Annotated in this window: 180 protein-coding genes, 1 tRNA gene and 2 pseudogenes; 120 read left to right on the top strand and 63 right to left on the bottom strand. The window is 67.4% G+C overall.

What is annotated here, in order from left to right; all coding sequences use genetic code 11:
- A partial coding sequence (locus tag ACFQ4G_RS06020) for a helix-turn-helix domain-containing protein (RefSeq protein ID WP_379039887.1) occupies positions 1-415 on the bottom strand: 415 nt, incomplete at its 3' end.
- Between ACFQ4G_RS06020 and ACFQ4G_RS06025 the strand changes: the two genes are divergently transcribed.
- Both ACFQ4G_RS06025 and ACFQ4G_RS06030 read left to right on the top strand, forming a co-directional pair.
- A complete protein-coding gene (locus tag ACFQ4G_RS06025; RefSeq protein WP_379039957.1) occupies positions 303-692 on the top strand; it encodes a hypothetical protein in 390 nt (129 codons plus the stop codon). The genes ACFQ4G_RS06020 and ACFQ4G_RS06025 overlap by 113 nt on opposite strands.
- A 16-nt stretch (positions 693-708) precedes the next feature.
- Entirely contained in the window at positions 709-1,449 is a 741-nt protein-coding gene (locus ACFQ4G_RS06030; RefSeq protein ID WP_238208506.1) for a Crp/Fnr family transcriptional regulator, read from the top strand.
- 18 nt (positions 1,450-1,467) lie between these two features.
- Here ACFQ4G_RS06030 and ACFQ4G_RS06035 read toward each other — a convergent pair whose 3' ends face one another.
- The 7 genes from ACFQ4G_RS06035 to ACFQ4G_RS06065 all read right to left on the bottom strand — a co-directional run bounded on the left by ACFQ4G_RS06035 (position 1,468) and on the right by ACFQ4G_RS06065 (position 7,030).
- A complete protein-coding gene (locus ACFQ4G_RS06035) occupies positions 1,468-1,800 on the bottom strand; it encodes a c-type cytochrome (protein WP_027171775.1) in 333 nt (110 codons plus the stop codon).
- On the bottom strand, positions 1,800-2,612 hold the full coding sequence (locus tag ACFQ4G_RS06040; protein ID WP_238208505.1) for a universal stress protein: 813 nt from the start codon (positions 2,610-2,612) through the stop codon (positions 1,800-1,802). The genes ACFQ4G_RS06035 and ACFQ4G_RS06040 overlap by 1 nt, the downstream gene beginning before the upstream one ends.
- Positions 2,613-2,732: 120 nt before the next feature.
- The gene (locus ACFQ4G_RS06045) at positions 2,733-2,993 is read right to left on the bottom strand and encodes a hypothetical protein (RefSeq protein ID WP_379039890.1); all 261 of its coding nucleotides are present in this window, start codon (positions 2,991-2,993) and stop codon (positions 2,733-2,735) included.
- Between the two features lie 82 nt (positions 2,994-3,075).
- Entirely contained in the window at positions 3,076-3,192 is a 117-nt protein-coding gene (locus ACFQ4G_RS06050) for a DUF2474 family protein (RefSeq protein WP_238208503.1), read from the bottom strand.
- A gap of 11 nt (positions 3,193-3,203) precedes the next feature.
- Positions 3,204-4,217 (bottom strand): cytochrome d ubiquinol oxidase subunit II, encoded by a 1,014-nt coding sequence (cydB, locus tag ACFQ4G_RS06055; protein WP_238208502.1) that lies wholly within the window; start codon positions 4,215-4,217, stop codon positions 3,204-3,206.
- Between the two features lie 5 nt (positions 4,218-4,222).
- Entirely contained in the window at positions 4,223-5,665 is a 1,443-nt protein-coding gene (locus tag ACFQ4G_RS06060; RefSeq protein ID WP_238208501.1) for a cytochrome ubiquinol oxidase subunit I, read from the bottom strand.
- 204 nt (positions 5,666-5,869) lie between these two features.
- On the bottom strand, positions 5,870-7,030 hold the full coding sequence (locus ACFQ4G_RS06065) for an HD-GYP domain-containing protein (RefSeq protein ID WP_238208500.1): 1,161 nt from the start codon (positions 7,028-7,030) through the stop codon (positions 5,870-5,872).
- Between the two features lie 194 nt (positions 7,031-7,224).
- Here ACFQ4G_RS06065 and ACFQ4G_RS06070 point away from each other — a divergent pair, with 194 nt between their 5' ends.
- The 7 genes from ACFQ4G_RS06070 to ACFQ4G_RS06100 all read left to right on the top strand — a co-directional run bounded on the left by ACFQ4G_RS06070 (position 7,225) and on the right by ACFQ4G_RS06100 (position 15,330).
- On the top strand, positions 7,225-8,283 hold the full coding sequence (locus ACFQ4G_RS06070; RefSeq protein WP_238208499.1) for a PAS domain-containing protein: 1,059 nt from the start codon (positions 7,225-7,227) through the stop codon (positions 8,281-8,283).
- A gap of 381 nt (positions 8,284-8,664) precedes the next feature.
- The gene (locus tag ACFQ4G_RS06075) at positions 8,665-10,911 is read left to right on the top strand and encodes a methyl-accepting chemotaxis protein (protein ID WP_238208498.1); all 2,247 of its coding nucleotides are present in this window, start codon (positions 8,665-8,667) and stop codon (positions 10,909-10,911) included.
- A gap of 172 nt (positions 10,912-11,083) precedes the next feature.
- Complete coding sequence (locus ACFQ4G_RS06080) at positions 11,084-11,278, top strand: hypothetical protein (RefSeq protein WP_238208515.1); 195 nt, start codon at positions 11,084-11,086, stop codon at positions 11,276-11,278.
- A 554-nt stretch (positions 11,279-11,832) separates the two neighbouring features.
- Positions 11,833-12,342: a hypothetical protein gene (locus ACFQ4G_RS06085; RefSeq protein ID WP_238208497.1), complete on the top strand. Its 510-nt coding sequence runs from the start codon at positions 11,833-11,835 to the stop codon at positions 12,340-12,342.
- Positions 12,343-12,769: 427 nt separating this feature from the next.
- Positions 12,770-13,906, top strand: a complete 1,137-nt coding sequence (locus ACFQ4G_RS06090) for a PGN_0703 family putative restriction endonuclease (RefSeq protein ID WP_238208496.1) — start codon at positions 12,770-12,772, stop codon at positions 13,904-13,906.
- Between the two features lie 128 nt (positions 13,907-14,034).
- The gene (locus ACFQ4G_RS06095; RefSeq protein ID WP_238208495.1) at positions 14,035-14,376 is read left to right on the top strand and encodes a DUF2958 domain-containing protein; all 342 of its coding nucleotides are present in this window, start codon (positions 14,035-14,037) and stop codon (positions 14,374-14,376) included.
- Positions 14,377-14,844: 468 nt separating this feature from the next.
- Entirely contained in the window at positions 14,845-15,330 is a 486-nt protein-coding gene (locus ACFQ4G_RS06100) for a cupin domain-containing protein (RefSeq protein ID WP_238208494.1), read from the top strand.
- Positions 15,331-16,101: 771 nt separating this feature from the next.
- Here ACFQ4G_RS06100 and ACFQ4G_RS06105 read toward each other — a convergent pair.
- Positions 16,102-17,268 carry a hypothetical protein gene (locus ACFQ4G_RS06105; protein ID WP_238208493.1) on the bottom strand — a complete coding sequence of 389 codons (1,167 nt, stop codon included), beginning with the start codon at positions 17,266-17,268 and terminating at the stop codon, positions 16,102-16,104.
- A 631-nt stretch (positions 17,269-17,899) separates the two neighbouring features.
- On the opposite strand from ACFQ4G_RS06105, the gene ACFQ4G_RS06110 reads away from it, so the two are divergent.
- The 17 genes from ACFQ4G_RS06110 to ACFQ4G_RS06190 all read left to right on the top strand — a co-directional run bounded on the left by ACFQ4G_RS06110 (position 17,900) and on the right by ACFQ4G_RS06190 (position 34,487).
- Positions 17,900-18,052, top strand: coding sequence for a hypothetical protein (locus ACFQ4G_RS06110; RefSeq protein ID WP_238208492.1), 153 nt, complete (start codon positions 17,900-17,902; stop codon positions 18,050-18,052).
- 565 nt (positions 18,053-18,617) lie between these two features.
- Positions 18,618-18,905: an MTH1187 family thiamine-binding protein gene (locus ACFQ4G_RS06115; protein WP_238208491.1), complete on the top strand. Its 288-nt coding sequence runs from the start codon at positions 18,618-18,620 to the stop codon at positions 18,903-18,905.
- Between the two features lie 68 nt (positions 18,906-18,973).
- Positions 18,974-19,903: an aldo/keto reductase gene (locus tag ACFQ4G_RS06120; RefSeq protein ID WP_238208490.1), complete on the top strand. Its 930-nt coding sequence runs from the start codon at positions 18,974-18,976 to the stop codon at positions 19,901-19,903.
- The gene (locus tag ACFQ4G_RS06125) at positions 19,887-20,636 is read left to right on the top strand and encodes an NADPH-dependent F420 reductase (protein ID WP_238208489.1); all 750 of its coding nucleotides are present in this window, start codon (positions 19,887-19,889) and stop codon (positions 20,634-20,636) included. Before ACFQ4G_RS06120 ends, ACFQ4G_RS06125 begins: the two co-directional genes overlap by 17 nt.
- Complete coding sequence (locus ACFQ4G_RS06130) at positions 20,633-21,994, top strand: NTP/NDP exchange transporter (protein ID WP_379039896.1); 1,362 nt, start codon at positions 20,633-20,635, stop codon at positions 21,992-21,994. Before ACFQ4G_RS06125 ends, ACFQ4G_RS06130 begins: the two co-directional genes overlap by 4 nt.
- Positions 21,995-22,051: 57 nt before the next feature.
- Positions 22,052-22,519: a low molecular weight protein-tyrosine-phosphatase gene (locus tag ACFQ4G_RS06135; RefSeq protein ID WP_238208488.1), complete on the top strand. Its 468-nt coding sequence runs from the start codon at positions 22,052-22,054 to the stop codon at positions 22,517-22,519.
- Positions 22,516-23,316 carry a fructosamine kinase family protein gene (locus tag ACFQ4G_RS06140; RefSeq protein ID WP_238208487.1) on the top strand — a complete coding sequence of 267 codons (801 nt, stop codon included), beginning with the start codon at positions 22,516-22,518 and terminating at the stop codon, positions 23,314-23,316. Before ACFQ4G_RS06135 ends, ACFQ4G_RS06140 begins: the two co-directional genes overlap by 4 nt.
- Before the next feature lie 216 nt (positions 23,317-23,532).
- Complete coding sequence (locus ACFQ4G_RS06145; protein ID WP_238208486.1) at positions 23,533-24,183, top strand: protein-L-isoaspartate O-methyltransferase family protein; 651 nt, start codon at positions 23,533-23,535, stop codon at positions 24,181-24,183.
- Between the two features lie 189 nt (positions 24,184-24,372).
- A complete protein-coding gene (locus ACFQ4G_RS06150; RefSeq protein WP_238208485.1) occupies positions 24,373-25,776 on the top strand; it encodes a TolC family outer membrane protein in 1,404 nt (467 codons plus the stop codon).
- Between the two features lie 208 nt (positions 25,777-25,984).
- A complete protein-coding gene (locus ACFQ4G_RS06155) occupies positions 25,985-26,530 on the top strand; it encodes a PopZ family protein (RefSeq protein WP_379039952.1) in 546 nt (181 codons plus the stop codon).
- A gap of 96 nt (positions 26,531-26,626) precedes the next feature.
- Positions 26,627-29,359 carry a valine--tRNA ligase gene (locus ACFQ4G_RS06160; protein ID WP_238208483.1) on the top strand — a complete coding sequence of 911 codons (2,733 nt, stop codon included), beginning with the start codon at positions 26,627-26,629 and terminating at the stop codon, positions 29,357-29,359.
- On the top strand, positions 29,356-30,078 hold the full coding sequence (locus ACFQ4G_RS06165; RefSeq protein WP_238208482.1) for a DUF2459 domain-containing protein: 723 nt from the start codon (positions 29,356-29,358) through the stop codon (positions 30,076-30,078). The genes ACFQ4G_RS06160 and ACFQ4G_RS06165 overlap by 4 nt, the downstream gene beginning before the upstream one ends.
- 96 nt (positions 30,079-30,174) lie before the next feature.
- A complete protein-coding gene (locus tag ACFQ4G_RS06170; protein WP_238208481.1) occupies positions 30,175-31,704 on the top strand; it encodes a Do family serine endopeptidase in 1,530 nt (509 codons plus the stop codon).
- 406 nt (positions 31,705-32,110) lie between these two features.
- Positions 32,111-32,572: a hypothetical protein gene (locus tag ACFQ4G_RS06175; protein ID WP_238208480.1), complete on the top strand. Its 462-nt coding sequence runs from the start codon at positions 32,111-32,113 to the stop codon at positions 32,570-32,572.
- A 42-nt stretch (positions 32,573-32,614) separates the two neighbouring features.
- Positions 32,615-33,160 carry a hypothetical protein gene (locus tag ACFQ4G_RS06180; RefSeq protein ID WP_238208479.1) on the top strand — a complete coding sequence of 182 codons (546 nt, stop codon included), beginning with the start codon at positions 32,615-32,617 and terminating at the stop codon, positions 33,158-33,160.
- Positions 33,161-33,170: 10 nt separating this feature from the next.
- Positions 33,171-34,028: a 3-deoxy-8-phosphooctulonate synthase gene (gene kdsA, locus ACFQ4G_RS06185; protein WP_238208478.1), complete on the top strand. Its 858-nt coding sequence runs from the start codon at positions 33,171-33,173 to the stop codon at positions 34,026-34,028.
- A gap of 105 nt (positions 34,029-34,133) precedes the next feature.
- Positions 34,134-34,487: a hypothetical protein gene (locus ACFQ4G_RS06190; RefSeq protein ID WP_227439086.1), complete on the top strand. Its 354-nt coding sequence runs from the start codon at positions 34,134-34,136 to the stop codon at positions 34,485-34,487.
- Positions 34,488-34,619: 132 nt separating this feature from the next.
- Here ACFQ4G_RS06190 and queF read toward each other — a convergent pair whose 3' ends face one another.
- Positions 34,620-35,084: a preQ(1) synthase gene (queF, locus tag ACFQ4G_RS06195; RefSeq protein ID WP_238208477.1), complete on the bottom strand. Its 465-nt coding sequence runs from the start codon at positions 35,082-35,084 to the stop codon at positions 34,620-34,622.
- Positions 35,085-35,434: 350 nt separating this feature from the next.
- Here queF and eno point away from each other — a divergent pair, with 350 nt between their 5' ends.
- Both eno and ACFQ4G_RS06205 read left to right on the top strand, forming a co-directional pair.
- The gene (gene eno / locus ACFQ4G_RS06200) at positions 35,435-36,724 is read left to right on the top strand and encodes a phosphopyruvate hydratase (RefSeq protein WP_238208476.1); all 1,290 of its coding nucleotides are present in this window, start codon (positions 35,435-35,437) and stop codon (positions 36,722-36,724) included.
- Positions 36,725-36,892: 168 nt separating this feature from the next.
- Positions 36,893-37,309, top strand: coding sequence for a thiol-disulfide oxidoreductase DCC family protein (locus tag ACFQ4G_RS06205; RefSeq protein WP_238208475.1), 417 nt, complete (start codon positions 36,893-36,895; stop codon positions 37,307-37,309).
- 101 nt (positions 37,310-37,410) lie between these two features.
- Here ACFQ4G_RS06205 and ACFQ4G_RS06210 read toward each other — a convergent pair whose 3' ends face one another.
- The 6 genes from ACFQ4G_RS06210 to ACFQ4G_RS06235 all read right to left on the bottom strand — a co-directional run bounded on the left by ACFQ4G_RS06210 (position 37,411) and on the right by ACFQ4G_RS06235 (position 44,751).
- Positions 37,411-38,286, bottom strand: coding sequence for a WecB/TagA/CpsF family glycosyltransferase (locus tag ACFQ4G_RS06210; protein WP_238208474.1), 876 nt, complete (start codon positions 38,284-38,286; stop codon positions 37,411-37,413).
- The gene (locus ACFQ4G_RS06215) at positions 38,283-40,202 is read right to left on the bottom strand and encodes a GumC family protein (protein WP_238208473.1); all 1,920 of its coding nucleotides are present in this window, start codon (positions 40,200-40,202) and stop codon (positions 38,283-38,285) included. The genes ACFQ4G_RS06210 and ACFQ4G_RS06215 overlap by 4 nt, the downstream gene beginning before the upstream one ends.
- A gap of 220 nt (positions 40,203-40,422) precedes the next feature.
- Positions 40,423-41,304, bottom strand: a complete 882-nt coding sequence (locus ACFQ4G_RS06220) for a polysaccharide deacetylase family protein (protein WP_238208472.1) — start codon at positions 41,302-41,304, stop codon at positions 40,423-40,425.
- A complete protein-coding gene (locus ACFQ4G_RS06225) occupies positions 41,301-42,107 on the bottom strand; it encodes a class I SAM-dependent methyltransferase (protein WP_238208471.1) in 807 nt (268 codons plus the stop codon). Before ACFQ4G_RS06225 ends, ACFQ4G_RS06220 begins: the two co-directional genes overlap by 4 nt.
- Positions 42,108-42,323: 216 nt before the next feature.
- Complete coding sequence (locus ACFQ4G_RS06230) at positions 42,324-43,289, bottom strand: DUF6492 family protein (protein ID WP_238208470.1); 966 nt, start codon at positions 43,287-43,289, stop codon at positions 42,324-42,326.
- A 100-nt stretch (positions 43,290-43,389) separates the two neighbouring features.
- Complete coding sequence (locus tag ACFQ4G_RS06235; RefSeq protein WP_238208469.1) at positions 43,390-44,751, bottom strand: lipopolysaccharide biosynthesis protein; 1,362 nt, start codon at positions 44,749-44,751, stop codon at positions 43,390-43,392.
- A gap of 320 nt (positions 44,752-45,071) precedes the next feature.
- Here ACFQ4G_RS06235 and ACFQ4G_RS06240 point away from each other — a divergent pair, with 320 nt between their 5' ends.
- The 3 genes from ACFQ4G_RS06240 to ACFQ4G_RS06250 are packed head-to-tail and all read left to right on the top strand — an operon-like array spanning position 45,072 to position 48,494.
- A complete protein-coding gene (locus ACFQ4G_RS06240) occupies positions 45,072-46,175 on the top strand; it encodes an endo-1,4-beta-xylanase (protein ID WP_238208468.1) in 1,104 nt (367 codons plus the stop codon).
- Positions 46,172-47,137: a glycosyltransferase family 2 protein gene (locus ACFQ4G_RS06245; RefSeq protein ID WP_238208467.1), complete on the top strand. Its 966-nt coding sequence runs from the start codon at positions 46,172-46,174 to the stop codon at positions 47,135-47,137. The genes ACFQ4G_RS06240 and ACFQ4G_RS06245 overlap by 4 nt, the downstream gene beginning before the upstream one ends.
- A gap of 13 nt (positions 47,138-47,150) precedes the next feature.
- On the top strand, positions 47,151-48,494 hold the full coding sequence (locus ACFQ4G_RS06250) for an O-antigen ligase family protein (RefSeq protein ID WP_238208466.1): 1,344 nt from the start codon (positions 47,151-47,153) through the stop codon (positions 48,492-48,494).
- Between the two features lie 428 nt (positions 48,495-48,922).
- Here the strand turns inward: ACFQ4G_RS06250 and ACFQ4G_RS06255 are convergent, their stop codons facing one another.
- Entirely contained in the window at positions 48,923-50,002 is a 1,080-nt protein-coding gene (locus ACFQ4G_RS06255; RefSeq protein ID WP_238208465.1) for a hypothetical protein, read from the bottom strand.
- Between the two features lie 262 nt (positions 50,003-50,264).
- Between ACFQ4G_RS06255 and ACFQ4G_RS06260 the strand changes: the two genes are divergently transcribed.
- The 3 genes from ACFQ4G_RS06260 to ACFQ4G_RS06270 all read left to right on the top strand — a co-directional run bounded on the left by ACFQ4G_RS06260 (position 50,265) and on the right by ACFQ4G_RS06270 (position 53,829).
- Positions 50,265-51,197, top strand: coding sequence for a hypothetical protein (locus ACFQ4G_RS06260; RefSeq protein WP_238208463.1), 933 nt, complete (start codon positions 50,265-50,267; stop codon positions 51,195-51,197).
- Complete coding sequence (locus ACFQ4G_RS06265) at positions 51,194-52,384, top strand: GNAT family N-acetyltransferase (protein ID WP_238208461.1); 1,191 nt, start codon at positions 51,194-51,196, stop codon at positions 52,382-52,384. The genes ACFQ4G_RS06260 and ACFQ4G_RS06265 overlap by 4 nt, the downstream gene beginning before the upstream one ends.
- Before the next feature lie 116 nt (positions 52,385-52,500).
- Entirely contained in the window at positions 52,501-53,829 is a 1,329-nt protein-coding gene (locus ACFQ4G_RS06270) for an LLM class flavin-dependent oxidoreductase (protein ID WP_238208458.1), read from the top strand.
- Between the two features lie 54 nt (positions 53,830-53,883).
- Here ACFQ4G_RS06270 and ACFQ4G_RS06275 read toward each other — a convergent pair whose 3' ends face one another.
- Complete coding sequence (locus tag ACFQ4G_RS06275; protein ID WP_238208456.1) at positions 53,884-54,387, bottom strand: YciE/YciF ferroxidase family protein; 504 nt, start codon at positions 54,385-54,387, stop codon at positions 53,884-53,886.
- Between the two features lie 587 nt (positions 54,388-54,974).
- On the opposite strand from ACFQ4G_RS06275, the gene ACFQ4G_RS06280 reads away from it, so the two are divergent.
- From ACFQ4G_RS06280 to ACFQ4G_RS06300, 5 genes are all read left to right on the top strand, one after another.
- Positions 54,975-55,070 carry a DUF2735 domain-containing protein gene (locus ACFQ4G_RS06280; protein ID WP_238208454.1) on the top strand — a complete coding sequence of 32 codons (96 nt, stop codon included), beginning with the start codon at positions 54,975-54,977 and terminating at the stop codon, positions 55,068-55,070.
- 128 nt (positions 55,071-55,198) lie between these two features.
- The gene (locus tag ACFQ4G_RS06285; RefSeq protein WP_238208452.1) at positions 55,199-56,014 is read left to right on the top strand and encodes a shikimate 5-dehydrogenase; all 816 of its coding nucleotides are present in this window, start codon (positions 55,199-55,201) and stop codon (positions 56,012-56,014) included.
- Positions 56,015-56,210: 196 nt separating this feature from the next.
- A complete protein-coding gene (gene pqqA / locus ACFQ4G_RS06290; RefSeq protein WP_018043773.1) occupies positions 56,211-56,300 on the top strand; it encodes a pyrroloquinoline quinone precursor peptide PqqA in 90 nt (29 codons plus the stop codon).
- A 416-nt stretch (positions 56,301-56,716) separates the two neighbouring features.
- On the top strand, positions 56,717-56,869 hold the full coding sequence (locus ACFQ4G_RS06295) for a hypothetical protein (RefSeq protein WP_238208451.1): 153 nt from the start codon (positions 56,717-56,719) through the stop codon (positions 56,867-56,869).
- A 253-nt stretch (positions 56,870-57,122) separates the two neighbouring features.
- A complete protein-coding gene (locus ACFQ4G_RS06300) occupies positions 57,123-57,443 on the top strand; it encodes a hypothetical protein (RefSeq protein WP_238208450.1) in 321 nt (106 codons plus the stop codon).
- 34 nt (positions 57,444-57,477) lie between these two features.
- Here the strand turns inward: ACFQ4G_RS06300 and ACFQ4G_RS06305 are convergent, their stop codons facing one another.
- The 7 genes from ACFQ4G_RS06305 to ACFQ4G_RS06335 all read right to left on the bottom strand — a co-directional run bounded on the left by ACFQ4G_RS06305 (position 57,478) and on the right by ACFQ4G_RS06335 (position 67,815).
- Positions 57,478-59,091: an ABC transporter ATP-binding protein gene (locus tag ACFQ4G_RS06305; RefSeq protein WP_238208449.1), complete on the bottom strand. Its 1,614-nt coding sequence runs from the start codon at positions 59,089-59,091 to the stop codon at positions 57,478-57,480.
- A 14-nt stretch (positions 59,092-59,105) separates the two neighbouring features.
- Entirely contained in the window at positions 59,106-59,984 is an 879-nt protein-coding gene (locus tag ACFQ4G_RS06310; protein WP_238208448.1) for an ABC transporter permease, read from the bottom strand.
- A gap of 17 nt (positions 59,985-60,001) precedes the next feature.
- On the bottom strand, positions 60,002-60,943 hold the full coding sequence (locus ACFQ4G_RS06315) for an ABC transporter permease (protein ID WP_238208447.1): 942 nt from the start codon (positions 60,941-60,943) through the stop codon (positions 60,002-60,004).
- 179 nt (positions 60,944-61,122) lie between these two features.
- Positions 61,123-62,727 (bottom strand): ABC transporter substrate-binding protein, encoded by a 1,605-nt coding sequence (locus tag ACFQ4G_RS06320; RefSeq protein ID WP_238208446.1) that lies wholly within the window; start codon positions 62,725-62,727, stop codon positions 61,123-61,125.
- 68 nt (positions 62,728-62,795) lie between these two features.
- Entirely contained in the window at positions 62,796-63,941 is a 1,146-nt protein-coding gene (locus ACFQ4G_RS06325; protein WP_238208445.1) for a M20/M25/M40 family metallo-hydrolase, read from the bottom strand.
- A 20-nt stretch (positions 63,942-63,961) separates the two neighbouring features.
- Positions 63,962-65,425, bottom strand: coding sequence for a M81 family metallopeptidase (locus ACFQ4G_RS06330; RefSeq protein ID WP_238208444.1), 1,464 nt, complete (start codon positions 65,423-65,425; stop codon positions 63,962-63,964).
- Positions 65,422-67,815, bottom strand: a complete 2,394-nt coding sequence (locus ACFQ4G_RS06335) for a penicillin acylase family protein (protein WP_238208441.1) — start codon at positions 67,813-67,815, stop codon at positions 65,422-65,424. The genes ACFQ4G_RS06330 and ACFQ4G_RS06335 overlap by 4 nt, the downstream gene beginning before the upstream one ends.
- A 117-nt stretch (positions 67,816-67,932) precedes the next feature.
- Here ACFQ4G_RS06335 and ACFQ4G_RS06340 point away from each other — a divergent pair, with 117 nt between their 5' ends.
- Positions 67,933-69,390, top strand: a complete 1,458-nt coding sequence (locus ACFQ4G_RS06340; protein ID WP_238208439.1) for an amidase — start codon at positions 67,933-67,935, stop codon at positions 69,388-69,390.
- 192 nt (positions 69,391-69,582) lie between these two features.
- Here the strand turns inward: ACFQ4G_RS06340 and ACFQ4G_RS06345 are convergent, their stop codons facing one another.
- Together ACFQ4G_RS06345 and ACFQ4G_RS06350 are read right to left on the bottom strand one after the other, a co-directional pair.
- Positions 69,583-70,782 (bottom strand): FAD-dependent monooxygenase, encoded by a 1,200-nt coding sequence (locus tag ACFQ4G_RS06345; protein ID WP_238208437.1) that lies wholly within the window; start codon positions 70,780-70,782, stop codon positions 69,583-69,585.
- A 170-nt stretch (positions 70,783-70,952) separates the two neighbouring features.
- Entirely contained in the window at positions 70,953-71,657 is a 705-nt protein-coding gene (locus tag ACFQ4G_RS06350) for a GntR family transcriptional regulator (protein WP_238208435.1), read from the bottom strand.
- A 155-nt stretch (positions 71,658-71,812) separates the two neighbouring features.
- Between ACFQ4G_RS06350 and ACFQ4G_RS06355 the strand changes: the two genes are divergently transcribed.
- The 9 genes from ACFQ4G_RS06355 to ACFQ4G_RS06395 all read left to right on the top strand — a co-directional run bounded on the left by ACFQ4G_RS06355 (position 71,813) and on the right by ACFQ4G_RS06395 (position 84,460).
- On the top strand, positions 71,813-73,111 hold the full coding sequence (locus tag ACFQ4G_RS06355; RefSeq protein WP_238208434.1) for an MFS transporter: 1,299 nt from the start codon (positions 71,813-71,815) through the stop codon (positions 73,109-73,111).
- Positions 73,112-73,141: 30 nt separating this feature from the next.
- Complete coding sequence (locus tag ACFQ4G_RS06360; RefSeq protein WP_238208432.1) at positions 73,142-74,218, top strand: tartrate dehydrogenase; 1,077 nt, start codon at positions 73,142-73,144, stop codon at positions 74,216-74,218.
- A 272-nt stretch (positions 74,219-74,490) separates the two neighbouring features.
- Positions 74,491-75,912, top strand: coding sequence for a pyruvate kinase (gene pyk / locus ACFQ4G_RS06365; RefSeq protein ID WP_238208430.1), 1,422 nt, complete (start codon positions 74,491-74,493; stop codon positions 75,910-75,912).
- A gap of 343 nt (positions 75,913-76,255) precedes the next feature.
- Positions 76,256-76,966 carry a L,D-transpeptidase gene (locus ACFQ4G_RS06370; protein ID WP_238208428.1) on the top strand — a complete coding sequence of 237 codons (711 nt, stop codon included), beginning with the start codon at positions 76,256-76,258 and terminating at the stop codon, positions 76,964-76,966.
- A 671-nt stretch (positions 76,967-77,637) separates the two neighbouring features.
- A complete protein-coding gene (locus tag ACFQ4G_RS06375) occupies positions 77,638-78,180 on the top strand; it encodes a TadE/TadG family type IV pilus assembly protein (RefSeq protein ID WP_379039910.1) in 543 nt (180 codons plus the stop codon).
- Positions 78,174-78,836: a TadE/TadG family type IV pilus assembly protein gene (locus tag ACFQ4G_RS06380; protein WP_379039912.1), complete on the top strand. Its 663-nt coding sequence runs from the start codon at positions 78,174-78,176 to the stop codon at positions 78,834-78,836. Before ACFQ4G_RS06375 ends, ACFQ4G_RS06380 begins: the two co-directional genes overlap by 7 nt.
- Before the next feature lie 103 nt (positions 78,837-78,939).
- A complete protein-coding gene (locus ACFQ4G_RS06385) occupies positions 78,940-79,986 on the top strand; it encodes an HD-GYP domain-containing protein (RefSeq protein WP_238208424.1) in 1,047 nt (348 codons plus the stop codon).
- Positions 79,987-80,174: 188 nt separating this feature from the next.
- Positions 80,175-81,551, top strand: a complete 1,377-nt coding sequence (locus tag ACFQ4G_RS06390) for a TadE/TadG family type IV pilus assembly protein (RefSeq protein ID WP_238208423.1) — start codon at positions 80,175-80,177, stop codon at positions 81,549-81,551.
- 149 nt (positions 81,552-81,700) lie between these two features.
- A complete protein-coding gene (locus ACFQ4G_RS06395) occupies positions 81,701-84,460 on the top strand; it encodes an ATP-binding protein (protein ID WP_238208422.1) in 2,760 nt (919 codons plus the stop codon).
- Positions 84,461-84,793: 333 nt separating this feature from the next.
- Here ACFQ4G_RS06395 and ACFQ4G_RS06400 read toward each other — a convergent pair.
- The 3 genes from ACFQ4G_RS06400 to ACFQ4G_RS06410 all read right to left on the bottom strand — a co-directional run bounded on the left by ACFQ4G_RS06400 (position 84,794) and on the right by ACFQ4G_RS06410 (position 89,172).
- Positions 84,794-84,883, bottom strand: a tRNA-Ser gene (locus ACFQ4G_RS06400).
- A 570-nt stretch (positions 84,884-85,453) separates the two neighbouring features.
- Positions 85,454-87,628, bottom strand: a complete 2,175-nt coding sequence (gene mdoH, locus ACFQ4G_RS06405) for a glucans biosynthesis glucosyltransferase MdoH (RefSeq protein WP_379039915.1) — start codon at positions 87,626-87,628, stop codon at positions 85,454-85,456.
- Positions 87,616-89,172 carry a glucan biosynthesis protein gene (locus ACFQ4G_RS06410; protein ID WP_379039917.1) on the bottom strand — a complete coding sequence of 519 codons (1,557 nt, stop codon included), beginning with the start codon at positions 89,170-89,172 and terminating at the stop codon, positions 87,616-87,618. Before ACFQ4G_RS06410 ends, mdoH begins: the two co-directional genes overlap by 13 nt.
- A gap of 325 nt (positions 89,173-89,497) precedes the next feature.
- Here ACFQ4G_RS06410 and ACFQ4G_RS06415 point away from each other — a divergent pair, with 325 nt between their 5' ends.
- The 16 genes from ACFQ4G_RS06415 to ACFQ4G_RS06490 all read left to right on the top strand — a co-directional run bounded on the left by ACFQ4G_RS06415 (position 89,498) and on the right by ACFQ4G_RS06490 (position 106,897).
- Positions 89,498-89,737, top strand: a complete 240-nt coding sequence (locus tag ACFQ4G_RS06415; RefSeq protein WP_238208420.1) for a hypothetical protein — start codon at positions 89,498-89,500, stop codon at positions 89,735-89,737.
- Between the two features lie 122 nt (positions 89,738-89,859).
- Entirely contained in the window at positions 89,860-91,266 is a 1,407-nt protein-coding gene (glmU, locus tag ACFQ4G_RS06420; RefSeq protein WP_238208418.1) for a bifunctional UDP-N-acetylglucosamine diphosphorylase/glucosamine-1-phosphate N-acetyltransferase GlmU, read from the top strand.
- Between the two features lie 231 nt (positions 91,267-91,497).
- Positions 91,498-93,324 (top strand): glutamine--fructose-6-phosphate transaminase (isomerizing), encoded by a 1,827-nt coding sequence (gene glmS / locus ACFQ4G_RS06425; RefSeq protein ID WP_238208416.1) that lies wholly within the window; start codon positions 91,498-91,500, stop codon positions 93,322-93,324.
- 87 nt (positions 93,325-93,411) lie between these two features.
- Positions 93,412-93,876 carry an urease accessory protein UreE gene (gene ureE, locus ACFQ4G_RS06430; protein WP_238208413.1) on the top strand — a complete coding sequence of 155 codons (465 nt, stop codon included), beginning with the start codon at positions 93,412-93,414 and terminating at the stop codon, positions 93,874-93,876.
- Entirely contained in the window at positions 93,876-94,583 is a 708-nt protein-coding gene (locus ACFQ4G_RS06435; RefSeq protein ID WP_238208411.1) for an urease accessory protein UreF, read from the top strand. Before ureE ends, ACFQ4G_RS06435 begins: the two co-directional genes overlap by 1 nt.
- A 190-nt stretch (positions 94,584-94,773) precedes the next feature.
- On the top strand, positions 94,774-95,469 hold the full coding sequence (locus ACFQ4G_RS06440) for an urease subunit beta (RefSeq protein WP_238208409.1): 696 nt from the start codon (positions 94,774-94,776) through the stop codon (positions 95,467-95,469).
- 24 nt (positions 95,470-95,493) lie between these two features.
- Positions 95,494-97,206, top strand: a complete 1,713-nt coding sequence (ureC, locus tag ACFQ4G_RS06445; protein WP_238208407.1) for an urease subunit alpha — start codon at positions 95,494-95,496, stop codon at positions 97,204-97,206.
- Between the two features lie 29 nt (positions 97,207-97,235).
- Positions 97,236-97,871, top strand: a complete 636-nt coding sequence (gene ureG / locus ACFQ4G_RS06450; protein WP_238208405.1) for an urease accessory protein UreG — start codon at positions 97,236-97,238, stop codon at positions 97,869-97,871.
- Between the two features lie 3 nt (positions 97,872-97,874).
- Positions 97,875-98,765: an urease accessory protein UreD gene (locus tag ACFQ4G_RS06455; protein ID WP_238208403.1), complete on the top strand. Its 891-nt coding sequence runs from the start codon at positions 97,875-97,877 to the stop codon at positions 98,763-98,765.
- Between the two features lie 234 nt (positions 98,766-98,999).
- A complete protein-coding gene (gene urtA / locus ACFQ4G_RS06460; RefSeq protein ID WP_238208401.1) occupies positions 99,000-100,262 on the top strand; it encodes an urea ABC transporter substrate-binding protein in 1,263 nt (420 codons plus the stop codon).
- A 282-nt stretch (positions 100,263-100,544) separates the two neighbouring features.
- The gene (locus ACFQ4G_RS06465; protein ID WP_238208399.1) at positions 100,545-101,795 is read left to right on the top strand and encodes an urea ABC transporter substrate-binding protein; all 1,251 of its coding nucleotides are present in this window, start codon (positions 100,545-100,547) and stop codon (positions 101,793-101,795) included.
- Between the two features lie 12 nt (positions 101,796-101,807).
- Complete coding sequence (locus ACFQ4G_RS06470; protein WP_238208397.1) at positions 101,808-102,674, top strand: ABC transporter permease subunit; 867 nt, start codon at positions 101,808-101,810, stop codon at positions 102,672-102,674.
- Entirely contained in the window at positions 102,671-103,741 is a 1,071-nt protein-coding gene (locus ACFQ4G_RS06475) for a branched-chain amino acid ABC transporter permease (RefSeq protein WP_238208396.1), read from the top strand. Before ACFQ4G_RS06470 ends, ACFQ4G_RS06475 begins: the two co-directional genes overlap by 4 nt.
- Complete coding sequence (locus tag ACFQ4G_RS06480) at positions 103,738-104,505, top strand: ATP-binding cassette domain-containing protein (protein WP_238208395.1); 768 nt, start codon at positions 103,738-103,740, stop codon at positions 104,503-104,505. The genes ACFQ4G_RS06475 and ACFQ4G_RS06480 overlap by 4 nt, the downstream gene beginning before the upstream one ends.
- 8 nt (positions 104,506-104,513) lie before the next feature.
- Positions 104,514-105,284 (top strand): ABC transporter ATP-binding protein, encoded by a 771-nt coding sequence (locus ACFQ4G_RS06485; RefSeq protein ID WP_238208394.1) that lies wholly within the window; start codon positions 104,514-104,516, stop codon positions 105,282-105,284.
- A gap of 56 nt (positions 105,285-105,340) precedes the next feature.
- Positions 105,341-106,897 (top strand): amidase, encoded by a 1,557-nt coding sequence (locus ACFQ4G_RS06490; RefSeq protein ID WP_238208393.1) that lies wholly within the window; start codon positions 105,341-105,343, stop codon positions 106,895-106,897.
- Between the two features lie 9 nt (positions 106,898-106,906).
- Here the strand turns inward: ACFQ4G_RS06490 and ACFQ4G_RS06495 are convergent, their stop codons facing one another.
- Positions 106,907-107,683, bottom strand: coding sequence for an MOSC domain-containing protein (locus ACFQ4G_RS06495; protein ID WP_238208392.1), 777 nt, complete (start codon positions 107,681-107,683; stop codon positions 106,907-106,909).
- A 263-nt stretch (positions 107,684-107,946) separates the two neighbouring features.
- The gene (locus tag ACFQ4G_RS06500) at positions 107,947-109,422 is read right to left on the bottom strand and encodes a carbohydrate porin (protein ID WP_238208391.1); all 1,476 of its coding nucleotides are present in this window, start codon (positions 109,420-109,422) and stop codon (positions 107,947-107,949) included.
- Positions 109,423-110,206: 784 nt separating this feature from the next.
- Here ACFQ4G_RS06500 and ACFQ4G_RS06505 point away from each other — a divergent pair.
- The 11 genes from ACFQ4G_RS06505 to ACFQ4G_RS06555 all read left to right on the top strand — a co-directional run bounded on the left by ACFQ4G_RS06505 (position 110,207) and on the right by ACFQ4G_RS06555 (position 119,245).
- On the top strand, positions 110,207-110,959 hold the full coding sequence (locus tag ACFQ4G_RS06505; protein ID WP_238208389.1) for a DeoR/GlpR family DNA-binding transcription regulator: 753 nt from the start codon (positions 110,207-110,209) through the stop codon (positions 110,957-110,959).
- Positions 110,934-112,256 (top strand): Zn-dependent hydrolase, encoded by a 1,323-nt coding sequence (locus ACFQ4G_RS06510; protein ID WP_238208387.1) that lies wholly within the window; start codon positions 110,934-110,936, stop codon positions 112,254-112,256. The genes ACFQ4G_RS06505 and ACFQ4G_RS06510 overlap by 26 nt, the downstream gene beginning before the upstream one ends.
- Positions 112,253-113,215, top strand: coding sequence for a phosphotransferase family protein (locus tag ACFQ4G_RS06515; protein ID WP_238208385.1), 963 nt, complete (start codon positions 112,253-112,255; stop codon positions 113,213-113,215). The genes ACFQ4G_RS06510 and ACFQ4G_RS06515 overlap by 4 nt, the downstream gene beginning before the upstream one ends.
- Before the next feature lie 34 nt (positions 113,216-113,249).
- Complete coding sequence (locus ACFQ4G_RS06520; RefSeq protein ID WP_238208383.1) at positions 113,250-114,188, top strand: phosphotransferase; 939 nt, start codon at positions 113,250-113,252, stop codon at positions 114,186-114,188.
- 20 nt (positions 114,189-114,208) lie between these two features.
- On the top strand, positions 114,209-115,009 hold the full coding sequence (locus ACFQ4G_RS06525) for an inositol monophosphatase family protein (RefSeq protein WP_238208381.1): 801 nt from the start codon (positions 114,209-114,211) through the stop codon (positions 115,007-115,009).
- A 102-nt stretch (positions 115,010-115,111) separates the two neighbouring features.
- Positions 115,112-116,158: an endonuclease/exonuclease/phosphatase family protein gene (locus ACFQ4G_RS06530; protein ID WP_238208379.1), complete on the top strand. Its 1,047-nt coding sequence runs from the start codon at positions 115,112-115,114 to the stop codon at positions 116,156-116,158.
- Between the two features lie 163 nt (positions 116,159-116,321).
- The gene (gene nthA / locus ACFQ4G_RS06535; RefSeq protein WP_238208377.1) at positions 116,322-117,005 is read left to right on the top strand and encodes a nitrile hydratase subunit alpha; all 684 of its coding nucleotides are present in this window, start codon (positions 116,322-116,324) and stop codon (positions 117,003-117,005) included.
- Positions 117,002-117,670 (top strand): nitrile hydratase subunit beta, encoded by a 669-nt coding sequence (gene nthB / locus ACFQ4G_RS06540; RefSeq protein WP_238208375.1) that lies wholly within the window; start codon positions 117,002-117,004, stop codon positions 117,668-117,670. The genes nthA and nthB overlap by 4 nt, the downstream gene beginning before the upstream one ends.
- Complete coding sequence (locus tag ACFQ4G_RS06545) at positions 117,667-118,002, top strand: nitrile hydratase accessory protein (protein ID WP_238208372.1); 336 nt, start codon at positions 117,667-117,669, stop codon at positions 118,000-118,002. Before nthB ends, ACFQ4G_RS06545 begins: the two co-directional genes overlap by 4 nt.
- An 88-nt stretch (positions 118,003-118,090) precedes the next feature.
- Positions 118,091-118,288, top strand: a complete 198-nt coding sequence (locus ACFQ4G_RS06550; RefSeq protein ID WP_238208370.1) for a hypothetical protein — start codon at positions 118,091-118,093, stop codon at positions 118,286-118,288.
- 126 nt (positions 118,289-118,414) lie between these two features.
- On the top strand, positions 118,415-119,245 hold the full coding sequence (locus ACFQ4G_RS06555) for a DUF502 domain-containing protein (protein WP_238208368.1): 831 nt from the start codon (positions 118,415-118,417) through the stop codon (positions 119,243-119,245).
- 49 nt (positions 119,246-119,294) lie between these two features.
- On the opposite strand, the gene ACFQ4G_RS06560 is transcribed toward ACFQ4G_RS06555, so the two are convergent.
- Positions 119,295-119,630: a hypothetical protein gene (locus ACFQ4G_RS06560; protein WP_238208366.1), complete on the bottom strand. Its 336-nt coding sequence runs from the start codon at positions 119,628-119,630 to the stop codon at positions 119,295-119,297.
- 301 nt (positions 119,631-119,931) lie between these two features.
- On the bottom strand, positions 119,932-122,076 hold the full coding sequence (gene recG, locus ACFQ4G_RS06565) for an ATP-dependent DNA helicase RecG (RefSeq protein ID WP_238208363.1): 2,145 nt from the start codon (positions 122,074-122,076) through the stop codon (positions 119,932-119,934).
- A gap of 164 nt (positions 122,077-122,240) precedes the next feature.
- Here recG and ACFQ4G_RS06570 point away from each other — a divergent pair, with 164 nt between their 5' ends.
- Positions 122,241-122,534, top strand: a complete 294-nt coding sequence (locus tag ACFQ4G_RS06570; protein WP_027173438.1) for an FAD assembly factor SdhE — start codon at positions 122,241-122,243, stop codon at positions 122,532-122,534.
- 228 nt (positions 122,535-122,762) lie between these two features.
- Complete coding sequence (gene mfd, locus ACFQ4G_RS06575) at positions 122,763-126,359, top strand: transcription-repair coupling factor (protein ID WP_238208361.1); 3,597 nt, start codon at positions 122,763-122,765, stop codon at positions 126,357-126,359.
- A gap of 175 nt (positions 126,360-126,534) precedes the next feature.
- Here mfd and ACFQ4G_RS06580 read toward each other — a convergent pair whose 3' ends face one another.
- Positions 126,535-126,879 carry a hypothetical protein gene (locus tag ACFQ4G_RS06580; RefSeq protein ID WP_379039954.1) on the bottom strand — a complete coding sequence of 115 codons (345 nt, stop codon included), beginning with the start codon at positions 126,877-126,879 and terminating at the stop codon, positions 126,535-126,537.
- Positions 126,880-127,192: 313 nt separating this feature from the next.
- On the bottom strand, positions 127,193-128,491 hold the full coding sequence (locus ACFQ4G_RS06585) for an AMP-binding protein (RefSeq protein ID WP_238208358.1): 1,299 nt from the start codon (positions 128,489-128,491) through the stop codon (positions 127,193-127,195).
- Positions 128,492-128,927: 436 nt separating this feature from the next.
- Between ACFQ4G_RS06585 and ACFQ4G_RS06590 the strand changes: the two genes are divergently transcribed.
- Positions 128,928-129,710: an invasion associated locus B family protein gene (locus ACFQ4G_RS06590; RefSeq protein ID WP_238208356.1), complete on the top strand. Its 783-nt coding sequence runs from the start codon at positions 128,928-128,930 to the stop codon at positions 129,708-129,710.
- Positions 129,711-129,822: 112 nt separating this feature from the next.
- Here the strand turns inward: ACFQ4G_RS06590 and hspQ are convergent, their stop codons facing one another.
- A complete protein-coding gene (gene hspQ, locus ACFQ4G_RS06595) occupies positions 129,823-130,191 on the bottom strand; it encodes a heat shock protein HspQ (RefSeq protein ID WP_238208354.1) in 369 nt (122 codons plus the stop codon).
- 112 nt (positions 130,192-130,303) lie between these two features.
- Positions 130,304-131,356, bottom strand: coding sequence for an HpcH/HpaI aldolase/citrate lyase family protein (locus ACFQ4G_RS06600; RefSeq protein WP_238208352.1), 1,053 nt, complete (start codon positions 131,354-131,356; stop codon positions 130,304-130,306).
- A gap of 225 nt (positions 131,357-131,581) precedes the next feature.
- Between ACFQ4G_RS06600 and ACFQ4G_RS06605 the strand changes: the two genes are divergently transcribed.
- The gene (locus ACFQ4G_RS06605; RefSeq protein ID WP_238208350.1) at positions 131,582-132,859 is read left to right on the top strand and encodes a patatin-like phospholipase family protein; all 1,278 of its coding nucleotides are present in this window, start codon (positions 131,582-131,584) and stop codon (positions 132,857-132,859) included.
- Between the two features lie 24 nt (positions 132,860-132,883).
- On the opposite strand, the gene ACFQ4G_RS06610 is transcribed toward ACFQ4G_RS06605, so the two are convergent.
- Positions 132,884-134,083 carry an FAD-dependent monooxygenase gene (locus ACFQ4G_RS06610; protein ID WP_238208348.1) on the bottom strand — a complete coding sequence of 400 codons (1,200 nt, stop codon included), beginning with the start codon at positions 134,081-134,083 and terminating at the stop codon, positions 132,884-132,886.
- Between the two features lie 292 nt (positions 134,084-134,375).
- Here ACFQ4G_RS06610 and ACFQ4G_RS06615 point away from each other — a divergent pair, with 292 nt between their 5' ends.
- Positions 134,376-135,767 carry a GntP family permease gene (locus tag ACFQ4G_RS06615; RefSeq protein ID WP_238208346.1) on the top strand — a complete coding sequence of 464 codons (1,392 nt, stop codon included), beginning with the start codon at positions 134,376-134,378 and terminating at the stop codon, positions 135,765-135,767.
- 95 nt (positions 135,768-135,862) lie between these two features.
- A pseudogene (locus ACFQ4G_RS06620) lies at positions 135,863-136,587 on the top strand (alpha/beta fold hydrolase).
- A gap of 220 nt (positions 136,588-136,807) precedes the next feature.
- On the opposite strand, the gene ACFQ4G_RS06625 reads toward ACFQ4G_RS06620, so the two are convergent.
- Entirely contained in the window at positions 136,808-137,020 is a 213-nt protein-coding gene (locus ACFQ4G_RS06625; protein ID WP_238208344.1) for a hypothetical protein, read from the bottom strand.
- A gap of 322 nt (positions 137,021-137,342) precedes the next feature.
- Between ACFQ4G_RS06625 and ACFQ4G_RS06630 the strand changes: the two genes are divergently transcribed.
- Both ACFQ4G_RS06630 and pncA read left to right on the top strand, forming a co-directional pair.
- On the top strand, positions 137,343-138,317 hold the full coding sequence (locus tag ACFQ4G_RS06630) for a quinone oxidoreductase family protein (RefSeq protein ID WP_238208342.1): 975 nt from the start codon (positions 137,343-137,345) through the stop codon (positions 138,315-138,317).
- A 67-nt stretch (positions 138,318-138,384) separates the two neighbouring features.
- Positions 138,385-139,011, top strand: coding sequence for a bifunctional nicotinamidase/pyrazinamidase (gene pncA / locus ACFQ4G_RS06635; RefSeq protein ID WP_238208340.1), 627 nt, complete (start codon positions 138,385-138,387; stop codon positions 139,009-139,011).
- Positions 139,012-139,048: 37 nt separating this feature from the next.
- On the opposite strand, the gene rimO is transcribed toward pncA, so the two are convergent.
- A complete protein-coding gene (rimO, locus tag ACFQ4G_RS06640) occupies positions 139,049-140,404 on the bottom strand; it encodes a 30S ribosomal protein S12 methylthiotransferase RimO (protein ID WP_238208338.1) in 1,356 nt (451 codons plus the stop codon).
- 272 nt (positions 140,405-140,676) lie between these two features.
- On the opposite strand from rimO, the gene pabB reads away from it, so the two are divergent.
- From pabB to ACFQ4G_RS06660, 4 genes are read left to right on the top strand one after another with little or no spacing between them, the layout of a single operon-like run.
- Entirely contained in the window at positions 140,677-142,080 is a 1,404-nt protein-coding gene (gene pabB, locus ACFQ4G_RS06645) for an aminodeoxychorismate synthase component I (protein ID WP_238208336.1), read from the top strand.
- Complete coding sequence (locus ACFQ4G_RS06650) at positions 142,077-142,679, top strand: anthranilate synthase component II (RefSeq protein ID WP_238208334.1); 603 nt, start codon at positions 142,077-142,079, stop codon at positions 142,677-142,679. Before pabB ends, ACFQ4G_RS06650 begins: the two co-directional genes overlap by 4 nt.
- Positions 142,666-143,511 carry an aminotransferase class IV gene (locus ACFQ4G_RS06655; RefSeq protein WP_238208333.1) on the top strand — a complete coding sequence of 282 codons (846 nt, stop codon included), beginning with the start codon at positions 142,666-142,668 and terminating at the stop codon, positions 143,509-143,511. Before ACFQ4G_RS06650 ends, ACFQ4G_RS06655 begins: the two co-directional genes overlap by 14 nt.
- Entirely contained in the window at positions 143,484-143,957 is a 474-nt protein-coding gene (locus tag ACFQ4G_RS06660) for a DoxX family protein (RefSeq protein WP_238208331.1), read from the top strand. Before ACFQ4G_RS06655 ends, ACFQ4G_RS06660 begins: the two co-directional genes overlap by 28 nt.
- A gap of 29 nt (positions 143,958-143,986) precedes the next feature.
- Here the strand turns inward: ACFQ4G_RS06660 and mazG are convergent, their stop codons facing one another.
- On the bottom strand, positions 143,987-144,760 hold the full coding sequence (gene mazG, locus ACFQ4G_RS06665; protein WP_238208512.1) for a nucleoside triphosphate pyrophosphohydrolase: 774 nt from the start codon (positions 144,758-144,760) through the stop codon (positions 143,987-143,989).
- Between the two features lie 703 nt (positions 144,761-145,463).
- Between mazG and ACFQ4G_RS06670 the strand changes: the two genes are divergently transcribed.
- Both ACFQ4G_RS06670 and ACFQ4G_RS06675 read left to right on the top strand, forming a co-directional pair.
- Entirely contained in the window at positions 145,464-146,567 is a 1,104-nt protein-coding gene (locus tag ACFQ4G_RS06670) for a replication protein RepA (RefSeq protein WP_238208511.1), read from the top strand.
- Positions 146,568-146,657: 90 nt separating this feature from the next.
- Complete coding sequence (locus tag ACFQ4G_RS06675) at positions 146,658-147,155, top strand: winged helix-turn-helix domain-containing protein (protein ID WP_238208329.1); 498 nt, start codon at positions 146,658-146,660, stop codon at positions 147,153-147,155.
- 22 nt (positions 147,156-147,177) lie between these two features.
- On the opposite strand, the gene ACFQ4G_RS06680 is transcribed toward ACFQ4G_RS06675, so the two are convergent.
- Complete coding sequence (locus ACFQ4G_RS06680; protein ID WP_238208327.1) at positions 147,178-147,870, bottom strand: DJ-1/PfpI family protein; 693 nt, start codon at positions 147,868-147,870, stop codon at positions 147,178-147,180.
- A 104-nt stretch (positions 147,871-147,974) separates the two neighbouring features.
- On the opposite strand from ACFQ4G_RS06680, the gene ACFQ4G_RS06685 reads away from it, so the two are divergent.
- The 6 genes from ACFQ4G_RS06685 (at position 147,975) to ACFQ4G_RS06710 (ending at position 153,466) form a co-directional block, all read left to right on the top strand.
- On the top strand, positions 147,975-149,003 hold the full coding sequence (locus tag ACFQ4G_RS06685) for a GlxA family transcriptional regulator (protein ID WP_238208326.1): 1,029 nt from the start codon (positions 147,975-147,977) through the stop codon (positions 149,001-149,003).
- 159 nt (positions 149,004-149,162) lie between these two features.
- Positions 149,163-150,896 carry an ArnT family glycosyltransferase gene (locus tag ACFQ4G_RS06690; protein WP_238208324.1) on the top strand — a complete coding sequence of 578 codons (1,734 nt, stop codon included), beginning with the start codon at positions 149,163-149,165 and terminating at the stop codon, positions 150,894-150,896.
- Positions 150,893-151,663: a glycosyltransferase family 2 protein gene (locus tag ACFQ4G_RS06695; RefSeq protein ID WP_238208322.1), complete on the top strand. Its 771-nt coding sequence runs from the start codon at positions 150,893-150,895 to the stop codon at positions 151,661-151,663. Before ACFQ4G_RS06690 ends, ACFQ4G_RS06695 begins: the two co-directional genes overlap by 4 nt.
- A 3-nt stretch (positions 151,664-151,666) precedes the next feature.
- Positions 151,667-152,008 carry a lipid-A-disaccharide synthase N-terminal domain-containing protein gene (locus ACFQ4G_RS06700; RefSeq protein ID WP_238208320.1) on the top strand — a complete coding sequence of 114 codons (342 nt, stop codon included), beginning with the start codon at positions 151,667-151,669 and terminating at the stop codon, positions 152,006-152,008.
- 10 nt (positions 152,009-152,018) lie between these two features.
- Positions 152,019-152,615, top strand: coding sequence for a pyridoxamine 5'-phosphate oxidase family protein (locus tag ACFQ4G_RS06705; RefSeq protein WP_238208510.1), 597 nt, complete (start codon positions 152,019-152,021; stop codon positions 152,613-152,615).
- 98 nt (positions 152,616-152,713) lie between these two features.
- Positions 152,714-153,466, top strand: coding sequence for a DUF5131 family protein (locus tag ACFQ4G_RS06710; RefSeq protein WP_238208318.1), 753 nt, complete (start codon positions 152,714-152,716; stop codon positions 153,464-153,466).
- On the opposite strand, the gene tcmP is transcribed toward ACFQ4G_RS06710, so the two are convergent.
- Positions 153,418-154,341 carry a three-Cys-motif partner protein TcmP gene (tcmP, locus tag ACFQ4G_RS06715; RefSeq protein ID WP_238208316.1) on the bottom strand — a complete coding sequence of 308 codons (924 nt, stop codon included), beginning with the start codon at positions 154,339-154,341 and terminating at the stop codon, positions 153,418-153,420. The two genes, ACFQ4G_RS06710 and tcmP, sit on opposite strands and share 49 nt — an antisense overlap.
- 77 nt (positions 154,342-154,418) lie before the next feature.
- On the bottom strand, positions 154,419-155,606 hold the full coding sequence (gene metC, locus ACFQ4G_RS06720) for a cystathionine beta-lyase (RefSeq protein WP_238208314.1): 1,188 nt from the start codon (positions 155,604-155,606) through the stop codon (positions 154,419-154,421).
- Between the two features lie 278 nt (positions 155,607-155,884).
- On the opposite strand from metC, the gene ACFQ4G_RS06725 reads away from it, so the two are divergent.
- The 5 genes from ACFQ4G_RS06725 to ACFQ4G_RS06745 all read left to right on the top strand — a co-directional run bounded on the left by ACFQ4G_RS06725 (position 155,885) and on the right by ACFQ4G_RS06745 (position 160,702).
- Positions 155,885-156,877 (top strand): amino acid ABC transporter substrate-binding protein, encoded by a 993-nt coding sequence (locus tag ACFQ4G_RS06725; RefSeq protein WP_238208312.1) that lies wholly within the window; start codon positions 155,885-155,887, stop codon positions 156,875-156,877.
- Positions 156,878-157,106: 229 nt separating this feature from the next.
- Positions 157,107-158,273, top strand: a complete 1,167-nt coding sequence (locus ACFQ4G_RS06730) for an amino acid ABC transporter permease (RefSeq protein ID WP_379039935.1) — start codon at positions 157,107-157,109, stop codon at positions 158,271-158,273.
- A gap of 2 nt (positions 158,274-158,275) precedes the next feature.
- Entirely contained in the window at positions 158,276-159,409 is a 1,134-nt protein-coding gene (locus tag ACFQ4G_RS06735) for an amino acid ABC transporter permease (protein ID WP_238208308.1), read from the top strand.
- On the top strand, positions 159,406-160,167 hold the full coding sequence (locus ACFQ4G_RS06740) for an amino acid ABC transporter ATP-binding protein (RefSeq protein ID WP_238208306.1): 762 nt from the start codon (positions 159,406-159,408) through the stop codon (positions 160,165-160,167). The genes ACFQ4G_RS06735 and ACFQ4G_RS06740 overlap by 4 nt, the downstream gene beginning before the upstream one ends.
- Before the next feature lie 145 nt (positions 160,168-160,312).
- Complete coding sequence (locus ACFQ4G_RS06745; RefSeq protein ID WP_238208304.1) at positions 160,313-160,702, top strand: hypothetical protein; 390 nt, start codon at positions 160,313-160,315, stop codon at positions 160,700-160,702.
- Between the two features lie 250 nt (positions 160,703-160,952).
- On the opposite strand, the gene ACFQ4G_RS06750 is transcribed toward ACFQ4G_RS06745, so the two are convergent.
- The gene (locus ACFQ4G_RS06750) at positions 160,953-161,852 is read right to left on the bottom strand and encodes a LysR substrate-binding domain-containing protein (protein WP_238208301.1); all 900 of its coding nucleotides are present in this window, start codon (positions 161,850-161,852) and stop codon (positions 160,953-160,955) included.
- A gap of 130 nt (positions 161,853-161,982) precedes the next feature.
- On the opposite strand from ACFQ4G_RS06750, the gene ACFQ4G_RS06755 reads away from it, so the two are divergent.
- From ACFQ4G_RS06755 to ACFQ4G_RS06765, 3 genes are all read left to right on the top strand, one after another.
- On the top strand, positions 161,983-163,218 hold the full coding sequence (locus ACFQ4G_RS06755; protein ID WP_238208299.1) for an MFS transporter: 1,236 nt from the start codon (positions 161,983-161,985) through the stop codon (positions 163,216-163,218).
- 499 nt (positions 163,219-163,717) lie between these two features.
- On the top strand, positions 163,718-164,623 hold the full coding sequence (rarD, locus tag ACFQ4G_RS06760) for an EamA family transporter RarD (protein WP_238208297.1): 906 nt from the start codon (positions 163,718-163,720) through the stop codon (positions 164,621-164,623).
- A gap of 22 nt (positions 164,624-164,645) precedes the next feature.
- Positions 164,646-165,638 (top strand): P1 family peptidase, encoded by a 993-nt coding sequence (locus ACFQ4G_RS06765; RefSeq protein ID WP_238208296.1) that lies wholly within the window; start codon positions 164,646-164,648, stop codon positions 165,636-165,638.
- A gap of 439 nt (positions 165,639-166,077) precedes the next feature.
- On the opposite strand, the gene ACFQ4G_RS06770 is transcribed toward ACFQ4G_RS06765, so the two are convergent.
- The 4 genes from ACFQ4G_RS06770 to ACFQ4G_RS06785 form a co-directional block, all read right to left on the bottom strand.
- Positions 166,078-166,356 carry a hypothetical protein gene (locus ACFQ4G_RS06770; RefSeq protein ID WP_238208295.1) on the bottom strand — a complete coding sequence of 93 codons (279 nt, stop codon included), beginning with the start codon at positions 166,354-166,356 and terminating at the stop codon, positions 166,078-166,080.
- A gap of 20 nt (positions 166,357-166,376) precedes the next feature.
- Complete coding sequence (locus tag ACFQ4G_RS06775) at positions 166,377-166,583, bottom strand: hypothetical protein (protein WP_238208294.1); 207 nt, start codon at positions 166,581-166,583, stop codon at positions 166,377-166,379.
- Positions 166,584-166,676: 93 nt separating this feature from the next.
- Positions 166,677-167,003, bottom strand: coding sequence for a helix-turn-helix domain-containing protein (locus ACFQ4G_RS06780; protein ID WP_238208293.1), 327 nt, complete (start codon positions 167,001-167,003; stop codon positions 166,677-166,679).
- A 243-nt stretch (positions 167,004-167,246) separates the two neighbouring features.
- Entirely contained in the window at positions 167,247-167,405 is a 159-nt protein-coding gene (locus tag ACFQ4G_RS06785) for a hypothetical protein (protein WP_238208292.1), read from the bottom strand.
- Positions 167,406-167,627: 222 nt separating this feature from the next.
- On the opposite strand from ACFQ4G_RS06785, the gene ACFQ4G_RS06790 reads away from it, so the two are divergent.
- Positions 167,628-169,166: a helicase HerA domain-containing protein gene (locus tag ACFQ4G_RS06790; protein ID WP_379039940.1), complete on the top strand. Its 1,539-nt coding sequence runs from the start codon at positions 167,628-167,630 to the stop codon at positions 169,164-169,166.
- Between the two features lie 293 nt (positions 169,167-169,459).
- Positions 169,460-169,711 (top strand): hypothetical protein, encoded by a 252-nt coding sequence (locus ACFQ4G_RS06795; protein ID WP_238208289.1) that lies wholly within the window; start codon positions 169,460-169,462, stop codon positions 169,709-169,711.
- Positions 169,712-169,757: 46 nt separating this feature from the next.
- On the opposite strand, the gene ACFQ4G_RS06800 is transcribed toward ACFQ4G_RS06795, so the two are convergent.
- From ACFQ4G_RS06800 to ACFQ4G_RS06840, 9 genes and pseudogenes are all read right to left on the bottom strand, one after another.
- Complete coding sequence (locus ACFQ4G_RS06800; RefSeq protein ID WP_238208287.1) at positions 169,758-171,089, bottom strand: solute carrier family 23 protein; 1,332 nt, start codon at positions 171,087-171,089, stop codon at positions 169,758-169,760.
- Positions 171,090-171,164: 75 nt separating this feature from the next.
- On the bottom strand, positions 171,165-171,695 hold the full coding sequence (locus tag ACFQ4G_RS06805; protein ID WP_238208285.1) for a flavin reductase: 531 nt from the start codon (positions 171,693-171,695) through the stop codon (positions 171,165-171,167).
- 38 nt (positions 171,696-171,733) lie between these two features.
- Positions 171,734-172,513, bottom strand: a complete 780-nt coding sequence (gene rutD / locus ACFQ4G_RS06810; protein ID WP_238208283.1) for a pyrimidine utilization protein D — start codon at positions 172,511-172,513, stop codon at positions 171,734-171,736.
- Positions 172,510-172,899, bottom strand: a complete 390-nt coding sequence (gene rutC / locus ACFQ4G_RS06815) for a pyrimidine utilization protein C (protein WP_238208281.1) — start codon at positions 172,897-172,899, stop codon at positions 172,510-172,512. Before rutC ends, rutD begins: the two co-directional genes overlap by 4 nt.
- 255 nt (positions 172,900-173,154) lie before the next feature.
- A complete protein-coding gene (gene rutB, locus ACFQ4G_RS06820; RefSeq protein ID WP_238208279.1) occupies positions 173,155-173,886 on the bottom strand; it encodes a pyrimidine utilization protein B in 732 nt (243 codons plus the stop codon).
- Positions 173,886-174,998 (bottom strand): pyrimidine utilization protein A, encoded by a 1,113-nt coding sequence (gene rutA, locus ACFQ4G_RS06825; RefSeq protein ID WP_238208277.1) that lies wholly within the window; start codon positions 174,996-174,998, stop codon positions 173,886-173,888. The genes rutB and rutA overlap by 1 nt, the downstream gene beginning before the upstream one ends.
- Positions 174,999-175,260: 262 nt before the next feature.
- Positions 175,261-175,905 (bottom strand): HTH-type transcriptional regulator RutR, encoded by a 645-nt coding sequence (gene rutR / locus ACFQ4G_RS06830; protein WP_238208275.1) that lies wholly within the window; start codon positions 175,903-175,905, stop codon positions 175,261-175,263.
- Between the two features lie 89 nt (positions 175,906-175,994).
- Positions 175,995-176,888 (bottom strand): annotated as a pseudogene (puuE, locus tag ACFQ4G_RS06835) (allantoinase PuuE); the annotation flags it as partial.
- Positions 176,889-177,125: 237 nt separating this feature from the next.
- Entirely contained in the window at positions 177,126-177,938 is an 813-nt protein-coding gene (locus tag ACFQ4G_RS06840; RefSeq protein ID WP_238208273.1) for a hypothetical protein, read from the bottom strand.
- Between the two features lie 677 nt (positions 177,939-178,615).
- Between ACFQ4G_RS06840 and ACFQ4G_RS06845 the strand changes: the two genes are divergently transcribed.
- The 9 genes from ACFQ4G_RS06845 (at position 178,616) to chrA (ending at position 185,723) form a co-directional block, all read left to right on the top strand.
- The gene (locus tag ACFQ4G_RS06845; RefSeq protein ID WP_082473327.1) at positions 178,616-179,236 is read left to right on the top strand and encodes an urease subunit gamma; all 621 of its coding nucleotides are present in this window, start codon (positions 178,616-178,618) and stop codon (positions 179,234-179,236) included.
- A gap of 69 nt (positions 179,237-179,305) precedes the next feature.
- Positions 179,306-179,563, top strand: coding sequence for an AbrB/MazE/SpoVT family DNA-binding domain-containing protein (locus tag ACFQ4G_RS06850; protein ID WP_379039945.1), 258 nt, complete (start codon positions 179,306-179,308; stop codon positions 179,561-179,563).
- Entirely contained in the window at positions 179,560-179,961 is a 402-nt protein-coding gene (locus ACFQ4G_RS06855; RefSeq protein ID WP_238208269.1) for a PIN domain-containing protein, read from the top strand. Before ACFQ4G_RS06850 ends, ACFQ4G_RS06855 begins: the two co-directional genes overlap by 4 nt.
- Positions 179,962-179,980: 19 nt before the next feature.
- Positions 179,981-181,708 carry an urease subunit alpha gene (ureC, locus tag ACFQ4G_RS06860; RefSeq protein WP_238208267.1) on the top strand — a complete coding sequence of 576 codons (1,728 nt, stop codon included), beginning with the start codon at positions 179,981-179,983 and terminating at the stop codon, positions 181,706-181,708.
- A 32-nt stretch (positions 181,709-181,740) separates the two neighbouring features.
- Positions 181,741-182,223, top strand: coding sequence for a DUF29 domain-containing protein (locus ACFQ4G_RS06865; RefSeq protein WP_238208265.1), 483 nt, complete (start codon positions 181,741-181,743; stop codon positions 182,221-182,223).
- A 49-nt stretch (positions 182,224-182,272) separates the two neighbouring features.
- Positions 182,273-182,773: an urease accessory protein UreE gene (locus ACFQ4G_RS06870; protein WP_238208263.1), complete on the top strand. Its 501-nt coding sequence runs from the start codon at positions 182,273-182,275 to the stop codon at positions 182,771-182,773.
- A gap of 220 nt (positions 182,774-182,993) precedes the next feature.
- The gene (locus ACFQ4G_RS06875) at positions 182,994-183,668 is read left to right on the top strand and encodes an urease accessory protein UreF (RefSeq protein ID WP_238208261.1); all 675 of its coding nucleotides are present in this window, start codon (positions 182,994-182,996) and stop codon (positions 183,666-183,668) included.
- An 11-nt stretch (positions 183,669-183,679) separates the two neighbouring features.
- Positions 183,680-184,309, top strand: a complete 630-nt coding sequence (gene ureG / locus ACFQ4G_RS06880) for an urease accessory protein UreG (protein ID WP_238208259.1) — start codon at positions 183,680-183,682, stop codon at positions 184,307-184,309.
- Positions 184,310-184,508: 199 nt separating this feature from the next.
- Positions 184,509-185,723, top strand: coding sequence for a chromate efflux transporter (gene chrA / locus ACFQ4G_RS06885; RefSeq protein WP_238208257.1), 1,215 nt, complete (start codon positions 184,509-184,511; stop codon positions 185,721-185,723).
- A 52-nt stretch (positions 185,724-185,775) separates the two neighbouring features.
- Here chrA and ACFQ4G_RS06890 read toward each other — a convergent pair whose 3' ends face one another.
- Both ACFQ4G_RS06890 and ACFQ4G_RS06895 read right to left on the bottom strand, forming a co-directional pair.
- Entirely contained in the window at positions 185,776-186,168 is a 393-nt protein-coding gene (locus ACFQ4G_RS06890) for a hypothetical protein (protein WP_238208254.1), read from the bottom strand.
- Positions 186,168-187,085 (bottom strand): hypothetical protein, encoded by a 918-nt coding sequence (locus ACFQ4G_RS06895; protein WP_238208252.1) that lies wholly within the window; start codon positions 187,083-187,085, stop codon positions 186,168-186,170. Before ACFQ4G_RS06895 ends, ACFQ4G_RS06890 begins: the two co-directional genes overlap by 1 nt.
- 358 nt (positions 187,086-187,443) lie before the next feature.
- Here ACFQ4G_RS06895 and ACFQ4G_RS06900 point away from each other — a divergent pair, with 358 nt between their 5' ends.
- The 3 genes from ACFQ4G_RS06900 to ACFQ4G_RS06910 all read left to right on the top strand — a co-directional run bounded on the left by ACFQ4G_RS06900 (position 187,444) and on the right by ACFQ4G_RS06910 (position 189,302).
- Positions 187,444-188,031 carry a nitroreductase family protein gene (locus ACFQ4G_RS06900; protein WP_238208250.1) on the top strand — a complete coding sequence of 196 codons (588 nt, stop codon included), beginning with the start codon at positions 187,444-187,446 and terminating at the stop codon, positions 188,029-188,031.
- Positions 188,032-188,039: 8 nt separating this feature from the next.
- Positions 188,040-188,651 (top strand): flavin reductase family protein, encoded by a 612-nt coding sequence (locus ACFQ4G_RS06905; protein ID WP_238208248.1) that lies wholly within the window; start codon positions 188,040-188,042, stop codon positions 188,649-188,651.
- 180 nt (positions 188,652-188,831) lie between these two features.
- The gene (locus ACFQ4G_RS06910; protein WP_238208246.1) at positions 188,832-189,302 is read left to right on the top strand and encodes a hypothetical protein; all 471 of its coding nucleotides are present in this window, start codon (positions 188,832-188,834) and stop codon (positions 189,300-189,302) included.
- Positions 189,303-189,362: 60 nt separating this feature from the next.
- Here ACFQ4G_RS06910 and ACFQ4G_RS06915 read toward each other — a convergent pair whose 3' ends face one another.
- Together ACFQ4G_RS06915 and ACFQ4G_RS06920 are read right to left on the bottom strand one after the other, a co-directional pair.
- Positions 189,363-190,031 carry an aldolase/citrate lyase family protein gene (locus ACFQ4G_RS06915; RefSeq protein ID WP_238208244.1) on the bottom strand — a complete coding sequence of 223 codons (669 nt, stop codon included), beginning with the start codon at positions 190,029-190,031 and terminating at the stop codon, positions 189,363-189,365.
- A 49-nt stretch (positions 190,032-190,080) separates the two neighbouring features.
- Positions 190,081-191,034: a LysR family transcriptional regulator gene (locus tag ACFQ4G_RS06920; RefSeq protein WP_238208242.1), complete on the bottom strand. Its 954-nt coding sequence runs from the start codon at positions 191,032-191,034 to the stop codon at positions 190,081-190,083.
- Positions 191,035-191,133: 99 nt separating this feature from the next.
- On the opposite strand from ACFQ4G_RS06920, the gene ACFQ4G_RS06925 reads away from it, so the two are divergent.
- Positions 191,134-192,306: an MFS transporter gene (locus tag ACFQ4G_RS06925; protein WP_238208240.1), complete on the top strand. Its 1,173-nt coding sequence runs from the start codon at positions 191,134-191,136 to the stop codon at positions 192,304-192,306.
- A 114-nt stretch (positions 192,307-192,420) separates the two neighbouring features.
- A partial coding sequence (locus ACFQ4G_RS06930; RefSeq protein ID WP_379039950.1) for a transglycosylase SLT domain-containing protein occupies positions 192,421-192,988 on the top strand: 568 nt, incomplete at its 3' end.

Genomic DNA, 192,988 nt, shown 5'->3' on the forward strand with positions numbered 1-192,988 from the left:
CGGCCACTCCTTCCGCCGCGAAACGATCGCGCCACTTGCGCACCGTCTTCGGGTCGATCCCCAGAGCGAGCGCCACGGTGCTCACAGCCCAACCCTGAGCCAGCCGCTCCACGATCAACCGTCGACTATGGGGCGTCGTGCGCGCATTCTGATGAGCGTCCATCCGAGGCTCCGGGTCCGGGGTTACAGGCTTCGCAACCACAGCCTCGCTCGACACCCTCGGATGGACAACCTCCATAGCAACGACATCTAGGGGACATCTCACCAAGTATGGCTGGGTTGCACCGGAAGACCCGTCCCACATGGCGATGCTGGGCGATCTTCTGGAGGACGAGATGGGCTCCTTGCTTCCACCTGCCACTGTAGAGATGTTCCGGGTGATGCTGGACCTCCTGGCCGACTTGAATGACCGCATCGCCGAACTCGAACGGGAGATTGCCCGCCGGGACTGGGAGGACGAGACGGCTCGTCGGCTGATGACCATCCCCGGCATCGGCCCCATTACCGCAACGGCACTGACTGCCTTGGCTCCTGCGGCCGAGCCCTTCGAAGGGACGGGACTTCGCTGCGTGGCTCCAGGGGGCGTCCACAGATGGAACACGTCCGCGAATGGGCCTGAGCGAGCCGGACCGTTGATTTTAGTTCGCCGCTGCCACGGTCGATCGTCTATCCTCGACGTCTCGTGGCGATAGTGCGGAGGCTTCAGAGATGCTGAGCCCGACGGGACACCCCGCTGCTCACGATGACGGCTGCCATCACGGGCGCTCCACCGGCGGCTGCGTCGATTGCAAAGTGCGTCTGATCAGCGTCTGTGCGGCGCTGACAATCGACGAACTCGATGGTCTCGAAGCCATCAGCCAGGCGGTCGAGCTGGCGCCGCGGCAGGCCCTGTTTGCCCAGGGCGAGGAGGCGGGAGCCGTCTACAACATCACCGAAGGCACGCTGCGCCTCTTCCGGCTCCTGCCCGACGGGCGTCGCCACGTCATGGGCTTCGCGCTCATCGGCGATTTCCTCGGCCTGGCCCTGGCGGAGCGGTTCACCGTGACGGCCGAGGCGCTGTCGCCGGTCAGGCTGTGCCGGTTCGAGCGCGCAGCGTTCAGGGCCCTGGTGGCGGAACGGCCCAGTCTCCTCGAACGCTTGCACGAGCGCGCCGGCTACGAACTCAGACTTGCGCAGGACCAGATGACCCTCCTCAGCCGGCGTACGGCCGAGGAGAAGGTGGCCATCTTTCTCATCGGTCTACGCGAGCGCTATGCTCGGATCGGACACGCTTCGGTGACCCTCGAACTTCCGATGGGGCGGCAGGACATCGCCGATCATCTCGGCCTGACGATCGAGACGGTCAGCCGGATCATCACGCGCCTCGACCGCGAGAGGACGATCCTCGTGGTGCCGGGTGGCGTACGACTCATCGATCCAGCCCGGCTGGAGCGCCTCGCCGCCAGCTGACGATCCGCGTCGCGCGGCCTACCGCTCCAGCGTCTTGAGGTAGGCAATCAGGTTGTCCGCTTCGTCGGGATCGAGACGAAACTCCGGCATGGTCGGATGCCCGGTCGTGATGCCTTCGGCCAGCGCCTCCCCGAGATCCTCGACGGGGTAGCGCCGGTGAAGCATGCGAAACGGCGGTGCCTCCGCCAGGGCGCTGGGACCGGCGCGCCCGATCGCGTGGCAACGGACGCAATTGGTCCGCGCGATGACCTCGCCGCGCTTCTCGTGTGCGTCCAGGACGCGCGGCTCCTCCGCATGAGCATCTAGGCCGGTGACCATGAGCGCCAGCGCGAGAGCGGTGAACCGGCGCATCAATGGCTCATCAGGCAGCAGACCGGCGTCGTCCGCAGGATCTCGCGGGTTGCCCCGCCGAACAGCCATTCCCGCAGCCGCGAATGGTCATAGGCACCCATGACGACGAGATCGGCATCGTGTCGTGCGGCGAACCGCAGGATCTCATCGGCGGCAGCCAGATCCGACCTTGCCAGCAAATGGGTCGTGACGTGGGCGCCATGCCGGGCGAGGTGAGTGGCGACGTCCTCCGCCCCCTCGAAACGGGCATCGTCGCCGGCCGTGACCACATACACCTGATCGGCCCGTTTGATGAAGGGAAGCGCTCCCGATATGGCGCGGCGCGCCTCGGGCGTATCCTTCCAGGCGATGACGATACGCGCGGCCTGGATCTGCTCGATCCGGGGCGGGACGACGAGGACGGGTCGCCCAGCCTCCATCAGCACCGGACCGGGCAGGACGCCCATGTCTCCCGGATCCTCGTCGTCGATACCGCGGCGCCCCACGATCACGAGATCGGCACCACGCGCTTGCTCGACGAGAAACGGAACTGGAGCGACCATATCCGAGCGCCAGTCGACACGTGCTTCTCCGACGCTCCTCTCGAAGACTGCCCTGACGCACGACAACTCCTCCTCCAGCTTGGCTTTTTCTTCAGCGAAGAGGGACTCGGCTTCCTGGATGTCGTTGACCGCGACCGGTGACGGAATCCTTCGGGCCGCGACCCCGGTCAGCGTGGCCTCGAACCGCAGGGCCACTCCGCCGGCGAGCCGAGCCCTGTCGGGCGTATCGGGACCCGTGTCGAGGGAGACCAGGATACTGGCGTAGGACATGTCCGCCTCCGTTGGCCGGTCTGCCGGCTCGATGGAATCGTCGTGATTGCAGAGGGCCGCGGACATGATCCGATTGCCTATCGGATCGGCCGCGGCCGTCGGGCGCAATGCGCCGCGGCTTCAGAGCACCACCCAGAGTAGCCCGGTGAGGAGGATCGAGGCGGTGACGGCAAGCGCGAGGGCCTGAAGGCTGCCGATATCCGCGCCGTGGAAGCCGTCCTCGATCCGTCCGGGGACGCCCCCAGCCAGGGCCGGAGGCACCGGTTGCGGATTTGCCGGATCGCCGGGCTTCACGGAGGAAAGCTTTCGCGCCTGAGATCCCCTGGGCATCCCAACTCGGCCGGAGGATGCGAGGTCGGTCGTCCCGATCGCTGAGGTCATGATCGTCTCCCGTTGTTGCGACGAGAAGAGGATGCTCCGGTCCTGCGGAGGGCGCTTTGAGATGGATCAAGGCCAAGGATTTTCAGACGGTCTTGAGAAGCCACCGGAGCGGGAGCGCGATCGCCGTCAGGCTGGCGATACCGCCGGCCCAGAGGGCCACGAACCAGGCGAGGCGGCGAATGGGAGGGGCGATGGCCATGGTGCCTCTCCTCAATGGTAGCCGGGCGCGCCGGCGGTGACCTTGCCGCGAAACAGCCAGTAGACGTAGGCGGTATAGGCCAGCACCATCGGCAGCAGCACCACCGTGCCCACGAGCAGGAAGAGCTGGCTGCTCGGATGGGTGGCGGCATCCCATATCGTCACCGTCGGCGGCACGATCATCGGGAACAGGCTGATGCCGAGCCCGATATAGGACAACAGGAAGAGGCCGAGGCCGCACAGGAAGGGAGCGACCTCCTCCCTCCGGTTGAGGGCCGCCAGGAACCGCCACCCCAGGGCCGCAACGAGGAACGGCACGGGCGCGGCCAGGGCCATGGCCGGCCAGGTCAGCCAGCGGCCGCGGAAGGCCGGGCTGAGGAACGGCATGGCGATCGACACGGCCGCGATGGCGAATAGCGTCGCGAACCCGAGCGCTCGCGCGAGCCGGAAGGCCCGCAGCTGCAGCACCCCTTCCGTCTTCCAAATCAGCCAGCAGGCCCCGAGGAGGGCGTAGCCCGCCACGAGGGCGAGGCCGGTCAGAAGGGAGAACGGCGTCAGCCAGTCCCACCAGCCGCCGGCATAGGCGCGGCCCTCGACACGGATTCCCTGGACGAGTGCCCCGAGGCAGATCCCCTGGCAGAACGCCGCTCCGTAGCTGCCGAGGGCGAAGGCGGCGTCCCACGCCGTCTGAGCCGGAGCTGAGGCTGCCCTGAACCGCATCTCAAAGGCGACGCCGCGGAAGACGAGGGCGAGGAGCATCAGGGTGATCGGCATATAGAGCGCCGGCAGAAGGGTGGCGTAGGCGAGGGGAAACACCGCGAACAGGCCGCCACCGCCGAGGATCAGCCAGGTCTCGTTGCCGTCCCAGACCGGCGCCACCGTATTGACCATGACGTCCCGGTCGGCCTTCTCGGGGAGGGCCGGGAACAGGATGCCGATGCCGAGGTCGAACCCGTCCATGACCACGTAGAGGAAGACCGCCGTGGCGATGAGGATCGCCCAGATGAGGGTGAGGTCGAGGGACATGGGCACTACTCCGCGGGCTGGATGGCGGGACGGCCGACGCCGGGACGCGGAGCGTCGAGCGAGGGCGCCGGCGTGATGCCGGCGGTGCGGATCGGCTGGCCGGTGGGCGGCCCCGGCTCGTGGGCGTGGGGCGCCTGGTTGAACAGGTGCAGGAGGTACCAGATGCCCGCGCCGAACACGGCGAGGTAGACCACAGCGAAGGCCGCGAGGGAGGCGGCGACGGCGGGCGCCGCGACGGGCGAGACGCTGTCGGCGGTGCGCAGCAGGCCGTAGACGGTGAAGGGCTGGCGACCGGTCTCGGTCACGGTCCAACCGGCGGTGACGGCGACGAGCCCGGATGGCCCCATCGCGACCGCGAACCGATGAAACCACGCGGTATCGTAGAGCCGCCCGCGCTGGCGCAGCCAGAGGGAGCCGAGCCCGAGGGCGATCATCAGGAGACCGAGGCCGACCATGACCCGGAATGACCAGAACACCAGCGGCAGGTTGGTCGGCCAGGTCTCGCGCGGCAGGCTCTTGAGCCCCCGCACCTCGCCGTCGAGATCATGGGTCAGGTAGAGGCTGGCGAGGCCCGGGATGCCGATGGCGCCGCGTGTCTCGCCGGTTGCCGCATCCGGCCAGCCGGACAGGTAAGCGGGCGCCCGGCGCTGCGTCTCGAAATGTCCCTCCATGGCGGCGACCTTGGCGGGTTGGTGCTCATAGGTGTTGGCGCCATGCATGTCACCGATGACGAGCTGCGCCGGCGCGACGATGGCGGCCATCCACATCGCCATGGAGAACATCACCCGGGCGCGGGGATTGGTCCGATCTCGCAGGAGGTGCCACGCTCCGACCGCGCCGACGATCATCGCGGTGGTCAGGTAGGCGCCCGTCACCGTATGGGCGAAGCGGTAGGGAAAGGAGGGGTTGAACACGATCGCCCACCAGTCGGCGGGAGCGAAGCGACCGTCCGGCCCCAGCACGTGGCCGGTCGGCGTCTGCATCCAGGAATTGGCGGAGAGGATCCAGAAGGCCGAGGTCAGGGTGCCGAAGGCGACGAGGCAGGTCGCCAGGAAATGGAGGCGCGGACCGACACGCTCGAGACCGAACAGCATGACACCGAGGAAGCCGGCCTCGAGGAAGAAGGCGGTGAGGACCTCGTAGCCGAGAAGCGGTCCGAGAATCGGCGCGGTCCGGTCGGCGAAGACCGACCAGTTGGTGCCGAACTGGTAGCTCATCACCAGACCCGAGACGACGCCCATGGCGAAGGCCACGGCGAAGACCTTGAGCCAGTAGCGGTAGGTATCGAGATAGACGGCCTTACCGGTCGCCAGCCAGCGCCACTCCAGAACGGCGAGGAAGCTCGCCAGACCGATGGTGAAGGCTGGAAAAAGAAAGTGCCAGACGACCGTCAGGGCGAATTGCGTTCGCGCGAGGTCGACCGCGCTCGGCAGGGTGAAGGCTGGCATCGGGATCTCCGGACGTCCGGGTGAAGGTTTCGGATCGGGTCACTCGACCTTGATCCAATCGTCGGGCGCCGGCTTTGCGCTGGATCAAGGACGGTCCGTGTCGCGTTCGCCAGATCAATCAGTGATCGGCAATCGAACGGAATGGGATGGGATCGGCCCTGCAATGTGCCGGAGACATTTCGCGGAAGCCGTCGTCGGATGCCGTCAGCTCGCGAGTTCCGCGAGCGGTCGGAAGGCATGGACGAGGTCCATGTCCAACTTGCCGGTCATGCTTTCGAGGATCGCATACGCCTTCACGCCCGACATCGGTTCCTTGTAGGAGCGGCGTTCGATCAACGCGCCGAAGATATCGCAGATGGTAACGAGACGAACGAGATCCGGAATGTCCGTGCCGGTCAGACCATCCGGGTAGCCGGAGCCATCGAGGTACTCGTGATGCGAGCGCACGACGGTGAGAATATCCTCGGAGAAACCTTGGCCCATGAGCATCGCATGACCGAGCGTGGGATGCTCATGCATGATCGCGGTTTCTATGGTGTCGAGCTTTCCTGGCTTGTTCAGAATAGCGATCGGGATTCGCGATTTTCCGACGTCGTGGAGAAGCGCGGCATGCGTGAGAAGCTGACAGTCGGCTCGGCTCATACCGAGTTGCCGTCCGAAGGCGGTGACCAAACCCGCAACGAGAAGGCAGTGCTGGTGAGTGGCGTTATCGAATTGCCATACGACATCCAACCACCCGCGGATGTTGCTGCTGCTCAACGCGGTCTCGACGAGTTCACCCGCGGTTGCGAGGGCCTGTAGCGTAACGCCCCCGCCGGCGCCCGCTATATGAAAGAGGCGGATGAGAGCTGCGTTTGCCAGCGCAACCTTTCTGTCGATCGATATGCTGTCGGGTTGGTGGGCAATCGCAACACCTACCATCGACAATGCCGTCGGAAGCAGTTGGGCGGCGCGGCTCGCCGGCAGGGTTTGGAACGCTCCGAGAGCTTGAGCTTGGGCCCTGCTCCGAGCGTTACTGTCATGGAGCAAGCAGAAGAATGGCGGCCGATTGTCTTGAAAACGATCGAGATGCTTACGGAGAGCGCCAATGGTGGAAGAACTTATGAATGAAACATCGCTGACGATCGCCCGAATTTTCGTCATTTCGGGTCGGCGGCTGCTCTGATCTGGATCTAGCACATCGACGACGTTACAAATATCGATCGCGTTCATGTTCTTGATGATTTTGATTCCTCGTAAAAAGTCATCCGTCAGAAAAAGCGTTGATCGCGACAATGCAAATACTTGACCCATTGCGTAATCCTGCGCGGTATGGATTTGATGATGTTTTGGAAAATTCACATGCTCGGAAAACGCAGCCGGCATTAAATACGATACCCTGCATCTGCTGATCGATAGTTAAGACGCCAAAGTGAAAACTGACTCAAATCTCGAAAATTTGAGTTCTTATGTGGTATGAAAAAGCTTCTTTGCGAAAATCCACATATTTCTGATGAGAAACCGGTCACGGGCGTAGCCCCTTGTGGCGAAGGATTCACGCTATGCCTGCACGGTCCCTCATGCGCCCTTCCTGGGCAGCCACGACAGACAAGGCGAAGGGCGGATTTTCTTCACGTCACTTTCTGAGGCTCGTCGAGAATTCCATCGATATCGGCTTCTGGTCGGGCGATCTGGACGGTGAGGTGATCGAGGGATCGATCGGCCTCTATCGGGTTTTCGGCCTCGATCCGTCCATTGCGCTGACCTTCGGTTTTGCCAAGGAGATGATGCATCCCGAAGACCGCGCTCGACACGTCGATCTTCTGCCGCTGTTGCGTACCGGTCAGCCGATGCAGCGGGAATTCCGGATCATTCGACCGGATCAGACTCAGCGTTGGGTCTCACACCGTGTCGAGGTGCTCGTCGGCCCCGACGGCCGGCCCAAGCTTGCCATCGGAATGGTCAAGGACGTGACACATCGGTACGAGGTTGAGATGTCGGTCGAGCAGGGTCACGACCGCTTCAAGGCCTTGATCGAGGCGACGGCCGCGGTGGTCTGGACCGTCAGTCCCGATGGTCGCGTGCAGGACATGCCTCAATGGCGGATGTTGACCGGCCAGAGCCAAGCCGAAGTCCAGGGAGACGGCTGGCTCCAAGCGATCCATCCCGACGATCGCGAACGGACCGCCTCGGCTTGGCAGTTCGCAGTGAGTCACCGTGAGCCCTACAATACCGATTACCGCCTGCTCCTTTCGGATGGCGCCTACCGTTGGTACAACGCCCGCGGCATTCCGATCCTGAACCGGGACGGGTCCGTCCGAGAATGGATCGGCATCTGTCTCGACCTTTCCGACCGGCATCGCCTTTCCTCCACTCCGGCCAAGGTTGCCGGCGCAGCCGCCGCGCAAGACATCACGGTCGAGCAGATTCGTGGCGCGCGCGGCATGACGGGCCTTTCTGCGGAGGAACTTGGCCGTCGGGCCGGTATCTCGGTATCGACCGTTCGCCGTCTGGAAGCGGAGGCCACGACGACCCAGGCCCGGCCCGACACGATCCTGGCCGTTCGGCAGGTTCTGGAAGCGGCAGGGATCAAGTTCACCTTCGAGGCCAATGCAAAACCAGGAATTCGGCCTGCCTGACGCCCGGCGATCGGCTGTCCCATCGCCGGATGCTCGAACCACCGGGGGGCCTGAATGCTCTCAAAGTCTGCCATGCCGAACGTTTCAGGGGCTTTCGGACTTAAGTCCAATTGACCAGCGTGTTATTGTTTGATCGCCCCTAGATTTGATGCAGCACTTTCATTTCTGACTGTGATCACGAACGACAGCGAAGCCCCAGGAAAGACCGTTCTGCGTTCATTTTTGCAAACGAACGCCATAGGGTCCCCTAAATCATCTTCGCCGTGAGCAAATTCCAATCATTCGAACACTGTCGGCATCGCGGAATCGAAGGTGGCATTTAGCGATCGGAGAGGTCCCCGGCGTCACACTCACGCTCTCTTCTCCAGCGCGAGTGCAGCCGTGACGACGTCCATCGACAGAATTCCACCTTCGTCCACCTCGGCATCCGGGACCCGTTCCACGCTGGGCTCGATCAAGTTCAAGATCATCACGATCTCCGGGGCGTGCGTGGTACTCGTCTCCGCGGCGATCGTCGGCTACGGCGCGCGCGCCAACATCCACAGTAATGCGATCGTCAACCGGTCGACGGAAGAGATCCTCGACAAGAGCAGCAGCGAGAACCTGCTTTCGATCGCAACCGCCCAAGCCGCGACCATCCAGGGCAAGATCGACTTTGCCTTCGCGGCAGCGCGCGACATGAGCAGCGCTCTCGGCGTCGTCGCCGGAGGCAAGACCGCCTCCCGCGACACGATCCGCCGGGGACAGCTCAACGAGATCCTGCTGAGCGTGCTGAAGCGCAATCCGGACCTCAATGGGACCTACAGCGCCTGGGAGCCGAACGCGATCGACGGCCTCGATACCGAACACGTGGACCGGCGCGAGGTCGGCTCGGATGGAACGGGCCGGGCGCTGCCGTACTGGACGCGCTCGGCCGACGGGCAGATCGCGGTCCAGCCACTCGTAGAATACGACAGCCGTGCCCTTCACCCCAACGGCGTCATGCGTGGTGGCTGGTACATCGGGCCGAAGGAGACCGGACGGGAAAGCATGCTCGCGCCGCTGCCTTACATCGTGCAGGGCAAGCCCGTTCAGCTAGCGACGATCTCGGTTCCTATCGTGATCGATGGCAAGTTCCGTGGCGTGGCCGGTGCCGATTTCGACCTCGCATTCGTGCAGAAGGCCACCGAGGCCGTCAACGCCTCGATCTACGAGGGCAAGGGCTCGGTCGCCATCGTCTCGCCGGCCGGCCTCCTCGTGGCGTCGAGCCGCCATCCCGGCGGCATCGGCGGAACCCTCGCCAGCGTCGATGCGAGCTGGAGGGCCTATGCCGACACCATGCGGGCAGGGCGACGCTTCGTCGGCCGTGACGAGGCCCTCGACGAGATCCGGGTGGTCGCGCCGCTCACCCTCGGGCAGACCGGAAGTAGCTGGTCGGTCCTGATCGCCGTGCCACGGACCCTCGTCATGGCGGAAGCGGTCAAACTCAGCAACGGATTGTCGGCCCGCGCGCATACGGACCTGATCTGGCAGCTCGGCGTCACCGGCGGCATCGCACTCATCGCGCTCATCCTGATGTATCTTCTCTCCACCAGTATTACGAACCCGATCAACCGACTCACCCGGACCCTGACCGTCATGGCCCGCGGCGAGGCGGTGTCCGAGATCGAGGGCGCGAAGCGCGGCGACGAGATCGGCGAGATCGCACGGGCGGTCGACCGGATCCGGATCGTCACCGAGGAGGAAGCGGAGCGCCGGGGCACGCTGGCCGAGGAGATGCGTCGGACGACCGAGGCCCAGCGGCGCCAGATGTTGCACGAGATGGCCGGGAGCTTCGAGGCCGCCGTCGGTGGCATCGTCGGGGCCGTCTCGTCCTCCGCGACGGAGCTGCAGGCCACCGCCAAGGCCATGGCCGGGAACGCAGCCGACACCGCCCATCAATCGGGCACCGTCGCGGAGGCTGCGCGGGATGCCGCCGCCAACGTTGGCACCGTTGCGGCGGCGGCCGAAGAGCTCGGCTCCTCGGTCCAGGAGATCGGTCGTCAAGTCGATAACTCGGCGACTTTGGCGCGTGACGCGGTCACGGAAGCCACTCGCACGGAGGCTCTCGTGCGCGATCTCAGCGAGGCGGCAACCCGTATCGGGGACGTGGTGGCGATGATCTCGTCCATTGCGGGCCAGACCAACCTGCTGGCGCTGAACGCGACCATTGAGGCGGCACGCGCGGGCGAAGCGGGCCGCGGCTTTGCGGTCGTGGCCGCCGAGGTCAAGGAGCTCGCCAACCAGACGGCGCGGGCGACAGACGAGATCGGCACCCAGATCGGCCGCATCCAGGGCTCGACAGGCGTGGCAGTGTCGGCGATCGGCAGCATCACGAGCAGAATCCAGGAGATCAGCAGCGTCGCGACGATGATCGCCTCGGCCGTCGAGGAGCAGGGCGCCGCCACGCAGGAGATCGTTCGCAACGTGAGTCAAGCAGCCTTGGGGACAAGCGACGTCACGTCCAATATCTCGGGGGTGGCCCACGCGGCCGAGGAGACCGGAGCCGCGGCAACCCAAGTCCTGGATTCGGCCTCCGAACTCTCGCGGCAGTCCGAGTATCTGACCGCGGAAGTATCGCGCTTCCTGGCAACGGTTCGGGCCGCGTGAACTCGAAGACCAGAATTCGGACGTTAAGCATTAAGTATTGACAGGGCGAATGAGTTTTCGTCGTCCTGTTAAAAGCTCTTCAACCGAAGCGTCTGACGCTTCGTAGGATCCTTTCGGCGGGTTTGGTCCAGACGAAAGGCTTTGGAGCAGCGTTGATCTGAGCAATGTTGGCATGGATCAAAGCTTCGAGATTGTCTGTTTGCTTGAGGACACCGCGTCGCAGGCGTTTGGCCTCGCCCTGCCGGGTACGGCACTGGCCCAGCAATTGTTCTCTGTCTGTATGGCCAACGGTGGCGGCGGGCAGGACCATTTGGGTTTGGTGTGTGACCTGGAGGTCATGGGCCACCACGAGATCGCGACCTCATAATCTGTATCGATTATAGGGAGTACTTGGAAGAAACATGGCAAGTTCCGCGCCATCCTATTCCCGGATAGTTTGACAACCGTAAGTCGGCCAACTTACCGTCCTTTTCGGGAGCTTATCACTCGACAGCGGACCGCAACAGAACCACCCAACGTGGTCGTCGCCCCCACCTCATCGATAGCTCGAAAACAGACCTTCACAGTGCGCGCAGTGGTCTGACTACAGACTACGCATGGATCTAAAAAATATCTGCGGTGTGTAATAGGTCTATGCTCCCTCTTCGCCGAACAATTTAGAATTGGCGTTAAATTAGGCGGAGGGAGTCCCATTCACTGCAAGGCGGAGCTCTATTCACTCGAAAGCCTTGCAATTATACGAGCATTGCCGAATTTAATCGGCAACGCCTCACCGCAGGCTTGCAACATACACCGACGCATCGACTTACCCCTTACAATAGACTCTTTGGGGCAGCGCGTATGTCCCGCTTAACTTTTCCCCCTTACATCGTGCATCGGATCTGGCTGTGGTGAGGCGTCCCTTCGACAGGATGCCTCACAATGCTTCGACGCCGTATTGCCCCTGCCGACATTGCAGGAACGATCAAGATCGTTCGTACCCTCGCTGTAGCAAACAATACGATCGGGCTGGTTCTAAAGCACCCGGATCTCTTTGCATCACGCTCAGATTCGTTCCAATGCCCCCTCGTCAGTATCCATCTCGCTGCCGTGCGGGGTGATCGAGGAGCCCTCACGCTTGGCCGCTACGACGGTGCAATCGAGGAACGATGCCCCCTCTGGATGACAGCCGTATCGCAGCAGCGATTTTCAGCCGCCACGGATGGGATGACAGCCTCCGAACAGGAACTTGACGGGACCGGATTGGCTCTCTCGTTCGACTGGGCGCCGATCCGTTCACGATCAGGGCAGGAACAAACCGAACTGGTCTTACGCATCCGGTATCGACTGGAGCCGTTCTGGCTCGACGAGATGGCCCATGCACTGCGTGATCTCGCGGAAAACACAATGCATCGCATCGTCGACCGCACTAGGTTGAATCAGGACGCCTAACCTGCATTGCAACACCCGTCGCACCAGTGGGACGGACGACACAACGGCGCAACGCTGCAGAGGGACCGGGCGCAACCGCGTGTTTTCGAATGCTCGAACCCGCTATAAAAGAATTAGGGCATTCGAATACCGGATGGGATAGCGTGTCCGGCACGTAGCCGTCCGGTAGGCGCCGGCATACACCCAGCCACGTACGCCCCTACGTACGACCATCCCCTGCGCCACCTACGACATACACGCTGCCCAGACAGCCACCACGCCAGCACGTCGCCCTGCCCACGACACCGATCCAGCCCCCAGCCACCACCAATCCTTCGTCCGGTACGCCACCATCACCACTGCTGCCGCCCATTCTCGTTCATGATCCGACAAGCAACGGGAATCCTGACCAGACCGCACCGACGCGGCTGCATGTCAGGATTTCATCATGGCCGACAACGCCCTCATCCCGCTGTCCCCCGCCAGCGACCCCACCCCTTCGTCCACCCATCTCGACGCCTTCGACCCCACCGAGCTAGGACCGCTCACCATCCTGCCGATCATCCCAGAGGCCCAACGCCGAAGCCACCACGTCTTCGTCCCCGCTGACCACCGCTTTAAGGCCGCCGCCCGTTTCCTCCAGGCACTTTGGCGTGAGGACCACGACCTACCCACCGGCCACCTCCCGGCAGGCGCAAATGGCAAGCGTCGCCGCCTTGGCTCCCGCATCAGCACCGCTGCGGGCGATCAGGGCGCCAACTTCCTTCATCCCGACATCGTGCCCACCGTGGCCCGCGCCCTGGCCTACCGAGAACTCGGCGCCGTCTATGATGTGGAGCGCCTGAAGACCAACCTGCTCTCGTCGCAGCCCCTGGCCTTCAACCTCTTCGGCCTGCTGCAACGCGACCCCGCCCTCGCCACCCGCTTCATCGCGGACCTGATCCCAGGCGTCATGACCGAGGTGACGGAGTTCATCTTCGAGCACAGCCCTGGCCGCGGCGACCCCCGCTTCACGGCAGACGGCACCGCGTTCGACCTCGCGATCCGCGGCCATTCGGCAACGGGCGCACGCGTCTTCATCTGCATCGAGGTCAAGTACAGCGAAAGCGGCTACGAGCCGGCGCCATGGCTCAACGACAGGTACACAGCGCTGGCCCCAACCACCGACCTCTTCATCGACCCCACGGCCCCAACCCTAACCACCAACCCCTGCCAGCAGCTCTTCCGCCAGCACTGCCTCGCCGCCACGATCCTGGACGAAGGCCTCGCGGACTACGCCGTCCTCGCGTTCATTGCCCCCCAGCACAACCACCTGGCCCACGCCGCGGCCACGACCTACGCCCGCCAGCTACAATCGGCGGCCACGGGACGCATCCCCTTCATCCCGCTTACCCTCGAACGCGTGATTGCCGCAATCGCAACAGCCGGCCTCCCGGAACACGCCAAAAAGCTCCACCGCCGCTACACCGACTTCTGGCTGGTCGACGGCGAGCTTCATCTCGACACTGTCCCCGAGACGCTGTTCACGGCTGCCGCCGCATCAGCCCGCCGCCCACGCCGCCAGGCCACAGTCACCGCCGCCTGACATCCGACACCAGCGGCGCCCCGGCTCCAACTTCATCTGACCACACAACACACTCCGCATCGGACCCGCCCTGGCCCCCAACAGCCAGGGCGGAGACCGCACGTCCCAACCCGACACGGACCCCGCACATGCCCACAATCGCCAACGCCACCACCGCCAGCATCATCACTGACACCGACCGCAGCCAACTGCTTGCCAACGTACACAAGTCGCAGCACGACCCCAACTTCGACCCGCCCCCGGTCACCAAGCTCTTCATGCCCGACGGCCCCGGCACCTGGCTCCTGAGCGAATTCGACCCGAACGAGCCGGACCGTGCCTTCGAACTCTGCGACACCGGCCAGGGCTACCCGGAACTCAGCTACGTCCTCATCAGCGAACTCACCGCAATCCGCGGCCGCCTTCGTCTTCCGATCGAGCGCGACGCCCACTTCATTCCGGACCGACCACTGTCCCAATACGCCAAATAGGCGCGGGCAGCCGGCCGCATCACGACCTGAACAACCGCTCTTCATCGGGGGCCACTACCCCCCAAGGCCGACGCAGCGACCCCCCACATAACGCCACGGGTCACCCGAACACCCGGGTGACCACATCTCACAATTCTCGCAAAATCAGCCCACGCTAAGTGTTTGAAACTATGGAACCCGAACCATACGAGTTCTCCCCGCATCGCCCCTTCATCGCCACCGCCAACCTGTAGCTCAGCCCCACCCCCCCCTCAACGGGGGTACAGACCCGGTTTCCTGCGCTCAAACCATTCTCCGACTGATGTCGAATACCGCGCTCAATCAGGCGACAAGTACGTAAGTGGCGTCCGTTCGTAGTCGTCCGACCTGCTCCACGATAGGAGATAGAGAGGATGCCGTACGGTGCCGACCGGCCGTCAGTTCCCCGGCCCGCCGAGGTCGGGATGGGCGGCAAAGGACGCGGCCAGCATGTCCACGAAGCTGCGGACCTTGCGGGCGATGTTGCGGTTGGCCGACCCACTCTGGTTTACCAATGCACGCCTCACCATCCACTTCTCGGGCAAGGACAATTCCGGGGGCATCACACTGATCGAGCACCACATGGCGGCGGACTTTGCCGTGCCGCTCCACGTGCACCGCGACGAGGACGAGAGCTTCTACGTCCTGGACGGCCACGTGCGCATGCAGATCGGCGAGGAGGTTTGCCTTCTTGAGACCGGCCAAGCCCTGACGATCGCGGCCGGCACGCCGCACTCGTTCCGCATCGTGTCGCGGGAAGCACGCTTCCTGACGATCACGACGGGTCCGTTCGAGGACATGGTGCGCAGCCTCTCCCGCCCGGCCGAGCGGGACGGCCTGCCGCCGCAGGAGGCGCCGACCGAGGCTGAGATCGCGGCCCTGGTTGCGGCCTGCGCCGCGCACGGCATCGCGTTCCAGGGACCACCGGTGACGTAGCGAGGGGTACATCTCACAAGCAGGCTGGAAGAAACCGTTTAAGTCACACATGGCTACTCAACCACCGGGTAAGCGCCTGATTTGCCGAGCAAAATTCGGAACAAAAAAACCTCTGTCTGCCCCAAACTTCGCGAGGCAGACAGAGGCGAGCAATCTGAGTGCTCGTACTGATTGGGGTTCGTGAGGCACGAGATCACCTCACCCATCGTCCTCACGGTAACGATCTGGATCACTCCTACGGGGAAAGGCTGACCTGCCAGGCTTTCTTTCGCCTTGGAACGCGTGTTTTGTGTCAGGCGACGATAACCGGTATCGGCTGCTGACTGGAGCGGAATTCGGTTCCGTCACTCCACATCCAGGGGAGGGATGCAGCGGGATTTCGTGCGACGGCTATACGAGTCCTCGCTATGTCAGGATGTCTGGGGAGCTGCATGCCCCAGGTGCGTAGGCTTGACCATTTGCGCGAGCGCGTAAGTGGAAAATGGATTGCCACGTGGAGCGCAGCCAACTCGCCGCCGCAGCGGCGGACCTGGCCCTAAATGTCAGCACCGCCTAATTGTCTGTCCGGAAACCTGCCTTTGAAATCATTAAGTTTTTCGGAACGAACAGACACCGTTCTTAGACTTCCCCCTGTGCGGCTCCGCAATGCGCTCTGTCTGGAAACGCCGCTTCTGCCTATGAAATGTTTCCGGACAGACACTAAGTGACAGCGTCTCACCGCGAGACCAAGACGCGCACATGAAACACAGAAAAAACAGCGACCGGAAATTCTCAAATAGGTTCGATAAATAATTCCGGATTGAAAGATCCATGATCGATCTTTCTATAATCGTAGCTAAGAGCTGTAACCCACTTGCAGAATAATATAGGATACAGTCTGCGCACGTCACGACTACCGTCCTCGAAACGAGAATGGAATGCAGGTCTCGCATGAGTGGGTTTTTGGTGAACGGGCGGACAGAAAGGGTCGTCGGAGACTACGTTCCCGCGCTCTTGCGCACTTTTAACACGCGCTATGGATCGCAATTCTTCTAAACCTTCAGGGATACCCAATTTACGTCGCAACGGTCCCAGATTTGTAGCGCTCCCGCTTCGGGGCTTCAAAGTCACGTGACCGGGATCAGACCATTGTCGGGCGATTAGATGCCCTAGCCGAACCTCTCGTCCGTCATCGGCATTGCGTGCTGATTGAACAACTACCGAGGGGTCGTAACCCTTCATTTGATAGTGAAAATTGTTCCAATGAAGCAATGGATTTCCCTTAAACGGTGCACTGACTCTGATAGCTCGGTGCTGGAAGGAGCTCTCTTTTTTCCCCCAATCCATCACCCATCGCCGAAATTCTTTTCGCCAATTTTGGTGGCCAGTAAACGGTGGAATGTATACAGCAAAATGCGTATGGGTTCCAATATTTTGGCTATTCTCATGGCAATAGAAATACGCTGTTGGAATTTCTCGTTCGAACAACCAATCGTTCATGCACTTGGCGAATCTAGAAAATAAATCTTTGATCTCTCTATCGGTATCTGCACCGAGCCGCCGCCACCAAAATGTTATCGAAACTTCGCAGTACAAATCAAACTCGTATGCAAACTCAGCCGCCGCATAATGCGCTGCGTACTCTAAAGCCCCAAAAAGAGTCGATTTTTCATTAGAAAAGTCTCTAACCACCGACCTACGACGAGAAAAAAGCTTCCGAATGAATATATTCTGACGCGAATTCTGCTCCATTTGGATTGAGTAGTCTGCTTCGCGCAAGGCATGGGAAGACGACTTCCCTTGAGAAGCGCGTATCAGATTACCGAAATGACCATACGCATTGCTTTCGTCCCATGCCCCAACGGTTTGCGGTCCCCCCGCATAATGTAAGGCCTTGTAGTAACTTTCCGCATCCAAGAACTCAGAGCGTTTAAGAAGCGGCCGCAATCTCTTCGTCACCCTCAATCTCCGCCGCAGGCTCGATCCGACCAACGTACCACGGTCACGGTTCTCGATACCCCCAAAATACCTTGCCAAACGACACAATTCGCTGCTACGGTAATCCCGGTTGCTCGCGACTTAAGTGATTGATTTTCCTTCGTTATCTAGTCGGCTCACGGGCGGTTCAGTATCCTCGTCCCCCAGCCACTGTCACATCTAAGCCCTTCAGATCATTGAGCTCCTCGCGCAGTCGCCCTGCGGAGTGAGCGCTTTTCTTTGACCTCCTCGGGGTCGAGCGAACTTTGCTCCTAGGCGAAGTGGCGCGTAGAATGTCGACATGAGCGTCAAACCGCGACGATGGTCCGTCTTCGCGCGCCGGCTGGTTGCAACGGTGCTCGGCGGATCATGCGTAGCGATACCCTGCTCAGTTCCGGCTCAGTCCCCACCACCGCCAGCGGCGGTGAACAACTGGGCGGACCTTCGCGCGACACTCGCTTCATGCTGGGCGATACCAGCGGACACGAAAGGATCACTGATCGCGTTCCGCTTCGGCATCGGCAAGACTGGCGCTCTGCCTGGCGCTCCCCTTGTCACGGCACGTCGCCTCGAAGGGGACCGGGACGCCCGTGAGCGGTTCGAGAACGCCGCGATGGATGCCCTCTCCCGCTGCTTTCCCATCTCCGTGACCCCGTCCTTCGGTGCCGTCCTGGGCGAGAGCCCCGTCCGCCTGCGGTTCGTCAACACTCCACCATCGGCCGCCTACCAGCTCAACGGCAACATCACGATCTTCGCGCCCCGTTGACGCGTTAGCTGCGGCTCGACCTTCAGTGATCGGAGTGCCGGCCAAAGCATCGACCAGACAAACGACAGTCCCGACTGGAAAATTTTTTGGATGATCATGGTGATACGCAGTATTTTTCGGAATTCGGCACCCGAAGCTATTCTTTAGTGACGGTATGAACGCGTTCGAAACAGAAGGAAGGGCCGCCTTTCGGCGACCCCCATTCCAGAAGCGTTTGATTTCGGATCGATATCCATCGGCCGGCGAAATCTCCTGTTGCGAGGTATGCGCGTCAACACCGCCGGAGCCCAGCCGGTCCCGTCCTTGCCTGTTCGCCGGTGCCGCCGGCTAAGGAAAATTCTTTTCAATCATGGGGTTAGCCGACGCCGACTCGGTCTCGTTCGCCCCCCCGCGCCCAGCCTTTCCTGAAAGGAGGAACCGCTCCCGAACGTCTCGGCGACCGACGATCGAGGTCGTCTTGTTCGATTGCGGGCGAGATCACCTGCGACCTTCAAGGCCCGTCGTCGTTGACAAACCATCGCGGCTTTGACCGATCTCGGGGCCGAGGCGGGGAGGAGTGAGGTTCATGAAGGTCGTCGCGGATCTGTGCATCGTACCCATGGGGGTCGGGCCCTCGGTTTCCTCATACGTGAAGGAAATCAAGACCATCATCGAGGCCAGCCACCTCAATGCCGAGATGCATGCCAACGGCACCAACATCGAGGGCGAGCTCGGCGACATTTGCCGTCTCATCGAACTCTGCGAGGACAGGCTCAGCCAACTCGGTGTTGAGCGCGTGTTCTTCACCATGGCTTTCTCGTCACGCCGGGACAAGGAACAGTCCATGGCCGACAAGCTGACGGCGGTGTCCTGATACGCCGGCACCTCGGCGGGAGCCATGCGTTGGTGCTGTCCGATCACCCGCATGAGGACAGAGCCCGCATGCATCCCTCACGACGTGCGTTCCTGGCCGGATCCGGCCTGCTTCCGCTCATGGTTCCAATGCTGGAGCAATCCGTCTCGACGGCTCATGCGGCGGAGGACGGGCCGATCCGACGCGCCATTCCCTCGTCCGGCGAGACTCTGCCCGTCATCGGCATCGGGACGTCGCGCCGCTATGAGGTCGAGCCGGTTCCGGAGAAGATCGCGCCACTGCGCGAGGCGGTCCGGCGGTTCGTCGCCCTCGGTGGCTCCGTCATCGATACGGCACCGAGCTACGGCACCGCAGAGGACGTCCTCGGTCTGATCCTGTCGCAGGATGGGCTGCGCGAGAAGGTGTTCCTGTGCAGCAAGGTCGGCGCGACCGGCCGCGAGGGCGGTGCGGCAGAGATCGCGCGCTCGTTTCGCCGCCTGAACACGGACAGGATCGACCTCGTTGCGGTCCACAACCTCATCGACACCACCGCGAACCTCGCGACGTTGCGGGAACTCAAGGCACGGAACAAGATCCGCTATCTCGGCGTCACCGTCTGGCGCGACAGTCAGTTCGCTGATCTCGAAGCCGTGATGCAACGGGAGACCCTGGATTTCGTCCAGGTCAATTACGCCATCGACGACCGCACCGCCGCCGAGCGCATCCTGCCGCTGGCCAAGGAACGCGGCATGGCGGTGATGGTGAACGTGCCGTTCGGGCGCGACCGCTTGTTCAAGGCGGTGCAGGGTCGTGATCTGCCGCCCTGGACGGCCGAGTTCGACTGCACGAGCTGGCCGCAATTCTTCCTGAAGTACGTCCTCGCGCACGAGGCCGTGACCTGCCCGATCCCCGGCATGGCCAAGGCGGCCTATGTCGAGGACAATCTTGGCGCGGCACGCGGCCGGATGCCCGATGCCGCCCAGCGAACCCGAATGGAAGCCTATGTCGACGCGCTCTGATCCTGTCACCCGTCGTGCCGCCCTCGTCTTGGGAAGCGGGCTCCTCCTCGCTTCGGGCGTCTTCGCCTCGGACCTTCCGGCCTCCGCCCAGACCGCGCCGCAGCCGATGCGCATCGGAATCATCGGGGCCGGCAATATCGGCAGCACCATCGGCGGCCTCTGGGCCAAGGCCGGCCACGAGGTGATGCTTTCCTCCCGCCATCCCGAGGAGCTGAAAGGGCTCGTCGAGGGGCTCGGCCCCAAGGCGAAGGCGGGCACGCCCGCGGAGGCCATCGCCTTCGGCGACGTCGTCCTCGTCGCCGTACCCTACAAGGCCTATCCGCAGCTGGCTCGGGATTATGCCGGAGCGCTGCAGGGCAAGGTGGTGATCGATGCCGGCAACGCGACGCAGGCCCGCGACGGCGAGGTCTACGACGAAGTACGGGCCGACGGGATCGCGGCAGTCTCGGCCAAGTACCTGAACGGCGCGAGGATCGTCCGCGCTTTCAACGCAGCGAATTACAAGATCTTTGCCAGGAACGCCGGTCGCGGCGGCGAGCGCATGGCGATCCCCATGGCCGGGGACGATCCTCAGGCGCTGGCGACCGCGGCCCAACTCGTCAGGGATTCGGGCTTCGATCCGGTGGTGGTAGGGCCATTGGCGAAGGCGGACACTTTCGCCATGGGCTCCCCAGGCTTCGGCCTCGATCTCGACGCCGAGGATCTGCGCGCACGCCTCGGGGTCGCCCGTTGAGCGAAGGGCAGGGTGCGGCAGCTCCGCCCCCCGCCGGAAACGGCGGCACCATCCCGCCCTGGCTGCGTCGCCTCATCGACGTCCGGGCAGAGGAGGTGCCGGCGCTCGCGTGGTCCTGGGCGTATATCTTCTCGATTCTCGCCGCCTACTATGTCCTGCGCCCGATCCGCGACCAGATGGGCGTCGCTGGCGGCATTGAGAACCTGCCCTGGCTGTTCACCGGCACTCTCGTCGGCATGCTGGCCCTGAATGTTCCCTTCGCCTGGTTGGTGAAGACCCTGCCGCGCGCCCGGTTCGTGCCGCTGACCTACCGGTTCTTTGCCGCCAACATCCTGTTCTTTGCCGGCGCCCTCTATGTCGCCGGACCGGAGGGCGATGTCTGGATCGGCCGGGCCTTCTTCGTCTGGCTGTCGATCTTCAACCTGTTCGTGGTCTCCGTGTTCTGGGCCACCATCGTCGATGTGTTCTCCACCGAGCAAGGCAAGCGTCTGTTCGGCTTCATCGCCGCCGGGGCGACCCTCGGGGCGATCGCGGGATCGGCGACCACGGCGATCCTCGCCCGCGACGTGCCAACCTGGGTCCTGCTGATCGGCGCAGCGTTACTCCTCGAAGGCGCGGTCTTCAGCATGCGCGGCCTCGCACGCCTGTCCGACCGCCTGAACCAAGCTCCCGTCGACAGCGGTGCCGCGCCGTCGGAGGCCATTGGGGGGAGCGCCTTCGCGGGGATCACCCGCACCTTCCGCTCGCCCTATCTCCTCAACATCGGCCTGTTCCTGCTGCTGTTCTCGGTGACGTCGACCTTCCTGTATTTCGAGCAGGCGGCCATCGCCAAGCGCAGCTTTCCCGATCGCGGGGCGCAGACGGCCTTCTTCGCCAGCGTCGACTTCCTCGTGAACCTGCTGACGCTCGGCGTGCAATTCTTCCTCACCGGCCGGATCGTGCGGCGCATCGGGGTCGGCCCCAGCCTTGCCCTCCTGCCTGCGGCGAGTATCCTCGGATTCGCAGCGTTGGCCGTGTCTCCCACGATCACCGCGATCGTCGCGTTCCAGGTCTTCCGGCGGGCCGGCAACTTCGCCATCGCCCGGCCGATCCGCGAAGTACTGTTCACGGTGGTCCCCCGCGAAGACCGCTACAAGGCGAAAAACTTCCTCGACACCGTGGTCTACCGTACCGGCGACCAGATCGGCGCGTGGTCCTTCACCGGCATCGCGGCCCTCGGCCTCGGCTCGACGGCGGTGGCCCTCACGGCGGTACCGCTCTCGGCGGCGTGGCTCGTGAACAGCCTCTGGCTGGGCCGGCGGCAGGAGGCGCGGCGGACGGCGATGGCCAATGAGGGCGAACCCGTCCCTCCGCCGTGATGATGGCCCCTCCGCGCGGGCACCGCTTTCCCCGATGACGAAGGACGAGGATCCCGCATGCCGACGGACAAGCCCAGAATCCTTTTCGTGTGCCTCGGCAACATCTGCCGCTCGCCCCTGGCGGAGGCCGCGTTCCGTCTGGAAGCCGAGCGGGCGGGGCTCGATGTCGAGGTCGATTCGGCCGGCACCGGTGCCTGGCATGCAGGCGAACCGCCAGACCGGCGCGCCCAGGCCGTCGCCCGAGGCAACGGCATCGACATATCCGGCTACCGTGCCCGGCAGGTCGACCGGGCGGACTTTGCCCGCTTCACTCATATCGTCGCCCTCGACGGCGACAATCTCGCCGTGTTGCAGCGGCTTCGGCCGCGGGACGGCGCCGCCTTGTCGCTTCTCCTCGACCATGTGCCGGGCCGTAGGGGCGAGGCGGTCGCGGACCCCTATTACGGGGCGGATGCGGGCTTCGAGACCACCTGGGCCGACGTGAGCACGGGAGCCCGCGCCCTCGTCCTGGCGCTGATGCGATGAAGACCCTGGCCGAACGCGGGGCGGCTCTGCTGGAGCGCGGGCTTGCCCTGTCCGAGCCGGTGAACGGCGGCAACCTGTCCGGCCTCGCGCGGATCGCGCTCGACGACGGAGGCGAAGCGATCGTGAAGGATGGGCCCGATCCTCTGGCGGAAGCCGGGATGCTGCGGGTGATCCGTGCAGCAGGCATCCCCGCGCCGGACGTGCTCGCGGTCGACACAGAAACCCTGGTGATCGAGCTTCTGCCGAATGGCGGCGGGACTGCCGAGGCGCATCTCGGCCGTGTGATGGCGCAGCTTCATGCGGTCACCGGCGAAAGCTACGGCTGGGACAGGGACTACGCCTTCGGCGCGGTACCGATCGGCAATCGCCGGAGCGAGGATTGGCCGGGCTTCTGGGCGGAGCGGCGGCTGCTCTGCCACTGTCCGCATGTCGATGGCCCGCTCGCACGGAGGATAGAGACCCTAACGGCGACGCTCCCTTCGCGCCTGCCGGAGCGGCCTCGTCCGGCCCTGCTGCACGGTGACTTGTGGAGCGGCAATATCCTGATCGACGGAAGCCGCGTCACCGGGCTGATCGACCCGGCCTGCTACTACGGACATGTGGAGGTGGATCTCGCGATGCTGTCCCTGTTCGGTCGGCCCGGTCCGGCCTTCCGAGAAGCTTATGGGCCGACCGAGACCGGATGGAGCGAGCGCAGGGCGATCTACCAGCTCTGGCCGGCCCTGGTGCACCTGCGCCTGTTCGGATCGGGCTATCGCTCCATGGTCGATGGGCTGTTCGACGCGGCGGATCGCTGAGCCCCGTTCCGATCGGCCGGATCGTGAGGCCGAGCCGGTTCAGCGCCACGGGAAGGGTCCGGCGGACGCTTCCGCGAATCTCGCCGCGAACCTTGCGTTTTGAGGTCCGATCCACGACAACCCGGCAAGCTTTGGCGCAGGCGTCCGGCTCCTTCCGAATATCCGGATGAAGCGGATGGGCGCTTTCGGCCGATGCGGCGAGGGAAGACGAGACCCATGCTCGATTACGCGCAGGCGCGACGCCTCATGGTGGATTGTCAGCTGCGGACCTTCGACGTCAACGACATCGCAGTCCTCGACGCTTTCGAAGCCGTGCCGCGCGAGCGTTACGTGCCCCCGGGGCGCGAGGATTTCGCCTATATCGATCAGACCCTCCGCATCGGCGGACAAGACCGGGCGATCCCGGCGCCGATGATCCTCGCCCGCATGGTCCAGGCCCTCCAGCTCGCGCCGGGGCAGGCCGTCCTCGACGTCGCCACGGGCTATGGCTACGCCGCCGCTGTCATGCGCCAGCTCGGGGCGCGGGTGGTGGCCCTCGAATCCGACGAAACCCTCGCCGCCGAGGCCGGGAGCCGCTTGTCGGGGATCGAGGGAATCGAGATCGTTCGCGGCCCGCTCGAGGCAGGTGCAGCGGCAGCGGGACCGTTCGACGCGATTCTCGTCAACGGCCGCGTCGAGACAAGGCCCCAGGCCCTCCTCGACCAGTTGAAGGATGGCGGCCGCCTCGCCTGTGTGATGGGTCGCGACCGCGCCGCGAAGGCGACCCTATTCGTGCGGACCGGAGACGCATTCGGCGCCCGCCCACTCTTCGATGCAACTCTGCCGGCTTTGTCGGCCTTCGCGACGGATTCCGGCTTCTCTTTCTGAAGCGCCATGACGGGTGTCGCTTTTATGCGGCACTGCGCCGTCAATCTCGCGCAGCACCCGCCTTCGCCGATGCCCCGGAGCGCAACCTCCGCTAATCTGGCGGATGAGGCGGGCAATCCGGATGACACCTTACGGGTGCCATGGCCGTGCTGAACGGTCGACCGGTTCATCGAGAAACCGCAAGGGCAGATGGACGTGAGACAACCCAAACCTGCGAAGCGTCTCGGGCTTCGGCTCGGCGGCTTCGCCGTGCTGGCACTCGCCGCCGCATCTCCGGCCGTCGCCGAGACGCTGGATAGCGCGCTGGCCCGTGCCTATGGTGCCAACCCGGCGTTGAACGCGGCGCGTGCTGGGTTGCGCGCCACCGACGAGAACGTCGCTCAGGCCAAGTCCGGCTACCGTCCCACCGTGAGCCTCGACGCCGATATCGGCCTGTCCAAGTTTGAGGGGCGGATCTCCGGAATCGAGCTCCCGAACGGCCGGGCCGTGACGAAACCCGGCGGCGCGGGCCTCACTGTCAACCAGACTCTGTTCAACGGCTTTCAGACCGACAACCAGACCCGTCGTGCCGAATCGGACGTGCTCGGGACGCGCGAATCGTTGCGCGCCACCGAGATGACCACCCTGTTCAACGCCGCCCAGATCTACATGTCGGTCCTGAGCGACACGGCGACGCTGGAACTGCGCCGAAACAACGTCGAGGTGCTCGAAGAGCAGCTGCGCCAGACCCGCGACCGCTTCAATGTCGGCGAGGTCACCCGGACCGATGTGGCCCAGGCCGAGGCCCGTCTTGCCGGCGCCCGCTCGGACGTCAGCGGCGCTGAGGCGAACCTGCGCGCCAGCATCGGCACCTATCGGCGCATCATCGGTGTCGAGCCGCGCCAACTCGCGCCCGGCCGGCCCCTCGACCGGTACGTACCCCCGAATCTCGACAACGCCATCTCCATCGGCCTGAAGGAGCACCCGCAGATCCTCTCCTCCCTGCACGCCGTGGACGTGGCCGAGGCGCAGGTGAAGATCTTCGAGGGCCAACTCTATCCCACCGCCGCCCTGCAGGGGAATGTCCAGCAGCGCTACGACGCGCAGTTCCCCGGCGACAACGGCGTGACCGCCTCGATCGTCGGTCGGCTCTCGATCCCGCTTTACGAGGGCGGCCAGACCTATTCGCAGATCCGCCAAGCCAAGGAATTGGTCGGCCAAGCCCGGATCAATGTCGAGGACATCCGCGATCAGGTCCGCTCGGCCATCGTCACGGCCTGGGGCCGCCTCGAAGCCGCAAAGGCGCAGGTCATCGCCTCGCAGGCCCAGGTCCAGGCCAACGAAGTGGCCCTCAACGGCGTGCGTGAGGAAGCCCGCGTCGGCCAGCGCACCACCCTCGACGTGCTGAACGCCCAGCAGGAACTCCTGAATTCGCGGGTGAATCTCATCCTGGCCCAGCGCGACCGCGTGGTGAACTCCTACGGCGTCGTCCAGTCCGTGGGCCGCCTCACCGTGCGCTTCACCTCGATCGCGGTGGCGACCTACAGCCCGAAGGAGCATTTCGACCAGATCAAGGACCTTTGGTACGGCGTGCGCACGCCGGACGGACGCTGACGGGCGAGTATGGTCGCGAGAAGATAGCGGAGCCCGATGTTATCCTGTGCCTTGGGCTTCCGCGGCGCTTGTTTCCCGCGCCTGCGGTGAAATACTCAGAGTGATCGAAACGTTTTCTTAACCATGTGACCCGAGCGTCGTCCGGATGAGTGCAGCGAGCCCCAAGACGCCGGAGAAGACCGTGCCGGAGAAGGCCCAGGAACCCTCGATGGAGGAAATCCTGGCCTCCATCCGCCGGATCATCGCCGACGACCAGAACGCCAAGGCCGAGGTCGTCTCGCCGGTTCGCTCCGCCCCGCCGCAGCCGGAAAACGACGATGTGCTCGACCTCGCCGAGGTCGCCCAGCCGCGCAAACCCCAGCCCGCCGCCATCGAAGAACCCGAGATCGGCTTCGCCGAGAGCGGCGAGATCGATTTCGACTCGATCTCCTTCGACGACGAGCCCGAGCCGTTGCCGCCTCCGGTTGCGCGCCAGCCCGAGCCGCCCCGTGCCGCCCCGCGCCCTACCCCTCCGGCGGAGCCCCCGCGTGACACTCCGCACGAGCGCCTGATTTCCGCCGTCACCGATGCCAGCGTCGGTCACGCGTTCCAGCTTCTCGCCGGTACGATGGTGAGCCAGAACGCCCGTACCATCGAAGACATGGTGCAGGACATGCTGCGGCCGATGCTGAAATCCTGGCTCGACGACAACCTGCCGGGGATGGTCGAACGACTGGTCAGAGCCGAGATCGAGCGCGTGGCGCGGGGCCGCTGATCACCCTGCGATGTTGACGCGAGGAGCGTGACGGGGTGAAAGCGGGCCAACACCTGGGCTGAAGCCCACCCCGCACGCACTGGCCCGATCCCGCCCATGATGGACAAGACCTTCGACCCTGCCGCCGTCGAGGCGCGCATCGCGTCCGCCTGGGAGGCCGGTGACGCTTTCAAGACCGGTCGGCCGGAACGTGCCGACGCTGAGCCCTTCACCATGGTGATCCCGCCGCCGAACGTGACGGGCAGCCTTCACATGGGCCACGCCCTCAACAACACGCTGCAGGACATCCTCTGCCGGTTCGAGCGCATGCGCGGGCGCGACGTGCTGTGGCAACCGGGCACAGACCATGCCGGCATCGCCACCCAGATGGTGGTGGAGCGCCGGATGATGGAGGCCCAGGAGCCGGGCCGACGCGAGATCGGCCGCGACGCATTCGTCGAGAAGATCTGGGCCTGGAAGGCGGAATCGGGCGGGGCCATCGTCAACCAGTTAAAGCGCCTGGGCGCCTCCTGCGACTGGTCGCGGGAGCGCTTCACCATGGGCTTGAACGGCGCCCCCGACGACCAGATGGTCCGCGCCGTCACCAAGACCTTCGTCGATCTCCACGCCCAAGGGCTGATCTATCGCGACAAACGCCTCGTGAACTGGGACCCCAAGTTCCAGACCGCGATCTCCGACCTCGAAGTCCTGCAGATCGAGGTGAAGGGCCATCTCTGGCATTTCGACTACCCGATCGTGGATAAGAGCGGCGCCGAGACCGGCGAGGTCATCACCGTCGCAACGACCCGGCCCGAGACCATGCTCGGCGACACCGCCGTGGCGGTCCACCCGGACGACGAGCGCTACACCCATCTCGTCGGCAGGCATGTCCGCTTGCCGCTGGTGGGCCGCCTGATCCCCATCGTCGCCGACACCTATTCTGACCCCGAGAAAGGAACCGGTGCGGTCAAGATCACGCCGGCGCACGACTTCAACGATTTCGAGGTGGGCAAGCGGGCCGGCTGCACGCCCATCAACATCCTGGATCCGGAAGCCCGCATAAGCCTCGATGGAAACGCGGCTTTCCTGAAGGACTCGAACCCGGAGCCGGAGGCTTTGGCCCTGCACGGCCTCGACCGGTTCGAGGCGAGGAAGCGCGTCGTCGCCCTGATGGAGGCGCGCGAGCGCTTGGCGCTCGTCGAGCCCAACACCCATGCGGTTCCGCATGGCGACCGATCGAACGTCGTCATCGAGCCGTATCTCACCGATCAATGGTACGTGAACGTGAAGCCGCTCGCCGAGCGTGCCCTCCAGGCCGTCCGCGACGGCAAGACCCGTTTCGTGCCCGAGAACTACGAGAAGACGTTCTTCCAATGGCTCGAGAACATCGAACCGTGGTGCATCTCGCGCCAGCTCTGGTGGGGACACCAGATCCCGGTCTGGTACGATGACGAGGGTGGGTTCTTCGTCGCTTCAAGCGAGGCGGAAGCGCAGGCCCAAGCCGCTGCGAAGCACGGGGACGCCGTCACTCTCCACCGTGACGAGGACGTCCTCGACACGTGGTTCTCCTCGGCCCTGTGGCCGTTCTCGACGCTCGGCTGGCCCGACTCGACGCCAGAGCTCGATCGCTACTATCCCACCAACACCCTGGTCACCGGCAAGGACATCATCTTCTTCTGGGTTGCCCGGATGATGATGCTCGGCCTCCACGTCACCGGCCGGGTGCCGTTCGATACGGTCTATCTCCACACCCTGGTGCGCGACGCGTCGGGCGCCAAGATGTCGAAATCGAAGGGCAACGTGGTCGATCCACTCGGCCTTATCGACCAGTACGGCGCCGATGCCCTGCGCTTCACTCTCGCCGCCATGGCCGCGCAGGGGAGGGACATCAAGCTCGCCGTCAACCGGGTCGAGGGCTACCGCAACTTCGCGACCAAGCTCTGGAACGCCTCGCGCTTTGCCGAGATGAACGGCTGCGTCCTTCGCGCCGATTACCGTCCCGAGGCCGCCACCGAGACCCTCAACCGCTGGGCGCTCGGCGAGGCCGCGCGGGCCGTCGCCGAGGTTTCGGCGGCACTGGATGCCTACCGCTTCAACGACGCGGCGGCGGCTGCCTACCGCTTCGTCTGGAACATCTTCTGCGACTGGTATGTCGAGCTCGCCAAGCCCGTTCTCCAGGGGGAGGGCGATGCCGCCGCCAAGGCCGAGACGCAGGCCACGGTCGCCTACCTCATCGACCAGATCGCCAAGCTGCTGCACCCGTTCATGCCGTTTCTCACCGAGGAGCTTTGGTCGATCAAGGGCGAGGCGATCGCCGACCGTGGGCTCCTGGCACTCGCGCCCTGGCCCGATCTGTCGGGCCTGGCCGATCCAGACGCCGAATCCGAGATCGGCTGGGTCGTGGATCTCGTCTCCGAGATCCGCTCCGCCCGCTCGGAAACCAACGTGCCGGCCGGCGCGCAGATTCCCCTGGTGATCGTCGGTGCCGACGAAGCCCTGCGGGCACGCGCGACCCAGTGGCAGGACACGCTCCTGCGCCTCGCACGCCTGTCGGACATCTCGTTCGCCGACACGGCGCCGAAGAACGCCGTCCAGCTCCTGGTGCGCGGTTCCGTGGCCGCCCTTCCCCTGGAGGGCATCGTCGATCTGAAAGCGGAGGTCGCCCGCCTCGACAAGGAAGCGGTGAAGGCGGCCTCCGAGATCGGAAAGATCGAGGCCAAGCTCGGCAATGCCGACTTCCTCGCCCGCGCCCCCGACGAGGTGGTGGACGAGCAGCGCGAGCGCCGCGACGCCGAGACGGCGCGGCTGGAGAAGATCCGCGAAGCCCTGGCGCGGTTGTCCGAAGCATGATCCTGCGCCGGCTGGCCCAAGGCCTCGCTGGCCTGTTCGCTCTCCTCGTCCTCGCCGCGATCGTCACTGCGCGGCCCGGCGACCCCGCTCTCTATCCCGCTCCTGACGACGACTTAGAAAAAATCGAATTCGTCAGCCACGGCTGGCATTCGGGCCTCGTGATCCCGCGCGAGGCCCTGACGGGGGAGGGCACCGGAACGGCGCTCCGCAGCATCGCCACCCGCTTCCGCGCCTATCCGCAGATCGAGTTCGGCTGGGGCGAGGCACGTTTCTACCGGGCGACGCCGACCCTGGCGCAGTTCGACCTGCGCCTCGCCCTCGAAGCCCTGTTCACTCCCGGCGGCCGGGAGAGCGTGGTGCAGGTAGTGGGGCTCGCCGAGGACACACGGACGAGCTTCCCCCATTCGGACATCGTGCCCATCCGTATCTCGAAGGCTGGCCTCACTCGATTGCTCTCCCGCCTCGACGCCAGCTTTCGCCTTGCCGACAACACCCCCATCGCGGGCGGCCCCGGCCTCTACGGGCCGAGCCTTTTCTATGAGGGCGAGGGTCGCTTCAGCGCCGCCAACGTCTGCAACCACTGGGCGGCGCGCCTCCTCAACGCCGCCGGCCTGCCGATCACGCCGGTGCTGGATACGCACCCGGCGGGATTGCTGCTCGATCTCAGATGGCGCGCGGGAGTGCGGGCATCGCCCGCCGCCAACCTGTCCAAACCGTAATCTCGGCGACACGGGCGGGTCAGGCGGGCCTCTCTACACACGGGGGCATGGCCCCGCTCGATAGCGGGGAACCGACCTTCCCGGAGAGACCCGCTCATGCCTTCGTCGACTTCGAACCTGCGCCGCAACGCCCTCGCATCCGTCGCTGCCATCGTCATCGCGGCGACCGGCGCGGCCGGTATCGGCCTGACCCAGCCCTCGACCCCAGCCCATGCCCAGGCCCTCTCCAAGAACCCGATCGACGTGCCGGACCATCCGCCCGGCTCTTTCGCCAGTGTCGTCGACAAGGTGAAGCCCGGCGTCGTCGCCGTGAAGGTGAAGCTCGACGACAGCGCGGGCATGGACGACGATGACGGCCCCGGACAGGGCCAGCAGGTTCCGCCGCAGCTGCGCGAGTTCTTCAAGCGCTTCGGTCAGGGTGGCCCGGGTCAGGGCCAGGGCCTCGGTGGCCCTTCGCCGAAGCGCCAGGGTCAGCGCGGCGCCATGGGCTCGGGCTTCATCATCTCGGCCGACGGCTACGTCGTCACCAACAACCACGTGGTCGACAAGGCCAAGACGGTGCAGGTGACCCTCGACGACAACCGCACCCTCGACGCCAAGGTCATCGGCAAGGATCCGAAGACCGATCTGGCACTGCTCAAAATCACCGAGGGCGGCACCTTCCCTTATGTCTCGCTGAGCAAGTCGGCGCCCCGCGTCGGCGATTGGGTGGTGGCCATCGGCAACCCGTTCGGCCTTGGCGGAACGGTCACCGCCGGCATCGTCTCGGCCCGTGGCCGCGACATCGGCGCCGGCCCCTATGACGACTTCCTGCAGATCGACGCGCCGATCAACAAGGGTAATTCCGGCGGCCCGACCTTCAACGTCGGTGGCGAGGTCGTGGGCGTGAACACCGCCATCGCCTCACCCTCCGGCGGCAGCGTCGGCCTCGCCTTCGCCATTCCGGCGGAGACCGTGCAGGCGGTGGTCGACCAGCTCCGTGCCGACGGAAAGGTGGCGCGCGGCTATCTCGGCGTGCAGGTCCAGCCGGTGACGAAGGACATCGCCGACGGCCTCGGCCTCGACAAGGCCAAGGGCGCCCTCGTCGACCATGCCGAACCCGGCACGCCGGCGGCCAAGGCAGGCCTCAAGTCTGGCGACGTGATCGAATCGGTCAACGGCGCAGCCGTCAACGATGCTCGCGAATTATCGCGCCGGATCGCTGGTCTGAAGCCAGGCGCCAAGGTCGATCTCGCCTACCTGCGCGGAGGCAAGTCCGACACCGCCACGGTGGAGCTCGGCGCCCTTCCGAACGACCCGAAGGCCGGCAACGACAACAGCCGCAGCTCGTCGAGCGACGGCCAGCCGCGCCTCGGCCTCAGCCTCGCCCCGGCCGCCCAGGTCGGTGCCGGAGACGAAGGCGTCGCGGTGATGGATGTCGATCCCGATGGCCCGGCAGCGGCCAAGGGTATCGAGCAGGGTGACATCATCCTCGATGTGGCCGGCTCCAGCGTCTCGAAGCCTTCGGAGATCGCCGAGCGTGTCAAGGCCGCCGAGGCCAACGGACGAAAGGCGGTGCTGATGCGGATCAAGAGCACCAAGGGTGTCACTCGCTTCGTCGCCGTGGCTCTGAATAAGGCCGGATGATCGGTCGCTGAGGATCGCGTCCAAAGCGCGGTCATCAAGAACGAAACCGACGCCGGCCCGTTCGTTCAGGCCGGCGTCTTCCGTGGAAGCCGAGCCGCTCGCTCAAGCAAACCACCCCTTTCGTCGGAGCCTTGGCGGAGAGATCTGGGCGGAACCTCCCGCCTCCGGGGACCGACGAACTGGTGAGCACGGCGGTAGGCAACGGAGACGGGTGGCCCTCATCGCCGAGACCGGCATCGGCAATGGGGTGCTTGGCCCAAGCGGGGGACAACGGACCGGACTGAAACTTGCTTTGCCGCCGACGTGCTTTCGCGCACGCCGGCGCCGGATCCAGTAGCAATCCAGAGACATTGGAAAGCGAGGTTCGGTGTCTCCCGATGCGATGCACGGAGGGGAGGAGATTCCGATGCCGGCTCTCGATCGTACGAAGATGATCAGTCTGCCGTTGGTCGCCCTCGCCCTTGCGGCCCCCGCATGGGCCAGACCGGTCACCGCAAAGCCGGTCTGGGCCACAGGCACCTTCGTCTATGCCGATCTCTGCACCGAGGCCGGGAGCGGCGAGCGGGCCGGGCGGCGCATCACGCTCAAGCGCTCACCCAGCGGGGACGTGCTGGTCTACGAGACCGCATCCCGGTCGTCACAGGCCGAGAATCTAACCCTCGACGACGAGACCAAGGCCCTGTCGTTCCTGGTCGGCGGCGAGGAAGGTAGCTTTGCGTTCCACGGAACCCTGGCAACGGATGCCCTGATCGGGACGGTCGAGGACGAGACCGGTGCCTATCCGCTGCGCCTGCGCCGCATCCTGCGATCGCACGCCCACGAGGCCTGCCCCGCCGAGATCACGGGATCGATCGGAATGCGGCGCTGAGAGCGTTGGGTCCGGGCTGCGTCCTGTTCTAGGATAGGGTGGATGAAAGCTCATCTCCTCCCCTCGATCGCCTGCTGCCTCGCCACCATCGCTCTGTCCTCGACCTCCGTCCCGGCGAAGACGGGAAATTCCTGCGACCGCCTCACTGCGCGGATGATCCGGGCCACTGGTGCCGGATTGGCCGGTCGCGAGGCCTCGCTCGCGGTGTTCCGTGCCGCGGACGCCGACCGCATGAGCCTCGATTGCCGGGCTCCGACACGGATGGCGTTCGGGTCGCGCGACCGCGAGCCGGCCAGGGCCTATTTCGCCCTGATCGGGCTGGCGGCGGAGGGCTTGACCGGCGCGAAGGCCGAAGCCGTTGAGGTGCTGGCCCGCAATCTCCACCAGGATTCCCTCCTCACCGGGATGCCGCATGCGGGACGTATCGGGCACGCGGCCCTGCAATGCGAGACGGGCGGACGGCGGTTTGGAGAAGGGCTCGGTCTGAACGGCGCCCCGTCCGACCTGACGCGCTGTGTGCTCGTCCGAAACCGCTCGCCGGTCCTACGCCGTCGCGCCGGCCTTTTCGGCGGGGCTCGGGCGGGCTAGACCGGACGCCATGTCCGAACCCGCTCGCTCACCCTCCGGTCCCGTCGTGATGGCGGGGCACACCGCCTTCGGCAACCACTTGCCCTTCGCGCTCATCGCCGGCCCGTGCCAACTTGAGAGCCGTGACCACGCCATCGAGATCGCCGACGCGCTCAAGGGCATGACCGACCGCCTCGGGATCGGCCTCGTGTTCAAGGGCTCGTTCGACAAGGCCAACCGGACCTCGGGTTCCACCGCCCGCGGCCTCGGCCTCACCGGGGCACTCCCGATCTTCGCCGAGATCAAGGAGCGCTTCGGCCTGCCCGTTTTGACCGATGTCCACGAGGCGGCCCAGTGCGCGCCAGCCGCCGAAATCATCGACGTCCTCCAGATTCCGGCCTTCCTGTGCCGGCAGACCGACCTGCTGCTGGCCGCTGCCGCCACGGGCCGGGTTGTGAACGTGAAGAAAGGCCAGTTCCTCGCTCCCTGGGACATGGCCCATGTGGCCGCTAAAGTGACGAAGGCGGGCAATCCGAACGTCCTCGTTACCGAGCGCGGCGCCTCGTTCGGCTACAACACGCTCGTCTCCGACATGCGCAGCCTGCCGATCATGGCGCAGGTGACCCATGGAGCACCCGTCGTCTTCGACGCGACCCATTCGGTTCAGCAGCCGGGCGGGCAGGGCGCGACTTCGGGCGGTCAGCGCGAATTCGTGGCCGTATTGGCCCGTGCAGCAGTGGCCGTGGGGATCGCCGGCCTGTTCATCGAAACCCATCCCGACCCGGATCACGCTCCGTCCGACGGACCGAACATGGTGCCACTGAAGGCGATGCCGGCATTGCTGGAGACACTCCAGGCTTTCGACCGTCTTGCGAAGTCGACAGACTGACCGAGACCGGCTGCGCCTGGATTCGATGAGCGGAAGCGACAATGGAACGGAGTCTCTCCGACATCGTTGTCCTTGCTTAAGCGAAGCAACGATTTGAGGAGCCCCATGCGCAAGTTCGCACTGATCACGGCCGTCACCCTTTCTCTCGGCGCCATGGCCGCCGGAACGGCTGCCGAGGCTCGCCCTGGACATGGTCACGGCTATGGTCGCGGCGGCCATGGTGGATACGCTCACGGCGGTTACGGCCATCGTGGCTATGGCAATCGAGGATATGCCTATCGTGGCGGCGGACGTCGCGGCATCGGGACAGGCGCGGCCGTCGGCCTCGGCATTGCAGGTCTCGCTGCTGGTGCGATCGCAGCAGGTGCCGCTCGCGATTCGTACTACAACAATGGCTACGGTCGTCCGGCATATGGTGGTGGCGGTTATGGCCGTCCCGCTTATGGCTACGGTTACTGATCCAGCCATCCCGGTGAATCGAAAAGGGCGGTCGGTCTTTACCGGCCGCCCTTTTTCATAACGCGATCATTCGTCAAAGATTTCCGGAGCTTGACACGCTCCACATACCCGACATGCGCTCCGGACAATGGATCAACCGCGACCACGATAGGGCGCGATGCCCTGGTCGGGAAGCCAGAGGGCACTCGGTGGCTCGCCACTCTGCCAGAACACGTCGATCGGAATGCCGCCGCGCGCGTTCCAATACCCGCCGATGCGGAAGTACCGAGGCCTGAGAAGATCTACGAGGGTGAGACCGATCCCGACCGTGCAATCCTCGTGGAAGGCACCATGATTGCGGAAAGCACCGAGATAAAGCTTCAGGGACTTCGATTCTACGAGCCACTGGTCCGGCACGTAGTCGATCATCAGGATTCCGAAGTCGGGCTGGCCGGTAACGGGGCAGATCGAGGTGAATTCCGGTGCGGTGAACCGTGCCAGATAATCGGTCGCGGGATGCGGGTTCGGCACGCGATCCAGGCGGGCAGCCTCGGGCGAGACGGGCAGGGGAGTGGGCTGGCCGAGTTGGAGCGAGTCGTCTGAGGGCGGGTTGGTCATGACCGCCGCTATAGCGCAGGCCGCTCCGAAGGGGAACTCCTCGCCGGGAATCTCTTATGAAATCAACACGCTAGTGAGCGCCCGACCGAGCCCTCGTCGCCTTCGACGAAGTGGGCGCCGCAGACGCGGCAGTCGGCGGTCCGGAATTTCTTGCAACCTCAGCAAAGATTTGTGACCTTGCGGCGCCGTCCCTGGGCGCGCAGGTGCTTGCCGGATGCGACACGTTGACGGATAAGCCTGCCCTGGATCCGATCGGTCCCTTGGGCGGCCCCTCCGACGAGGCGCGCCTCTGGGACCATGACGGCTGGGCCGAGTGCCCGCCGCAACACCTTTGAGAGCTAGGGGCACGCATGACCGCGATCACCAACATCGCCGCCCGCGAGATCCTCGACAGCCGGGGCAACCCGACCATTGAGGTGGATGTCCTCCTGGAGGATGGCTCCTTCGGCCGCGCTGCCGTGCCGTCCGGCGCCTCCACCGGCGCACATGAGGCGATGGAGCTGCGCGACGGCGACAAGGGCCGCTACAGCGGCAAGGGCGTCCGCAAAGCAGTGGCCGCGGTGCGTGGCGACATCCTCGACACCATCGGCGGCATGGATGCAGAGGACCAGATCGCCGTCGACGAGGCGATGATCGAGCTCGACGGAACCCCCAACAAGGCACGGCTCGGCGCCAACGCCATCCTCGGCGTGTCGCTGGCGGTGGCCAAGGCCGCGGCCGAGACCGCCGGTCTGCCGCTCTACCGCTATGTCGGCGGAACCCAGGGCCGGGTGCTGCCGGTGCCGATGATGAACATCATCAACGGTGGTGCGCATGCCGACAACCCGATCGACTTCCAGGAATTCATGATCATGCCGGTGGGCGCCTCCTCCCTCGCCGAGGCCGTGCGCATGGGTGCCGAGGTGTTCCACACCCTCAAGAGCGCCCTCAAGAAGGCCGGCCACAACACCAATGTCGGCGATGAGGGCGGCTTCGCCCCCAACCTCCCCTCGGCCGAGGCCGGGCTCGACTTCGTCATGGAATCGATCGCCGCCGCCGGATTCAAGCCCGGCACCGACATCGTGCTCGCCCTGGACTGTGCCGCCACCGAATTCTTCAAGAACGGCGCCTACCATTACGAGGGCGAGGGCCAGACCCGCTCGATCGAGGCCCAGGTCGACTACCTCGCCAAGCTCGTTGATTCCTATCCGATCCTGTCCATCGAGGACGGCATGTCCGAGGACGACTGGGCCGGATGGAAGCTCCTGACCGAGAAGGTCGGCAATCGCTGCCAACTCGTGGGCGACGACCTTTTCGTCACCAACGTGACCCGCCTGTCGCGCGGCATCGCGGAGGGCACCGCGAACTCGATCCTGGTGAAGGTCAACCAGATCGGCACTCTTACCGAGACGCTCGCCGCCGTCGATATGGCCCAGCGCGCCGGCTACACCGCCGTAATGTCCCATCGCTCGGGTGAGACCGAAGATTCGACCATCGCCGATCTCGCCGTCGCGACGAATTGCGGACAGATCAAGACCGGCTCCCTCGCCCGTTCGGACAGACTGGCCAAGTACAACCAGCTCATCCGCATCGAGGAAGGCCTCGGCGCACAGGGCCGCTTCGCCGGCAAGTCCGCGCTGAAGGCCTTCGCCGCCCGCTGACGCGCGGGAATCATCCCCGAACGGCCTTCTCGCCCTTCATCACCGTCAGAACAAACGGCCCCACCATCGATCGATGCGATGGTGGGGCCGTTTTGCTCGCATCGGCGTTGTTAAGGGGCATGGCATCGACGTGTCGAGCCGGTGCGGAGAGGACGCTTCGACGCCACCATGACTCCACCCGCCGCACTGACCGTCTATTATGATGGGGCTTGCCCGCTCTGTTCCGCTGAGATTCGGACCTATCAGCGCAGCCGCGGGTCCGAACGCATTCACTTCGTCGATGTGAGCGGTGACGGCGCCCCCGACACACTTGGCCCCGACCTCGAGCGCGAGGCCGCGCGGGCACGTTTCCATGTCCGGGACGAAGAGGGCCGTCTTGCCTCCGGGGCAATGGGCTTCATTTGGCTGTGGCGGCAGCTGCCCGGTTGGAAATGGCTTGCGACCCTGGGAAGTCTGCCCGGCATGCCGATCCTGGCCGAGGCCGCCTACCGCCGGTTCCTTACCGTGCGCCCACATCTCGCCAAGCTCTTCACCCGGTTCCTCGGTGCGCCGTGCGAGGCGGCCTGCCGATCCCCGAAGACTTGAGCGGCTCCGCCGCGGGGATGTGATTCTTGTACGTAGCGGGATCAGCGCTATGGCCGCCCGCGAGCCCTCCGCTGCAGAACCCCTTCCAGGGGGGCAAAGTGTCAGGCCCGTTCGACCTGTCTCCCGACAAGATCGCTCCCGTCGGGCCCGGTCTTCGGTGTCGGCGAACCCGACTTGGGATTCCTGTCGCGCCAATTCGCACCGCTCCGAGTGAGGATGAGGTAGAGCGAGTGCGGATTAGTGAGGAAGTAGCGCCAGAACAGGCGCCTCGGCTCCTGGGCCATTCGCCAGAGCCATTCGAACCCGATCCGCTGAACCCAGGACGGCGCCCTGCTGCGGCTTCCGGAAAGGAAGTTGAACAGGCCGCCCGAGGTTTTGATCACGGCGACGTTCCGAAGAAGCGGGCCGTAGTCCCGCACGAAGGCCTGTTCGCGCGGCACGCCGAGGGCGATCCAGAGAATGTCGGGCGCCAGGGCATCGATCTCCGCGATCTTGGCCAGCAATGCGTCACCTGCGAGATAGCCGTGACAATGCCCGGCGATGCGCAATTCCGGATACAGCCGCTGCGTCGTCTTCACAGCGGCAAGGTTCTCTTCCTCGGTGGCACCGTACAGGTAGAAGGTGAGGCCGTCCGCCGCCGCCCTTCGCGCGACTCCGTGATACAGGTCGGTGGTGGCGACGCGCTCGGGCAGGCGCCGGTCACCCATGTAGCGCGACATCGCCACCATGGGTTGCCCGTCGGCATTGATGAGGTCCGACGCGTCCATCAGGCGGGCGAAGTCGGGATCCCGTGCGTGCCGCGACATCACCTCGCCATTGGCAGAGGTGAGGTAGAGGGGCGTTCCGGGCCGCGGATGAAGGCGCACGGCCTCTATCATCAGGTCGACGGTTTCCTGCATCCCCAGAGCAGCGATCGATAACCCGCCGAGGGTCGTGGTGGGAGTATGGCGAAGGCGCGCACGTGAGGGTGTGGTCATCGGGGCCCTCCAATCAGCGCAGCTGCGCCGGAAACGCTGAAAGCCGCCCGCGCCGAGGATTTGGACGACGGACGTTCGGCCGTGACCGGCTTGCCGAGGGAACGCTCCGCGACCTGCTTCGGTTCGACGCGAGGCGCCGGCTCCGCAGGAGACTTTGCCGCGGGACGTTTCGGCTCTGTCTTGGCTGCAGGCTCGAAGGCGGGCTTCACATTCGCGTCCTTCGGTCTGCCCCGGAAGAACGCCATCGGAGACCGCGTCAGATCGGGAAGATCCGGCGCACGGAAGGAGCGGGGGGCCGTCGGGATTCGGTTTTCCCTGAACCCGCGCGGCGGTGCCGGTGTCGGTGCCGGGACCGAACTCGCCGCTTCGACCGGGTCGGGCATCCGAGCAGGCTCGGCGAACGGGACAGACGAGGCGACTTGAACAGATTTGGCGCCCTGCGCGGGTTCGGGCACCTGAGCCGGTTCGGGTGCCCGGATACGATCCGGCCGGCCGGAGCGGGCCCAGTCGTCGAGGAGAGCGAGGAGGACACCGAGGCCCAGCCCCGCGAGGAGGCCGATCAGCATCAGCGTGCGGGCCGGCGGCGGAAAGCTGCGCATGATCGGCTTCGTCGCCGAGGTCACGACACGAGCGTTGCCCATGTCGAGATAGGCCTGCTGGCCGGTCTCGCGCGAGCGAGTGAGGAAGGATTCGTAGATCGAGCGGCTTGCCTCGGCCTCTCGCTCGAGTTCACGCAGGCGGATAGAGGCCTGGGCGAGCCCGACCGTACGGCCCTTGGCCTGGTCGAAGTTCTTCTCCAGGGCCGAGGCCGTAGCCCGCGCTTTGGCGAGGTCGGTCTGCGCGGCCTGGGCGAAGCGTCCGACCTCCTGGTCGACGGAGCGCCGCGCCTGGACGACTTGCTTGGCGATGGAGGAGACGGAGGGGTGGCGCGGGCCGAGGTCGTTGGTGAGTTCGGCCTGACGCCGGGTGAGCTCGGCGTACTGGCTGCGCAAGGCGGCCACGGTCGGCGAGGCAAGGATATCGTCGGTCGCTCCGGCATCGAGGCCGGATCGCACGATGCGCTGACTCTGTTCGAGGCGGGCCTGAGCTTCGGCGACCCGGGCCCGGGAGGCGGCGAGCTGCGAATTCAGCTGCGTCAACTGCTGGTCGCTGACGAGGGAATCGCGGGTGCCGACGAGGCCGGTCTCGGCCCGGTAGGCCTGAACCCGGTTCTCCGCCGCGTTGAGAGCATTGCGCAACTCGCCGAGCCGCGCGGTCAGGCCGGAATTGGCGCGATTGGCGGCTTCGGTGCGGGCGGCAGTATCCTCGGCGAGGTAGGCGGCCACGACGGCATTGGCGAGGCGCGCCGATTTGGCCGCATCCTGCGACCAGACCGAGACGTCGACCACGTAGGTCCGGCCCGTCCGGCGCACGGACAGGCGCTGCTGCAGGATTCCAATCGCCGCGTTCGCCTCGCCCTCCACATCCGCGGGCGCATCCTGGCTCCCGAGGCCAAGGGCGGTCGCGATCTTCGCGACGAGGCCGCCGCCGGAGCGACCTACGAATTCCTCGTCCTGGGCGAGACCAGTGGCATCCACGGCCCTGCGCAGGACGCTGCTCGAGGTGATGAGGCGGGTCTGGCTTTCCACCACGCTCTGATAGGCGTTGGAATCCTGACCGCCGGTGGTCAGTTCACGGGAGACAAGGTTCAGGTCGCGTGGATCGATGTAGATCTGCGCCTCGGCAGAATAGCGCGGCGTCAGCATCTTTCCGACGAGAAGGCCGATTCCGGAAAAGACGATGGCGCAGGCGAGGATCCACACGATGCGCCGGCGCAGTGCCGAAAAGACGCCGCCAACGGACAGACGGTAGCCGCTCCGCACCGGCTCGGCCGTTTCGGGCCTGCTGGCTGGCGGCGGATCGTCATAGACCAACATCAATGGCTTCCCAACATCAGTGGTTCTTCCGGAAACAAAGGTTCGGACCGTGCCCCGAACCCAATTCCGTTCGATCCCGCTTCCAACAGATGATGTGTCAGGATGACACGATCCATCGGATCTCAGCGGCGAATGCAGAGAGGTTAGCAACCAAGAGTCCAGCGTTGATTAAATTCTCAGCTGATGAAAAACGAACGCGTTGCGATGATGAATTTAGTCTTTATGCAGCTTGTCGGCCCCGGGCGGAACCTTGGATAGTGGTCGCATTCTGCGAGATGCCGAGCACGTTCGGCGTCCGGCGTTGCTCTTCGGCGGTCCCACAGGCCATCGCCAACCCTTCCGCGATCGAGACCACCGGGATGCCCCGCCGGTTCGCGGCAGCGAGAGTGGCTTCGAGCAGGGCGGGAGAGCAGCCGTAGGGACTCGCCGCCTCGACGACGTCGTGACCGAAGAAGATCACCCAGCCATTGCGGGAGACCGCTTCGTCCATCAGGCGCGTGAGGATATCGGCATCGAGGCAGCGGTCGAAGAGCGGGTTCGCGCGCAGGAAATGACGATCGATGCGGCCGGCGTTCAGGCCCGGCAGGATGCTTCTGCTCGACCCGTAGGTACGGCTCAAGACACGCTTGGCGGCAAGGGATGCGTAACCATAGGGAAAGGCAAAGTTCTCCAGCGCCAGCCCCGGCACGAGAGTCGCCAGTTCTTCCCGGTTGCGCCGGATGTCGGCGGCGAAGACCCTCGCGTCGAGGGTGGGGACAAGAACGTGGGCGTGGGTATGGCAGCCGATCTCGTGGCCACGGCGGTGGATCTCCGCCAAGGCCTCGCTTTCGGCGACCCGCCAATGCTCGGTCCTGGCGCCGAGGAGGGTGCCGGAGACGTAGAACGTCCCCTTGACGCCGTAGGCATCGAGCAGGGCCGCCCCCCTGGTGCAGGCGGAATCCGGGACGTCGTCGAAGGTGATGCTCACCATCGGACCGGGCAGGGCGCGAAGGAGGGGCGAGACCGGAACATGCCTCGACAGGCCATGGGAGAGACGGGCCCGCAGCGAAAGCCGGGCCTTCAACTCGGTCGCATCGCGATCGATGATGGCGTCGGGTGTCATCTGGCGGCTGGCTGCTCCCCCGCCCGCTTGCGCAGCACCAGGTGGTAGTCACCGTGGCGCAGGTTGATGCGCCGGGCCGCCGCCATGTTGGCGAGTTCGGTGATGCCGTCGACGATGGAGGCCAGCCATGGCCGGCGTGCCCGCATCTCCGCATAGCGCGGGCTTTCGTAGACGCGCTCGTAGACCGGATCGAGCCCGAGCCGGTCGAGGAACGGCTTCAGTCGAGCCGGCAGGACGAGGGGATGGTAATAGACCGGGAATGGGGCCTCGCCCGGCTGGCCGGCCCGCTCCAGACCACGGATGTTGCGATAGAACCAGACGTGGAACCAGTGCGGCGAATACTTCGTCACGAGACCGGACAGAGAACGCGGATGCGGTGCACCGATGAGCAGGAGGCCGCCGGGCTTCAAGCATTCGGCGAAGCGCTCCATCGCCGCGCCGACATCCGGCAGATGTTCGATGACGTTGTAGCTGGTGACGAGGTCGAACGTCCGAGGCGTGAAGCGGTGGGTCTGCACATCGCCGCAGATCACCGTCTCGGCGTAGCCGTTGTTGCTCACCTGTGTCGGATCGATGTCGACCACGGTCACACGGGAGCGGCGCAGTACCGAGACCGGAAGGTAGGAGGACGCCCCGCCGCCTGCCTCGTAGATCGAGACCTCTCCCGCCGGGAGCAGCGACTGCAGGACTTCGTGGACCTTTGCGAGACTGAAGCCGGCCTCGCCGGCCGGCATCTCCGTGTCATGATGAAGATCGTCCACGGCGACCTGCATCGCCATCGCCGTGCTGCCGTTCTGTGCCATGGCTTGCAAGCTCCGTCTCTATTCCGTCGTGAAAGGGCGGGACATGAGCAAGGTCATGGGACGGGTGTACCTTCCGGTAAGCGTGTCGACCGTACCGTAGTCATGACACGGCAAATATTACTTTTCCAAGTACAAAGCGTGGACGGGCGAGTCCCGACCGCCGTCGATTGTCCTCATCCTTAATCGCGCAAGTGTAAAAGCGTCCAGCAATCACCCTCACGCTGCTTGCGTTCGCGATTTTGGATTTTCCAATCCACAACCGGAATGGAACGCTTCGAGACTTGTGCGGATGGTGGCGAGCGGCGTCGCCCCGAAGGACTGGATGCAGAAGGCCCGTTCGGTGGGCGTAGCGGCATGCAGCATCGCGAGGATGTCGGCCTCGCGGAGGGCGTTGTCTTCCCAATGGGTCCGGCAGAAGCTCCGGGTCGTCACCGCGTGCCTGTCCATCGCCGAGGGCGTGCTGGCCACGAAGGTGCCGTAGATCATGTATTCCGAGAAGTTGCGGTCCCGGCACAGGGCACCGATCCAGCCATGCCGGGTCACCGACTCGATCCGGTCGGTCATCGCTCGCGCCGTGGCCTGATCCCAGATGATGATCTGGTCGATATAGTCGTCCGCGGGCACACTTGGCGGCTCGGTGCCGAGGAGACGGCTCGCGGTGTCGATCCATAGGATGTGACGGGGCCGGTTCACCACGACGCCGCCGGGATGGACGTGGAACGGCGTCGGGTTCGGCTCTGCCAGCGCAGTGAGATCGAAGTCCCGGAAGAAGTAGATATCGGAATCGATCAGGCAGTAGCGGGCCTCGGGCAGCCGGCGCGTTGCCTCGATCTTGACGATCTGCTGAATGTGCCAGCCGCTGATGGGCTTGCCGAACGGCGTGAACCAGTATCGGCGCCCGCGCCAGCGCAGGACCGGAATCGGCCTCATCCACCATGGCAGGAAGTGCGACAGCGGCAGGATCCGGCGGTCGGGCCGCTCAAACCGCGCGAACAGCGCCACGTCCTTGTCGTCGACGATGACGTAGTGGCATCCGCGGGGTGTCGCGTGCCGATCGATGGTCTCGAACAGGAGGGCACACCGTTCGAGGTCACCGCGATGGCTGAGCGTGATCAGGCCCACCGTCTCGGCCAGGCTCTGACCTGCTGGTGCGGACGGGGAATGTCCGGTCTCGGCCTTCATGCGTATCTCCGTCGATCGCCGCTTCTCGCCGCGCGGAACCCTGCGCTGCAAACGGTGAAGGATTCCGTCACCGGACAATGTCCGCCAAGAGCTTCCGCGATCACGGTGCCGTGTTCCGCCATAAGAGTCCGTAGAGGGTGAAGAACGAGAGCGCATAGATCGCCACGTAGATCGCGTTAAGCCACAGGCTCCATTGCTCCGGATTTGGAAAAGCCGTGAGGAGCAGCACGAAGGCCAGCGCCTTGAAGGCGATGAGCGCAGTGGTGACGCCCGCGCGCAGCCCCATCCGGCCGAAGGCGAAGAACAGCTCGCCCTGGAATTCCAAGAGGTTGCGCACTGCCGGCACGGCGATGATGACGGTGAGCATGCCGTAGGCGGCCGACACGTTCGGTCCGAGAAGTTCCGGCCGGATGTGAAGGACGGCGATCATGAAGGCGAGGGCGCCCGTCGAGACGACCGCCACCATGCCCTCCACCTTCAGGCATTCGCGCAGGCTGGCGCGGGTGACCCGGCCAGCCTGGATGAGCTTGCGCGAGTACATCATGAACATCGGCCGCAGCGGCACGCCGGTGAGGTCGATCAGCCGCATCGAGATCGCGTAGATGCCCGCCATCCGCTCGCCGGCCAGGGTCAGAACGATGAGCTTGTCGATCTCGCCCTGTGCGAGAAACATGAAATAGGAGGCAGCGTAGAGCAGGCCGTCGCGCAGCTTGCCCTTGAGCAGCACCGCGCGGAAGCGCATCCGCGTGCGGGGATGGAACAGAATGGCGAGAACGGTCACCGAGACAGCGTTGCCGACGAGGTAGTAGATCGCCCAGATCTCGGCGGCCCCGCCGCCCGCGGCCCAGAAGGCCACGGCTGCCGCAGCGCGGAACCCGACGGGAAGCGACACCACCGTGGCCGCCACGGCATAGCGGCCGAGGCCGTTATTCACCTGGACGAGGAGCTCGATCTGACGCCAGAGCGCCACCTCGACCACGATGATCGCGAGATAGCCGGGCAAGGCGATCACGCCCTGGAACAGCAGGGCGTACAGCACCAGGGAGAGGCCGAACATGATCGGCAGAGCCAGGGCGAAGCAGGCGTAGTAGACGGCCAGATAGGCCCCCATCGACGAGCGTCGGCCGGCGGCCGAACGCATCACGAAGGATTGGAAGCCGAAACCCGCCAGGCATCCGATCATCACGCCCGCGGCCGAGACCGAGGCGAAGACCCCCATCTCCGAGAGGCTGAGCGTATTGGCGAGAACCAGGAAGTAGACCATCTGGAGCGCGAGGCGGCCGCCGGCACCGGCCAGAAGCTGCCCGTAGCCGATCAGCACCGTGCGATGGGTGGACCACGCGCCGGCGAAGAGACGCATCGGCGCGACATGCAGATTCCTGATGCGGCGTTCCATGCCGGCCCCTCCGGCGGAGATCGTCTCCACGCCGGGTGTCGGATTTCGGGACAGATGAGCAGTCATGGCCGCCGCAGCCGCAGGGCTCGTGCCAGCACGGGAACCGGGATCGGTCGGGACGGGAGGCTGCGAATGGGGTGGCCCCTTCGTCTCGAACGGGGCGCCGTCATGTCCTGGTTCGGGGCGCATCGTTCGGCAAGCATGGTGTTCGGAGGCATGTCCTGGTCGCCGGGCAGCGGAAGGCATGCCACAAGGGTCGGGAATGCGAGGGGCATCGCCCGCGACGGATGTCATCGTATGTGCGGACCTGATCTTGCAAAACCGTTCGCCATGTCCCGGCGGATTGTACCGTTTTGGATGATCGCCACGTCTCGCGGGATCCCGGCATGATGAAGACGTCCTCCAACCGACGGGCCATCCTCAAAGGGGCCATGGGCGGCATCCTCGGCATGGGAACCCCGCTGGCAGGGATCCTGGGAAGTGCCCTCGACGGTCTTCCGGCCATGGCCGCCGCGCCGCGGAAGATCCCGTTCGGTGCCGCGGTCCGGGGTGGCGCCCTGACGGCGGATGCAGCCTACGGCGCCGCGTTGGCGGAAAGATGCCGTCTGCTGGTTCCCGAGGGCGGCTTGAAATGGGCCGTCCTGCGACCGAATCGCGAGACGTTCGACTTCGGCGAGGCAGACCAGATCGCCGCCTTCGCCCGCCGCAACGGGCTCGGCCTGCGCGGCCATACCCTGGCCTGGTACGGTGCGATGCCCGCCTGGGCCGAGGCCATCACCAGTCGGGTCGAAGCCGAATGGATGCTAACCAGCCATATCGAGACCGTGGTGTCCCGCTATCGCGGCTTCATCGGGTCCTGGGACGTGGTCAACGAGCCGATGCCAGACAAGCCGGCCTCGCCGCAGGATCTGCGCCACTTCGTCTGGAGCAAGACCCTCGGGGCCGATTACATTCCGATCGCGTTCAAGGCGGCCCACGCCGCCGATCCCGCGGCCCAGCTCGTGCTCAACGAATACGACGTCGAGTTCGTCGGTCAGCGCTTCGCCATGCGCCGCGCCGGTATCCTCGCGATCGCCCGCTCGCTCCTCGACCGTGGCATCCCGATCCACGCCATCGGCCTGCAGGGTCACCTCTTCGCGGACAGAGCGATCGACCGGGACGGGCTCCAGAGCTTCCTGAGGGAGATCAAGGCGATGAAGCTCGACGTTCTGGTGACCGAACTCGACGTGATCGATTTCGGGCTGCCGACCGATTTCGCCACCCGCGATGCGCTCATCGCCAAGAAGGCGACCGATTTTCTTCAGGCGGTGGACGAAGTGACGCCGCCGAGCGCGGTGCTGACCTGGGGCATTACGGATCGTTATACCTGGGTGCCGATATACTTCACCCGCCCCGACGGGACGGCGAACCGGCCGCTTCCCTTGGATTCCGACCTGAGGCCCAAGCCGCTGATGAGTGTGATCGAGCGTTTCACCGGAAACGCGTCGTGAAGACGCGCGCCAACCCTTTCGACGCGGTGATCTGCATCCCGACCTTCAAGCGGCCGGAGCACCTCGTCCAGACCCTCGCCTCCCTGGCGCGTCAGCGGACCGGGCGCCGCTTCGCCGTGATCGTCGTCGACAACGACGCCGGATCGCAGGCCGGACGGGCTGCGGCGGAAGAAGTGTTCGCGAAAGGCCCGCTTGTCGGACAGTGTGTGGTGGAACAGCGCCAGGGCAATTGCTCGGCGATCAACCGTGCCTTCACCACCGCACTCGCGGCCTATCCCGAGAGCGGCTACTTCCTGATGATCGACGATGACGAACTCGCCCAGCCGGACTGGCTGGAGCGCATGGTGGCCACGGCCCAGCGTACGGGGGCGGGGATCGTCGGCGGCCCCGTGATGCCGCGCTTCGAGCCGGGGACGCGGGCGGGCCTCGGCCGGCATCCGGCCTTCGCCCCCGCCTACGACAAGAGCGGGCCGGTTCCGGTGATCTACGGCAGCGGAAACTGTCTGATCACGCGACGCACCTTCGCGCTGATGGGCTCACCGCCCTTCGACACGGGGTACAACTTCCTCGGCGGCGGCGACACCGACTTCTTCGTCCGCGCCCGCCGGGCAGGGATCACCTTCTACTGGGAGGCGGAGGCGATCATCACCGAGACGGTGCCCCTCGCCCGGACAAGGGCAGGGTGGCTCGCCGCGCGGGGCCTGCGCATCGGTGCCGTCAATTACAGGATCGAGCGCAAGCTGGCCCATGGCGGCCTCAGCCTCGCGACCCTGGCCGGCAAGTCCTTTGCCGTCCTCGGCCTGTCGTTCGGGCGCGGCATCCTCGATCTGGTGCGGACGCGCGAGCCCACCATCGCCCTGCACCCGATCCTCGTGGCTGTCGGGCGCTGCCTTGCCGCCCTCGGTATCGAGCCGCAGCCCTATCGCGCCAGCACGCCGCGTCTACGGACGCGCGGCAGATGAAGGCGGGGAGCCGATGAGGACGGCTGGATCCACGGCCGGTGCGCCGGCATCGAAGGACACCCCAGGCGGATGGCGCCGGCTGCAGACGGCGCTCGCCGAGACCCCCGCAGCTTTGGTGGCACGCAAGGCCGTCTTCCTGGCGATCCTCCTGCTCACCTGGATCTCGCTGAAGCCCTTCCAGGACTTGAGCAATCCCGACATCGGAGAACTCGCGACCGGACGCGAGGGCCTGACCTATGCGAGCTTCGGCATCCTCGCATTGCTCGCCCTCGGCCTGACCTTCGCCACTCATTCGCGAGCGCTGCGTTCGTTCGTCTCACCCTGGTTCCTGGCTCTCGGGGCCTGGTTCGCCATGAACGTGGTGTTGTCGCAGGATCCCGTCACCTCGGCCAAGCGTCTGACCCTGATGGCGGCGGTCATGCTGGGTGCCGCCTGCCTGCCGCTGCTGGCACGGTCCCGTGACGATCTTCGCAACCTCCTGGCGATCGCGGCCCTGCTTCTGCTCGCGGCCTGCTACGGCGGCATGCTGCTGGCACCCGACCTCGCCATCCACCAGTCCACCGACGTGGTCGAGCCCGCGCTCGCGGGCAATTGGCGGGGCACGTTCGGCCACAAGAACGCCGCTGCAGCGGTCATGGCGATGCTGGTCTTCATCGGCATAGCGGTGACGCGGTCGGGCCTCGTGACGGTGGGACTCGTCATCGTCGCGCTGTCCGGGCTGTTCCTGATCGGCTCGGAAGGCAAGAGTGCGACGGCGCTCGTGCTGGCCGCACTGGCGATCACGGGGCTGTTCTCGGTCATCCGTTCGTTCCGGGGACGCTTCCTCCTCACCCTCGCCCCGATCTTCGTGATCAACCTGTTCAGCGTCGGAACGGTGGTGAGCGAGCCGCTGGCCGCGATGGTGAGGGCGCTGCCCGTGGATTCGACCTTCACCGGCCGCACCGACGTGTGGCAGTTCGCCATCGATGCGCTGGCTTCGAGGCCGCTCACCGGCTACGGCTTCTCGGCGTTCTGGAACAACGTCACCGTGCGCGCGGCTTCCGACGACGGGTCGAGCTGGGCCGGATATGCCTCGCACAGCCACAACAGCTATCTGGACACCGCCGTGACCCTGGGCCTGCCCGGCCTTGTCCTCGTGCTTGCGATCTTCGTCGTCGCCCCCTTGCGCGACGTCATGAGGATCGAGGCGGGCGGCAGGACGGATCCGCTGGCGATCATGTTCGTACAGATCTGGCTGTTCGGGCTGCTGCTCTCCTGCATGGAGAGCTTCCTCTTCGACGGCGGCGACCCGATCTGGGTCACCTTCCTCATCGCTGTCTTCGGTCTACGCTACCTCGCCCGGTTCCGAAGCGCATGACGTGACCCGACAGGCGGCTCCCACCCTTGGGGACGACGACCTGAACGGGTTCGCATTGGCAAGCCAACGCTTCACCTCGCTCAGTCCTCTGGAATGTCTCAGGTTTCAGGACGCAAAACCGGTGACCACTTTTGCGAAACCTGCTTAGAACTCGATGATCCCGGCGGCCCAGCCGCCAAGGGTCACGAGCAGGCCGAGCCAGAGCAAGGTCGCGATTCCGCCGACGATCAGCCCGCCTACTGCTAGGTGCTCGGTCAATCGGAATCCGGTCCGTTTCGGGACATCGTCTGTGTCGAATTGGGTCACGGCATGCCTCCTTGCCCCCTCGTCGTCACGAAAGCGCAAGGTCCGCACCCCAATCCGATACCTGCCCGACCACAGACCCATGACGGTCGGACGCAGGCCAGCTTACCATTTTTGCCCCTGCTTCAGCCCAGGATTTCCCTCAAGCTTCGGGCCGCATCGGCGAACCAAATCTGCCGATCGAGTTTGGGCGGCAGCGTCGGGCGTGCGGCGGCGGCCAGGACGAGGTCGGCATAGGCCTCCGGCCCGGCTCCGGCCGGGGCCGCGACGATGGCTCCGCCGGCCAGCAGCGCTCGGAAGCGCGGGTGATGGTCGAACTCGTCCGCGCGCTTTGGCTCGGTGACGATGACTGGGCGCCCGGCCTGGACGCAGGCGAGCACGCTGGCCCGGCGTGCGGTGAGGCCTTCCGGGAGCACGTAGGCGAAGGCATCGACCTCGTCGAACAGGCCGAACAACTCCTCCGGGGAGGCCACGTAGCCCGATACCACGACGGTCTCGGCGAGACCGAGCGTCGCGATCTTGTTCCAGAAGATCTCCTCGATCCCGTCCGAAGCGCGGATGAACGAGCCGATGAACACGACGAGCGGGTCGCCGCCGCGCGCCTTCAGGCTCGCCGCGATGTCGAGGATCGCCTCCGGCTGCTTGCCCGGATAGATCGAGCCAAAATGACCGAGGACGAGGCGCCCCTCGGCGCGGGCGGCGCGCATCCGCTCGGACAGCGAACTCCGCGCCGAGACGGTCGGCCGCGCGATGTTAGGGGGAAGGGGCATCATCACCGCCCGCCGGGCGAGACGACCGATCAGGGGATCGGCGGCGAGTTCTTCTCGGACCTGGGGCGACAGGAGGACGATCGTGTCCGCGAGGAGGAGGAGCGGCCTCAGGACGAGGCGGCGCAGGCGGTGCATGCCGCCCCATTCGTGCAGGATCGCGACTCGCCGCCGCCGCCGCAGGAGCGCGATGGCAAAGGCGGAAGGGGGACCGACCAGGGCCCGCTTCCAGGGCACCAGGGGCAGGTTGGCGACGACGGCGCGGGCTCTCCCTACGACGCGCCAGATCTCGCCGAGCGGCACTCGGCCCGGCTCGAGGACGAGAGTCTCCTGCGGTTGCCCCTGACATCTGAGTGCCTCGATCAACTGGCCCGCGAAATCACCGACCCCGCAGGGCGGATGCCCTGTTCCCACGAGATGGAGGCAGGGGGAGGGCACCCTCGTCTCTCCCGGTCTGGGGCGTTGCGTCATGCGGCGAGAATCCCGAGGAGGACGTGATCCGCCGACCCTAACTCTCGGTCGCTTGCGAAAGACTTTCTGACGAGTGCGCCTCCGGCAAATGCCTTCCCTGGCGGCATCATGAATGCAAAGGTCACGGCGTCACCGGATGACATGTCCGGAAATGGATCGTCCCTATCCCGCAGGGAGACGGTCCGCCTCCTTCTGGTGCAGCGGGACACGATACGGATTGGCCGTAGCCATGAACGACTCGATCTTCACCGACTGGGACGAGACCCACAGCGCCCTCTGGGGCCACCATCCCCTGCGGCTCGAGCATCGCCTGCACGAATCCGCCTTGTTCTCCCGGGAGGCCCTGGCCGATCTGATCGACACCTATCCCCGCGACCAGTACAGCCTCGTCCACATGGGCGCCGCTGGCCAGCGCAAGTTCTGGCGCGAGGGCGAGACGGGGGGACTTCCCGGCGCGCAGGTCATCGACTCCATCGCGCAGGGGCGGATGTGGCTCAACCTGCGCAATGTCGAGACCGTCGACCGTCGCTACCGCGAGACGCTCGACGCCATGTTCGAGGAACTGGCCCGGCGCGTCCCCGGCTTCTCGCCGGCGAAATACACCTGCGGCATCCTGATCTCGTCGCCCAATGCGCAGGTCTATTACCATGCCGACCTGCCGGGGCAGCACCTGTGGCAGATCATCGGATCGAAGCGGGTCTACGTCTATCCCTCGACTCCGCCCTTCGTGACACCGCGGCATCTCGAGGACATCGCCCTCTTCGATGTGGAGGTCGATATGCCCTACGCCCCCTGGTACGACGCCCACGCCCAGGTGATGGAACTCTCGCCGGGCCAGATGCTGAGCTGGCCGCTCAACGCGCCGCACCGGGTCGAGAATCTCGACTGCCTCAACGTATCGATGACGGTCTCCTTCGTGGACGAGCCGATCCGCCGCAAGCAGATCGTCAACCTCGCCAACGGCATGCTGCGCCACCGCTTCGGCCGCGAGCCGGCGAGCCACGCCATCAGCGGACCGGGCTATTGGTCGAAGGCGGTCATGCAGAAGCTGCTGCGCAACAGCGATTGGGTGAAGAAGGAGCGTGCAGCGCGCCGTGCCGTCGATTTCCGCCTCGATGCGGCCCATCCGGGCCAGATCGTGGAACTCTCCGCGCCGGCATGAGCGAGACGGCGCCGGCGGCCCATAGCCGGGGCATCGTGAATTCGGAAACCAGTGCGTCCGGCGCTCACGGCTACGCTGTGGCGGTCGCATCCGACTGGTCGGAGCAGGTCCGCGGATGGACGGGGGCGACGACGCCTTTTCAGGATCCGGTCTGGATCGAGACCTGGTACGAGTCGCTCCAGGGCCGCGCGGGGCTGACGCCTCTCTTGGTGACGGCGCGGGACAGAGCGACGGGGGCGCTCGCGATGCATCTGCCCCTGGTGATCGACGAGACCGGACGCCGCCGCATCATCGCCTTCGCTGATCTCGGCCTCACCGATTACAACGCGCCGCTCCTCGGCCCCGCAGCCCCGAGGGACCATGCCGGCGCCCTCCGGCTGTGGCAGGCGATCCGCCATGCGTTGCCCCCCGCCGATCTTCTCTCCCTCCGCAAGATGCCGGCGACCTTCGCCGACGGGCCCAATCCGCTGTCCCTCCTCAAGGGCGTGTGTCCCTGCCCGCTCAACGGCAACGAGGTCAGGACGGGGGAGGATTGGGAGGTCTATCATCGCAGCCTCGCCAAGACCGTGCGCAAGGAACTGGAGCGAAGCTGGCGGGTGTTCTCCCGCGAGCCGACGACGGGGTTTCGCATCGTCACGGAACAGGGCGAGGCCCAGCGCGTGCTGGCGATCATGGCACGCCAGCAGGAGGAGCGCATGCGCAGCCTCGGCGCCGATTACCGCCTCGACGAGGCCGAGTTCGATGCCTTCTACCGCCGTCTCGTGGAACGAGGTCTCGACCGCGGCTACGCCGTCATCAGCGCTCTGACATCGGGCGACGAGGTCGTCGCCGCCTTGCTCGGGATCCGTGATGCCGGCACCTACGTGATGATCCGCATCAGCAACGCGGGTGAAGAATGGTCCCATTGCTCGCCGGGGCGCCTCGTCATCGACAAGACCATGGAGGCGCTTCATGCCGAGGGTTGCCGCTCGTTCGACTTCAGCATCGGCGATTACGATTACAAGCGCCGCTTCAACGTCGAGCCCCTGCCACTCCTGGATCTCACCGTTCCCCTCGGCTGGCGCGGGCTGAAGGGGGCGGTGCGGGCAAAGCTGGTCTCGACTCTCCGCCGCTACCCCGCCCTCGACCGGCGGGTGCGGGACATCGCCTGCCGGGCCGTCGTGTTCTGGCGGGAACGGCGCTCGTGACGGCGAGCCCTCCCAGGAGGTTCACGGCCATTCCGCTCGAAATCGGGAAACCTTTTCTCTCACCGCTGCTCTATTCCGGAACCGTGCTTTCACGCGCCGGACGGAGATAGCCCCGCATGAGTCAGCCTCGCCGCCTTCATCTCGGCGCCTTCATGCGGCCGATCGGCATCCATACCGCGTGGTGGCGCTATCCCGGAGGCTATCCGGACGCGAATTTCAGCTTTTCCCACCTCAAGCGCTTCGCCCAGCGCCTGGAGGCGGCCAAGTTCGACGCGTTCTTCATGGCCGACCATCTCGCCGTGATGAACATGCCCATGGCCGCGCTGAAGCGCAGCGCCACGGTGACCTCCTTCGATCCAATGACGTTGCTGCCGGCGCTCGCGGCCGTCACCGAGCGGATCGGGCTCGTCGCCACCGCTTCCACCACCTACAACGAGCCCTATCATGTGGCCCGTAAGTTCGCCTCCCTCGATCATATCTCGAACGGGCGGGCGGGCTGGAACCTCGTCACCTCCGGCAATCCGGACGAGGCCCTGAATTTCGGCCGCAACGCCCATCTCGACCATGCGATCCGCTATGCCCGCGCCCGCGAGTTCTTCGACGTGGTCACCGGTCTATGGGATTCATGGGCGGACGACGCGTTCATTCGCGACGTGGAGGAGGGCGTGTATTTCGACCCCGACAGGCTTCACGTCCTCGACCATGCCGGCGAATTCCTGAAGGTGAAGGGACCGCTCAACATCGCCCGGCCCGTCCAGGGCTGGCCGGTGATCGTTCAGGCCGGGGCTTCGGAAGCCGGTCGCCAGATCGCCGCCGAGACCGCCGAAGTCGTATTCGGGTCGGGGTCGAAACTCGCGGCGGCCCAGGATTTCTACGCCGACGTGAAAGGCAGGATGCCGGCCGCCGGGCGCGATCCGGACCACCTCAAGATCCTACCCGGCGCCTTCATCGTCCTCGGAGAGACGCGAGAGGAGGCAGAAGCCAAGAAGTCACGGCTCGATGCCCTGGTGCCGACCGATAGCGGGATCGCCAATCTCTCCGTGCGCCTCGGTATCGACGCATCGGGTTTCGATCTCGACGCGCCACTTCCCGACATCCCCGAGACCAATGCCAGCAGGAGCGCGCAGGCGCAGATCGTCGGCTATGCCCGCAAGACCGGGGCAACGGTGCGTGAGCTGGCACGAAGAGTCGGCGGCTATAGCGGTTTGACCATGGTGGGCACGCCCGCCGAAGTGGCGGATCTGATGCAGGAATGGCTCGAGGCTAGCGCCTGCGACGGGTTCAACGTGATGTTCCCCTTCGTCCCGGAAGGGCTCGACGACGTAGTCGACACCCTCGTGCCCGAACTCCAGCGCAGAGAGCTGTTCCGCACCGAATACGAAGGGACAACCCTGCGCGATCACCTCGGTTTACCACGTCCAGCCAATCGCTTCTTCCCGGACTGAACGCGTTCGGACATTGCCCGGCCACCCTCAGCCAAGGAGGGCGGCCGGATCGGATCAGGCGGCGCGGCGGTTGATCTGGCTATCGGCCATTCGTGTCAGCCGCTCGTCCGTGGCACGCTCCTCGTCCAGAGTCTGCTGGAGAACGCTGGCGCAGTCGTTCCGGCCGAGTTGCTTGGCCCAGGCGACGAGCGTGCCGTAGCGCGTGATCTCGTAATGTTCGACCGCTTGGGCGGAGGCGATGAGGGCGGCATCCAGCACCGTCTTGTCGCCGATCTCGCCAGAGATTTCGTTGGTCTCCTTGATGATGCCGTCGATGGCCGGGCAGGTCACTGCCTTCGGCTGATGACCATGCATCTGGAACACCTCCTCCAGACGCCTGATCTGGCCTTCCGTCTCCGAGAGATGTTTCTCGAAACCGCTCTTGAGCTCGGGATCGCTCGCCTTGGCAATCATCTTCGGCAGCGCCTTGGTGATCTGGTTTTCGGCGTAATAGATGTCCTGCAGGGTATGGACGAACAGGTCGTCGAGGGTCTGGATGTCCTTCGTGAAGAGGCCCATGGTCCGTGTCTCCATAAATAGATTTGTGACGCTTAGGACGCATCGGATCCTCCAGAGAAAGCTCATTCTGGATCGTGATCTTGATTCGGTTCGCAAACGGCGGAGCTTAATCTAGATCATGTCGCGAAAATCGGCGCGTCGTTGCTAGGCCAGATCAAGAGCCTTACGCCACGATTGTTCCGGACGACATCGCGATAGAAGAACCCTGGCATCGACCGGCGCGCGCGAAAACGAGCCGCTAGAGCTTTGCCGATCGGGATCGATGCGCGATGCGTCGATGGTTTTCGCAGCGTCGGCACACCGTCGTCGGAATGATGAAACAAATTCAGGCATGCTCGAATTACCGGCATGTACTGCTTTTCTTTCGATCAGCCGGTGCAAAGATCAGAAGACACTCATATCATCAGGTGACGTCGGGGGCAGGAACGCCCAGCAGCCACTGGAGACGTGAAATTATGACTATGAATCTCCCTCGGCAATCGGCTGAAATATTTGCTTTTTTGCCCAGAAAGGACGCAGTCGCACCGCGTGCCTATTCGACGAGCATTCGCAAGGGCAGCAATGCCGTGGTGGATCTCGGCGCCCGCATGACCCAGACAGCTGACCTTCCCCGGATGGATTTCGGTGACAGCTGGTACCATGCCGAGGCTATCCGCGACGACGGGCGCACCCGCAAGATCTGACGGACACGGCCCTATCCATGGGACGCCCTATCCATGGGAATCGGCCCATGAGAGCTGGCTCATGACATGATATCCCTCCGATGCCGGAACGCGGGACAATCCGCGCCTCCGGCCTATCGGAGATGACGATGAAGCCGCCGATCGGACGTGAAACCACGTTGTGCATGTCCCTTTCGGGACACCCTGGCCATTTCGGTTCGCGCTTCCACAATCGGCTCTACGAGCTCATGAAGCTCGACTACGTCTACAAGGCCTTCACCACCACCGACTTGCCTGCCGCGATCGGTGGTATCCGGGCATTGGGCATCCGAGGCTGTGCCGTCTCCATGCCATTCAAGGAGGCGGTGATCCCGCTTCTCGATGGGCTCGAAGCCTCCGCGGCCGCGATCGACAGCGTCAACACGGTGGTCAACGAGGCGGGACGGCTGACCGGCCACAATACCGATTACGTCGCCATCCGCCTGGTCCTCCGGAATCACGGCATCGATCCGCGTACGCCTTTCCTCCTGCGCGGCTCCGGCGGCATGGCCAAGGCCGTGGTCGCGGCCCTCCGCGATGCGGGCTTCACGCAGGGCCGGGTGATCGCCCGCAACGAGGGAGCCGGCCGGGCGCTGGCGGAACGCTACGGCTATGGCTGGCATCCCGAGATCGGCGAGGCGCCGGCGCCGCTCCTCATCAACGTCACTCCGCTGGGCATGGAAGGGCCGGAGGCAGAGACACTCGCCTTTCCGCTCTCGCTGATCGCGGCCTGCGACATCGCCTTCGATGTGGTGGCCCTTCCTTCGATGACGCCTTTCCTCCTCGCGGCCGAGCGCTCGGGCAAACGCTGCATCACCGGTCACGAGGTCGTGGTTTTGCAGGCCCTGGAGCAGTTCGTGCTCTATACCGGGATGATCCCGAGCGAGGATCAGGTGGCGGATGCTGCGGCCTTTGCCCGTACGTGACGGCTGGAATGCCCTCACCTTGCTCGCGTGGCGTTTCCGATCACGTTCCATGAGAGAAAACTAAGGGAATCCTGCACGATATTTCCGCATTCCGTCTTGCTTTGGCGAGCACCAAGCAATAGGTGTCTCTCAAGCGCGGTCGTGCCGCGTATGTGAGATGTCTTCTTAAGAAGACTTGAAATTCAGGAGAAACATCATGGCTTGGACTGCCCCCGTCGTTCAGGAAGTGTGTGTCGGCATGGAAGTCACCAGCTACGAGTCGGCTGAGATCGACACCTTCAACTAAGCGAACCGGGAGCCTTCGGGCTTCCTTCGCCATCGACGAGATGATCATCTCTTGGAAAGGCCGCCTTCGGGCGGCTTTTCTCGTTTCGGTCCGCGTCGGAACCAACTCATCGAGACCGGGATGTGTTTCGATGAGCGGGGGCGCAGGGTGACGCGATCGATCACTATGTCTCGAAACTGCAGATCGACGACCCTGGGCTGGATCGACGGCGATGCATGCCGAACGCCCCGGGATGCTCATCTTCTCTGCTCCGGTGACCGCACCGCTCCCGGAGTCCTGTTTTGCCGCAGCCGCCGGGCGCCGAAGTGCGCCCGAGCACCGCGAGAGGGTCAGAGCTCGGCCATGAAATATTCAGGCAATGTCTGCGCACGATCACACGGTGACGACCTGATCCCGACAGAGTCCAGGAGCCCGACATGACAGCTGCACGTCCCTTCCGCTGGCTGCTCGCCCTCGTCACCCTGATCCTGCCGACATCCGTGATGGCCGGTCGCAATGCGGCCGAGGGATGCGAGCGCAGCGGCACGCAGGACATCCAGAGCCAGGTCGTGTTCCGGCACTACATCTGATCCCGACGCAGAGAACTTTCAGGAACCGTCGGTCTTCTGTGTGCGCCAGACATCGGACGGCTCGGTTTCATCGTCAACGCGGTCACCTCGTCCCGTCCCGCGCGAATGGCCGGACCCGGATGCGCCCGCACAAGCCCTTCAGGTTCGGTTCAACCGGCACGGCCTAGCTTGGGTAGCCTTCGCGAGACGGGCCGCCGCGATCGGACGATGGCGGATCTCCGCGCAGGTGCGTCACGCACCCCACGTTGAAGCCATGCTCGCCCTACCGACCACCATCCTCTGCACGACCTTCCTGCAGATCGCCCTTACGGAATCTGAGCGATCCCGTTCCGCCGCGGTCGCGCCTCGATCGCTTTTGCGCAGCGCGATGCCCGCTCTCGACCTCGCCTTCGGCGTCGATCACGAAGCCGATCTGCCGGAGGCCATCGCAGAGCTGATGGCCCGGCTTCATGCCGGTCCGCTGGGCGACCCATCGCGTGAACCGATATCGGCGACCGGAGAGGCAAGGCAGGATTTCCCCGGGACAGACTCGGACCTGCCCCTGCACTCAGCCGACATCTGCGAGCCGGCATGAGCGCAACGAGCCGACCGACGGAGGGCGCACCCGATCAGCTCGCCGCCAGCCGAAGCTTGGGAGCCGCCGCGAACAGCGCCTGCGTGTAGGCATGGCGCGGGTTGGCGAAGAGCGCGGCGGTCGGTCCCTCCTCGACGATCCGGCCGCCGAGCATCACCACGAGCCGGTCGCAGAGGCGGGCCGCCACGCGCAGGTCGTGGGTGATGAACAGGATCGAGAGGTTCAACCGCTCGCGGATGTCCTCCAGCAATTCGAGCACCTGACGCTGCACCGAGACGTCGAGGGCGGAGACCGCCTCGTCGGCGATGAGCACGTCCGGCTCCATGGCCAGCGCCCGGGCAATGGCGATGCGTTGGCGCTGGCCGCCGGAGAATTCGTGCGGATAGCGGTCGAGCGCACCTTTCTCCAGATTGACGAGGTCGAGGAGACGCGCCGCCCTCGCCAACGCCGCCTCCTTCGACAGGCCGTAATTCATCGGTCCCTCGATGATCGACTGGCCCACCTTCCGGCGCGGGTTGAGGGAGCGGTAGGGGTCCTGGAACACCATCTGCACCCGGCGCCTGTAGGGGCGCAGCTCCCGAGGCGGCAGCAGGGCGATATCGTCGCCGCCGATGCGGATATGGCCGGCGGACGGGTCGACGAAGCGGGCGACGCAACGTGCCAGGGTCGACTTGCCGGAGCCCGACTCCCCGACGATGCCGAGGGTCTCGCCCGGTTGGAGAGCGAGGCTGACGCCGTCGAGAGCCGTCACCGCGCGTCCGCCGCCGAACAGGCCGCGGCCGCCATAGGTCTTGGTGAGGTCGCGTACGGCGAGGATGGGTGCCGCCGCCTGCTGTCTCGGACGGGCAGGCGGCGGCTCGGCACTGGGAACCGCCGCGATGAGCATGCGGGTATAGGGATCGCGGGGCCGGGTCAGCACCTCGTCGGCTCTACCCTCCTCCACGAGGCGCCCTCTCTGCATCACCACGACCCGGTCAGCGATCTGCGAGACGACTCCGAAATCGTGGGTGATGAACAGGATGCCGGCATTGCGGCGGGCCTGCAGCTCCTTCAGCAGCTTGAGGATCTGCGCCTGGGTGGTGACGTCCAGAGCCGTGGTCGGCTCGTCGGCGATGATCAGGGCAGGATCATTGGCGAGCGCCATGGCGATCATGACGCGCTGGCGCTGCCCACCGGAAAGCTGATGCGGGTAGGCCTTCGCCAGGCTCGGCGGATCGGGCAGATGCACGTCCCCGAGGAGGTCGAGGACACGGCTACGGCGTGCCTCGCGGCCCGAGCGTCCCGCATGCGCCTCCAGCATCTCGGCGATCTGCTCGCCGACCTTGAGCACCGGATTCAGCGCCGTCATCGGCTCCTGGAACACCATCGCCATGCGGCTGCCGCGCAGAGCGCGCAGGCGTGCGGGAGCGACCTTCAGGATGTCCTCGCCCTGGAGCAGAATCTCGCCCGCCGAGGGTTTGAGAGCGGGCGGCAGCAACCCCATCACGGCGCTCGCCGTGACCGACTTGCCCGAGCCGGATTCGCCGACGACGCAGACGATTTCGTTCGCTCCGACGCTGAGCGACAGGCCCTCGATGGCGTTGGCCCGGTCGGCCCCGTAAGGCAGCGGCACGGTGAGGCCGGTGATGGAGAGGACGGGCTGGCTCATCGCCGGGTCTCCTTTCATCGCAGGGCTCCGACGCGACGCGCGGTGCGCGGGTCGAGGGCATCGCGCAGGCCGTCGCCGATGACGTTCACGGCGAGCACGGTGGCGGCGACGCAGAGGCCCGGGAACAGGATCACCCAGGGCGCGATCTGGAAGGATTGCCGGCCCTCGGCCATGATGTTGCCCCAGCTCGGGATCTCTGTGGGGATGCCGGCGCCGAGGAAGCTGAGGATCGCCTCGGTCAGGATCGCCGAGGCGCAGACATAGGTGCCCTGGACGATGAGTGGCGCGATGGTGTTGGGCAGGACGTGGCGGATCAGCAGCATCGGCAGGCGGGTGCCGGCGCCGATCGCCGCCTCGACATAGGGCTCTGAGCGCACCGACAGCACGACGCTGCGCACGAGGCGCGCCACCCGCGGGATCTCGGGGATGGCGATAGCGACGATCACCGTGCCGATCCCGGCGCCCGACAAGGTCACCATGGCGATGGCGAGCAGGATCGACGGGATCGCCATGATGCCGTCCATGATCCGCATCACCACCGCGTCGAGGCGGCGCAGGTAGCCGGCGACGAGCCCGATGAAGAGGCCGATCAGCACGGCAGAGGCCGCCACGGAGAAGCCGATGGCGAGCGACACGCGGGCGCCGTAGACGACGCGGGTCCACACGTCGCGCCCGAACGCGTCGGTCCCGAGCCAGGCCACGCTCGACGGTGGCTTCAGGCGCAGGCGCGGGCGCAGCAGGATCGGGTCGCCGGTCCAGAGGAAGGGGGCGGCGAGCGCCGCGAGCCCGACGATCAGCAGGACCGCGAGCCCGAAGAGCACGCCCGGATGGCGCAAAGCCGGCGGCAGCGTCGCGAGCCGCGAGGCCAGAGGGGAGGTGACCGGGGAGGGCATCGTCCGATTCTCGGCGCTCAATAGCGTATCCTCGGATCGAACAGCAGGTAGGACAAGTCGATGGCGAGATTGATCACCACGTAGAGGGCGGAGAACAGCAGGATCACGCCCTGGATCACCGGGTAGTCCCGCGCCAGTACGGAATCGACGGTGAGGCGGCCGAGGCCGGGCAGGTTGAACACGCTCTCGGTGACGACGACGCCGCTGATGAGGAGCGCGATGCCCAGCCCGATCACCGAGATCACCGGCACCGCCGCGTTGCGCAGGGCGTGGCGCCACAGCACCTGGGTCTCGCCGATGCCCTTGGCGCGGGCGGTGCGGATGTAGTCCTCGCCCAGGACCTCCAGCACGCTGGAGCGCGTGGTCCGCGCGATGAGGGCGATGTAGATCACCGACAGGGTCAGCGTCGGCAGGATCAGCCGCGACAGGAACGGCCAGAGCCCTTCGGTGATGCTGACATAGCCCTGCACCGGCAGGAGCCGCAGCTGCATGGCGAAGCCGAAGATGAGGAGATAGCCGAGGACGAAGACCGGCACCGAGAAGCCGAGCACCGAGACGGCCATCACCGCCCGGTCGACCCAGGTGCCGTGCCACCACGCGGCGAGCACCCCGAGGGGAACGGCCACGAGGACCGCGAACACGATGGTGGTGGTGGCGAGCGCCAGCGTCGGCTCGATCCGTTCGAGGATGAGCTTGGCCACCGGCTGGTTCGAGATGATGGAGGAGCCGAGATCGCCCTGAAGGAGACGGCCGAGCCAGGACAGGAACTGGGTCAGGATCGGCTGATCGAGGCCGAGGCGCGCCCGGATCGCCGCGATCTGCTCCGGGCTCGCGGCGTCGCCGGCCAGGATGGCGGCCGGATCGCCCGGCGCCAGCCGCAGCAGCAGGAATACGATGACGGCGACCACACCCATCACCGGCAGGGTGGCTGCAAGGCGTCCGGCGAGGAAGCGGCCCATGCGGGGATCTCCAATGTCTCGGATGGGTCATGGCGTGATCCCTTCCCCTCCGCGGGGCAGGGGAGGCGTCGCATCAGCGAGGGTCGGGAAACGAGAGCGACCCTTCAGGAGAACGCGCTCCCGACCCGCTTCGCGGGCCACCCTCTCCCGCAGAGGGGAAAGGGGACGCCGTGCGAACCTCACTTCTTCTCGATGTTCCAGAACACCGGCGCCGGTGCTTCGAGGATGCCCTTCAGTTTGGGGCCGGCAGCGAGCGGGCTGATGAACTGGCCGGTGGGGTAGTACATGCCCACTGCATAGGCCCGCTCCTGCACGGCCTTGGCGATGGCGACCTGTTTTCCCGGATCGGTTTCGAGCGCGTAAGCGTTGCGCATCGTCTCGATCTCGGCATCCTCGGCCCAACCGAAGAAGCCGCCTTTCTTGCCCCGCGCATTGATGCCGACATTGCTCACGGGGTTGAGCATGTCCGCATTGACCCAGGTGGTGTGGAAGATGTTCCAGCCGCCCTGATCCACCGGGTCCTGCTTGGCGCGACGTCCCACCAGGGTCTGCCAGTCCATCGATTGCAGATCGACATTCATGCCGATCTTGCGCAGGGCCTGGGCCGTCACCGGTCCCAGCGGGGCGACGATGGCGAGATCGGTGGGCTGCATGACGACGATGGGCTTGCCGTCGTAGCCGCCCTCCTTGAGGAGCTGCTTGGCGCGGGCGAGGTCGGTCTTGGGTGCGCCGGCATCGGTGGCGTTGGGGGTGTTGCAGACGAACATGGCCAGACACGGCACCATGTAGTCCGGGTCGCCGATCTGGGCGTCGAGATAGTCCTGCTGGTTGACGGCCAGCAGCGCCGCCTGCCGGATCTTCTCGTTGTCGAAGGGCGGGTTGAGCCAGTTCATCCGGAGCATGCCGGAGACGCCCAACGTATTGTAGTTGATGATCTGGATGCCGGGCGCCGCTTTCAGGATCGGCAGGAAGTCGTGCGGCGGCTGCTCGATATAGTCGATCTCGCCGTTGATGAGGGCGTTCACGGCGGTCTGGTAGTCGGGGATGTTGAGCCACTCGACCCGGTCGACCTTCACCACCTTGGCCCCCGAGGTCCAGCTCGACGCCTCGGAGCGGGGCACGTAGTCGGGATTCTTCTCGTAGACGACCTTCAGTCCGGGCTGGAACTCGCCCTTGACGAAGCGGAACGGCCCGGAACCGATCTCCTCGGGCACGTTCTTGTCAGCCGGGGTCTCGGCGATGCGTTTCGGCATGATGAAGGGCACGTTGGACGACGGCTTGCCGAGCGACGTCAGGACGAGACCGTAGGGCTGTTTCAGCTTCAGCGTGAAGGTCCTGTCGTCCACCGCATCGAGGGAAGCGGTGTATTCCATGAGCTTCTGACCCATGCTGTCGCGCTTGCCCCAGCGCCGGAGCGAAGCGATGCAATCGGCAGACGTGACCGGCGCGCCGTCATGGAACTTGAGCCCGTCGCGCAAGGTGAAGGTGTAGATGAGCGTGTCGTCGCTGACGCTGTACTCCTTCACCATCTGCGGCTGGACCTTGAAGCTCGCATCGGTGGCGAACAGCGTGTCGTAGATCATGTAGCCGTGGTTGCGGGCGATGTAGGCGGTGGTGATGATCGGGTCGGTGATCCGCAGGCCCGAATGCATCACCGCGCGAATGGTCACGGGCTTGGCCTGAGCCATCGCCGGGCCGGGAGCACCCACGGACGCCAGAACCGCGAGGCCGAGCGTCGCCAGAAGACCCGTCCCGATCACCGTACCCCCGATAGCATTGTGCATGAACCGTTTCCCCATCGCCGCATCGCGGCTCTCGTGACGAAGTGTATGCAGGATGCAGGCCGTTGTATTCATTCGAGCCGTGCCATCAGGCCGGCCAGAAGCCTGGCGCGGTGCGGCAGCGAGGCGGTGAGTACGTGCTCGTCGAGGGTGTGGTAGCCGGCCCCGCAGGCACCGAGGCCGTCCAGGGTAGGGATGCCGAGATTGCCGGTGAAGTTGCCGTCGGAGCCACCGCCGAAGCTCTCGTGCGGCAGGCCAGAGCCGAGGCCGGCGGCGATCCGGCGGGCGGTCTCGTAGAGCGCCATGGTTCCGGCGTCGGGCTCCCAGACGGGACGGGTGACGCCCCGCGTCACCGTGAACGCGACGCCGTCCGCCTCGCCGCTCAGCGCCAGCATTCTCTCGACGCCGCGGTCGAGGTCGCCCTGGCGCTTGGCCATGCTCAGGGCCTCGCCCCGGCAGGAGGTGGGCACGCAATTCACCCAATGCCCGCCCGCGACGATGCCGACGCTGAAGGTGCAGTCGGAATCGGACATCGCCTCGATGGCGATGATCTTCTGCGCCATGGCGCGGATCGCCGAGCGGCCCTCACCGAGACGGGCGCCGGCATGGCTCGGCCGGCCGGTGGTCTCAAGGTTGAAACGGGCGATGGCGTAGCGGCCGGTGAGCACGCCGTCGCCCGGCTGGCCCGGCTCCGGCACCAGCACGAAGCGATGACGCACGGCCTCCGCCTCGATCAGGTCGCGGGTGGAGGGGCTGCCGACCTCTTCGTCGCTGGTGAGCAGAAAGGTGACGGGAAGCGGCGTCCCGATTCCGGCCTTGCGCAGAGCCTTGACGGCTTCGAGGGCAATGAAATTCCCGCCCTTCATGTCGAGGATTCCGGGACCGTAGCAGCGCTCGTCCTCGACCCGCCAGGGCAGCGCCGCCAGGGTACCGACGGGATGGACCGTGTCGAGATGGCCGAGGACGAGGATGCCCGGCGCGTCCCGGTTCGGGTGCGGGAAACGGGCGCGGACGCAGTCGCCGAAGCCCATCCGGCCGGGAATCGTCTCCACCGTGGCGCCTGCCATGGCGAGGTCGCGGGCGGCCACGCCCATCATCCGGTTCACCGCGACCCGATCGTGGGTCGGGCTCTCGCACGCGATCCAAGGGCGCAGACCAGCGAGCATGCCGGGAAGGTCGAAGGGCAGATCGTTCAGGTCGACATCCATGGGCTTCATCGATCAATCCTGTCCAACGATCAATCTCGGGCGAACGGGTCGGCGACACGCGGCCAGTAGACGGGATCCCGCTTGGTGTAGGGGATCGCGCCGTAATCCGGCGGGACCGCGCCGGGAGCGGAGACGTAGCGGACCTCGCTGGCGATGGGGGCGAAGGCGGCGTGGAAATGCTGCATCGATTTCACCACGACGAGGCGCTTGTCGTCGAGGGTGAGGCCGAGGCCCGTGAAAGCATCCGGTGCGAAGGGCTGCTGGCGCTGGGAGGTCAGCACGATGTGGATGCCGTCGGCTTCGACCCAGGCGCTGGGTCCGAGTTGGGCCCGGCCGCCGCTGAGGCCGCCCTGGCTGTGCGCCTCCGAGAGCCCGCGCACGGTGATGCGCAGGTCGAGGGGGTTGCCGGAGGTGACGCCGCACTTGCCGGCGATGCGCAGATCGAAGGTCGCGCCGATCCCGGCCTCGCGGCAGATGCCGACCGCGCCGGGGTCCCAGTACAGGCCGGTGACGACGCCACGGATGCCCCGCTCGATCATCCGGGCCAGGAGCGCAGTGTTGTCGGAGGGTGCGCCGGCGCCGGCATTGTCGGCGATATCGGCGAGGACCATCGGGCGCGGATCGGAGGAAGCCAGCGCCGCGTCGAGGGCGGCGTCGATCGTGTCCACCCGCGTGGCGGCCTCGTCGCGCATGGCCCAGATCTCGGCGGCGAGGTCGCGGGCAAGGGAGGCGGCCTTTGCCTCGTCGCCGTCGGCCACCACCAGCATCCGCGCGCCGACCTCGGCGACGTCGCCCCAGGGGAAGCCGTGGCCGAAGGAGACCGAGAGGATGCCGTCGCGCGCCTCCAGCGCTTCCATTCGGCGCACGAAGCCGGAGACCGGTTCGGTCGTCGTGCGCCACATGTTCACCATGCGGCAATCGTGGACCGCCATGACCGGACGGATCGCCCCCGTCGCCGTGCCGATCACCAGCGGGTAGAGGTCGCGGGCACGGTCCACGATGTCGGTATGCGGGTATTCCTTGTAGATCACGACCACGTCGGCTGCGTCGCGGATCGCCTCGGTGAGATGGCAGTGGAGATCGAGCTCGACGCCGATCGCCACCTTCGGCCCGACGAGGGCACGTACGCGGACGAGGGTGTCGCCCTCGCAATCGTCATAGCCTTCAGCGACCATCGCTCCGTGCATGAACAGCAGCACCGCATCGACCGGAAGCGCCGCTTCGAGGTCGGCGAGCAGCGTGTCGCGCAGTTCCTCGTAGACCGCCCGCAGGGTGATCCCGCCGGGCTGGGCGAAGGTGGAGAGGCTCTCCACCACCTCGTGCCCGTCGGCCTCTCCCATCTCGCGCCAGGCTTTCAGCCCGATATTGCTCAGGCTGGGCCGCCCCAGACTCCCGTCCCGCCGCGCGTAATCGGCGAGGAAGGCCGCGCGGCCGGTGGGCAGGGGGGCGAAAGTGTTCGTCTCGGTGGCAAGGCCGGCGATGAAGAGCTTCACGTGGAGGGCGTCTCCGTGACGGGCAACAGGGTGATGACGGTCTCGGTGGCGGCGTCCACGGCCTGCCGGGAATAGAGCAGGGGCACGGTTCCGCCCTTCGCCCAGGATGCCGCGAGGTCGTCGTAGTGCCGGCTCGCGGGATGGCCCGACTGGCCCGGCCCGTTGACGAAGACCGAGGCGTCCCAGTCGCCCACATCGACCACCATGCGGAGGGATGCCCCGGTGGTCAGGCGCCCGTCATGGGGACGGTAGTCGGCATGCATCACCGAGGCGGAGGATCCGCCCGCCGGCAGCGGCCCGACACTCCGGCATTCGGGCCCGATGCTAGCCAGAGGATGCGCGAACAGGCCGTGATGGAACGCTCCCCATGTCCAGCCTGCCGGATCGGTGCCGAAGCGGCGTTCGCAGTCCCGCCACGCCGCAGCGAGGGTCCGGCCGAGGAGCGCTCTGCGTGCGGATTCGTCGAGGGGAGGGCGCGCCTGTTCGAGGGCGTCGAGCAGGGTCTCGATGTCGCCTGGCTGGAGCAGAGCGGCCGTCGTGGGATCGGGCGCCAGAGCGTGAAGCAGCGCCGGGCGCAGGTGATGGGTCCAGAGCAGTTCGACGAGGCATGCGGCGGCACTGTCCGCATGGAGATGGCCGTCGAACCCGGACAGGACATCGATAGCGGCGCGGACCTGGACAACGCCGGGATCGGGAATTTCGGAGACGAGCCGCGCCAAACGGAAGGCCGGCTCGGAGAATACGTCGCCTTGCAGGCGGCGGGAGCCGTCGAGGGTATGGACGGCATCGGCGTCCAGGACCGAACGGATGCGCCGCGCCCGCCAGGGCTCGTGCCATTCGAACCCGAGCCTGCGCTCCTGCGCCGGATAATCCTCCGGCAGGTTCATCTCGTTGGCGCTGAAGACGAAGCCGCATTCCGGATCGACGGCACGCGGCAGCACGGACGGATCGTGGAAGCCGGCCCATTCGTAGCGACCGTCGCCCGGCACCGGCAGCAGACCGTCCCAGTTCGGGCGCACCGGCGCCTTGCCGGCCATGAACCAGGCGATGCTGCCGCCCGCATCGGCGTAGACCTGATTGGTGGAGGGGGCCGACCAATGGCGCAGGGCCTCGCCGAAGGCCGTGGCGCTGGTGGCGCCGAGATAGGCGAGACTGCCGAGATAGGCTGCGCTGCCCGGCTCCGACCACACCGTGCGCACGGCGAAGGCCTGACGGCCGGCCACATTCTCGCAGATCACTGGACCGTGGCGGGTGAAGGCGAGGACGATCTCTTCGTCCCCATCGCCGCGCACGGGAATCCGCTCCGCCACCCGCTCCATCGCCGTCCAGCCCTCGGCGTAGCGGTAGAGGTTCGGATCCTCGGGATGGGTCTCGTAGACGAACAGGTCCTCCTGATCGATCGGCGCGATGGTGAGGCTGAAAGCGGCCGTGCCATTGTGCCCGATGGAAATGCCCGGCAGCGCCGGCTCGCCCGCACCGATCACGTCGAGGCCCGGCGCGGTGAGATGGACCAGGTAGCGCAGGGAAGGCAGCTGATAGGCGCGGTGCGGGTCGCTCGCCAGGATCGGGCGGCGGCTCTGCGTACGCGAGCCCGACACCGCCCAGTTGTTCGATCCCTCGCCGCCCTCAGCGGACGCGGCGAGGGGCCTCCCGCCGGCGCGCCCGACCGTGCCGAAGGCGTCGACGTCGCACCATTCCCATGCCTCCGCCCGCGCAGCCGCGAGCCGGGCCGGATCGAAGGTCACAGGCGCGGTGACGAGGCAGAAGAGCGTGAGAAGATCGTCGGGAAAGCGTTCGGGCTCCAAGCCTTCGGGAATGACGATCTCGTGCGGCGGGCTCAGCCTCTTGCGCAGGGCGTCGGCGGCGAGATCCGACCGGGCGAGGACTCGGGCACGGGCGACTTCCGAAGCGACGTTGCGGACCAAGGCATGGCTGCGGATGCGCACCACGTCCTCGGCGGTCCAGAGGGCAGGGCACGTGCCCATGGCGGCGAATTCCGGAGGCAGCAAGTCGGGCCGGTCACGGGTGAGGGAGACGAAGGCGTTGAGCCCACGCACGAACGCCTCGACGATGGCCCTGGTGCGCGGATGCCCGTAGGCTGCCCACTCGGCGTCCATGTCGCCGCGATACAGGAACAGCCGCGCGGCACGGTCCTGCGCGAGGTAGCCAGGCCCGAAATCGCCCGCGAGCAGACCGAGGCCGCGCTTGCGCCACAGGTCGAGCTGCCACAGGCGGTCGCGGCCCGCATTGAAGCCCTGGACCATGAACGCGTCGTCCTGGGAGGCGGCCCGGATATGGGCCACGCCCCAGCGATCGACGCGGATCTCGGCGGACGCGGCCAATCCCTCGATGGAGAAGGTCGTGGCCTCCCGGTCCGACGAGGCCCTCATCGGCGCGGCTCCGGACGATGCTGTCGGCCTCCGGTATGGATCATGTATGCAATTCCACCCTTTCTACGGCGATCTGGCAAGGCGTGCGCCAAGCCTCGCACCGATCGGGGGGACGCGATGAATCCGAACTCGCCACAGACCAGCCTGCCGTCCGGCGGGATCATCGGCCTCGACGCGACGCAGTTGGTGGCTGCGATCCGTGCCCGGCAGGTCTCCTGCCGCGAGGTCATCGAGGCCCATCTCGACCGCATCGCGCAGGTGAACGAGCGTGTGAACGCCATCGTCTCCCTGCGCAGCCGAGAGTATCTACTCGCGGACGCCGATGCGGCCGATGCCGATCTCATCCGGGGACATTGGCGCGGACCGATGCACGGGTTGCCGCATGCGGTGAAGGACCTCGCACCGACGCGCGGGCTCCGCACCACCTTCGGTTCGCCGATCTTCGCCGAGCACGTGCCGCAGGAGGACGCCCTGTTCGTGGAGCGCCTGCGCAAGGCGGGGGCGATCCTCATCGGCAAGACCAACGTCTCCGAATTCGGCCTCGGTTCGCACAGCTACAACCCGGTCTGGGGCACCACGCTCAACGCCTACGACACGGCCCTGAGCGCCGGCGGAAGCTCGGGCGGCGCGGCCGTCGCCACGGCTTTGCGCATGGTGCCGATGGCCGACGGCAGCGACTTCGCCGGATCCCTGCGCAACCCCGCAGGCTGGAACGGCATCTTCGGGTTCCGCCCCTCGGCGGGGAGGGTCCCGTCGTTGCCGGGACCGGAAGCCTATCTCCAGCAGCTCGCCACGGACGGACCGATGGCACGGACCGTCGCCGACCTCGCCCTTCTGCTCTCGGTGATGAGCGGGCCGGACCCACGCGCGCCCCTCTCCCTGGCGGAGCCGGGCCCGACCGCCGATCTGCCGGCAGGAATCGGGGAGGGTACCCGCATCGGCTGGCTCGGGGATTTCGTCCATGCCCTGCCCCTGGAAGCGGGTATCCTGCCCCTGTCCCTGACCGGGCTCTCCACCCTCGGGACGGCCGGGTGCCGCGTCGAGGAAGCCAGTCTCGGGATGAGCCGTGACGAGATCTGGGCATGCTGGCTGGTCTGGCGGCACGTCCTCGTCGGAAGCCGCTACCGGCCCCTCTACGACGATCCGGAGAAGCGTGCGCTGATGAAACCGGAGTTGATCTGGGAGATCGAGGGCGGCCTGTCCCTGTCGGCGGACGATCTCTATCGGGCCTCTGCCACGCGGACGCGGCTCTACCAGCGCTTCCTCTCGCTGTTCGCCGATTTCGACGCGCTGGCCCTGCCGAGCGCCCAGGTATTTCCCTTCGCCCACGGGCTTTCCTGGCCGAGGACCATCGCGGGCACGACCATGGACACGTATCACCGTTGGATGGAGGTGGTCGTGCCGGCCACATTGTCGGGCTGTCCCACGATCTGTCTGCCGCTGGGCGCCTGGGGACCGGACGGCCGGTCGTCCGGCCTGCAGCTCATCGGAAGGCCGGGACAGGATCAGGCGCTGCTGCGCCTGGCCCGAGCCTTCGAAGCGGTGAGCCGGCCGACCGAACGGCTTCCGGCCTGAACCTTGGCGGACGGTGTATCCTGCCGACCGTCTATCCGCCGACCTTCGGCTGAATCAAAGGCTTCCCCAGGATTTCGGACACGCGAGAGTCCGGGCGCACGACGCAGAGGCGGTGGACATGGAGTGGGATGTCGCTCGGTTCGCACGCCTTGCCGAAAGCTCCGTCCCGTTGGTGGCTGTCCCCATGCGCCGTCAGGCGGAGGCAATCACCTCGTAGCGCGTCAGGTCCGGCTCCTTCGACCGTCCGGCGAAAAGCTTCGAGGCCAGACGGCGAATGCCGGGCCTGCTCGCGATCCGAAGCACGCCGTGGAGCAGATGGATGCCGAGACGGCTCCGTGGATTCATCACTTTCGGGGCGATCTTGGGCACGCCTTGCCCGTCCTCGACCATCGGTCGCATGGCCCGCTCGTAGGCGGCGAAGGCAGTGGCGACGTCGTCGTGACGTGCCAGTTCGGCGGCGAGAACATAGGCGCCGGTGACGGCCAACGTGGTGCCGATACCGGCCAGCGGCGTGGCGCACCAGGCCGCGTCGCCGGTCACCGCCACGCGCCCGTGAGACCATCGCCTCATCCTGACCTGCCGAAGGACATCGAAGTAGAAATCCTCGGTGTCGTCCATGCCGGCGAGAACGCGTTCCGCCTGCCAACCGGCATCGGCGAAGCGGTCCCGCAGGAATGACTTCTGCCGATGAACATCCCATTCCTGTTCGCCGGCCGGAGACTTCCGGACCGAGAGCATCACGCGGGTGGTGCCATGCATGTCGGGACGTAGCGAGATGCCGCGCCCCCCGGGCGCGTTGAACCATCGCCACATCCGGTCGTCGTCGGAGGTTCGCGGGATGGTGAAGTAGGCGATGGCCAATCCCATCCAGCGTGGATCGTTCTCGCCGGGGAAGGCGAGTTCACGCGTCGACGAGCCCACGCCCTCTGCGATGAGCACGGCATCGTAACGCTCGACGGTCCCGCCGGCGAAGGTCACGGTTGCGGCGTCAGCGCCATCCTCGATCCGGGTCACGCGATCGCCGAAGCGGTAGGCCGCGTGCTCTCGGGCAGGGTCGTAAAGGAGGCGTGCCAGGTCACCCCTGAGGATCTCCATCTCTGCGGTGGGGCCGTCGCCCATGAGGGTGTCCATGTCGAAGCGCGCGACCGCCCGCCCGTGCCCGTCGACCCAGGCTGTACCCTCCTCGCCGGTGCCGTGGTCGAGCGCGGCGCGTTCCAGGCCCATGCGGCGCAGCACCTCGCGGCCGATGCCGCGGACATCGATGTTCTGTCCGCCGTCACGGAATCGGGGCGCACGCTCCACGACCGTGACATCGAAACCCTGGCGGCCCAGCCACCAGGCCGCGGTATTACCGGCGATGCTGGCGCCGGTGATCAGGATGCGACGGGGCATGCGAGGTTCATCTCCAGCCTATCCGATACGCTCCCGGGAACCCGGTTGCCATCCCTGCCCGCTTGGCCCGAAATCTTGCAGCAAGCGTCCATCGTCCGAACGATCTTGTCTGCCGGATCGGTGGGGAAGAGTTTGCCCTGCAGATCATCGATGGACTCTGCGCGACAGTTCTACAGGTGTCTCAATCCGAAGCTCTCCAGCAACGGAAGAAGTTCATCGCGGGCACGCGAGCGATGGCGATAGGCCTGTTCCTGCGCTGCAGCGGCATTGCCGATGCGAATTGCTTCGATGATCTGCTGATGCTCAGCCACTGAGGCCCCGAGCTCACGTCGGAGCTTGAGGGTCAGCATGCGGGCGCGATGCGCCTGGTCGGTGATCGTCTGGTTGATCCGGATCATGCGGCCGTTGCCGGCGCGCTCGACGAGCGTGCGATGGAAACACTCGTCCGCATGGCCCCAGGCCGCGAGATCCTCCGCATCCCGGGCCTTGGCCATGGCGGCGGTTAAGGCGGCGAGTTCCGACACGACGGCTTCGCGTTCGGTCTTTGCCGTCTCCGCGAGCAACGCGGCCGCACGTCCCTCGATAGCGATGACGACGTCGTAGATCTCGCGCATGTCCGCAGGCGCCAATGCGCAGATGACGATCCCCTTTCGCGGCAGGATCCGAACCAGTCCATCTTCCTGCAGGCGGATAGCGGCCTCATGAACGGGGGTCCGGCTCATCCCGAGCCGCAATGCGATCTCCTGCTCCGACGCCTGATACCCGGGGGGAAAGCGAGATTCCCGGATTTCCTCCTTCATCGCCGCATAGGCGTCATCGACGAGGGATGGGCGCCGATCCGCCTCTTCCTGCTGCTCAGCACGCACCCGGACCATCACCTGCTCCCCTTATACTTCATGTCTACCAACTTCCATGGAAGCTGCAATGGAGGATTGACAAGCGTTTTGGAAATATCTTACCCAATATCATCTTGCATGGAAGTTGGCGCTCAAGACCGATTCGATTGCAGGCGCATCCTTAGGAGGAAACGATGGATCGGTCGCTCGAGCAAATCACCATGCGCAAGGTCGCATGGCGCCTGGTACCTTTTATCTGCCTACTCTACTTCATCGCCTTCATCGACCGCGTGAACATCGGCTTCGCCGCGCTGACGATGAACAAGGACCTCGGTTTCTCCTCATCCGTATTCGGCTTCGGGGCCGGAGTTTTCTTCTTCGGATACTTCCTGTTCGAGGTGCCCTCGAACATCATCCTCGACAAGGTCGGCGCGCGGATCTGGATCGCCCGCGTGATGATCACCTGGGGCCTCATCTCGGGAGGCTTCGCCTTCATCTCGGGCGAGACGAGCTTCTACGTGATGCGCTTCCTGCTGGGTGCGGCGGAAGCGGGCTTCTTTCCCGGCATCATCCTGTACCTGAGCTACTGGTTCCCGGCCCGCTACCGGGCGGGCGTCGTGTCGCTGTTCATGGCGGCGGCCCCCGTCTCGGTGATGCTCGGTTCGCCGCTCTCCAGCGCGCTGCTGGCGATGGAGGGCATCATGGGCCTCCATGGCTGGCAGTGGATGTTCATCATCGAAGCCATCCCTGCGGTGATCCTCGGCGTCGTGGTGCTGTTCTACATGACGGACCGGCCCGAAAAGGCGAAGTGGCTGACCGACGAACAGCGGAACTGGCTCGTCGCGGAGATGAACCAGGAGCGCGCGACCAAGCAGACCGCCGCCAAGCACAGCCTGATGAGCGGGCTCGCCGATCCCCGCGTGCTCGCCCTGGCCCTCGTCTATTTCGGCACGTCGGCCGGCCTCTACACCCTCGGCATCTGGGCGCCGCAGATCATCAAGGGGTTCGGCCTTTCCACGATGGAGGTCGGCCTGCTCAACGCCGTGCCGCCGACCGTCGCGGTCGTCGCCATGATCCTGTGGGCGCGCCACTCCGACAGGACCAGCGAGCGCACCTGGCACGTGGTCATCGCCTGCCTCGTGGCGGCCGCGGGCCTGATGCTGGCCGGCGGCGCATCGTCGGCACTCGCGGTCATCGCTGCGCTCAGCCTCGTCAACATGGGAATCAGCGCGGCCAAGCCACCGCTCTGGGCGATGCCGACGATGTTCCTGTCGGGGTCGGCGGCGGCGGTGGGCATCGCCACCATCAACTCGATCGGCAATCTCGGCGGCTTCGTCGGTCCCTGGGTGATCGGCTGGATCAAGGACCGGACGGGAAGCTTCACCGGCGGCCTGATCTTCGTGGCCGTGCTGCTCGTCCTCTCCGCGATCGTCACCCTCGTCGTCGCCCGCTCAGGGCGGCGCGCCGAGCCCGCCCGCGCCGTCGTGCGCTGACTCTACCCCCCGTTCTCAAGGAGACCCATCATGAAGACCTACACCATCGCCGCCATCCCCGCCGACGGCATCGGCGTCGAAGTCATCGCCGCCGGTATCGAGGTGCTCGATGTCCTCGCCGAGAAGACCGGCAGCTTCACCTTCAAGTTCGACCACTTCGACTGGGGTTCGGACTATTACAAGAAGCACGGCGTGATGATGCCCGCCGACGGGCGCGACCAGATCCGCCACCACGACGCGATCTTCTTTGGCGCAGTGGGTGCGCCCGACGTGCCGGACCACATCACCCTGTGGGGCCTGCGGCTCGCCATCTGCCAACCCTTCGACCAGTACGCCAACGTGCGCCCGACCCGCATCCTGCCGGGCATCACCAGCCCCCTGCGTCACGTCACCGGCCCCGAACTCGACTGGGTCATCGTGCGCGAGAACTCGGAGGGCGAATATGCCGGCGTCGGCGGGCGCGTGCACCAGGGCCATCCGAACGAGGTCGCCACCGACGTCTCGATGATGACCCGCTCCGGCGTCGACCGGATCATCCGCTTCGCCTTCAAGCTCGCGCAGGGCCGCCCGCGCAAGCTGCTTACCGTGGTGACGAAGTCGAACGCTCAGCGCCACGCCATGGTGATGTGGGACGAGATCGCGGCCGAAGTCGCGAAGGACTTTCCCGACGTGACCTGGGACAAGATGCTGGTCGACGCGATGACCATGCGCATGACCATGAAGCCCCAGACCCTCGACACCATCGTCGCCACTAACCTGCACGCCGACATCCTCTCGGATCTGGCCGCCGCGCTCGCCGGTTCGCTCGGCATCGCGCCCACCGCCAACCTCAACCCGGAGCGCACCTACCCGTCGATGTTCGAGCCGATCCACGGTTCGGCCTTCGACATCACCGGCAAGGGGATCGCCAACCCGATCGCCACGTTCTGGACCGCCTGCCAGATGCTGGAACACCTCGGCGAGAAGCCAGCGGCGGACCGGCTCATGCGCGCCGTCGAGCGCGTCACCGCCGATCCGAGCCTGCACACGCCGGATCTCGGCGGCCAGGCGACGACCCGGATGGTGACGGATGCGGTCATCGCGGCCGTCAAGGGCGACAACGAGTAGGATCGAGCTCTACCCGAGCCGGGCCCCTTTCTTCGGCGGCCCGGCTCGGCATCTCCTCTACCAGTCCCAGGGGTAGCGTTCGCCCGCAGGTGCGCGCCAGTCCGGGTGATCCCTGATGCGACCGAGAGCCGGATCGAGGCGAGGAGCTTGCATCCCCATGGCCCATGGGGATGCTGTCTCCCGGCTCGATCCTGGTCAGCGGCACTGACGTCCGCGACCTCCCGACCATGTGAGCCATTCCTCAGAGGCGGCCGCTCGCGGCCGGATCAGCCATGCGCCGCAACCGCCACGCCAAGATCGTCGCCACCGTCGGGCCGGCCTCGGCCTCGCCCGAGATGCTGCATGCCCTGTTCCTGGCGGGCGTCGATACCTTTCGGCTGAACTTCAGCCACGGCTCGCAGGACGATCACGCGAAGGTCCATGCGGCGATCCGCAGCCTGGAGCGCGAAGTGGGCCGGCCCATCGGCATCCTGCAGGATCTGCAGGGGCCGAAGATCCGCCTCGGCACCCTTGCGGGCGGGCGCCTCGACGTGGCGCCGGGCGAGACGCTGCGCTTCGTCCTCGACGGCACCGAGGGAGGCCGCGACGCGATCCCGCTGCCTCATCCGGAGATCTTCGCCGCCATCGCACCCGGCCAGGACCTCCTCATCGACGACGGTCGCGTGAGGGTGCGCGTCACCGGCCTCACCCAGGACAGCATCGAGGCGGAGGTGGTGATCGGCGGCGCACTCTCGAACCGCAAGGGCGTGAACCTGCCGGGCACCCTCCTCGACGTCTCGCCGCTGACCCCCAAGGACCGCGCCGACCTCGCCTTCGGACTGGAACTCGGCGTCGACTGGGTGGCGCTCTCCTTCGTGCAGAAGCCCTCCGACGTGATCGAGGCGCGCGGTCTGATCGGCGACCGGGCCGGCATCATGACCAAGGTCGAGAAGCCCCAGGCCCTCGAGCGCATCGACGACATCATCCGGCTCTCGGATGCCATCATGGTGGCGCGCGGCGACCTCGGCGTCGAGATCCCGCACGAGGACGTGCCGGGGCGGCAGAAGGAACTCATCCGTGCCTGCCGGCTTGCGGTGAAGCCCGTGGTGGTGGCGACCCAGATGCTCGATTCGATGGTCTCGGCCCCGACGCCGACCCGCGCCGAAGCGTCCGACGTCGCCACCGCGATCTATGACGGGGCCGACGCGGTGATGCTCTCGGCGGAATCGGCCACGGGCCGTTTCCCCGTGGAGACCGTGGCGATGATGGCCCGGATCATCCACCGCACCGAGACGCACAAGCTCTATCGCTCGCTGATCACCGCCTCGGACCCCGGCGAGGAGGAGACCCCGCCCCACGCCATCGCGACGGCGAGCGCCACCCTGGCGGATGCCGTGAACGCCTCGGTCATCGTGGCCTATACCCTGAGCGGCACCACCGCCGCCCGCGTCGCCCGGCGCAGGCCGGAAGTGCCCATCCTCGCCCTGACGCCGGATCTCGCCACGTCGCGGCGGCTCTGCCTGCTCTGGGGCGCGCACAGCGTCCAGGCCGGCGAGGTCGCGACCTACGAGGAGATGGTGGCGGGCGCCGTCACGCACGCGGTGGCGGAGGGGTTCGCTGAGCCGAACGACCTCGTGGTGATCGCAGCCGGCATCCCCTTCGCGGTGACCGGTACGACCAACAACATCCGCATCGCACAGGTGCCGGCAGCGTAGCAGGCGTCTGAGAACGGCTGCGTGTCGCGACGGGTCGACTTCGCTCGTTCCCCGGTTATCGGCATGAACCCGCCTTTCACGGAGGAAAGGCCGGCCGGACTTCCGACGCCAGGAGGCGCCGGTCATAGTCTCGACGCATTCCGCCTGCTCTCGATCACAGAATGCCGAGGACTTTACCAAGGCGCCGCTGGCCTCGCGACGTGCATGTTCCGGTCGAAGCCAGCGCGAAAGGATTGCGAGATCACGTGGGACGGCACCGGCGAGCTCAGCTTAGCGATACGCTCGACGGGCATGGGCTGGAGCGTTCTCTCATCGGGTCGCGGGACATGGGAAGTCCGGAATCATGATCATGGACGGTGAGAGCGCGGAGACCGGCGTGCGGGACGAGATCGCTCGGGTCGGACATCGGGCGGGGCTTTTCAGCCGGCGGTCGCTTCTGGTCGGCTCGGCCGCAGGTTTCGGCGCACTGGGACTGGCCGGCTGCGCGACGACCGACGGCATCCTCCTCGCCGAGGCGGCCAAGAATTACGGGCCGATGCCGGACGAGAAATTCCCGATCCCGGCTACCGATATCAGGAAGGTCGACCCGAAATATCATCGTCGGACGGTCCGTTACGAGACCAAGGAAGCGGCCGGTACGATCATCGTCGATCCCGGCAACTTTTATGTCTACCGCGTCGAGGGCGATGGTTCCGCCACCCGTTACGGTGCCAATGTCGGCCGCGATGGGTTCTTGTGGAGCGGAGACGCCTATGTCGGTCGCAAGTCCGAATGGGCGACCTGGACACCCCCCAAGGAAATGATCCGGCGTCAGCCCGAGGCCGCCAAATACGCCCGCGGCATGCCGGGCGGCCTCGACAATCCGCTCGGCGCCCGCACCCTGCATCTGTACCAGAACGGCGCCTACACGCTCTACACGATCTATGCCAGCAGCGAGCCCGAATCGATCGGCTCGGGCATCACGAGCGGCTGTGTCGGCCTGCTCACCCAGGACATGATCCACCTCTATTCACAGACGCCGGTCAATACGAAGGTGGTCGTCCTTCCAGCGTAAGTAAAAGTCGCAGATTTGTTACAAGTACCGCCCGGCCCGGACGAGATCGCACTCCATCGCGATGCTTCCGGGTCGCGCCACAAGCGGACATTGACCGCCTGTCCGTGAGCGGACGGTTCCGTCAGGCACGCTCAGATCTTGTCGACGAACCGCACCGCCCAGCCTGGACGCTCCGCGACGAGTCGGGTCGGGTCGGGGCCATCACCGGCGACAAGCGCCGGAGCGAATGAACGATGGCGGGATCGAAGATGGGGCAGCCCGCGGGAGCGGTCGAGACACTCATGCGGGCTTGGAAGGCTCGTGGATCATTCGCTGATAAGCCGTGCACTTGTCCGGCCACCGCCCAGAAGCGGTTTTCTCGAATTCAGTCCATCGATGCAACAAGAGAGTCTGAGGATCAATCATAGGCTCGCAAAGACATACTTCCATAGTTTTTCAATGGATAATCCCGATAGCGGATCGAGGATGTAGCAGACATCGACCCAACACCCTTAGGTTGCACAGTTCTTATAGGAAGCCTCATTAACCCGGTCTTGATAGAATGCTTTCGATAATAATCGTTTGTTCACCATCGGATGCACTAGCCCGATAGGAGAGCAAATCTCTTTAAGAAGTCTTCAAGCGTGTGGTGCATGGGACGCTGTTGGCGGTGTGTATCGGCCCGGGTAAAAATGCGGCCTGTCGGCCCTCGCTTCTGCCGGGATACGCATGGGGCCACAGCGGTCGAGTTCGCCTTCGTGGCATTCCCGCTCTTCACTCTTCTCATGCTCGTGCTCGAAGTCGGATTGACTTACTGGATCGGTGCCACGCTCGACCGGGGCGTGCAGGGAGCGACGCGAGTCTTCTATGCCGAAGGCGACCCGAGCCAATCCGGTTCGATCTCGGATGCCGTTCGCAAGATCATCTGCGACGGATCGGCGGGGCTCATCAATTGCGACAAGTTGAAGATCGACCTCGTCTACTATGCCGGCCTGAGCGACGTCGTGATCCGTAGTCCGGTCGACCCTTCTCAGCAGGATTGGCGGTCCGGTTTCGGTGATTCGCATGGATGCACCTCGACCAGTCAGTTCGTCGTCATCCAGGCGGCGGTCGCCCAACGCAACTTCCACTCCTTCACCAGCGGCTCCACGGAGTTCAAGGACGGCAGTCGATTGATACAGGCGGCGAAGGTCTTGCGGATCGAGCCGAAATCGGCAGGCCTTCAAGGATGCTGAGGCGGACCCGCCATAGCTTTGCCGGCCTGGTGACCCGGTGTCGTGGCAGTCTGCGCCGGGCTCGGTTCCGCCGGGCAGAGGGGGGAGTCGCCCTCGTCGAGTTTGCCCTGATCCTTCCGTTCCTTCTGGCCATCTATGTGGGCACGCTCGAGATCGCCAATGTCACGGCCGCCCTGCGTAAGGTCGATCTCCTGTCGAGCACGGTCGGAGAGTTGATCGCCTCGGTCTCGGCGCCGACGCGGACGCAAGTGGATGAAGTGTTCGCCGCCTCGAGAATCGTGCTGCTGCCCTATGACGGTACGGCCGCGGAAATGATCGTCAGCGCCGTCGGCGTCCTTGGCGACACGGCAGACGGGGCGTTGAAGGTCTGTTCCAGCGCTGCGGCGGCCGGATCGATTCCGAGGGGAGTCGGCGAAGGCTCTCCCCTGCCTGTTCCTTCCGGACTGGTGGCGACTGGACTGCGGATGCTCCTCGTCGAGATCAAGATGAAGTACAAGCCGCTGTTCGGCGAGACCCTCGCCTCAGTCTTCGGCCAACGCATGGATGGAATCGTATTGTCCCGTCAGATGCTCTGGCCGGTTCGAGCCGGGCGTCGCTTCGCCAGTCAGTATCCCGAGATCATTCTGCCGAACGGCATGCCGTGCCCTGTGCAATAGGCGCATACACTCGGCATCCTCCTGTCAGTATAAACGCGTCGTCAACGCTTTGGACGAAGGGTGGAACACCAGGGCCGGGAACCCGCCAGGATTGCCACAAGCCATGTTCGCACTGATCCTCGATGATGCCGTCCTGAACAACATGCTGATGGCCGAGGCGATCCGTGGCTTGCCCGATTGCGAGCCGCGGGCCTTCGTCGAGCCTCGGGACGCTCTGGCCTTCGTCCAGGATCATGCGGCCGACATCTCCATCGCGATCTCCGATTACGACATGCCGGGCATGAACGGCATCGCATTCATCCGCGCGGCCCGGTGTGTCCCGGGGTTCGAGCACGTGCCCATCGTCATGGTCACGAGCATGGACCAGCGACCTCTTCGGCGCGAGGCACTGGAATCGGGTGCGACCGACTTCCTGGCAAAGCCCTTCGAGGCATTCGAGGTCCGCGCACGGGTCTCGAATCTCGTGGCCCTGAATCGGGCGCGGCTCGAGCAGAGCGATCGTGCCGCCTGGCTCGCCCGCGAGGTCAGCGCGGCGACGGCGACGATCCAGGCCCGCGAGCGCGAGATCGTCACGCTGCTGATGAAGGCCGCCGAGCACCGCGATACGGAGACCGGCAATCACGTGGCCCGGGTCGCCGGGTACGTCGCCCTGATCGCCGAGGGCCTCGGCCTCTCCAGCGCCGACGTGAGCCAGTTGAGCCTCGCCTCGACCATGCACGATGTCGGCAAGATCAGCGTTCCCGACGCGATCCTCCTGAAGCCCGGTCCATTGACGTTCGACGAGCGCGCCGAGATGGAACTGCATGCGGAGCGCGGCCGGCGCATCCTCGAGGGAAGCTCGTCCCTCATGGTCCAGTTGGCGGCAGAGATCGCGGCGACGCATCACGAGCGCTGGGACGGGAAGGGATATCCGCTCGGCCTGAGCGGGGAGGACATCCCGCTTTGCGGCCGGATCGTCGCCGTGGCGGATGTCTTCGATGCCCTCATCTCCGAGCGGCCATACAAGAAGGCCTGGACGCAGGCCGAGGCCCTGAGCCACCTCCAGGCTCAGGCCGGGCATCATTTCGACCCGCGCTGCGTCACGGTATTCTGCCGGGCGATGAACAAAACGAAAGCGGATGGAGATCCGGCCGCACGAAGCGCTGCCTGAGACCTCTTTCGTACCGGCCGACGACGGGAGCCTATCTGAACCGCGCTTCGGATTCAGGGTTCGCAAACCCTGCAGCATCAAAAGCGGCCTGTCGCAGCCGACGCGACGGCAAAGCTCCGGGATTCTAGAATTGCTCTAACGAATTGAGAAGGTCCCCGGGCCATCGTTTTCCGCATGGAGGCCTGGAAATGATCCGTCCGTTGCGTGCGTTTGGGAGCCGGTCCGAAGGCGGCGTCCTGATCGTGTTCGGACTGATGCTGCCGATTCTCCTCGGCCTGAGCGCCGCAGCCCTCGAATATGGTTCGCTGGTCAAGCGGCGTGGGGAATTGCAACGCGCCGCCGACAGCGGCAGCATCGCCGGCGTCAATCAGTTCAAGCTCGCCAATGCCGATGACGCCGCCGCGATCCTGGCGGCCGTTTCCATGGCGCGCGCCCAGGCTCAGGCCGAGGCACCTGCAGGCCGGGCGACGGAGGCGGCGGCCACGGTGCTGAACAATCACTCCGCGGTCCAGGTGACACTGACCGAGACGGTGCCGCTCAGCCTCGGCAAGCTGCTGCAGATCTCGGAAGTCACCGTGTCCGTGACGTCCACCGCCAAGCTCTCCGGCACGACACGGCTCTGCCTCCTCGCCCTCGATCCGACGAATGTCGGCGCGTTCCACCTCGAAGCGTCGGCCCGCATCACCGCCACCGACTGCTCGCTCTACTCGAATTCGAAGAGTGCGTCCGGCATCCAGGGGGGGAACGCCTCCATGGCCAGCGCCCTGTCCATCTGTTCGGCCGGCGGTTTCTCGGGGAGCAAGGCGAACTTCACGCCGCCGCCCGCCACGGACTGCCCGGCCCTGATCGATCCCCTGGCCGACCGTGCCGTCCCGAGCCCCGGCCCTTGCGTCAGCGTCCCGCTCTACATGAATCCCAAGCTGCTCGTCGATGGCATCGACAGCCCCCTCTACGGCTCGAACGTCGTGAGCGCGCCGTCGGTCACCCTCGATCCCGGAACGTATTGCGGCGGCCTGCACATCACGAAGGGAGCCCAGGTAAAACTCCGCCCGGGCATCTACATCATCAAGGACGGCCCGCTCGTCGTCGACAAGAACGCGTCCCTGACCGGAGCCAATACCGGGTTCTTCTTCACGGGAATCCGGGGTGGCCTGCTGTTCGACCAGGGCAGCGTCATCTCTCTGACCGCGCCGAAGGACGGGCTGCTGGCCGGACTGCTCTTCTTCGAGGACCGCAGCCTGCTGTCGGTGCTTCCCCTGCCGCCGCCGCTCAGTCTGAAGGGCCGCGCTCCGTTCCTGGCTGGTGCCATCGGATTGCGCGAGTATCGGATCATCAGCGACGAAGCTCGCACGTTGCTCGGCACGATCTACCTGCCGCGCGGCCGGCTCATCATCGATTCCAAGAAGCCGATCGCGGACCAGTCCGCCTACACCGTCATCATCGCCCGTTTCATTACCCTCTATGACGGTCCCAATCTCATCCTCAACGCGCGCTACGGGTCGACCGACATTCCCGTCCCCAAAGGTGTCGGCCCGAGTTCCGCCGACACGGTGCTTTCGCATTGACTGCATGAAAGCGGCATGCGGAGCCAGGGAGACCGGCGCCGCAGGGATCGGCACCGCGCGCGGCCTTCGAGGCCGGGATGGTTAAGCGGGCACTCACGAAAGGCTGCTAGGCTCGTCTCCGACCCGCGATGCAAGCACAGGATTCCAGCGTGACGACCCGCCGATACCGTCTCGCGCAGTCCCTGGCCGGGCGCATGGCGCTCGCCGTGGCCGGGTCGGTCGCCCTCGCGCTGATCGTCGGAACGCTGGTCGGCCTCTGGCACGAAGTCGACCGCTACGGCCTCGCCAAGCACGAAGCGCTGACCTCCGCTGCCGACGTCTTCGCCTCGGCCGGCGCGAGCGCCACTCATGCGAACGATTCGGCGGCCGCCACCCAAACGCTGCGCGCCATCGCGAAGCGGCCCGAATTCATCTATGCCGGCATCGAGCGGCCCGATGGTTCGACCCTCGCCGACCAGGGTCTCGCGATCCGCCTCGCAAGCGATCTCGATCTCGACCGCGGCTTCTCGATCGTAGACCTGCTGACGAGCCGTACCGTGCAGGTGCGTGTTCCGGTCCTCCATCATGGAACCGACATCGGCACGGTGGTCCTCGTCGCCGACACGACCGATCTCGCCCCGCGCCTGATGGCGATCGTCGAGACATCGGCCCTCGGCTCCGCCCTCGCCCTCGCCTTGGGCCTGCTCGTCTCCTACGGGCTGCAGCGCTCGATCACCCGCCCCATCGCCGCACTCGCCGCGACCATGGATCTGGTCCGCCGAAACGGCGATTACGGGCATTCCGCCGTCATCGTGCGCGACGACGAGGTCGGCCTCCTCGCCGGGACATTCAACAGCCTGCTCGCCACCGTGCGCGAGCGCGACGAGCGGCTCGCCAAGCATCGCGACAGCCTGGAAAGGGATGTCGCTGATCGCACGGCCGACCTGCTCGACGCCAAGGATGCCGCCGAGGCCGCGAACACCGCGAAATCCTCGTTCCTCGCCACCATGAGCCACGAGATTCGGACGCCGCTCAACGGCATGCTGGTCATGGCCGAACTCCTTGCCGGCGCAGACCTGCCCCAGCGCCAGAAACGCTATGCCGAAGTGATCGCCCGCTCGGGCCAGAGCCTGCTCGCGATCATCAACGACATCCTCGACTTCGCGAAGGTGGAGGCGGGCAAGATCGAACTCGAACGGATCGCCCTCGAGCCGGGCGAGGTGGTGGATACCGTCGTCTCGCTGTTCGCCGAGAAGGCCCGCGAGAAGAACCTCGATCTGGCGGCCTACGTCGCGCCCGACGTGCCAGGGCGCATCACCGGCGATCAGGTGCGTCTCGGCCAGATCCTCAGCAACTTCGTCAACAACGCCCTCAAGTTCACGGAAACCGGCTCGGTCCTGGTCCGGATCGAGGCGAGGGATGGGGCTCTGCGCCTGATGGTGCGCGATACGGGCATCGGCATCCCGGCCGACAAGCTGCCGACGATCTTTTCCGCCTTCTCGCAGGCCGATGCATCCACCACGCGCCGCTTCGGCGGCACGGGGCTCGGCCTCTCGATCGCGCAGCGCCTGGTCGAGGCCATGGGCGGCACCATCGGCGTCGAGAGCGAGGCGGGCATCGGCTCGACGTTCTGGGCCGAGATCCCGCTCGACCCCGCGGATATCGAAGCCGCGCCGCGGATCGTCCGTCTCGGCCACGTGCCGCCCGCCATCCTCGTGTCGACCCATGGGGCCGCCACATCCGCCAGCCTGCGGGAAAGGCTCGCGGAGGCCGGCTTCCTGGTCGCTGCGCCCGAGGACGCCGCCACGGCGCATTGGATCGCCGATGCCGCGCTCATCGCCGCTCGCGGGCCCCGTGCCAATCCATCCCTGCATGTCATCGCCATCGCTCGCATGGGCGACCCGGCTGCGGCGGGGATCATCGAAGCCGGCCTCGCGGACGACGTGCTGCGCTGGCCCGTGGTGCAGGAGGAGTTGAACGCGGCCCTTGCCGCCCTTTCCCTCGGCGTAGCGGGAGCGGGCGAGAATCGCCGCAGAGCCGCGGCGCCGAGCAGCTTGTCGCAATTCCCTTCCGCACGCGTGCTCGTGGCAGACGACAGCGCCGTGAACCGGGAGGTCGCCATCGAGGCGCTTTCCCGCTTCGGCATCACGTTCATCGACACGGTGGAGGATGGGCTTGCGGCCGTCGAGGCCTGCGCGGCCAAGGCGTTCGATCTCGTCCTGATGGACGGCAGCATGCCCGTCCTCGATGGTTACGCCGCAGCGGCCCGGATCCGGGCTCATGAGCAGGACGGCCCGCTCAAACGCGTACCGATCATCGCCGCCACGGCCCACGTGATCGGAACCTCCGCCACGGCCTGGAAGGAAGCGGGCATGGACGGCACTTTGACCAAGCCCTTCACGCTCTCGGCACTCGGCGAGGTCCTGTCGAAGACATTGGCGGACGACACGCGGACGGTGGTTGCGGAGCTCCATGTCGGCGCCATGGCTGCGCCCATTCAGGCATCGGAAGACCTGATGGACGAGGCGGTGCTGACGGGTCTCGAGGAAATGTCGATGAGCGCGGGTGGTGGATTCGCCCAACGCATCCTGCAGATCTATGCCGAACATGCTCCTGCCGCGCTCTTGGAACTACGCCGTGCCATCGAAGCGGGCTCGAGAACCGATGTGGCGCGGACCGCGCACGGCCTCAAGTCCATGAGCCTCAACATCGGAAGCCGCGCTCTCGCTCAACGTCTATCGGCGATCGAAGCCGCAGCCCGCACGGACAAGGCTATGCCGACACGATCCGAGATCGATGTGATCGATGATCTGTTGACCGAAACCTTGGCGGCGCTGCACTCCAGGCTTGGTGAAATACCCATGCCAAATTCACGGGAGGGCGCCCCGGCAATACCGAAATCTCGTTCCTCCGCTATGCCGACACGTTGATCTGACGCTGATCTCTTTGATAAGAGAAGCCTTAAATATCAAATCTACAGCAATATTTAATTTGATTTTCATTCAGTCACGATGAAATATTGCCACCTATACTTCATATGTCGATCGATCTTTGCGCTGTAATTATTCCTCATCTCGCATGAGGATGTGGACTCGCGGGTTCCGCGGGGCCGATAACGCGAGCTGCCGCGCAACCCTCACTCGCGGATGCTGCTCCGGCCCGATCCGCCACAGCAAAACCCGAACAGAAACTAGCAGATCCGCGTGAGCGTTTCGCCAATGGCAGCCTTCAAGTCCTGCAAACAAAGGCACATGGAAGGAATATGGCGGAAGGGGTGGGATTCGAACCCACGGTGGAATTGCTCCCACGGCGGTTTTCAAGACCGCTGCCTTAAACCACTCGGCCACCCTTCCGGATCGTTCGACGGCTCTCTTGCCCGGGCTTTCGCGCGTCGCCCTTGGCCTGATCGTCCGGCTGACCTGTCTATGGCTGCGCCTATGGCAGCGTCAACCTGAGCCGTTCGGTCCTTCGGCTCGGATCGGGCTGAACTCCTGTCATCGGCCCATCCTTGAGCTTTTTGACACGCGGAGCGTTCGCGTGCGTCTTCAGCCACTTGGCTGCTCCCGCAGCATCCGGATCTCGCCGGTGTTCATCGGCACCCTGTGGGGTGTTCGACCCTCTCCATCTCCGCACAGGATCGGGACAGGAGTGCTGCGGCCTCGGAGACGCGGGTGGTCTTCTCGTGTCCCAGAAACACTCTGCTCACGGTCGGGTTCGTGACCTCGGATTCGGGGCAGTCGGCGATCGTCAGACCGTCTCGGGCCCGGCACGCAGCCTTCCGGCGCAGCCGAGCGGCTCCGGTTTACGCTACCGGCGACGAGACGCACGAACTGCGCGGCAAGGGCCAGGAGGTGACGTGGACCGATGAATCGAAGCATCCCGTCGTGTGCACGGAGCAGAAGGCGACGGATTGATCGATTGGGTCACGCCGGTTCCAGGCGGGAGAGCCGGTCGAGAAGGGCGCGGTCGTGGAGGAGGGCCATGCGCTCCTTCGGGCTGAGCCAGGCGGCGGCCTCCTCGATCGTCTCGGCTTCCACCACCTTGGCCTGGGCCAGCGCACGGTCGGTATCGATGGTGCCGCGAGGGCGCGGCGGCATCTCGGGCAGCATCAGCGCATGGGCCTCGGCGAAACCCGCATCGGCGTGGAGGGAGCGGATCGCATCGGCCTCGTCGAGGCCGCCCTCGGCGTTGCGGGAGGCCAGCGCACCGGCGCTCACCGCGATGGAAGGCGGGTCGCGCTCCTCCGGCGTCATCAGCAGGCCGAGGCGCTTCAGGGCGAGGCCGAAGCCGAGCTGCCCGCTCGCCCAGGAGATCGGGATCGCGAGGACGAGGCCGAGGATGGTGGGCGACATCCAGAGGAACAGCGAGGTGGCGATGGCGAAGGCGGCGATGCCGGTCACCAAGCCCAGCACCATGTGCCAGCGGTGACGGCGGACGATGTCGCGGAACGGGATCGAGCCGTCGTCGCGGCGCTGCGGGTTCCAGCCGGTATCGCGCCCGACCAGGATCTCGAACACCGAGCCGGACTGGATCAGCATGGCGATGGGGGCAATGAGCGCCGAGAGGACCGTCTCGATCAGGCTCGACAGGACGAGGCGGATGGCGCCGCCCGAGGCCCGGCGCACCGGCCCGTCGATGAGGGCGAGGATCAGCCCCAGCAGCTTGGGCGCCAGCAGGATGCCCATGGTAAGTCCGAACAGCTGGAGGGCGCGCACCGGGTCGAAGCGCGGCCAGACGGGGTAGAGGCCGAATTCCGAGGTGAAGTATTCCGGCCGGACGTAGGCGGTCTGGAGCACCAGGGCGATACCGACCACGAGCTGGCCGAGCCAGAGCGGGGAGGCGACGTAGCCGGCGATCCCGGTGGCGAAATGCTGGCGCGAGGCGAGCGCGAGGCCCGCCGCCCCGATGATGCGGCTGTGCTGGAGGTTGCCCTGCGCCCAGCGCCGGTCGCGAACGGCCACATCGATGAGCGAGGGCGGGCTCTCCTCGTAGGAACCGGGCAGGGCCGGCAGCATCGTCACGCTCCATCCGGCCCGCCGGATCAGCGCCGCCTCGACGAAATCGTGGCTGAGGACGTGGCCGCCGAAGGGCGGCTTGCCCTTCAGGTCGGGCAGGCCGCAGGCTTCAGCGAAGGCCCTCGTGCGGATGATGGCGTTGTGGCCCCAGTAATTGCCGTCGCGGCCCGACCAGACCGAGAGGCCGGTGGCGATGACGGGGCCGTAGATCCGCGCCGCGAATTGCTGGACGCGGGCGAACAGGGTGTTGCGGTTGATGATGAGCGGCAGCGACTGGATGATGCCGGAATCCGGGTCCGCCTCCATGGCGGCGGCGAGATGCACCACGCAAGCGCCCGTCATCAGGCTGTCGGCGTCGAGGACCAGCATGTGGTCGTAGGCGCCGCCCCAGCGCGAGACGAAATCGCCGATATTGCCGGCCTTGCGGTGATGGTTCTTCGCCCGGTGCCGGTAATAGAGCCGCGCATCCTCGCCCCAGCGCGCGCGCAAGGCGAGGAACGCGCGTTCCTCGGCGATCCAGGCGTCGCCTTGCGTCGAGTCCGACAGGACGAAGTAGTCGAAGGCCTCGCCGAGGCCGGTGGCATCGATCTCCGCCCGCATCGCCTCGACGGCGGCGAAGGTGCGGGCTGTGGCCTCGTTGTAGACCGGCATCACGATCGCGGTGCGGGTGGAGAGCCGCTCGGGCGGGAGAGACGACTTCGGACGGCGCAGGAGCGTGAGGAATCCGAGGATCGCGCTCATGAACGAGAGCGCGATCCAGGAAAAGTTGAGGGTGAAGAGCACGAGCAGCACGTATTGCAGGGCCGTCGTCCCGCCCGAGACGGCCACGACCTCGTACATTTCCAGGGCGCCATAGGCGGTGAGCAGGGCCGCCCCGCCGAAGACGAGGGCGCGGGCGAGCCATGGCCGGGGGGCGGGTTCGGCCGGCCTGTGGCCGCCGGCCGGGTCCCAGCGCTCCAGATCCTGCACCGGCATGGGCAGCGGAGCTTCCGGCGGCATGGCCGGCCGGAACGGGGCCGCGGAGGCTGCGGGCGACGGGGTCTCGGAGACGGGGAGGGGCGCGAGCGTGTTCAGGGTGTCCACCGGTAGAGCCAGGTTTCGGTGACGGCAGCGTCGCCGCGCTTGAGCACGAGGCGCAGTTCGCAGGTCTTCTCGCCGCCCGGATCGAGCTCGAAGGAGACGCGCACCGTCTTAGCGTCGGGATAGCGATAGAGGATCGGCGGCGCCACCGTTCCGGGAGAGCTCAGCAGGGTCGGCTGCAGGTCGGCATCCGTGAACAGGCCTTCGCCGGTGAAGTCGACGAGGAACAGGCGACGGTTGCCCTCACCTTTCGCCTTGCCGCTGCGCGTCCCGGAGACGACGGCCACGGCGGACGCCTCGGGGGGCTGCCAGCACCAGTGCTGACGGTAGCCGAAGGGAAACTCGGCGCCCGCCTCCAGCTTGGCCTTCGGCCGCCAGTAAGCGAGCACGTTCTCGTTGAACTCGGAATCGCTCGGGATCTCCAGAAGCGTCACCGCCCCCGGCCCCCAGGCGCCGAACGGCTCGAGCCAGAGCGAGGGGCGCCACTCCCAATGCTGCACGTCGTCCTCGAAATCACCGTAGCTGCGCGCCCGCTGCATCAGGCCGAACCCTTTCGGGTTGTCGTCGAGGAAGGACGAGACCTGTAGCGTCTCCGGGTTGCGGGCCGGGCGCCAGATCGCCTCGCCGGTGCCGGTGCGGATCTGCAGGCCGGTGGAGGCGTAGGCGCCGGCGCGCGCATCGTCGGCACCGCGCCGGTCATAGGGACCGAAGAAGTAGCTCGTGGTCATGCCGCCGAGGCCGAGATGATCGATGGCGGCGCGGGCGAAGACCGTGCCCTCGACATCGCACAGGGAGGCGCCACCGGGCCTCAGGCTCATCCTCAGGGCGGCGGTGGCGGACGGAGAATCCACGAGGCAGTGGAGCACCAGCGGTCCGCCCGGACCGGGACGCTCGATCCAGATGGCGCGGAACTCGGGGAATTCCTCGCCGCGGGCATCGGCCGGGCGCAGGGTGAGGGCGCGGGCGGTGACGCCGAAGCCCTGACCGGTGGCGACGAGGCGGAAGAACGAGGCGCCCTGAAAGGTGGCGAAATCGGTGAGTTCGCCGCCATCGAACCGGGCGCGGATGCGCAGGCCCGAATAGCCCGGATCGTCCTTGAATTCCGGCAGGGCGAACCCTTCGGCCTCGAAGCGGGAGCGGTCGTAGGCGAGAGGGCGTACGGTGCCTTCCTCCACCAGGGCCAGGGCCACACGTCCGGTGAAGACGGAGCCGCGATGCAGCGGCTCGACGGTGAAGCCGAGGGCGTCGTTCGACCAGATCGCGCTGCCCGGCACCGTGCGGATGGCGTTGTACTGCTCGCGGTTGAGGCCCGTCAGGGCGCCGGGCAGATCGTCGGTGCGCGGGGCGGCGTAAGGCCGTCTGGCGAGAGCGCGGGCGAGGTCGGCGACGGTGCCGGCCTGGAACGGCGCGCCGGCGGCGGGAAGGGCAGGGGCCGCGTCCTCGGCCAGGGCCGTGCCGGCGGCCAGACCGGGCAGGGCGCCCATCAGCGCGACCGCGCTCGCCTGTCGCAACAGGTCGCGACGGCTGTGATCCTGTGATCCCTTCATCAGCGGATCGGGGGGGGAGGCGGGCTCCATAGCGGCGCGGCGAAGTCCCGGAATCGGCGGCGTCATTGGACCTGTGATGTCGGTGCGCGAGGGCGTGGGTGTGCGATGCAGCGTATCCCGGCTTTACCACGATGAGGCCTGAACCCAACCTTAAGCCGAGAAGGGCCGAAACCGTTCAAAACAGCGCGGATTCTTTGAGCTGCCCAACGAAGGGCCGATGACGGGCCGATGACGGGCAAGGAACCTCACGAGCGGGCCGCCCTGGCCGAACGGCGGCGCCTATGCCAGAGAATGAGACATCGTTCCTGCCAGAAGGAGGCGTCTCATGGCACTGATTCCATGCCCTGCCTGCACACGACAGGTCTCGGTCCAGGCCTTCGCCTGCCCGGGCTGCGGCCATCCGGGACAGGCGACGCCCCCCGCCGGCGGGGGTGTCGCGCGCATGCTGGGAAGCGTCGCGGGCACCTATATCTCCACAACCACGCTGGCGAGCCTGGTCCTCGGGGTCGTGATGTTCGTGTGCGTGGCCGCCGTGCTGATCACCCTGATCCTGAAGAGCCACTGAGCGGCGGCGCACTGGACGGGTGCGGGCTTGCCACCCGGGAAGCCGCGCATTAGCGCAGCCGGGCATGCCGTGAACGCAGTATGGCGTGAACCGGCCCTGGGCCCGAGAACGGCGGAGCGACGATGACGGCGGAGACCAGCACCTCGATCGAATCCGCGAAAGCGGGCGGACGCAGCCTCACCGCCATCGTGCTGGCCGCCGGCAAGGGCACGCGGATGCGCTCCGACCTGCCCAAGGTGCTCCACGCCGTGGCCGGGCGGACCATGCTCGGCCACGTGCTCGCCGCCGCAGGCGAGGCGGGGGCGAACCGCATCGCCGTGGTGGTCGAACTGGGGCAGGGGACGGTCGCCTCCGAGATCGCGCGCGCGGCGCCCGGAGCTTCGGTCCATCCGCAGGTGGAGCGCCTCGGCACGGCGCATGCGGTGCTCGCCGCCCGCGCAGCCCTGGAGGCGGGCTCCGACGACGTGGTCATCGCCTTCGGCGATACCCCCCTCATCACCGGCGCCACCCTCACCCGCCTGCGCGCTCCCCTGGCCGATGGGGCGGCGGTGGCCGTCCTCGCCTTCACGGCGGAGAACCCTACCGGCTACGGGCGGGTGCTGACGCAAAGCGGGCGGGTCCTCGCCATCCGCGAGGAGAAAGATGCGAGCGAGAGCGAGCGCGCCGTCACCCTGTGCAATGCCGGCCTGATGGCGCTCTCAGGAACCCATGCGCTGGCTCTGCTGACGCGGATCGGCAACGACAATGCGGCAGGCGAATACTATCTGCCGGATGCGGTCGCTCTCGCCGTGGCGGACGGGCTCGACGTGGCGGTGGTGCCCGTGGACGAGGCCGAGGCGCAGGGCGTCAACGACCGGGTCCAGCTCAGTGTCGCCGAGGCGACGATCCAGGCCCGCCTGCGCCGCGCGGCCCAGATCGGAGGCGCCACGCTGGTGGCGCCGGAAACGGTTTTCTTGAGTTTCGACACGGTATTGGGCCGGGATGTTCTGGTGGAACCTCATGTGGTGTTCGGGCCCGGAGTGACCGTGGGCGACCATTGCGTGATCCATGCCTTCTCGCATCTCGAAGGGGCGACCCTGGCGCAGGGCGTCAGCATCGGCCCCTATGCGAGGCTCCGGCCGGGTGCCGTCCTGGAGGCGGGCTCGCGCATCGGTAATTTCGTCGAGATGAAGAACGCGCGCCTCGGCGAGGGCGCCAAGGCCAACCACCTCACCTATCTCGGCGATGCCGAGATCGGGCCGGGCGCCAATGTCGGGGCCGGCACCATCACCTGCAATTATGACGGGGTGAACAAGCACCGCACCACGATCGGGGCCGGCGCGTTCATCGGTTCGAACACCGCCCTGGTGGCACCGGTGAGCGTCGGGGCCGGCGCCATCGTCGGCGCGGGCTCGGTCATCACCGCCTCGATCCCGGACGACGCCCTCGCCATCGCCCGCAGCCGCCAGCGCATCATCGAGGGCGTGGCCGGCGGGATGCGGGCGGCCCTGCAGGCGATCAAGGCGTCCAGATCAAAGAAAGACGACTGATTTCAGATACCTATTATCGTTTTACGATGCATGTAATGAGACGTTTCTCCACCTCTCATCCGCCACGATGACGGATAGGTGGCCGAACCCCGTCCCGATCCGATACAAGGCCGGTCGAGAGAGTTTGGGCCAGTCTTTGCGTGGTCACCGCCATCATCCCGGTTCGGGATGGCCGGAGGCCCGTATCGCTTCCGCCCCTCGACCCGGCCCCATCGTGTGAGAGAAGCGACCATGTGCGGAATCGTTGGCATCGTCGGGCATGAGGCGGTGGCGGGACAGGTGGTCGAAGCCCTGCGCCGCCTCGAATATCGCGGCTACGATTCGGCTGGGGTCGCCACGCTGGCCAATGGCCGGCTGGATCGCCGCCGCGCCGAGGGCAAGCTCTCCAACCTCGAACTCAGGCTGCGCGACGAGCCGCTGCCCGGCGCCATCGGCATCGGCCATACCCGCTGGGCCACCCATGGCCGCCCCAACGAGACCAATGCCCACCCCCATGCCACGGCGCGGCTGGCCGTCGTCCATAACGGCATCATCGAGAATTTCCGCGAGCTGAAGGCCGAGTTGCAGGCCAGCGGCGTGCGCTTCGAGAGCGAGACCGACACCGAGGTCGTGGCCCAGCTCGTCAGCGCCGAGATGGACAAGGGCCTGGGCCCGGTGGAGGCCGTAGCCGCCGCCCTGCCGCGCCTGCGCGGTGCCTTCGCCCTGGCCTTCATCTTCGCCGGCCACGACGATCTCCTCATCGGCGCCCGCCACGGTGCGCCCCTGGCCATCGGCTTCGGCGAGGGCGAGACCTATCTGGGCTCGGACGCCCTCGCCCTCGCCCCCTTCACCGAGGAGATCACCTATCTGGAGGAGGGCGACTGGGCGGTGCTGACCCGCGAGGGCGCCGCGATCCGCGACATCGACGGCAACCCGGTCTCGCGCCAGCGCCAGCGCATCGTCGCCCAGGCCTACCGGGTCGAGAAGGGCAACCACCGCCACTTCATGGCCAAGGAAATCCACGAGCAGCCCGAGGTGGTGGGCCGCACGCTGGCCCATTACGTCGATCTCGCCAATGGCCGGGTCGCCCTGCCCGAGGCGCTGCCGTTCGATTTCAAGGACCTCTCGCGGCTCTCGATCACCGCCTGCGGCACCGCCTATTATGCCGGGCTGGTGGCGAAATACTGGTTCGAATCCCTGGCGCGGCTGCCCGTGGAGATCGACGTCGCCTCCGAGGCGCGCTACCGCGAGCCGCCCCTCGACAAGGCCGGCCTCACCCTCGTCATCTCGCAATCGGGCGAGACCGCCGACACCCTGGCCTCCCTGCGCTACGCCAAGAGCCAAGGCCAGCACACGCTGGCGGTGGTCAACGTGCCGACCTCCACCATCGCCCGCGAGGCCTCGGCCGTGGTGCCGACGCTGGCCGGCCCCGAGATCGGGGTGGCCTCCACCAAGGCCTTCTCCTGCCAGCTCACGGTGCTGCTGTGCCTCGCCATCGCGGCCGGACGGGCACGGGGGACCCTCAGCGCCGAGCGCGAGCGCGAACTCGTCGACGCGCTCATCACCGTCCCGGGCCTGATGGCGGATGCGACCAAGCTGGAAGGCGAGATCGAGCTTCTGGCCCGCGAGGTCTCGAAGGCCCGCGACGTGCTCTATCTCGGCCGCGGCACGAGCTACCCGATGGCCCTGGAAGGCGCCCTGAAGCTCAAGGAAATCAGCTACATCCATGCCGAGGGCTACGCCGCGGGCGAGCTCAAGCACGGTCCCATCGCCCTCATCGACGAGAGCGTGCCGGTGATCGTGATCGCGCCCCACGACGCGATCTTCGAGAAGACGGTGTCGAACATGCAGGAGGTGGCCGCACGCGGAGGACGCATCATCCTCATCGGCGATGCCAAGGGCGCCGCGGCCGCCGGCCTCGACACCATGGCGACGGTGACGATGCCCGACCTCGACCCGGTCGTGGCGCCCATCGTCTACGCGGTGCCGATCCAGCTCATCGCCTACCACACCGCCGTGTTCATGGGGAAAGACGTGGACCAGCCGCGCAACCTCGCGAAATCCGTGACGGTGGAATAGGGCGGCCTGTTCCGGGATCGGGGATGCGTCCGTCCCGGAAAAGGCCGATGCTACGGGTTCGGGCGCATGAGGGAGACCGGGGACAGCATGCGGGTCATCGATCGAATCATCGGAAACCGGAGCGAGCCCGAGATCGCCCGGCGCCTGCACCACCTCGATCATCGCCATGCGGTCGACATCCTAACCATAGAGACCGCGGACACGGCGCGCCGGCGCCTGCGGGCGACGACCCGAGGGGGCGAGGAGATCGCCATCGCCCTGCCACGCGACGAGACCCTGTTCGACGGAGCCGTCCTCGTCCTCGATCCGGATCGTGCCATCGTCCTGCGGGTCGGGGCGGAACGCTGGCTGCGCCTGGTGCCGGCGGACAGGGCAGCGGCGGTGGAGCTCGGCTATCATGCCGGCAACCTGCATTGGCGCGTCAGGTTCGACGGGGATGCCCTCTTGGTCGCCCTCGATGGCGAACCCGATGCCTACCTCGCCCGCCTGGGCGCACTCGCCACCGACGGGCGTGTCGCCCCTTCCGTCGATGCGCCGCCCGAGACGATCTGATGCTGGAAAATCTCGTCGCGCTGCAGCAGGCGGATTCCACCTTCCCGAGCGGCAGCTTCGCCTTCTCCAACGGCATCGAGGGGCTCGCGGCCCTGGGGGAACGGATCGGAGGCGAGGGTTTTGGAGGAGAAGGGCTGTCGCGCGCGATCGAGGTGGTGCTGCGCCACCGCTGGGCGGGGAGCGACCGTGTCGCCCTGATCCTGTCGCATCGCGCCGGGAACGACATCGACCGGCTCGCCGCCATCGACGCGGCGATCGAGGCCGCCACCATCGCCGAGCCCATGCGGACGGGAAGCCGGCGCAACGGCGCCGCGCTGCTTGCCACCCATTCCCGTCTCGGTACGCCCGGCGCGGAGGATCTGCGGCAGGCGGTCCGCGACCGGCGGCTCCTCGGACACCTCCCGATCGTCCAGGGCACGCTCTGGCGCGCCCTCGGCCTCGGCGAGGGCGCGGTGGCGCAGATCGCCGGATATCAGGCGGCGGCAGGCTGCGTCACGGCCGCGATCCGTCTCGGAATCGTCGGCGCCATCGAGGCCCAGCGCATCCTCACGGCCCTGCTGCCGATTCTGGCGGAGGTCGCCGGCCGGCCCCTGCCCGAATCCGATCCCGGCGAGGAGGACGAGATCGTCCTAACGGCCTTCACGCCGTTGATCGAGATCGCCGCCGCCCGCCATGCCCGGGCGGACCTACGCCTGTTCGCCAATTGAGACCGTGCCACCCTGACCGGGTCGGGTCGGACAAGACACTGGGTCGTCTCCCGCCTTGCTCTCTCGCGACGAACCGTCACGATGCCATGCCGAACCGCGTTGGCACGATGCCAGCTTCCCGGCTTCGGGACAGGCCCTCCGCCCTTCCCATCCGAACGATCGACCGCGCACCGCTTCCAGGGACCGCCCGATGCTGCTGACCCCGACCGAGCTCGAAAGGCTGACGATCTTCACGGCGGCCGAACTCGCCCGCAAGCGCCGGACCCGCGGCCTCAGGCTGAACTACCCGGAGGCGGTGGCCATCATCACCGACGAGATCCTGGAGGGTGCGCGCGACGGGCGTAGCGTCGCCGATCTCATCGGCTGGGGCTCGACGATCCTCACCACCGCCGACGTGATGCCCGGCATCGCCACCATGCTGCCGATCCTGCAGGTGGAGGGCGTGTTCCCCGACGGAACCAAGCTCGTCACCGTGCACGAACCGATCCGTCCGGCGGAAGGGGCGCCGGCCGACACGCTGGAGCCGGGCGCGATCCTGCCGGCCGAAGGCGAGATCGAGCTGTCGGCAGGGCGCCCGCGCGCCACGATCGAGGTGGTCAATACCGGCGACCGTCCCGTCCAGATCGGGTCTCATTACCATTTCTTCGAGGTCAACCGAGCCCTCGACTTCGACCGTGAGACGGCCCTGGGCCTGCGCCTCGACATCCCGGCCGGCACCGCGATCCGGTTCGAACCGGGACAGCGCAAGACCGTGACCCTGGTGGGCTTCGGCGGCGACCGCCGGCTCACCGGCCTCAACGACCTGACCCAGGGAACGCTCGACACCGATGCCGACCGGAAGGCCGCCCTGGCGCGGGCCAGGGCCGGCGGATTCAAGGGCGCGTGAGGCTAGGCGTGTGAGGAGACGACCATGGTGACCATCCCCCGTCGCGACTATGCCGCCCTCTACGGCCCCACCACCGGGGACGGGGTGCGCCTCGCCGACACCTCCCTCGTCGCCGTCGTCGAGAAGGACCACGCCGTCTATGGCGACGAATGCCTGCATGGCGGCGGCAAGACCCTGCGCGACGGCATCGGCATGGCGCCCGGCATCACCTCGGCGGAGGGCGCCCTCGACTTCCTGCTCTGCAACGTCCTCGTCATCGACCCGGTGCTGGGCATCGTGAAGGGCGATCTCGGCATCCGCCACGGCAAGATCGTGGGGATCGGCAAGGCCGGCAACCCGGCCATCATGGACGGCGTCGACCCGCGCCTGATCGTGTCGGCCGGCACCACCGTGCGCGATTGCGAAGGCCTCATCGCCACGCCGGGCGCCATCGACGTCCACGTCCATTTCGATTCCGCGGGCCTGCCCGACCACGCCATCGCCTCGGGCATCACCACGCTGCTCGGCGGCTCCCTCGGGCCGATCACCGTTGGCATCGATTCCGGCGGCCCGTTCAACACGGGCAAGATGCTCCAGGCGGCCGAGCACTGGCCGGTGAATTTCGGCTTCCTCGGGCGCGGCAACACCCACAAGCCCGCCGCCCTCAAGGAGCAGCTCGAGACCGGGGTGCTCGGCCTGAAGATCCACGAGGATTGGGGCGCGATGCCCTCGGCCATCGATGCCTGCCTGGGCTTTGCCGACGAGCACGACTTCCAGGTCCAGCTCCACACCGACACCCTGAACGAATCCGGCTTCGTGGAGGACACGCTGGCGGCGATCGGCGGCCGCGTGATCCACATGTACCATACGGAAGGGGCGGGGGGCGGACACGCACCGGACATCATCCGGGTCGCCGGCCTGCCCCATTGCCTGCCCTCGTCGACGAACCCGACCAATCCCTACACGGTCAACACCTTCGACGAGCATCTCGACATGACGATGGTGTGCCACCACCTCAACCCGGCTCTGCCGGAGGACGTGGCCTTCGCCGAGAGCCGCATCCGCGCCCAGACCATCGCGGCCGAGGACGTGCTGCACGATATCGGGGCGATCTCGATGCTCGGCTCCGACAGCCAGGGCATGGGCCGCATCCACGAGGTCATCTGCCGGACCTGGCAGCTCGCTTCCAAGATGAAGGACCAGCGCGGGAGCCTGCCGGAGGACAGGCCGGGCTTGGGCGACAATGCCCGCATCAAGCGCTACATCGCCAAATACACGATCAACGCGGCACGGACCTTCGGTATCGCGGACCATATCGGCTCGCTGGAGACGGGCAAGATGGCCGACATCGTGCTCTGGCGGCCGGCCTTCTTCGGCATCAAGCCCGAGCTGGTGATCAAGGGCGGCTTCATCGCCTGGGGGGCGATGGGTGATTCCGCCGCTTCGCTGATGACCTGCGAACCGATGATGCTGCGTCCGCAATGGGGGGCGTTCGGCCTGGCGAAACAGGGACTCTCCGCCTGTTTCGTCCACCCGCTCGCCATCGAGCGCGGCCTGCGCGACGAGCTCGGCCTGCGCAAATCCCTCCTGCCGGCCCGCGGAACCCGCACGCTCAGCAAGGCCGACATGCTGTGGAACGACGCCTGCCCCGAGATCAGGGTCGATCCCCAGACCTTCGACGTGTTCGTGGACGGTCGCATCGCCACCTGCGAACCGGCGCAGGTCCTTCCCCTGGCCCAACGCTACATGCTGCGCTGATGACCTCCGTCACGACGACCTCTCCCGCGATGCCTCCCGCCCGGTCGCCCGCCCGTGCCAGCGCCGCCCGCATCGGCATCGGCGGTCCCGTCGGGTCCGGCAAGACCGCCCTGATCGAACGGCTGATCCCGGTCCTCACAGAGCGCGGAATCGACCTCGCGGTCGTCACCAACGACCTCGTCACCAAGGAAGATGCCGAGCGCCTGCGCCGGTCGGGCCTGATCGACCCGGCGCGGGTCTCGGCGGTCGAGGCGGGCGCCTGCCCTCACACCGTGATCCGGGAGGACCCGACGCTCAACATCGCCGCCGGCGACGAGCTGGAGGCGGCCTTCCCCGGACTGGAGCTGCTGATCTTCGAATCGGGCGGCGACAACCTCGCCTCCACCTTCTCCCTCGATCTCGTCGATTGGTGGATCTTCGTGATCGACGTCGCCGGCGGCGACGACATCCCGCGCAAGCGCGGGCCGGGCGTGCTCCGCTGCGACCTCCTCGTCGTCAACAAGACCGATCTCGCCCCCCATGTCGGCATCGACCTGCCCGCCATGCTCGCCGAGGCGAGCGCCGTGCGCGGCGGCAAGGCGATGATCGCCACCAACGCTCGCTCCGGCGACGGCATCGCGGCGGTGGCGGACGCGATCTGCCGTGCCGTCCTGTTCGCGCCCTGACGCATGGACGCCGCGACGACGCATTCCGGCCTCCCGATCGACGCCAAGCCCCTTCCCGACGAACCGGGTGCGGGAACGGCGCGCCGATCCGAGGCGCGCCTCTCCTTCGTGCGGGGCGGCGGCACCACGGTGCTGTCCCGGCAGGTGGTGCCGTATCCGTTCCACATCACGCGGCCGTTCCGCCTCTATCCGCATCGTCCCGACATCGCGACGCTTTATCTGCAATCGGCCTCGGGCGGCCTCTACCGCGACGACCGCCTCGTCCTCGACGTGCGCGCCGGCCGCGGCGCCAACGCCCATGTCACCACGCAATCGGCCACCGTCGTGCATCACACCGGAGCGTTTCCGGCGCGGCAGTCGACGCGCCTCGCCGTCGCGTCGGACGCGTTCCTCACGCTCCATCCCGACCCGATGATCCTGTTCCCGGGTGCCGCCCTCGCCCTCGACACGAGGATCGTCCTCGAAGAGGGCGCCCGGGCCATCGTCAGCGAGGGCTTCGCCCATCACGACCCGCTCGGGCAGGGCCGCCCCTTCTCCGGCGTGGAGCTGACGATGCGGATCGAGACCGCTGACGGGCGGCGACTGGTGACGGAGCGCTCGCGCCTCGACGGGGAGGGCTTCGCCGGCAGCGCCTCTCCCCTCGGGCATCATGCCGCCTACGGCGCGATGGCCATCCTCGCAGCGCCCGAAATCCTGCCAGATCTCGGCGATCTGCAGGCCCTGGCGGATGACCGGGATTGCCTCTGCGGGATCAGCCCGCTTCCCAATGGGGCGGGCCTCGGCGCCCGGTTTCTGGCGGGGGGAGGCGGCGCACTGGCCGCCGGAATGGAGGCGGTGTTCGGCGGTGCCTTCGCCGCCTTGAGCGGGACTCCGCTGGCGCGCCGCCGCAAGTGAGGCGGCTGGGCGGGCTCCCGGAAAAGGAGAGACGGCGGAGGCTGCCCAACGATCACGCAAACCTGCAAGTTATTTGATCTTGAAGAAAATAATATTATCGAAAAGAATATTTTTGGTTTGTGGGAAATGCCTGCTCCAACGCCGCAGGGCCTGGACGGGCCGTGGCGCGTCCGCGGAAACGACCCGTCCGCGACAGCCGCCCGCACGAGACCCACCTGAGCGGAGATAGGCCCGATGCCACCATTCGACCCGGATCGTCAGCGTTTCGAACTCCGTCGGCGCCTGCTCCTCGGCCTCGCCGCCTCGCCGCTCGCCGCGAGCTTCGCCTTCTCGGGGGCCCGGGCCGCCCCACCGGCCACCTCGGCGGTGAACACGACCGGGCTTGCGGTGACCGACACGGAGGTGACCGTCGGCATCCTCCACTCCGTCACCGGCACCATGGCGATCTCCGAGACCGGCGCCACTCAGGCCGAAAAGCTCGCCATCGAGCAGATCAACGCGGGCGGCGGCGTCCTCGGCCGCAAGATCAAGGTGATTCAGGAGGACGGCGCCTCCGACTGGCCGAACTTCGCCGAGAAGGCCAAGAAGCTCGTCGTCAACGATCACTGCGCCGCCGTGTTCGGCTGCTACACGTCCGCGTCGCGCAAGGCGGTGCTGCCGGTCTTCGAGCAGTACAACAGCATGCTGTACTACCCGACCTTCTACGAGGGCCTCGAGCAGTCGAAGAACGTGATCTATACAGGCCAGGAAGCGACGCAGCAGATCCTCGCCGGCCTCGACTGGGTCCACAAGGAGAAGGGCGGCGACACGTTCTTCTTCCTGGGCTCGGACTACATCTGGCCGCGCACCTCGAACAAGATCGCCCGCAAGCACATCGAGAACGTCCTCAAGGGACGTGTCGTCGGCGAGGAATACTTCCCCTTCGGGCATACCCAGTTCAACTCGGTGATCAACAAGATCAAGCTCACCAAGCCGAAGGTGATCTTCGTCACCGTAGTCGGCGGCTCGAACGTGGCGTTCTACAAGCAGCTCAAGGCGGCCGGCATCGACCTGTCGAAACAGACCCTGCTCACCCTCTCGGTCACCGAGGACGAGATCGACGGCATCGGCGGCGACAACATCGTCGGCGCCTATTCCTGCATGAAATACTTCCAGTCCATCGACACCGACGCCAACAAGGCCTTCGTCGCCGCCTTCAAGAAGATGTGGGGCGAGAAGACCGTCATCGGCGATGTGACCCAGGCGGCCTATCTCGGGCCGTTCCTGTGGAAGGCGACGGTGGAGAAAGCGGGCTCGTTCGACATCGACAAGATCGCGGCCGCCTCGTCCGACGTGGAGTTCAAGGGCGCACCGGAAGGCTATGTCCGGATCGACCCGAACCACCACCTCTGGTCGAAGACCCGCGTCGGCAAGGCCAAGCTCGATGGCCAGTTCGAGATCGTCTATACCAGCCCTGACCTGATCAAGCCTGACCCCTTCCCCAAGGGCTACCAGTAGCGGCGGATCCCTTCCGGCGCCGCCGACGCGGCGTCGGAAGATCTGGCATCGGGGGAAAGCATGCCATCGGGGGAAGCCCTCGATGTTGAAGCTGCGTGATTTGTGGCTTTCATGCCCGCTAGGCGGGCGTCGAGATCGGCAGTCTGCTCAACGAGACGCCAGTACGAAGCCGCATCGGGTCGTGCCCGTAATGTGAGATTTGTTGGCATCGATCTTGTTTGCCACTTGCGGGAGCGCCGGCGGAATGCGGCCGCGCCATCGGCACGAGGCGGAGAGATGGGAATGATCAAGGGCACGATGAACCGTCGCCATGCGCTCAAGCTGGGGCTGGCGGGGGCCGGCAGCGCGGTGGCGATGCCGTTCTTCGCGCGGAACGGCCTCGCGGCGGAGCCGATCAAGCTCGGCAGCCTGCTCGACGGGACCGGAGCGCTCGGGCTCGAGGGCAAGCGCATGATCGAGACCACCGAATACGCGGTGGAGCTTCTCAACAAGGCCGGCGGCCTGCTGGGGCGGCCGATCAAGCTGATCGCCTACGACACCCAGTCGAACATGCAGCTCTACACCCAGTATGCTCAGACCCTGGCCCTCAAGGACAAGGTCGATGTCATCCAGGGCGGCATCACTTCCGCCTCGCGCGAGGCGATCCGGCCGATCTTCGGCCGCTCGAAGACGCTCTATTTCTACAACACCCAGTACGAGGGCGGCGTCTGCGACCGCAACGTCTTCTGCACCGGCTCGACCCCGGCCCAGACCGTCAACCACATCGTCGACTATGCCCTCAAGAACTGGGGCAAAAAGGCCTACATCGTCGCGGCCGACTACAATTACGGCCACATCACCGCGAGCTGGATGACGAAGTTCATGAAGGACGGCGGCGGCTCGGTGGCCGGCACCGACTTCTTCCCCCTCGACGTGACGAACTTCTCCTCCGCCATCAGCCGCATCCAGCAGGCGCAGCCGGAGATCGTCCTCTCCGCGCTGGTCGGCGCCAACCATTCGGGCTTCTACCGCCAGTGGGACGCCGCCGGCATGAAGGGCAAGATCCCGATGGGTGCCACCGTGTTCGGCCTCGGCGACGAGCTGACCACCATGGACACCTCCACCACCAACGGCATCCTCACCTGCTACGGCTGGTACAACGACCTCGACACCCCCGCGAGCAAGGCCTTCGTCTCCGGCATGCAGGCCAAGTTCGGCGCCGACGTCACCGATCTCAGCGAGCTCGACACCGCCACCTACGAGGGCATCATGTTCTGGGCGGAAGCGGTGAAGAAGGCCGGCTCGATCGAGCGCGACGCCGTCATCGCGGCGCTCGAGAGCGGCATCACCATCGAGTCCCCCACCGGAAAGGTGACGATGGATCCGGGCACCCACCACACCATCCGCAACACCTACCTCGCCCGGCCCAAGGACCGGAAATGGGAGCAGCTGGCGACTTTCCCGGATTCGTTTCCCGCCGATACCGGCGGCGCCTGCGACCTCGTCAAGAACCCGCGCATGAACAAGCAGTTCACGCCCGACCTGAAGGGCTGAGGGCGTCTCTTCATGGATCTCGCGGGGCTCCTGACCTTCAACGTCCTCACCGGCATCGCCACGCTGGTGCTCATCACCCTCGGTCTCGGGGTGATCTACGGCATGATGCGCATCATCAACCTGGCGCATGGCGAGTTCATGATGCTCGGCGCCTACACCGCCGTGATGGCGAACGGGGCGGGCGTGAACATCTGGATCGCCATGCTGGTCCTGCCGCCCCTCGTGGTGGGGGCGGTGGGGCTGGTCCTGGAGCGCACCGTCATCCGCTTCCTCTACGGGCGGATGATGGACACGATGCTGGCGACCTGGGGCATCAGCCTCGGGCTGATCGGCCTGATCACCACCCTCTACGGCAACGTCGTGCGCGGGGTCTCGACCCCCGTGGGCAGTTTCGAGATCGGCCGCTACGGCGCCAGCCTCTACAGCCTCGTCATCATCGCCGCCGCCGTGGCCGCGCTCGCCGGCATGTTCCTGCTGCTGCGCATGACGAAGTTCGGCCTGATCCTGCGCGCCACCATGCAGAACCCGCGCATGGCCGCCGCCATGGGCGTCTCTCCCGACCGCATCTACATGGCGACCTTCGGTCTCGGCGCGGCTTTGGCCGGCCTCGCCGGCGGGGTGCTCGCGCCGATCTCCGGCGTCTCCCCGGCCATGGGCGCGGCCTACATCTCGCGCGCCTTCATCACCGTGCTCGGCGGCGGGCCGGCCATCGTCACCGGGACCGGGCTCGCCTCGTCGGTCTTCGGCGTCATCAACGAACTGGTCTCGTTCAGGACCACGCCCGTCATCGGCGACGTCGCCCTCCTCGTCGCCGCGATCCTCCTGATCCGCGTGCTGCCGCAGGGCATCACCGGCCGCTACCTGAGGCGCAGCCTATGACCCCCGTCGACCGTCGCTCCGCCGCGGGGTTCCTCGTCACCCTCGGCACCATGCTCGTCATCCTGTTCGGGGCGCCGCACGCCCTCGACACGTTCGGCCTCGTCCAGGCCACGGGCTTTGCCGCGCTCGCGATGTTCGCCCTCAGCCAGGGCTTCATCTGGGGCTATGGCGGGGTGATGTCCTTCGGGCAGGCCGCCTTCCTCGGGCTCGGCGGCTATGCCTACGCGGTGTCCGTCATCAACATGGGCGACAGCACGCTGCCGATCCTCATCGCGATCCTGGTGCCGACGCTGTTCGCGGGGCTGCTCGGCTACTTCATGTTCTACGGCCGGATCTCGGACGCCTATATCGGCGTCATCACCCTCACCGTCTCGGTGATCCTGTTCCAGCTCGTGAACACCACCTCCGGCAGCCAGTACCGGATCGGCGAGGCGGAACTCGGCGGGTTCAACGGCATCCCGGCCATCCCGGCGCTGAACAAGCTCGGGGACGCGGGCAATCCCCTCGACAACGACGGCATCTGGTACGCCGCCATGGGCGCGCTGATCCTGGTCTACGCGCTGCTGCGCTGGGTTCTCGCCAGCCGCTTCGGGCGCGTCGTGGTGGCGATCCGCGAGAACGAGACCAGGGCGCAGCTCATCGGCTACGACCCGCGCCTCTACAAGCTCCTCGCCTTCATGATCTCGGCCGCCGTGGCCGGGCTCGCCGGCTGCCTCTACGCCAATTGGGGCGGCTTCATCAGCCCCACCGTGTTCGGCCTGTCGATGTCGGCGCAGGTGATCATCTTCGTGCTGGTGGGCGGGCTCGGCACCCTCGTCGGCCCGATGCTCGGCGCGGTGCTGATCCAGTGGCTCATCATCGAGGCTGGCTCGCAGAACGTCGTCGATTCCAATCTCGGTCTCGGCATCGTGCTGGTCGCCTTCGTGCTCCTGATCCCGCAGGGGCTCCTGCCGGTGGTGAGGAACCTCCTGATGCGGATTCCCGACCTCGTCGCGAAAGCTCGCCCGGCCAAGGGAAGCGCGTCCGAGCCCGTCCGCGACGCACGGGCTGCGGAGGTCCGCCCATGAACGCGACCATGAGCGCGACGCATCCCGCCCCCTCCAAGAAGGCCCCGCTTCGCCCTCTCGTCGAGGCCAAGGGCGTCACCATGCGCTTCGGCGGGGTGACGGCGGTGGGCAATGTCGATTTCACCCTCGGCGAGGTCGAGCTGCGCTGCCTCATCGGGCCGAACGGCGCCGGCAAGAGCACCTTCTTCAAGATGCTCACCGGGCAATTGACGCCGACCGAGGGCAGCATCCGCTTCCGCGACATCGACATCACCGGGGCCGAGCCGCACCGGATCGCCCGGCTCGGCGTCGGCATCAAGACCCAGGTCCCGAACGTCTTCAACGGCCTGTCGGTGCGCGAGAACGTGTTCGTGGCGGCGGGACGGCGCAAGTCCATCGCCCGGACGCGGGCCATCGTCGACGAGACGCTGACGCGACTCCAGCTCACCGCCATCGCCGAGCGCAATGTCGGCCAGCTCGCCCATGGTCAGCGCCAATGGGTCGAGATCGCCACCGTGCTCGCCCAGGAGCCGGAGCTGATCCTCCTCGACGAGCCGGCCGCCGGCATGACCCATGACGAGGTCCACCGCACCGCCGAGCTGATCCGCGAGATCAACCGTACCCACGCCCTCATCGTGGTGGAGCACGACATGCCCTTCATCCGAATGATCGCCAGGACAGTCACCGTGTTCAACCAGGGCCGCATCCTGATGGAGGACAGCGTCGAGCGCGTGCTCGCCGACCAGCGCGTGCGCGACGTCTATCTCGGCAAGCAGGCCGCGTGAGCCACCCGATGAACGCGATCGAGCCCATCCCGCTCTCGACCTGCCCGAACGTCGCCGCCGCGGCGGTGAAGCCCGCGCTCCTCGCCGTCGACGGCCTCCATTCCGGCTACGGCCGCATCCCGATCCTCGGCGGCGTATCGCTCGCCGTGGGAGAGGGCGAGTTCGTGGGCATCCTCGGCCATAACGGCATGGGCAAGACGACCCTGCTGCGCACGCTGATGGGCTACCTTCCCGTCACCGCCGGCCGCATCCGGCTCGGGGACGAGGACATCGCCAGACGCTCGCCGACGTCGCGGGCGCGGCTCGGCATGGGGTTCGTGCCCCAGGGACGGGAAATCTTCGCGACCCTGAGCGTGCGTGAGAACCTGCGCATGGGCTGCCTCCTCTCCGACCGAAACGAGGACGAGACCATCGCGGACATCCTCGCCGTCTTTCCCCGGCTGAAGGCCTATCTCGACCGGCCGGGCGGGGCGCTCTCCGGGGGCGAGCAGCAATTGCTGGCGCTGGCCCGCTGCCTCTGCGGCAATCCCCGCATCCTCCTCCTCGACGAGCCGACCGAGGGGATCCAGCCCTCGATCATCGAGGAGATCATCGAGACCCTGCAGGCGATCGGGCGGGCCCGCAACCTGACGATCCTGCTCGTGGAGCAGAACCTCACCTTCATCGCCGGCCTCTCCGAGCGGGTGCTGATCCTGCAGAAGGGCGTCATCACCCGCGAGATCCCGCCCGAAATCGCCCGCGACCGGACGATGATCGAGGAGTTCGTCGGCATGGCCTGACGCCGTCCCGATCGTCCTGTCGCCCCTCTTCCCCAACGCCAAGGAGACATCCCGCCATGGATGCTGCCCCGACCGCAATCCCCGCCCTCGATCTCGTCGAGATGACCCTGGCCGACGCCGCCGACGCCTTCGCCAGCGGCGTCACCTCGGAAGCGCTGACCCTGGCCTTCCTCGACCGGATCGCCGCCTACAACCCGCATTACAACGCCCTCATCGTCATGAACCCGCAGGCCCTCGACGATGCCCGCGCCATCGACGCGCGCCGCGCCGCCGGCGAGACGCTCGGACCGCTGGCGGGCGTCCCCGTGGTGATCAAGGACCCGATGGACATGGCCGGACTGCCGACCACGGCGGGCTGGCGCTTCCTCAGCGCCGAGGCCGGCGGCGTCGATCTGATCCCCGAGACAGACTCGCCCGTCGTGGCGCGGATGAGGGCGGCCGGCTGCGTCATGCTCGGCAAGACCAACGTGCCGGTCTTGAGCGCCACCGGCAGCCACGCCAACGACAGCTGGGCCGGGCCGACCCTGAATTCGGCGGCGCCCGATTGCCTGCCCGGCGGCAGCAGCGCTGGCACCGCCACGGCGGTGGGTGCCAGCCTCGCGGTGCTCGGCCTCGCCGAGGAGACCGGCGGCTCGATCCAGAACCCGGCCTCGGCGCAGGGGCTGGTCGGCATCAAGCCGACCTTCGCCCTCGTCCCCAATGCCGGCGTGGTGCCGCTGGCCGGCAGCACCCGCGACGTCGTCGGGCCCATCGCCCGCTGCGTCCGCGACGCGGCGCTCACCCTCGACGTGCTCGCCGGCTACACCGCCGCCGATCCGAAGACCGTGGCGGGCATCGGCCGCCGTCCCAAGGGCGGTTACACCTCTAAGCTCGACAAGGACGGGCTCCGGGGCAAACGCCTCGGCCTGTTCGGACCTGGCTGGCGCGACCTGCCGCTCTCGGCGGAAGCCGCGACCCTCTACGAGCGGGCACAAGACGAGATCGCCGCCTGCGGCGCCACCCTGATCGCCGACCCCTTCGCCGATACGGGCTTCGCAGCACTCGCCGAACCCACCGAGGGTCTTAATTATTTCGACGCCCGCGGCATGGAATCCGTGCCCTACGACTTGCATCTCTACCTGCAGCGCCTCGGGTCGAGCGCGGCATTGCGGAGCGTCGCGGCCTTCGCCGAGGCGACGGCGGAGGAGGATGCGTTCGGCCCCAAGGGCGTGCTGCGCTACCTCCACCAGTACCCGGTCTTCGAGGCGATCCTCGCCGATCCGACGCGCCCGCCCGATCTGTCGGAATTCCTTGCCCTCAGAGAGGCTTATCTCGACATCTTCGACAGGGTCATGAACGAGCATGGGCTCGACGGCCTGGTCTTCCCGCAGATGCGCAACGAATTGCCACCCCTGCATGGCGGCCTCGCCATCGACGAGACCACGGTCTGCGAGATCAACATCGCCGGCCTGCCGGGCGTGACGCTGCCGGCCGGGGCCTATGCCAGCGGCTCGCCGTTCAACCTGATCTTCGTGGGCCGGATGTGGAGCGAGGCCGACCTCCTCGGCTTCGCCTATGCCTACGAGGCCGCCACCGGCTACCGCAAGGCGCCGAGCCTCGTCAGGCAGGGGTGATCGCCCGCCTCAATCGAGGGTGAGGCGATCCGCCGTCGCGATCGTCCCGCCCTCGACGACTTCGAGATAGATACCGAGGTCGACATGGCCGACATGCTGCATGATCGCCTTGGGCAGGTTGGCGTCGCGCTCGGCCGTGACCGGATTGACATTGACGGCGCCGCAGCGCGGCGTCCGGGCGAGACCGCGAAAGCGCACCGGGCCGATGCTCAGTTCGCGCCCAACCCAGTCCAGCTCCTGCCACGGCGCCAGCCCGTCGAGATGGATGTTGGCGCGAAAGCGCAGGGGGTCGAGATCGCGCCCCGTCGCCTCCGAGAGAGCGCGCACCGAGGCGAGGTTCACCACCGAGACCGCCCGCATCATCACCGGTGAGAGCACGCTGGCATCGGTGAACTTGTGGTTCTCCGCGCGGACGAGGCGAGGCCGCCCGCAGGTCTCCTCGCCAAGGTAATCGGCGAAGAAATCCTCCGTCGCCGCCCGCCCCGTCCCGGTGGAGAGATCGGCCGCGAAGACGTCCTCCCCGCCGCGCCGGATCGTGAGATGCGCGGTCTCGGGGACGAACCGCGTGGACAGGGCGGCGAGCGCCGTGTTCTTGCGCAGCATCAGGAAGAACCCCTTGTCGAGGGGTTCCGGCTGTCCGGGATCGAATTCCGTGGTCCCGAGCGCCAGGGCATATTCCCGGTCATGGGCCAGCCCGGCGTCGCGACTGAGCGCCATCGTGGCCAGGGGTTCGGCCGAGAGACCCTTGATCGGGTAGCGGTGGAGGGCATCGACGGCGGCGATCATGCGGGTCCCTGATGGTTGTTCGACCTGCGATGCCGGGAGCGCCGGGCATGCGCCATACGCTGTTTTGCGCAGGTCTCTCGCACCAACGAAGTTTCTCTCGCCAACGAAAAGAGCCGGTCCCGCCCGTGCGGAACCGGCTCTACATCTTCCGGCCCGATGCCTGAGCGGGTTCGCATTGGCAAGCCAACGCTTCACCTCGCTCGGGCCTTTGACGTGTCGCAGGTTTCAGGACGCAAACCGGTGACCACTTTTGCGAAACCTGCTTAGCCCGGCGCGAGACCGAGCAGCGTGCCCAGCGGCACGACGAGGGTGAAGCCGCCGTAGAACCCGTCCTTGGCGCGGCGCGCGGTGTAGGGGTTCCAGAACGAGTTCGGGTTGACGACGTACTGGACCACCGGCTCGAGCACGATGCCCTTGCCGAGATCGAAGTGGGCGTTGACCTCGAACACGAACTTGTCGCGCGAATAGGGCTCGCCGGTGCCGCCCGAGATGAAGTTCGCATCGGACAGGAAGGCGGCGTAGTTCTCGTTCAGCCGCTGCCAGTTGGCCTTGATGCCGTAGGTGTCGTTGGGCCGGCTCTGGTCGGGCGCCTGCAGGAGAAGACCGGCGAAGGAGTTGAACCGGATCGGGATCGTCGGATCGAAGGCGTAGCCGGTGCCGGTATAGGCCGAGATCGCGGTGGGGTGCGGGTTGCCCGCATCGCGTCCGCCATCGGCCCGCCACAGGGTCTGGGTGCCGGTGAGGACCACGCCCGACGTGCCGGATTTCTGCAGCGACGGGGTGCCGGGGTTGAGCCCCTTCGAGGTGCCGGCGATGGTCTTGAAGTTATCGTCGTGGTCGGCGGTGTTGTAGAAGCCGGTGAGCGAGACGCGGCCCGGATAGGCTTCCATCGTATAGTCGGTCTTGCGGCCGATCTCGGTCATGACCACCGCGCCCGACAGGCGCTCGTAGCCGAAATCGTAGCCCGACAGGACGTTGGTGTTCGGGTTCACGCTGAAGGCGCCGGCCTGGATGTAGGTGGTCGGCGAGAGCTTGTAGGCGAGGTTGGCGCCCCAGACGCCGTAGAGCGGCGAGGTGAAGCCGGCATTGAAGTAGAACATGTCCTGGAAGCAGGAATTGATCGAGTTGCAGGGCGGCAGACCGTAATAGCGGTCGGGATGGGTGCGGCCGATCTCGACCACGAGCCGGTCGTCGAGGAGCTTCTGCTGGTAGGTGAGCAGCGAGAGGCGGGTGCTGTTGGGATTGTAGGGCGGCTGGTAGCCCACCGTGGTGTCGCCGATGTCACCGGCCATGTTGAGGTTGCGCACGAGGCCGAAGAAGGTCTGCGTGAAGTTGATCGAGCCGCCGGTGATGCCGGCGAGCTTCTGCATGTCGGCGGTCATGCTCAGCACGAAATAGGCGGAGTTCGATTGCTCGCCGGTGCGCAGGCCGGCACTCGGATTGGCCTGGTAGAAATCGTAGATGTTGACGTCGAAGGTCAGTCCGCGCGCCGCCATCTCGGTGGCCCAGAGGGCGAGCGGCCCGGTGCGGACGGGATCGGTGGGTTTCGAGGCGACCTCGCGGGTGGTGCGCGGCTGCGTCTGATCGTTGAGTTCGCCGACGGGGGAGGCGGTCTGGGCCTCGGCGGAGAGCAGGCCTGCGGCGAGGATTGCGCCTCCCAGCAGAACCGAGAGCCCGGTGCGGCCGAGCGGATGCCCAAGCGCGGCGGGGCCGGGTTTCTCTGTCGCGTCTGTCGGCATTGTCGGACGTCCCCATGCTGATGTTCCATGCGCCTCTCGGCCGTATGCTCGCAGGAGGAGCGCTGGCGCATGGAATTGTGAGATCAGGCTGGTTCAGCAAAGCCAATGCCACAGCTCGGAAGCCGAATGAAAAAGGTTCCTTTGCTTGCGAAAATATCTCGAAACACACCGAAAGATTGCGGCATCCAGATTTTTCTCCTTGTTTTCAACCACAAGGATAGAGTCCCTCGCGGGGTGCGAGCCGCTGGCCGACGCCCGATCAGATCCGATCGGGTCATAGAATCGGGCAGGCCTGATCCCACAGAGAGCATAAGGCAGAAATTTCAGGCAAAAATCCAACAAACCCACAAATCGGGCATAATCGGATTGACAGGCACTCTGCCGCCGAGGCCTCATGCGGATGTCTCGGCCGGCAAGAGCGGCGCCTCGGCCGAGGTCGCATGACGGGGCAGGGCGGAGCGGATTCCGGAAGCGGGCATGACGAAGCGGATGGACCATGCCGGCCTATTGGATATGCCCGATACCGGTCCTTCCGGCATCCCGTCTCGTCGCGAGAGTCTGACGCGCGCCCCGCGGTCTCGTTCCTCCCTCGCCGGTATGCGGCCCCGCCGCCTGCCCCGCAGGGCCGATCACGAAACGTCCCCCGGCACTGCGGCATCGCCATCCGTCGCGACGGCGCGGGCTGCAATCTCCATGGGACATTCAGCTCGGGACACGTGTTTTCCTGGGGCCTCCTCTCTCCAAAATCGCTACGCTTCGGCAAATTGGGGAGACGACCACGCCGATGCTGACCGACCATCGCTATCAGGAGATCCTGTCCCGTCTGAACGGGACGGGACGGGTCGGGGTCTCGGACGTCGCCGCCTATCTCAGGGTCTCCGAAGAAACGATCAGGCGCGACCTCAAGGTGCTGGAGGAGCGCGGCGTCCTCAGGCGCATCCACGGAGGCGCGGTGCCGCCTCGCCTGGACCAGGACCGGCCGCTCCACGAGCGTGGCAAGACCAATGCCCGCGAGAAGGCGAAGGTGGCGGCGAATGCGGAGGGGCTGATCCGCGACGGAATGTCGGTCTTTATCGATACCGGCACCACGACGCTCGCCTTCGCGCGGCGGCTGAGCGGCCGCAACCTGACGGTCACCACGAATTCCATCGACGTGGCGCTCCATCTCGGCAGCGGCCCCGCCCGGGTCAACCTGACGCCGGGGATGCTGCGCGCCCGGGACAACGCCCTGGTTGGCTACGAGACGGTGGCCTACGCGCAGCGCTTCTTCTTCGATCTCGCCTTCATGGGCATCGCGGCCTGCGACATCGCCCATGGCTGGATGGATTACGAGGAGCACGAATCCGCCTTGCGGAAGGTCCTGCGCGGCCAGGCGCGGCAGAGCGTGCTGCTCGCCGATTCCCGCAAGTTCGGGCGGCAGGCGAATCTCTGCACCTTCGGGCTCTCCGAGCGACTCACCCTCGTGACCGATCGCCCGCCGCCCGACCCTTTCCTGGACTATTTCACCCAGCATGACATCGAGCTCATCAGTTCCTGAGGCGGGCGAGACGGCACGCGCGTTCCACGCCCTCTTCGACGCCATCTCCGCATGCGGGGCGACCGCCGGCGGCGGCATCACCCGCCTCTGTGCCTCCCCCGCTGACGGCGAGGCCCGTCACCTCTTCGCGGATGCCGCCCGCGAAGCCGGCGCGGAGGTCCTGACCGACGAGATCGGCAACCAGTTCGCCCTGTTCCGCCTCGCCGGGTCCCCCGGCGCCCCGCTGACGATGATGGGCTCGCATCTCGACAGCCAGACGAGGGCGGGCCGGTTCGACGGGACCTACGGGGTCGTCGCGGCAGCGAGCATCGGCGCGGCCCTGATGCGGGCGAGGCGCAACGGCGAGACCTTCGGCGCGGATTTCTGCGCGGTGAACTGGACCGGCGAGGAGGGCGCACGCTTCCGCCCGAGCATCCTCGGCAGCGCCACCTATGCGGGCCTGCTCCGCGCAGAGGACGCGCTCTCGGGCCGCGACGATGTCGGGATCACCCTGCGCGAGGCATTGGGCGGGATCGGGTTCCTCGGCTCCGACCGGGCACCGCCGCTTCCGGCCTGCTACCTCGAACTCCACGTGGAGCAGGGTCTCGTCCTGGAAAAGGCGCAGGCGACCATCGGCATCGTCACCCGCAACTGGGGCGCGGCGAAGGTCGAGGTGGTCTTCACCGGGGAGCAGGCCCATACCGGCCCGACGCCGATGCCGCGCCGCCGCGACGCGCTTCTGGCCGCCGCCCATCTCATCGCCGAGGTCAGGGAGATCGCCGACCGCTGGCCGGGGCGGGTCCATTCCTCGGTCGGACGCATCGTGGTGGAGCCCAATTCCCCCAACGTCGTCCCGGCCCGGGTCGAGCTCAGCGTCGAACTGCGTTCGGCCGACGACCGCCTGCTCACCGAGGCGAGCCTGAGGGCGGAGGCGGCCATCGCGGAGGCGGCCCGCCGTGCCGGCGTCTCGGCGTCGATCCCGAGCCGGACGCTGCGCCCGATCCGCGCCCTGCCGGAAGCGGTCTGCGACCTCGTCTCGACCTGTGCCGAGGAGGCCTCCCTGCGCTCGCTGCGCATGGATACGGTGGCCGGCCACGACGCGATCAGCCTGCTCGGCCTGTGCCCGACCGGCATCGTCTTCGTGCCCAGCGTCGACGGCGTGGCGCATAACGAGGCCGAACTGACGAGGCCGGCCGATCTCGAAGCCGGGCTCGCGGTGGCTTTGCGCGCCGCATGGCGCCTGTGCCGCGCAGACGGCTCCCCGGAACGCGCCTTGCTCTTCAGGTCGCCGACCGAGACGCGCGGAGGGCGGAGATGATCGCCTACGGCGAGGCCACCACCCCTTTCGATCACCGCGTCGAATCCGTCATCGCCACGCGGCCCGACTGGATCGCACGACATCCGCGCTATGCGCTCGCCGCGGCGCCGGTGGCGTCCCCGACCCACCGGGCCGTGGCATCGGACTGCGTCGGGATCGTCTTCGCCGAGGGCGCACCGGTCTTCCTCAAGATCCGCCATGCCGACATGGCGGGCGACGTCACGCCCTCGGCGGTGCAGGCAGCGCGGAAGGCCGCCGCCCTCGGCGTCGGACCGGAGGTTTTGCAAGAGTCGGACGGGGTGCTCGGCCTCGCCTACCTGCCCGAACCCTGGCGCTATGCCCGCGTCGGCGACCTCCAGGACGGCACCCTGCTGGCCCGCGCCCTCGACGCCAAGAAGCGTCTCCACGGCGATGGCCTCCTCGGTCATCGCCTCTGCCCGTTCGAGCGGATCGCGCGGCTCGCCGAAGAGGCCCGCGCCGCCGCCGCGCCACTGCCCGACGGAACGGACGGTCTCGTGGCGACGGCCGCCCTGATCCGCGAGGCCATCCACGCCTCGGGCATCGACCTGCGCTTCTGCCACAATGACGGCATCGCCTCGAACATCATGATCGGGGAGGGCACCGAACACGACGCGGTCCGCCTCGTCGATTTCGACCTCGCCGGCGACAACGACCCCTGGTTCGACGTCGGCGCCCTCGTCAACGAGGTCTGCGCCTTCGAACCCGAGCGGCGCGAGGCGATCGAGCATTATGCGGGCACGTTCGACGAACGCCTCTACAACCGCTGCCGCCTCTACGGCGCCGTCGACGACGTGATGAACGGGCTCTGGGGCGTCACCCGCGCGATCACCTCGGCGCGGGGCGGGATCGAGTTCTACAAATACGGGACCTGGCGGCTCCTGCACGCGCGCACGACGATCGGCGCGAGGGAGTTCGAGAGCTGGCTGCGCCGGCTGTGACGCAGGCATCCGAAGCGAGGGGCGCGGGGCGGCGATGACGTGGAAAGGCTTCGGCGAAGGCATCAGCGAGAGCGAACGGGCCCTCGAGGGCATTCTCGCGCGCGTCGCCCGATGGAAGGGCCGGCCCCTGCGCTACCGGCCCGTGGCGGGCGGGATCAGCAACACCAACTGGCGCGTCGGCGCGGGCGGCGAGCAGGATTATTTCGTGAAGATGCCCGGTCGCGGCACCGAGATGTTCATCACCCGCGATTGCGCCAACGACGCCAGCCGGCGCGCCCATGCCTGCGGCTACGGCGTCGAGGTGATCGACTACCTGCCCGATGCCGGCGTGGAGATCTTCGCCTTCGTCGAGGGCTACCGCGCCTCCTCGAATCTCGATTTCCTGCGCCCGGCCGTGCGCCACAACGCCGTGCGCGCCCTCAAGGCCTTCAACGATTCCGCGCCGCTGGGCCTGACGAAGACGATCTTCGCGATGATCGCCGAGCATGTGGACCAGGTGGCGGAGGTGGGCGGCCGGCTTCCCGCCGACCAGGCCTTCCTGATGCGGCGCATGGCGGAGGCCGAGCAGGCGATCACCGCCTCCGGTCTCGACCTCGTTCCCTGCATGAACGACACGCTGGCCGGCAATTTCATGATCGATGAGGCCGCCCGGGTGCTGCTCGTCGATTTCGAATACGCCTCCAACAACGAGCGGGCCTACGAACTCGCCCTCTGGTTCGACGAGATGGCGTTCCCCGAGGCGATCGAGCGCGAGATGATCGAGGCCTATTTCGGCCGCTGGTCGTCGGAGATCGAGGCACGGATCGCCGTGCTGAAGGCACTCGGCGACCTCAAATGGGCCACCTGGGCCATGATTCAGGAAGCCGTCTCGACCCTCGATTTCGACTATTACAAGTACGGAACCTGGAAGCACATGCGCGCCCGCACCCTGTTCCACCACCCCGACTGGCCGCTCTGGCTGAGGCGCCTGTGATCGCCGTGGAAGACGCATCCGTGCGAGCGGGATCCGTCCAGGCCGGGGAGGGGACGGCTCCGGCCGATCTCATCGCCTTCGCCCATCGCCTCGCCGATTTCGCCCGCCCTCTCGCCCGGCATTATTTCCGCACCGAACTGCCGGTGGAAGCCAAGGCCGATGCGAGCCCCGTCACCGTCGCCGACCGTGCCATCGAAGCCCTGCTGCGCGCCGAGATCCGCGCGCGCTATCCCGAGCACGGCATCCTCGGCGAGGAGGAGGGCGGCGATTTCGAGCGGCCCCTCACCTGGGTGATCGACCCGATCGACGGCACCAAGAGCTTCATCACCGGCATGCCGCTGTTCGGCACGCTCATCGCCCTCGTCTCGGGCGGGCGGCCGATCCTGAGCGTCATCGACATACCTGCTCTGGGCGAGCGCTGGAGCGGCACCGGCGATGCCGCCTGGTTCGGCGACACGCCTGCGCGGACGAGCGACCGTGCCCTGGCGGATGCCCGCCTGTTCGCGACCTCGCCGGACATCTTCGAGGGTCCGGACGCCGAGGCCTTCGCCTCGCTCAGCCGGGCCGTCGGCCTGCGCCGCTTCGGTGGCGATTGCTATTCCTACGGCCTACTCGCCTCCGGCCATTGCGACCTCGTGGTGGAAGCGGGGCTCCAGGTCTACGACGTGATGGCGCTGGTTCCGGTGGTGCAGGGAGCGGGGGGCGTGCTGACCGATTGGGAGGGATGCCCGCTCACGCCCGACTTCGACGGCAGGGTCGTGGCCGCGGCCAATGCCGGCCTCCATGCCGAGGCCCTCGCCCATCTCCGGGCACGCCCCTGAAGCCGCGCCGCCGAAAGAGCCGGGAGCAGACGCCGGATGCCAAAGCCTCGCCGGAGTGATAGGACGCCCGGCGCCCGATGAACGGCGCGGCGGGAGACGGGCTTGACGTATCTTTCGATCGCCCTGAAGGCCGTGGCGGCCCTCCTCGTGGCGGGGACGGCGCTGCCGCTGATCGAGACCAATCTCGGATTCGTCCGGAGCCTGGACTTTCCCAGGCTCCAGATCGCGGTGGCGCTCGCGGCCTGCATCCTTGCCCTCCTGTGGGTTTCCAGGGATGCAACGGCGGTGATCCTCGCCATCGTCATGGCGGCCGCCCTGGTCATGCAGGTCCGCTATATCCTGCCCTTCACGCCGCTTGCCGCCACCCAGGCGAAATCGGCGCAAGCCTGCGAACCGGGAGCGCGGCTCAATCTCCTCGTGCTCAACGTGCTTCAGTCGAACCGGGATTTCGGTGCGGCCCTCGATCTCGTCACGCGCCGGTCCCCCGACATCGTCCTCCTGCTCGAGACCGATACCGGCTGGCGGGACGCCATGGCTCCGCTGCGCGCACTCTACCCGCACCGGGTCGAGCAGCCGCAGGACAACACCTACGGCCTGCTGTTCTATTCGCGACTGCCCCTGCGCGGCCCCGAGATCCGCTTCCTGTTGCAGGACGACGTGCCGTCGCTGCGCACGCAGGTGATGCTGCCGGACGGCGGGACGGCGACGCTCTACGGCCTGCACCCCCGGCCGCCGCATCCCGGCCAAAGCAGCGCGCCGCGCGATGCCGAGCTCGTGATCGTCGCCCGCGAGGTCGCGAAGGCCAAAGGGCCGACCATCGTCGCCGGCGACCTCAACGACGTGGCGTGGTCCCGCACCACCCAGCTGTTCCAGAGCATCAGCGGCCTGCTCGACCCGCGCCAGGGCCGCGGCCTGTTCGCGACCTTCCACGCGCAATGGCCGATGATGCGCTGGCCCCTCGACCACGTCTTCTTCAGCGAGCACTTCCTCCTCGGTGGGATGGAGCGGCTGCCCGACATCGGCTCCGACCATTTCCCGATCTCCGTCAGCCTCTGCGCCGCGCCGAGCGCCCCTGCCCGCCAGGACAAGCCCGAGGCCGATGCGGAGGACCATCGCGACGCCCAGGAAGCCATCGAGGCCGCGCGCTGACGACTCTTCCGAGCTCGGAACCGGGAACGGCGTCGACACGGCCGTTCTCCGGCTCCAGATTCGTCATGGAAGGCGGTGCGGTTCGGGCGCCGCCGGATCGATATCCCTGAGCCGAACCACGATGCGAAGACGCGGGACCGCCCCGGATTCAGGACGAGACGCCATGGCGCAAGACCACGACCACGATCCCCAGCACGGTCACGAACACCTGCACGGTCACGAACACCTGCACGACCATCCGGACCACGCCCATGGCAGCACCCTCACGCCCGTCGAGGCGCGGGTGAGGGCGCTCGAATCGCTGCTGCTGGAGAAGGGCTACGTCCAGGCGGACGCCCTCGACGCGCTGGTCGAGCATTACGAGACCCGGGTCGGCCCCCATGACGGCGCCCGCGTCGTCGCCCGCGCCTGGACCGACCCGGCCTATCGCGAGCGGCTCCTCGCCGATGCGACGCCGGCCATCGCCGAACTCGGCATCGGCGGACGCGGCGGCGAGCACATGGTGGTGGTCGAGAACACGCCCGACACCCACAACCTCGTCGTCTGCACCCTGTGCTCCTGCTATCCCTGGCCGGTGCTCGGCCTGCCGCCGGTCTGGTACAAGGCGCCGCCCTATCGCGCCCGCGCGGTCATCGACCCGCGCGGCGTCCTCGCCGAATTCGGCCTGACCCTCCCCGACACGACCCGCATCACCGTGTGGGATTCCACCGCCGAGACCCGCTTCATGGTCCTGCCCCGGCGGCCCGACGGCACGGAATCCCTGAGCGAGGCCGGACTCGCCGCCCTGGTGACGCGCGACTCGATGATCGGCACCGGGCTGCCGCTCGCCCCGGAGGCAGGCCGGTGAACGGCGCTCAGGATCTCGGCGGAGCCCACGGCTTCGGTCCCGTGGTGGCGGAGGCGGACGAGCCGATCTTCCACGCGCCCTGGGAACGGCGCGTCTTCGCCCTCGCTCTGGCGATGGGCTATACCGGCGCCTGGACCCTGGATGGCAGCCGCGCCGCGCGGGAATCGCTGCCGCCGGCCGAATATCTCTCGTCGAGCTATTACGAGATCTGGCTCGCGGCCCTCGAATCCCAGATCGTCGCCACCGGTCTCGCCACGCGGGAAGAGATCGCCGGCGGCGTGAGCGAAGCGTCGGCAAAGCCCGTGGCGCGGGTGCTTCGAGCGGAGGAAACCCCGCCCCGCTTCTCGGCGGGCTTCCCGAGCGACCGGCCAGCGGAGGGACCGGCGCTCTTCTCGGTGGGCGATGCCGTCCTGACCCGCAACGACCATCCCACCGGCCATACCCGCCTGCCGCGCTACGCCCGCGGACGGCGCGGCGTGGTGGAGCGGGTCCACGGCGCCTTCGTCCTGCCCGATGCCAGTGCGGTCGGCCGGGATGTCCCGCCGCAATGGCTCTACACGGTGGGCTTCGCGGCCGCCGACCTGTGGGGCGCGAGCGCCGATCCCGGCGGGCGCGTCACCGTGGCCGCCTTCGAGGGCTACCTGCTGCCGGGAGCCGCGCGATGAACGCCGGCTGCCGGAAGGACGATCCGGGTCCGTTCGCGGAGCCGTGGGAGGCGCAGGTCTTCGCCCTGGTGGTCACCCTGCAGGAAAGGGGGCTGTTTACGGCGGGCGAATGGGCTCACGCCCTCGGGCGGAGCATCCGCCCGGAGGGCGAGGCGGAAGCCGCCGCCGATTACGGACGCTGGCTCGCAGCGCTCGAAACCCTGCTCGCCGAGCGCGGCATCGCCGATCCCGAGATGGTGGAGGCCCGCAGCGACGCCTTCCTGCGGGCCGCCGCGGCGACCCCGCATGGCGAGCCGATCCTGCTGGCGAACGATCCGCATTCTTCACCGTGAGATCACGGTGCAGCAGCGTCCCGGCTCTGGCGGATCGGGCGCCGGCGGGACATCCTGTGACCCTCCCCCGCCGAGAACGGAGACGACCATGGCAACGCCGCGCGACCTGAAGGTCCAGATGGCCGGCGAGACCCGCGCCCGCGAACGGGCGCAGGCCCTGGCTTCGGCCAGCGCCGTCAAGGCGCGGCAAGCCGAACTCGCCCTCAAGGAGGCCCAGGCGGAACGGGATGTCTGGAAGGAGAGGGCGCTCGCGGCGGAGGCGGCATTGGCCGACAGACGATCCTGAACGACGTGCTATCTCCTCGCGCTTGAGGTGACACGCCCGACCCGCTAACCCTTGTCGTGCGGGCCGAAAAGCTGCGGGCCGAACACCTGCAGGCCGAGGATCGGCCTCCTACGAGACAGGCCGCCCGTGCGCGAAACGCTCACCCCGTTGCCGGAACCAGACTCCGCCGGAGCACGACCACCGCCCCGCGTGAGCAAGAAGAGCCGCCTGAGGACCTACTTCCTCACCGGCATCATCGTCGCCGGGCCCCTGGCGATCACGATCTACATCACCTGGTGGTTCATCAGCCTGATCGACGGCTGGGTGAAGCCGCTGGTGCCGGCGAGCTACCTGCCGGACCATTACCTACCCTTCTCGATCCCGGGCATCGGCCTCGTCATCGCCTTCGTCGCGGTGACGTTGCTCGGCTTCCTCACCGCCAACTTGGTCGGCCGCAGCGTGGTGGAGTTCGGCGAGGTGCTGCTGGCGCGCACACCGGTGATCTCGGGCCTCTACAAGGGCCTGCGGCAGATCTTCGAGACGCTGTTCTCGGCCAACGGCACGTCGTTCCGCACCGTCGGTCTGGTGGAATTCCCGGTGAAGGGAACGTGGTCGGTGGTGTTCGTGTCGGCCCCTGCCGGTCCCGACGTCCAAAACGCGCTCGGCGAGGAGAGCGACCATGTGGGCGTGTTCCTGCCCTGTGCACCGAACCCCACGACGGGGTTCTTCTTCTACCTGAAGCGGGCGGACATCATCGAAGTCGCCATGAGCATCGACGACGCGGCCAAGCTCGTCATGTCGGCGGGGGTGATTCAACCGGAGGACCCGCAGGCCAAGCTTCAGGCCATGGCGGCGTCGATCCGGGCGGCGCAAGGCGGGGCCATCCATTCTACGGAGGCCGAAGCGATGCTGGAGGCCTCGTCCCGCCGTCGGGAATCAGGCGCCGGGACAGAGAAGATCGTCGAGAAGTCGCTCTGATCCATCGGCCCGGGAGGCGAACTCCGCGTCCCGGGCCGATGAGTGAGGTCTAGTTGTGGACCGTCATCGATGCCTTCTCGACGGGAAGCGTCGGAGGCGAGGCATCGGCGACGTGGCTGGTCGCCGAGGGAGGAGCGACGGCAGAACCGCCCCAGCCCATGGCGATCTGGGCGGTCACGGCCACGAAGAGCAGGGCCATCAGCGCATTCGCGGCGATCCGGAAGGGGCGAGCGGATCGACGGACCGCGAGGAGGACATCGTCGGTCGTCTTGGGCGCAGGCTCCTTGCCATCCGAGATCGGAAGCAGCCAGGGCTCGCTCGGAAGCGCATAGGCACTTCCCATTTCGTGGGCACCCGGCAGGTTTTGGAACAGTCCGGCAGACATATCCATCCTCCTGAAAACTGTGTGGCAGCCCAGTCTGGCGGGCCGTTCGTTCATGTTCAGTTAAGGGGAGAATACGTTCATTTCAAGTTCAGGAAGTCCGTGCCGCATCGCACAATTGCCTTGCCGGGCAGGGGCCTGCGTCTCTTCAAGCCGCTGAAGAAGAAACGTTTTTCCTGACATCTCGGCTGCGGCGCCATGCCCCCCGGAGGTAGAGTGCGCAGGCGCTCAGCCGCACCGGATCGCCTCTCGCGCGGCGGTGTGATCATGTCCGGCGTCGGATTCGTTCAGGTCACGAATCGACTCAACCCGCCCCGAGCAGCCGGATCGCCGCATCGCGCTCGAACAGGTAGAGGAGCACGCGAAGGGCCTTGCCGCGCTCGGATTTGAGGCCGGGATCGCGCTCGACGATGAGCCGGGCATCGTCGCGGACGACCTCCAGCAGGGCGGCATCGCTCTCGAGGCTCGCGAGCCGGAAGGCGGCCGCTCCCGATTGCCGGGTGCCCAGCACCTCGCCCTCGCCGCGCAGGCGCAGATCCTCTTCGGCGATGCGGAATCCGTCCTCGGTCTCGCGCATCATCTCGAGTCGGGCCCGCGAGACCTGTCCCAGCGGCCCGCGATAGAGCAGCAGGCAGGTGGAGGCCTTGGCCCCGCGCCCCACCCTTCCGCGCAGCTGGTGCAACTGGGCGAGGCCGAAGCGCTCGGCATGCTCGATCACCATGATCGTTGCCTCGGGCACGTCGACGCCCACCTCCACCACCGTGGTGGAGACGAGGATCTTCGTCTCGCCGGCGGCGAACCGCTCCATGGCGGCATCCTTGTCCGGCCCCGGCATCTTGCCGTGGATCAGGCCGACGGCGTCGCCGAATTCCTGCCGCAGGTCGGCGAAGCGGTCCTCGGCGGCGGCCAGATCGACATATTCCGATTCCGCCACGAGCGGGCAGATCCAGTAGACCCTGTCCTCGGCGGCAAGCGCCCGGCCCAATCCCGCCACCACCTCGTCGAGGCGATCGGTGGAGACGAGGCGGGTGGCGATGGCCTGTCGCCCGGCCGGCTTCTCGTCGAGGATCGAGACGTCCATGTCGCCGAAGCAGGTGAGCGCCAGGGTGCGGGGAATCGGGGTCGCGGTCATCACCAGGATGTCCACCGCCACCCCCTTGGCTCCGAGCGCGAGGCGCTGGTGGACGCCGAACCGGTGCTGCTCGTCCACCACGGCGACGCCGAGATCCTTGAAGATCACGCTGTCCTGGAACAGGGCGTGGGTGCCGACCACGATGTCGATATGGCCGTCGGCGAGGTCGGCGAGAGTCGCGCGGCGCTCGGAGACCTTGTCGCGACCGGTGAGGAGGCGCAGGCGCAAGGGTCCGACGAGCCCCGTCAGGCGCTCGAAATGCTGGCGCGCCAGGATTTCGGTGGGTGCCATCAGCGCCGCCTGACGGCCGACCTCCACCGCCGAGGCCATGGCCAGCAGCGCCACCGCCGTCTTGCCCGAGCCGACATCCCCCTGGAGCAGGCGCAGCATGCGCCGATCGGAGGCGAGGTCGGCGCGGATCTCGGCCACGGCCCGGGCCTGGGCCCCGGTCAGCGCGAAGGGCAGGGCGGCCTCGATCCGGTCCTTGAGGTGGCCGTCGCCGGCATTGGCCCGGCCGGGCGCCCTCCGGTTGCGGGCCCGCATCAGGGCCAGCGCCAGCTGCGAGGCGAGGAGTTCGTCATAGGCGAGCCGCCGTCGCGCGGCGGGGGTGCGGGACACGGTGCCGTCACTCGCGGGTGCGGGCGGCGCGCTCTCGGGCCGGTGCTCGGCCCTGAGCGCGTCGGCGAAGCCCGGCAGCCCTTCCCGTGCGAGCCAGGCAGGGTCCTGCCATTCCGGCAGGGTCGGAAGACGGTCCAGGGCGGAATGCGCCAGTTTCGAGATTGCCCGCGAAGTCAGTCCCTCGGTGGCACCGTAGACGAGTTCCACCGCGGGGAGGGCGGCGAGCCCGGCCTCGTCGACGATTCGCGACGGGTGCACCATCTGGCGGTGCCCGTCCCACAGGTCGATTCGGCCCGAGATGTAGCGGTGGGCGCCGAGCGGCAGCATCTTCTCCACGCGGGCCTGGGGCATGCCGAAGAAGACGAGGGTGATGTCGCCGGTGCCGTCCTCCACCAGGACCCGGAACGGGCGCCGCCCCGCCCCGGCCTGCGGCGGGCGATAACCGGTCACGGTGACGCCGAGCGTCACCGGCTCGCCCGGCGGCGCTTCGGCGATGGACCCCATCATCGTGCGCGCCACCCCGCCCTGGGGCAGGTGGAACAGGAGGTCGACGATCCGCGCGGGCTGTTCAGGCGTGCCGAGCAGCCGTTCGATCAGCGGCGCCATCTTCGGCCCGACACCGGGCAGGGTCCGGGCCTCTGCGAAGAGCGGATCGAGGATGCTGGGGCGCAGGTTCGTCGGGCGGGGTTCGTCTGTCATGCAAAGCCGGTTGAGCCGCGCGAACGGGCATGGTGATGCCATCGCGCGGGTCTATATAGACGACAGCACAGGCCTTTGCCGCCATAGGGGTGCGAGGCCGACAACAGGATTCCAGATTGCCGAGATCATAGGATCCCGGGATCGCAGCATCACAGGCCGACCCGATGTCCGGTACCACCCGCACCAGCGCGGATCTCGATCCGCGCCGCCGCCGCACCCTCTTCCGCGCCTGGCATCGCGGCATGCGCGAGATGGACCTGATCATGGGCCGCTTCGCCGATGCCGAGATCGGCACCCTGAGCGAGGAGGAGCTGACCACTTTCGAGGCTCTGATCGAGGTGCCCGACCGCGACCTGTTCCGCTGGCTCACCGGCGAGGACGAGACGCCGCAGAACTACGACACACCGGTATACCGCCGCCTCCAGGCGTTCCATAAGCACGACGCACCGATTCATTAGATTCCGGCGCCGCCTGCGGGCGTGACATCCGGTCATCGTCTTGTCCAACCCATTCACCTCATCCTGAGGTGCCGAAGCGCAGCGGAGGCCTCAAAGGAGCCCTCCAGTGTTCGCCGCGCCTGCTGGAGGCCTCCTTCGAGGCCGCTTCGCGGCACCTCAGGATGAGGTGAATGGTTGGGATGAGATGGTCCGATCGACGCATTCCCATGAGTTCGAAACCCCGACCCGATGGCCAAACCCCAGCCCAAAGCTCCCGTGCCCGCCCCGAAGCCGCAGACGGCGCGGTTCGCCCTGCCGAAATCCGGCGCACTCGCCCGTGCGCTGGAGGCGCTGAAGCGCGGCGACAGCCCGACGCTCGCCAACGTGCCCGAAGGGTTCGATGCCGTCGTGGTGGCGGATCTCGCCCGCGCGCTGTCCCGGAGCTTCGAGGGGCCGGCGGTTCTGGTGCATGTAGCCCGCGATTCCGGGCGCTCGAACGCGTTCCAGACCGGGCTGAAATTCGTCGCCCCCGAGATCGAGGTGATGAGCGTTCCGGCCTGGGATTGCCAGCCCTACGACCGGGTCTCGCCGAATGCCGCCATCGCCGCCCAGCGGATGACCGCCCTGTCGCGGCTCTCGCGCTCGCGTTCCTCCGAGGAACAGCCGCGCATCCTCTGCACCACCGTCAACGCCTTGATCCAGAGGGTGCCTCCCAGAGAGAAGATCGCGGTGGAGACCTTCTCGGCGGCGATCGGCAACGTGGTGCCGATGGATACCGTCACCGCCTGGGTCGAGGCCAACGGCTTCCTACGCACGGGGACGGTGCGAGAGACGGGTGAATACGCCGTGCGCGGCGGCATCCTCGACCTGTCGCCGCCCGGCCTGCCGAACCCGATCCGCCTCGACTTCTTCGGCGACACCCTGGAATCGATCCGCGCCTTCGACCCGGAGACCCAGCGCACGGTGGGCTCGCTCCGCTCCCTCGACCTCGTTCCGATGAGCGAAGTGCAATTGACCACGGAGACGATCCGGCGCTTCCGCCAGGGCTACATCTCCACCTTCGGCGCGGCGACCCGCGACGATCGGCTCTACGAGACCATCAGCGAGGGGCGGCGCTATGCCGGCCTCGAGCACTGGATGCCGCTGTTCTACGACCATCTCGACACCCTGTTCGACTACGTGCCGGGCGTGCCGCTGGTCTTCGACGCGCAGGCGGAGGAGGCAGTCGCCGAGCGCCTCACCCTGATCCGCGATTATTACGACGCCCGCGCCGAGGCGATGAAGACGCCGTCCACCGGCGTCGCGCCCTACAAGCCACTCAGGCCGTCCTCCCTCTATCTGACGCAGAACGACTGGAAGGAGCGGGTCGCCGCCGCCTCCGTCGCCCGGCTCTCGCCCTTCGCAATGCCCGAAAGCCCGGACCGCCTCACCATCGATTGCGAGGGCAAGGCAGGCCGCAGTTTCGCCGCCGAGAGGGCGGACGAGACGGCCAGCGTGTTCGACGCCGCCGTAGCGCATGTGAAGGAGCTCCAGGGATCGGGTCATCATGTGATCCTCGCATCCTGGTCCGACGGGTCGCGCGACCGCCTGTGCGGGGTGCTGGCCGATCACGGCCTCAAGAAGCCGGTCTCCATCAACACGCTCTCGGCGGTGAACGCCCTGAAGCGCGGCACCGACGTCGCCGTGGCGGTCTGGGGCCTCGATTCCGGATTCGTCGTCGACAAGCTCGCGGTGATCTCGGAAGGCGACATCCTCGGCGACCGGCTGGTGCGCCAGAAGCGCAAGTCGAAGCGGCCACAGGACATCATCCTGGAGGTCCAGGCGCTCCAGCCCGGCGATCTCGTCGTCCATGCCGATCACGGCATCGGGCGCTTCGTCGGCCTGAAGACGGTGACGGCCGCGGGCGCACCGCACGATTGCCTGGAGATCCAGTATGCCGGCGGCCTGCTGCTGCTGCCGGTGGAGAACATCGAGCTGCTGACGCGCTACGGCTCGGAGGATGCCGAGGTCGCCCTCGATCGTCTCGGCGGCGGTGCCTGGCAGGCCCGCAAGGCCAAGATGAAGAAGCGCATCCTCGAGATGGCCGGCCAGCTCATTAAGATCGCCGCCGAGCGTTTCGTGCGCCAGGCCCCCCGCCTCCAGGCGCCGGACGGGCTCTACGGCGAGTTCGCCGCCCGCTTCGCCTTCGAGGAGACCGAGGACCAGGCCACCGCCATCGACGCGGTGCTCACCGACCTCAATGCAGGCCGTCCCATGGACCGTCTCGTCTGCGGCGATGTCGGTTTCGGCAAGACCGAGGTGGCGCTGCGGGCCGCCTTCGCCGGCGCCATGGGCGGCAAGCAGGTGGCGGTGGTGGTCCCCACCACCCTGCTCGCGCGCCAGCATTTTCGTACGTTCGCGGAGCGATTCAAGGGGCTGCCGGTGCAGGTGGCTCAGCTGTCGCGCTTCGTTTCCGCGGCCGACATGAAGCAGAACCGTGCCGGCCTCGCCGCCGGCACCGTCGACATCGTCGTCGGCACCCATGCGCTGCTCGCCAAGAATGTGGCGTTCAAGGATCTCGGCCTCATCATCGTCGACGAGGAGCAGCATTTCGGCGTGGTCCACAAGGAGCGCCTCAAGGCGCTCCAGGCCGATGTGCACGTGCTGACCCTGTCGGCGACGCCGATCCCGCGCACGCTCCAGCTCGCCATGACCGGAGTGCGCGAACTCTCGATCATCGCGACACCGCCGGTGGACCGCCTCGCGGTGCGCACCTTCGTGATCCCGTTCGACGCGCTGATGATCCGCGAGGCCCTGCTGCGCGAGCGCTATCGCGGCGGCCAGTCCTTCTACGTGGTGCCGCGGATCGAGGATCTGGCGGAGGTGAAGCGCTTCCTCGATACCGAGATGCCGGAGACCAAAGTGGCGGTGGCCCATGGCCAGATGGCGGCGGGCCAGCTCGAGGACGTCATGACCGCCTTCTACGAGGGCAAGTTCGACGTGCTGCTCTCCACCACCATCGTCGAATCTGGCCTCGACATCCCCACCGCCAACACCCTCATCGTGCACCGGGCCGACATGTTCGGCCTCGCCCAGCTCTACCAGCTGCGCGGCCGCGTCGGGCGCGCCAAGGCCCGCGCCTACGCCCTGTTCACGACGCCGGCCAACAAGCAGCTCACGGTGCAGGCGGAGAAGCGCCTCCAGGTGCTCCAGACCCTCGACACGCTGGGGGCCGGCTTCCAGCTCGCCTCCCACGATCTCGACATCCGCGGCGCCGGCAACCTGCTCGGCGACGCCCAGTCCGGCCATATCAAGGAGGTCGGCTACGAGCTCTACCAGCAGATGCTGGAGGACGCCGTCACGGCCCTGAAGGCCGGCATCGACGAGCCGGTGGAGGAAGCGTGGTCGCCCACCATCGCGCTCGGTGCCCCGGTCACGATCCCGGAGGATTACGTCGAGGACCTCACCGTTCGCCTCGGCCTGTATCGCCGGCTCTCGACCCTGGAGAACGATGCCGAGATGGAGAGCTTCGGCGCCGAGCTCATCGACCGGTTCGGCCCGCTGCCGCCGGAGGTGGAGCAGCTCCTCAAGATCGTCACGATCAAGATCCTGTGCCGCGACACCAACGTGGAGAAGGTCGAGGCCGGACCGAAGGGGGTCGTCGTCCATTTCCGCGACAAGTCGTTCGCCAATCCGCAGGGGCTCGTCGCCTTCGTCGGCGGTCAGGCCTCCTTCGCCAAGGTGCGCCCGGACATGAGCATCGTCTTCATCCGCGAGCTCGATTCCATCCCCGAGCGCCTGAAGATCACGACCTCGATCCTGCGCGAATTGTCCAAGATCGCCCGCGCCAAGAAGAAGGCGGCCTGAACGGCATCGCGCTCCTTCCCTGGAAGCCTCCGCTTCGCTCCGGGCGGTGGGGGAAGGAGCTGCGGCAACCGGGACGATCGATCCAGACCAAAGAAAAGGCGGGCACGATGGCCCGCCGTTGAAACGAATTCTTGCTCTCGATCAGCTGCTTACGCAAGCACGCTCACATCCGGGATCAGAGATCCGGCTCGTTCAGGACATAGGGTCCGATGCGGCTCTGCAGGTCGATCGCGGATCCGCTGCCACGCCCCGTCATGCCATCGACGACGATCACGGGGATGCCTGCATGCTGCATCTGCTCGCGCAGGCGCTCCGAGAGCATGGCATAGGCCGGGTCGAGCCGGGACGAGGTCTGAAGAAGGATGGCCGCGGGGCGGGCGATGACGGCAAGAACGTCGTCGGCGGCCTCGAGGGATGCGGTAACGCTCGCATAACCCAGCTCGGCGAGCTCGGCGGCGAGGGAGTGATCGATGGCGCGGTGACCATCATCGACGACCAGCACTTGTTGCAGCGCACTCATGACTGTCAGGGTTAGCCCATCGATCGTCCCTTGGGAAGGGACCCGTGCGATAACACACGCGAACGCGGTTGGTTCGCCGGCGATATGATGAAAGCGACCTTGACGCCGAGCGGATGAGCCGGAGGTGAATATCGGTGTCAGGCGATCGTCATTCTTCGTGCGAGACACAAGAAAACTTCGCCAAGCATTTGGATTTATGAAATAATTTCTCTTTGATTGGCCGTTGATCGATGCAGGTGAGGACGCGTCGGCACGGCATTTCCGCCGAGCTTCGAAAGAGGCGGATTTCGGACGAAATTTGGCCGTGGGGCGATCAGCGGCGCGTGATCTCGGTTGCTCGGCCGGCAAATATTTTCACCGCAAAGGGCGAGACGTTCCATCGATCCGCGGCTGTTTCCGGCGGATTGCCGCGTCGCAACGGGCTCGCCTTGCAGGCATGGCCGCGGAAGGCGAATCGCCCGTCCTCATCCCGGACGATGTCCATGAGGGTGGGAAACGGGCTCGACGGATGAGGGTCCGCGAGGAGGCGGGTGAGATCCCCGTCCGCCCGCGAGGCGGCGAGAAGCGCGGTCTCGTCGAAGGCCAGCACATCGACCACCCGTCTCGGGCCGCGGCCGGCATCCGGTGCGAGCAGTCGCGCGGGCAAGCGGCTCGGCAGCCGATGCGCGAGGGTGATCGAGTGGAGGCCGTCGGGGCAGCGGCTCGCGGCGAGATTCCGCTCCAGGGCGGCCGGCACGACGAGATGGGTCGGCACCGGCCGGGCCAGCGCCTCGGCGAGGCGAACGGCATCGAACGGTCCGAGCGTCTCCAGCCCGGCCCCCGCCACCAGGGCGGCACCGAGGCCGGTGACGAGGCCCCGCAGGTCGGCCGGGGCGAGGAGGCTCAGGATACGCTCGCCCGGCGCGATCCGGGCGGTGGCGAGGTGGACGGCGATGGCGGCGATCAGGGCGTCCGCGGGGCGATAGACCGGGCAGGCGGGATCGCCGGCGGCGAAGGTGACCAGTCCGGCACTCCCCGGCGCGAAAGGACCGCCGCGCCCGTCGAGGACCATCCCGTCGAGGCTGATGACGCCGTCGGGCACGTCCGGTCCGAAGGCCGCGAGGTAGCGCAGGCCGAAATAGCGGAATGCCGCCCGGCACAGACGCTCGGCCGGCAGCACGCCCGCGACGCGGGATTGGGTGAGGACGGCCTGGATGCCGGCGGCCTGGATGCCCGCGACGAGGGTGTCCTCGTCCCAGGCCAGGGGGAGAAGGCAGGGAATGTGGCCCGCGGCCTCGATGGCGAGGTAGGAAAGCAGGGTCTCCGACCCGGCGGCGGCGATGAGGCCGACCCGGCTCGCCGGAGCGAGACGCCATTGCCTCAGGCCGTTGGCGAGGCGCGCCACGATCTCGGCCGCAGCCGCGTAGGTCCAGGTGATGGGCCTGCGCCCGGACCAGTCGGCCTTGTCGCTCGGATCGACGAAGGCGATACGGCCGGGATCGGCATGGGCGGTCGCGGCGAGCAGGGTGCAGAGGCCGGGCAGGACGGCCTCGGGCACGGCGGCGGGCGCGGGAGCCACAATGGCGACGGGCACGGCGTCGCGAAAGGATATGGTCGCTGGCTGCGCCGACACGTCCGCCTCAACTCCCCGCGCGCATCGACCGCTCGCGCGCATCGGCACCTCCGGTCATGAACAATCAGGGTTAAGCCTTGCTTAAGCGGCCGCGTCCCGCGGAGAGGATTCACGGAGGCGCCGCGGCCTCGTGGACGGGAGAGGTGTCATGTCTTCGCCGCATTCCGCACGGAATCAGGCCGCCCGGTCGTTCGAGCGGGTTCGAGGCGCTGAACGCCCCGTCCGATGCGTTCGCCAGCCCAGATCGGCCGTCGAAGGTTCAGGAGCGGGTGATTTGCGCGCGCCGAGGGCTTGACCGGACGGACCAGGGCGGCGAGGGCTCGGCCGAACGCCGTCCGCGGGTTTCGATCCGCACAATCGAGTTCAGGAAACGTCCTGCGGAGCTTGAGAGCCGCAGCACCCATTCGTCATTGCGATATCCAAGGGGTCAGAGCTGATGTTCTTTGCCAACCGTCCTGCGCGCCCGATGCGCGCCGCCGCGATCCTCGCCCTGGCCGGCATGATGGGCAATGCGGGCTTGGCGGCACCGGCCCTCGCCCAGGCTCCGAAGGGCAAGGCCCCCGCTCCGGCGGCTCCTGCCCCGGCCGCACCGGCGAGCCCGACTCCGGCCGCCCAGCAGCCGGCCGGTCCTCAGATCGTCAACGTGAAGTCCGAGCCGTCGCAGGCCGACTGGACCAAGGTCTGCGGCAAGGACCAGAACAGCGCCACCGACGTCTGCTACACCACCCGCGACTTCGTCTCCGACCAGGGCCAGCCGGTCCTCGCCGTGGCGGTCTACGACATGAAGAACGCCCAGCAGAGCGTGCGCGTGGTGCGCTACCTGCTGCCGCTGGGCCTGCTCCTCGGCCCGGGCATCCGCTTCACCGTCGACGGACAGCAGGCGACGCCGGGCAAGTTCGCCGTCTGCTTCCCCAACGGCTGCTTCGCCGAGGCCGGCAATGTCGGTGCCGATCTCGTCAACGCGCTCAAGAAGGGCACCACCCTCAACATCAGCGTCCAGAACCAGGCCCAGCGCGAGGTGACCTTCGCCGTGCCGCTGGCCGGCTTCGGCAAGGCCTTCGACGGCCCGGCCGTGGATCCGAAGGTGCTGGAAGAGCAGCAGAAGAAGCTCCAGGCCGAGCTCGAGAAGCGCAGCGAGGACATGCGCAAGAACCTCGAGAAGCAGAACGCCGCCGGCGGCGCAGCAGCTCCGGCCGCCGGAGCCGCTCCGAAGCCCTGATACCGGGCTTCTGACACGATCGAGGGCAAGGAAAAGGCCGGGCATGATGCCCGGCCTTTTTCATGACCGCGTCCGAGGACGAGACTTTCGCATCACCCGATCCGCGCCCGGATCAGTTCGCGTGCGCGCTCCGGAGACGATAGGCGCCGTCCTCGTCCAGGTCGAAGACGTCGGGAATCCCGGCATGGCGCAGGGCCTCGCCGGACGTGTCGGGAACGAGGTTCTGCTCGGAGACGTAGGCCACGTACTCGCTCTCCGCGTTCTCGGCGAGAAGGTGGTAGAACGGCTGGTCCTTGCGCGGGCGGACCTCCTCGGGGATCGCCAGCCACCATTCCTCCGTATTGTCGAAGACCGGGTCGACATCGAAAACGACGCCGCGGAACGGATAGACCCGGTGGCGCACCACGGCGCCCAGGCCGAACTTGGCGATCCGCATCTCTGCGGGCTGCAATTTGGATTCGGTCGCAAACAGATCGGTCATGGCATCAAAATAAGATGCATCGAGCAGGTTGTCATCGGCGGCGTTGCGACGCCGATGACGACGGATCGATGCCACGCGATCGGAGCGACGGTCTCCGATCGCGGGCCGCGCCTCATTTCAGGCCGTAGGTCTTGGCGAGTTCAGGGTCTTTCTCGGCCACCAGCCTGGCGAGGTCGACGATGACCTTGGCCTGCTTCCAGGTGGCGTCGTCCTGCATCTTGCCGTCGAGCATCACCGCGCCGGTCCCGTCGGGCATCGCCTCGACGATCCGCACCGCGAAGGCGACTTCCGCCGGATCGGGGGCGAAGACGCGCTTGGCGATGGCGACCTGATTCGGGTGCAGGGTCCAGGCGCCGGCGCAGCCCATCAGGAAGGCGTTGCGGAATTGGGCCTCGCAGGCCTCTCCGTCCGAGAAATCGCCGAACGGGCCATAGAAGGCCTTGAGGCCGTTGGCCATGCAGGCATCGACCATCTTCGCGATGGTGTAGTGCCAGAGGTCCTGCTGGGCGGAGGCGCGGGCGGCGCCGTCGCTCGTCGGGTCGGCGATGACGCGGTAATCCGGGTGGCCGCCGCCGACGCGGGTGGTCTTCATGCCGCGCGAGGCCGCGAGATCGGCCGGGCCGAGGCTCATGCCGTGCATGCGGGGCGAGGCGGAGGCGATGGCATCGACATTGGCGACGCCCTCGGCGGTCTCGAGGATCGCGTGGACGAGGATCGGCTTGGAGACGCCGTGCTTCGCCTCGAGCTGCGCCAGCAGCTGATCGATGTAGTGGATGTCCCACGGACCCTCGACCTTGGGCACCATCACCACGTCGAGCTTGTCGCCGACCTGGGACACGATCTCGAACAGGTCGTCGAGAATCCAGGGCGAGTTGAGCGCGTTGATGCGGGTCCACAGGCCGGTGCCGGACGCGGCAAAATCGGTGGCCTGCGCCATGGCGACGAAGCCCTTGCGGGCGGCCTCCTTCTGGTCGACGGGCACGGCGTCCTCGAGGTTGCCGAGCACCACGTCCACGGTGGCGGCGAGTTCCGGCACGCGGGCGCGGACCTTGTCGTTGTGCGGCGGCACGAAGTGGATCATCCGCTCGAGCTTCACCGGAAGCTCGCGGAACGGGGCCGGCGCGCCGGTGGCGAGGGGTTGGAAGAAGCGACGCGGTAATTTCATCGGGTCTCGGGCTCCGGCTCTCGTGGCGTGCGGGATTATCCGCTGAAGCGGGTAGTCAAGGTTACCGGTCGCGTAAAGCGCGGTTTCGCAGAAGACCACTTCCCCAACCGCGTGCGCTGGCGCATGTTGGTGGACCTCATGGGGAATGCAGGGAGGAACCCGGCAAAAGCCGTCGGGTTCTCGCAGTAGAGGCGGGCGTTTCGAGAACTACCAAGGACACGTGCCATGTCCGGATCATCCACCCGACACGGGCTCCTGTACGCCGCCGGCATGATCGCCATGCTCGGAATCACCGTGCCGGGCGAGGCCGCTCCCTCCTCGGCAGCTCATGCGAGCGCCCCCCCGAAATCCAGCCCGGTCAAGGCACCCGCGGGAAAACCCTCCGAGCGCACGCCCTTCACGGCCGGCGATGCGGCCGAGGCCCGCCCCGACGGGCTCAAGGGCCATCTCCGGATCGCGGCGGACGACACCAAGGCGTTCCAGGCCCTCATCGACGATGCGAGCGCCGCGTCCGGCCCATGGCTGGTCCTGTCCGGCGGCGGCGAGAACGGCGCCTTCGCCGCCGGCCTCCTGAACGGCTGGTCGAAGGCCGGCAACCGGCCCGATTTCGGAATCATCACCGGCGTCAGCACGGGGGCGATGATCGCGCCCTTCGCTTTCCTCGGCTCCGGCGCGGATGCGACGCTGGCGCGGGCCTATACCGAGATCTCCGCCGCCGACGTGTTCGAGTTCGGCGGCACCAACGAGGCCCTCACCGATACCTGGCCGCTCAAGCGCCGGATCGATCGGATGGTGACGGGACAGCTCCTCGCCGACATCGCCGCCGAGCATGCCAGGGGACGGCGCCTGCTGGTGGCGACCAATGCGGTGGACAGCGAGCGCCCGGTCCTGTGGGACATGGGCGCCATCGCCTCGCAGGGCGGCCCCAAAGCGCTAGACCTGTTCCGCTCGATCATCCTCGCCTCCTCGGCGGTGCCGGGCGTGTTCCCTCCCGTCATGATCGACGCGGTCGGCCCGGACGGAAAGCATTTCCAGGAGATGCATGCTGATGGCGGCACCACGGCGCCGTTCTACCTGGCGCCGGAAGCGGCGATCCTCGGCAAGGCCGATGTGAGGCTGCCGGCGAGCACGATCTATCTCGTCGTCAACAACACGGTGACGCCCGACTTCCAGATGGCCAGCCGCACGACCCTGAGCGTGCTCGGCCGCTCGATGTCCGCCGCGATCAAGGCCCAGACCCGCGCGGCGCTCGCCCTGACGAAGAGCTTCGCCGAGCGCAACGGCCTCGACCTCGACGTGGCGCAGATCGACGACCGTTTCACCCGCACCACCTCGGCGCCCTTCGACCAGGACTACATGAAGGCCCTGTTCGCCCATGGCGAGCGCCTCGGGCGCGACGGCACCGCCTTCGTCCGGGGGACGCCCGCCGCCTCGATCCCCACCGGCTCGGCGGGTGACCGCTTCGGATCGGCGGAGGCGCCCAGGAGCCTCGCCCGGCGCTGATCCTCACCGCATCAGGGCAAGCTCCTACCGCATCAGGGACGGTGCGCCGAGACGCGGCAGCACACCCTCGCGCATGACGATCCGGCGCAGCGGCCCGATCGTGGTCATGGCCAGCAGGCCGAGGCCGCGCAGGGCGTCCACGGGCAGGAGTGAGGTGAGCAGGCTGCGGTTGAGCGTGTCCACGGCGACCGTGCGCAGGCGGGCATCCAGTGAGCGAGACCGGGCGAAACCCGACAGCGCATGGCGCGAGCCCGGATCGCGACCGTCCGAGATTGCGGCCAGCACGCTGTCGCGCAAAGCCGCCGCATCGCGGAGGCCGAGATTGAGCCCCTGCGCGCCGATGGGCGGGAAGGCGTGCGCCGCCTCGCCGATGAGCGCCACCCGGGCCCCCACGGGAGAGGCGACGGAGAGGCCGCGCATGGGCACGAGCCCGCGCGGCCCGTCGATGCGGATGGCGCCGAGCATGGACTGGGCCTGGCCCTCGATGGCGCAAGCGAGATCGGCATCGGGGAGGTCGGCGAGGCGCCGTGCCGCTCCCGCGCCGGTGACCCAGACGAGACTCGAACGGTGCCCGCCGGGGAGCGGGACCAGGGTGAACGGCCCCTGTCGGGTATGGAACTCGGTGGAGACGTCCCGGTGCGGACGCTCGTGGGCCAAGAGCGTGGTGATGGCGGCCTGCGGGTAGGACCAGTCCTTCGTGGCGATGCCGGCCTGATCGCGCATGCGCGAGCGCGCGCCATCCGCGCCGACGACGAGGCGGGCGGAGACGGTGCCCTCCTCCAGGCCGATCCTGGCTTCGTCGGCATCCCGCTCGAGCCCCACCGCATCGCTCTCGAACAGGGTCAGGCCGGGGACCGACCGTGCCTGCGCGCGCAGAGATTCCACCAGGCGGGCGCTCTCCACGTTCCAGCCGAAGGCATCAAGGCCGATCTCGGTGGCGACGAACCGCGCCGGCGGCGGCCGGAACAGGCTGCCGGTGTCGTCGACGATATGGAGTTCGGCCAGGGGCGCGGCATGCGGCGCCACATCCGCCCAGGCCCCGAGCGCGCCGAGGAAGCGCACCGATCCGTCGAGGAGGGCGACCGTGCGCCCATCGGCGACGGGAGCGTGGCGGCCCACCAGGGCGGTGGCGATACCTTCGCGGGCGAGGGCCAGGGCGAGACCGAGCCCGGCGGCGCCTGCGCCGACGACGGCCACGTCGAAACGGGGAGAGGCCGAATCCATGCTTCGCTCCTCGGCAAGGTCCGCCTCGCCATACCAGTCAAAGCGGCGCCGACCGGACCGCTGACGTTTCAGATAGGTGCCGTCCGTCCCGGGTCACCTCGCTGTGGCATTGCCACGCTGCGGCTTCTAAGCAGGTTTCGCAAAAGTGGTCACCGGTTTTGCGAAACCTGCGACACTCCAAAGGCCTGAGCGAGGTGAAGCGTTGGCTTGCCAATGCGAACCCGCTTAGCATCGGCTGCGCGCCCCGACAGGGGCCGAGTGCCCGGAAGTTGCCCATCATGAGAGCGTCGTCATGAGCCTCGCCATCGCGCTGCTGGCGCTCGGATTCCTGATGCTCGTCGCCTATCGCGGCTTCAGCGTCATCCTGTTCGCCCCGGTGGCGGCGCTCCTCGCCGTTCTGCTCACCGATCCCTCCGCCGTGCTGCCGGTCTTTTCCGGCCTGTTCATGGAGAAGATGGTCGGCTTCGTGAAGCTGTACCTGCCGGTCTTCCTGCTCGGCGCGGTTTTCGGCAAGGTCATCGAACTGTCAGGTTTTTCGCGGTCGATCGTCACGGCGGTCATCGATCTCGTGGGCGCGCGCCGGGCCGTGCTCTCCATCGTGCTGGTGTGCAACCTGCTCACCTATGGCGGCGTCTCGCTTTTCGTCGTGGTGTTCGCGGTCTATCCCTTCGCGGCGGAAGCCTTCCGGCTGAGCGACATCCCCAAGCGCCTCATCCCCGGCACCATCGCGCTCGGCGCCTTCTCCTACACGATGGACGCGTTGCCCGGCACGCCGCAGATCCAGAACATCATCCCCACCACCTTCTTCGGCACCAATACCTGGGCCGCCCCCTGGCTCGGGCTGATCGGCGCCGCCTTCATCCTCGTCGTCGGCGTGACCTATCTCGACCGCCGCATCGCCGCGGCCAAGGCCAGGGGCGAAGGCTACGGCAGCGGCCACAGCAACGAGCCGGCCCCCGTCGCCGAGGAGTCCCTGGCCCATCCCCTGGTGGCGCTGCTGCCGCTCCTCGTGGTCGGGATCGCGAACCTCGCCTTCACCGCGCTCATCCCGCACCTCTACGGGGCGAAGACCGAGACCATGCTGGCGGGCCTCGACAAGCCGATCGTCACCACCCTCTCCTCCGTCACCGCGATCTGGGCGGTGGAGCTGGCTCTGCTCGCCGGCATCCTCATGGTCTTCGTCTTCGCCTGGAGGCCGGTCTCGAAGAGCTTCGCCGAGGGCAGCCGCGCGGCGGTGGCGGGCTCGCTGCTGGCGGCCATGAACACGGCCTCCGAGTACGGGTTCGGCGCCGTCATCGCGGCCCTGCCGGGATTCATCGTCATCCGCGAGGCGCTCTCCGCCATCCCCGACCCGCTGGTGAACGAGGCGGTGACCGTGACGGCTCTGGCGGGCATCACCGGCTCAGCCTCCGGGGGGCTCAGCATCGCGCTCGCCGCCATGTCCTCCACCTTCATCGCGGCGGCGCAGGCGGCCGATATCCCCATGGAGGTGCTGCACCGGGTGGCCGCCATGGCGAGCGGCGGCATGGATACGCTGCCCCATAACGGCGCCGTCATCACCCTGCTCTCGGTGACCGGCCTCACCCACCGCCAGGCCTATGCCGACATCTTCGCGATCACCGTGCTCAAGACGAGCGCGGTGTTTCTCGTGATCGGGGTCTACTACCTGACCGGGCTTGTGTGAGGCGCGGCCAGCGGCGTCCTGGTCTCAGGAATGCTGGATTTTCCCCTCTGGGAGGCGATCAATGCCGGGACATCAGACATAATAGGAGCCCTCCGATGGATCGTCGAACCTTCCTGACGCTCATCGCCGCCGGTGCCGCGATCCCCCTCGTGCGGGACGCGGCCATGGCGGCTGCTCCGGCAGCCCCTTCACCATCCCCTCCGGTGGCGCGCAACGTGGTCCTCGTGCACGGGCTGTTCGCCGACGGGTTGTGCTGGTCCGAGGTCATCGCGCGGCTGCAGGCGGCAGGTCTCACGGTCACCTCCGTGCAGAACCCGCTGACCAGTCTCGACGAGGCGGTGGCCTCGGTGCGGCGGGTGCTGGCGCAGCAGGACGGCCCGACGGTGCTCGTCGGCCATTCCTTCGCCGGCATGATCGTCAGCGAAGCCGGCATCGACCCGAGAGTGACCGCCCTCGTCTACGTGGCGGCACGGGCGCCGGCATCGTCTTCGACGGCGAGTACGGGCGCCTCGGCGAGGCGGCCTTCCTGCGCGACTTCGCCGGCGACCTCCCCGAGGCGAAGGCGAAGGTGCTCTACGCCGTGCAGCAGCCCTTCGCGAAAGCACTGCTCGCCGGCAGGACAACCCAGGCGGCCTGGGGGTCGAAGCCGAGCTTCTACGCCGTCTCCACCGAAGACCGGACGATCGATCCCGATCTCGAACGCTTCATGGCGAAGCGAATGGGCGCTACGACGATCGAGGTGAAGGCGAGCCACCTGTCGCTGATCTCCCAGCCCGACATCATCGCGCGACTCATCCTGGACGCCGCCGGACGGCCCTGAGCGGCGGTTGAGGGCAGGACAGGGGCGGGCTCGCACGCGCCGTTTGCCGGACGCCGAGACCTGCCCTATCGTTCCACCCGGCGACGCGGAATGATCGCCGGGACAGGAGAGGTCGCCATGGCATTCTTCATCGGGATCGCAGGACCCTGGCTCGTTCTCGCGATCCTCGATCTTCTGGCGATCCGGCGCGATCGGGACCTGTCCCGCATCCCGTGAGACATTACCCCCAGGTGTCGTCCTCATCCTCGACGATCCGCAGGGTGAGCTGCGTGAACGGCCTGATCTCCCAGGTCGGGCCGGCATTGAACATCATCACCACACGGCGGCGGGCCAGCACCTGGAAGGCGGGGAGGTGGGGTTCCGGCTGGAACACGAGCCCCGCCGTGACGGACGGGTCGTAATCGGCGGGCCTGATCCAGACGATCTCTTCCATGAGCCGCTTTTCGTCATTCTCCAGGCGAATGCCCGAAGGACGGCACTGCCACGCTTCCTAAGCACAAATCGGGCGCGGATGTGCGACAGCCCGTGCGCACGATTCATTCCGAGGACGAATCACGTCTTCGATTGTAACCCGACGAGGCGGTCTGATCGGGACAAAGTGTACCCGGCCGCCCGTGATCGCCTGCGGGCGTGCATGAGAGTGGCGTGCACGAGAGACATGCCGGCATCCCATGTACAGGATCGCCGGAGCCGGGCTTGCTCCTCGCCGGAGGCGGCTTATGTCGCGTCCATCGAACAGGCGAGGAGTGACGACGATGCCCAAGGCGATCCGGGTCTACGAATACGGCGAGCCCGAGGTGATGCGCTACGAGGAGGTGGCGCTCGGCGAGCCCGGGCCCGACCAGATCCGCGTCCGCCAGACGGCGATCGGCGTCAACTTCATCGACATCTACTTCCGCTCGGGCGCCTACAAGGCGCCGCAGCTGCCCTTCACCCCCGGTAACGAGGGCGCCGGGGAAGTCACCGCCATCGGCGAGGGCGTCACCGGCTTCCGGGTCGGCGAGCGCGTGGCCTACGGCTCGGCCGCCGGCACCTATGCCGAGGAGGTGGTCATCAACGCGAGCGCCGCCGTGCATCTCGCCGACGGGGTGGAGGATGCCACCGCGGCGGCCATGATGCTGAAGGGCCTCACCGCCGAGTACCTGCTGCACCGGACCTGTGCGGTGAAGCCGGGCGACACGATCCTGTTCCATGCCGCCGCCGGCGGCGTCGGTCTCATCGCCTGCCAATGGGCCAAGCAGATCGGCGCCACCGTCATCGGCACGGTGGGATCGGCCGAGAAGGCCGAGCTCGCCAAGGCCAATGGCTGCGACCACGTCATCCTCTACCGCGACGAGGATTTCGCCGCGCGGGTGAAGGAGATCACCGGCGGCCGGGGCGTGCGCGTCGTCTATGACGGCGTCGGAAAGGACACCTTCCCCGCCTCCCTCGACTGCATCAGCCCCCTCGGCATGTTCGTGAGCTTCGGCTCCGCCTCCGGCCCCGTGGAGAACTTCAACATCGCGCTGCTCGGCCAGAAAGGCTCGCTCTTCGCCACGAGGCCCTCGCTCTTCGCCCATGCCGGGACGCGGTCGACCCTCGATTCCATGGCCGAGAACCTGTTCGGGGTGGTGGCGAGCGGCGCGGTGAAGATCCCCGTCCATGCCAAGGCCAGGCTCGCCGATGCGGTACAGGTGCATAAGGACCTCGCCGGACGCCAGACCACCGGTGCCACCGTCATGATCCCGTGATCCCGGGATACGGTGATCCCAGGCTACGGTGATCCTTGGATCACATGACGACAGGAAGACGAGGACGATGATCCCAGGTGAGCGCGACCTTCTCCTCGTGGTCGACGTCCAGAACGACTTCCTGCCCGGCGGTGCGCTCGCGGTGCCGGACGGCCATGCGGTGATCGACCCGATCAACCGCCTCGCCGCCCGGTTCCCGCACGTGGTCCTGACCCAGGACTGGCATCCGGCCGGCCACATCTCCTTCGCCTCCAGCCATGAGGGAAAGGCGCCCTTCGAGAGCGTGGAGCTCGATTACGGCCGCCAGGTCCTCTGGCCGGACCATTGCGTCCAGGGCTCGCACGGTGCGCGGCTCTCGGCCGGGCTTCACGCCGACTGGGCCGAGTTGGTGATGCGCAAGGGCTATCATGCCCATACCGACAGCTATTCGGCCTTCCTGGAAGCCGACCGGAATACGCGAACGGGGCTCGACGGCTACCTGCGCGAGCGCGGCTTCGCGCATCTCCATCTCGTGGGCCTCGCCACCGATTACTGCGTGCTGTGGACGGCCCTCGACGCTCGCGAGGCGGGCTTCGCCGTGACCGTCATCGAGGATGCCGTGCGGGGCATCGATCTCGACGGGTCGGTGGAGCGGGCCTGGGCGACCATGCGGGAGAACGGGATCGGGCGGACGGTCAGCGGCGAGATCGGCTGACCCGCTCAGGCCCGGCTAACGGGAACCAGCCCGCATCTCACACCGCACTGCCGTAGAGATCGTACGCATCGGCGCGCTCGATCTTCACGGTGACGATGTCGCCGACCCGGAGCGGCCGGCGCGAGGTGACGTGGACGTTGCCGTCGATCTCGGGCGCGTCGTATTTCGAGCGGCCCTTGGCGACGGTGCCGTTGGCCTCGTCGATGATGACGGGCAGTCGCTTGCCCACGCGCGCCTTCTGCAGGCGGATCGAGACGCCCTGCTGCGCCTCCATGAAGCGGCGCTTGCGCTCGGCCTTGACCTCCGGCGGGACGAGGTCGCCGAGGCCGTTGGCCACCGCACCGCCCACGGGCTCGTATTCGAAACAGCCGACGCGCTCGAGCTTGGCTTGCCCGATCCAGGTCAGCAGCTCTTCGAACTCAGCCTCGGTCTCGCCGGGGAAGCCGACGATGAAGGTCGAGCGGATGGCGAGATCCGGGCAGATCTCGCGCCAGCGCCGGATGCGCTCCAGCTGCTTCTCCTGATTGCCCGGCCGGCGCATGCGCTTGAGCACGGACGGGCTGGCGTGCTGCAGCGGCATGTCGAGATAGGGCAGGATCTTGCCCTCGGCCATCAGCGGGATGACCTCGTCCACGTGCGGGTAGGGGTAGACGTAGTGCATCCGCACCCAGGCGCCGAGCTCGCCGAGTTCGGCGGAGAGGTCGTAGAACTTCGCCCGCACCTCGCGATCGCGCCAGGGGCTCGTGGCGTAGCGGATGTCGACGCCGTAGGCGCTGGTATCCTGCGAGACGACGAGCAGTTCCTTGACGCCTGCCTTGACCAGCTTCTCGGCCTCGCGCAACACGTCGCCGGCCGGCCGGCTGACGAGGTCGCCGCGCAACGACGGGATGATGCAGAAGGTGCAGCGGTTGTTGCAGCCCTCGGAAATCTTCAGATAGGCGTAGTGGCGCGGGGTGAGCTTCACCCCCTGCGGCGGCACCAGATCGAGGAACGGGTCGTGGGCCGGCGGCACCGCCTCGTGGACCGCCGCCACCACCGATTCGTAGGCCTGCGGTCCGGTGACGGCGAGGAGGTTCGGGTATTTCTCGCGGATCTCGTCGGGCTGGGCGCCCATGCAGCCGGTGACGATGACCCGGCCGTTCTCGGCCATGGCCTCGCCGATGGCGGAGAGCGACTCGGCCTTGGCCGAATCGAGGAAGCCGCAGGTGTTGACGATGACCACATCCGCCCCGTCGTGCCGGCGGGCGAGCTCGTAGCCCTCCGCGCGCAGATGCGTGAGGATGCGCTCGGAATCCACCAGCGCCTTGGGGCAGCCCAGCGAGACGAACGAGATCTTGGGCGCGATCTTGGGCGCGGCTTTCGCCGGGGGCAGTACGGAGACGGGTAAGGTCATGGTCGCTCGTCGGTCGCGGTCGAGGACAGGCTCGACCGGCCGTGAATCGCTGGGCGAGGGTGCCGGGTTGCGGTGTCCCTATACGCCGATCCGCCTGCGGTTGCGAGGGCAGGGGTTCGACGGCCCATTCCGGCAGCCGTCCCGGCCCATGCGCGGCACATGGCTTCCGTCGGGCCGCGCCCCGTGCCACCTGTGGCGTCGTCGTCAGGAAACCATGCCGCAGGAGGGGCCCGTGTCCCCGCCGGCGCGAAGCCCTTAAGTCCGACCGCATCATGTGGACCCGCGAGATCCCCTTCATCGATCCGGTCGCGGCGGCCGAGGCGCTCTCGTCCCTGCCGGGGCTGGCCTTCCTCGACAGCGCCATGCGCCACGAGACCCTGGGGCGCGTCTCGATCGTAGCCGCCGATCCGTTCGGGCGGTTCCGGTACATGCAAGGCCGCGCGACGCTCGACGGACGCCCCCTCGAAGGGTCCGGGCTGGAGGCCCTGCGGGCCTGCCTCGCGCCCTACAGGGTGACGGAGGAGGACGGGATCGGCTTTCCCGGCGGGGCCATCGGCTACTTCGCCTACGATCTCGGCGCCCGTCTGGAGCGGGTGACGCCGCCGTCCCGCCGGGCGGGCCTCACCGACGACATCGCCTTCAACCTCTACGACACGGTCCTGAGGATCGACCATGACAGCCGGACCTGCCGCCTGATCGCCACAGGCTTTCCGGAGACGGACAAATCCGCCCGGGCGGAGAGGGCGCGGACGCGGCTCGCCCAGTTCGCGGACCTCTTCGAGTCCGGGGAACGATCCCCGCAGCGCAAGGGCAATGCCGCGTTGTCCTGGCGCTCCAACTTCACCAGGGCCTCCTACGAGGCGGCGGTGGAGACGGTCCGCGACTACATCCGGGCCGGAGACATCTACCAGGCCAATATCGCCCAGCGCTTCGAGGCGGCTTTGCCGCCGGATTTCGACGCCTTCTCGCTCTACCACCACCTGCGCGAGACCAATCCCGCCACCTTCGGCGCCTATCTCGCCTTCGACGGTCTCACCATCGCGTCGAGCAGCCCGGAGCGCTTCATGAAGCTGCAGGGCAGGGCGGTGGAGACGCGGCCGATCAAGGGCACCGTGCGCCGGGTCGAGGATCCCGACGAGGACCGGGCGCTCGGCGAAGCGCTCCAGGCCAACGTCAAGGAGCGGGCCGAGAACATCATGATCGTCGACCTCCTGCGCAACGACCTCTCGCGCATCTGCGAGCCGCACAGCGTCAAGGTGCCGGTCCTGTGCGGGCTCGAATCCTACGCCTCGGTCCACCACCTCGTCTCCGTGGTGACCGGAACTCTGCGCCAGGGCCATGACGCCATCGACCTGATCGCCGCCACCTTCCCGGGCGGTTCGATCACCGGCGCGCCCAAGCTGCGCGCCATGGACATCATCACCGAGATCGAGGGCGACGCGCGCGAGCTCTATTGCGGCGCCATCGGCGCCATCGGCTTCGACGGGTCGCTGGACACCTCCATCGCCATCCGCACCGTGTTCATGGACGGGACCCGCGCCGTGCTCCAGGCCGGGGGAGGGGTGACGCTCCTCTCCGATCCGGCCGCCGAATACGAGGAGACCCTGACCAAGGCGGCGCGGGTCTTCGCCGCCTTCGAGCCGGACCGGGACGCGGCGACGAGCGAGGCGCCATGATCCTCGTCGTCGACAATTACGATTCCTTCGTCTTCAACGTGGTGCGCTACGTGGAAGAACTCGGCCAGGAGGTCAGAATCCTGCGCAACGACGCCGTCGACGTCGCCGGCATCCGTGCGCTGGCGCCCGATGCGCTGATCCTCTCGCCCGGCCCCTGCACCCCCAACGAGGCGGGCGTGACCCTGCCGGCGATCGAGGCCCTGTCGGGCGAGATCCCGATCCTCGGCGTCTGCCTCGGCCACCAGGCCATCGGCGCGGCCTTCGGCGGCAGGGTCGAACGGGCGGCGCGCCCGCTCCACGGCCAGGCCACCGCGATCCGCCACGACGGTACGGGCCTGTTCGAGGGCCTGCCCGACCCGATGCAGGTGGGGCGCTACCATTCCCTCATCGTCACGCCGCGTCCCGGCATGGAGGAGCATCTCGCCATCGACGCGCTCTCGGGGGAGGGCGAGGTGATGGCCCTGTCGCACCGGCACCATCCGACCATGGGCGTGCAGTTCCACCCGGAATCGGTGCTCACCGAGAACGGCCACGCGGTGTTCGGCAATTTCCTCGACCTGGCACGCCGGTGGCGGGAGAGGCGCGATGCTGTGGTTTGACGGCGCCCTGCACGAGGGCACGCGGCACGGTTTCGACCTCGCCGATCGCGGCCTCACCCTCGGTGACGGCATCTTCGACACGGCTCTCTGCCTCGGCGGTCGCATCGCCTTCAGCGAGGACCATCTCGCCCGGCTCGTCGCCTCGGCCGAAGCTCTGGGCTTTGCCATCGACCGGCAGACCATGGAGGCCGGGCTGGAAAAAATCGCCACCGCCATCGGTGACGGCGTGATCCGCACCACGGTCACCCGCGGCTCCGGTCCGCGCGGCCTCGCGCCGCCGGAACCGGCGAGCCCGGTCTGGTGGATCAATGCCACGCCACGCCGGGCGGGATCGGGATTCGCGCCGGTCTCGCTCCATCCGACGGCGATCCGCCGCAACGAGACCTCGCCTGGTGCGAGGATCAAGACGCTCGGCTATCTCGACGCGGTGCTCGCCGCGCGTGAGGCGAGGGCGCAGGGCTTCGACGAGGCCCTGTTCCTGAACATGCGAGGGCGCATCGCCTGCGCCGGGACCGGCAACCTCTTCGCGATCATCGAGGGCCGCCTCGTGACCCCGCCCCTCTCGGACGGCGTGCTGTCCGGCATCGTCCGGGCGCGCATCCTCGGCCTGGCGGACGCCCTCGGCATCGGGGCCGAGGAACGCTCCCTCGATCTCGACGAAGTTCTGGGCGCCGAGGCGGTCTTCATGACCAATTCCCTGCGCGGCCTCTCGCCGGTGACCGCCATCGGCACCACGACGTTCGCCGGCCCGCACGCGATCGTCGCCGCGTTGAGCCGAGCGCTGCGCGCGCTCATCGCCGCGGAATGCGGCGTCCCGCCGGACCTGCCGTGAGGCCGGACATCATCACGCCGGAGCCGCCTGCGCAAAGCCGCCTGCTCTCGCGGCTCGGCCTCGTCGCCCTCTACGGCGTCGTCGGGATCGTCCATCTCGTCGCCACCGACCAATTCCTGCCGATCATGCCGGATTGGGTGCCGTGGCCGCGTCAGGTCGTCATCCTGACGGGGTTCTACGAACTCGCCTGCGTGGCGGGATTGCTGTTCGCGCGTAGCCGCAGAGCAGCAGGCTACGCGCTGGCGGCCTACGCGATCTGCGTGTTTCCGGCCAACATCAAGCACGCAGTCGAGGGCATCTCCGTACCCGGCCTGCCCGAGAGCTGGTGGTATCACGGGCCTCGTCTCGCATTGCAGCCGGTCCTCGTCTGGTGGGCGCTCCATGCGACGCATGTCGTCGATTGGCCGTTTCGGAAGACGCGAAGGGGAGGGCGCGGCGGCATCTGACAGTCGGGGCGTCGGGTGGGTGAGCGAGATCAGCCCTCAGAGCGCTTCACCCGCTGCCAGGCCGCCTCCATCGCGGGGAGGTCGGCCTCGGCGAGGCTTCCTCCATCCTCCCCGATCAAGGCCGCCATGGCGTGGAAGCGGCTTTCGAACTTGATATTCCCTTTTTTCAAAGAATATTCCGGATCTATTCCGGCATGGCGGGCGAGATTGACCACGGCGAAGAGCAGGTCTCCGATCTCCTCGGCGAGGTGGTCGTTGTCGTCGTGCCGGAGCGCGTCGGCCACTTCGTCGACCTCTTCGCGTATCTTGGCGATCACCGATTCCGCATCCGGCCAGTCGAAGCCGTGCCGCGCCGCGTTGCGGCTGATCTTCTCGGCCCGGGTGAGGGCGGGCAGGGTCTTGGCGACGGAGCCCAACAGGTCGGTCCCTCCCCCATCGGATCGCTCGGCGGCTTTCGACGCGGTCCAGCTGGCATCGAGCTCCGCGAGGCTCAGGCGGTCGGGCCCGTCGGGAAGCAGTGACCCATCCGCCGTGAAGACATGCGGATGCCGGCGGATCAGCTTCGCGCAGATCGCCCGGACCACGTCGTCGAAGGCGAAGCTGCCGGCTTCCCGGGCGACCTGTGCCTGGAACACCACCTGGAGCAGGAGATCGCCGAGCTCTCCCTTGAGCTCGGCGAGGTCGCCGCGCTCGATGGCGTCGACCACCTCGTAGGCTTCCTCCAGCGTGTAGGGCGCGAGGCTTTCCAGGGTCTGGGCCTGGTCCCAGGCGCAGCCTCGCTCGGGGTCGCGCAGGGCCGCCATCAGGCGGAGGAGGGTGTCGATGGGCGGTTCGGATGTCACGTGTTCACCAGTCTCGGGCGCACCAGTCTCGGGCGCAGGGATTCGATACGGAGGGCCTCGATACGAAGGGGTAGGGCAAGCCGTCCTCCGACCTCAAGGTCCCGGTGAACGAGCATGGCCTGTGCCGAACCTGTTGAGGAGCTGAGGAGAAATTCTATTAATTCCCAAAAATCGATCGAAATCCCGTGTCGTCCGCTAAAGCGAACGTGCCGGAACCCAGTAGGAAAGATATCAGTAACGTCTTTTTAGAGAGTCAGTTCAGCAAGTTATATGGGAGGGCGAATTCCCTTTTCATGATCGGGGTTTAGGCTGTGTTCGCGCATCGAACTCTGCGTGCCGGCGTATGAAACTCTGCGTGAGTCCGTAGCCGATTCTGCGCAGGATCCCGTCCCGACCGTATGGAATTCTGCGTCGATCCGTATGGAATTCTGCGGGAGAACGCTGCATGCCGGTGAAGTATGGGGACAGGTCGGAACGAGGCCCCGTATCGAACTCTGCGCGAGCCCGGTGGCCATGCCCGGACGAGCCATTGCGGCACCCGTCGATCGAGGGGCACGGCTTTGCGTGGATTCTCGGGATAAGCTCCGGGCCGGACGACTCCTGGCGCTCGAATCATGCGATGGCGGAGATCGGACTGTGAAGATTGCCGGTATCGATGACGTCCATGGGGATCGAGGAGAAGCTCGCCCAGATCCGTGACCCGGACCTCCTCGAGGAGGTCGAGGCCGGCCGCGGCAGCTTCCTGTTCGCAAGCATCGTCGAGCACATTCTTCATCGACAGCGCGCCCGCGATGCCGAGATCGCTGACCTGCGCCAGGCCGCCGACAAACGCGGCGCCATGCCCCGCGATCGGCGCCGGCGCGACATGGTCCGTGAGGTCATCGAGAACGAACCGACCCTGCCGGAGAACCTTCAGCACATCCACAGCGTCCTGGCCCTTTGCGGCCTACCCTATCGCGATCCCGGCGATGCCCGCGAGTTCTTCCGGGAATACGGCCGCAATTCTCTCAGCCTGCTCGCCGGCCGCCTGAAGAACCCGGTCAATGGCGAGATGGAATTCCAGGGCCTGCCCTACGGGCCCAAGGCCCGCCTCGTCCTGCTGCATCTCTGCACCGAGGCGGTGCGCCAGCGCAGCCCCACCATCACGGTGGCCGACAGCCTGTCCGGTTTCATGAAGGAGATGGGATTCGCCGTCACCGGCGGCGAGCGCGGTACGATCCGGCAGTTCAAGGAACAGCTCAACCGGCTCGCCGCCTGTACCCTGCAGATCGGCCTCTGGGACGGCAGCGACAAGGCCAGCACCCTCAATGTGCCGCCGTTCCGCCAGCTCGACCTCTGGCTCGCGCACGGGGCCGGCGAGGGCCAGGTCTGGTCGAAGACCGTCCAGTTCCACCAGGATTTCTACGACAATCTGATCCAGCACGCCCTGCCGGTGGACATCCGGGCCGCCCGCGCCTTCGCCGGCTCGGCCCGCAAGCTCGATCTCCTGTTCTGGCTCGGTTACCGCCTGCGCGTTCTGCAACGGCCGTTGCGCCTCACCTGGGCCAACCTGCACAGCCAGTTCGGCGCCGACAATGCCAGCATCCGCAGCTTCCGGCAGGCCTTCAAGGCCGATCTCGCCCATATGCAGGAGGTCTTCCCGAAACTGCCCGTCTCCCTCGACGAGGCCGGGATGACGTTGCAGCCCGCCCATCCGAGCGCCCTGCTGGTCCCACCCAGACTCGGCGGATCCAAGCCCGGCGCAGCGAAGCGGGCGCTGGCGAGCTGACTTCTGTTCCTATCGGTCGAATGGAATATTCCATTCTTTGGGTCGATCGGCTAGATATTCCGGAATGTGGAATATTCTAGGGATCGTCTCATGTTCCTGACGGAAGCCGAAGCCGAGCGGCGTCTCGCCGATCTCCATCGCGAACGGGCCCGGCTCGAACGGGCCATCGCGGATCTGGCGCTCTTCCTCGATATCGGTCGCCGGCATGTCGGCGGCGGATCGTCCGAGAGGCGTGACCCCTTGCGCGATCCTTTGCCCGAGCCGCGCGGATCGACGATCGAGGCTCGGTACGGCGATCCTGGATCGACAATGCCGCTGGAGGAATCCGGCACCGACCGATCGCTGGCGCGGCGCGAGGGCCGTCTCCTCATGGAAGCGGCGGCCGATATCCTCGGCGAGGCCGACCGCCCCCTCCACGCCGCCGAGATCCTGGACGGTCTGGCGCGGCGCGGTCTTTCCGTCCCGGGCATCGATCCGGTGGCCGCCCTCAACACCCGGCTGTGGAAGCGGTCGGGACCCGATGGCCCGTTCCAGCGCCTCGGCGACGCCGTCTACGCCCTGTCGTCCGGGCACGATTCCGACGAGTAGTGCCCGAAGAGGGGTGAGAGCGTCAGCCTCGCCCGGTGATCGCGGCGATGATCGTCTCGCGCTCCGCGCGGGAGGCGGCCAGTCTCAGGCGGGCGGCCGCCACCACCTCCGGCGGGGCGGTGTCCGGATGTCCCGCCGAGAAGGGCGGCGCCGGCGCGTATTCGAGGGCGAGCTGGATCGTCTCCGCCTCCATCCGGCCCGCCAGTTCCGCCACCGCCGCGAGGGCGAAATCAAGCCCCGCCGTGACGCCTCCGCCGGTGATGATCCGGCCGTCGCGCACGATGCGGGCATCGACGGGAATCGCCCCGAAGGCCGAGAGCAGGTCGAGGGCGCCCCAATGGGTCGTCGCTCGCTTGGCCTTCAGCAGGCCGGCCGCGCCGAGGACCAGCGCGCCGGTACAGACCGAGGTGACGAGGATCGGCCGCTCCGCCTGTGCCCGGATGAAATCGAGCACGACCGCGTTCGTCATCAAGGCGTTCACGCCGATCCCGCCCGGAACGCAGAGGAGGTCGAGGCCGGGGCAGCTCGCCAGATCCGTCGTCGGCGTCAGCGGCAACCCGGTGGAGCTGGTGACGGTCGCGCGGTCGAGCCCGACGAGGTGGACGCGGGCGCCCGGCAGCGAGGCGAAGACCTCGTAGGGCGCGGTGAGGTCGAGCTGCTGCACCCCCTCGAAGACGAGGAGGCCGATCTCGAAGCGGGTCTCGGTCTGCGGCATGGCATTCGTCTCCACGAGAGGTGCGACATCGATCGGGATTTTGGATCGGGGTTCGGGTCGCGACTGGACAGCGCCGAGGATAAGGGCACAGGCTCGCGGCCGACATGCCGCAAAACCCTCGCATCCTGCCAAAATCCCGGCTGCCGGATTCGACGCTTCCGGAATCGCCCCTCGACGTGGCGATCCTGGCCTATCCGGGCGTCCAGCTCCTCGATGTCGCCGGTCCGCTCCAGGTCTTCGCCACTGCCAACGATCTCTCCACCGATGCCGACCTGCCGCCTCCCTATCGCGTGCGGGTGGTCGCCGAGCGGGCTGGTCCCGTCGCCACCTCCTCGGGCCTGGTCCTGGCGGCCGAGGCTGCGATCGCGGACCCCGCGCCCATCGACACGCTGATCGTCGCCGGCGGGCGCGGGGTCCATGCCCAGCTCGACGATCCGGCTCTTCTGTCCTGGCTCGAAGGCCGGGCCGCCCGTTGCCGCCGCACCGCCTCGGTCTGCACCGGGGCCTTCCTCCTCGGAGCCGCGGGGCTCCTCGACGGGCGCCGCGTCGCCACCCACTGGACCCGCTGCGACGAGCTGCGTGCGCGCTACCCGAAGGCCCTGGTCGAGGCCGACCCGATCTTCATCAACGACGGCCCGCTCTGGACATCGGCCGGGGTCACCGCCGGCATCGATCTCGCCCTCGCCCTGGTGGAGGCCGACCTCGGCCGGGCGCTGTCCCTGGCGGTGGCCCGCCACCTCGTCGTGTTCCTGAAGCGCCCCGGCGGTCAGGCCCAGTTCAGCGCCGCCCTGGCGCTGCAGGGCGGCGACGACCGCTTCGGCCGCCTCCATGCCTGGGTGGCCGAGAACCTCCGCGCCGATCTCACCGTGCCCGCCCTCGCGGAACGGACCGGCATGAGTCCCCGCAGCTTCGCCCGGCATTACCGCGCCGAGACGGGCCGCGGGCCGGCCGCGGCGATCGAGACGATCCGTTTCGAGGCCGCCCGCCGGCTCCTCGAAGAGACCGACCTGCCGGGCAAGCGCATCGCCGAGCGCTGCGGCTTCGGCGCGGAGGAGACCCTGCGCCGGGTCTTCCTGCGCCGGATCGCGACGACGCCCGGCGAGTATCGCCGTCGTTTCGCTGCTTTTGCGTGATCCTGGCAGCGCCTTCCGGTACGGGCGAATTTGACTTTCCCGCCCGCATCATCGACACCGCCGCCGGTCGCGGCATCGACCGATCGTCAGGGGCTGCATGCCGGCCCGGAGCCGCCTCATGTCCGCCCCAACGCGTCCTGTCCCAACTCGGCCCGTGCCATGAGAACCGCCGATGCCGGACATGCCGTGCCGCGGGGCGATCCCGCGAGCCTCCTCGACGGGCTGATCGCGGCGGCAGGCGCGAGCCATGCCCGCGCCTGCGCCCTGCTCCTCGCCCTCTGCCTCGTCTGCTTCCTGCCGGGCTTCGTCTCGCTCCAGCCGATGGACCGCGACGAGCCGCGCTTCGCCCAGGCCTCGAAACAGATGATCGAGACCGGCGACCTGGTCGACATCCGCTTCCAGGGCGAGGCCCGGCACAAGAAGCCCGTGGGGATATACTGGGCGCAGAGCGCGGTGGTGAAGGGGGCCGAGGCCCTCGGATTCGACCAAGCCCGCAGCACGATCGCCGTCTACCGGGTGCCCTCGCTCGTCGGTGCGGTGCTCGCCAGCCTGTTCACCTATTGGGCGGCTCTCGCCTTCCTCCCGCGCCGGGGCGCGCTCCTTGCCGCCGCCCTGTTCTCCGCCTGCATCATGATCTCGGCGGAAGCGCGCCTCGCCAAGACCGACGCTCTCCTCACCGCCTGCTCCGTCGCCGCGATGGGGGCGCTGGCGCGGGTCTGGCTCGGACGGATATCGCCCGGCAGGGCGCGGGGCCGGCCCGATCTCACGACTCTTTTGGTGTTCTGGCTGGCCATGGCGATCGGCATCCTGGTGAAGGGTCCGATGGTGCCGCTCTTCGTGGGCCTCGCCGCCGTCGCCCTGTCGGTCAAGCAGCGGTCCGGCCTCTGGCTCATGGACCTGCGTCCCGGCTTTGGCCTCGTCCTGACCTTGGTCATCGTCGCCCCCTGGTTCGTCGCCATCGCCTGGAAGAGCGGCGGCGCCTTCTTCGGCGAGGCGGTGGGCCACGACATGCTGGGCAAGGTGGGGGGAGCGGCCGAGAAGCACGGCGCGCCGCCCGGCACCTATCTGGTGGTGTTCTTCGCTACCTTCTGGCCCGGCGCTGCCTTCGCGGCACTCGCTGCCCCCTTCGCCTTCGCCAATCGGCGCGACGACGCCACCGCCTTCCTCATCGCCTGGATCGTGCCCGCCTGGCTGCTGCTCGAGGCAGTGCCGACGAAGCTGCCGCATTACGTCCTGCCGCTGATGCCGGCGGTGGCGATCCTCACCCTCCTCGCCCTGGCGCGCGGCGCCCTCGATCCCGACAGGTGGGGCGCGAAGGCCATGGCGGCCCTGATGGTGGTGATCCCGGTCGGGCTCACCATCGGCCTCGTCACCATCGCCTGGACCTTCGACCACGTGGTTCCCCTGGCCGGATTGCCGCTGTTGCTGGCCTCGTGCGCCGCCGCGATCCTCGCCTGGATCCTGTTCGCGCGGCGCCTGCCCGAGCGGGCTCTCGCCTGCGCCATCCTCGCCTCCGCCCTGCTCTCGCCAGCGGTGTTCGGCCTGACCCAGCCGGTCCTGGCGGCCCTGAAGGTCTCGCCGCGCCTCGCCGCCATCCGTGACGGACTGCCCTGTACCGATCCGAAGGTGGCGAGCCTCGGCTACCGGGAGCCGAGCCTCGTCTTCCTCATCGGGACCGATCTCGCCATGCTGAACACCGGCGCCGAGGCGAAGGAGTTCCTGGCCCGGGGTGGCTGCCGCCTCGTCTTCGTCACCGATCCGTTCCTCGCCGGGTTCCTGGCCGAGGTCCCGTCGGCCGGTGGCGATCGTGCCGCTCCGGTCGGCCGGGTCTCCGGCTTCAACATCAACAGCGGCCGGCGGATCGACCTCTCGGCCTATGCGGTGACCCCGTGACCCAGACCGATCCAGCCCTGTCCCCGCGCCTGTCCATCGTCGTCCCGGTGAAGAACGAGGCCGGCAATGTCGAGAGCCTCGTCACCGAGATCGAGCGCGCCTGTTCGGGCCTGAGCCCGTTCGAGGTGATCTACGTGGATGACGGTTCCACCGATGCCACCGGCGCGGTCCTCGCCGATCTGCGCCGCACGCGCCCCTGGCTGCGGGTGGTCCGCCATGCCCGCAGCGGCGGTCAGTCGGCCGCGATCCGCTCGGGCGTCGCCGTGGCGCGGGGCGCCATCGTCGCCACCCTCGACGGCGACGGCCAGAACGATCCCGCCTTCATCCCCGCTCTGGTGGCGGCCCTGGAGGAGGGCGGCCGGGGCACCGGCCTCGCCCAGGGCCAGCGCGTCGGCCGCAAGGACGGGCGCCTGAAGACGATGCAGTCGCGCATCGCCAACGGCGTGCGCGGTCGCATCCTCAAGGATTCCACCCGCGATACCGGCTGCGGCATGAAGGTGTTCCGCCGCGAGGTCTACCGGGCGCTGCCCTATTTCGATGCGCTCCACCGCTTCATGCCGGCGCTCGTCGCCCGCGAGGGCTACCGCGTGGTCCATGCCGACGTGGTCGACCGGCCGCGCTTCACCGGGCGCTCCAATTACGGCCTGTTCGACCGGCTCTGGGTCGGTCTCCTCGACCTCGCCGGCGTGTGGTGGCTGATCCGCCGCAAGCGGCCTTCGCCCGAGGCGGTGGAGATCGCGCCGGTCACCACGGGCGGGGAGGCCTGACCCATGCTGATGCATCTCTCGGAGGATCTCCGCGGCTACGCCTACGACATCTTCGTCACCAAGTTCGATGCCTGGCTCGTCTTCGGCATCCTGGCGCAGGTGGTGTTCGGCGCCCGCTTCGTCTTCCAATGGCTCGCCAGCGAGAAAGCCGGCCGCAGCGTCATGCCGCTGTCGTTCTGGTTCCTCTCCATCGCCGGAGGGCTGATGACCCTGGTCTACGGGCTGGTGCGGCGCGAGCCGGTCATCATCTTCGGCCAGCTCCTCTCTACCGGCATCTATCTCCGCAACGTCGCGCTGATCCTCAAGGAGAGGCGCCGCAAGCCCGGAGCGGACGCGGCGTCGTGATCCCGTGTCCGTGACCCCGCTGCCGGATTTCTACGACGACATCGAGGCCAGCCTCGCCCATCTCTGGCGGCTCCTCGAGGAAGGGCCGCGCCTCCGCCGCAACGCCTTCCACATGCCGGCCCTCGCGACCGTGGACGAGACGGGCGCGCCGCAGCTGCGCACCATCGTCCTGCGCGAGGCGGAGGCCGTGGCGGGAACCCTGCGCTTTCATTGCGACCGACGCTCGCGCAAGGCCGCCGAGATCGCCGCCACCGGCCGGGCGGCCCTGCACGGCTACGATTCGGCGAGCAAGGTCCAGATCCGGATCTCCGGCACGGCGATGCTGCATACCGACGACGCCCTGGCGGACGAGGCCTGGGCCGGATCGCTGGTCATGAGCCGGGTCTGCTACGGCGTGGCCCCTGGGCCGGGGGTCGAGCTCGCCTCGGGCGACGCCTATTCCCTGCCTGAGACCGACGCGGCCATCGCCCTGGGCCGGCCGAATTTCTGCGCCGTGGTGGTGACGGCGACCCGGCTCGAATTCCTGTTCCTCGACCGGCGCGGGCATCGCCGCGCCGCGTGGACTCGCGAAGGGGCAGGGTGGACGGGGACGTGGCTGGCGCCGTGAATGCATGCATTAGTAATCAGCGCAACCTGAAGAGGAGTCCCACTTGTGTTGTCGATTCGTTCACGCTCTAAAGCAGCCTTACCGTGGAGAACGGAGCCATGGCTGAAACAAAAATCGAGTGGACCGACGCGACTTGGAACCCAGTGGTGGGGTGCACCATCGTCAGCTCAGGCTGCACAAATTGCTATGCAATGCGAATGGCATCTCGCCTTGAAGCCATGGGTATCGAGAAATATGATGGGCTGACACGTAAGAGTGGCGGTCGTGCGGTCTGGACTGGCCAGATTCGATGTGACGAGAAGGCGCTTGATGCCCCACTGCATTGGCGGGGCAAGCGTCTCGTATTCGTAAATTCAATGAGCGATCTTTTTCACGAAGATGTCCCAATCGCTTTTATTAAGCGTGTATGGTCCGTGATGGCTCAGACGCCACAGCATACGTTTCAAATCCTTACGAAAAGACCAAAGCGTATGGCAGAGGTCGTTAGTATAAATGAAATACCTGTTCTTCCAAATGTTTGGCTTGGAACAAGTGTCGAATCTATAGATGTTCTGAGCCGTCTCGATGATTTGAGAAGAGCCCCCGCTGCAATTCGCTTCGTTTCCTTTGAGCCACTTCTGACGTCAGTCCGCGATGCTGATCTAACAAAGATTGATTGGGCCATCGTTGGTGGAGAAAGTGGCCCAAAGTCGCGAGCTATCGAAGAAACATGGGTCGAGGAGATTGAGGTGCTGTGTCGGGTTAGCGACGCCGCGTTTTTCTTCAAGCAATGGGGTGGACCAAACAAACGCAAAAGCGGTCGTTATTTCCGCGGACGAACTTGGGATGAAATGCCTGTTCTTAGAATGTGATCAGCGCCTTTGAGGGCCAAACCGATTGCTTTTGGATCTGAGTTCGATAGAGCAAAAAACAGAGAATATAGTGGGGATCCATTATCAGTCTTTAGCGTGAGTGGGTCTCTAACTATAGGAAAGACAAGAGATAGTCTTTTTTTAATATATCCTTCGATAGTCTTTATGTCTGCCGATCGGTGCTTTGCTGTTAGATGTCCAAAGAGATCATCTGTGACTGGATAATTATAAAACTCGTTTTCCCATTCATCTGTGCCCAATATACGAGTTATGGCTGCGCGTTTGTAAGGAGCTAATTTGCCGCCGTCACGTGAGGCTTGCCGGCAGACACCGCTAATGGGGAATAGGTACCAAACGTCAATTGCCTTTGTTGCTGCTATGGCTTCAAGAGTCGAAAATGCCAAGTTCATCCCGTAAGGATCGAGGAATAGAACAGCTCTTATGCCCCGACCCGGAGCATTTGGCCCGCGCCACGGAATCGTCCGGCATAACTCGACAATTGCCTCATTTGCATCGCCTTGTAATAGATCCACTTGGACTGTAGGATAGTGAGAGCAAAGCTTCTTTAACTCCTCAAAGCGTTTTGCATGACGTTCAATCAAAGCAATTCGGTTGAACGGTGGATTGGTTTCGAGTGCAATACGTGCCGATCCTGGTGCATGAACCCGTTCGGAACGGTTCTCGATTCCAAAAAGCGGCTCTTCTTGTGCAATAATTCTTTCTATCAGTCGGTTTCCGCTACCAGCAAAACCGTCAATGTATAGCAGTTGAAAGTTCTGCGCTCGTAGGGCTGTCGTGAAGAAAGTGAGATACTGGCTTAAGATATCGAGCTTCCGATCTGTCCACCGTCCGCCAAATCGATGCTCGACTGTCATAGGCCTGTTGGTCCAAATTGCTCATACCAATAGACACGCACAGGTTGCCTTCCTATGGCAATCGAAATGTGTTTCGACTACAGCGCCGCGCGCAACCGTGCGAACCCCGCATCGAGATCGGCCTGCAGGTCCGAGACCTCCTCGAGCCCGATATGGAAGCGAAGGCCCGGTCCGCCCGGCTCCCAGCGGGTGGCGGTGCGGTAGGTCCGGCAGTCGAACGGGATGACGAGGCTCTCGAAGCCGCCCCAGGAAAAGCCCATCCCGAACAGTTCGAGCCCGTCGAGCATCGCCGCCACGGCTTTGGCCGGCGCCGGCTTCAGCACCACGCCGAACAGGCCGGACGACCCCGAAAAGTCGCGCTTCCAGATGGCGTGGCCGGGATCCTCCGGCAGGGCCGGGTGGAGCACCCGCAGCACCTCCGGCCGGTTCTGGAGCCAGCGCGCCATGGCGAGGCCCTGGCGCTCGTGCTCGCGCAGGCGCAGATTCATGGTGCGCAGGCCGCGCAGTGCCAGGAACGCGTCCTCCGGCCCGGCGCACATGGCGAAATGCTCGAAGGTGCGGTGGAGCGCCGGCCAGTATCGTTCGTTGGCCGAGGTGAGGCCGAGCAGCAGGTCCGAGCCGCCGCTGAGATACTTGGTGCCCGCCTCCACGGCGATGTCGACGCCCCGTTCGTGCGGTGGGAAGAACAGCGGCGTCGCCCAGGTATTGTCCATGATCACCGCGGCGCCGCGCGCATGGGCGACCTCCGCGATCGCCGGCACGTCCTGCATCTCGAAGCTCTGCGAGCCCGGCGCCTCCACCAGAACGGCCTTGGTGTTCTCGCGCATCAGCTCGCCGATGCCGGCGCCGACGAGGGGATCGTAATAGGTCACCTCCACCCCGAAGCGCTTGAGCACCCCGTCGCAGAAGATGCGGGTGGGGCGGTAGGCGCTGTCGGTGACGAGGAGATGGTCGCCGGCGCTCACCACGCTCATCAGGGCGACGGTGAGGGCGGCGAGGCCCGAGGGGGTGAGCACGGTGCCCCTGGCGCCCGCGAGCTCGCTCCAGGCCTGGGTCAGCGAATCCATCGTCGGCGAGCCGCTGGTGCCGTAATCGTAGCGCCCGCGCCGGTGCTGCAGGTCGTCATAGGTCGGGAACAGCACCGTCGAGCCGCGATAGATCGGCGTGTTGACGAATCCATGCTGGGCGGAGGGATCGCGCCCGGCATGGACGAGGCGGGTGGCCGGACCGAAGCGGGCGGGATCGCGGGGAGGGGTGTTCGACATGGAAACCGGTATGGGGAGAGGGCGTTTGCACCGCAACCTCAGCCCGGTGGGTGCGGTGGCGTCAAGCCGGAGGGCCCTTGACCGAGCCCGCCGATCCTCTGCAATGCGCAGGCATGACCAAAGGACTTCCGGCATCCTCGACGCCAAATCCGACCCGCTCACCTCGTCCTGAGGTGACGCCGCGTAGCGGCGGCCTCGAAGGAGCCTTCCAGATCGCTCGATGCTGGCTGGAGGGCTCCTTCGAGGCTGCTTCGCAGCACCTCAGGATGAGGGTTTGGATGGGATGCGTGGTGCTTCTGTTCGCCACCCCCGCCTTCGCCCAGGCCACCCTCGCCCAGGTGAAGGCCCGCGGGCATCTCGTCTGCGGCGTCAGCGGCGGCGTCGCCGGGTTCAGCATTCCCGACAGCCAGGGCCAGTGGCGCGGGCTCGACGTGGATTTCTGCCGGGCGCTGGCCGCGGCGATCTTCGACGATCCCGCCAAGGTGCGGTTCATCCCGCAATCCTCGGCCGCGCGCTTCACCGCCCTGCAATCGGGCGAGATCGATGTCCTGTCGCGCAACACCACCTGGACCCTGTCGCGCGACACGGCGGCCATGAACTTTCCCGTCATCACCTTCTATGACGGGCAGGGGTTCCTGGTGCGCAAGGCGCTGAACGTCGCGTCGGTGAAGCAGCTCGACCGGGCGACGATCTGCCTGCAGCAGGGCACGACAACGGAGCTCAACCTCGCCGACTGGTTCCGCACGCGGGGGCTGACCTACCAGGTGGTCACCTTCGCCAATAGCGAGCAGACGCTGGGCGCCTACGAATCCGGCCGCTGCGATGCCTATTCCACCGACAAGTCCTCCCTCTACGGCGAGCGCCTGAAGACGGCGCATCCCGACGAGCACGTCATCCTCGACGAGGCGATCTCGAAGGAGCCCTTCGCGCCGGGCGTGCGCCAGGGCGACGACCCCTGGCGCGACCTCGTCGCCTGGACCCATTACGCCATGATCGATGCCGAGGAGGCGGGAATCTCCCAGGCCAATGTCGAGGAGATGCGCAGATCGGCGCTCAGCCCCGACGTGAAGCGCATCCTCGGGCTGGAGGGCAAGTACGGCGAGGGTCTCGGCCTCACCACCGACTGGGCCTACCGGATCGTCCGCCATGTGGGCAATTACGGCGATTCCTTCGAGCGCAACGTGGGGGCGGGGACGCCCCTGAAGATCCCGCGCGGCCTCAACGCCCTCTGGAACCAGGGCGGCCTGCAATACGGGCCACCGATCCGGTGAGGGGGCTTGCGCGACGGACGGACCATCTCCGCAGGTCTGTCCCCACCTCACCCTGCGGCAACCGGATTTCCGCATCCCGCAGGAGGCGCGGGTCTCCTCTCCCTCCAGGAGAGGGAGCTTGCCGCGCCCCGGCTCGACGTCTCGTGTGTCGAGAGAGCCGCTTTCGATCCGAGGCCGGAATCCGGCAGGTCCGCATAGGGGAGAGGGGTCGCGCGCGGAGGATTCCGTCATGACTGAACCGCGCCGTGCCATCGGTCTTCGCGCCGTCGCGCTTCAAACCCTTCTCGTCCTCGCCGTCGCCGTTCTCGTCTACGGCGCCGCCACCAACGCCGCGCAGAAGCTCGCGAAACAGGGCATCGTCGCCGGGTTCGGCTTCCTGTCGCGCAATGCCGGGTTCGACATCAGCCAGCGGCTGATCCCCTACGCGGCGGCGACCTCGACCTATCTCGACGCGTTTCTCGTCGGCCTCTTCAACACGCTGCTCGCCGCCGCGCTCGGCATCGTCCTCGCCACGCTGATCGGCTTTGCCGTCGGCATCGCCCGGCTGTCGCCGAACCTCCTCGCGCGGGGGCTGGCCTCCGCCTATGTCGAGGCGATCCGCAACGTGCCGCTGCTGCTGCAGCTCCTCGTCTGGTACGTGGCCGTGCGGGTGGCGCTGCCCCCGGCCGAGGCGCCGGCGAGCCTCGGCGGCGCGGCCTTCGTCTCGCAGCGCGGCCTCGTCCTGCCGCGGCCGGATTTTTCGGGCGCCGCCTGGCTGGTGCCGCTCGCCTTCATCGCCGGCATCGTCGCCGCCGGGATGGTGAGACGGCGGGCGCGCATCGCCGCGGAGACCGGGCGGCCCCCGGTCCGGGTCTGGCTGCCGGGGCTCGTCCTCGTCCTGCTGCTGCCGGGCCTCGCCTGGATCGGGCTGGGGCTTGCCGGCCATCCGGTCGCGCTCCACTGGCCGGCGCGCGGCCCCTACGACGTCGAGGGCGGCCTGCCGATCCTACCGGAATTCGCCGCCCTGGTGATGGGGCTCTCCACCTACACCGCCGCCTTCATCGCCGAGATCGTCCGGGCCGGCCTGTCGAGCGTCGCGCGCGGGCAGGGGGAGGCGGCCTCCGCCCTGGGCCTGAGCCGGGGCCAGGCCCTGCGCCTCGTGGTGATCCCCCAGGCCCTGCGGGCGATCGTGCCGCCGCTCACCAGCCAGTATCTCAACGTCACCAAGAACTCGTCGCTCGCCGTGCTGATCGGCTATCCCGACCTCGTCCACGTCTTCATGGGCACCGTGCTCAACCAGACCAACCAGGCGGTGGAGGTGGTGGCGATCACCATGGCGGTCTACCTCGCGCTGAGCCTCGCCACGGCCTTCCTGATGAATCTCTACAATCGCCGCGTGACCATGGTGGAGCGCTGACGATGGCGGACTATCTGCGTTCCGATCTTGTCGCACCGCGCGCGCCGCCCGCCGCCGTGGGCGGCCCCCTCGGCTGGCTGCGCCGCAACCTATTCTCGAGCCTCGGCAACACCGTCACCACGCTCCTGATCCTCGGCTTCCTCGCCTGGGCGCTCCCCGCCGCGATCCGCTTCCTCGTCATCGACGCGGTCTGGACCGGCGCGTCGGGCGACGCATGCCGGCCGGACGTGGCGGGGCGGCCGGTGGGGGCCTGCTGGGCCTTCATCGCCGACAAGATCAACTACCTCGCCTACGGCTCCTACCCCGCGCCCGAGCGCTGGCGCCCGAACCTCGCCTTCGCCCTGCTGGCCCTCGCCGCCGGCTGGATGCTGTGGCTCGAGGCGCCCCGGCGCGATCTCGGCGCGATCTTCGCCTTCCTGGCCTTCCCGGTCTCGGCCTATCTGCTGCTCTCAGGCGCGCCGTCGCTGGGGCTGGCTCCGGTGGCGACGGGTCTGTGGGGCGGCTTCCTCGTCACCATCGTGGTGGCGGTCGTGGGAATCGTCGTCTCCCTGCCGCTCGGCATCCTGCTGGCGCTGGGGCGCCGCTCGACCATGCCGGTGGTGCGGGTGCTGTCCACCGCCTTCATCGAGTTCTGGCGCGGGGTGCCGCTGATCACGGTGCTGTTCATGGCCAACGTGATGCTGCCGCTGTTCCTGCCCGGCGACATCACCGTGGACCGGCTGCTGCGGCCGCTGGTCGGCATCGCCCTCTTCGCCTCCGCCTACATGGCGGAGGTGGTGCGCGGCGGGCTGCAGACCGTGCCGAAGGGCCAAGCCGAGGCGGCGGCGGCGCTCGGCCTCGGCCACGCCCAGAGCCTGCGCCTCGTCGTGCTGCCCCAGGCGCTCAAGGTGGCGCTCCCCGGCATCGTCAACACCATCATCGGCCTGTTCAAGGACACGACCCTGGTCTCCATCGTCGGCATCAGCGATTTCATCCGCGTGCTGGAAGCCTCCCGCGCCGATCCGCGCTGGTCGGCCCCCACCATCCCGGCCACCGCCTACGCCTTCGCGGCCCTGGTCTATTTCAGCGTGTGCTTCGGCATGGCCCGCTATGCCGGGTTCATCGAACGCCGCCTCGCGGCGGGGGACAGGCGATGAGAGGGGAAGCCTTGGACACACCGCAGACAGGTCCCGCCGTCGCCCTTTCCGGGGTCAACAAGTGGTTCGGCGCCCACCACGTCCTGCGCGACGTCGACCTTACGGTGGCGAAGGCGGAGAAGATCGTGATCTGCGGCCCCTCGGGCTCGGGCAAGTCGACCCTGATCCGCTGCGTCAACGGCCTTGAGGCGCATCAGGCCGGCACGATCCAGGTCGACGGGATCGCGCTCACCGGGGTGCCGGCCAGCGTGGACGCCGTGCGCCGCGAGGTCGGCATGGTGTTCCAGCACTTCAACCTGTTCGCCCATCTCACCGTGCTGGAGAATTGCACGCTGGCCCCGATCCACGTGAAGCGCATGGGACGGGCGGCGGCCGAGGAGCTGGCGATGGGCTATCTCGACCGCGTCCGCATTCCGCAACTGGCGGGCAAGTTTCCCGGCCAGCTCTCGGGCGGGCAGCAGCAGCGGGTGGCGATCGCGCGTGCCCTCTGCATGAGCCCGAAGGTGATGCTGTTCGACGAGCCGACCTCGGCCCTCGATCCGGAAATGGTCAAGGAGGTGCTCGACACCATGGCGGAGCTCGCACGCGGCGGCATGACCATGCTCTGCGTCACCCACGAGATGGGCTTTGCCCGCGAGGTCGCCGACCGCGTGGTCTTCATGGACGAGGGCCAGATCATCGAGACGGCCCCGCCGGCCGCGTTCTTCGACAGCCCCCGGCACCCCCGCACCCAGGCCTTCCTCAGCCAGATCCTGTGAGATCCGCTCCCCGCGACGGGGCGAAGGGACGGGCGAAGGGTCAGAAAATGGCACGGTCCGGCCGGCGGGCGATGCTCGGGTTCGTTAACGGCCTTGGTTTAAAACCGGTGTTCAAGGTGTTGAGTCTCTTCAGAAAGCGTGTCGCGTGCGTATCTTGCGCTTCCTCGTCGTCGGCAGCGTGTTCGGCCTGAGCGTCCTGGCGATCGGCTTCGTCAGCGCCGACCGGCTGGCCCATCTCCCGACGGCGCCCGTGCCCCAGATGGTGCGCGCGCCCCTCCCCAGCGAACCGCAGGATACCGGCTCGATCGCGGCCCTGTCGGACCTGCCGGCCGAGCTCTCGACCACCGGCCCGGTGGCGCCCCGCCCGACCGGTGCCAGGCCCACCGGATCGAAACCCGCCGCGTCCACCGCCAAGCCGTCGGCGACGAAGACCGCCGCGCTGAAGCCCGCCAAGCCGAAGGGCATGGACGGATTCGACACCGAGCGCCTGAACGCCCTCCTGCGTGGCGACCCGATCACCCCGCCGCGCCGCTGATCGCTCGCCATGACCCCTTCCCCGGCCGCCTGCAGCGAAGCAGAAGATGAGCCGGGGCCCAGCATCGAAACCCGCGAAGCGTCCGAACCCCGGCGCTGGTCGTATCGCGCCGCTGGCGCGGCTCGTCCTGCGCTGGTTCCCGGGTCGCCTTCCGCTGACGCTGCAGGCGCCCGGGAAAGGTGACACTGCCGTCGGGACGCGTTCCAGACGCGCGTCCCGATGGAGCGCTGCCATCCCTTAAGGGGGGAGGTCATGGCGCGCCCGTGGCGACGAGCCACTCCACGAAGGCCGTGAGGGTCGACGTCTTGTCCGCGTCGTTCGGCACGAGGGCGACGTAGCCGGGGCGCGGAACGACGATCTCCGGGAAGGGCGCGGCGAGGCGGCCCGCCGCCAGATCGAGGGACAGTACCGGCATCGGCCCGACGCCGTAGCCGAGCCCGTCGGCCGTCGCCTGCAGCGCGACGAAATAATGGTCGAACGTTCGGCGGCTGCCGAGATCCGCCGGGAGGCCGGCGGCGGCGAGCCAGTCGCTCCAATCGCCGGGACGCGTCTCGCTCGTCAGCAGCGTGCCGCCTTCGAGGTCGGCCGGCGCGCGCAGGGGGTGGGCCGCGAGCAGGGACGGGCTCACCACCAGCGTGTTGGCCTCGGCCAGGAAGGGGACCGCGCGGTAGGCGCCCCAGGGATGGCGGGCCCCCGTCCCGATCCGCGGTTCGCGCCGGACCGCGAGGTCGAAGCCGCCGCGCAGGGCGTTGTGCAGGGACGTGGTCGTGGTGACGACGACCTCCGCCTCCGGCCGCGCTGCGTGGAAGCCGTCGAGACGCGGGATCAGCCAGCGCATGGCGAAGGTCGTCGGCGTGCTCACCCGCAGGATCCGCGGCGCGAGGGGCCTGCCGCAGATCTCGGCCGCCGCATCGAGCCGGTCGAAGGTGAGGCTGACGGCTTCCGCGAAGGCCCGGGCCGCCGGCGTCGGGACCACGTTCCGCCCCACCCGCACGAACAGGCGCTGCCCGAACCACGCTTCCAGCGCCGCGACCTGGCGGCTCACCGCCCCGTGCGTCAGCCCAAGTTCGGCCGCGGCGGCGGCGTGACTGCCGGCGCGGGCGGCGACCTCGAAGACGCGCAAGGCGTGAAGGGGCGGAAGACGACGCATCGGACCTGTACCTCCTCCCCAAAGGGACGCGTGACCCGTGAGTCTAGCGCACGGATAACGTGAGGCGAACGTCTCTCATCGCCGAATGCTCACGGATGTAGCGTCGCCTGCGACAACGGGACGGTGAGCGATGCCGACGACGACCCTCGACGAGCGGGCGGGGAGCCCGACGGACCGTGAGCGCGACAGCCCCGGCCCGCAGCCGGCCCGCACGCTCGCGGCGGCCGGCGTCAATCACGCCCTGCACGATGGCTATACCGACCTGATCTACGTGCTGCTGCCGGTCTGGCAGGCGGAGTTCGGCCTCGGCTACGTCGCCCTCGCGCTGTTGCGCTCGCTCTATGTCGGCGCGCTGGCCGGCCTGCAGATGCCCGCCACGGCCCTCGCCCGCGTGCTCGGCGCGCGCACCGTCCTCGTCCTGGGTACGTTGCTCAGTGCGGGCGGCTACGCGTTGGCCGGCGCATCGGGCGGGCTCATCGGCCTCTGCGCCGCCCTCGCCCTCTCCGGCGCGGGCAGCAGCACTCAGCACCCGCTTGCCTCGGCGGTGATCACCCGAGCCTACGGGAGCACCGCCCGTGGCCCCCTCGGCACCTACAACTTCGCCGGCGATCTCGGAAAGGCCGCGCTGCCGCCGCTCGCCGGCTTCCTCCTCACCTCTTCCGACTGGCGTTCCGTGCTCTGGCTCGCCGCCGGTCTCGGCGCCGTCGTCGCGCTCGGCGTCGCCGGCCTGTTGCCGCGCGAGCCCGTCTCGCGCCACGCGGTGCGGGAGACGACGCGGGCGGTTCCGCCCGGCGGCGACCCGTCGACGGGCCGGGCCGGCTTCGGGCTGCTCGTCGCCATCGGCGTGCTCGACAACGCCGCACGTCCGGCCTTTCTCGTCTACCTGCCGTTCCTGCTGCAGGAGAAGGGAGCCGCCTTCGTCACGGTGGGCGTCGCGTTCGCCCTCGTCGCCGTCGGCGGTGCGCTCGGCAAGGCCGTCTTCGGCCGGATCGGCGAACGCTTCGGGGTGACGCGCAGCGTGGTCCTCACCGAGACGGGGACGGCGGCGGCGATCCTGCTGGTCGTCGTCCTTCCGCTCGCCCCCGCGCTTGTCCTGCTGCCGCTCCTCGGCCTGATGCTGAACGGGACGTCCTCGGTGCTCTACGGCACCGTGCCGGAACTCGCTCCGCACGGCCGGGTCGAGCGAGCCTTCGCGGTCTTCTACACCTGGACGCTCGGAGGCAGCGCGCTCGCCGCACCCCTGCTCTACGGCCCCCTCGGCGACGCGGTGGGACCGAAATGGGCGGCCTTCGCCGCCGCGGCCACAGCCTTCGCCGTCGTTCCGATCATACCCTTCCTGTCGCCGCATCTCGCGAGGAGAGAATGATGTCTGACCCAGACCGCGAGGATGGCTCGCTTCACCCACCACCCCTTCCCCGGACGGGTGGAGCGAAGCGGAACCCGATCCGGGGGCCAGCCAGAGAAGCCGCGCAGCGTCCGACTCTCGGCGCTGTCCATAGTGCGCCGCTGGCGCGGCTCGTCCTGCGCTGGTTCCCGGGTCGCCTTCCGCTGACGCTGCAGGCGCCCGGGACAGGTGGCCCAGGCCGCGGCGCGAGGATGGCGGCTCGCTTCACCCACTACCCCTTCCCCGGACGGGTGGAGCGGAGCGGAACCCGATTCGGGGTCCAGCCCGAGAAGCCGCGTAGCGTCCGACCTTCGGTGCCGTCCATAGCGCGCCGCTGGCGCGGCCCGTCCTGCGCTGGTTCCCGGGTCGCCGTCCGCTGACGCTGCGGGTGTCCGGGACAGGTGGTTCGAGACGCGGCGCGGCCCGCCGGATCTTGGTGTAGACCCCGTCCCAAACCTCGGAATGGGACGGGAGGAACGTCGTGGGTCTGATCTACGCGCTCGGGGCCTATCTGAGCTGGGGCCTCGTCGTCCCGGTGCATTTCCGGCTGCTCGATGCCGTGCCGGCCGGCAGCATCCTCGCCCACCGCATCGTCTGGTCGAGCGTGCTCGTGGTCGGCCTGCTGGCGATCCTGCGCCGGCGGGTGCGCAACCCGTTTCCCCTCAGGCGGCGCCACGCGCTTCTCGTGGTCTCGGCCGGGCTCATCGCCTTCAACTGGCTGCTCTACCTCGTGGCGGTCCAGTCCGGGCACATGCTGGATGCGAGTCTGGGCTATTTCATCAACCCGCTGATGAGCGTCGCGCTCGGCGCGCTCGTCCTCGGCGAGCGGCTGCGGCCGGTCCAGGCCGTGGCGGTGGGATTGGCCGCCGCCGCCGTGGTGCTGGCGGTGATCCTGGCCGGGCAGCTGCCCTGGGTCTCCCTGAGCCTGGCCGCGAGCTTCTCGCTCTACGGCCTGGTGCGCAAGGTCGTCGGCGTCGACGCCATGGTGGGCTTTGCCGCCGAGACCTTCCTGCTCCTGCCCGTCGCCGGCTTCTACCTCGCCTTCCTCGCCGGGCCGGTGGTGAACGGCGATCCCGTCCGGCTCGCGCTCCTGCTCCTCACCGGCGCCACCACCGCCCTGCCGCTGATCTGGTTCGCCGCCGCCGCCCAGCGCCTCACCCTCTCCACCCTCGGGCTGATGCAGTACCTCGCCCCCTCGTGCCTGCTGGGCCTCAGCGTCCTCGTCTACGGCGAGCGGCTGGAGACGCACCGGGCCTTGCTCTTCGTCCTGATCTGGCTGGCGCTCGCCCTCTACGCCGCCGATTCCGTCCGCGCCGCGCGGCGGGCCAAGGCTCTGTCAGAACCCGTCGCCGCTGGTCCGGGTCGCCCCGGCATGCGATCGTTCTGAGAGACATCGGAGGTCAGCCAGGATGCGCAACCGCATCACCGACATCGCCGGCATCAGGGTCGGCCACGCCCACGACGCGCGGGTCGTCAGCGGCACCACCGCGATCCTGTTCGACGCAGCCGTGGTGGCCGGTATCGACGTGCGCGGCGGCGGGCCGGGGACCCGCGAGACCGACCTCCTAGACCCCGAGCGCACGGTGGAGCGCATCGACGCCCTGGTCCTCTCCGGCGGCTCTACCTTCGGCCTCGATGCGGGCGCGGGCGTCGTCGCCTGGCTCGCCGGGGCGGGGAGGGGGTTTCCCATCGGCGACGTCCGGGTGCCCATCGTGCCCGGCGCGATCCTGTTCGACCTCCTCAACGGCGGCGACAAGAACTGGGGGCGCTTTTCGCCCTATCGCGACCTCGGCTACGCGGCCGCCGCCGCCGCGGACGAAGACTTCGCCCTCGGCACCGTGGGGGCGGGCTACGGCGCGCGCACGGCCAACCTCAAGGGCGGCCTCGGCTCGGCCTCGTCCCTCGTCGACGGCACGCGGGCGAGGGTCGGCGCGCTGGTGGCCGTCAACGCCTTCGGCCGGGTCACGGTGGGGGAGGGGCGGCAGTTCTGGGCCGCCCCCTTCGAGCGGGACGGGGAGTTCGGCGGCCTCGGCTTTCCGGCGGCGATGCCGGAGGATGCCTTCACCTGGCCGCGCGTGGCCCTGCCCGGGGCCAATACTACGCTCGCGGTCGTCGCCACCGACGCGGCCCTCACCAAGGCCCAGGCCCGCCGCCTCGCGGTGATGGCGCAGGACGGGCTGTCGCGGGCGATCCATCCGGTCCATACCCCGCTCGACGGCGACGTGGTCTTCGCGGTCTCCACCGGGCGGGTTCCCCTGGCCGACCCGGTGACGGACCTCGCCCGGATCGGCGCGGCGGCGGCCGACACCCTCGCCCGCGCGGTCGCCATCGGCACCCACGCGGCGACGAGCCCGCCCGGATCGTCGATGCCGCCGGCCTGGCGGGATCTGTGGGGCGGGTAGGGGGCGCGCTCTATCCCTTGACGCTCTCCTTTCCCGGCCGCCTGGAGCGGAGCGGAAGGTGAGCCGGGACCCAGGGAAAAAGGGCCGCGTCAGCGGCTCGATACGAACGGCACGAGGCTTCGGACGCTTCGCGGCATCGTAGTCTGGCCCCCGGATCGGGCTCCGCTTCGCTCCACCCGTCCGGGGAAGGGGGCGCGGTCCTTGTGGTCCATCTCTCGATCCGGGAGAGACCGCATTCTCCTATCCCTTGACGCTCCCCTTTCCCGGCCGCCTGGAGCGGAGCGGAAGGTGAGCCGGGACCCAGGGAAAGAAGGGCCGCGTCAGCGGCTCGATACGGACGGCATAAGGCTTCGGACGCTTTGCGACGTCCCAGGATGGGCTCCGGATCGGGTTCCGCTCTCGCTCCACCCGTCCGGGGAAGGGGAGGGAGCCGGGAGACTCACCCGGCCTTGGCATCCTCCACCAGCTGCGCCAGCCCCGCATCGACCTCGGCGCCGAGCATCGCCCGCTCCGCATCGGTGAGGTCGCGCGCCCATTTCGGGCCGGCGAAGCCCTCGGCGCATTTGGCCCGCTCGGCCGCGATATAGGCCTCGGTCTCCTCGGGCTGGCGCCGCATCGCCTCGGCGAAGCCGAACCAGGCCGCCCGCTCCACCACCGCGAGGCGGGCGCGCAGGCGGATCATCACCGCCCGGTCGGGGCTGACGCTGTCGTCGCTCATGGAATGGTCGCTCCCGCCGGTCAGCGCCGCGGTTCGCAGCGGGTCTTCACGTAGGTGTCCGTGTCGTTGCCGTGGCCGGCATTGGCCGCCAGGACGGGCCCCTGCATCATGCATTCCTGGAGCGTATGGGCCGGCCCCGTGATCACGTCGAGGGCCGTCTCGCGGGAGCAGTCGGGGGCCTGGACCGTGGAGGCGCAGACGAGGGCGACGATGAGGACTGAGTTCATGCGCACAGAACCTAGACGCGCGGAGCAGGGCGGCAAGGGAAGGCTGCAAGAAAATGCAGCCTTGATCCCCCCGTTCAGGCCTCGCTTTGGAATTTAGTCCTGCCGCTTCAGCGCCGCGTGGACGGCCGCCGGGTGAGCGGCGATCGTGCGCAGGAGCGTTCGCGTTGCCGTGTCGGGCTCCGAGCGTCCCTGCTCCCAGTTGCGGAGCGTCGACAGATCGAGGCCGAATTCGGTCGCGAACTCTTCCTGCGTCAGGCCCTGCCGCTCGCGCAGGCGCTTCACGTCGACGCGGTCGGGTGGACCATGGAGGACGGCATCCACCTGCAGATCCGCGAATTCGCTTCGCAGGATTTCGAGATTCTCCAGGGCGGGAAGTATGACGACGACGAAGCCCGTGTCGAACAGCTTCGTGGCGGCCACCCGCGCGCTTCTGAGACTCAGATGTCGCTTCGCGAGGACCAGGCTGACGCCGGGGGCGTCAGCCCTATGAGCGTCCGCGCGAAGGGCAAGTGTGGCGGGTGATCCTGAGAGGACGCGGCAGACGTCCCGGTGCGGCACCGGTCGTCCGGATCGCGCCGCTGACGATGGCTTCATCGAGTCCGAGTTCATCCAGTACCTCCCGCAGAATCCTTCGCAGGGCGGGAAGCCCGACGTCGTTCGGCCTTACCCAACGCCGTGGCAATGAAGACCGTCCAGACGCAGCCGTTCCTCTTCCCAGATCACTTCGGCCATCACTTCGAGAATGCCCACCGGCAGGTGGATGAGGGCGACGACGACCGGCTCATCGCTCTCGTCGGAAACGATCTCCAGCCTGATCGGCACCCTCGGATATCCTCTTCCGTGACAAAACCATACGCAAGTTGCGTAGTCACTTCAAGTGACACGGTTAAAGCACTTAGTCCTAGGTATAAAAACATAAGATCTAAAGCCTAGGTCTCCTGGCCTATGCTCCTGCGCCCCTGCCTGTGGACGCATCGTCCCACCCCGACGCGCGGTCAGCCCCTTCATGCTAGGGTCGGTCCGGTCGAGGATAGCGGAGCGGGAATGACGGTCGGGATCGAGATGGGTCTGAGCATGGGTCCCGGCGAAGAGCCCGCTCGGCTCGATCTCGAGGAGCTGCTGGCCACCCGACTTCTCGTCCAGGGCAATTCCGGCTCGGGCAAGTCGCATCTCCTGCGCCGCCTGCTCGAACAGAGCGCCGGTGCGGTCCAGCAGGTGATCATCGATCCCGAAGGCGATTTCGTCACCCTGGCCGAGGCCTACGGCCATGTGGTCGTGGACGGCGCCCACGGGGAGGGCGACCTCCAGGCCATCGCGGCGCGGGTGCGCGCCCACCGGGTCTCGGTGGTGCTCACCCTGGAGAGCCTCGACATGGAGGCGCAGATGCGCGCCGCCGCCGCCTTCCTCGGCGGGCTGTTCGAAGCCGAGCGCAGCCATTGGCATCCCGTCCTGGTGGTGGTGGACGAGGCGCAGATCTTCGCGCCGGCCGCGGCCGGCGATGTGTCCGACGAGGCGCGCAAGGCCTCCCTCGGGGCCATGACCAACCTGATGTGCCGCGGCCGCAAGCGTGGGCTCGCCGGTATCATCGCCACCCAGCGCCTCGCCAAGCTCGCCAAGAACGTGGCGGCGGAGGCCACCAACTTCCTGATGGGGCGCACCTTCCTCGACATCGACATGGCGCGGGCCGCCGACCTCCTCGGCCTCGACCGCCGGGGCGCCGAGCGGTTCCGCGATCTCTCGCGCGGCGAATTCGTGGCGCTGGGGCCCGCATTGAGCCGCCGGCCGCTGGCCCTGCGCATCGGCCCGGTCTCGACCTCGGCGCGCTCCGGCTCCCCGAAGCTGGTGCCGCTCCCCGCCCCCGCCGATGCGGACCTGCTCGCGCTCATCCTCACCCGCTCGGCCGAGGACGGCACGGCCTCCTGGGTGCCGGCGCCGCGTACCCCGCCAACGCCGCGCGCCAGCCCGGCCGATCTCCTGCGCGAACTCAGCGCCTACCGGCCCGAACCCGCCGAGGCGCCCGTGCCGCTGAGCGCGGAGGATCTGCGTGCCGGCCTCGACGAGGTCCTGCGCGGCATCGCCGCCGATCCCGATGCCGGGCGCCAGCCCGTGGCGGTGATCTACCAGGATTTCCTCGTCCGCTGCCGCATGCGCGGGCTCGACGGCGAATCCCTACCCCTCGCCGCCTTCCGCCGCCGCCTCGGCGTCGCCCGCGCGGGAATCGACGGGCAGGGTGCTCCCGCCGACAGCGACGGGCGCTGGCAGGAGGCGCAGAAAGCTGCCGCCTCCTTGCCCGACGAGGTCCAGGGCCTGTTCCTGCTCCTCGCCCGCGCGGCTCTCGCCGGGGAGCCCTGCCCCGGGGACGAGGCCCTGGCGCGCGCCATCGGCAGCCGCTCGCCCGGCCGGGCACGGCGCCTGCTCGCCTATGTGGAGACCCGCGGCACCATCGTCTGCCGCATGGATTTTCGCGGAAACCGGGTCATCGCCCTGCCGTCGCTTGGCTGCGAGACCGGACCGGGCGACCCCAAGGCCGTCCTGCCGGGAAGCGCCGAGCCCGAGATGCCGGGACTGTTCGCCGCCGAATAGACCGATGAGCCGGTGCTGAATTGCACCCGCGGCGAAATAGTCGTGCCAGACGCGGCGCCGCGCTGCGGATTCGTGTCCGGCGGCGCTCAAGTCTTTAAAAGCGCACCGGAATCCCCTGGTTTCCGGATGAAGACCATTCGGAAAGGTGCCACTTCTCATCCTGCCGTGATCGTCACGCTGCACAGCAAGACGGCAATTGCTGTTGCTTGAGAGGGCAGTCCTGCTCAAATCTTGGGAACTCGAATCGACGATGCCGATTGATCGGCACGGAATCGACGATCAGGACGACATCCATGACCGCACGTCTCGCCACCACTGTTCTTGCGCTCGGCCTCAGCGTGGCGGCCTCGGCCGCTTCGGCCCAGAGCTACAATGCGCCGGCCGGCATCCCCGCGGCGGTCGCACCGGGCGGCCTCGCAGGCCGCGCCGCTCCGTCGAACCTCATGGAATTCCGCGACGGCCGCTCCGCTCACGCACCGCGCCGCGGACACGAGGGAGAGATCACCACGGGCTCGACCCGTCGCGGCGAGCGCGGCGCCCGCTGAGCCCCCGACGTTCGAGATGTGAAGGGATCGAGGAGACGATGCGCGGTCAGGCCCGCGCGTCGCCGATCTTGCCCGGCACGGTCCCGAGCTTCGTCAAGCCGAGCAGATGATAGATCAGGATCGCCCCGAACGTGGCGGTGCCGATGCCGCCGAAGGCGAAGGAGCCGAATTTCAGGGTCAGGTCGCCGGCCCCCAGCACCACGGCGATTCCGACGGTGAGCAGGTTGCGGGCGCTGGCGAAATCGACCCGGTTCTCCACCCAGATCCGCCCGGCGGTGGCGGCGATCAAGCCGAACACCACCACCGAGAGACCGCCGATCACCGGCACCGGCAGGGTCAGGATCAGCGCCCCGAATTTCGGGCACAGGCCGAACAGGATTGCGGTGAGCCCGGCCACCACGAAGACCAGGGTCGAGTAGATCCGGGTCATGGCCATCACGCCCATATTCTCCGCATAGGTCGTCACGCCGGTGCCGCCGAGCGAGCCCGACAGCATGGTGGCGATGCCGTCGCCGAGGAAGGCGCGGGAGATATAGGGGTCGAGGTTGCGGCTCGTCATCGCGCCGATGGCTTTGATATGGCCGAGATTCTCCGCGATCAGCACCACGAAGACCGGGGCGATGAGGGCGATCGCCGTGCCGTCGAAGACCGGCGTGACGAAATGCGGCGTGCCGATCCAGGGGGCGGCCATGACGGCGGAGAAGTCGATGGGCTTGGCCAGCCCGAGCCCGTTGGCGAGGAGGAGATAGAGACCATAGGCGAGCGCCGCCCCGATCAGGATCGGCAGGCGCCGGGCGAGGCCGGGCGCGTAGATGGTGATGACGCTGACGATCACCACGGTCAGGAGGCCGAACCAGGTGTCGAAGGCGCTGCCCGAGAGGATCCGCGTGGCGATCGGCGCGAGGTTGAGGCCGATGGCGGCCACCACCGCACCGGTCACCACCGGCGGCATCACCCGCTCGACCCAGGCATAGCCGACGAGGCCGATGACGGCGCCGACGATGCTGTAGAGCAGCCCCGCTGCGACGATGCCGCCGAGCGCGATGGCGATGTTGGGGTTCGGCCCCGACCCGGCATAGCCGGTGGCCGCGATCACCACCCCGACGAAGGCCGCCGACGAGCCGAGATAGCTCGGCACCCTTCCCCCGGTGGCGACGAAGAAGAGCAGCGTGCCGATGCCGGAGAAGAAGATCGCCAGGTTGGGGTCGAACCCCATCAGGATCGGCATCAGGGCGGTGGCGCCGAACATCGCCACCACGTGCTGGAAGCCGAGCAGAATGGTCTGGCCCGCGGGCAGCCGCTCGTCGGGCATCACGTCCGTGGTCTCGGCCGTCGCGTCCCTGGCGCGCCAGGTCGGGAAGAAGGAATCGGCTGCCATGGTCGCGTCGTCTCCGGACGGTGGGATCGGGTGATGCAAGGAGCGTGGCAGGACGCTCCGCTCGGGACCGGACCTTCAGGCGGCCGCGTCGTGCGGCGGTACGACCGTCACGGGCAGGGTGTGGTAGCGCCGGCCGGCATAGACGAGACCCTGGCCGCCACCGGGCTCGGCGAGATCCACCACCTCACAGAACAGCACGTCGTGGCTGCCGACCGCATGGCGCCCGACGATGCGGCAATCGAAGGCGGTGAGCGCGCCTTCCAGCACCGGCGCCCCGGTGGCGAGGCGGCCCCAGGCCGCCGCGGCGAAGCGCTCGTCCATGGGGGTGCGGCCGCCGAAGGCGCCGGCGATGCCGGCCTGCTCGCCCGACAGCGTGTTCACGCACAGGACCGTGTTGGCGCTCATCGCCGCATAGGCCGAGGAACCGCGGTTGATGCAGACGAGGAGCGTCGGCGGTGCGTCGCTGACGCTGCAGACGGAGGAGGCGGTGAATCCCGCCCGCCCGCCCGGCCCGTCCGTGGTGACGAGGTGGACGGAGCTGGCGAGATGCGCCATCGCCTCGCGAAAGGCGCCGGGCTCGACCGGGGGCGTCGTCGTCTCGGTCATGATCGGTCCAGGAAGCGTCAGAGGTGGTCGAAGAAGCGTCAGGGTCGGTCGAGGAAGGCGAGGAGGGCGCGGTTGAACGCCTCCGCCCGCGTCACGCTATGGGCATGGCCGCCGCTCTTGGCCAGATCCAGCGTGGCGGCGGGCAGGCCCGCCGCGAGCCGTTCCGAGCACAGATAGGGCACCAGCACGTCGTCTTCCGCCGCCATCACCAGGGTCTCGTGCGGAATACCGGCGAGATCATCGCTCAGGTCGAAGGCCTCGAGCGCCGCGATCCGCCGGAACGTGTTCGGCGCTCCGGGGAAATGCGCCAGGGCATGGGCCTCGTCCGCCGCCACCCGCGCGGCATGGAGCGACAGCCAGGGCGCCGGATAGAGGAAGATCGCCTGCGCCGCCACGTAGGCCTCGGCTCCGGCATGGGCGAGGAGCGCCTTGCGGGCGGCAAAGCAGCGCTTCGTCGCGGGATCGGCCTTGGCCCAGCCGTTGACGACGACGAGGCGCCCGACCCTTTCGGGACGGGTGCGGGCGATCTCGAGGCCGATCAGCCCGCCGAGCGCATGCCCGACGATGTCGCAGGCGGCGATGCCGAGTTCGTCCATGACGGCCAGCGCGTCGGCCGCCATGGCGGCGATGTCGTGGCCCTCCTCCAGCGTATCGGGCGAGCGCCCGGTGCCGCGATGGTCGTAGCCGACCACCCGGAACCGCTCGGCCAGGGCCGGGATCTGCGGCGCGAAATAGCCGCACGACCCGCCGAGCCCCGGCGAGAGCAGGATCGTCCGCGCGCCGGAGCCGTGGATCTCATGGTGGATGGCGGCACTCACGGCCTGCCCACATGCGCGACGGACGCGATCTCCACCAGGGCGTCGGGCTTCACCAGGCCGCACTGGATGCAGTAGCGCGCCGGTTTCTCGCCGGGGAAATACGTGGCGTAGACCGCGTTGATCGCGGCGTAATCCGCCCAGTCCTTCAGGAAGATGTGGTTGAAGGTGACGTCGTCCATGGTGCCGCCGGCCGCCGTCACCACACCCTTGATCGTCTCCAGCACGTGCTTCGTCTGGGCGCCGGCATCGCCCACATGGACGACGTTGGCGTCGGCATCGAGCGGGAGCGTGCCGGACACGTAGAGCACGCCGTCGGCGAGCGTGCCGGGAACGTAGGGCGCCAGCGGCTTGCCGGTGCCGGGCGGAATGATCACGGTCTTGGGCATGTTTCGAGGTGCTCCCGTTCGTTCGATGGTCGATCTGGTCCCTTGTCGTCGTTGTCGTCTTACCCGCCCTTGTCCTTCGTCCCTGCTCCCGACCTCATCCTGAGGTGCCCGCGTCAGCGGGCCTCGAAGGAGGCCTCCAGGACCCGGGGAGTGAACTGGAGGCCTCCTTCGAGGCCTTCGCTACGCTGCGGCACCTCAGGATGAGGTGAGAGGATGAGAGGCCAGGGTCGAAGGCAAGTCTGGGAGGCAAGGATGTCACTCCGCCGCCGCGGCGGCCCCCTCGGCCAGAGCCGCCTCGAAGCTCGCCACGTCGGAGACCCAGCCGAAGAAGGTCGCGATGTTGGCGAGCGCCCCCGCCTGAAGACTGTCCGGCCCCGCCTGATGCGTCGCGTCGGCGAGGACGATGCCGAAATATTCGAGGAAGAACCCGTCGCGCAGGGTCGATTCCACGCAGACATTGGTGGCGATGCCGGTGAAGACCAGGGTGCGGATGCCGGCCGAGCGCAGCAGGCTGTCGAGCTGGGTGTTGTAGAAGCCGCTGTAGCGCGGCTTCGGGAGCACGATGTCGCCGGGCTCGGGGCTCAGCGCATCCACCAGGGCGTAGTCCCAGGTGCCCTTCGCGAGGAGCCGCTCGTTCATGCCGGGCCTGGCGCGCATGGTCTTGAGGGCGTTCGACTTGTGCCAGTTCGGTGAGCCCGGCCCTCCGGCCTCGACGTAATCGGGGTCCCAGCCGTTCTGGAACCAGACGATCCTGATCCCGGCCCCTCGCGCGGCGGCCACCGCCTGCGCGATCCGGTCGATCACCGGCCCGGTCGCCGAGACGTCGAACCCGGCGAGATCGAGATAGCCGCCCTTGCTGGCATAGGCGTTCTGCATGTCGACGACGATGAGGGCCGTCGCCTCGGGGTCGAAGGCGATGGGCTCGGGCCGGGCGGGGAGGGTGATGCCGCCATGGCGCCCCCTCGCGTCGTGGTATCCGGCGACCATCACGCTACCTTGGACATGATCTGCGCCATCGGTGCGGCATCGGCGGCGAGATGCGCCCGCGAGGCCATCAGCGGCTGGATGCGGGTGCCGTAGGCGTCGAGCCCCTTCAGGAAATCGTCGAACACCAGCAATACGCCTTCGGTGCCGGGAACGGTTGCGACCTCGTCGAGCATCCGCGCCACCTCCGCGTAGGAGCCGACCAGGGTGCCCATGTTGATGTTCACCGCCGAGGTCGGGTCGGCCATCTGGCGCACGTTGGTGTCGGAGCCGGACTTGGTGTCGGCCGCCCCCTGGACGCCGAGCCAGGCGATGGCCTCTTCATCGGCCCCCGCCTTGTAATGTTCCCAGGTGGCGCGGGCCTCCTCGTCGGTCTCGGCGGCGATGATCATGAACAGCACGTAGGACGACACGTCCCGGCCGGTCTCGGCCTTGGCGAGTTCCAGCCGCTCCACCGTGGGGGCGAAGGCTTTCGGCGTGTTCACGCCCTTGCCGAAGCAGAAATTGTAATCGGCGTATCGGGCGGTGAATGCCATGCCGGCGGCGGACTGGCCGGCACAGATGATCTTCATCTCCGCCTGCGGCCGTGGCGAGAGCCGGCAATCGTCCATCTGGAAGAACTCGCCCTTGAGGTCGCAGGACCCCGTCTCCCACAGGTCGCGCAGCACCTGGGCGTATTCGGAGAGATACTCGTAGCGGCGCGAGAAATACTCGTCGCCGGGCCACAGGCCCATCTGCGAATATTCCGGCCGCTGCCATCCGGTGACGAGGTTGAGGCCGAAGCGGCCGCCGGAGATGGAATCGATGGTGGAGGCCATCCGCGCGGTGATGGCGGGGGGCATGCACAGGGTGGCGGCAGTGGCGAACAGCTTGATCCGGCTTGTCACCGCGGCGAGGCCGGCCATCAGCGTGAAGGATTCGAGGTTGTGGTCCCAGAATTCGGTCTTGCCGCCGAAGCCCCGCAGCTTGATCATCGACAGGGCGAAATCGAGCCCGTAGCCCTCGGCCTTCAGCACCACCTGCTTGTTCAGCTCGAAGCTCGGCTTGTATTGCGGCGCGTTCTCCGACAGGAGCCAGCCGTTGTTTCCGATGGGAATGAAGACGCCGACGTTCATGGCAACCTCGCTATGCTGGCGAAGATTGGATGGGCGGATCGAGGTCCGGTCAAGAATGCGGCCGAAGATTGTATTCGCCGATCCGCCCTGTGGTGAACGGTAGCCGGTTAGACCGAATGGTCAAACTCGGAATCGAAGATTTTGACCGTTTGCGCAAACTCTCTTCGTTCTGCCTGCGGGAGAGGCGGATTCTGCCGAAAGCGCGAGCGGGAATCGGCGCCGATCCGCACCCATGTCTCTCCCCCAAGGACGGGATATCCCGTCACCGCAGGCCGAGCCCGGCCAGGATCAGTGCCTGCGTGCTCGCCACAATCCGCTCGAAGAAGTCCGGATCGTCGAGGCCGCGGCCGGTGATGGCATCCACCTGCACGGCGAAATCGGCATAATGCTGGGTGATCGCCCACATCGAGAAGATCAGGTGGTGCGGGTCGTGGGGGCCGATGCGGCCCTCCGCGATCCAGCCACGCAGGATCGCGGCCTTGCTCTCCACGAGATTGCGCAGCGGACCTTCGAGCTCGGCCCGGAGGAGGGGCGCCCCCTGGACGATCTCCAGGCAGAACAGCCGCGAGGCCTGCGGCGCGTCGCGGGAGAGGGCGAGTTTGGTGCGGATATAGGCCCGGATCGCGTGCCCCGGCTCGCTGTCGGCGTCGAGATCCTGCAGCGGGTCGAGCCAGACGTCGAGGACGCGGCGGAGCACCGCGACGTAGAGTTCCTCCTTCGAGGGGAAGTAGTAGAGCAGGTTGGCCTTCGACAGCCCGGCCCGCTCGGCGAGCCTGTCCACGCTCGCCCCGTGCAGGCCGAGCCCCGAGAACACCTCCAGCCCCGCATCGAGGATCGCCTCGCGCCTCGCCTCGCCGTCCTTGCGGCGGCGGCGGGCGGGGGGCTTGTCTGCGGGGCTCGTTGTCACGTCGGCCTTTCCCTCCCGCTGCCCGATACCGGACGACGACGACGAGAACTCACAAGAGCCCGCCTCGTCGATGTCGGGTTCTATGCCCCCGGCGGGTGATGGTCGATCCAGTGCCGGGCGATGTCGATCCGCCGCGCCACCCAGACGTCCTCATGGGCGGCGATATGGTCGAGGAAGCGGGCCAGCGCCCCGATCCGGCCCGGCCGTCCGACGAGGCGGCAATGCAGCCCCACCGACATCATCTTCGGCGCCGTCCCGCCCTCCGCGTAGAGGGCATCGAACGTGTCGCGCAGGTAGGTGAAGAAGTGGTCGCCGGTGTTGAAGCCCTGGAGGGCGACGCAGCGCATGTCGTTGGCGTCCAGCGTGTAGGGCACCACGAGGCCGCGCCCGCCCGGCGCCTCGATCCAGTAGGGCAGGTCGTCGGCGTAGGAATCGGCGAGCCAGGTGAAGCCGGCCTCGACCCCGAGATCGAGGGTGTGGACCGAGGAGCGGCCGGTGTACCAGCCGAGCGGCCGCTCGCCGGTGATCTCGGTATGGATGCGGATCGCCTCCTCCATATGCGCCTTCTCCTCCTCGCGGGTGAAGTCGCGGTAGTCGATCCATTTCAAGCCGTGGCAGGCGATCTCCCAATCGGCCTCCTTCATGGCGGCGGCGATGTCGGGATGGCGGGCGAGCGCCGTGGCGACGCTGAACACGGTGACGGGAACTTTGCGCGCCTGGAGCAGCCGCCAGATCCGCCAGAACCCGGCGCGCGAGCCGTATTCGAACATCGATTCCATGTTCATGTGCCGCTGGCCCGGCCACGCCTGGGCGCCGACGATCTCCGACAGGAACGCCTCCGAGGCCGCGTCCCCGTGCAGGATGCAGTTCTCGCCGCCCTCCTCGTAGTTGAGCACGATCTGCACCGCGATCCGCGCCCCGTTCGGCCAGTGCGGATGCGGCGGGTTGCGGCCATAGCCGACGAGGTCGCGGGGATAGGTCACGGGGCCTGCCAATAAGGTTCGATAATGGTCTGAGTGCGCGAAGCGCCGTCCGCCGCATTCGAACCCGGAGCCGAGCCCTCGCGCAAGCCCTGGACAATCCATCCGGGAAGCATAGGGGAGCCGTGGTGCTGAAACGAAGGTTGGTGCAGCTTGGGTCATAGATCCGTTCCAACCAGAGATCTCTATGTGCAGCGGCGGGGAAGCGAGCCCACGGGTCTTATCGAGGTCTCCCTGCGATCAGCGTCTGCTCTCCTTGTTCTGCGCGTGAGCTAGACCGGGTAAGCTCATTGATAGCCAATTTCTATCCGCTTCGTTCATGCTACCCGCTTTTTTCCAGTTTAAATTCTCTGTTTTGATCGGCCAGATAGGAATGATGCCACGACATTTTTCTTCTACGTTGTATCGAAAAGATCCACGTCTCCTTTCGCTGAAACAGTGAAAAACTAATCGACTAAGCGTAATCGTACTGGTCTGCACGGTGGCCAGATTTTTGTCGTTTTTTATTGTCCAGTCTAGGTATGGCTGGATTAAGCCATGGTGATTGTAAGAGGAATCATTTTTATCTTTGCCAAGGAAGTGCCCCAACCATATGCGCCAATTGGGCGGAGGTTCCCCATTTATCATCAAATGAGTTCGGTCCGCTTGGGAGATGGCTGCATATTCAGGATCTGTGTACTCAGCAACCATGGCAATTTGACTTGCCCATGCAGCAAGTAAATGCTGTTGATCTGCGCTGAGATAAAGACTTTGGCCGCGGACTAACGGCTCAAAAACGCTAGAGGCCCTTTCTTCCAGTGCTCGCATCCATCCCGAATTGCAATGCTCTCCGCAGACTATGCGGAGTTTTTTAATATGAAATGCCCCTTGCTTGATGATTAGATCGTCGTCAACAACATCAAAACGTTCGGGCTGCGATTCGGATCGTAGCTTAAGTTGAGGAGAGACAACATCTGGCCTGCCTAAAATTGCCGATAAACGATCGGGTACGATGTGTTGTTTCGTTAATCCTGGTCGTCCACAGAATACACAAAAGCCTTGAGCTTGGGCCATTTCGTTTCCCTCCGGTCGTCCTGGAAAGAAAAGCCAGATCAGTGCGGATTTATACCCATCACCTAGCGGTTTATTTGCGCCATCCGATGATGAGCTATGCGGGTGTCCTTAATAAGCATCGGGATAAACATTCGTAGGATAATTTTTTTCATGGTGATGCGCGCATTGAGCGCCCTGGAAAAATACATTTGCAATTCGCGAGTTTTATCCTTTGTGGATCGTTTTTACTATCGGTTTCCGATTAATTATTTCTCTGGACGATTTAAGCGAGCAATCGCGAGTGATCTATTTGGTGCCAAAAACTTACTGCTGGTTCTATGCATTACGCTGCGAAGTGAACGGCGTCTTGGGGTTGCGACGTTGTCTCCCCTTCAAACGGGACCTGCCCGCGCAGGATGCACTCGACGCCACTCTCTTCCACCGTATGTGTCTTTCCTGCTGGATCGGGCTCGTGCGCAAGACCGAACCAGATCTAATCGTCATCGACGGCAAGATCTCGCGGCGCTGCCGCGCCAAGACCAGGGGCGGGTGGTGTTGCGCTTCGCCGGACGCGTCCTTCAACAGCCGAAGGCGCCGCGCTTGCGCCCCCACGGTCCCGATGTATCGATACGCTCCGGCCCGCGCATGGTCCTTGCCTGCGCGTCACCGCACCCCGCGACCAACCCCCGAGGTTTCCCGTGCTCCTGACCCCGCGCGAAAAGGACAAGCTCCTCGTCGCCATGGCCGCCCAGGTCGCCCGCAACCGGCTCGCCCGCGGCGTCAAGCTGAACTACCCGGAGGCGATCGCGCTCATCACCGACGCCGTGGTGGAGGGCGCGCGGGACGGCCGCTCGGTCTCCGAACTGATGCAGGCGGGCGCCCATGTCCTCACCACCGATCAGGTGATGGAGGGCATCGCCGAGATGATCCACGACATCCAGGTGGAGGCGACCTTCCCGGACGGGACCAAGCTCGTCACCGTCCACCACCCGATCCGCGGCGCGCCCTCGTCGGACGTGCCGGGCACGGTCACGACCCTGCCGGGCGAGATCGTCTTCAACGACGGCGCCCCACGCACCCTGCTCACCGTGTCCAATGTCGGCGACCGGCCGATCCAGGTCGGGTCGCACTACCATTTCTACGAGGTGAATCCGGGCCTGACCTTCGAGCGCGAGAAGGCGAGGGGCCAGCGCCTCGACATCGCGCCGGGCACGGCGGTGCGGTTCGAGCCCGGCGCCACGCGCGAGGTCTCCCTGGTGCCGCTGCTCGGCGCGCGGACGGTCTACGGGTTCCGGGGTGACGTGATGGGGACGCTGTAGCTCCTTACTTATGATATGCAGGAAAGGCGTTTCGAGGATTGTAAGGAGGTCGGGATGCAGCGGTTCGCGATGACCATGACATCGAAGGGACAAGTGACCCTGCCGGCGGAGTTCCGACGGGCGATCGGTGCGGTCCCCGGCGATCGCCTGTCTCTTCTCGTCGGAGAGGATGGACGCGCGACCCTGGCGAAGGACATCGACGACCTGTCGTCTCTACAGGTCATCGCCCGGCGGGCGCGCGCGGCCGGCGCCACGCGAGAAGCGGATGGCGATCCGATCGGGGATTACCTCGTCGCCGAAGACGAGCGGACGAAATCGCCGCGATGATCGGCATCGACACCAACGTTCTGCTCCGCCACATCCTCGATGACGATGTTACGCAATCGCCGATCGCGACGGCGTTCCTGATGGACGACAGCCGGGTGACCGAGCCCGCCCTGGTCAACCCGGTGTTGCTCGTCGAACTCGTCTGGACGCTGATGCGGCGCGAGAGTTTCGGAAAACCCGTCATCTTGGATCTGCTCGATGTCTTGGTGCGATCGCGGCGGATCGCCTTCACCGACGAGCGGGCCGTCATCGCCGCCATCGAGGGGTGGCGGCGCGGCAAGGCCGACTTTCCCGACTATCTGATCCGCCACCTCAACCGGCAGGCCGGCGCGACTCGGACGATGACCTTCGACGGAGACGCGGCGATGGAGCCGGGTTTCTCGCGACTGACTGCCTGAGCGGAGGCGACCGACGTCCATGTCCAACACCCCACGCCCCGCGAGCCTTCCCCGCTCGGCCTATGCCGACATGTTCGGCCCCACCACCGGCGACCGCATCCGGCTGGCCGACACCTCCCTGGTCATCGAGGTGGAGCGCGACCACACCACCTATGGCGAGGAGGTGAAGTTCGGCGGCGGCAAGGTGATCCGCGACGGGATGGGGCAGTCCCAGGTGACGAACGCGGACGGGGCGGTGGACACCGTCATCACCAACGCCGTGGTCCTCGACCATTGGGGCGTGGTGAAATGCGACGTCGGCATCGTGAAGGGCCGCATCTTCCGGCTCGGCAAGGCCGGCAACCCGGACATCCAGCCCGGCGTCGACATCATCGTCGGGCCCGGCACGGAGGTCATCGCCGGCGAAGGCAAGATCCTCACGGCCGGCGGGTTCGACAGCCACATCCACTATATCTGCCCGCAGCAGATCGAGGAGGCCCTGTGCTCGGGCGTCACCACGATGCTCGGCGGCGGCACCGGCCCGGCGCACGGCACCTTCGCCACCACCTGCACCCCCGGTCCGTGGCATCTCGCCCGGATGATCGAGGCGGCGGATTCCTTTCCGATGAACCTCGCCTTCGCCGGCAAGGGCAACGCCTCGCGGCCCGAGAGCTTGGTCGAGATGGTCCGCGCCGGCGCCTGCGCGCTCAAGCTCCACGAGGATTGGGGCACCACGCCCCAGGCCATCGACACCTGCCTCACGGTGGCCGACCTCCACGACGTGCAGGTGATGATCCATTCCGACACGCTCAACGAATCCGGCTTCGTCGAGGACACGATCAAGGCGTTTGCCGGCCGGACCATCCACGCCTTCCACACCGAAGGGGCGGGGGGCGGCCACGCGCCGGACATCATGAAGGTGGCGGGGCTGATGAACGTGTTGCCCTCGTCCACCAACCCGACGCGCCCGTATACGAAGAACACCATCGACGAGCATCTCGACATGCTCATGGTCTGCCACCACCTCGACCCGGCGATCCCCGAGGATCTGGCCTTCGCCGAGAGCCGCATCCGCCGGGAGACCATCGCGGCCGAGGACATCCTGCACGATATCGGTGCGCTCTCGATGATGTCGTCGGACAGCCAGGCCATGGGCCGGGTCGGCGAGGTCGTCATCCGCACCTGGCAGACGGCCGACAAGATGAAGCGCCAGCGCGGCAGCCTGCCGGGCGACGCTAGCGGCAACGACAACCTGCGCGCCCGCCGCTACATCGCGAAATACACGATCAACCCGGCCATCGCCCATGGCGTCTCGGCCCATGTCGGCTCGGTGGAGGCAGGCAAGCTCGCCGACCTGGTGCTATGGACGCCGGCCTTCTTCGGGGTGAAGCCCGATCTCGTCGTCAAGGGCGGCATGATCGCCACCGCGCCGATGGGCGACCCCAACGCCTCGATCCCGACCCCCCAGCCGGTGCATTACCGCCCGATGTTCGGGGCGATCGGCCGCTCGCCCTTCGCCACCGCGCTCACCTTCGTCTCGAAGGCCGCCATCGAGGACGGGCTGGGCGAGCGGCTCGGGGTGCAGAAGCGGCTCGTCGCCGTGGAGAACGTGCGCGGCGGCATCTCGAAGAAGAGCATGATCCTCAACGACGCCACGCCCCACATCGAGATCGACGCGGAGACCTACGACGTCCGCGCCGACGGCGAGCTGCTGGTCTGCGAGCCGGCCGAGGTGCTGCCGATGGCGCAGCGGTATTTCCTGTTTTGAGGTAGGGTGGCGGCGCTGACAGGAGACATGCCATGGCAAAGGCTGCTGTGAGGCCGCCCCCGGGGCAGGATCTCCACGAGACCGATCTGTATCTCTGGACACAGGCGCAGGCGGCGCTCCTGCGCGCGGGTCGCTGGCAGGATGCCGACCTGAATCATCTCGCCGAGGAGATCGAGAGCTTGGGCGGGTCACAGAAATCCGAGATCCGCAACCGGCTCGCCATCCTGATCCAGCATCTGCTGAAATGGGAGTTTCAGCCTCAGAAGCGCAAATACGGCTGGCGGGCCTCCATCGTCGAGCAACGGCTCCAGATCGACGGTCTTCTCGATGTCAGTCCCAGCCTCAAGCCATGGCCCGAGGCGGTGCTCGCCAAGGCCTATCGCCTGGCACGCGTCCGTGCGGCAGAGGAGACGGGCTTGAGCGAGCGCGGCCTTCCTGAAACCTGTCCCTACTCGCTCCAGCAGATCATGGACGATGGCTTCTATCCGGGTCCGGTAGAACCGGACGTTCTCTGATGCCGAGGATCGGTATGACCGAGCTGCTTGAGGAAGCGATCGCTGCACCATGATCCGAGCCACAAGCGTCCTGCGCCGCGATGTCCTCGCTGGCGAGATCGTCGACCGCATCGTCCTCGACCATGGCGACCGCCACCGCCGGCGCATGGCCATGCGCGGGGTCGGCGGCCTGTCCTTCCTGCTCGACCTGCCCGAGCCGACGGTTCTCGACGACGGCGACGCCCTGGTGCTGCAGGACGGCCGCCTCGTCTGGGTCGAGGCCGCGCCCGAGCGCCTGCTGGAGATCCGGGCCGCCGACGACCACGCCCTGAAACGGCTGATCTGGCACATCGGCAACCGGCACATCCCGGCCGAGATCGGGGCGGACGCGGTCTACATCGCCTATGACCATGTCCTCGCCGAGATGGTGCGCGGCCTCGGCGGTTCGGCCGAGCCGGTGGAGCGTCCGTTCCGGCCCGAGGGCGGCGCCTATGCCGGCGAGGCCGCCGGGCACCACCATCACGGGCATGATCATCATCATCCGCACAGCCACGACGCGGTGCCCGGTTGAGCCTCGTCCTCTCCCCCACCGCCACCTTCCCCGGACGGGCGGAGCGCAGCGGAGCCCGATCCGGGGTCCGGCACGAGAAGCCGCGAAGCGCCCGACCATTCCGCGCCGCCGATCATGAGCCGCTGGCGCGGCCCGGTTCGGGCTGGGCCCCGGATCGCCTTCCGCTGACGCTGCAGGCGTCCGGGGAAGGTGGCTTGGGGCGATGAGGGGCGAGCCCTCGATGATCGACACCGTCCGGCTCATGGCCTGGCTCTCGCCGGGCTATCCCGTCGGGGCCTATGCCTATTCGCACGGGCTCGAATGGGCAGTGGAATGCGGCGATGTCGGCGGCGAGGCCTCGCTGCTGGCCTGGCTCGGCGACGTGCTCGAACGCGGCGCGGTGCGCACCGACCTGATTCTCCTGGCCCATACCCATGCCGCCGCAGCGGCGGGGGACCTCCCGGCCTTGAGCGAGGTCAACGACCTCGCCGTCGCCCTCGCGCCGACGCGTGAACTCCATCTCGAGACGACCCAGCAGGGCCGCAGCTTCCTCGAGGCCACCCGCGCCGCCTGGAACACCCCGGAACTCGACCGGTTGAGCGCGGCGCTCCCCGGCGCGGTGGCCTATCCGGTGGCGGTCGGGCTCTCAGCCGGCGCCCACCGCATGGCGCTCCCCCCGGTTCTCGCCGGATTCGGCCTCGCCTTCCTGCAGAACCTCGTCTCGGCGGCGCTCCGCTGCGCGCCGATCGGCCAGAGCGCCGGCACGCGGGTGATCGCGGCGCTGACCCCGCGGGTGACGACGCTCGCCGCCGCCATCCCGGCCCTCACCCTCGACGAGATCGGCACCGCGACCCTGCGCCTCGATCTCGGCTCGGCCCGGCACGAGACCCAGTATTCCCGGATTTTCCGCTCGTGAAAGACCCCGTCATGACCTCACCGAACGGCCCCTCACCGAACGGCCCCCTGCGCGTCGGCATCGGCGGCCCCGTCGGCTCCGGCAAGACCGCGCTGATGGAGCAGCTCTGCAAGCGCTTCCGCGATCGCTTCGAGATCTGCGCCATCACCAACGACATCTACACCAAGGAGGATGCCCGCATCCTCACCGTGGCCGGGGCCTTGCCCGAGGAGCGGATCATGGGCGTCGAGACCGGGGGCTGCCCGCATACGGCGATCCGCGAGGACGCCTCGATCAACCTCGCGGCGGTGGCCGAGATGCGCCGCCGCTTCCCGAAGCTCGACCTGATCCTGATCGAATCCGGCGGCGACAACCTCGCGGCGACCTTCTCGCCGGAACTCGCCGACCTCACCCTCTACGTGATCGATGTCGCCGGCGGCGAGAAGATCCCGCGCAAGGGCGGCCCGGGCATCACCCGGTCCGATCTCCTCATCGTCAACAAGACCGACCTCGCCCCGATGGTCGGCGCCGATCTCGGGGTGATGGAGACCGATACCAGGCGCATGCGCGGCACCCGGCCCTACGTGTTCTCGTCCCTGCGCGAGGGCCACGGCGCCGACACGGTCGCCCGCTTCATCGTCGAGGCCGGGGGGTTGGGATAGGGTCCGGGAGCCATCCCACCCATCCCCCTCATCCTGAGGCGGCGCAGCGCAGCGGAGCCCTCGAAGGAGGCCTCCGGGGATCGCCGGTCAGGCTGGAGCCCTCCTTCGAGGCCGCTTCGCGGCACCTCAGGATGAGGAATTCGGGTAGGAAGACGTCGCGGGAGCGAGCCCCGCCCCCGTCCCCTCGAGGTCCTGCCACGTGACGACACCCCGTTTCGCCCGCGCGGCTTCCGTCAGGGAAGTCTTCCTCGCCTTTCTCAGGCTCGGGCTCACCGCGTTCGGCGGTCCGATCGCCCATCTCGGCTATTTCCGCGAGGAGTTCGTGCATCGCCGGCGCTGGCTCGACGAGGCGGCCTATGCCGATCTCGTGGCCCTGTGCCAGTTCCTGCCGGGGCCGGCCTCCAGCCAGGTCGGCTTCTCCCTCGGGGTGATGCGGGGAGGGGGATTGGCCGGCGGGCTCGCCGCCTGGACCGCCTTCACCCTGCCCTCGGCGCTCCTCCTCGTGGCCTTCGCCTACGGCGCGGACGCCCTCGGCGGCCCGATCGGATCGGGCATCGTCCACGGCCTCAAGCTCGTCGCGGTGGCGGTGGTGGCCCAGGCGGTCTGGGGCATGGGCCGCAGCCTCGCCCCCGACGCCACCCGCGCGACCATCGCCTTCGCCGCCCTGGCCCTGACCACGGCGCTGGCGGGCTCGGCCGGCCAGGTCGCCGGCATCCTGCTCGGAGCCGCGGCCGGCCTCGTCTTCTGCCGTGAGGCCTCCGGGGCGATGGGCGGGCATCTCGGCATCGCGGTCTCGCGCCGGGCCGGCGCGGTGGCCCTCCTCCTGTTCGGCCTGTTCCTGGCCGTCCCGCCGTTCCTGGCGAAAGCCCTGTCCTCGCACGGGCTCGCGATGTTCGACGCGTTCTACCGCTCCGGCGCCCTCGTCTTCGGCGGCGGCCACGTGATGCTGCCGCTCCTGCGCACGGCCCTGGTGGAGACCGGCTGGATCGGTCCGGACGCGTTCCTCGCCGGCTACGGCGCGGCGCAGGCGGTGCCGGGGCCGCTCTTCACCTTCGCAGCCTATCTCGGCGCGGCGCTCGGGCCCGAACCGAACGGCCTCGCCGGGGCCGCCATCGCCCTGGTGGCGGTGTTCCTGCCGGGCCTGCTCCTGGTCTACGGGGCGCTGCCGTTCTGGGATGCCTTCCGCGAAAGACCCCTGGCGCAGGCGGCCATGCGCGGCGCCAATGCGGCGGTGGTGGGGATCCTCGCGGCCGCGCTCTACGATCCGCTCTGGACCGGCGCCGTCCTCGGCCCGCGCGATTTCGCCGTGGCGGCCGGCGCGTTCCTGCTCCTGACGATCGGGGCGGCCCCGCCCTGGATCGTGGTCGCGCTCACGGCCGTCGCGGGGGCGGGCCTGGCGGTGGCCGGGGGCTGACGCCCCATCCAACCCTCTCGGGATGAAGTCGAGAGCGGGAGAGACGAGAACCTCAGCCGTCGCAATTCGCCGAAAGCAGCGCCAGAATGCGCTGGAAGCTTTGGTATTGCGCCATGCTCGACGGGTGCCGGATCTCGGCGGCATCGGGCAGGATGCCGGCGAAGCCCGCTCCCGGATCGGCGACGAAGGGGCGCGGACCGACATGGGCGCCCATCCGGTTGGTGACGTCGACCTCGCCGCAGATGGCGTCGGCCTTGCCCCGGCGCAGCCGGCCGTAGCGTGCCTCGGCCGGGCTCTTGAGCCCCTTGCCGACCAGCGCCATCACGGAAGCCGACATCTCCGCCCCGATCGCGGCGTCGGACCCGTCGGTGACGGTCTGCGCCGTGGCGGGCCCGGCGGCGAGAAGGGCCAGGGTGAGGGAGACGACGAGGCGGCCCGCGCGCATCACGAGGCCTTGGCCACCACTTCGATGTCGCGGTCCATGCCGCTCTCCACCTTGAACTCGCGGGTATAGACCTGCCCGTCATGGCGGGCGATGAGGACGTAGTCGCCCTCCGCCAGGGTCACCTGCGGGAAGGCGCCGATGGCCTCGCGGATCGTGTCGCCGCCCGGCGTCAGCACGCTGAAGGCGGTGCCGGCGAAGGCCTCGGCGCCGGGCGCGGCCACGAGCTTGAGGGTCACGGTGGCGGCCCGGTGGTTGAGGGTCGCGTCGGTGACCTTGCCGTTCTCCACCTTGAGGTCGGCGCGCTGGATCGCGTTCGACTCCCCGTAATTCGAGACCACGTGGTAGGTCCCCTCCGGCAGGCGGATGATCTCGCCCGCCTTCACGCCGCTGCGCACGAGGCGCCCCTCCGAATTGGTGCCGATGGGCACGAAGACCGAGAAGGCGAGGTCGGCCGGGGCGATCTTCATGTCGCCGATGGCGCCCGAGAGCTTGAGCGCCCCGGCGGTGATGGTGAGGCGGTCGCTCAGCGCCGTACCCGCCATGGTGATGCGCTTCGAGGCGCTGGCGAACCCGTAGGTGACAGTGGCGACGTAGCTGCCCGGTGCCAGGGTGAAGCGCGGATCCGCCGCCTCGGACCGGGCGACGATGTTCGGCCGCACCCCGTCGGACCGGTCCTCGTAGATGCGCCAGGCGAGGCCGGACCGCACCGGCTGGTCGCTGCCCGCGAACAGGGCGGAGAGGGCGAGCGGCGCCTCGCCCTCGACGGGCGGGCTCGGCAATTGCGGCCCGACGATCGAGGGGGAAGGCAGGCCCTGCCCGTTGCGACCGCCGAACGGGTCGCGCTCCTGCGCCCGCGCCGGCAACGCCGCCATCAGGACGGCTCCCGTCACCGCGAGCCCGCGCATCACCGGTCCCATCCGCCGTCTCCTCCGCGGACCCGTCCTGAGAGGGCCCATCCCGCGCGGGTCCGTCCTGCATCCCGGCGATTGCCAAGGTGCGGACCGCGCGCCATGTCTTGCTGGTAAAGACGTCTTGCTCAGCAAGATGTCTTGCTCGTCAAGATATCCTGGCGATCGACGGGTTCCTGCCGAAAGCCATCTCCCGCTTTGAAACCGGACCGTGGCGGCTCCAAGGCCGAAACGGTTGCGGGGACGAGGCTCTTCCCCCCACGTCCCGGATCGGCACGCCTTTCCCTCGGACATAGCCGCTCGCCGCCCCGGCGGCCAATCCTTCGCTTCCGCCCTTCGCGTCCACTCTTCGCGCCGAACAGGTTCCATGGACAGCAAACCCGATCTCGCCCGCAGCGACACCCTCGATCTCCTGCGCCTGCGCCGCTCCGTGCCGCCGATCAACCTCGACGGTCCGGGGCCGGGCGCGGAGGAACTCGACGCGATCCTCACCATCGCCTCGCGGGTGCCCGACCACGGCAAGCTCAGCCCCTGGCGCTTCCTGGTGATCGAGGGGGACGGCCGCCTGCGTGTCGGCGAGCTCATCGCCGAGGCCTATGCCGCCGACAATCCGGGGGCGGATGCCAAGCGTCTCGACCTGGAGCGGAACCGCCTCGCCCATGCGCCGCTCGTGGTGGCCGTGGTCTCCAGCGCCGCCCCGCACGTGAAGATACCGGAATGGGAGCAGGTCCTCTCGGCCGGCGCCGTGTGCATGAACCTCGTCGTCGCGGCCAATGCCGCCGGCTTCGCTACCGCCTGGCTGACCGAGTGGTTCGCCTATGACCGCCGCGTCCTCGACGCGCTCGGCCTCGACCCGCGCGAGAAACTCGCCGGCTTCATCCATCTCGGCCGTGCCCGCGAGATCCCGAGCGACCGCCCGCGGCCGATCCTCTCCGACATCGTCACACGGATCTGAGCGGCGCCATGCATTACGATTCCGAGAACCGCACCCTGCCGCACAACCCGCTGAAGGCCCTGGTAGCACCCCGGCCGATCGGCTGGATCAGCGCGATGAACAAGCAGGGCCAGGTCAACCTGGCCCCCTATTCCTACTTCAACGCCGTCGCCAGCGACCCCGACATGGTGATGTTCTCCTCCTCCGGCCGCAAGGATGCGATGACCTTCGCGGAGGAGGGCGGCGAGTTCGTCTGCAACTTCGCCACCTACGACCTGCGGGACGCGATGAACGCCACCTCGGCGCCCCTGGCCCGCGGCGACAGCGAGTTCGTCGCGGCCGGACTGACCCCCGTCCCGTCGCGCAAGGTGCGCCCGCCGCGCGTGGCCGAGGCGCCGGCCGCCCTCGAATGCCGGTGGCTGCAGACCGTGCCGCTGACGCCGCTGGACGGAAGCGAGGCCAGTCACTTCCTGGTGATCGGCCAGGTCGTGTCGATCTATATCGACGACGCCTTCATCAAGGAGGGTCGCGTCGATACCGGCGCCATGCATCCGCTCCTGCGCGGAGGCTATTTCGACTATTTCAGCGTCACGGACGAGGCTCGTTTCGAGTTGAAGCGCCCGGCCGGCGCGGGACAGTAGCCTCGTCTGCCGGTCGTCCGGCGAGCGGGGCAAGCTCGGCCCCGGTCGAAGGTTGTGAAGGCCCGGCCTGTGCCAAAAAGGGAACCAAGCGGACGGCCGAAACCTTATTGGCCCGAGGCGCCGTTTGGCGGCTCCTTTCTGCGAACCGCCTGAGGGGGCGCTCGCACAGGTCTACACACCATGATCGTCAAGCTCACCGCCCCGCTCCTCCTCGTCGCCGGTCTCGCGACCCCGGCCCTGGCCCAGACGACGACCCGTCCGCCGACCGTGCTGATCCATGGCAATTACTGCGGACCCGGCAACAACGCTCCACTCCCGCCCATCGACGCCCTCGATGCGGCCTGCGCCCGTCACGATGCCTGCACGCCGGATGGCGGCCTCCCCACCAAGGCCTGCAACCTGCGCCTCCAGCGCGAGGCCGCTTTAATCGCGCGCGATCCGCGCCAGTCGGGCGATCTCCGGTCGCTCGCCGGCCTGATCTCGGTGGGCGCCTCGATGATGATGGCGGATACGGGCGCGCATGCGGCTCCCGCCCCGACGGCGACCCCCGTCAGCCACGATGTCGTCCCGCCCGAGACGCAACGCTGGTCGCCCGCCCCGGCGGAGACGCCGGCCCTGTCGACGGACGAGGATGGCGACGACGCCGAGTAGGCTCGGGACCGGCCTTCTGTCGCGAGGATTCACGCTCTCCCGCATCGTCCCTCGGACGCGTCAGGCGTCCGGGGAATCCGGGTCGAAGGCCATGACGATCCGCGCCTGATCCGGATCGAGAGCGAGCTTCGCCTGAAGCCCGTCGCGGCGGGCCTCCTCGACTTCACGCAGGACATCGCCCCCCGCCGGACATGCCGCATCGATCGCGGCCACCTTCGCCGCCGCCGCGGCGAGGCGGACCAGCGAGCGGATCTGGGCGAGCGGCGGGATCCATCCACCGTCGCCACTGCGGAGGGTCCGTGCTCCGATCTCGATCCTCACGGCCTCGGCGTCCCAGGCGATGCCGGCGAGGCGGTCGCTCGATCCCGCGAGATGCTGCAAGGCGAACGCGCCCTTCGCCGTCCCGACCAGGGCGAGGATGCGTGTCGCGCCGTCGGGCAGCCCCTGCATCGCCTCCTCGACGGCGAGCCGCGCACCGAGCCGCATGACGTCCCGTGCGCTTTCGCAATCGGTCAGGACGATTCCGTGCGGTGCCGCCGCCATCATCGCCGGGAGGTCGCGCTCGAGGGTTCGCGAGCGCAGGTAGAGAAGGGGGGCGCCCGCCTTCCGGGCGGTGGGGAGGATCGGCGGCGCACCCTCCGTCACGTCCACGATGAGCGCGTGCGCGCCGCTCTCCATGGCCGCCGCGACGGCCTGCGCCTCTCCGGGGACGATCAGGATCGCGTGCATGCCGGCCTCCCTTGTCTCTCGCTGCATGCGGCCGGATCGATGCATCCTGTCATGTCGTCGGTCCGCGGTCTCCGGCAACTGCCCGGTCTCGGGCCATAGCCTGGTCTCGGCCCATTCTCTCGGCGAGGAAATCCACCAGCACGCGGATGCGGGCGGGCATGGCCGGTCCGCCGACGAACACCGCATGGATCGCCTCGCGGTCCTGAGGATTGTACGCCTCCAGGAGCGGCACGAGCCGGCCGGCGGCGAGATCCTCGGCGATGTGGAAGGTGCCCACGCGGGTGATGCCGACCCCCTGCAGGGCGAGCTGGACCAGGGTCTCGCCATTGTTGGCGGCGACGTTGCCCCGCACCGCGAGGAGAGACTCGCGGCCCTCCTCGCGGAACGGCCAGCCCGGCTCGATCCGTCGGAAATTGAAATCGAGGCAGTTGTGTCCGGTAAGATCGGCCGGGACGCGCGGCGTACCGGAGCGGGCGAGATAGGCGGGCGAGGCCACGACCATCCGCCCGGTCTCGCCCAGGCGCCGGGCGGTGAGGGGGCTGTCGGCGAGGGGCCCGAATCTGATCGCCACGTCGGCCCGCCCGCCGAGCACGTCGGCGACCTCGTCGCTGAGGTCGATCTCCACCACGATCCCCGGATGGCGCGCGACGAAGTCGCCGATGAGGGGCACCACCACCCGCCGTCCATGGGCCATGGACGCGCTGACCCGCACCCGGCCGCGCGGACGGCCCTGATCGGCGATCTGCGCTTCGGTCTCGTCGAGATCGGCCAGGATGCGCCGCGCCGCCCTCCCATAGGTCTCGCCCTCGGCGGTCAGGCGCAGGGAGCGCGTGGTGCGCACCAGGAGCCGGACGCCGAGCCGGGCCTCGATCCGCGCCACCACCCGGCTCACCGCCGAGGGCGTCAGGCCGAACCGGCGCGCGGCCGCCGACAGGCTCCCCTCCTGCGCCACCGCGAGGAAGATCGCCATATCGCCGGCCCGGTCGACCCTGTCTCGCAGCATTGATGCTCCCGGGGCACGGATGTTGGTCCCGCCACGGGACTACTGCGGTCTCGCGGTTTTCGCCATGTGCTTGTGCGGAACGAACGGAAAGCACGAGCCATGACGATCAACCTTCCCCTGCTGGCGCTGGCGGCCGGTGCCTTCGGCATCGGCGTCACCGAATTCACGCCGATGGGCATGCTGCCCCTCATCGCCGGCGACCTCCACGTCTCGATCCCGGCGGCTGGCCTCATCGTCAGCGCCTACGCGATGGGGGTGCTTCTCGGCGCGCCGCTGATGACGCTGGCCTTCGCCCGGATGCCGCGCCGGCGGCTGCTGGTGGGCCTGATGGGCATCTTCACCCTCGGCAACCTCCTCTCGGCCCTGGCCGACAGCTACGCGATGCTGGTGGTCGCCCGCCTCGTCACCTCGCTGAACCACGGCGCCTTCTTCGGGGTGGGCGCTGTGGTGGCCGCCGGCATCGTGCCGCCCGAGCGCCGCGCGGCCGCCGTGGCGGCGATGTTCTCCGGGCTCACCATCGCGACGATCGGCGGCGTGCCGCTGGCGGCCTGGATCGGCGAGATGCTCGGCTGGCGCGCGGCCTTCTGGGGCATCGCCGGGGTCGGGGCCGTGGCCATGCTGGCGCTGCGCCTCGCCCTTCCGAAGCTGGAGGTCGAGGCCGGCGGCGACATGCGGGCCGAACTCCGGGTCCTCATGCGCGGGCCGGTGCTCGCCGCCCTCGCGCTCACGGTGCTCGGGGCGAGCGCCATGTTCACGGTGTTCACCTACATCGTGCCGATCCTGCGGGTCGAGACGGGTGCCGCGACGCCGTTCGTGACGGCGATGCTGGTGCTCTACGGAATCGGCCTGACGGTCGGCAATTGGGCGGGCGGGCGCTTCGCCGACCGCTCGGTGGACGGGACCCTGTTCGCCTCCCTCGGCGGGCTCGTCGTGGTGCTGGCCCTCTTCGCCTGGGGCGTGCGCTGGGAAGTGCCGGCCGCGATCCTGATCTTCCTCTGGGGCATCGCGAGTTTCGCCCTGGTACCGCCGCTCCAGATGCGGGTGATGGAGAAGGCTGAGGGCGCGCCCAACCTCGCCTCGGCCATGAATATCGGCGCGTTCAACCTCGGCAACGCCATCGGTGCCGCCGTCGGCGGGGGCGTGATCGATGCGGGCCTCGGCTACCCGGCGGTCCCCCTCGCCGGGGCGGCCATGGCCGGCGCCGGGCTCGTCATGCTGGCGGTCCTGCGCCGGGGCCGTCAGGCCAGGATCGCCGCGCCCGTATCCTGCTGAAGTTTCTGCAGCTTCGGGGCCATGTTCACGCTCCGTCCTTCAGTCTTTGTTTACCATGATCGGAACACTTTGAGGCTCAGGCCGACGATCGCGTCCGCCTGCAGCCGGACGGCCATGTTCCTGTTCACCACACCCCCCGCCAGCACGCGCGACACCGGCCTCGGCCGGGACGCGGGCACGCGCGGCGGAGCGGCCACGGGGACGTCGACGGGCGCCTCCACGGGATCGGCCTCCGCCGGCGTGGTCGATGCGATCCGCAGCGGCGCCCGCAACACCGGCACCCAGTTCGACTATCTCCTCGCCACGGCCAAGCGCGAATCCTCCCTCGATCCGTCGGCCAAGGCCGCCACCTCCTCGGCCACCGGCCTGTTCCAGTTCATCGAGCAGACCTGGCTCGGGACCATGAAGAATGCGGGGCCCAAGCTCGGCCTTTCCGCCTATGCCGACGCCATCACCGCCAGGCCCGACGGCACCTACACGGTGGAGGACGCCTCCGCGCGCCAGACGATCCTCGACCTGCGCCGGGACCCGGCGGTGGCCGCGACCATGGCCGGCGCCCTGACCCAGCGCAACGGCGAGTCCCTCACCGCCGCCCTCGGGCGCGAGCCCACCGGCGGCGACCTCTACGCCGCCCATGTGCTCGGCGCGCGCGGGGCGGCGACGCTGATCAACACCGCCCAGG

It is taken from the genome of Methylobacterium marchantiae, from assembly GCF_042679825.1.
GTDB classification, from domain to species: domain Bacteria; phylum Pseudomonadota; class Alphaproteobacteria; order Rhizobiales; family Beijerinckiaceae; genus Methylobacterium; species Methylobacterium marchantiae.

Bases quoted from the DNA above. Each gene is read 5' to 3' on its own strand.
- ACFQ4G_RS06795 (WP_238208289.1), top strand. From the start codon at position 169,460: ATGACCGCACGTCTCGCCACCACTGTTCTTGCGCTCGGCCTCAGCGTG.
- ACFQ4G_RS06470 (WP_238208397.1), top strand. From the start codon at position 101,808: ATGGATCTCGCGGGGCTCCTGACCTTCAACGTCCTCACCGGCATCGCC.
- ACFQ4G_RS06300 (WP_238208450.1), top strand. From the start codon at position 57,123: ATGCTCGCCCTACCGACCACCATCCTCTGCACGACCTTCCTGCAGATC.
- ACFQ4G_RS06340 (WP_238208439.1), top strand. From the start codon at position 67,933: ATGAATCCGAACTCGCCACAGACCAGCCTGCCGTCCGGCGGGATCATC.
- ACFQ4G_RS06415 (WP_238208420.1), top strand. From the start codon at position 89,498: ATGGCACTGATTCCATGCCCTGCCTGCACACGACAGGTCTCGGTCCAG.
- ACFQ4G_RS06345 (WP_238208437.1), bottom strand. From the start codon at position 70,782: ATGCCCCGTCGCATCCTGATCACCGGCGCCAGCATCGCCGGTAATACC.
- mazG (WP_238208512.1), bottom strand. From the start codon at position 144,760: ATGGCGGCCCTGCGCGACCCCGAGCGAGGCTGCGCCTGGGACCAGGCC.
- ACFQ4G_RS06710 (WP_238208318.1), top strand. From the start codon at position 152,714: ATGGCTGAAACAAAAATCGAGTGGACCGACGCGACTTGGAACCCAGTG.
- rutC (WP_238208281.1), bottom strand. From the start codon at position 172,899: ATGCCCAAGACCGTGATCATTCCGCCCGGCACCGGCAAGCCGCTGGCG.
- ACFQ4G_RS06770 (WP_238208295.1), bottom strand. From the start codon at position 166,356: ATGAGCGACGACAGCGTCAGCCCCGACCGGGCGGTGATGATCCGCCTG.
- cydB (WP_238208502.1), bottom strand. From the start codon at position 4,217: ATGTCCCTCGACCTCACCCTCATCTGGGCGATCCTCATCGCCACGGCG.
- kdsA (WP_238208478.1), top strand. From the start codon at position 33,171: ATGTCCGAACCCGCTCGCTCACCCTCCGGTCCCGTCGTGATGGCGGGG.
- ACFQ4G_RS06545 (WP_238208372.1), top strand. From the start codon at position 117,667: ATGAACGCCGGCTGCCGGAAGGACGATCCGGGTCCGTTCGCGGAGCCG.
- hspQ (WP_238208354.1), bottom strand. From the start codon at position 130,191: ATGACCGATCTGTTTGCGACCGAATCCAAATTGCAGCCCGCAGAGATG.
- ureE (WP_238208413.1), top strand. From the start codon at position 93,412: ATGCGGGTCATCGATCGAATCATCGGAAACCGGAGCGAGCCCGAGATC.
- rutA (WP_238208277.1), bottom strand. From the start codon at position 174,998: ATGAACGTCGGCGTCTTCATTCCCATCGGAAACAACGGCTGGCTCCTG.
- ACFQ4G_RS06630 (WP_238208342.1), top strand. From the start codon at position 137,343: ATGCCCAAGGCGATCCGGGTCTACGAATACGGCGAGCCCGAGGTGATG.
- ACFQ4G_RS06905 (WP_238208248.1), top strand. From the start codon at position 188,040: ATGCATTACGATTCCGAGAACCGCACCCTGCCGCACAACCCGCTGAAG.
- ACFQ4G_RS06220 (WP_238208472.1), bottom strand. From the start codon at position 41,304: ATGACACCCGACGCCATCATCGATCGCGATGCGACCGAGTTGAAGGCC.
- ACFQ4G_RS06370 (WP_238208428.1), top strand. From the start codon at position 76,256: ATGATCATGGACGGTGAGAGCGCGGAGACCGGCGTGCGGGACGAGATC.
- ACFQ4G_RS06570 (WP_027173438.1), top strand. From the start codon at position 122,241: ATGTCCGGTACCACCCGCACCAGCGCGGATCTCGATCCGCGCCGCCGC.
- ACFQ4G_RS06235 (WP_238208469.1), bottom strand. From the start codon at position 44,751: ATGACTGCTCATCTGTCCCGAAATCCGACACCCGGCGTGGAGACGATC.
- ACFQ4G_RS06605 (WP_238208350.1), top strand. From the start codon at position 131,582: ATGTCCGGATCATCCACCCGACACGGGCTCCTGTACGCCGCCGGCATG.
- ACFQ4G_RS06025 (WP_379039957.1), top strand. From the start codon at position 303: ATGGCGATGCTGGGCGATCTTCTGGAGGACGAGATGGGCTCCTTGCTT.
- ACFQ4G_RS06670 (WP_238208511.1), top strand. From the start codon at position 145,464: ATGGGGATCGAGGAGAAGCTCGCCCAGATCCGTGACCCGGACCTCCTC.
- ACFQ4G_RS06030 (WP_238208506.1), top strand. From the start codon at position 709: ATGCTGAGCCCGACGGGACACCCCGCTGCTCACGATGACGGCTGCCAT.
- eno (WP_238208476.1), top strand. From the start codon at position 35,435: ATGACCGCGATCACCAACATCGCCGCCCGCGAGATCCTCGACAGCCGG.
- ACFQ4G_RS06690 (WP_238208324.1), top strand. From the start codon at position 149,163: ATGAGAACCGCCGATGCCGGACATGCCGTGCCGCGGGGCGATCCCGCG.
- ACFQ4G_RS06505 (WP_238208389.1), top strand. From the start codon at position 110,207: ATGCTGACCGACCATCGCTATCAGGAGATCCTGTCCCGTCTGAACGGG.
- ACFQ4G_RS06755 (WP_238208299.1), top strand. From the start codon at position 161,983: ATGCCGACGACGACCCTCGACGAGCGGGCGGGGAGCCCGACGGACCGT.
- ACFQ4G_RS06900 (WP_238208250.1), top strand. From the start codon at position 187,444: ATGGACAGCAAACCCGATCTCGCCCGCAGCGACACCCTCGATCTCCTG.
- pqqA (WP_018043773.1), top strand. From the start codon at position 56,211: ATGGCTTGGACTGCCCCCGTCGTTCAGGAAGTGTGTGTCGGCATGGAA.
- pabB (WP_238208336.1), top strand. From the start codon at position 140,677: ATGTGGACCCGCGAGATCCCCTTCATCGATCCGGTCGCGGCGGCCGAG.
- ACFQ4G_RS06435 (WP_238208411.1), top strand. From the start codon at position 93,876: ATGCTGGAAAATCTCGTCGCGCTGCAGCAGGCGGATTCCACCTTCCCG.
- ACFQ4G_RS06035 (WP_027171775.1), bottom strand. From the start codon at position 1,800: ATGCGCCGGTTCACCGCTCTCGCGCTGGCGCTCATGGTCACCGGCCTA.
- ACFQ4G_RS06920 (WP_238208242.1), bottom strand. From the start codon at position 191,034: ATGCTGCGAGACAGGGTCGACCGGGCCGGCGATATGGCGATCTTCCTC.
- ACFQ4G_RS06840 (WP_238208273.1), bottom strand. From the start codon at position 177,938: ATGGCCCAAGCTCAAGGCTTTTGTGTATTCTGTGGACGACCAGGATTA.
- ACFQ4G_RS06170 (WP_238208481.1), top strand. From the start codon at position 30,175: ATGCCTTCGTCGACTTCGAACCTGCGCCGCAACGCCCTCGCATCCGTC.
- ACFQ4G_RS06355 (WP_238208434.1), top strand. From the start codon at position 71,813: ATGGATCGGTCGCTCGAGCAAATCACCATGCGCAAGGTCGCATGGCGC.
- ACFQ4G_RS06325 (WP_238208445.1), bottom strand. From the start codon at position 63,941: ATGAAGCCCATGGATGTCGACCTGAACGATCTGCCCTTCGACCTTCCC.
- pyk (WP_238208430.1), top strand. From the start codon at position 74,491: ATGCGCCGCAACCGCCACGCCAAGATCGTCGCCACCGTCGGGCCGGCC.
- ACFQ4G_RS06500 (WP_238208391.1), bottom strand. From the start codon at position 109,422: ATGCCGACAGACGCGACAGAGAAACCCGGCCCCGCCGCGCTTGGGCAT.
- ACFQ4G_RS06225 (WP_238208471.1), bottom strand. From the start codon at position 42,107: ATGGCACAGAACGGCAGCACGGCGATGGCGATGCAGGTCGCCGTGGAC.
- ACFQ4G_RS06115 (WP_238208491.1), top strand. From the start codon at position 18,618: ATGAAGGTCGTCGCGGATCTGTGCATCGTACCCATGGGGGTCGGGCCC.
- ACFQ4G_RS06675 (WP_238208329.1), top strand. From the start codon at position 146,658: ATGTTCCTGACGGAAGCCGAAGCCGAGCGGCGTCTCGCCGATCTCCAT.
- ACFQ4G_RS06090 (WP_238208496.1), top strand. From the start codon at position 12,770: ATGGCCGACAACGCCCTCATCCCGCTGTCCCCCGCCAGCGACCCCACC.
- ACFQ4G_RS06310 (WP_238208448.1), bottom strand. From the start codon at position 59,984: ATGCCCTCCCCGGTCACCTCCCCTCTGGCCTCGCGGCTCGCGACGCTG.
- ACFQ4G_RS06320 (WP_238208446.1), bottom strand. From the start codon at position 62,727: ATGCACAATGCTATCGGGGGTACGGTGATCGGGACGGGTCTTCTGGCG.
- ACFQ4G_RS06315 (WP_238208447.1), bottom strand. From the start codon at position 60,943: ATGGGCCGCTTCCTCGCCGGACGCCTTGCAGCCACCCTGCCGGTGATG.
- ACFQ4G_RS06230 (WP_238208470.1), bottom strand. From the start codon at position 43,289: ATGAAGGCCGAGACCGGACATTCCCCGTCCGCACCAGCAGGTCAGAGC.
- ACFQ4G_RS06915 (WP_238208244.1), bottom strand. From the start codon at position 190,031: ATGCACGCGATCCTGATCGTCCCCGGAGAGGCGCAGGCCGTCGCGGCG.
- ACFQ4G_RS06895 (WP_238208252.1), bottom strand. From the start codon at position 187,085: ATGGGACCGGTGATGCGCGGGCTCGCGGTGACGGGAGCCGTCCTGATG.
- ACFQ4G_RS06280 (WP_238208454.1), top strand. From the start codon at position 54,975: ATGACCCAGACAGCTGACCTTCCCCGGATGGATTTCGGTGACAGCTGG.
- ACFQ4G_RS06110 (WP_238208492.1), top strand. From the start codon at position 17,900: ATGGATGCCCTCTCCCGCTGCTTTCCCATCTCCGTGACCCCGTCCTTC.
- urtA (WP_238208401.1), top strand. From the start codon at position 99,000: ATGCCACCATTCGACCCGGATCGTCAGCGTTTCGAACTCCGTCGGCGC.
- ACFQ4G_RS06580 (WP_379039954.1), bottom strand. From the start codon at position 126,879: ATGAGTGCGCTGCAACAAGTGCTGGTCGTCGATGATGGTCACCGCGCC.
- ureG (WP_238208259.1), top strand. From the start codon at position 183,680: ATGACCTCACCGAACGGCCCCTCACCGAACGGCCCCCTGCGCGTCGGC.
- ACFQ4G_RS06240 (WP_238208468.1), top strand. From the start codon at position 45,072: ATGATGAAGACGTCCTCCAACCGACGGGCCATCCTCAAAGGGGCCATG.
- ACFQ4G_RS06590 (WP_238208356.1), top strand. From the start codon at position 128,928: ATGTTCTTTGCCAACCGTCCTGCGCGCCCGATGCGCGCCGCCGCGATC.
- ACFQ4G_RS06625 (WP_238208344.1), bottom strand. From the start codon at position 137,020: ATGGAAGAGATCGTCTGGATCAGGCCCGCCGATTACGACCCGTCCGTC.
- ACFQ4G_RS06910 (WP_238208246.1), top strand. From the start codon at position 188,832: ATGATCGTCAAGCTCACCGCCCCGCTCCTCCTCGTCGCCGGTCTCGCG.
- ACFQ4G_RS06735 (WP_238208308.1), top strand. From the start codon at position 158,276: ATGGCGGACTATCTGCGTTCCGATCTTGTCGCACCGCGCGCGCCGCCC.
- ACFQ4G_RS06070 (WP_238208499.1), top strand. From the start codon at position 7,225: ATGCGCCCTTCCTGGGCAGCCACGACAGACAAGGCGAAGGGCGGATTT.
- ACFQ4G_RS06890 (WP_238208254.1), bottom strand. From the start codon at position 186,168: ATGCGCGCGGGCCGCCTCGTCGTCTCCCTCACCCTGGCCCTTCTCGCC.
- ACFQ4G_RS06805 (WP_238208285.1), bottom strand. From the start codon at position 171,695: ATGACCGAGACGACGACGCCCCCGGTCGAGCCCGGCGCCTTTCGCGAG.
- ACFQ4G_RS06305 (WP_238208449.1), bottom strand. From the start codon at position 59,091: ATGAGCCAGCCCGTCCTCTCCATCACCGGCCTCACCGTGCCGCTGCCT.
- ACFQ4G_RS06350 (WP_238208435.1), bottom strand. From the start codon at position 71,657: ATGGTCCGGGTGCGTGCTGAGCAGCAGGAAGAGGCGGATCGGCGCCCA.
- ACFQ4G_RS06775 (WP_238208294.1), bottom strand. From the start codon at position 166,583: ATGAACTCAGTCCTCATCGTCGCCCTCGTCTGCGCCTCCACGGTCCAG.
- ACFQ4G_RS06765 (WP_238208296.1), top strand. From the start codon at position 164,646: ATGCGCAACCGCATCACCGACATCGCCGGCATCAGGGTCGGCCACGCC.
- ureC (WP_238208407.1), top strand. From the start codon at position 95,494: ATGGTGACCATCCCCCGTCGCGACTATGCCGCCCTCTACGGCCCCACC.
- queF (WP_238208477.1), bottom strand. From the start codon at position 35,084: ATGACCAACCCGCCCTCAGACGACTCGCTCCAACTCGGCCAGCCCACT.
- rimO (WP_238208338.1), bottom strand. From the start codon at position 140,404: ATGACCTTACCCGTCTCCGTACTGCCCCCGGCGAAAGCCGCGCCCAAG.
- ACFQ4G_RS06520 (WP_238208383.1), top strand. From the start codon at position 113,250: ATGACGTGGAAAGGCTTCGGCGAAGGCATCAGCGAGAGCGAACGGGCC.
- nthA (WP_238208377.1), top strand. From the start codon at position 116,322: ATGGCGCAAGACCACGACCACGATCCCCAGCACGGTCACGAACACCTG.
- ACFQ4G_RS06360 (WP_238208432.1), top strand. From the start codon at position 73,142: ATGAAGACCTACACCATCGCCGCCATCCCCGCCGACGGCATCGGCGTC.
- ACFQ4G_RS06100 (WP_238208494.1), top strand. From the start codon at position 14,845: ATGTCCACGAAGCTGCGGACCTTGCGGGCGATGTTGCGGTTGGCCGAC.
- ACFQ4G_RS06275 (WP_238208456.1), bottom strand. From the start codon at position 54,387: ATGGGCCTCTTCACGAAGGACATCCAGACCCTCGACGACCTGTTCGTC.
- ACFQ4G_RS06045 (WP_379039890.1), bottom strand. From the start codon at position 2,993: ATGACCTCAGCGATCGGGACGACCGACCTCGCATCCTCCGGCCGAGTT.
- ACFQ4G_RS06610 (WP_238208348.1), bottom strand. From the start codon at position 134,083: ATGGATTCGGCCTCTCCCCGTTTCGACGTGGCCGTCGTCGGCGCAGGC.
- ACFQ4G_RS06800 (WP_238208287.1), bottom strand. From the start codon at position 171,089: ATGGCAGCCGATTCCTTCTTCCCGACCTGGCGCGCCAGGGACGCGACG.
- ACFQ4G_RS06050 (WP_238208503.1), bottom strand. From the start codon at position 3,192: ATGGCCATCGCCCCTCCCATTCGCCGCCTCGCCTGGTTCGTGGCCCTC.
- ACFQ4G_RS06135 (WP_238208488.1), top strand. From the start codon at position 22,052: ATGCCGACGGACAAGCCCAGAATCCTTTTCGTGTGCCTCGGCAACATC.
- ACFQ4G_RS06485 (WP_238208394.1), top strand. From the start codon at position 104,514: ATGAACGCGATCGAGCCCATCCCGCTCTCGACCTGCCCGAACGTCGCC.
- ACFQ4G_RS06160 (WP_238208483.1), top strand. From the start codon at position 26,627: ATGATGGACAAGACCTTCGACCCTGCCGCCGTCGAGGCGCGCATCGCG.
- rutB (WP_238208279.1), bottom strand. From the start codon at position 173,886: ATGGTCGCCGGATACCACGACGCGAGGGGGCGCCATGGCGGCATCACC.
- ACFQ4G_RS06085 (WP_238208497.1), top strand. From the start codon at position 11,833: ATGCTTCGACGCCGTATTGCCCCTGCCGACATTGCAGGAACGATCAAG.
- mfd (WP_238208361.1), top strand. From the start codon at position 122,763: ATGGCCAAACCCCAGCCCAAAGCTCCCGTGCCCGCCCCGAAGCCGCAG.
- ACFQ4G_RS06740 (WP_238208306.1), top strand. From the start codon at position 159,406: ATGAGAGGGGAAGCCTTGGACACACCGCAGACAGGTCCCGCCGTCGCC.
- ACFQ4G_RS06205 (WP_238208475.1), top strand. From the start codon at position 36,893: ATGACTCCACCCGCCGCACTGACCGTCTATTATGATGGGGCTTGCCCG.
- ACFQ4G_RS06180 (WP_238208479.1), top strand. From the start codon at position 32,615: ATGAAAGCTCATCTCCTCCCCTCGATCGCCTGCTGCCTCGCCACCATC.
- ACFQ4G_RS06865 (WP_238208265.1), top strand. From the start codon at position 181,741: ATGGCAAAGGCTGCTGTGAGGCCGCCCCCGGGGCAGGATCTCCACGAG.
- ACFQ4G_RS06490 (WP_238208393.1), top strand. From the start codon at position 105,341: ATGGATGCTGCCCCGACCGCAATCCCCGCCCTCGATCTCGTCGAGATG.
- metC (WP_238208314.1), bottom strand. From the start codon at position 155,606: ATGTCGAACACCCCTCCCCGCGATCCCGCCCGCTTCGGTCCGGCCACC.
- ACFQ4G_RS06560 (WP_238208366.1), bottom strand. From the start codon at position 119,630: ATGTCTGCCGGACTGTTCCAAAACCTGCCGGGTGCCCACGAAATGGGA.
- ACFQ4G_RS06140 (WP_238208487.1), top strand. From the start codon at position 22,516: ATGAAGACCCTGGCCGAACGCGGGGCGGCTCTGCTGGAGCGCGGGCTT.
- ACFQ4G_RS06655 (WP_238208333.1), top strand. From the start codon at position 142,666: ATGCTGTGGTTTGACGGCGCCCTGCACGAGGGCACGCGGCACGGTTTC.
- ACFQ4G_RS06175 (WP_238208480.1), top strand. From the start codon at position 32,111: ATGCCGGCTCTCGATCGTACGAAGATGATCAGTCTGCCGTTGGTCGCC.
- ACFQ4G_RS06410 (WP_379039917.1), bottom strand. From the start codon at position 89,172: ATGAAGGGATCACAGGATCACAGCCGTCGCGACCTGTTGCGACAGGCG.
- ACFQ4G_RS06465 (WP_238208399.1), top strand. From the start codon at position 100,545: ATGATCAAGGGCACGATGAACCGTCGCCATGCGCTCAAGCTGGGGCTG.
- glmU (WP_238208418.1), top strand. From the start codon at position 89,860: ATGACGGCGGAGACCAGCACCTCGATCGAATCCGCGAAAGCGGGCGGA.
- ACFQ4G_RS06925 (WP_238208240.1), top strand. From the start codon at position 191,134: ATGACGATCAACCTTCCCCTGCTGGCGCTGGCGGCCGGTGCCTTCGGC.
- ACFQ4G_RS06790 (WP_379039940.1), top strand. From the start codon at position 167,628: ATGACGGTCGGGATCGAGATGGGTCTGAGCATGGGTCCCGGCGAAGAG.
- ACFQ4G_RS06730 (WP_379039935.1), top strand. From the start codon at position 157,107: ATGACTGAACCGCGCCGTGCCATCGGTCTTCGCGCCGTCGCGCTTCAA.
- tcmP (WP_238208316.1), bottom strand. From the start codon at position 154,341: ATGACAGTCGAGCATCGATTTGGCGGACGGTGGACAGATCGGAAGCTC.
- ACFQ4G_RS06455 (WP_238208403.1), top strand. From the start codon at position 97,875: ATGGACGCCGCGACGACGCATTCCGGCCTCCCGATCGACGCCAAGCCC.
- ACFQ4G_RS06060 (WP_238208501.1), bottom strand. From the start codon at position 5,665: ATGCCAGCCTTCACCCTGCCGAGCGCGGTCGACCTCGCGCGAACGCAA.
- ACFQ4G_RS06155 (WP_379039952.1), top strand. From the start codon at position 25,985: ATGGAGGAAATCCTGGCCTCCATCCGCCGGATCATCGCCGACGACCAG.
- ACFQ4G_RS06295 (WP_238208451.1), top strand. From the start codon at position 56,717: ATGACAGCTGCACGTCCCTTCCGCTGGCTGCTCGCCCTCGTCACCCTG.
- ACFQ4G_RS06750 (WP_238208301.1), bottom strand. From the start codon at position 161,852: ATGCGTCGTCTTCCGCCCCTTCACGCCTTGCGCGTCTTCGAGGTCGCC.
- ureC (WP_238208267.1), top strand. From the start codon at position 179,981: ATGTCCAACACCCCACGCCCCGCGAGCCTTCCCCGCTCGGCCTATGCC.
- ACFQ4G_RS06215 (WP_238208473.1), bottom strand. From the start codon at position 40,202: ATGTTGGTCTATGACGATCCGCCGCCAGCCAGCAGGCCCGAAACGGCC.
- recG (WP_238208363.1), bottom strand. From the start codon at position 122,076: ATGACAGACGAACCCCGCCCGACGAACCTGCGCCCCAGCATCCTCGAT.
- ACFQ4G_RS06335 (WP_238208441.1), bottom strand. From the start codon at position 67,815: ATGAGGGCCTCGTCGGACCGGGAGGCCACGACCTTCTCCATCGAGGGA.
- ACFQ4G_RS06065 (WP_238208500.1), bottom strand. From the start codon at position 7,030: ATGCCGGCTGCGTTTTCCGAGCATGTGAATTTTCCAAAACATCATCAA.
- ACFQ4G_RS06600 (WP_238208352.1), bottom strand. From the start codon at position 131,356: ATGAAATTACCGCGTCGCTTCTTCCAACCCCTCGCCACCGGCGCGCCG.
- ureG (WP_238208405.1), top strand. From the start codon at position 97,236: ATGCCTCCCGCCCGGTCGCCCGCCCGTGCCAGCGCCGCCCGCATCGGC.
- ACFQ4G_RS06725 (WP_238208312.1), top strand. From the start codon at position 155,885: ATGGGATGCGTGGTGCTTCTGTTCGCCACCCCCGCCTTCGCCCAGGCC.
- ACFQ4G_RS06650 (WP_238208334.1), top strand. From the start codon at position 142,077: ATGATCCTCGTCGTCGACAATTACGATTCCTTCGTCTTCAACGTGGTG.
- ACFQ4G_RS06125 (WP_238208489.1), top strand. From the start codon at position 19,887: ATGTCGACGCGCTCTGATCCTGTCACCCGTCGTGCCGCCCTCGTCTTG.
- ACFQ4G_RS06510 (WP_238208387.1), top strand. From the start codon at position 110,934: ATGACATCGAGCTCATCAGTTCCTGAGGCGGGCGAGACGGCACGCGCG.
- ACFQ4G_RS06375 (WP_379039910.1), top strand. From the start codon at position 77,638: ATGCGGCCTGTCGGCCCTCGCTTCTGCCGGGATACGCATGGGGCCACA.
- ACFQ4G_RS06480 (WP_238208395.1), top strand. From the start codon at position 103,738: ATGAACGCGACCATGAGCGCGACGCATCCCGCCCCCTCCAAGAAGGCC.
- ACFQ4G_RS06390 (WP_238208423.1), top strand. From the start codon at position 80,175: ATGATCCGTCCGTTGCGTGCGTTTGGGAGCCGGTCCGAAGGCGGCGTC.
- ACFQ4G_RS06260 (WP_238208463.1), top strand. From the start codon at position 50,265: ATGAACGACTCGATCTTCACCGACTGGGACGAGACCCACAGCGCCCTC.
- ACFQ4G_RS06040 (WP_238208505.1), bottom strand. From the start codon at position 2,612: ATGTCCTACGCCAGTATCCTGGTCTCCCTCGACACGGGTCCCGATACG.
- ACFQ4G_RS06250 (WP_238208466.1), top strand. From the start codon at position 47,151: ATGAGGACGGCTGGATCCACGGCCGGTGCGCCGGCATCGAAGGACACC.
- ACFQ4G_RS06265 (WP_238208461.1), top strand. From the start codon at position 51,194: ATGAGCGAGACGGCGCCGGCGGCCCATAGCCGGGGCATCGTGAATTCG.
- ACFQ4G_RS06495 (WP_238208392.1), bottom strand. From the start codon at position 107,683: ATGATCGCCGCCGTCGATGCCCTCCACCGCTACCCGATCAAGGGTCTC.
- ACFQ4G_RS06660 (WP_238208331.1), top strand. From the start codon at position 143,484: ATGCGGCGTCCCGCCGGACCTGCCGTGAGGCCGGACATCATCACGCCG.
- ACFQ4G_RS06165 (WP_238208482.1), top strand. From the start codon at position 29,356: ATGATCCTGCGCCGGCTGGCCCAAGGCCTCGCTGGCCTGTTCGCTCTC.
- pncA (WP_238208340.1), top strand. From the start codon at position 138,385: ATGATCCCAGGTGAGCGCGACCTTCTCCTCGTGGTCGACGTCCAGAAC.
- ACFQ4G_RS06875 (WP_238208261.1), top strand. From the start codon at position 182,994: ATGATCGACACCGTCCGGCTCATGGCCTGGCTCTCGCCGGGCTATCCC.
- ACFQ4G_RS06145 (WP_238208486.1), top strand. From the start codon at position 23,533: ATGCTCGATTACGCGCAGGCGCGACGCCTCATGGTGGATTGTCAGCTG.
- ACFQ4G_RS06120 (WP_238208490.1), top strand. From the start codon at position 18,974: ATGCATCCCTCACGACGTGCGTTCCTGGCCGGATCCGGCCTGCTTCCG.
- ACFQ4G_RS06680 (WP_238208327.1), bottom strand. From the start codon at position 147,870: ATGCCGCAGACCGAGACCCGCTTCGAGATCGGCCTCCTCGTCTTCGAG.
- ACFQ4G_RS06870 (WP_238208263.1), top strand. From the start codon at position 182,273: ATGATCCGAGCCACAAGCGTCCTGCGCCGCGATGTCCTCGCTGGCGAG.
- ACFQ4G_RS06095 (WP_238208495.1), top strand. From the start codon at position 14,035: ATGCCCACAATCGCCAACGCCACCACCGCCAGCATCATCACTGACACC.
- ACFQ4G_RS06270 (WP_238208458.1), top strand. From the start codon at position 52,501: ATGAGTCAGCCTCGCCGCCTTCATCTCGGCGCCTTCATGCGGCCGATC.
- ACFQ4G_RS06475 (WP_238208396.1), top strand. From the start codon at position 102,671: ATGACCCCCGTCGACCGTCGCTCCGCCGCGGGGTTCCTCGTCACCCTC.
- ACFQ4G_RS06550 (WP_238208370.1), top strand. From the start codon at position 118,091: ATGGCAACGCCGCGCGACCTGAAGGTCCAGATGGCCGGCGAGACCCGC.
- ACFQ4G_RS06380 (WP_379039912.1), top strand. From the start codon at position 78,174: ATGCTGAGGCGGACCCGCCATAGCTTTGCCGGCCTGGTGACCCGGTGT.
- ACFQ4G_RS06385 (WP_238208424.1), top strand. From the start codon at position 78,940: ATGTTCGCACTGATCCTCGATGATGCCGTCCTGAACAACATGCTGATG.
- ACFQ4G_RS06190 (WP_227439086.1), top strand. From the start codon at position 34,134: ATGCGCAAGTTCGCACTGATCACGGCCGTCACCCTTTCTCTCGGCGCC.
- ACFQ4G_RS06440 (WP_238208409.1), top strand. From the start codon at position 94,774: ATGCTGCTGACCCCGACCGAGCTCGAAAGGCTGACGATCTTCACGGCG.
- ACFQ4G_RS06855 (WP_238208269.1), top strand. From the start codon at position 179,560: ATGATCGGCATCGACACCAACGTTCTGCTCCGCCACATCCTCGATGAC.
- ACFQ4G_RS06080 (WP_238208515.1), top strand. From the start codon at position 11,084: ATGGATCAAAGCTTCGAGATTGTCTGTTTGCTTGAGGACACCGCGTCG.
- ACFQ4G_RS06515 (WP_238208385.1), top strand. From the start codon at position 112,253: ATGATCGCCTACGGCGAGGCCACCACCCCTTTCGATCACCGCGTCGAA.
- ACFQ4G_RS06850 (WP_379039945.1), top strand. From the start codon at position 179,306: ATGACCATGACATCGAAGGGACAAGTGACCCTGCCGGCGGAGTTCCGA.
- ACFQ4G_RS06150 (WP_238208485.1), top strand. From the start codon at position 24,373: ATGGACGTGAGACAACCCAAACCTGCGAAGCGTCTCGGGCTTCGGCTC.
- ACFQ4G_RS06285 (WP_238208452.1), top strand. From the start codon at position 55,199: ATGAAGCCGCCGATCGGACGTGAAACCACGTTGTGCATGTCCCTTTCG.
- ACFQ4G_RS06700 (WP_238208320.1), top strand. From the start codon at position 151,667: ATGCTGATGCATCTCTCGGAGGATCTCCGCGGCTACGCCTACGACATC.
- ACFQ4G_RS06615 (WP_238208346.1), top strand. From the start codon at position 134,376: ATGAGCCTCGCCATCGCGCTGCTGGCGCTCGGATTCCTGATGCTCGTC.
- ACFQ4G_RS06210 (WP_238208474.1), bottom strand. From the start codon at position 38,286: ATGACCACACCCTCACGTGCGCGCCTTCGCCATACTCCCACCACGACC.
- ACFQ4G_RS06685 (WP_238208326.1), top strand. From the start codon at position 147,975: ATGCCGCAAAACCCTCGCATCCTGCCAAAATCCCGGCTGCCGGATTCG.
- glmS (WP_238208416.1), top strand. From the start codon at position 91,498: ATGTGCGGAATCGTTGGCATCGTCGGGCATGAGGCGGTGGCGGGACAG.